The sequence below is a fragment of the Marinobacter sp. es.048 genome (genome assembly GCF_900188435.1).
GTDB lineage: Bacteria > Pseudomonadota > Gammaproteobacteria > Pseudomonadales > Oleiphilaceae > Marinobacter.
Genome location: NZ_FYFA01000001.1, coordinates 2,172,889 through 2,386,308, shown reverse-complemented (window position 1 = coordinate 2,386,308; position 213,420 = coordinate 2,172,889). Strand labels below are relative to the sequence as shown.

Here is a 213,420-nt window from a genome sequence, read left to right as displayed (position 1 = left end):
AAAACAATAGAAAAAATATTAACCAGGTTCTTGAAGTAATAGCGTTGCAGGCCTTCAAGAAAACTTTCACAAACAAAGCCCGGAACAGAAACACCAACTGTGCGCCTACCAGCAGCAGAAACAATGTATACTTTGTGTTACCTTCCATGCCTTCCGGGTTAAGTATGTCAGGGAAGGAAAGCGCCCAAAGCCAGAAGAACAATCCAAGAATTACACCAACCAGCGTCATAAATACGAGACTGGTACCATAAACAGTTAGTAAGGATTCCCGATCATTCTGCGCGTTATGCATGGACGCAAACCGACTCACCGTTGGGCGCATGCCCAAGTCCAGCATCCCCCATATAGCCGACCAGAGCGAGCACCATTTCCCGCAAGCCATAGTCGTGGTGCCCCATCATCTTCAGGTAAATTGGCGCCATGATGAACGTCGCCACCATGCTAACCATAAGTTGAGCAACGTTAGACCCGGTATTAATTAAAACTCGTTGTAACATCGATTAAACAATCTCGGTTAAGCGGTTTTGTCAGCAATCATCGGTATTCGACTTTCGATGGCAGATATCATCGTAAAGACAATAAAGGGAATTGACACGGCGAGTAGCATCATCACCAAGACAGTTAAGCCGGTATTGTCCGGAGCAAGACGGAACACATCACTTATCACTGGCTGCGACCGTGACGTATAGCTCTGCGAGATGTCGAGCGGGACGTTCAATGCCAAAACGCGCTACGGCGGCTGGCTGGTATGCCTGGAAGACTTCCCGTCGACGCTCGATGTCATCAATCTCTGCCACCAAGGCCTCCGCTAGTGCCGCAGCATTACCGACAGGCACCTGTCTGGCTGGGCTACCGTCTAGCACTTCACGAAGTCCGATAGAGTCACTTCCAACGATTGGCACCCCTGCCGCCAATGCCTCCATGGCAAGAAGTCCGCAAGCCTCCCAGCGAGAAGGCATGGCGATCAGGTCTACCCCTTTCAACGCACCGGGCATGTTATCGGTTTGCGCCATCTGGTGGAAATAGTCGCCTAGCCCCAATTCTTTAAGATAAGCATAATCTTCACGAATAAAGCCACCCCAGCCAAAGGTGACTATATGAGGCATAGGACTTACTTTCAGACGTCTTCGAACAATATCCATGGCCTCGACCAACACTCTGAAGCCCTTGGGGCTCATGAACCGCCCAAAGAAACCGATCAGTGGCACGTCGGTTGACAAGCCAATTTCTTTCTTGATATCCGAAGCTGTTCCGAACTGGAAAAATTTGGCGTCTACCCCGTGAAGAATCGGGTGGACTCTCTCATCGGCAACACTTGGGAAGAACTCTAAAAAATTACGCTTTGCATCCTCAGTGACGGTATGAACCGCAGCCATTCGATTAAACAATTGCGCCATCAACAGGCGTTTTACGTGGCCCCTGAAACCGAGAAACAAAGGTTTGGTGAACATATCATGCCCCGTCATCAAGTGAGGCGTAGTGTTACCAGTCAAAGCCAGCTGGGTAAGCAAGCCGGCCGAGAAGCCATGAGAGTGCACAAGGTCATACGAGTGTTGCCTCGCCATTTTCCGTACCTGCCTCATAAAACCGGCTTTACCGGGATCAGCGGAGACCAGTTCAATACGGCCTGCCGGGAGAAATGTTGACAAGAAAGCTTCTAACCCCCCCTGATCTGGCGCTAAAATGGTAAAGCTATAGCCCTCAAAGACAGGCTGACTGTACACATAGCGGAAAAAAGTGCGTATACCGCCTCCCGGCTGCAAAGCGGTCATCAAAATCTTCACTGGCTCGTAACTCCTTTCACTACTTCCCTTAACTTCAAGGTTTCAGAGGGGTCGCTATCCTAGCTAACTTTCGCCTTGCAGGTAAGCACCTAATGCACCGAAACCGGGCCAAGCGATTCAGACCTTAGCAGATGCCCTAGCGCAGAAAAGCTTTTTATTCTCGCGCCAACAGACCTGGCCATTCGAAATCTTAGCAACGAGTAACTTATCCTGCGCGTATCTCCCATTTTTTCGAATTCACTTAAAACAGGAATCGAATGATGGATATTCATTATAAGAAAGCATTCAGATATCAAGTTCTACGATTTACTCGCCTCAACCAGCAACTTCTTGAGTGCGTACCAGCGGCTTGGCCACAATAGTTTTTTAGCAGATGTTGGCTTGTAGGAGGGCGCTTCATCACCCTTTTGTGCCAGAAGCCAGCCTACTTCTAACTGGTGTCTTCCGTAGGTCCCGTACTCTGTATTTCCGCTTACAACCTGATATCCGTTCCTATTGAATAAAGTCGCAAGGCTTTCTCGCGTAAAAAAATTGATGTGTGTAACTGGGTCTCCTTCCAGTCGTATGCCCCCGAGAATGTCAATCGGAATTTCAGCATAAACCACTCCGTCATCCTCCAAATGATCCTTAAGCCTAGAAATTAGCTCCCCCGGCTCGGCAACATGCTCCAAGACATGCGACAAAATAATAATTGAATATCGATGCTCTAAGCCTTCAATATCGTTAGCAACCTTTTCCACATTGGGAAGTTGCACGTCTGAATAATCAGCTATATAGCAAGCGTAACCATGCTCAATAAAGGAATTCATAATCTTTCCGTTTCCGCCACCATAGTCGAGCACCGAATTACCCTTTGTGTGCGATTTTACCTTTTCATATACAGTAAAAGACCTATCCCGATCCATTTTGACCATAACGGGATCGGCAAGATTCTGTCCACCGACATTTGGATCGCGTGCCTTCAAAGATTCATATTTGGCAGATATATCCTCGCTCGTCGGCCTTGGGTCATAACAGACAAATCCACACTTTTCACATAAATTGAGGTCAATAAATTACCCCCACCCCAAATATCGCGGAAAATTTTCTGCCGATCGAGTTCGTATTTCGATAGGAACTTTCGCTCCAAGATTTTTTTTGCTGGCCGGGCAAACACCAGAATTCTTGCCGCAATTTTTCCGAGTTCGGCTATCCTCTGCCACCGTGAAAACTTAGGAACCGTTCGTTCCCTCATGCTATATGCCTCAAGCGACATCCATCCTTTGGATTCGCACACAGGGCAATTAAAGTTAGTCTTCATAGGCTTTTCCCTCGTTTATCTGCGCGGTCAAGCACATAGTCAGGAAGCTGAACCGCGCCAGCCAAACATGACTACATGAGGCATATGACCCTGACCCCGAATTAGGTCCACCCAGAGTTGGAAAAATCCGGCTCCTGACCCTGACCCCGAATTAGGTCCACCCAGAGTTGGAAAAATCCGGCTCCAGTTGCTTCTGTTTTCTTCGTGAAACCGCATGTTTTCTGGCGTAGTCCGAGGGCGTGCACCACTCCAATGCGGAATGGGGTCTGACTTGGTTATAGAAAGTCCTCCATGCTTCGATTTTCTCCATGGCGTCGGCCAGTGACAAGAACCAATTTTCATTCAGACATTCCTGCCGGAGTCGTCCATTGAACGATTCTACCGTTGCGTTGTCGGTAGGCTTCCCGGGCCGTGAGAAGTCGATTTCAATGTTTCGCTCATAGGCCCAGCGATCCATGACCTTGCCGGCAAACTCCGAACCGTTGTCGGTCTTTAGCACCTCCGGGTTGCCCCGGAAGCGCGCAATCGCCGTCAGGGCTTCCTGAACATCGTGGCCCTTCAGGCTCTGCCCAACCACAATGCCGAGGCACTCCCTGGTGAACAGATCAATGATCGTCAGGAGACGCAGACGTCGACCATCAAACAGCGCGTCTGAGACAAAATCCATGCCCCAGATGTGATTGGGATGGTTGGCCTGCTGTAGCGGCTGTCGGTTCTTGGCGGCCTTGTTACGCTTCGGACGCTTGAGGCGAAGTGACAACCCCTGGTCCCGATATAACCGGTAAACCCGTTTGTGATTATCACGCCAACCCTCCCGTTGCAGCTGGACGTGCACACGCCGGTAACCGTAGTGAAGCCGCGTGAGCGTGATCTCACGGATCCTCATCGACAGCGCCGACGAGTCCCTCGCCACCGATTGATAGCGATTAGACGCCCTGGAAAACTGCAAGACCGCGCACGCTTGGCGTTCGCTGACCCCATATCGCTTTTGTAGGTCAGCCACCAGTTGGCGTTTACGAGGCGGTCTCAGAGCTTTTTTGCCACCACGTCCTGAAGCATGGCCTTGTCCAGGCTTAGGTCCGCTACCAGCTTCTTAAGGCGATGATTCTCCTCCTCCAGCTGCTTGAGTCGCTTCAGCTCGGATGGCCCCAGGCCGCCATACTTCTTGCGCCAGTTGTAGAACGTGGCATCCGAGACGCCCATTTTCCGACAGACTTCCGGGACCGGCGTACCCAGCTCGGCTTGCTTCAGGGCGAAGGCAATCTGCTCTTCGGTGTAACGGGATCGCTTCATGGCATGATCTCCTGCTCAAGGCTCTATCATGCCGGATTTTCCAGTTTTAAATGGACCTAAATTCTGGGGTAGGGTCAATAGGACTTACTTTCAGTCGCCTTTGAATAGCATCCATAGCATCCATCAGGAGTTGGGTCCTCTTGGGACTCATGAAGCACCCAAAAAAACCGAGCAATGGAACATCAGCTGGCACTCCAGTTTCTTTCTTGATATCAGGAGCTGGGGGTAAAGCTATTGCCCTCAAAGACTGGCTGACCGTACACACAACGGAAAAAAGTACCTGTGCCGCCTCCCGGGCTTCAAAGCAGTCACCAAAACCTTCATTGCCCCGTAACTCCGTTCATTACTGCGCGTAACTTCAAAGCGTTATAGGGACCGATTCCTTACCTAACCTTTTCCTTACCGGTAAGCACCTTCAGTGCGCGGACCGGATCGAGCGCTCCTGATCTAAGCAAATGCCCGATCGCAGCAAAACTCCTGTTCTCACGCCAGCACACCTGCGCCATTCGATAATTAAGTAACGCGCGCCGCTTTCGAATGGTAGATGTATTGTAAGAATAGCGAGCCTGAGCACGGCGAAGAATCTCGAAACCATTCTCCCAGCGTTTCCGCAGGCCTTTATGGCTAATCGAATCACCATGGCGGCGATACTGAAAAACCTTGACCGGAATAAATGCGAACCTGGTTTTTTCAGCGATCCTGATCAACATGTCATGATCTTGAGCGGCCCGAAACCCTTCCTCGAAACCACCAACCTGCTCATAGATAGATCGGCGCACCAAAGCGTTCACCGGCAAAGAAAAATAACAATCCAGCAACACCGTATTTGGGTCATTCGGCTCAATATGATTCGGCGAATGAATGTTATAGAGCCACCGCCCCTTTTCATCTACCGCTTCACCCATACCATAAACAAGCCCAACCTCTGGGTGAGCCTGAAGATAATCCACCTGAGCGCGGAGCTTGCCTGGCAAGAAAATGTCATCGCTATCAAGTATGGCTATAAGTTCACCGGACGCATTCTCAAGCGCCCGATTCAATGCGACTGATTGCCCTCGATTAGCGCGGTTTGGATGGGTTAAAAGCTTCAGATCTCCCTTCTCCGCATATTCAAGAAGAATCTCGTACGTTCCATCTGTAGAACCGTCATCAACGACGATAAGCTCCACCCGCGGATAGTCCTGCGAAAGCACCGATTCCACCGTTTCTCTAATATACTCAACTCGGTTGAATGCCGGCACAACCACGGAAACTAATGTCTTCCCTGAACCGTCCATTTTTCGACCTGCTATCGGTTGGTTAGTCTAAAATTTCGATAAATAATTTAACATCTAAAAGCCATTTTTTCTTGGCTACACACGAGATTTTGAAGCGGGTTCTGGCTCGTTAAAACCCACAATGTATCACAAGACAGCAAGACCTTATCTTCGTAAACGGTCGGCTAAGGTATAACTGGAACTGGACTTTTTCGATTGGTCGTTTTGTGACTTTGTATCACTGGTTGAAGGCAATTCCTGTCCAACGAGACGCCCAAACGCAATCACCAAGCCCCCCAAAAGATACCAGTAGTACTGAGACAACCCCCAATAGTGACCCTGACCCCGAATTAGGTCCACCCAGAGTTGGAAAAATCCGGCTCCAGTTGCTTCTGTTTTCTTCGTGAAACCGCATGTTTTCTGGCGTAGTCCGAGGGCGTGCACCACTCCAATGCGGAATGGGGTCTGACTTGGTTATAGAAAGTCCTCCATGCTTCGATTTTCTCCATGGCGTCGGCCAGTGACAAGAACCAATTTTCATTCAGACATTCCTGCCGGAGTCGTCCATTGAACGATTCTACCGTTGCGTTGTCGGTAGGCTTCCCGGGCCGTGAGAAGTCGATTTCAATGTTTCGCTCATAGGCCCAGCGATCCATGACCTTGCCGGCAAACTCCGAACCGTTGTCGGTCTTTAGCACCTCCGGGTTGCCCCGGAAGCGCGCAATCGCCGTCAGGGCTTCCTGAACATCGTGGCCCTTCAGGCTCTGCCCAACCACAATGCCGAGGCACTCCCTGGTGAACAGATCAATGATCGTCAGGAGACGCAGACGTCGACCATCAAACAGCGCGTCTGAGACAAAATCCATGCCCCAGATGTGATTGGGATGGTTGGCCTGCTGTAGCGGCTGTCGGTTCTTGGCGGCCTTGTTACGCTTCGGACGCTTGAGGCGAAGTGACAACCCCTGGTCCCGATATAACCGGTAAACCCGTTTGTGATTATCACGCCAACCCTCCCGTTGCAGCTGGACGTGCACACGCCGGTAACCGTAGTGAAGCCGCGTGAGCGTGATCTCACGGATCCTCATCGACAGCGCCGACGAGTCCCTCGCCACCGATTGATAGCGATTAGACGCCCTGGAAAACTGCAAGACCGCGCACGCTTGGCGTTCGCTGACCCCATATCGCTTTTGTAGGTCAGCCACCAGTTGGCGTTTACGAGGCGGTCTCAGAGCTTTTTTGCCACCACGTCCTGAAGCATGGCCTTGTCCAGGCTTAGGTCCGCTACCAGCTTCTTAAGGCGATGATTCTCCTCCTCCAGCTGCTTGAGTCGCTTCAGCTCGGATGGCCCCAGGCCGCCATACTTCTTGCGCCAGTTGTAGAACGTGGCATCCGAGACGCCCATTTTCCGACAGACTTCCGGGACCGGCGTACCCAGCTCGGCTTGCTTCAGGGCGAAGGCAATCTGCTCTTCGGTGTAACGGGATCGCTTCATGGCATGATCTCCTGCTCAAGGCTCTATCATGCCGGATTTTCCAGTTTTAAATGGACCTAAATTCTGGGGTAGGGTCAATAGTTCAGACTGTAAACCGCATACATCCAAAACACCGCAATAAGGCACTTATTCAACCGCGAGTAATAAGATTGGTCCCTTCTGTTCAAGGCCGCAAATTGCGACCGAACGACGGAAAGCTTACGGGTAATCCGGTAAAGAAAATTTAGAAAAATCGCAAAGCCGATCAGTCCCAACTCAATAATCAACTCAGCATAAAGGTTATGGCTGGCTCTCTGTCTTCCCAATTTGTTAGCTTTGGCTTCAGGTGTCGTTCCAAGACCATGACCCACAACAGGCCGCGTAAGGCCCAGCTTGAACTCCCCCACCATTCCTTTAAGACGCCCTTCCGCAGTCGCAGCCCCTGCGGTATCGCTATCAACCAGGGACAAATACCGATCTTTCTGAATAGGTGTCATTACGCTCAAAGCACCTACAACAATAACCACAGCCAAAAAAATCAGCTTCATTTTATGCCTTGATTCTTTAAACACCAGAAACGCAACAACCAATAGCGCAATAAACGCTCCCCTGGACATGGTGAGAATCAGTGCGTACAACATCGCTGGCATAATGGCCAGGTACAACAGTTTAGATTTCCGGCCTGAAGGCCACAGCAGATAGTGAAGGAACGGAATGGCAGTAACGATCACAAAACCCAACTCGTTTGGGTTGATCACATCCGCCGGAGCCCCGGCGAGTCGAGCCGCAAATTCTCCCCCACCCAGATGAGTGGAGCTCCCCCAGTAACCTTGTGTAATATGGAGATACAGCGGTTCCAACACACGAAACACCTGGCAGAAAACAAACACTCCGATAAACCATTTCAGTCTCTTATCCGTGTCAATAATCAAGGCAGTGAAGAAAAGAAAAGCAACGGCTTTGACGAAGGGATCAATGTTTGTGCGAACGACACTCCCGGGCCATTCCACCAATGGCAGGCTGATAACGAGATAACCGAATAGCACAAAAATTGCTTTGAAAATCGGATCCTGGAAGCGGCCTTTTAGCTTGTCACGCTGCAAAAACAGTAGAAGACTGATGGCGACGACGGCCGCTAATGTTGGTCGGATCACAGCGTAGCCAGGAATCCGAACAGAGAAGCGAAGAAAGAAATCGAGGATAAAATACAGATACAGAACAAAGCTGAACTGGTTTACGACCGTTGCATCCAGTTTTGTAAGGGCGCTCCGCTTTTCATCCTGAACAGAAACCATCATTTCCTGTTTCATGTCGGTGAAAATTCCAGCTCAAACTTTCGATCACCTTTTACACGATGCCCCAAGAGCTCAAAGCCCGAAACAGCCTTATGGAACTGAAACATATTATCTCCACTGGCGTGCCGACGCATCAGATACCTGTCGCTGATACCTTGGGCATCCGGGAAAGCCGTTACTGCTCCCAGGAAGCCAGCCTCTCGAACGAGATCCGGCAGGAAAGGCTGAAAATCCGACGGTTGGCCGTTGGGGTAGCAGAAGGTGCGGTCCTGCTGCCCGAGATGTTGATTCAATGCATCACGGCAACCGAATATTTCATCCCTTGCCTGAGCCTCAGTGACCCGCCCCAAAGATGGGTGGGTTACCGTATGCCCACCAATCTCAATGTGCGCTTCTTGCATTCTCTTCAGCTCATTCCAGCATAATGGTGCAAAAGACTCCGGTATTTCATCGGGAAAGACAAGCCCCAGCGCGCAGGCCAGGCCGGATATGAATTCATGTTTCACTTCGTCTGGCAGCGAGAGGGCGTGGGCAATCAACCGTTTCCAGAGCTCGCTTCGAGATTCACCATTTAAGGCACCTTCGCTCACTTTGAAGGAACCAATAGTGAATTCCCGGCTGACATGGGAGAGCTGGTCCAGAATCCAGGTAATCTTGTCCGGCCATAGCCATAGCCGTCTGTCGATGAAGCCCGTTGTTGCAAACAAGGTTGCGGGAACGCCATGGCGTTGAAGAATGGGAAAGGCGTGCTCATAGAAGTCTCGGTAGCCATCATCCACCGTAATCACGACCGCATGCGGAGGCATACGGCCATGTTCACGATGATATTTCATCAGCCCGACCAGGGAATAGGGGTTGTAGCGTTCCCGAATATGCCTGACCTGCTGCTCGAAACACTCAGAGCTTGCCCAGCCTTTTACCGGTGAGTCTGAGAAACGATGGTACATCAGGATACGGGGCTGATTTCGACAGATCTGCCGAGCAAATTGGTACCCACCCATCGGGCCAATCTTACGGATTGATCTCGACAACAGCTCCATTAGCCGCTCCTCTCGGGTCCGATAAGCCCGTCATATATTTCCTGATGCTTTGCCACCATAGTCTCCATACTGAAACGCTCCCTGGCACACCTAAAAGCATTGTCGCCTATTCGCTGACGTAATTCACCACTGTCACTCAACCTCCGCAGATGGCTCGCCAGTGCTGCAACATCACCGCAGGGATACAGATACCCGGTTTCGCCATGCTCGACCGCCTCCGGGTTTCCGCCCACATTACTGCAAACCACCGGTAATCCCGCCTGCATATACTCAACAATGGCATTCGAAAACCCTTCAGACTCTGAGCATAACAGGCCAATATCCAGAGCCTTGAGGCAGGCTTTTACGTCCGCTCTTGGACCGAGAAAATGAACCCTTTCAGCTACGCCCTGCTCCGAGGCCAGTAACCGGAGGTTTGCCTGGCTCCCGTCTCCGATCAATATGAGGTGCACATCGTGGCCGCTTTGATGAAGCTGACCAATCGCCTTAACGGCATCTTCCATCCGCTTGACTGGGCGTATGTTAGCGACCAACCCTACGAAGACGGCGTTCAGATGCTTAGTGCGCAGCTCCGTAAGGTCAGCCGGCACCTCACAAAATGTCTCGCCCGCACCATAGCCATTATAAATCACATGAACCTGTGATAGATCGAACGGTTCCGCCCTTATCGTCACCTGCTTCACCGCATCACTGTTTGTGATAACAGTGGAAACAAACCGCCCAGATATAGCGAGCATTACGCGATAGGCCAGAGTGTACCAATACCCCATGTCGCGCCTGGAAATGATGGTTTTTATACCATTCAGCCGGAATATAGGAGGGCAAATGACGGAGGGATCATTAAAAAACACATGGGCGAGGCGAATCTCGGAAGCTCTGAACTTCCAGGCGAGCTTCCACAATGCAGCCCAGGTTACAGGAGCGAATAAACGTGTGTGCCCCAGAACATGATAGTCACAGGGGAAACCATATTTCCGGAGATACTCAGAATCACGAAACACCAAAAGAATGGGCTCAAACCTAGCTCTGTCTAACCCTTTAATAAGATTAAGCATCTGGCCTTCCGTACCGGCATTGGGATTACGGAAATGGTCTATAACAAAAAGGATCGGCTGGGGAACTTCCTGGTGTGACATCAACTATGCATCCTGCTGTTAATGCGTAGCGCTAAAACCCACTCTCAACCCAAAATAACAGATCGCCCATGGGCAGTGTCCAGCAAACCCGAGGCTGCCAAATATCGCTGGCCTCTAGATTACCACCTTCCAGCCAGTAGCACTCTCGCCTAGTCGAAAATGGAAAGCAGGTCCTCGTTTGCAAATTGTGCATTGCAACCAACTCACCGCGAGTTTCAGAACGGCTAGATTAAGAGATGCGGACTGACCATCATTTCTTCGCCCAGAATATGAGTAAATTTGTGTAGCCCCCTTTCGCTGGCCCTTACAACACATCATAGCTTTGACTATTTAAGCCATCTTCAACAAAAACTATTCCAATAGGCGTAGGCTGTTACTACTCCACTATGAGAGGTGTTGAGGATGGGGGAGCCTTACAATCTTCACAAATTTCATACCCCTTCTGATTGACATTACCCTGATCATCAAACACATATACATAGAGACCACCCAGCGTTCCCCGATCCTCAAACTCCCCAAGGAACAGTGCCAATTCAATCTCACCGTCTTCCCAAGAAATCGGCCTTTGAACCTCATACTGTGTCAGCTTGCTGTACTCTGGTGAGTCGCCGATGATTACTCGTTGCAGCGACCTGTCTATGTATATATCGTCAATCTCACCTTCTTGAAGCTTTCCAACCTTTCCATTTAAGCCCAACGCCGCAACTGTCGGGCTCCATTTACCCTCAGCGTCCCGGGCGGGATCAAAGTCGAAGCCGCCAAAAAAGTTCCCGTTAATGGCCAGGGCAACTCTACCTGTAACCGTGTCGAGCTCTACTTCAAGATGATTCCACTGGTTTCCTTTGAGTGGTTGGGAGTCCCAATTAACAACGCCCATACCGGTTTGGTGCATCTGTGTCCAAGAGAAACGAATACCGTCTTTACCGTATGGGTCCTCCCAGATCCTAAGGAACTTCTGAGAGCCCGGAGTCTCAAAGCCGCTGCCGCTGCCGCCCCGGAACTCTGTGGGAAAAGTTACCGTTGCGCCAGATTTTTCACCTTCAATTCGAGCACCTACAAGACTCTGTTTTGACACTCCCGAAAATCCAGCGTTAATTAAACCATCGCTGTCGATACCGAGAAAAACACCCTCATAACCGCCCTCTACAAGCAACGTCTCGGACTCCTGAAAAGTTCCGATGAGAGTTTCAGTCGTAAAAGCCCAGTAGGAGCCTGGGTCGACCTTTGGCTTGTACCACCAGGAAACATACAGCTGCCGATTGTCGGCCGGAGTATCAAGGCCCCCGTAGGCGTTAGGCCAGCCTAGGAAGTTGTTCTCTCCTTCAAAAAAATAATGTGACCGCGAAGCAGGATGCCGCTTAACGCGGGTACTATCCACATGAACGTTCAAGCTTGATTTTTCCCATAGGCTCTCATTCGAATCTGTAGATCTAATCACGGCTTCTGAACCGTCTACGTCAGAATAAACACTATTCTTTAGTCCATTTTCGTAGGCAATGTCTACACGATCAACGAGTATGGGGGCGGCTTGCTTCTTGCTGCCAAAGTCTTTCCCGAATACTGAAATGCGATTCATTGTGTCTTGCAGAACAACCGCTGACACCACAGGGTCCGCTTGAACATGAAAAGGAAGAGCAAAAAGACCGCTCACGAGAAATATAGCCACCTTATGCTTGCTTGATTCATACATAGTCATGAAATGCTCCAAAGTTTGCCGCCTGCCGAACAATAGCAATCCTTAGACTCAGTACTTTATCCAAGTTCCCACTACGACAAACATCCCACAAAACTTAACACAATATAAACCGATTACTCAGGACAGTTACCGTTAAGAATTGATCATCTGGCAAGCCTGGCCCTGACTCCACATTAGGTTCAGCCAGAGCCGGAAAATCCGACTCCAGTTGTTGCTGTTCGCGCCGAGAAGCCGCATTTTCTAGATTGCCCAACGGCATGGACCACTCCAATGCGGGATGGGGCGGACTTGGTTGTAGAACATCCTCCACGCTTCGATCTTCTTCCTTGGCGTATGCCAACAACAAGAAACTGTTGTCGTTCAGGGGTTCCTGTAGAAGTCACCCATTGAAGGATTCCACACTTGCATTCTTGATGGGCTTACCCAGTCGTAAGAAGTCGGTTTTTATTTTACTCTCATACGCCAATCAGTCCATGACTTTGCCGGCGAACTCGGAACAGTTGTCGGCCTCGAAGACCTCCGAGCCACCCGGAAAATATGCCATGATGCCAAGGCATTTGCGGGTAAACAGCTCAAGGATCGTCAGCAGACGCAGAAACCGGCCTTAGAACGGCGCAAATGAACGAAATCACACCCCAAAGGTGGTTGGGAAGATTGGCCTGCTGAAGCGGCTGAAAGTGCTTGGCTGTCTTATTGCGTTTGGGGCGAAGCGAAAATCCTTGTGTAGTGGTCAACTAATCCCGGACAGTATTTTAAGGTTTTCCTCAGCCGCAACGGGCGAAATGCCGTCGTTGAATGTGTGGGGTCGTTGCCGGTTGTAGTAGTCCATCAGATAGCCACCCACATCTTTTTTGGCCTCAGGCAGATTCCGATATCCCAGGGCCGGTATCCATTCGGATTTCAGACTCCGGAACAGTCTCTCCATCGGTGCGTTGTCCCAGCAGTTACCGCGTCGGCTCATGCTTTGTGTCATTCGATAGCGCCAGAGCCGCTGACGGAACTTTCGACTGGCATACTGGCTTCCCTGATCCGAGTGGAACATGACTTTTTCTGGTTGACCACGCTGTTCCCAGGCGTGGTCTAGAGCTTTGACCACCAAATCCGCATCGGGGCTGGATGACATCGCCCAACCAACGACGCGTCGGGCATACAAATCTAGAACGACAGCCAGATAGCTCCACCGCTGGCCGCTCCATACGTAGGTGATGTCACCACACCACGCCTGATTCGGCCGGTCTACCGTAAACTCACGAGCCAGATGGTTCGGGATATCCGGTCGCTCAACGGTCGCCTGTTTGTAGGCGTGAGGACCCGGCTGCTTACAGATCAGCCCCAGTTCACTCATCAATCGTCGAACCTTGAAACGCCCGATGACAACGCCGTCGTCATTGAGCATGCCCTTGATCGTTCTACTGCCGGCAGAGCTTCGGCTCTAGGTAAAGAGACGGTTTACCTGAGCCTTCAGGGCCTGACGCTCAACATCCACGTGCTTCCGCCGTTGGCGGTACTCGTAATAGCTGGAACGGCTGATATCAAACGCATTGCAGACCATTTCAACAGGCATTTGCTCACTCAACTGGTCTATCAGGGCGTACGATTCATGTCGTCCGACATCAAGAGAGCGGTAGCCTTTTTTAGTATGTCTTTCTCCTGTTCAAGGCGCTTGCAGAGGGCTTCCAGCTCCTCAATACGGCGCTGCTCCGGGGTTAACGCCTTGCCCTTCGGGGTGACACCGTCACGCTCCTCGGTCAGTTGGTTAACCCAGCGCCGGATAGCGCTTTCACCAATTCCCAGGGACACGCTCGCCTGGGGAATCGTGTAACCTTGATCCAGCACCAGGCTGGCTGCTTCCTGTTTGAACTCAGGAGAAAAAGAACGTCACTTTCTGGTCATCAGACACCTCGTTTATGGTGGCGATATTACCACCTACATTGGTGTCCGGAATCATTGAACCACTACAGGTCGCCTAATGGCATAACCTCTGAACCACGACTCTATCGTGCCAGAATTCCCAGTTTAAATGGGGAGGACTTAACAGGTCTGAGCAACACCTCTACCTAGTTGTCCATAATTGAATGAATGGTCTTGACCTGCGGCCAAGCAAAATTCAAGCAGAGAGACGGTGATGCCAGGAACAGAGGTTTAAAGCCTATCATTGCGGCGCATGGCTCCCATGACCAAACAGGGAACCGCGTGCTGGCAGCTAACTGTTACTGGTACACTATTTGCCCATTTGCATATCGAGCACTGTTACAGGGAGTTAGCTGGGTTTGGAGATATTTATCGTATACAAAGAGGACTACCCTTGGGACGTCCGCGTAGAAAAGCTTGCAAAGTCACTCAACGAAGCCGGCAACGCCGTCACGATAATCGCCAGAAACTTGGACCAGAAACCCACCAATGAATCTACCCCAGGTTTTCAGATTCGTCGCATTCCGCGGACCCAACGATTACCGAGAGTGATTCAAAAGCTGATAAATATGCCCCTTTGGTTTAATCCAATCTGGCTCTACACGATATCAAAGGCTATCAAGGGCGCGCCCAAGCCAGTAATTATAGTGCGGGACCTTCCCCTGGTTAGCGCTGCCACCTTAATTGCCCGCTTCGGACCGGCGAAGGTAGTGTTCGATATGGCGGAAGTCTACCCGGAAATGTACAGGTCTTCTGCAAAACATTCCGACCGATCCTGGCTGGACAGTATTGTCAAAAACCCCAATCTTGCGGCACGTTATGAAAAGGCGGTGTTGCCCAAAGTAGATCACACTATCGTGATGATCGCAGAATCCCGGGATCGGCTCCTCGCCATGGGTGTGCCAACAGAGAGAGTGTCAATAGTGAGTAACACCCCACCTATTGAAAAGTACAATAACTACCGGCACAAACACAATGGCGAAACTCTGAGAATCGTTTACGTTGGTTTCCTAACTGAACTCAGGGGTCTGGATTTACTCATCGAGGCTGTTGGCCATTACATCGAGAAAGGCAATGCTAAAAGTACAATTCAGGTGGACATTGTCGGGAAAGGTGCATGCAAGGAAAAATTGATCAACCTGGCCAGAAAGTTGGATATCGAGGAATCTGTGCGGGTGCATGGATGGCTCTCGCAAGAAGATGTGGACCAGCTTATGGCCAATGCTAACGTCGGTGCTCTGACCTATCGGGTATGTGGCCATTGGAACCACACTATCCCCAATAAAATCTTCGATTACATGCTAGCAGGGCTTCCAGTACTGACAACTGAAGTGTTGCCAATCCAACGCATCATAGAAGAAGCGAACTGTGGTGTTGTCTGTCGCGACCTGGATCCAGCGGACATTGCTGAGAAGCTCGACTATCTAAAAACCCCAGCCGTTCGTCAAGAGCTGGGCGAAAACGGCTACCGAGCTATTCGCGATAAATACAACTGGGAGAACGATAAAGCCCGCCTCAATGAAATCATCAATGCCCTTAATTAAGTAGCTTTTGCTTTCTCAAGTGCCGGTTAAACGTCTCAGGCCCGTTCGGGCCAGTGACTGAATAAAGAACCACGGTGGGTATCTAAACGCGTTTTTGAGAAAATATTGGTAGCTAGAATATCGGAACTTTTTTCTTTCATTTCTGTAGCGCAAATAGTAGTCCTGTTCATCAACAGGCTTGTCCGGCAAGGCCATATACCTCTCCCACGACAACAAGTTGCCAATTTCTTCTGCTGCCGATGGTGAAGCGATAGCCAATGTGAAATCGTCTCTAATCTCCACGGGCACGCACTCATAATCCGGCATCACGCCTTTTACGAGTTTGACCTTTGCAATCGTTGTTAGTTTCGTGGCTCGGGGCCACAAGTCGAACGCAAAATTACCTAGCGAATAGAAAATCAGGCCATCTTTATAGCGTTCAACTGGCTGCAGAACGTGAGGATGGTGTCCGAGTATAACGTCCACACCAGCGTCAATAAGCAGGTGTGCCAGTTCCACTTGATCAGGCCCCGGATAGTCCAAAAACTCCAGGCCCCAGTGCATTGAGCATATCAGAAAGCCAGAACACTGTTGTCGAAGCTCTTTAGCCTCCTCAACCAACTTTTCTGTGTGTGTTCGGAGACTGTATGGTACATCATCTGGATTATCATCCCACTCTTCAGGGCGAGTCGAGATTGAGTAAACGATACTCTCTTCGCCATTCTCATGCGCAATTGTTTCCAAGCGTGCTCTACCTCCCTCATCCAAGCCAATGACTGAAAATCCAGCGTCCAAGCTTTGCTTTACCATGTCATTGAAAGCTTCCCTGCCGTGTTGCATAGCATGGTTGTTTGCAACACCAAGAATATCGATACCTGCAGCTCTGATGTATTTTAGTGCCGAGGGACTACCTCGCATCTCGTACGATGGCAGCCAGTAGGGATTAAGACCAATATCTGACGTAACCGTTTCAAGATTACCAATGCACACATCCGAGTCATTCAGAGCATGTGCCACGCCACTCAGCACCTTTTCTTTTCGCTCTGTAAACGCTTTCCGCATACCGATTCCAGCACATACGGGATGATCTCCAAGCGATATATCACCAACTGCGGAGATTGTTAGTCTGCCTGCACTTAACTTACTCATTCAGGGGCCTTCATGTTTTGCACAAAATAATTCCGCTTCTCACTCCTGTCACGATTTGCAACTACAGATACCTCTACACCAATGCGAACACCTGCGAAACCGCTTATTTCTCGCTCCAGAAACTCCTTGAGATCGGTCGTGCCATTCTTAGGGGCGCTATCGATAAACACTTTAAGTTCGCTATAGGCATCCTGACGCAGGGAAAACAGAAAAAGGTCTTTAGTTTCTGTAAGATATTGGTCAAAAAGCTTTGAGAAAGCTGATGCATGGATTTTGTTACCCTCACTAAGATAAAAAAACCTATCGAGTGTTCTACCTTGCAACTGTTCAATAGATTCGACAGCTCCCAGAGCGCCACAACCTAAACCCTTTATCGCGAATAAGTCACCCAGCTGATACCTAATTAGACTCTGGCTCGTACGAGAAACATCGGATATCAAGCCGTTGTCTTCACCCTCCTCAACGATGAGCCAAGGATTCACCAAATGACGATGCCCTGTGGTGCACTCGAAAGCAATAACATCAAACTCGGTTGAACCATATTCTTCAGCTACCGGAGCCTTAAATGCTCTCGATATATAAGCCTTTTGAGCCGGGAGAATAGACTCTGCCGTGCACACCACACATCTCGGTGGATCGAATTCGATCTCCATACCATCAAGAATTTGCGCCGCTTCGAGTAACAAAGACGCATAACCGTACAGGTAATCCGGTTTCCAGCTTAGCAGGTCTGCCACTTCATCCTTAGCTTGAGCGCCTACCGGATGAAAAACCCGCCTGTTCATTACAAAGTTCTTGAGCCGGGATTTAATGCCGGCTTCTGGCCTGCCCCACAACCTTGCCTCTCGCTGACCAAGCTTTAGGCCGTAGTGCCGGAAGCAGTAATCACGAACAGCCAGCATTCGGGCCAGCTCCTTCCGGTCAAGCGTGATTTGAGTGGGCTCCCCGGTTGTACCTGCTGTATGACGGCCAAACCCGCGCTTCCCACGCTTTTCTTGCCCATGGGTGGTTTGACTGCGGAGTTGCCTCTTGGACAATGATGGAGACGACCTCAAATCTTCCAGTCCGCTGACTACTGAACCAGTCGAATTCAAAGGGCGGTTGTGAGCCAACAATCGGCCCAGGCTATCAGCCCTGGCTTCTTCGCTCAGGCTCCATAGGTGCTCTACGTCCTTCCGGTATCGACCGATTGGCAAACCCATTGCCAGGAAAAATAGTCGTGTCAGGAGAAACCGGGCGGAACGGATAATCATGGTGTACCAAGAACTCTTTCGTAGAATTTGAGGTAACTGCTCGCCATGGTCGCTGAAGAGTAATCTTTAACCATTGTTTCATACGCCCAATCCACTTGGCGCCGGGATCGCTCTTGGTCATTGATTGACAGTTCAACAGCTCTGGCAATAGTGGCCGGCTCTATGTCGCCGAGGAGCTCACCGCCCTTTCCGTCGCCAAGAACCTTCGGTATTTCGCCGACAGCGGAGGCAACTACAGGAACTTTTAAAGATATCGCCTCAAGAAGAGTAATTGGCAACCCCTCTGTCAGAGAAGGCATAACCAGCACCTGTGACTGTCTCAACAGCGTAGGTACGGTGCCGCAGTATCCAGGCATGAGCACATCGTCCTGAATACCCAGCTTTGCAACCAACGCCTCTAATCGATGGCGGAGTTTACCCTCACCAACAATAACCAGTCCTGATTTAGGATATTCTTTTCTGAATTCGGAAAAGGCTGAGACCAACCTGTCGAATCCTTTTTCTCTGGAAAGCCTTCCGACCCCGAGCATCACAGGTTCATGGTCGCCGAAAAACGATTTGAACGGCTCATCCAGTGAATCCAGGGATGATTTCTGGAGTTCTGAAATATCCAGACCATTCCGAATAGTAACGGCCTGGCCGCTTGAGAGCTTTCCTGGGAACTCCTTATTCATTGCCTCGCCCACAAGAACCACGCCTCTCATGCGGCGGATGGCGAAGCGGTCGAGAGATTCATAAAGCCACATTTTTGAAAACCGCTGGGCATGGACGTATCCATGTAGAGTGGCAATCATCGGAATGCGCCTGAGCTTTTCAGGGTACAGCCCCAGAAGTACATTAAACTTAAACCCATGTGAGTGAAGAAGATTAAAGTGATTTCCCTGCGCCCATTTCAGAATTTTCCAAGACTCTTTCAAGTTAAGGCCAGACTTCATTCGCCAAGGAAAGATAGGTAGTCCCTTCCTTCTTGCCTCTACCTCGATAGCTTTATTAACGATATCCGGCTCACCTGCACTCAGAATAATCGGCTTAAGGCCCTGCTCCATCTGTTCTTGAACCAGGCTCAACAGCATCTTCTCAGCACCATAGAGGCCACCACTATCAATCAGGTGAAGTACCTTCATCCCCATATGATGGATCATCCTTAAATGAAATCCTAAAGGAAAAACGCCCTAGTTAGCCATTCCAACAGCTCCACGTATTTAAACCCGAAAAATTCTCAGGTCTCAAATAATCTCAACTTCTCATTCGGCACTAAAAACTTATTATGTGAACCCTTAACTCCCCATACGGCATAATTTTCCAAACTACACACCAAAGCTTCGGCTGTTTTTTGACCGATCTCGGACATGACAATCGGCCTAAAAATATTCAACACGTCTATTGCAGAAGCAATAATGCTCTCGTCACAACCTTCAGCATCAATCTTAATGAACGTCAGGTTCCAGTTCTTGGGTATAAAAGAGCTCAAGGCAAATGCCATAATAGGAAGGTCGCCAGTTTCATCCATATACGACTGATAAAGGTTTTCTTTTGGTATCGTGAATTTAGCCTCCTTTACATTATCGGACACTGCACCATTTATCAGTGTTACATTCTTTAATCCTGAATAACTTACATTACTGGTAAGCATGTCGAAAGTCTCGGATATTGGTTCAAATGCCAATACTCTTCCTTCTCTGCCAACCAATCCGGATAGCTTTAGTGTATAGTGCCCAACATTCGCACCTATATCTATCACTCTATCGCCCTCTCTCACAACTCGTTCAATTATATTGAACTCGGCTTCCTGAGACCTGAAATCACCGCAAAGTATTTTTCCCTTATAATAAACTTTTTTTAAAGTTATTAAATATTTATTCGGCAACCGCTTAAGTAACCTTCTTAGATAGCTCATAGCATTCCATCCTTGAACTTAAGATATTACCCGCGCCATTATTCAGGGCGGGCGCCGTTAATAAAATGGAAATTCCTCAGTTTTTCTTATGCTTCTCAAACACACCTGTTCCCAACTTCTCCGGTCTCGCTGCAGCAAGCGTTGAATTCGAACTCTTCCCGGCTTTCTCATATTTTTGCTTAAGAGAAAGAAAGGGTTTTTCCAGAAAGTGATAAGAAATCGCCGCCAGCGCACAACTAATGAATACACCTGCTAAAATCTGTATGGATTCGGGCAGAAAATTGAGCTTGTTTCCCGCCTGAATACCCCACACGTGCCATAGATAAATGGGATAACTAATAAGCCCCAAATAGATAGCCGCGGGGTGATTAAGCCACCCCCAGAACCGCCCCTGGCTTAAGCGCATAAGTTGGAGCAGTAGTACTGCAAGCAGTAGCGCATCCACCGTAAATGCCGGACCATAGGTGTAGTCGCTTCCTACAGCTTGGCGGGACAGCGTCAGAAACACCAAAGTTATGATGGGCATCCAAGGTCGGCTACTTACCTTGTCAGCAAACTTCAGAAAATGTTTTTTCTCTAGCAGAAAAGCCATCGCGCAACCAATAGCGAGATTGTCAAAGCGAGTGTCAAAGGCGTTATAAGCGTAGGAAGTTCCGAAGTCCAGTATTGAGAAGCTGTAAGTTCTCCAGGCCATAACCATGACACTTACAATAACCAAAAAACCGATGGCAAAGTTTCGGCCCCGTTTTATCAAAAACATAAAAACCATGGGCCACAAAAGGTAGAACTGCTCCTCAATGGCCAGTGACCACAGGTGGGCCAGTGACGAACTGGAATGCCCTTCCAGCGCATTGTGGTAGTTCATCAGATAGAATAGGCCGGGCAATATGACATCCTTGATATCGTCATTGCCGCGAAACAGATCCCAGCTGATGGATGCAAAGAGAAAGGCGTAGTAAGCCGGGAAAATTCTGAGCGAGCGACGCATGTAAAAATCACGTAGCGATATGCGACCGGCTTTCTCGTACTCTTTGAGCAACAACCAGGTGATCAGAAAGCCGCTTAGCACAAAAAATCCGGCAACGCCGTGGCGGGCTGAAAAGAACGACCCAACACCGGAATGGGCCAGCACAACCGCCATAACCGCAATCATCCGGAAGCCATCGAGGCCCGGAAGCTTTCGCAACGCAAGAACGCTGTCCAGCTTAGGCAAGTCCACGAACTAACCCTTCCTTGGATTCCAGATGACCTTCTTCTCCCCCCTCAGGAAGGCAACACACGCCTTATAGGAGGCCACATTCAGCAGCATGAAGTAATATGGAATCGAATAGATTACAGACAATGACTGGCCGCCCGCCTCACGTTTATGACCGGTCCAGGCCAGAGCGAAGAAGACGACCAGGCCCAGAAACGCCACGGTGTATATGCCTTTGGCGGGGGCCAGCAGCAGTGTTGCCAGTGCCAGCGTAGCCAATGGTGTAAAGGCGGCATAACGAAGCAATTTATGGGAGATTAACTGCCATGCGAACACCGGGTCACGGAAGGGGTTCATCAAATGACGCATGTCTTTTAGCCCCCATAAGGCGCGCAGGCTTACCCTTACCCGCATACCGAATTCACTCTCGCTGTCGTTCAATGCTTCTTCTTTCAGCAAAGCCTGAGGCTCGTAGACCACGCGGTAGCCCTGCTCAACCACTTTCAGTGGCTGCACAAAATCCGGTAACTGGTCGGCGTGCAGGGGTTGGTATAGCTCTTTGCGCATGCCGTCGATACCGCCGTCTACACCGACCACTGAACCAATGAGGGTTTCCTGTTCGCGCAGCCAGTTCTCGTATTTCATGTAGGCACTGCAGCCATCCCCTATCAGGCTGCCGTCGTCGTTCACATAGACCATCTTGCCGGTAACATAGCCCACTTTCGGGTCTGCGAAGTTACTGCAGAGCTGGCTGACGGCCTGGGCATCCCATTGGGAGTTGGCATCGGAGAACAGAATGATTTCGCCTTTGGTTTCCGGCATCAGGGTGCTCAGGCCGGCGGTTTTGCCCTGCCTGGGTACCTGGCGGAACAGGCGTATGGGAAAGCGGGAGGAGCTTGCCACACGTTCTATGATGTCATCGGTGCCGTCATCGGATTCGTCCGAGACTACCAGGATTTCCAGCTTGTCGGATGGGTAGTCCAATTCCAGTTTGTTCAGCAGTGTGGCTTCGATATCCTTCGCTTCGTTGTAGGCGGCTATGAGTATTGAGACTTTGGGCTGGTGTTCGGTGTTTGTGTTCACGGGATTCGGGCGCAGCGTGGCTACAGCCCTTGCCATCAGTGGGTAACCGAAATAAATGTAAAAAAGCAGAATCAGGGACAGCCAGAAAAGTGCGACTAGCATGGTGATGAAAATTCCATTTTCTCTTTGCCTGCGGTTGCCGGCTGTTCCGTTTCCAGCAACTGCTCGTTTCTTAAGACATCGCCCATGGCGGTAAACCGGAAGTGGCCCAGCAACTGGTCCAGCCGCTGTTCGCAAACCTCCAGGTTGTTGTAGTGCCGGAAGCGAGAGAACCATTTCACGTCCAGCCTTGGCTGGCCCGGGTCCACTTCCCAAGGGTGGAGGTAGAACACGAATGGCTGGCCCTGGCGGTTGATGCTCCCCAGCCCCCAACGGCTGAACCAGTAAGGGAAAAGGCGGAAGTAGCCGCCGCCGGCGATTGGAAGTGTGTATCCGGGAAACTTCAGTGTGCTCAAGGGGAACTCGGCCAGCTCATAGCCCTTATCGGTAGTCAGACGGTGGGGCCAGCGCGGGCTGCCGGGCATGCCGTAACGGTCGTGGTGCACCGGGAATATCGATGAGTCCCACACAAACCCTTCCTCGGCCAGTACATCCAGAGCCCAGCGTGACTGGCTGGTGATGGAATAGCTCGCTGCGCGGTAACCGGTAATGGGCTCGCCGGTTATATCTTCGAGGATCTGTTTTGAGCGCCGGGTTTCTTCACGAAAGACCTCAGGGGTCTGGTTGTAAATCAATTGATGACTGTAACCGTGGCTGGCGACTTCGTGTCCCGCTTTCTGGATGTCGCGAACCAGTTGGGGCGATTTTTCTGCCACCCAGCCCAATGTAAAGAACGTTGCACGGGTGCTGTGCCTTTCCAACAACTCCAATAAGCGGTGGGTGTTGGCCTCAACCCGGTACTCCATGGAATGCCAATCCTCACGATTGACTGCTTCGGCAAGTGCTGCCACCTGAAAGTAGTCTTCCACATCAATCGTGAGAGCATTAACTTGCCCGGTGTTATCCGGATCGCTCGTCATTACTACGTCCCCTACTCAGAAAAATCGATAGTTAAGGGAAACCACTATCCAGCTCTCGTCATATTCCCTGGATGCAATGTCACTCGTCTTTTGCCGGTGTCCGATGGCGGATCGAATGTCCATCCTCGTACTCAACCGGTAATCAAGCCCGACGGATAGTGAGTAGAGGTCATCTTCTGACCCATCATCTTCAAAACGTTGGTGCTGGTAGGCCGCATCGGTAAACCAGGAAAGCAACTCGGTTACCGGCCGCGAATACCGCAAGTCAACCCCGCTTTGGTCCTCACGTTCGTCGGTCTGAATATAATCGCTGCGACTGGCGGAGAGGCCCGCGGTGAATGTGGAGCCATTGCTGAACCGGGTGTTGTAGCCCGCCCTTAAAGCTGTGACTTCCACGGCGGAGGTTTGGGTCAGATTAAAATTGAAGTCTTCGAACTGGAGGCCCAGAGTAGACGTCTGATCCGTTAGTCGGCGATTGGCATAGAAAGTGAGTTCGCTGCTGGGATTAATTTCCCGTACCAGATTGAAGGTTCCGGTAATACCGTCACTGGAGACCTCCTGGTTACCAAGACGGGTTTCCAGACGGTTTACACCGAGAGAACCACTTACCTGGGTTGTCACCCAGACCTTATCGAAGGTCACAACGGCAGATTCGCGATCCAGTTCCTCGTCGGTATCCAGCTCCGTGCGTTCGGCGCTCAAAGAAAGGCCGCCTTGTAATGTCTCGCTGAAGCTATGGTTATATGCGGCCGTTGCGGTAACCCGTTCGCTGTCAGGCTCTTCCGGCTCTTCAAATTCAGTGTTCTCGTAAGCGGCGGAGAACTGCAACTGGTCCACTTGGGTTAATTGCAAGGTGTAAACCGGGCCGGTACGAAACACGTTTTTGCGGGTCAGGTTGTCCTGGGTGTCGGCCTGGCGGTTATCCTGTGTTACCTGGCTAATAGTGTCGGAGGCTTGCCATGCCAGCCCTCGCGCCAGCTCGCATTGCCCCTGCAGTCTGCCGTTGGTATAGATCTCGGAGTCGAATGTGTCGTCGTGCCAGTAGCCATAACCCAGCCCCATATCTACTGCTGATGTGCATTGGCCCGGGTCACTCAGGTGCTGAAAGTTCAGATTTACCCGGGTTTCAAGATCACTTTGCTCATTCGTCGGTGCACGTCGGGCATTGTCGGAAAAACGATTATCAATACCACCAGACAGGCTGTTGGTGGCTGCAAAAGAAGGTCCGGCGGCAATCAAAAAGCCAGTGCCGATGGATACTATCCACCGGATCTTCCCTGATCCGAAAACTTCATCCATTGATAACAGCTCCTACAAATTTCTCAGGATCAAACGCCTGGGCGGCGTTTTCCGCGGCGGTGGCGGTTATTTTGCCGTGTGGCACTACCAGCATTGAGTAGTCACACAGTTCGCCAAGAATGCGGGCATCCGGTGACTCACTGATAGGTGCTGTGTCCAGCACGATGAAACGGTCCGGATAACGACGGCGGATGGCCTGCAGAAACTGCTTCATGCGGAAGGAGGTAAAGAATTCTGACGGTGTTTCCCGTTGGCTTCCTGCAGGGATCAGTCTCAAACGGGGGATCCCTGTTGGATAGATAATCCGCCCGATATCGTAATCCGGATCCTCGAGGAAATCCGTCAGCCCCGTTTCCGCCGCCAGCTCGAGCTGATAGTGCAGTGAGGGATCCCGCAGATTACAGTCAATGATCAGAGCGGTTTTGGACTGATCGAAGGCAAAGGCTGCGGCCAGATTCAGGGCCATGAAGGAAGTACCTGCACCCTCACAGGCACCGCTGACCACCATGGTGAAATTATTGCCGCCAGAGAGCTCCAGCAATTTGGTACGCAGATGACGGAACCGGTTCACCAGGTCACGATTTCTGGATTCCGGATAGATGATTCGGCGCTCATCCATGTCGTCTCGGGTGAGACGACGCGGCTCCTGCATCTTGACGATCTGTTTACTGATAACGTACTTATCGACAGCTCCGGCGCCAAGTTCCAGGGAACTGGGCACCAGCATGCGGGAGTCGTCCCACTGCTGGAAGTCACCAGCCTGCCCGCTCTCTACCTGCTCGTTGCCAAACCCATTATTCTGATTCTGCAAATCACGGTTTCGCTCCTGTCCGCTAATGTCCGCAGCGCCGGATGATTTATGGTGAGAGCGGCCGCCAGCTTTCTTGGCTTCCCTTTCCTGTTTTTGCTCTGTCATTAAATAACTCCCATCAGAGCAGCACCGACTACGCCACCATAGCCGGCGACAACCAGAACTGCGCATACTGCAACCGAAACTGTTAACCAGCGGTCTTTGCGTTTCTCGTAGGGCGTTCGCACCTTCGGGATCTCTGCCAGTACGGGCAGGCCAATACCCTCCTCAAGCTGTTTGCGGGCCCTTATGCGTGGGTCAACCTGCAATACACCGGCCGCCAGACCAAATGGAGCGAGGGCGCCGAGAATCAGGCCTGCTGAGGCAAACAACTGGAATTGTGGCCCGGTCGGGTCCAGAGGATACTGAGCGGTTTCATTGATTCGAAAATTCAGCCCCTGACCTTCAATGTCCAGGTGCATGGATACCCGGGCTTTTTCGCGGCGTTTCAGAAGGTCGTTATAGATCTGTTCGTTTACTTCCATGTCACGTGTCAGCTCTGAATACTGTGCCTTGTTTTCCTGGATGCGCTCCATGCGCTTTTCCTGCTGAGCGATAAGGCTTTCGAGTGAATCAATACGCGATTCCTGGGTGCGAACACTCGCACGGGTTTTTGCCACTTCTGCACTGATATCCTGGTACAGGGGGTTGACCAGCTGATCGCCTTCACTGACCGACTGGTTCAGCTCACCGGTCTGGGATGCCCTGTTCCGTTGGTTCCGCAGTTCGGCGATCTGTTCTTTCAGTGCGACAATGTCCGGATAGGTGTCGTGGTATCTTAGGCGCAAGTCGTCAAGCTGGGCTTCCTTCTCGCGGATTCTTTGCGTAAAAGAATCCGCACTGCGGCCCTGGCTGAGCATCGGTTGCACATTCTGCAACTCAGATTCGAGCGATTCGGCCCTTGCAATCAGCTCAGTGCGCTCCATCTCCGCCAGTTCCAGTTGACGGCGCAGATTGGCCATACGGGAGTTCGCTTCACCTTCAGTGCCGTCCACATTCTCTGAGAGAAAGTCTTTAAGCTTTTGCTCGACCTCCGCCAGGATGGATTCGTAGTTCTTTACCTGCTTGTCGATGAAGTTGTAGGCGCTGCGGCTTTCCTTGCGCTTTTTGGCCGAATTTTCTGCGATAAACAGCTGTCCCAGCCGCTGCGCAATTCGAAAGGCCTGCATGGGGGACTCGGAGGTGTAACCAATGCTGAAATAGCTATCTCCCCTCGGGCGAACATTCATTCCAGAGCGGAGCATGCCGATTCTCCGCTCCAGGGCTTCGCCATCAAGCTGGCCTGCATTCTCGCCGAATATCTCCCTGTCTTGGGCAATCTGCATCATCAGGTCCCTAGACCACAGCATTTCCTTGGCAGCCGATGTGCGCTCACTGATCTCAGTGGTGACGGCACTGCCTTCCATCAGCGGCCGGATAATATTCTGGTCATCCACGAATATCACAACCTGAGATTGGTATTTATACGGGAATACAAACCCTGCCCCCAGTACGGCGAAACTGACGACCGCAAACAGGAAGAAGGCCAGCCACTTACGCGACCGGACCTCTCTGATCATTTCTGAAGGGAGCTGACTTAATGGAAGTGCCATCTTTCTTACCTATTGACCGGTTCCGCGGTTCGCTTCAAACAACGGTTACGCCTTATCTCAGAAATTCCGTTCCGGTACTGCCAGGATATCCCCGGGCCGCATGCGGTAATTGGTGGAAACATCACCCGAGTTCAGGATATCGTCCAGCCGCACAGGAATCGCCACCATCCTGTCGTCCAGGGCGCGGTAGAGCATTGCACTGTTCAGGTTTGCAAAAGGATTGGCGCCACCGGCGCTAAGCATCATGTCCAGGACGGTCATACCCGGCCTGTGTGGCACCGAAATAGGTTGATTAACCGCGCCGGTTACCCGTACCCGGTCGCTGAATTCATGGCTACCCATCGATGTAACCACAACGGTAACCTGAGGCTCGCGAATATAGCTTGCCAGGCCCTGCTCGATCTCGTTGGCGAGCTGTTCCGGTGTTTTACCGGTAGCCATCACATCACCAATGAGTGGCATGGAAACCCGGCCATCGGGCCTGACGGGAACCCCGATACTCAGATCCTGATTGCGCCAGACGGAAATCTGGATTGAATCTGTCGGGCCGAGCACATATTCGTCAACACTCGTTGAAGTCTGCAAACTGAGTGCTTCGTTAATGGCTTCCTGCGACGATGACTGGGGCGCCGCACAACCCGCGACAAACGCTATCGCGACCAGGGACATCAGCAAACCCTGCAGTGAATACTTCGATGACATTGTTATTCCTCTCTGGTTCCGTGTCTGTTTCCATGTCTCGGGGAGAGCTGGTCCCGAAACTACCTTGATCCTTTTTTGAACAATACCACTTCTACTGTCTGAATTATAATCAATAAATCCAGCAACAGGCTTTGATTCTTGATGTAGTAGAGGTCGTAACGAAGCTTCTCCCGTGTATCTTCCTCGTTATCTGCATAAGCAAAGCAAAGCTGTGCCCAACCAGTCAAACCAGGCTTCACGCGATGGCGTTCACTATAAAACGGAATGGCCTCTGACAACTGCTCTACGAAAACCGGTCGTTCAGGGCGCGGACCCACAAAGGCCATGGTGCCGTTCAATACGTTAAAAATTTGTGGCAATTCGTCTATCCGCACCTTGCGGATAAACTCCCCCACTTTCGTAACCCTGGTATCATTCTGGCTGGCCCATACGGCACCGTCCTTTTCCGCATCGGTTCTCATTGAGCGAAACTTGTGAACTCTAAAAACACTTCCGTTGAGCCCTACCCTCTCCTGGCTATAAAAAACCGGGGCTTTGAGGCCGTCTTCAATTTTGATAGCAATAGCCGTGAAAATCATCAGAGGTAGCCCGACCAATAACAGGGCGCTGGCCGCCAGAACGTCCAGGGAGCGCTTGCCAACCCCGAACACGGAAGAAACGGTGAATCCGTCGGAAAATACCAGCCAGCCACGAGTAACCATTTCCAGAGCGACTTTTCTGGACTCCCGCTCGTAAAAGGTGGCGCCATCGACAATTTTCACGCCTTCCATTTTGCATTCCAGCAGATCTTCCATCGGCAGGCCTTTTCGGCGGTCGTCTACCGCAACTACGATTTCGTGCACCGGATGCTTGATTATGTACTGCTGCAGCGTGGTTGGAATGTTCAACAAATAGTCTTCACCGATCTCGACCGGTTCTTCTCGCAGCGGGACAAACCCCGTAAGGATAAACCCCTTGCGGTTGAAGGGGGTTTCAAGATCTTCATGTATCTGCCTGGCGCGAAAACCTGCGCCAAGCACCAGTACTTTCCGTTTGAACGCCTCCTTCCCCACACTAGCGAAAAAGAGCGAACGAGCGATGCCCAACAGGAAAAACCCAAAAACAGACGCGGTTGTAAGCACGCTGCTAGTGCCCATGTACCACAGCCAGTCTGACGCAAGCAGGTAGGCAAAACCGCAAAACGGAATGTTCACAATCAACGCCATAATGGTGCGAAGCATCATTCCAGACATGCCTTCCTGCAGCCGTGACTGATGTACACCGAGTGCAACCATCACCAAGAGGTTAAGGGCGGAAAATACGATGGCTGAGGGCAGGACGTAGTACAGGCTTTCGAGGAAAAACGAAAGATCCCCGAAGTAGCGAAAAAACACGGCCAACGCGAAGGCGGACGCCAGCACCAGAAAATCGATCAAGCCAAGGATGATATAGGGCAGATGGATGTAATGTCTAAACAATCTGACGTGGGCCACGCCAACTCCTTGTGTTACTGAGACGATGCCTGCTCGCGCGTCCGATGCGACAGGAACTGCAATCAAAAATGATTGTACGTCAAATGGGACGGAGTTCAATCAATCCGAAAAGCTCAGGCGGATTAAACAATGTAAATTCTGCAGCACTTTAAGCATCGAACGCTTCAGATGTATTCACGATTCAAGCATATCGAAATGGTTGTTACTTGTACGCAACATCAGCCGGATCTAATCGTCGATATTTTTTACACCGTTACTTGACCTGCGATCAAAAAAGACTCCTTTTACACTGTTTTTCTGACTATTTTTCGTTTTTGGCGTGATACTGGCTTAATCCCAACTCACGCTTGAATCTACCGATTCAATTGGGAATTTTAAAAGGACGGAATATTATGAAGTTATTCTCGAAGACATTGATTGGTCTGGCATTGTCGGGAATGGTTGGCACAGCAAGCGCCGGTGTTATCAAGTTTGAAGCTGCTTATGGTGCAGATGATGCCAATGCGGCAGCCGCAGCCTTTAGCGATTCTACTTACAACGGCATCACTGAAACTTTTGATGACCCGATTAACAGTTACACGATTACCAACGAAACCTACGAGGCTTCCGGTGCAACCGGTGATCAAGCCACATGGGTCGTCGGTGGATCAGCATTCGAGACCAGTGTTGGTACCTTCACCATGACAGCGCCGAATACAGCCAGCAACGGTAACATTCGCAATGATCTGCTCATGATCGAAGACGATACTACTGGCGAATTCGGCCGCAACATGGCCTATGATTCCCAGTGGCTTGATAGCAACGACGCTGACCAGGTGACCTGGGACATAATTGACAGTAACTACAATGCGCTTGGGTTCTTTCTCTCCGATGCGAACGATCAAGGAGCCACGCTGGAGTTTCTGTTTAGCAATGGAGACTCTTCGACGCTAACATTTAAAGGTCCTGCCACCGGCGACGGCAGACAGCCGAACGGCAACATCGCCTACATTACTTTGTTTTCTGATGTAGCCTTTACTGGTGTCAACTTGCTGTTCGATAACGGCGAAGGCAATGCCGATGGCTGGGGAATCGATAATGTAAGCCTCGCCAGGGTCCCGGAACCAGGCACACTTGCCTTACTAGGCCTGGGTTTACTGGGCTTGGCTATTGGGCGTAGCAGGAAAGCCTGAGTCTAATTATTTAGCAGACTCTAGTTTTTTAAGGAAACCCCGGGGAATGATGCTCCCTGGGGTTTTTTTATAATATTGCGTATCGGGTCTATATGACAAACAAGCTCATAAATTCCTGTACTGGCGTAGCTTCAAGCAATTTCTGATCCTTACAGATCTCGAATATCTGATCGCAACGCTGACCCGGAAACCGGGTGTCCAGATTATTGCGGAACTTATCCTCAAGGAGCGGAATGCCCTCCTCCCTGCGGCGACGATGCCCGATCGGATATTCAACCGCCACGTTGTCTGTGCTGCTGCCATCGTTAAAGAACACCTGAATAGCGTTGGCGATGGATCGCTTGTCTTCTTCGAGATATTCCCGGCTGTACCTTTCATCTTCCACCACTTCCATTTTTTCGCGGATTCGGTCGATGATCGGGTTAGCTTGGTGAAAGCTGTCTTCATAGTGCTCGGCCGTCAAAGTGCCGAAGATCAGTGGCACTGCCGCCATGTATTGCAGGCAGTGATCCCTGTCTGCTGCGTTGGCAAGTCTGCCTTGCTTTGAGATGATACGGATAGCCGATTCGTGGGTAGTAATGACAATCCGATCGATCTCGTCCAGTCGGTCTTTGACGTGCGGGTGCAGGGTGACCGCCGCTTCTGCTGCTGTCTGGGCATGAAACTCCGCCGGGAACGAGATCTTGAAGAGGACGTTCTCCATTACGTAGGAGCCAAACTCCTGGGGCATAGAGAACTGGCGTTTATCCTCAGGCTTCAGCTTCTGGTCTTTGTTGGTTTTGCTGAACAGAACGTCATAGAACCCCCACTGTGGAGCAGTCAGCGCGCTTGGAATGCCCATTTCTCCGCGCATAGCGATGTCTGCCAGCCGAACTGCACGGGATGTCGCATCGCCTGCTGCCCAGGATTTGCGCGACCCTGCATTGGGTGCATGGCGATAGGTACGCAAGGATTGGCCGTCTACCCAGGCGTGTGAAAGCGCCGATAGCAACTGTTCCCTGTTCGCGCCCATCATTTTTGCGGTGACGGCTGTGGATGCCACCTTGACCAATACAACGTGGTCCAGGCCCACCCGGTTGAAGGAATTTTCCAGGGCCAGCACACCTTGAATTTCGTGGGCCATTATCATGGCTTCCAACACATCCATCATGGTGAGCGGGGCTTTGCCCTCTGCAACCCGCTTCTGGGAGAGGTGATCGGCTACCGCCAGAATGCCACCCAGATTGTCCGACGGATGCCCCCACTCCGCTGCCAGCCAGGTATCGTTGTAGTCCAGCCAGCGAATGGTGCAGCCGATATCCCAGGCGGCTTTTACCGGGTCCAGCCTGAAAGACGTTCCCGGAACCCGGGCACCGTAGGGCACCATCGTGCCCTCTACAATCGGGCCCAGATGTTTGGTGCATTCCGGGAATCGCAACGCCAGCAAGCCACAGCCCAGCGTGTCCATCAGGCAGTTTCGGGCGGTGTTCCAGGCTTCCTGACTTTTTATTCGGTAGTTCAGGGTGTAGTCGGCAATGGTCTGTATCAGGTCATCGTAGTCCGGGCGTTCATTGAGATCGAATGTTGCTGACATGGTAAGAGCTCCAGAGTATCTCAGTTCGTGATGCGACCAACCTGGCTTATGGTTTCCTGAAGGCCGCCCTTATTCCACGTTGCCAGAAAAGATCAACTCATTATTTTATTAATGACTTATATATTCAATATCGATCTTAAAAACAAAAAGTTAAACATTGTTCGTAACGCATCCAGAAAATCAGGTTAATTTGATTTAATAAATACTCTTACGACGATTTCCTCCAATTTCAATACAACTATCTGTTTACCATTAGGTTAGTAGACTCAAACCACTGTCAAACCCGTAATGCTACAATATATTTATTCGAGCCTAGTCTCGCCTATAATCTCGTGCCAACAAAGAACAACCGGAATTACACTTTAAAGACAGATTTACGAAATCTTCGATAAACCTTGGAAACGCCAGTGACTAGTTCCTCTATCGAGTCTGCAATTACCGAATGGGCCGCTATCCTGGGAAAATCCGGAGTCACCTCGGCGAGCGCCGAGAATCTTGGTGCCTCTACAATTGGAACCAGGCGCTCAATTCCGGCTGTTCTGCGCCCGGAAACACAGGAGCAGGTCGCAGACATTCTACAAATTGCGCAACGCTGGAAGGTCTCGGTCTACCCGGTGAGCACGGGTAACAACTGGGGTTACGGCAGTGCCAACCCGGTGGAAGACGATTGCGTAATCCTTGACCTCAGCCGCCTTGATCGAATTTCCGATTTTGACCCGGAAATGGGCGTTGTTACTGTTGAGCCCGGGGTAACTCAGGGCGCCCTGCGAGAATTCCTCGATCGCAATGATGGCGATTACCTTGTTCCTGTGACAGGCGCGGGACCCACTTGCAGCATTCTTGGTAATGCACTTGAGCGTGGTTACGGCATCACGCCGATTACCGACCATTTCGCGGCAGTAACCAAAATAGAAGCGGTGCTGCCCGACGGCACGCTTTACAGGACCCCATTGAGCGAACTTGGCGGTGCGGAAATAGACGGACTTTTCAAATGGGGGCTTGGCCCTTATCTCGATGGGCTTTTCAGCCAGGGGAATTTCGGCGTGGTTGTGAAAATGACCATCGCCCTTGCACCGGCTCCCGAAACTGTCACTGCGTTTTTCTTTTCCACAAAAGACGACGCCAAACTGGAACTGCTCGTACCGACAGTCAGGGCAGTGCTGCGCGCACTTGGTGGCTCTGTTGTTGCGATCAACCTGCTCAACAGCCAGCGTATGCTCTCGATGATGGCACCCTTCCCCGAAGACAAGGCGATCGACGGGGTCTTGCCTGCCGACGAAATTGAAGCTCTCGCTGATCGCTATGGCGTTCCAGCCTGGAGCGGTGTTGGCGCGATTTACGCGTCCAGAGAGATGGTTGGGGCGGCCAGGCGCACCTTGAGGCGGATTCTTGGGCCCGTGACTGACCGCCTGGTCTTCATAAACCGGCGAAGGGTCAAGGCTGCACGAACTATCGCCCGCGTGCTGCCCGGCAGGCTGGCAACGCGGGTTAAGGGCATGGCGGATACGCTCTCCGGGGCGCTCGAAATCATGCATGGGACTCCCAACGAGGTTGCGCTGGCGCTGGCCTATTGGCGCTCGGGCACCCTGCCAGAGCCCGGACGGCCAAAGAATCCCGCGCGGGACGGCTGCGGTCTCATTTGGTTCGCGCCGCTGGTCCCGATAAGGGGAAACGATGTTCGGCGTTATACCGAAATGATCGAACGAATTTGCCCACAATACGGTGTCAATCCACTTATTACCTTGACGACGGTAAACGACCGCTGCTTCGACTCTACCGTGCCTCTGCTCTTTGATCGCAGGGACCCGGATGCGACAGCTCGGGCAAGGAACTGTTACCGCGCCTTGCTGAACGCAGGGCAAAAGGAAGGCTTCCTGCCCTACCGCCTGAACGTCGACGCCATGGATACCCTGAATAACGATCGCTCGGCTTTCCCTGGCCTTGCCAGTCAATTGAAGGCTGCCGTCGATCCCAATTTCATCCTGGCGCCAGGACGATACGTGCACAGGATAAAAGGTTCCGAGGTCTGATCTGCTGTTACCTCGATATACCCGTAGTACGCCCTCAGTGGATGTTGAGACGGCGGTTTTACTCCATGGATTATCGCCATAACAGCCTCCCTGAACGGGACAATATGAGGACCTAATTATGCAAAACGGCTCCGCTTTTCAACACGGGAGAGGAAATACCAAAAACCGGAACGCTCACGAAGACGACATCGGTAACATTTTTCACTCAGTCTTCGATGTAGAGCTGGCAACCTCGCCAGAAGCGATCAATGAGGTCTTCGAAGTTCGCTATCAGGTTTACTGCATCGACCGGCCTTTCGAGGACCCGAATTGCTTTGTCGATAACCGGGAGCACGATTCGTACGATCCGAGGTCCGCTCACGCTTTGATTCGGCACCGGGCGACGGGACACAGCGTGGCCACCGTTCGTCTTGTCATGGCGGGCGACCACCCCGAAGAAGGCGATTTCCCGATGGAGGCCCCCTGCACGCACCGAATGAGCCGACGAGCACAAGAAGCGATTGCACTCGCCCGCCGTGATCAGATCGCAGAAATATCACGGATGGCAGTCAGCCGGGAGTTTCGGAAGCGCCTCAATGAGGACAAATCTGTCACGGGTGTCAGCGAGCAGGCCAGTTACAGCGATTCAGAAAATGGCAAACGGGCAGTTCCCTATATCAGCCTGGGGCTTTTCGCTGCCATTCTCGAAATGTCAGTTAAACATGGCATAACCCACTGGATGGCGGTTATGGAGCCAGCCCAGTTGCGCCTGTTAAAACGATTTGGAGTGGAATTTGACCATGTGGGACCGGTGCTTGAGTATCACGGGCTACGCCGCCCTGCCTTCACCGAAGCAGCGTCACTGATTGACCGTATCAAGAAGCGTCGTCCCGATGTCTGGTCGTTGATTACGGATGAGGGACGATTCTTGCCGGCTAAACCGGATAACAACTAAAAGAAGCCCCCGCTGCGAGGCGGGGGCTTCTTTTTTCAGCAGTGGCATCTGAACATTATAACCGTTCAGACATTATGCACTTGCTGCTTTTCTCCTGCGTGACAGACCCAAGCCGGCAAGGCCAAGGCCCAGCAATGCAAGCGTGCCAGGCTCAGGTACCTTTGACGCGGTGATCCGGAAACTGGTGTCGAAGTTGTTTTCGGTATCCTCAAGAGTCAGAAGACCGACACATCCAGAGCTGGCTCCTGCTGCTGTACAGGCGTCATCATCCAGGACCGCAAGGCCGGCCAACTCCAGAAACACCGTATACTTGTAATCGGCGATGACGAACGACTGAGCGAACTCGAAGCCTCCTTCACCATTATCCACGGCACCTAGCTCGTCAAAATTATCAATGGTGAAGATGTCATCACACGCTGAGGTTGATGGGAAACTACAGTCTCCGGGCTCATCCCTGTTGAATGTTTCACTGAAGAAACTCATGAACGTCAGCGATGTTGGCTCCAACGCTGGCCCGGCGGGATCAACGGGAGTCAATATCAGCGTGGACGTCAGATCAAATCCTGTCAGCGACTGAAAATCGGCATTGATAATATTGTTGTCGTGGGTAAAGGTTCCACCATCTACGGTGTTCACATTGGTGAAAAGACCGCCTGCCGAAGATACATCCTCGATTGAAACCGAAGACCGATCCTCCGAAGCAGGATCAAGACTGCCGCCCCATGACAATTCATTATCAGATTCAACAATGGTGCCGTCGTTATCACCATCTGCTGCAGTGTAGCTCGTGTTAGAGAAGTTACTGTCGACGTCATAGCCCCACTCTTCAATCATCACCGCACTGGCAGATGCCGCGCCGAGAGTCAAAGGCAGGACAACCGTTGATAGAAGGGTTCTTTTAAGTGCTGTGTTCATAATTATCTCTCCTTGATTGTGAACGCTGGCAGCCGGAATTCAAGCCAGCGAGTCAGCGGTACTCCTGAATAAGCATGACCCATACCAGATAATAAAAATATTTATTTTTCAGGTAGTTAAAAATATTATTTTATTGATCCCGAGATCAAAGTGTAAGGATATTCGACGTTGAACCGGCGAAAATGAATCGCAATAGGCGTCATGTCTATTCAGCGACGCTTGAGTTCAATTTCATTAGAAGGAAAGTGTTTAAATGAAGCTTTTTATAGTCAGTTAAGAATTAAACAATTACTTCAACAAGGAACTGGCCGAATCGGGCGTAAACTTTACTGACATCACCAAACTGTCGATTCGGATCACACTGAATTCAGCCTCGTCCGCATCTGCAAAACGAAAGGAGCTGAACCCGGAGGTCTGGCGACCCTCAGGTACGGGCTTCGCAAGCTCCCAAAACTCAGCGCGCCCTCTTATCAGCTTTAACCAGAGGACTTTTGGAAGGGCCTGTTTACCGGCGCGCTATCAGACCTGCTTAAAAAGGCAGGAGGCATTCGGTCGAAGTCTGCTTAACGTTGATTATTTTACGATTCTTATGATCCTGACTCAGAAAGCTTATAGTGTGTCGAATTCTTTTACATGACGAACTAATAAACGTTCCTCCAAACACCTATCACTCTGAAGTAAAAGCGTTTAACACCTCTGGCACATTTAATGCTTTATACTCTACGGGCCATGAAGGTCATTGAGTATTAACGATTCAGGAGTACGTGTTTAATGAAGACTTCATTTCTGGCAATGGGGCTCGCTGTAGCGCTCGGAGCTTCCCAATCTGCGAATGCGGGACTGATCGATTTCACAGACGGCGGGTGGACAGCTAACAACCCAAGACTATTCGGAAGCCTTTCGGTCACTCTCGAGGCCTTTGATGGAAACGGATCAACCGGCTTCACGGAAACTACATTTGACGGTGACATCACGCATTGCGGTCCGATTGGACTCACATGCTCATCAGATGGCATCGGCATCGTCGACGATGAGGTTTCCTTTGGCGATGGCGAGAAAACAGATGTTCAACGCCTGAAAATTACGTTTTCTCGCGCAGTCGACATCGCTTCAATTTTTTTCCTCGACCTTTTTGGAAATGGAGCAAATAACTCAGACCCGGTGGCGGAAATTGCTCAGTTCCAAGTGAACGGTAACGGAGCTGGTGGTGGTTTTACCGGAACCGCACTGGACGGAACCGGGCTGTTTGAGGGAACAATTGCAAATGCCTCTCCCCTCTCGTCTTTGGATGCGTTCACTGGAGTAACCTCCATTGAATTTTTCGCCGACACGGCGAAGCTGCGCAGCCCGGACAACACAGACTTTGCACTGGCTGGCATCCGCACTGTGGACGTTCCTGAGCCCGGGACCCTTGCACTCTTTGGGCTGGGCCTGTTGGGGCTCGGAATTGCCCGAAGCCGCAAAGCTTCGTAATACCGCAACTAATCAAATTATTGCTAGCTGAATTGTAAAGGTCGGGGAACTCCTTTCTCCGACCTTCTTCACATCTGCAAATATGAACCGGAAGCCTAGCTTGATTCCGGCACCCTAACCCAACCTTCCATCAATACCCGCGCACTGCGGCTCATAATGGCTTTGGTTGCGGTCCACTGACCATTCACTTCCTTCGCTTCGGCGCCCACACGCAAAGTTCCGGAGGGGTGACCGAAGGTCACATGGGTACGGTCGCCACCGCCAGCAGCAAGGTTCACCAGGGTTCCGGGAACGGCGGATGCGGTAGCGATGGCCACCGCAGCCGTGCCCATCATGGCGTGGTGGAGCTTGCCCATGGACAGAGCGCGAACAAGGACATCCACATCCCCTGCCCCGATGTTCTTGCCACTTGAGGATACGTAATCAGACGGCTTCGCAACGAAGGCCACTTTCGGAGTGTGCTGGCGATTGGCGGCTTCTTCGATGTTCTGGATCAGCCCCATTTTAACCGCTCCGTGCGCACGGATGGTTTCAAACCTGGCCAGAGCTTTAGGGTCAGAGTTGATGTCGTCCTGCAGCTCCGTGCCTTTGTACCCGATGTCTTCGGCGTTCACGAAGATGGTTGGGATGCCGGCATTGATCATGGTGGCTTTGAGGGTGCCTACGCCCGGCACTTCAAGGTCGTCCACCAGGTTGCCGGTGGGGAACATGGAGCCTTCGCCATCGGCGGGGTCCATGAATTCCACTTGCACTTCGGCGGCTGGGAAGGTCACGCCATCGAGCTCGAAATCACCAGTTTCCTGCACTTCACCGTTGGTGATGGGCACGTGGGCGACGATGGTCTTTCTGATGTTGGCTTGCCAGATGCGCACGGTGCAGGTGCCGTTCTCCGGAATCCTGTCCTTGGCAACGAAACCGCTGTTGATGGCGAAGGCGCCTACAGCAGCGGTGAGGTTGCCGCAGTTGCCGCTCCAGTCAACAAAGGGCTTGTCGATGGAGACCTGGCCGAACAGGTAATCGACATCGTGATCCGGCTGGGTGGGCTCCGCCAGGATCACGGTTTTGCTGGTGCTGGAGGTAGCGCCGCCCATACCGTCGATTTGCTTCTGGTAGGGGTCGGGGCTGCCGATTACACGGAGCAGGAGTTTGTCTCGGGCTTCGCCCGGGGTCTGGCAGGGTTCGGGTAGGTCCTGAAGGCGGAAAAAGACGCCTTTGGATGTGCCGCCACGCATGTACGTGGCGGGGATTTTGATTTGGGGTTTGTTAGGCATGGGGTACCCTTTAGCTCTTTGTCGGATTACTCTTCGCTAATCCGACCTACGTTGTTTGGCGATAGCTATGGCGTAGGTCGGATTAGGCCAAAGGGCCGTAATCCGACATTTTTTCAGGCTACGCCGCCCCTTCGGACTGCAGGAAATCTTCCGCAAACCGCTGCAACACACCACCAGCGCTGTAGATGGACACTTCTTCAGCGGTATCCAGGCGGCAGACGACCGGAATGCGCTCGGTGCTGCCGTTCTTCCGGTGGATAACCAGCGTGAGCTCGGCGCGAGGTGCGGGGGTGCCTTCCACGTCGTAGGTTTCGGTGCCGTCGATGCCCAGGGTCTTGCGGGTGGTGCCTTCCTCGAACTGCAGGGGCATAACACCCATGCCGATCAGGTTGGTGCGGTGAATCCGCTCGAAGCCTTCGGCCACGATGGCTTCTACACCCGCCAGTGCTACGCCCTTGGCGGCCCAGTCACGGGAGGAGCCCTGCCCGTAGTCGGCACCGGCGATGATGATCAGCGGCTGCTTGCGATCCATGTAGGTTTCGATGGCTTCCCACATGCGGACAACCTTGCCTTCCGGCTCGATGCGGGCCAGGGAGCCCTGCCTCACGTTGTCGTTTTCATCCCGGACCATTTCGTTGAACAGCTTCGGGTTGGCAAACGTAGCACGCTGGGCGGTCAGGTGGTCGCCCCGGTGGGTGGCGTAGGAATTGAAGTCTTCCTCCGGCACACCCATTTTGTGCAGGTATTCACCGGCGGCACTGTTCATCATGATCGCGTTTGAGGGCGACAGATGGTCGGTGGTGATGTTGTCCGGCAACACCGCCAGCGGACGCATGCCCTTGAGGGTTTTCTCACCCACCATGCCGCCTTCCCAGTACGGCGGACGACGGATGTAGGTGCTCTGCGGGCGCCACTCGTACAGCGGGTTGGTGTTGGCCTGGGCATCCCGGGTGATGTCGAACATCGGGATGTAGGTGCTGCGGAACTGTTCCGGCTTCACGCTGGATTTCACGATGGCATCGATTTCCGCGTCGTCCGGCCAGATGTCCTTCAGGGTAACGGGATTGCCGTCCTGGTCGTAACCGAGGGCATCTTTTTCGATGTCGAAGCGGATGGTGCCAGCAATCGCATAGGCAACCACCAGCGGCGGCGACGCCAGGAACGCCTGTTTGGCGTAAGGGTGAATCCGGCCGTCGAAGTTCCGGTTACCGGAAAGTACCGCTGTTGAGAACAGGTCACGGTCCATAATTTCCTGGGCGATTTTCGGATCCAGGGCGCCGCTCATGCCGTTGCAGGTGGTGCAGGCGAAGGCCACCACGCCGAAGCCGAGCTGTTCCAGCTCGGGCAGCAGTTTGGCCTCTTCCAGGTACATTTTTACCGTTTTGGAACCCGGCGCCAAGGAGGTTTTCACCCAGGGCTTACGGGTCAGGCCCAGCTTGTTGGCGTTGCGGGCAATCAGGCCTGCAGCCACCATGTTGCGGGGGTTACTGGTGTTGGTACAGCTGGTGATGGCGGCGATGATGCACGCGCCATCCGGCATCTTGCCTTCTTCCTGCTCCCATTCACCGGCAATCCCGCGTTCTGCCAGCTCGGATGTGGGCAGGTGCGCATGGGGGTTGGACGGGCCAGCCAGGGTGCGGGCCACTTTGGACAGGTCAAACTTCAGCACACGCTCGTATTCGGCGTTTTTCATGCTGTCTGCCCAGAGGCCGGTTTCCTTTGCGAAGGTCTCAACCAGAGCAACCTGATCGTCTTCACGACCGGTCAGCTTCAGATAATCGATGGTCTGGCCGTCAATGTAGAACATCGCAGCGGTGGCGCCATACTCCGGAGTCATGTTGGAGATGGTGGCACGGTCCCCCACGCTGAGGCTGTCGGCACCTTCGCCATAGAATTCCAGGTAAGCGCCTACCACTCTTTCCTTGCGCAGGAATTCGGTGATAGCGAGGACCATATCAGTACTGGTGATGCCCGGCTGCAGCTTGCCAGTGAGCTCAACGCCCACGATGTCCGGCAGGCGCATCATGGAGGCGCGGCCCAGCATGACGCTCTCGGCTTCCAGGCCACCAACGCCGACAGAGATGACACCCAGGGCATCGACCATCGGGGTGTGGCTGTCGGTGCCAACACAGGTATCCGGGAAAGCTACGCGCTTTCCTTCCCCATCCGGCCGATTCTGAACCACCGGAGACATCTTCTCCAGGTTGATCTGATGCATGATGCCGTTGCCGGGAGGAATCACGTCCACGTTCTTGAACGCGGTCTTGGTCCAGTTGATGAAGTGGAAACGGTCGTCGTTACGGCGGTCTTCTATCTGACGGTTCTTCTCGAACGCGTCTTTCTCGAAACCGGCGTGCTCAACGGCGAGAGAGTGATCCACGATTAGCTGTGTGGGCACTACAGGGTTCACCTTGGCTGGGTCACCGCCCTTCTCGGCGATGGCGTCACGCAGGCCGGCCAGATCCACCAGGGCAGTCTGGCCGAGGATGTCGTGGCAGACCACACGGGCCGGGTACCAGGGGAAGTCCAGGTCGCGCTTGCGTTCGATCAGCTGCTTCAGGGAGTCCGTCAGCACCTCGGGATCGCAGCGGCGAACCAGTTGTTCCGCCAGGATTTTGGAGGTATACGGGAGTTTGTCATACGCGCCGGCCTGGATGTCTTCCACGGCCTGGCGGGTATCGAAGTAGTCCAGGTCGGTGCCTGGGAGGGGTTTGCGGTAGTCGGTGTTCATGGGCGATACCCTGATTCTGGTTTTGTCGGATTACGCCTGCGGCTAATCCGACCTACTTGTTTGGTGGCGTTAGCTTGTAGGTCGGATTAGCCGCAGGCGTAATCCGACACTCAGGCATCAATTCACGGCCGTTCGTCGATCGGCACCCACTTCGAATCCGCCGGGCCAGTGTAATCGGCGCTTGGGCGGATGATGCGGTTGTTCTCGCGCTGCTCTTTCACGTGGGCGGTCCAGCCGGAGACGCGGGACATCACGAAGATCGGGGTGAACAGTTCGGTCGGAATGCCCATGAAGTGATAGGCCGATGCGTGGAAGAAGTCTGCGTTGCAGAACAGCTTCTTCTCGCGCCACATGACGGCTTCACAGCGCTCGGATACCGGGTACAGCACGGTATCACCCACTTCTTCCGCCAGCTTCCTGGACCACTGCTTGATGATGGCGTTGCGCGGGTCGGATTCCTTGTAGATCGCGTGGCCGAAGCCCATGATCTTTTCCTTGCGCTCAAGCATGCCCAGAAGACCTTCTTCGGCCTCTTCCGGAGTCTGGAACTTCTGGATCAGCGCCATGGCCGCTTCGTTTGCACCACCGTGCAGGGGGCCTCGCAGGGTGCCAATGGCACCGGTAACGCAGCTGTGGATGTCAGACAAGGTGGAGGCACAGACACGGGCAGTGAAAGTGGAAGCATTAAATTCGTGCTCGGCATAGAGAATCAGGGAGACGTTCATCACCTTCTCGTGCAATTCGCTGGGCTTCTTGCCGCGCAGCAGTTCCAGGAAGTGGCCGCCGATAGAGTCCACGTCGCTCTCAGTTTCAAGCCGAACGCCTTCGTGGGCGAAGCGGTACCAGTAGGTGATGATAGACGGGAACACCGCCAGCATGCGGTCGATCTTGTCGTCCTGCTCGCTGAAGTCTTCTTCGGTTTCCAGATTGCCCAGCATGGAGCAGCCGGTGCGCATCACATCCATCGGGTGCGCGTCTTTAGGGATCTGCTCAAGCACGGTTTTCAGGGCAGCCGGCAGGCCCCGCAGGCTCTGGAGCTTTTTCTTGTAGGCGTCCAGTTCCTGGCGGTTTGGCAGTTTGCCGCGCAGAAGCAGATAGGCGATTTCCTCGAACTGGGCTTTTTCGGCCAGATCTGCGATGTCATAGCCACGGTATGTCAGGCCCGCACCGCTCTGGCCAACGGTACACAGGGCGGTTTCACCAGCTACCTGGCCACGAAGGCCTGCGCCGCTCAGTTTTTTTGCTTCAGCCATTGTTGTCTCCCACCTTTATCTTGTTTGGGGTGTCGGATTACGGCTTCGCCTGATCCGACCTACGTAATTGTTGCTGGATTTCGGGTTTGAATGTCGGATTACGCCTGAGGCTAATCCGACCTACATTCGCAATGTCGAAATCTTTGTAGGTTGGATTAGCTGGAGGCGTAATCCAACAAACTTCATTTAACCCTTGCTCTGCTGGAAAAGCTGGTCCAGCTTCTGCTCGAAATCGTGGTAGTTCAGGAAATCGTACAGCTCCATCCGGGTCTGCATCAGGTCAACCACGTCTTTCTGGTCGCCCTTCTCCAGGATGCTCTGGTAAACAGTCAGGGCGGCCTTGTTCATGGCGCGGAAGGCGCTGAGCGGGTAAAGAACCATGTCGGCGCCGGCTTCGGCCAGTTCCTTGCGGTTGTACAGCGGTGTGGCTCCGAATTCAGTGATATTGGCCAGAATGGGCACGTCCAGGGCTTCAGAGAAGGCCTTGTAGTGTTCAAGCTCAGTAACCGCTTCGGCGAAGATGCCGTCGGCGCCGGCTTCGATGCAGGCCTTGGCGCGCTCGATGGCGGCTTCGAGGCCTTCTTTCTGGAAGGCGTCGGTGCGAGCCATGATGAAGAAGTCTTCGTCTTCACGGGCATCCACGGCGGCCTTGATCCGGTCGACCATTTCTTCCTGGGACACGATTTCCTTGTTCGGGCGGTGGCCACAGCGCTTCTGGGCAACCTGATCTTCAATATGGACAGCGGCGGCTCCGGCACGTTCCATCTCGCGGATGGTGCGGCCGATGTTGAAAGCGCCGCCCCAGCCGGTGTCGATGTCCACCAGCAGCGGTACGTCGGTAGCTGCGGTAATACGCCGAACGTCCTCGACCACATCGTTCATGGAGGTCATACCCAGATCCGGCAGACCATAGGAGGCGTTTGCGACGCCGCCGCCGGACAGGTAAATGGCCTGGTGGCCGACTTTCTCGGCCATCATGGCGGCGTAGGCGTTGATGGTGCCGACAATCTGCAGGGGCTGGTTGTCTTTGAGCGCTTTGCGGAAGCGGGCGCCGGGGCTGAGTTTGTTGGACATGGTGTTGGCCTCTTCTGTTTTTGGATTCTTGTTGTCGGATTACGCCTCTGGCTAATCCGACCTACGTTAAATGGTTAGTTCGCCTTCCTGGATCTTTTTCTCGATGTTCTGTCTTGCTGCGTTGATATGGCGTTTCATCAGAAATTCGGCGAGTTCACCGTCGCGCTGGGCGATGGCCTCGACGATACGGCGGTGTTCGCCGAGAGCCCGCTGGGGGCGTCCGGTGGAGGTGCTGAGACGGTATCGGTACATCCGTACCATGTAATAAAGATCACCAAGCAGCATCTGGGCAAGTTTGGTGTTGCGGCTGCCGGTGGCGATTCTGTGGTGGAAGTCGTAATCCCCTTCGGCCTGGTAATAGGCCTGGCCCTGGGCTTCGTCGATCATGCGTTCGTGGGTGTCGAGGGTTGCCTGAAGATCGGCAATTTCCTGGTCGGTCATGCGCTCGGCGGCCTGTCGAGCGGCCAGCCCCTCCATCACTTCGCGTATGCGGTAGAGCTCCATCAGCTCGGAGGCGCTGACTGAAACCACCTTGACGCCGGCGTGGGGGCGGCGCACCAGAAGGCCACGGGATTCAAGACGGCCGAGTGCTTCACGCAGAGGGCCGCGAGTAAGATTGAACCGTGAGCACAGTTCCAGCTCGCCAATTTTTTCACCGGGCGCCAGCTCACCCTTCACGATTGCCGTTTGCAGACAATCAAAAGCCTCATCGGCGCGGGTGTAGGTGGTAGACAGTAACTCAGCCATAGGTTGTCAACAAAACCGGGTTGATTTTGAGCAAAGCTACGCCTGAGCGGTCATATTGTCAACAATATTGGTTAAATTGAGCCTTAGATTGTTTACAATAGATGAAATCAATCAATAGATCTGGCGTTCGGCAACCGTTGGCGGTGTGTATTGATATAACCAGGTCTCCGTCAGCGGCTCGGCGCCCAGCTTGAGGTACAGGCGGATATTGATAGGTTCAATGGAGTCATCCGGCACCAGGTCGAACATGGCCCGGTAGCCGTCGATTGCAGACAATGGTCTGGCGGAGGTAATCTCAACCTCTCCCCTGCTCACACTGATGACGGGCTCTACATCCGCATTCTTGCCAAGCATTTCAAGCGCGCCACCCGCGAAATCAACAGCAAAACGCCATGAAAAGTAGGTTCGTTTCTGGCCCACGACACCACCCAGACCCGTCCGGGTTGCCCGCACTGTGGCCAACTCATAGGGCTGTAACGGAGCTTGCTCGCCCCAGTGCAGGCGGTAGCTGAAGAGGTACTCCCGGCCTGGCAACAGAGGTTTTTCCGGGTGCCAGAAGGCGACGATGTTATCGAAGGTTTCATCCACGGTGGGGATTTCCACCAGATCAACACTGCCCCGCCCCCAGTCTCCGCGGGGCTCCACCCAGAGGCTGGGCCGGCGATCGTAAAACACGCCGTCATCCTGGTAGTGGTCGAAATTCCTGTCGCGCTGCAACAGGCCGAAGCCGACGGGGTTGATATCCTGGAAACTGTTGAACCGGAGATTCGCAGGATTCACCAACGGCCGCCACAACCACTCGCCGTTGCCGTTGCGTATGGCCAGGCCGTCGGAATCGTGTATTTCCGGCCGCCAGTCATAGCCCATGCGATCGTCATTTTCACCCACCTGGTACATGCTGGTCAGCGGCGCAATCCCTGCACGGGTGATTTCCGTTCTCGGGTAAAGCGCTACATCCACGTCCATGACCATATGGCGCCCGGGGTCGAGCACGAACGCGTAGGCGCCGGTGGTGCTGGGAGAATCCAGCAGCGCCCATACCCGAAGCAGTTGGCTGCCTGGTGCCGGCTTTTCCAGCCAGAATTCGGAAAACCGGGGAAACTCTTCTTCGCGATCCATGCCGGTATCAATCGCCAGCCCCCTGGCCGACAGACCATACTGCATCTCTGAGCCAACCGCCCGGAAATAGCTGGCGCCCAGGAAGGCGGCCAGATCCAGGGCAAAGTTGTTGTGGTAGTGAATCCGAAAACCGGCGTAGCCCAGGTCCTCTGGCAAATCGCCCAGAGGCTGATCGCCGTTGTACCGGAACAGATCCTGTCTATAGGCCAATTCGGTAGCTTCACCATCAACCACTTCATGAATTTTGACGGGCTGCTGGAAATAAAGTCCAAGGTGGAAGAGCTGAACCTGGAAAGCGGTATCGTCGTCACGCCACAGCGCCTGGTCGGCCAGAAAAGCAATAGCCTGGTAGTCATCCCAGGGGAGAGTTTTCAGGGATTGGGGTAACTCACCTTCATGGGATAGATACGTCTCGGCTGCCAGTGCCCGGGCGCGGCCCTTTAACCAGGCATAGCTGAATGCATGGGGCCGGCTGCCAGGTACCGGTTGAATGCCGGCACCGTGCACGAAGGGCACCAAAGGTAACGAGCCGGCACTCATCAGTGCCGCCAGCCCTTTGATCAGCGTTCGTCTGTCCATTGTTCTCGCCCCTCCCTTGCCGGGCTATAGAGTGCCATAGAGAAGATCACGTGGACTATGTACGAACGAAAAAAGACAGAGAGCCCAATCTGGAAAGCGCGGGCGTCAGATCGCCAAGGACATCGAGAATGAAACATCCGGCAGGGACGGTTTGTCCATTTCGGTGCCGGATACATCAAGAATCCGACCGACACTCATGCGTGCTTCAAAGCCCGGCCTATGGAGCTGTAGCGCGACCTCTCCGGTGCTCGCGTTGAAGCTCTCGTCGCGGGCTCCTGAGGAGGGAGCCCAGCCCTTCAGAACCGAGACAATGACATTGGAATGGGTCGTGTCCATAAACGGAATCGAGTAACCCGGACTGCGAGCGTCGAAACGAACCCAGCCTCCTTCTGCCACATAGAGTGACTGGCCATTAAACCCGTGCATCATCGAAGGACCGGCAATCTGCAGTTCTTCAGCCGACACAAGATCCTCGGGTGCAAACTGGTATCGGCCCTCCAATCCCATATCCCAGTGATAGACCGTCCGGTTAAGCGAGGCCGATAAAGCCAGCTTGTGGTATCGGTTGCTTTCATAACTACGGGTCGTTGTTGTAACCGATTCACGATGCTCCGTCCCGCTGAGTGCCGTAAGGTGCGTTCCCGCCAGGAACCCCCCCGGCAATTGCCGCTTTCCAGCGCATCGCAGTGCAAAACTGGACAGTTGGTAAGAAGTGTCCGACGCCCAGGCTGAACCTTTATAGGCGCGTTTGGTGACCGTAGAGTGACTGAACACACTGTCGACGTTGATCCCTTCCCATGACAACAAGGGTCGACTACCGGAGAGTTTCATTCCCTGATACTCGGTCTGGGAATCGGTTCGCAGACCGGCGTTATCCTCAACACCGACCTGCTCGGAGTTCTCGACCGAGAACTTCAGGCTGCTGCCCGCGACTGGAAGCGAATACCTCAGACGAAGTGTCTTTGACTCTGCCTCATCACGGCGGGCGACGGAATCCCGAAAATCCAAGGCAAGGTCATGGCTGGACCAGATAATGTTGCTACCGGCCAGATTCAGACGCCCCCTTGCCCGCTCGTTGTCGTGATTGGAGCTCCCCGAAAACTTCAGCCGTGGTTCCAGATAGCTGGCGACAGACTTGAGCAGCCTATCCGGACGCTGGTCGAGGGCTGCCAGAGGACTGGCCAACAAATCTGGCAAGGAACCTGCGCTGGCGGAAGCGCACCAAATAAGTGCAAAAAAGCAGAGAGGTCGCACAAGAGACGCCTGATCAGATGAATCTTCAGTAATGATGAACTTTAAGAGACTGTCGGTCCTCAGACCATAGCTCTTTGCTAAAACTTACAATTTTCCACACTCCCCTGCATTTGTCGTTACAACTTGGGTAAACTCGGCACACTTTGTGATAGAACAATTATTGATTGGCTTACGCAGATGCGTTGAGCAGCCCACAGGCCGTGAAACCGACCATCAAAGGACGAACGATATGATCAAAAAATGCCTGTTTCCCGTCGCCGGCTACGGCACCCGTTTTCTTCCGGCCACCAAGGCGATGCCCAAGGAAATCCTGCCGGTGGTGAACAAACCTCTGGTTCAATATGGCGTTGAGGAAGCCGCGGAAGCCGGTATTCATGAATTTGGCTTCGTAACTGGTCGGGGCAAGCGGGCTATTGAAGATCATTTCGACATCAGCTACGAGCTCGAACAACAGATCGCCGGCTCTGGCAAGGAAGAGCTGCTCACCTCCATCCGAGACCTCATTGATCACAACAGTTTTGCCTTTACCCGGCAGAATGAGATGAAGGGCCTGGGCCACGCCATTCTGACCGGTCGGAATCTGGTGGGTGACAACCCGTTCGCGGTAGTGCTGGCGGATGACTTCTGCATTGGCCCCGAAGGTGAAGACGGCGTAATGGCGCAGATGGTTAAACTTTATAATCAGTTCCGCTGCTCAATTGTTGCGATTGAAGAAGTACCGGCTGACGAAACTCACAAGTATGGAGTGATTGCCGGTGAATCCATGAAAGATGGCCTCTATCGAATCACCGACATGGTGGAAAAACCAGCCCCGGAAGATGCCCCGAGCAACCTCGCTATCATTGGGCGATACATTCTTACGCCGGACATTTTCGAGATTATTGAGAAGACCCCGGCGGGCAAGAATGGTGAAGTCCAGATTACCGATGCCCTTCTCGAACAGGCGAAAAACGGTTGCGTGCTGGCCTATCAGTTTAAAGGGCGCAGGTTCGATTGCGGCAGCATTGATGGCTTTGTGGAAGCGACCAACTACGTCTACGAAAATATTTACAAGAAAGGCAAATAAGAAACCCGGGGCAAGATCAGCTGCCCAGGATTTGCAGAATCATTCGCCGGTTTTCCATACTTGTCCTGCGGAACCGGCGAAGAAGCTCCGCTTCTTCCGTAGTAAGCTGGACCTTCTCGAGGACTTGTTCCAGCTCATCCAGCGACTCCAGAAGTTCGTCGCTCTTATCCAGGGCAATACCGGGCAGCTCAAGTTGCCCATGGTCCTCAGGCTTTTCTGGCTCCCAGTGCTGAATGGGTTGCGCATGTTGCATGGCCATTTACCTCGTCATCCAAATCGGGATGCTTGTCCCGATAATGCCCTGCGAAGTGAATCGATCCGGAAATGTAACGTACATATAGCTTTGCACACAATCTGCCTATACTGAAGATGGCAACAACCCAACAGGCTATTTATGGTGGCAAGAACACTGGATATCGACTCGGCATGGGAGTTGGTACTTAGCGCAGTTAACCGCAGCAATGTGACACTGCCATTGCCGGGAACTGACAAAGAAGCAGTAAAACTCAATGGCCACGGTGCCTGGCACCTGATGCAACCGGCCACTGGCGAGGCGAAGGATCTGCTCTCGGTGTTTCTTCCCCTGTGTCGACCCGTGCCAGATGATGGTCGCCCCAAAGTCATCGGCCAACTGGGCCAGAGCCTCGACGGGCGGATTGCGACGGTGACCGGCCGCTCCCGTTTCATCAACGGCGACGACGGGATTACCCATCTACACCGGATCCGCGCGGTGTCCGATGCGGTCATCGTGGGTGCCGGCACTGCCTCCACCGATAATCCCCGCCTGACCGTACGCCGCACCAGCGGTCGCAACCCGGTACGTGTGGTTATTGACCGTCACCATCGCGTACCGGACAGCCATCACCTGTTTACCGACGGTGAAGCCCCCACCCTACGTTTGGTGGCTGGCCAGTACGAGAAAAGCGAGAACCCGTCTATCGGTCCGGGTGTTACCGAGATTCCCTGTCTTGGGGACGCGGACGCTGAGCAACCCGTTGATCCAAAATTGATCGTTCAGGTTCTGGCGGATTTCGGTTTGAAAAAGTTATTCGTGGAAGGGGGCGGCGTCACCGTCTCCTCGTTTCTCAACGCAGGCTTGCTGGACCGGCTACATGTGATGGTCGCGCCCATGATCATCGGCAGCGGCAGACCAGCCTTCTCGCTTCCCGAGATCGACTTTCTGGATGATGCCTTGCGGCCGCGGGCGCAGCTTATAAACCTCGGCAGCGATATGCTCTTCGACCTCGATTTTTCCCGTGACACGTAGGTCGGATTAGCCAAAGGCGTAATCCGACAAACAATCCGAACTTACCCGTTCTCCGGCCGGCCAGTGAACAAAAAAACCATTCCGGGCAAACTGGAAATCAACACCAACGCCCCATACCCCACACTCAGCGCCACCCCCTGCTCCGCAGGCAATCCGGCCATAGGCCAGAGCACCGCGGCGGCGCCCTCCCGGATACCCCAGCCGGCAACCGTTAGCGGTATGACCATGCTCAGAAGGAGAATACTGCCAAGGCCGGCAATGATGGCCACCGATGCCGCTGTATCGAGATAATCCGCCCCCCAGGCGAGGCAGAGGAATACCCCAAGATAGGTCGCCAACACCACTAACGAAGAGCCAATCTGAACCGGCAACACCATGCGGTTCAACAACGACAGATACAGATCGCGCCGCAGGCGCTGCAGGTAATCTGCAATCCCCACTTTCAGTGCGAGCCAAAAAGCGACGACAACAAAGAGAATACCGACACCGAGCCACAACCCACCATTCCAATGACCAGTAGTCAGCTGCCCGGAAGCGAGAAGCCAAGCGACAGAAATGGCAACCACCACCAGCACCAACTGGCCCGAGAAACGCTCGATGGCCACCCCATGGACGGCTGAGAGACGTTCGCCGGCTCCCGTTCCATGGCGCCATGCCCGGTTTACATCACCAAGGACGCCACCTGGCAGAACCTGGTTGAGAAACGTGGCCAGATAGTATTCCCGGACGGCAACGCCATAGTCGAGAGGTAATCCAAGCCTCTCTACGGTGTAACGCCAACGCCAGGCAGAGAGTGCCACCTGAACGACCGTGAGCACCAGGGCAGGTACCAGAACATACGGAGAAAAACCGGCGAGCTCCTGCCAGAGCGCGCTCGCATCCACGGAGCGGATAACGAATCCGATGATCAATACAGTGAACAACCACCTGACCGCCAGCCGTACCCGCTTTTGACGCAGTTCCGTCAAGGCAGCTCCCCGGGTGGCAATGCCAGCAGATCCAGATGCCGGACCACAACCTTCAGTTTGCCCTCAGACAACTGACGGTTCCGGGTTTCCAGCCAGAGGGTCAGTCGGTCTCTGTCTGCCGGAGACTGCTCGATGGCCGCCTCGGTCCAGCCCTGCATGAGCATCCTGGCCAACGCCTGATCCTCGCTGCTTAAAGACCAGGGGGATTCCGCCAATTTAACCCGGTAACCTTCCGCTTGAAGCAGGTCCTTAAGAACGATCGGGGCGTCCGGCCCAAGCGCCGCACCGGTACCCTTGTCGGCGTGCTGGTGTTGATTCACCAGAGTCTGAAGCAGCTCATCGTCGGGATGACCAGGGGACAATTCAAAATGCCCTGCATAGCTCAGCACGATCAGCATCGCTGCGTTCCTGCGCGACGCCGCCTGGCTGAGGGCTTTCAGCCACGGTTCTGAAACAAGATCAATCAGTGCTGATGCCGTAACAAGGGCAAGCTGGGCAGGCAGATGTTGCTCCATATTCTCTGGCGACAACTGCACGGTTCGGGTTTCAAATGGCACATCCAGTAATTCCACCCGCTGTCGGGCCTCGCGCAGTAGCGCAGCATCCTGATCCAGAGCCAGCCAGCTTTGAGGCACCTGCAACGGAGGGACCAGGAACAGGGCGTTGGAGCCACGGCCGGTGCCAATGTCGACAATCTGCATCGGGCAATGGCTTTCAGGCGGCAGGCTTTCGTAGTGACTGAGAAGCCACTGGTTTAGCTCATCGGTCAATTCCCTTGAGCGCGCACGATGGTCTGCTGCCTCCCGGGCCGCCAGCCAGTCGCTCTCGAATTCAGAATGCTGGTGCAGGTGGGGAGGAAGCCCCCGGAAGTATCGCAACGCCTCGCTAACGTCCCTGGCGGTATCAGCCCATGAGCGAATCCGCCTGGATTCTCTGGCGGCAAGTTTGCGGCAATGCTCGAACTGATCCGGATGTTCCAGCCAGTTCCTGATACGGGCCTGGAGGGCCCTGACATCGCCGACGCAATACTGAACCACCCCCGGTCTCGCTGAGGTTGCGGCAAGGGCACCGCCATCAGAGGAAATGACGGGCAGCCCCTCGGCCAACGCCTCATCAATCACCATGCCATAGCCCTCGTAGAGCGACGGCAGTACAAAGAAATCAGCCTGCTGGTAGAGATCGGCAAGGCTGGTCTCGTCCACTTCACCGACCAGTTGAATCCTGTCTCCCAGGCCGGCTTCTGCAATCGCCCGACGCACCTGTTGGCTGTATTGTGGATCACGACTGTCAGATCCTGCCAGCGTACACTGCCAAGGGAAGCTGATGAGACTTTCCAGCGCTTTCACCAGTTGGTGCTGGGCTTTTCTTGGTGACAGGTGGGCGACACAGAGAATGTGGGGCCCATTGTTTTCAGGAGTTTCGTTTCGGACTTTCGGGTTCTTGGCTCTGGAAACACCCGGCTCAGCAATCCGAATAGCCTCGGCCGGCACATCGTAATCCGCCAGACGGTCGGCAGTGTGTCGGCTGGTGGTGATAACACCCTTCACAAACCCGAGCGCCCGCTTTTCAGAATCAAAAAACCACTGCCTGTCGGCTTCACCGATGCCTGTTTCGTCAGCAAGGGGGTGATGTACAAGAGCAAGCAGATTCAGGCGCTGGGAATGCTTTTCGACGATTCCCGGCAGGCCACCCATGGCAAGGCCATCGAGTAAAACAGAGGTGCCATCGGGCAGGCTCGCAAGTTTTTGATCCATCGCGTTGCGGGCAACCTTGTCCGGGCGCGGAAACTGCCCCGGTAAACCACTTACCCGGGCCACAACACCGACCTCGCAAAGCGCCTCAACCAGCTTGCGGACATACCGGTAGCCGCCGGTATTCTGCTCCGGATCGCCCGGAACCAGAAACTCGACGGAACCCGGTGCATCAGATTCCGGCATGGTAGCTGGCCCAGGCAATGTGGGATTCAGAGAGGGTGACTTTCAGGCTGACAATCCCTTTCCCTGTCTCACCCAGCCGGCCACCATGAATGGCTGCCGCCATACGATCGAACACCAGTTTAGCCATGAACTCAGTGGTGGTATTCCGGCCACGCAGTTCCGGCAGCTCGTCCAGGTTCTGCATATTGAATTCGGAGAGGATGTTGTTAAGAAGCTCGGAAGCCAGGCCGATGTCGACCACCAGGTCGTCTTTATCCAGTTGGTGACGCTCAAAAGTCACGTCCACCACATAGGTGGCACCATGCACCTTCTGCGCAGGACCAAAGATCTCTCCATTGAAGCTGTGGGCAATCATCATGTGGTCCCGGACCGTCAAACCGAACATAGTCTCTCCTTAGCAGGTAATTTGGATAATCAATAAACAACGCGATGGCAGAGAGTCTCCCGGCCATCAATCAGAATTCGTGCCATGGACTTTGGCAAATCATCAAACTTGCACTCGCCGGTAATCAGCGCATCCAGTGCATCGTCCTGGAGCAATTCCAACGCGAGCGCCAGGCGTTTGCGATAGCCCCATCGTGGGACTCGGGAGGGCACAATCTGGCCCACCTGACTGGATTTCAGGGTCAGGCGCCGCGGGTGGAATGCGGCCCCCAAAGGTGCAGATACCAGCTGATCACCGTACCAGCTCATTTCCACAATGGTCGCCTCCTGCCCCGCCAGCTCAAGGGCGGTCTCCAGGCCCGACGGGTGGCCACTGGCATGGATCACCAGGTCGTGATCATCGGCGCCGGATTCGCTGCTGAAGGTCAGCCCCAGTTGTTCGGCAACGGCCTGTCTTTCTGGATTCGTGTCGATTGCGGTAACACGGGTTCCCGGGATACGGCTGGCCAGCCAGGCGACGAGCAGACCAACCACACCGAGACCAACCACGGCAATCCGATCACCGACCGCTGGCGCTCCATCCCAGAGGCCGTTGACCGCGGTTTCCATATTGGCCGCAAGGATTGCTCGCGCGGCGGGCAAGTCTCTCGGCAAAGGCGTTACCGCCGACGCCGGCACTCGGTAGCAATTCTGGTGCGGATACAGGCAGAACACCGTTTGCCCCATTAACTCGGCAGGCCCTTCCACAACCTTGCCAACGTTGGCGTAGCCGTACTTCACCGGCCAGGGGAAATCCCCCGCCTGAAAAGGTGCACGCATTGCCGAGTATTCACTCCTGGGGACCCGGCCATGAAAAACCAGTGATTCGGTACCCCGGCTGATGCCGGAATAGAGGGCCTGAACAGTGACCAGCTCTTCTTCCTTTTCACCACCCGGCTGCTCAAGCGGTGTTTCCTGAATCTCGCCCTTGCCAGCGCCGGTTACCCACCAGGCCCGGGCCATTGTCTTCGTATCCGGAACATCAGAATCGCGTTGCAATGGGAACTCCTTTCTCTTCACAGTATCTGTTCGAGGTCCTTCCCGGGCTGAACCTTCAGGTCTGAACGCGGTCAATGCTCGTACGCACAATCAGACATATCAACTATAGTCAGTGTACAGCGCATCCGGGGTGTTTGATGTCTGCAAACCTATACGCTGGAGTTCAGTGATGGATTCTAACGGCCATTCAGCTTCCCACAGGATTCCCCTGCCACTGGACCTCACCTGGGGTTTTGGTCTTGTCGCTCTGCTCTGTTTGGCCACAGGCTGGCTGACCACCCCGCCAGGGCTTTTCTATTTGCTGACAACAGCACTGTACCTGAGCGTTTCTGTCCTTGTTATCCGCGCCTGGCCCGAAGCCCGGGATTTCGGCTGGGCAAACCGGGCAACTCTCCTGAGGGGTTGCCTGATAATAGTACTGGTAGCTCTGGCCCCATTCGCCGACCAACTGACTGACAGCCTCTGGCTTTATGGCTGGATGGCTTTGTTGGCGCTGGTTCTCGATGGCGTAGACGGCAAAGTAGCGCGAGCCACCGGCTCCCAGAGCGAATTTGGCGCCCGCTTCGACATGGAACTGGATGCCCTGTTTATTCTCGGCCTCAGTGTTGCTGCCCTGGCGCTGGGCAAGGCCGGTCCCTGGGTTCTGGCCCTGGGCCTTATTCGCTATGCCTTCGTTGCTGCGAGTCACTTCCTCGATTGGCTGAACGCCCCGCTGCCTGAGAGTTTCAGACGCAAGACGGTTTGCGTTTGGCAGATCGTTACCCTGCTGGTGGCCGTGTTGCCGCCGGTCAATGCGCTGTTCGCCAGTATCACGCTTGCAACTGCTCTCGCACTGCTTGTGTGGTCGTTTTTCCTGGATATTCACTGGCTTTATCAGAGGAGACATCCCAATGATGTTCATTAATCGGAAAACCCTCACCCGCTCTGCCATTGCCCTGCCTGCGGCACTCGCATTGAGCCCGGCAGCCATGGCCGAGCCGCAGAACTTTGTCGTCGATGACGAACACTTTTCGATGTTCTTCGAGATCATGCATATCGGTTACGCCCCGGTGATGGGCATGTTCCGTGAAGTCGAGGGCCAGTTCGTTTATGACGAGGAAGCCAGGGAGCTCGAATCCGGACAGCTGGTGTTCCAGAGCGACAGTGTGTACACCAACCACAAGAAGCGTGACGAACACGTTCGCAACGAGGATTTCCTCGACGCCGACGAGTATCCGGAGATTACCTTTACTATTACCGACTTCGAAACTACCGGCGAGAACACTGGCAAAGTAACGGGCGATCTGGAGTTACTTGGCCAGACACGGCCCGTGGTGCTGGATGTGACCCTCAACAAGGCTGACGTCTACCCTTTTGGTCATGAGGAATACACGCTGGGCATCAGTGCCTCCACCACGCTGAAACGCAGTGAATGGGGGATGACCTACGGCCTTGATGGCGCGATGGTCGGTGATGAAGTCAAACTGCACTTTGGTTTTGAGGCCATTCGGGAATCCGGCTTTTTCTGATGTCTGGGTAATTGGAATGTGACCCGCCGCACAACACGGACACATTCTGTTACACAAAGAGCCCGGATTTTTGGGGTGCGGCGTAAATCCCGTTATCTTTAAAGCTACAACAATAATCAAGGGACCTGCCGCATGTCGGGTAAGGTTGTTATTCTTCTGACACTCGTAACCGCTGGTGTGGTTGCCACGGGGTATTTTCTTTCCGCTGACAACCACTCCGATTTCAGTTGGTTTACGAACGTGGCGAACTCAGGCGAGACAGCGACCGCCCGAAACGCAGTGTCGGCAAAGCAGCTGTCAGCCGATCCCGCAGGTGAGCCGGAGCCACCGTCGGACAGCGCCCTGGGTTTCATGCTGGCCAGTGTTGCCGATCAATACGCCGAATCCATCAAATACCCGCCGTGGTCTGTGCCTCTCAGCTCGGAACAGGCCAACGCTTACCGTGGCAATTACTACGAGCCGGTCAGCCTGCCACTGGAAGGCGATGGGCAGTTTACCGTCACCCTAGAGAAATACCGGTTTACAGCCGGTGAACGAATTCTTGTTGCGGCAGCTATCCAGGGTTCTCAGATCGTTGGTCGCACGCTTTCTGCCACTCTGGAGAGGCCGGATAGCCGGGATGCCCTCGCCAGCACCACTCTGGAGGAAGCCGGCTCGCCCGGTTACTTCGAGGGTACATTGTCCGCCGACCATGCAGCAGGTGAATACCGCCTTATCGTCGAAGCCCGGCTTGATGGCAAGCCGGTTCGCCATGTCTCAACAATGGCTATTGAGCCTTATCTGGGAGAATTCGAGGGGCTCGGCGATGCCCGTATCCAAGGCAACAACCTGATTATTCCCGTTCGGTTCTCCCCTGAAGACTCCGGCTATTACGCCCTTTCGGCACAGCTGTTCGTCGGCCAGCGTCCGGTTGCCCAGCTGCAGATTGAGAAGAGGCTGGACAACACCTCGAACACGATCAATCTGAAGGCGCACGGCACGGTGTTGGCCAACCAAACGGTGGACGGTCAGCTGCAGCTGAAAAACCTGCAGATTCGCCAACTTCCAGCCAGGCCAGGTGACCGGACCAATTACGCTTTCGGCCCCGACGAGGGCTACGCGTTCACACCTCCGGATCTCGACAGTCTTACCGATACCCCGGCGGTGGATCCCGAATCGGAACAACGGGCGGCTCTGCTCCGGCAGCTTGCCGACAAGTTCTGATGGCAGGGCGCAGGCTCTGCGCCGGCTAACGCCGGTCTGTACCGCCCCAAATGGCGGATAAACGTCTTTTGACAACAATAAATCAGCAAAGACGGAGCAACTATGAAAACAACAAAGATCAGAAGTGCCTGTAAGGCCGCCCTGGCGGTCGCTATAACAGGCAGCCTGTTTGCCGGCACCGCCCAGGCCCAGCTGGCCGGACACAATGTGATCCTGGTGCACGGCTTCCAGCAGGACGACCTGGCCAATCCTCCCGCTAACCTCCAGGACGTGAAAAACGCCGGCGAGGACTACTGGCGCACCTTCTGGCTTTCCCGGGCCGAGGCCCGTATCGACTGGGGCAGTGATAGGCGAGTTGAAGGTGGCATTGCCCAACAAGCCTATGAACAGATGCGGCAGATCAGTCAGCAAGGCTTGTGCGACAACTACTGTATTGTCGTTTCCCACTCCACCGGCGATCTGGTTACCCGTTATCTACTGGAAAACCAGGCCCGCTGGCTTCAGTCCGAGGGCCTTCAGCCCCTGAAGATCCTGGCAGCCCTGGATTACTCAGGCGCAGGCGGTGGTACTGAACTGGCCAACCTGGCATTGAGCCTTGCCTACAATGACAGCTGGTACAACTGGCCCCTCCGGGCGGCTGTTGAAGCCTTCACAGGCATTGAACCAGAGCCGGGCAAACTGGGTGTGGTAAACGACCTGCAGACCAACGCAGCGCGCAACCTGGCGGTGAGCCCTAATTCAATCCCCAGGCTGCGCTTCGTGGCCGGTGGCTCGTCCTATGGCGGTATCACCAAGCCGTTCATCGCAGGGACCGACGATGGCGTAGTACCCACCCACTCGGCCTGTGGTGCTACCTCCGCTGCCGGCATTGATTCCTGTTCCTCCAGCATCAGCCTGGCGGGTAAGGTAACGAGCCAGAATGGCCCGGCCGCTCTGTACTTCAACCACTATCCGGTACTGATGAACGAAGGCGTCACCCACAGCGGCGTCCTCGGCTCCGAGACCGGCAATATCTCGGTGCCGGTGGTCAACAACACCACCCTAAACGGGTTGCAGGTGGATTTCGCCAGCCGCACCTACAACAAGCGCGCCTGGTGGCAATGGTGGGGCTCCGGTGACCGGTACATTGAGGTACCCGGCTCGGACCAGACGGATATGTCCAATCTGGTATACACCACGCTGAACAACTGAACCTGACGAATGGGGTCAGATGAAAATTTCATCTGACCCCGAAAACGAAAAGCTCAGGACAAGCCGTTCCCCACCTTGGTAGTTCTACCCATCTTTTCTTTTTAGTTCGCAAACTATACATTGGTTCGCTTTCCCGTTTGACTCACCCACTGCCGGCAAGCGATATCCGATGTCTGACACCCACAAATCCGACCTGCTACTGGTTGTTGTCACCCTCTTTGCAGCTATCAGCTGGATGTTCTCCAAAGAAGCCGTGCTGCTGATGCCGCCTCTGATGTTCATGGCCGCCAGGTTTTTGATTGCCGGCACAGTGCTCGCATTGTTCGCCCGCTGCTCGCTGATGAAACTGAGCGTGGATCAACTTCGTCGAAGTGTGGGAGTCGGCCTGGTGTTCGGCACGGCAATGACCTGCTGGGTGATGGGGCTGGTTCATATAACCAGCCTGGGCGAAGGAGCCTTCCTGACTAGCCTGGGCGTCGTGATTGTTCCCATTATTGCCCGCCTGGTGTTCAAGGAAGCCCAGCCTGCGAGTACGTGGCTGGCCATTCCCATTGCCGTTGCCGGACTTGCGCTGCTGTCCCTTGAGAACGGCTTCCGACCTGAAGCTGGCCAGATTTTCTTTGTTATGGCAGCGACGATCTTCGCCCTGTATTTCAATCTCAATACCAGGGCGGCCAACCAGAGAACGGTGATTAACCGGGCGGGCAAGACCGTGGAAAAGCATCGGGTCCCCGCCCTGCCGCTCACGGCCATTGCGCTGCTGACGGTCGGCGTGCTCACCCTCATTGAATCCATGATCATGGAACCCTGGCAGCCTACCCTGAACAACCTTTCGCCAATATTGGTCTGGTGGGTGGTGGCCAGTGCCGTCATTGGCACGGCTGGTCGGTTCCTGCTTCAGACTTTCGCCCAGAGCCTGTCCGCAAACAGCCATGGCGTGGTAATTCTGGTGCTGGAACCGGTGTGGGTCGCCCTGTTCGCTGCAGGCTGGTTTGGTGAGTCCATGACCAGTATCCAACTGGCCGGCTGCGGCCTCATCTTCGCAGCATTAATCGTTAACCGCTGGGCGGTGCTGAGCAAAGCGATCAAGGAAAAACTCCGCAAGCGGAAAACCGCATAAAAGAGGTTGACCAGCCTCGGCCGAATCAGTATATTTCGTCCCCGTTGCAGGACACAGGACCATAGCTCAGTTGGTTAGAGCGCTACCTTGACATGGTAGAGGTCCCCAGTTCGAATCTGGGTGGTCCTACCACTTTTCAATAAGTTACGTGGATTCTGCACAGCCCTTCTCAAAGTTTTCGCAAAATCCTTCTCTTATACAGTGTTTCATTTCATCTCAAATCGCGTCTTCAAAAGACCAATCAGCCTGTATGCAAGTAGCAATCTCTGGCGCTAAAACACGCCTCTTTGCACCCTAATCGGGAAGACGCCCCAGCACGCACTGAAGCATTACTGTAGTGATCCGACCCTAGGCGCAAATGTTTCAGAGGGTGGTATCGAGAATGTGACCTGCCCCAGTCTTTAATCCAACTGCTCCTAGTAATGTCCGGTACTTGACCCTGACCCCGAATTAGGTCCACCCAGAGTTGGAAAAATCCGGGGTAGGGTCACTCACATATATCTCAATGTGCCCAAGAGCTGGTTTGTCGAAATAGCTTACACCTACAAGGTTAATCCTGCCGTCATACTTTACTAAAACACCAGAGAACAGAGAGTTTTACATTCGCGGCATGTATTTTGCTGATCTATTTTTTTCGTTTATTAGACGGAGAAAATAATGAAAAAGCTATTCTTTGCAGCCTTACTTTTTGCATCTAGCTCGGCGATTTCGGCACCAATACCGCTTTCTGAAATTGTCAACAACACACAACCATTCTATAACGGCTTTTATGCTGTGAACGATGGCCTCAGAGATGCCTATGACGGATTTCAGAGATTAGAAAATTATGGTTCATTATCTGTTTCTCGCGAAGTTTTCACACTAGAAGATATTTTTTCTTATGGCGTATATGATTCATTCACAAATAACACAGGCAGTGTGATTAATCAGACTATTCGATATTTTACTAATCTGGGGTCTGATGATCAGCCTTATGTTAGTAGCACCACAGATTACACTTACACGACGAATGAAACCCAATTAGGCAGAGACCCAGCAGTGGCTTTTACCTTTGGGAAAAACCAATGGACTCTTGATAACTCGGAATTTTTACCATTCGGCAGTGCCTTTACATACCTGTATTATGATCTAACTGTTGATGCGGGAGAGACAGTTTCACTCCTTACATTTAGCTCGTTATACCTTGATAGTGTTGCTAACTCAATAAATGATCTTAAAAACGCAGAGCTCACAGCATTAGCGCTTAGCTTAGATCCAATATCTCAAGGTGTTTCAAGTCGCATGGTGAATAATGCCATTAACTATTCAGACGTAAAATCTGTACCAGAGCCAGGATCTCTTGCCCTTCTGTTTCTTGGTTTGACTGGAATTTTGTTTTCCAGAAAGAAGAAACTTGCCTAGCGCTCAAGCAAACCTACGATAAAAACCCCGTACTTATGCGAGGTTATTTTGAGCCTGAACGGCGGGATGCTAGCCGAACACGCGCTGGCAGGCTCAGTTCCCGTATTTCTGCTTGATAGCCTCTAGCCTCTTCTCATATTGCCACTTGTAGGCCGGGTCGCATTCACCGATACGGTCCATCCCGTTCTTGATCAGCTACGTTTCATAAAATCCGCCGCCGGCATCAATGGACCTCAGGGAATATTCTGATCGCCACTCCCAGAGGTTTTTGTCAGGCATGTACGTGAAATCGGTGCCTTTGCCCCATTTGTGCAGGTCGGTTCCGCCATTGAGATGATTTTGCTGTCCTTCGGTCTTGCGGCCCGATTTAACGAACTCAAGCGCCAAAAAGAGGAGGTTCAGCGTCAGTTGTTACTGTCCCTAAAGCGACAATACCGAATGGCGATTCGCGAATCACTTTTCACCCGCCTCCGTAAGCTTGGAAGCTTTCGAAATATACAGTGCGTAAGCTATTGATGTCGCGTAACAGTGCGCCGTTCGCTAGATTCGTCGCACTTTCGCATTTTTTCGCGAATTTTTAGGCATTTGCGAACTCCATATCGCAATTTTGACATGGTAGAGGTCCCCAGTTCGAATCTGGGTGGTCCTACCACTCCTGCGAAGAAAGTCAGTTACTTACATCCGCTGTGAGAACTGGCTTTTTTTGTGCCTGCGACGCTAGCCCCACCATATTGCTCATGAGTATTTTGAGAGTTCAACTGCGTCTCTTCTCAGACAGCGAAAGGCCACGTTCGAAACGTCAGCTTCTCCCCCTGATCCATTAATTTGTACTTCTTTAGCATCAACAAAAGTTTGCCGTTTAACGATGAACGTTATATTTTGAAAGGCATGATCAAAAGCTTCAGATGTAAGGACACCCAACGTTTATTTGAATCGGGTAAAACCCGTCGTTTTTCTGCGATCAAAGCAGCAGCAGAGCGCAAACTTATAATGCTTGAAGCTGCCGAGGTTTTGGAGGATCTGAAATCACCACCAGGTAACCGGCTAGAACCTTTGACCGGAGATCGCGAAGGCCTCCACAGCATCCGGATTAATAAACAGTGGAGGGTGTGCTTCAGATGGACCGATGATGGTCCGGAAGGCGTTGAAATTATTGATTACCATTAAGGAGAACGCGCTATGACTCATAGTGGCATGCGCCCAATACACCCTGGAGAGATTCTTCGGGAAGAATATCTGGAACCGCTGGAAATGAGTGTGAACTCGCTTTCTAAGGCACTTCATGTTCCGGCAACCCGGATGAATGAAATTGTCAGAGAAAACCGCGGCATCACGGCCGATACAGCGATGCGGTTAGCCCGCTACTTTGGAACCAGTGAGCGGTTTTGGCTGAATCTGCAAACAGAATATGAGCTCCGTCAGGCTCAGATCAGCAAGGCAGATCAAGTGGCCCGAGAGGTTGACCCCCACGCGGCCTGATTGGGTTATTTTCTCATACCCGTTCAGAGACAACGATCAGGGAAGCCTTTGTAAAAGGCGACCATAAACGTCGCTGTAGTGGTTCAATGATTCCGGCCGCACTCTGTGAGATTTCGGTGGCTGCGATGGTCATTACTGTGAAAGCCGACGCAACCTGCCCTTTGGCACTATCTTGCTCGTCGAACAACCCAAATAAGTTGTGCGCATTGTGCACGCTTCTTCAGGCCTCTGCGCGATCCAGAAATTAGTAACCATGTGTTTTGCAAAGTCCTACCAGCTCAGTGACAATCATCACCAAGTGCAGGGAGGAACGCACATGAACAACAGAATATTTTCACCAACGGATAAGTCTAAGGCAATGAAACTATTCAATAATGTTGCAGACGGTTGGCAATTGTCCCAGTCGGAACGCTGCCAAATGCTTGGCCTTGAGGATGAGCAGGCAACTGACCGTTGGCTCAACTCTGAGATGCCCGCGAGAGAAGATCCTGTGCTGCTTCGAATTTCCTATGTACTCGGCATCTACAAGGCCCTAAGAACGCTCTACCCGGATGAAGCTAGAGCTAATGCCTGGGTCAGAAAAAACAATCGGAACTTTGACGGACGAGCCGCTATAAAGGTTATGCTGGAGGGGAATCTGAAAGCAGTCAGGCAGTATCTCGATGCCCAGCTAGTCTGATCGGTTCTCTTCACGTTTGCCGCCTGACAGAAAAGCGCAGGCGGATATGAGTGAGCGCAAGAAAACGTAGTAAGTACCAGCATTTCGCACGCACACCCTTCTTTAAACATCCCCGTTTTATTTGAAGCGCTGATTACGGTTTCCCGCCCGTGGCTGTTTGGTCTTCTTAATAGACCACCAGCTGACCTTGGATTTCAGAAACGTAGGTCCCAAGTAGCTACAAAAACGACACCAAACTGCGTCGTTTTTTCTGACGCGATATCCCGAGAACGCCAAGTGGCGTTGAAGGCATTGAATCAAACTCAACCTGAGGTCTGAAGAACGCCAAACGGCGTCGTCTAGGCAAGCCGGCACAACCAAAGGCAACCAGAAACACCAAAGGGCGTCGAGCCCCACTCTCACCAGGTTGCACGATATTGATCGTGGAGAAGAAGATAGTTTCGACAATCCCTACCTGAAAATACTCAACGAGAGACTTACCGACTGTTGAAGACAACTGGACTCTTTTCAAAGGCTCAAAACAACCAGTTCACTTACACGTGTGAAAAGCCTATTCGAGAGGTTGAGCCAGCGAGCCGACAATAGCCCAACATACACGTCATGAACAAAGGGATAATGAACAAAACGTGTAAGAGACGAAAAACACCCCTTCAACGTCCAACATACAGTCCTCTTACAAAGTACTTGTTCAAGATGTGTAATGAACAGGTAAAGCCGCCCCATTCGTCAAAAAAAACACCGCCTCTTCAGAGTTCTGTGTTCGAGAGCTGTCATAAACTGCTCCGCATCAGCGAGCTGCGTTGTGAACAATACACAGCAAAAGCAAAGAGATATCTATGTGGAAAAGAGGTGTACGGAAATGGGCTTTAATCCGAATTGGTTTGAGCAAATGGAGCAAATCCTCGAAGAACAGGAGGCACTGATTACACTGGAAGCACAAACAATGGTGGACAACTTCTGGGCGCAAATTACGGAGCGAAAGCTGGCGGGAGAGAGCCAGGGTCGCCTTGGGGTGCGGATCATAGACCGAGAAGGCTACAAGATCCAGATCGTCTGGTATCGGAAGCAGTGGTTTGGACCGAAGGACGATAAGAAGCTATTCGGTAAAGCGATCCCGAAGGGCCGGAATCGTAACAAGTACCCAATGCAGCGCTTCTCCGGCTTCACGGACTGGGAGCAGGAGTTGGTTGAAATGTTCGAAGACGACTTTGCGCTGCTGCGGGAAGCGAGCGGTGCCGTTGCGGATCAACGCAAGGCGATGGATCGGGCAAAGAAAGCCTATGGGGCGTTGGGTTATACCGAGACCGCGCTCGTTGATATGGGCGAACCAGAACTCGAAGAGGCCTGGGGTATCTGAGCCTTTCCCAAAAGCATGACAACGTGGAACAGTCAGACAGACATGCAAAGAAAGTCATAGAGATGAACGGTGCACAAGGTCGGAAATGATATACCGGGCGCGATCACCGGTATTGTCAAAGGTCGGCATCTGTACTCACAAAGCGAAGCGGGATTGGCGGTAGTTGGTATCAGCTTTCTCGACGGTTGGTACGGGGCCTGTTCCCCGACGACGCTGAGCGTATCGGTGTTGTTTACTGGGTTAAGCATCGAACGTTCATTCATTGGGTACGGCTGCGGGTTGTTGCATTGCTCTGGTTGTTGAGATGCATGGATCTCCCGTTCTGAAAGACTTGTGAAAAACTGATCGTCAGGCTTTATGCTCACTGCTGCATTCATTGATGCTGGCTGCCAGAGCTGATTACGCAGCTTTGGCAGAGCCGCCATCTGCTGCAGCGTAACTTCCGGCTGAACGAGCCGTATTATAATGCTCAAGATTGTTGCTGGCGTTGAAGTCACGGCATTCATGCTGGCCGCAGGATGGGCAGCGTTAGACACGATCTGCCAGCATCAGATTCGATTTGTGGCTCCCACATTCAGAACACCGCTCGCACGATGGGCACCAGCGGTCCGCCACAGTCAGCATTCCACCGCGCTAGTTCATCCAGTAGACCATCTGGCGTCAGAACTCGAAGGCTCCGATATCGGCAAAGTGCCGGGCCAGCTTATGGTTGGCCATCATGCCTTTGACGTTCAAATCCTCAATGACCACTTCCGCGACGTGACTGGACAGGTAGTTGGTAAGCTGGTGCAGCGTGTTGGCCCGCATATCCGCGATGCGCTTGTGAAGCCTAGCGATTCGGCTGTTTAGGCGGCGATAGCCGCTGCTTCCTTTGATTTTCTTCGCCAGTCGCCGTTGGTACCGAGCCAGCTTCCGTAGCGCCTGTTGAAGTAGTTTTGGTGTATCCCATTCTCGGATCCTTTTGCCTTGGGCTGGGCCGGGTCGATGTTTTCCGCTTTGATCACACGAAGCATCTCCCACTCCCACCAAAAACCATCAGCATGCCGGAGCCTGGCGGCTACTTCCGCTTTGCCCTGACACAACAAACAAGAAACATCCCCGTCACCAACAGGTAGGAGATCCCGGCATCGGGCCGGTGACTTGACGGCCAGCTGAAGAGCGGCCAGATCGGGGCCCTGTCCTATGCACACAGGGCACGGGATCTTGCAGGTAATGTCGTAGGGGAACATTTCACCCTCGCATGCAGGCGCCTTCTGGAGGAGACCTGCCTGGCCGAGATCCGCCAGCGCCGGTCCGAACTGCTCGAACAGATCCAGTTAATTGTCATAATCCGGATGGCTCGGCCCAAAGGGAATGCGCTTGCCCGTGGTTATGAGTGGTTGAGAATGTAACTCCATTCTACCAACAGCGTTGAGAGCTGGCGGATAGAGGAAGGTGTTTTAAACAACTACCTTGATCCGAGCGCTGGGCACACCCAGTACCTGTAGCTTTCAGATCGCCAGCCAAGAATCTAAGCCCGCCTCCGGAAAAGGACGGGATGACCAAAGATTAGACGAATAACCTGCTAATACAGATTTCAGGGGCAACCGGGGTAGTCTGCGGAAACTGTGTAATGCAACCGCCAATTGCGCTCATCTTCGACAGAAATGGTGCTGTCTGGCAAAAATGGGTTGATATTGGCTCCAGTCCGGAGGAACGGGAGAACTAAGCCAGACTTATAACCGTCCTGGCGGTCTGCATCCGTGCGACAAAAGTGCTCTTTATCGGGAAAAGCACCGTTCACAAACGTGATCAGAGCAACGGAGCCGTCGGAGATAGTAACCGCATGGACTTTGTCGTGTTTCAACTTAGCACCCACGATCAACTCTCTTACACGATTGCGCGTAAGATCGTCCGCGAGGAGTCTAAAGCTAGGTTTGTGAAGGTGATCGATCATGGAACAAAGCCGGGTGAATTCACCGATCTGTTTCCCCCGCTGAGGAGCCCCACGCAATTGAAAGAGCGAGTTTCCCAGCACATTTTTATGGCATCCCAGAACGACCTGGTTAACGGCATCTCACAGACGACGAAAAGCACATATCGCCTCTGTAGGCGCATTACGGATTTGAATTTGGCGGCTCCTCCGTCGATCATGCATCTAATTAGAAATACTTGCGCCTTGGGACAGTTGTGTTTTGGAAAATGCCTGGAACGGTTTAACCGAATCCACAGAAACCCGATGAGAATACCCATTACAACACCCAGCGCAGCCAAATAAGACGAACCCCACCTGCCGGATTTAAAGCCTATATGTGTTAGAACAAGCCGCTTTCGAAATCATGCATTACTGGTTTGGCAGGGTGGTCGCCTCTCTCGATTCCGGCGACTCGGACAACCCCCTTCAGGCGCACGCGGCCGACAACCACTTCCCGGAAAACTGCATCGAAGGCCTCGGCTGGCGAGAACTTCTGGATATGGCTGACGATGCTCAGGCCTCGGTGACCAACCCCACGTTCATTCGGCTGCCTGATTGTAGTTGCCCCCGCTAAACCAGACACCACCTCATTCATTTGATGCCAGTTCCGCCCGGTATTCCCAGGGCGATTTCATTTTCAGTCCCTTGTGTGGGTGACTGCGGTTATAGTCCTCGATCCATTCCGGCAACTTCGCCATCACAGAGGCGGCGTCGGGAAGATCGTTCAGGTAAATATAGTCCCTTTTGAACGTCTTCACGAAGGCCTCAGCCATGCCGTTGCTCTGCGGGCTTCTCACAGGCGTAGTGCACACCACAAAGCCCAGAGAAGATGCGAACGCTCGCGTTTCTTTGGCAATGTAGCAGCTGCCATTGTCCGTCAGCCATTCCAGCGGGTGTGGAACATGCTCTGACTGGCCGAAGCGGTATTCCAGGCTTTCCAGCAACAGGTCCTGGACCATCTCAGCGGTGACTCCCCCGGTCGTCGCCACATAGCGCATCAGTTCCCGATCACAGCAGTCCAGGCTGAAGGCCACGCGAACCACCTCCTTATTCCAACAGCGGATCTCGAAGCCGTCTGAGCACCAACGGAGGTCCGGCTTCAACGTAATGACCTGGCCGTTGTGACAACGCTCCTGAGGCCGGCCCGTGTAACGGGGCAACAACAGCCCATCCTGCTTCATCAGCCGGTACACACGCTTGTGGTTCACTCGCTCATCGTTGGCTGCAAGCAACCGATTCAAGCGTGCCGTAATCCTTCGATAGCCATTGGCCGCACGGACTTCACACAGCTCTCTGATAACCGGCAAATGCCGGTCATCGTCCTGTTTTTTGTATCTGGGACATCTACCTTTCTGGCGGCCGTGAAGGCGATCCAGAAGGTTGGAGCGCGATACCTTCAGTACCTCCGCTACCCGCTTCAGAGGGTATCGTCCGGTGGCAGCAACGGCATGCGCGAGATCAACTTTTTTGACTGAGCCACCTCCAGAGCTTCCCGGAGTATTTCAGCTTCCATCGTCTTGCGGCCCAACATCCGCTCCAGGTCCCGAACCTTTTTGTTCAGGGCCTTCACCTCGGATGCACTGACAACCTCATCACCGGATTCAATCGCGGACATGCCACCGTCTTTCATCAGCTTCTTCCAACGGAACAACAGACTTGCTGATATACCATGACGTCGCGCTACAAGCGACACTGACATGCCTGGCCGCTCACACTCAGCAACCATGAATGCCTTCTCCTGTGCGGAATACCGGCGACGACGTTGCACTCCGGTTATGACTTCGATTCTCTCCACCTTGGACACTCCTTTGCACTAGGTCTATGCCTAGGCCTTTGCTTCTACCAAGGTGTCCGGTTTAAATGGGGGCTACTACACTGATGATCACTACATGTGAGCCGAGTTGACTCCAACAGAAATCGCCTAAACCCGGCGAATCAAGGGCGTAGCCCAACCAGAACGCCAATACGCGATTAGCGCGTATAGTCGATGTTGTGGTCAATGACGACAAAGAAATCACTCAGGTCTACAGGAAAGAGTGCCTGCTCGACCTCGACATCCCGAAACACGCAATGTTGCCGGGTGGCGGCTACGTCAAGCACATCATGATGCGGATGCCCCATCTGGATGTGGTTGGCCAACCGTCCTCTTTCAAGACGCTCAATGAAGGGGTTCTACCCCGTTCCAACTGACGATCAACGCGTCAGCCGCAGATGCTACTTAATCGAGCTGAGAAACTACGTTTTTAATCTGTCATGCTACATTTTTGATTATTTCGGCCACCTGATGGTGGAATCATGAGCGGATGGGAGGGGAATTAGCTACCCAAGCACCCAATGCCGAGACATAGCGTGGTCTCTTGCTATGTTTATGGTGCCCACAACTCGGAAAACCATCAGAAATGTAGCATGAAGCCAGATCACATAGGTCTTCACCACTGAACACCACATCAAACCTGCCACAAAACATTGAAAATGTAGCATTTAGGCGAGGTACGGCAAGCTTCGAACAAAGAGGAGGCCATGTAAAATGCTACTCTTTTGATTATTCTAGGCGAAATCAATTTCAAACGTAGCATCAGGAAGCTGGTGGCCAGCTCGACAAGCCCACGCTAAGAGTCCACACACAGTGAAATGCTATGTTTTGATGAGTGGCTTCATTGGCAATTGAAAATGTAGCACCAGACCAACTCTGAGACCGATCGATGGGCTTGGTCAGAAACGAAAAACCTCCCAGCTCAAGGCATCTGACCGTTTCCTGCTACATTCTGAATTATTTATCCGCTCCAAAGCATTCAAAATGTAGCACTTGCTAACGACCGACGGGCCACGAGCCCCCTCAATCCGCATTCAACAACTTGCTTATCGCTACCTTTGAAATTAAGCCACCCCAAACCATTGGAAAAGTAGCACTTAGAGGCGCAGCCAGCACCGACCGGGTGGTGGCTGTGTGAGCCAATGATCCCCTACAAGGGATCCGAGGCTTTGCTAATTCCGGAGGAGATCGTCGCTCAGCTTGAGAAGGACGACATCATTGAGACCAAGCTGCTGACAACCTCTGCCATTGGGTAGCTCAAGCAGCCGTAGCTGCCCTCAAAGGAGCAACGTTAAGAAAAAGGCACAGGAGATTTTCACCATGAAAAGCGCATCAGAGCGAAAGCACCGCCGTTGCGGGAAGAGAAACTGGCCTGAGAGCAGCGTGGGCTGGATGAACGCTGGAAACTCGTGACGCTGTTCAAGTAGGCATTGAAGATCACATTGATGCATTGGAGAACGACGGTGATCGCGGCGTGGTCAAATACCCGGATGGTGAACCCGTTTCATCCAGTTTTTACTGGACGTATCAGGGCAACAAAGCGGAACTGTTCTCGCTGTGAGATACGAAAGACTGAGGAAGTGCTGAAAAAGCCGTTAAAAAATGGCAACTTAATGTCCTCAGAATAACCAAACGGAGGAGACAAAACGCGGAGTTCCATTAGGCTCTGAATCGAAAGGGCCAAGTTACACAAACAACATAAGGAAGTTTCATGCTGGATGTTAAACGCAGTAGCCTTTCCGCCCTGCTGATGGGCTTTACCGCAACCATGGTCGGTTGTAGCGATTACCCCGGTGACGGGGTGCTTGATACCAAAATGGTTCGAGAATTCGCAGAGATCATCGAAGTGGAAGGCAATGTTTACGGCATTAAGAAAGGGGCGTTGGATGCCTACAGGCGATACAGCCACGATCGCTCTGCCCTGAAAAGTGCAGAGAGCATTGCCTGGGACGCCTATCAAGAAGGTGAAGGCGTCCCAAAGATTGAACTCCAATACGAGGGCGACCGCAACGGCTTTGATCTGGATGCCTTTCAGTCCGCACTGGATACAGCGGTAACTGAGGCTGCTGAGAAGGCTGAAGCGGAAATCGCCGAGGATATCGCCGAGGCGCAGGCACGTCGTGCGGAGCTGATAGTCAAGATTGAGGAGATCTCCAAGGGCGGAGAAAAGTTTGATGCCTATGTCGCGGATGCGAAGTCTGAATATGAGGCAGCGCAAAAGGCCCTGGACAATGCGATTGATGCCTACAATGCTGAGATCGAGCGTCCTCTTACAACCATGAATGAAATCGCAGAAGCCAATGGCTTGGAAAAGGCTAGCTCGCGCCTGAACCCGATTCGTTCTTACAGAAAAATCGACTTCTCAAACCGCGCAATGCCTTCATCTTGCCCAAGCCAGCGAGGGTATACTTCGGTAAACCTACTTCGGGAGCAAAAAACCTGTGGCTACATCCGACTTGCCTCCCGCTTCGAACCTTATGCTGGTGAGATTGTGAAGGCGACGAAAGCCGCTTTGATCAACATCCCCAATGCAAAGACCAAGATGGGTGAAAAAGGCGGCTGGGGAAGTGACGGTACCGGTGCCTACGCCGCTGTAGAAGTCTCTGAGGATGCTTACAAAGAACGCTTATCGGAAGCCCGCAGCAAGTTTGGCAACGACAGCCAGCGCAAACGGCAGGTGAGCTATCTGGAAGACAATCTGGAGCGCTTGGACAATCAGATTGCTGACTATAAGGGCGAGAATCATCGCGGTTATGTCATGAGACAAACTTACCCCGAGCTCCCGGCCAACATTGATAAGTCAGCTGACAAATACATCGACGGTATGTACCAGAACCTGGTTGGCTACATCGAGAAAGGACCAGAAATTACCATGGCAGGCAAAAATGCCGAATTCAGTGGTTTCAGTGGTGATTATGAAGGTGGGGTTACCGTCGCCGACTTCATCGTGAATGAGAATGGTCGACGCAAGGATTATGAGACCATCAACTATCTCGATCTGACCATTGAGGCGGTGAAGACAGCTGACGTGCTCACCTTTGAGCTGGATCGCGATGGCTTTTCCGACGGTCGCCGGATCGATATCCGTGAGCCCGACACGATTGAAGAGGCCATTATCAAGCAGCTGCGCGAACAGGAGCGTGAGAGGAGAAGGGGTGGAAACGCCTGATTTCCTTCGAATCATCAATGCCCCGTGCTAGTCAGCACGGGGCCCTACACAGGAGAACAAAGGAGCAACAGCATTAGTCATCAAGAGCAGACCTCTTCTAATAGGTACCTCTACGCTCCCTTTCCTGGGACCAGCAATCACCACCGGGGTCATGAACTTGACCCTGACCCCGAATTAGGTCCACCCAGAGTTGGAAAAATCCGGCTCCAGTTGCTTCTGTTTTCTTCGTGAAACCGCATGTTTTCTGGCGTAGTCCGAGGGCGTGCACCACTCCAATGCGGAATGGGGTCTGACTTGGTTATAGAAAGTCCTCCATGCTTCGATTTTCTCCATGGCGTCGGCCAGTGACAAGAACCAATTTTCATTCAGACATTCCTGCCGGAGTCGTCCATTGAACGATTCTACCGTTGCGTTGTCGGTAGGCTTCCCGGGCCGTGAGAAGTCGATTTCAATGTTTCGCTCATAGGCCCAGCGATCCATGACCTTGCCGGCAAACTCCGAACCGTTGTCGGTCTTTAGCACCTCCGGGTTGCCCCGGAAGCGCGCAATCGCCGTCAGGGCTTCCTGAACATCGTGGCCCTTCAGGCTCTGCCCAACCACAATGCCGAGGCACTCCCTGGTGAACAGATCAATGATCGTCAGGAGACGCAGACGTCGACCATCAAACAGCGCGTCTGAGACAAAATCCATGCCCCAGATGTGATTGGGATGGTTGGCCTGCTGTAGCGGCTGTCGGTTCTTGGCGGCCTTGTTACGCTTCGGACGCTTGAGGCGAAGTGACAACCCCTGGTCCCGATATAACCGGTAAACCCGTTTGTGATTATCACGCCAACCCTCCCGTTGCAGCTGGACGTGCACACGCCGGTAACCGTAGTGAAGCCGCGTGAGCGTGATCTCACGGATCCTCATCGACAGCGCCGACGAGTCCCTCGCCACCGATTGATAGCGATTAGACGCCCTGGAAAACTGCAAGACCGCGCACGCTTGGCGTTCGCTGACCCCATATCGCTTTTGTAGGTCAGCCACCAGTTGGCGTTTACGAGGCGGTCTCAGAGCTTTTTTGCCACCACGTCCTGAAGCATGGCCTTGTCCAGGCTTAGGTCCGCTACCAGCTTCTTAAGGCGATGATTCTCCTCCTCCAGCTGCTTGAGTCGCTTCAGCTCGGATGGCCCCAGGCCGCCATACTTCTTGCGCCAGTTGTAGAACGTGGCATCCGAGACGCCCATTTTCCGACAGACTTCCGGGACCGGCGTACCCAGCTCGGCTTGCTTCAGGGCGAAGGCAATCTGCTCTTCGGTGTAACGGGATCGCTTCATGGCATGATCTCCTGCTCAAGGCTCTATCATGCCGGATTTTCCAGTTTTAAATGGACCTAAATTCTGGGGTAGGGTCAAACTTCGACATTTCTGAAGAACAAAATCCTGTACTCAATCAGCCTGCTGGGCTTCGTCCTGGGGATCTATGCGTCCACCGGGCCGGACGGCTTTATCGATGAGCACGGTTTGGTCAAGTGGGGGCCGGACTCTATCAAACGCCATATAAAAGCCCTTGGCCTAGAGCTTGAACAGGGTAAGCGGTTCGATGAAACACCGCTCACTGAAGAACACGTTACCGATCTGCGTCGCGAAATGCGAGAGTCCTTCGGCTTACTGTACCGAGCACAAAAAGCCGATCTCCTCCGTGAGGCCGAGCTGGAAAACCTCAAAAATAAATTCGCTCATCTCTGCTCCTGACCCCTCAGCTTGGCTGGCAGAGTCTGTCAGCCTTCTACAAATATCTTCATAACTTCCACCAGTGGCGTTTAAGTGCTTGGTCCACAGTTGAAAAAAGAGTGTGCAGTTGTGTGTAGATGTGGATTTATGTGCAGCAAAGTGAATGCAAAACGGATTATATGGATTCATATATGAATAAATTGACCTAAAGCAGCATTTAACGCATTATAGTGAAACATATTTAATATTATCTCACTATAGCTCAATACATTGTAAGGCACTTTGTACCATGAATACGAAAGCAAGCCTGGTCGCTGCGGTAAACGAAGAGATCGAGCGCCTTCAAACACTAGCCAATACCATCGAGGCATCGACTGAGCCGGACCTGCGGCCACTGGCCGATCTAGCGGATGTGCTGAAGGCTCGAAGAGAAGATCTGGATCTGACCCCGAATGATGTCAGTGAGCTGGGCGGGTTGTCGCCGAACACTTATAGAGCGATGGAAGGCGGGACAGGCAACCCAACCATTCAGACGCTCAAAACAGTTGGTCAGGTTCTTAATTTCAAAGTTTGGATTGAGCTGAAATGAAAGCATTAGTTCGAATGCATGGCCGCCTGGCCGGACTCCTGGAACGAGAGGGTACAACCGTCCGATTCCAGTACGACAATGACTACCTCAGATTTCGTCAGCCTCCTCTGAGCAAAAGCTTGCCGCTGCGATCTGAAACATTTGAATATGAGGGGTTGCCCCCCTACTTCAGTGGTCTTGTAAGCGAGGGATGGCTGAAACAAGTACAAGCCCGAGAACAACATATCGATCCAGATGACGAATTTGCCCTGTTGGTACATAACGGGGACGATTTACCAGGAGCTGTGACCATTGAACTGCTTGATATGTCTTAAAGCACTGGCGAGGAACGGCGAGCCGGGTTACCACCCGAAATGCCTTGAACGCCTTTTCGGGGACAAAAAGATCGATTTGAATGTCCCTGAAAGCCGATCTGAGCTGGTAAAAGCCATGCCCAAACAGACGCAAGGCTTTTCAATCAGTGGTGTGCAGATGAAGTGTCAGATGGCCATAGAGGAAGGGAAACTGAAGCTGGTCGACAGCGGTGGACAGTACATCATGAAGCCATCGCCGGAGGTATATCCCAATGTTGCTGAAAATGAACATACAACGCTCACACTAATGAAACGAGTGGGCTTTGAGGTCCCGCCCTGCGGGCTTTTAAGGCTCCAGGACGAGCACTTGGTGTTCATCATTCAGCGATATGATCGAATCTTCGGGGATGGGTCAAAGGTCCATCAAGAGGACGTAATGCAAGCCCTGGGGATTTCGAACCGCGATTATGGGCATAAGTATACTGCGGCGAGTTACCAGGAGGTGTTGGAACTGGTCGTCAAGCATGCAGGTCTGGCAGTCGCTATGGAACTTCTGATGCGGCTTGTGTTCAGTTACGCCGTAGGTAATGACGATCACCACCTCAAGAACATCAGCTTCCTCTACCATCCAGCGTTCAAACTGACCCCTTGTTACGACGTTCTGGCATCGACCCTTTACAGCGGTAAGTCGGAGAATCCGATGGCGCTGCGTTTTTTGTCTTCTGGGCAACCCTCATACTACGAAACCATGGGAAACGGTTTTTACGCAGGGTGTGACTTCATTGAGCTCGGAATTAAGGCTGGGCTTCTTGGGACGGCTTGCACAAAACGAATCGAGAAGCTTGTCAAAAACATTGAGATCGAGGCTCTCCATATCATCACGAACTCCTTTATGGACCCTGAGAGGCAAGAAGACTATCTGGATCTGCTGAACACCCGACTGCAATTTTTGAAACATCTGGAATAACCCGATGCTCAATGACGAATGAACGAATGGATATAACCGGCTGCACTCCCAGGGCGCCCATACGACAGAAATCAATCGACATGGAGACGTACCCATGGACATCCTGGAGCAACCTGATATCGACGAAATCATGGATTCGTTCATGGCTGGACCATGATACCCTCTCGTTCGCACCACTGCCGGACATCCCGCCAAACTCGCTGCCTCGCTGCAATATCATGACCAGGCAAACCCGCATAAAATGGCTGACCTGGATGGTTTTCCCTCCGGTTTCTGAGGCGGGAAGTAAAGGGGCGGACACTATACTTCCCAAAGGAGTTATACCGGACCCGAGGCCATAGGCCAATCTGGGGCTTCCATGCTCATAATGTGTTTATGGATCTCATTACTGACGACGAATGTCGGGGTGATTTGAACAAGGCTTTAGCTGAAGCGTGGGCGTACCTGATTTCCGAGGTCCGCCAGCTGAAACAGAGAACCTGCCGAGAATCCATTACTGAAGACCTGGATGAGAGCAGTAAACCTTATGGGCTATGGCAGAGCGTCGAAAGTCACCGGCATTCCTCGCTGGAGCTTCGATCTCGGATTTCAGTAAAATGAGGGCTCTGGGTACCAACGACGCATTGTCGTCGTAACGTGGCCGCTAGCAACAGTGACAGATTAACAAATCTTGGAGGGCCTGCGTCACTCGGCGGCCATGTCTGCCTATCACTACCATTTACAGGAGACCGGCGCTTCACCTGAAGAAGCGCCCCTGACAAGCAATTCCAAGATACCGGAAAGTTTTGGCCTGACGAACCGTCTTGCCCGATTAGCGTTGATGACCTTAGGTACTTTGCAGAACAGCGAGAGGCCGCGCGAAACAGCTGAACTTGAACCACTCAGCAATTCCGTTTTCTTTGGTCGGACACTTCAAACGCCAATCTAACCATACCGAGGCCCCTCACGCCTCTGAGAGCTCCGGCTCAGCCATCTCAGACACTGCGGTCTCGATATAGTCCATCGCCCCATAAACCTTCTTTCCCCACTTCATCGCTTTACGTTGATCCGCTATCGCACCGCTCGCTTCTCGCAACCGCGCGAAGTCATCTTCGAACATTTCGGCAAGCTCCTGCTCCCATTTCGCGAAGCCCCAAAACCGTTGCATAGGGTACTTGTTACGGTTCCGACCTTTGGGATTGCTTTACTAAACGGCTCCTTTTCATCCTTCGGTCCAAACCACCGCTTCCAATACCAGACGATCTGGATCTTGTAGCCTTCTCGGTCTATGATCCTTACCCCAAGGCGACACTCGCACTCTCCCGCCCGCTTTCGCTCCTTAGTTTGCGCCCAGAAGTTGTCCACCATTGTCTGTGCTTCCAGTTTAATTAGTGCCTCCTGTTCTTCGAGGATTTGCTCCATTTGCTCAAACCAATTCGGATTAAAGCCCATTTCCTTACACCCCTTTCCCACATAGATATCTCTTTGCTTTTGCTGTGTATTGTTCACAACGCAGCTCTCTGGTGCGGAGCAGTTTATGACAGTTCTCGAACAGAGAACTTTGAAGAAGCGGTGTTTTTTGGACGAATGTGGCGGTTTTACCTGTTCCTTACACACATTGAACATACTCTTTGCACGAGGAATGTATGTTGGACGTTGAAGGGGCGTTTTTCGTCTCGTACAAGTTTTGTAAACCGTTCCTTTATTCATGACGTGTATGTTGGGCTGTTGCCGGCTCCCTTTGGTTGTAACGGCTTGCCTAGACGACGCCGTTTAGCGTTCTTCACATCTCTGGTTGAGGTTGATTTAGCACCTTCAACGCCACTTGGCGTTCTCCTGATATCGCTTCAGGAAAAAATGACGCAGTTTGGTGTCGTTTTTCGCAGCCCTCTAGGACTTGCATTTCTGAAACCCAAGGTCAGCTGGTGGTGTAGTGCGAGGACCAAACAACAACGGGCGGGAAACTCTAATCAGCGAAGCAACTAAAACAGGGATCTTTACAGATAGTCAGGCTTTTTTTGCCTGAGTAGCATCCCCTAACTTTGCTCACCCGCAGCTTGAAAAAATCACGGTATTCCGGCCTGATAGCTTTTACCTACAAAGGAAGATTCGAACACGACTGTGCGTATTCTCCTGGTTGAGGACCACCCGCCTCTCGCCGAAGCCGTCAAGGATGCCCTTTGCCGGGCGGGCTTTTCGGTCGATCATGCCAACTCCGCAGGGCAGGTAACTGCATTGGGGAAGCAGGCGCCCTACGCCCTGGTCCTTCTGGATCTGGGATTGCCGGACAACGATGGCCTGGCCGTCTTGCCTGCGTTATGGAACGATGGCAGGACGCCGGTCATTATCCTGACTGCCAGGGATCAGCTCGAAGACCGTCTCGCCGGCCTTGATGGCGGCGCCGATGACTACATTGTGAAGCCCGTTGAAATGCCCGAGCTTCTGGCCCGGTGCCGTGCGGTACTGCGCAGACCGGGGGAGCGGTCTGATGCCCTGCTCTCGTTCGGACCCATCAGTATGGACACTGTCTCCCGCTCCGTGACGATTGATGATACGCCGGTGATACTCGGGCGCCGTGAGCTGGGTGTACTTGAGCAACTGTTGCGCTCCGGTGGTCGAGTGTCACCACGTCGGGTGCTCGAGGATGCCATTTACGCAATCGACGACGAAGTTACCCCCAATGCCCTGGAGGCGGCCGTCTCCCGGTTAAGGCGAGCACTCGCATCTGCCGGGAGTCGGGCCTGCATTGTAACCGTGCGAGGTGTTGGCTGGATGCTGGTCAAAGAGGCTCACGAATGAGCGATAATCCGATGCCGTTGGCCAGTATGCTGACCGGGCGGCTCGTCTGGATTGCCGTTGTGGTACTGGTTGTAAATGCCGTGGCCGTCGGTATCTATTATGGGTCGGACAGGCAGGCGCTGGAAGGCGAAGTCATCGAACATGTCATGGAACAGCTTGAGACTGACCTTGGCAGCGGGGCTGAACGCATCGATTCTCAAACAAGAGCACTCTTTGAAGATAACCCGCAGGACTATGCTTTCGCCGTTATCCAACCCGATAATACGGTTCTGGACTCCGAAAACGGAGAGCTCATTCCCACGGAGGCCCTTGATACTGGCACCTTCGCCCAAGACTGGCTTACCAGACAGGAAACTGCTCAAGGCAGTTTGCTGGTTGTCTCCCATAACGCCCGTGCGGGCGACGAAAATCTTCGGCTTGTTTTTGTGATGGCCGGCGATCCCGCTGGCCTTTTAAGGCAGGCATTGGTTGCCGAGTTCGTCACACACATCTGGCTGCCGATTCTACCGACGGCACTCATCCTGATAGCGGTGAACGCCCTGATGATCCGCCGCGGCATCAGACCCTTGGTCGACGCCGCCCGTTGGGCGCGCAGCATAAAGCCCGGCACCCCTTCTCCGCCGTTGCAGGGCCAGGCGTTCCCCCGGGAAATCGTTGATCTTGTGACCGCAACCCACCGCTCCCTGGAGCGCCTGAACGAGGCCCCTGGCTTCAGAAAAGCGGCGGACTGCGGAAGCTGCACATGCCCTGAGAACGCCCGTTTCGGTCCTGTTTGCCCGGCTGGATGCAGTTCCTGCCGGGTCAGGACCGGACCAGTTACGGTCCGATCTGACCCACCTGTCACGAACCGTCAACCAGCTATTGGCCTGTGCCAGAGCCGATGAGCTCACCGTGCCGGATACCTGCCGGGCCAATCTAGAAAACATCGCCAGCAAGGTAACCGCAGCCCTGGCGCCTTTTGCCTATGAGCACGGCGTTACCCTGTCACTGTCCACTGCCCCCGTGGTTGCCCGGGCCGACCCTGACGCCGTTGAACTGGCCCTCACCAACCTGATCGAAAACGCCATTCTCCATGGCGGGCATGGCGAGGTAGACATAGCCGTCAGCCCGGACAGCACCATCACTGTGTGTGATCAAGGGCCGGGACTGTCGTCGACCGCGATGGCCAGAATGTTTGAACTCTTCTGGCGCGGAGAGGGAGCGCCCCCGGGGCGCGGGCCTTGGTCTGGCGATCGTTGCCGGGCTCCAGCGAGCACAAGGCGGGGCAGTTACAGCGGCAAACCGCGAGTCCGGCGATGCCCGGTTTTCCCTTTCCTACCTCTCTGCCTGAATATTCGCTCCCCGTCAGGCTACCGTCAGGTTCGGGCGGTAATCTTGCTTTGAGACACAAACAGGGTCTCTATCAGCAAAAGGAGCATTCTATGAAAGACGTCAGAAAACTGAATCTCAAACAGACCGGCGACTGGTTAGCCGAGGAAATCGAAATCTGTGTCACCAGAAAATGGCTGGTCATCAGTGGTGTGGTTTTCTTGTTCTGTTGATCTTGGCGTTCGACTGATCCGCTTACCTGCACAATCAAGCGAGAGTCTTTATTGGGTTTGAGTGAAAAAGGTGATCCTATGAAAATGTTTGCATTGGCAGTGATGGTGGCTTTTGTTTCTGTTTCTTCCGTCAAAGCTGAACCCATGACACCGCTGGCCGACCTGCAGCGGGGTACTATGGTTTCGGTTGAGGGTATTGTCGAGAGAATTCTTGACGAGGATGAATTCAGGCTTGCTGATGATACCGGGTCAGTGGGGGTGTATGTGGGGCCCAACTGGGTACCTGTGAACGCCGGAGAGCGCGTGCGCGTGCAAGGCTTTGTCGACGATGGCATTGGTTCCCGTGAGATCTATGCCCGAATGCTGACGCGGGAGGACGGCACCGATGTGGAGTTCTCACACAGGTACGACTGAGCAATGGTTAGCGACTGTTTAGGAACAACCTGCCCTTGAATCACGATGCCCGCACAAGCGGGCATTCAATTCTCTGGGCTGCTTTTCTCCTGCTCCACAAGAATCAACTCTTCCAGATCAAAGCCCTCTGCCCTGGCCCGATCCTTGAACACTTCGATTGCCTCCTCGCTGACCTCCGGGCTGCGCGAGAGAAACCACAGATAATCACGGTTGTATCCGGTTACATAAGCGTAGGAGTATTCTTCCTTGTCGAGCTCGAAGACTACGTAAGACGCATAAAAGGGCCCGAAGAAAGACACCTTCAGGTGGCCCGTGTTTTCATCCTCCACAAACACCGCTCGGCCGTCAGCCTCCTCCCATTTTCCTTTTTCGACGTTATAACCGCGGTTGATCACCTCGATACTGCCGTCGTCGTTTCGGTTGTATTCGGCGCGCACATTGCTCAGGCCTCGCTCAAAGGAATGGTCCAGACGGGCGATTTCATACCAGGTACCCAGGTAGCGGTCACTCTCAAAACCGGTGACTGGCTCAATGTCGTCCGGAAGGCCGGTGCAGCCCGCCAGGCCAATAAACCCGGCAATCAGGAACCATTTTTTTAACACTACCATCATTGCTAACGCTCCATTTTTGAGTGCCAGATACGAGAAGGGCCAGCAGTTGCTGGCCCTTGTTTATACGTTGTAGAAGTCTCGATACCAGTCCACGAATCTGGCAATGCCTTCTTCTACGGGGGTAGCCGGCTTGTAGCCTACATCGTCAATCAGAGCATCGACATTGGCATAGGTGGCCGGAACGTCGCCCGGCTGCAACGGAAGCAGGTTTTTTTCGGCCTTCTTGCCCACCCGCTCCTCGATAATTTCGATAAAGCGGGACAGTTCTACCGGGTTGTTGCTGCCAATGTTGTACAGCCGGTAAGGCGCCTTGCTGGTGCCCGGGTCTGGCGTTTCACCACTCCACGCATCGTTAGGCTCAGCGACATGGTCGAGAGTCCGGATCACGCCTTCCACGATATCATCAATGTAGGTGAAATCCCGGCGATGGTGGCCATGGTTGAAGACGTCGATCGGCTCGCCGGCGAGGATCTTTTTGGTAAAGATAAACAGCGCCATATCCGGCCGGCCCCACGGCCCATAGACGGTAAAGAACCGCAGCCCTGTGGTCGGCAGGTTGTACAGATGGCTGTACGTGTGGGCCATGAGCTCGTTGGCCTTCTTGGAGGCTGCATAGAGACTCAGAGGATGATCCACGTTGTCGTGCACCGAGAACGGCATGGTCTCGTTAGCACCGTACACTGAGCTGCTGGAGGCATAAACGAGGTGCTTTACCTTGTTGTGCCGGCAGCCTTCAAGGATGTTCATGAAACCAACGAGGTTGGCGTCCACGTAGGCGTGAGGATTCTCGATGGAATACCGGACACCGGCCTGAGCCGCCAGATGCACTACCCGCTCCGGTTTGTGGTCGGCGAAAAGCGCTTCCATGGCGGCCCGGTCAGCCACATCCTCACGGACCTCCGTGAAGCCTGCCTTGTCGGTCAGACGTTTCAGCCGGGCTTCCTTCAGGCTCACATCGTAATAATCGTTGACGTTATCAACGCCAATAACTTCATCGCCCCGATCAAGCAGGCGATGAGCCAAATGTGAGCCAATAAAACCGGCTGTACCGGTAACAAGAATCTTCACGTTTCTCTCCCTGGAAAGAATGCCGGCCTCAGAAGGACACGCCAGCACTCACAAACGGTCCGCCAATCTCGACATCAAGGCGATCGTTGTCGTCTTCATAATCAATGGACATCTGACGGTAGCCCGCACGAAACTGGATGAGCGAGATTTCATACTGGCCGTAGGCGTTGAAATCGTGCAGCGAGTCGCCATCGAAGCTGATGAAGTTGCCTTCTGCGCCGACTGATACACCGGTTAACGGCAGATCAAAACGGGCCGCCAGGTAGCCCATGGGGATAACGCCATCAATGCTCGTTTCGCTAGTGGCCAACCCATTCGCTTGCCGCACGATCAGGTCGCCCGCCAAATCCCGGGCGGTCAGGCCAAGGTCAAGATTTACCCAGTTATCAAGCACTTCGTAATACAGGGTCAGGTCCAACTGTTCCAGATCCAGATCGGACTGGACATCACCGGTAACGCCATCGAAGCCAGCAAGACCTACATCACCTCGACCACTTTGTTCAACCAAGGTGTAGTTCAACCGAATATTGGGCAACACTGGCACCGGATGCTCCAGATACAGCGAGGCATTGGCATTGGAATCGCTATCCAGATTCAGCTCGTTTTCCACATCAACAACGTCGTTATTGGTGGTAGCCTTGCCGGAAAGATCAGAGTCCCAGTAACTTACGCTGGCACCCAGACCAACCACCTCTGCCTGTGACAGAGGCGCCACCAGGATCAGTGAACCACCTACAGCAAGCACCAGTTTACGCATGACACACCTTTCGAATTTGTTATAAGTTTCAATCAGTCGAACTGGATTCCCAAACGGCGCCCGACTTCTTCGTAAGTTTCGATAACGTCGCCAAGCCCCTGGCGGAAGCGATCCTTATCCATCTTCTTGCGGGTTTCCTTGTCCCAGATACGGCAACCGTCCGGACTAAATTCGTCACCCAACACAATCTTGCCGTCACTGCGGCCGAACTCCAGCTTGTAGTCCACCAACAGCATCCCGGCTTCCTCAAACAGGGCCTTGAGCACGTCGTTTACACGGTAGGTGAGCTCTTTCATCTGATCCAGCTCATCGGCTGCGGCCCAGCCAAAGCTGACGGCCAGCGATTCATTGACCATGGGATCATGGAGTGCGTCGTTTTTCAGAAACAGTTCGTACGTGGGCGGGTTGAGCTCCTGCCCTTCTTCGACTCCTAGGCGGCGGCAGAGGCTGCCGGCGGAAACGTTGCGAACCACGCATTCAACCGGAATCATGTCCAACTTCTTCACGAGCGATTCGGTGGAAGACAGCAGTCCCTCGAAATGGGTCGGTACACCCGCCGCTTCGAGCTTTTCCATAATAAAAGCATTGAACTTGTTGTTCACCATGCCCTTACGGTTGAGCTGTTCCTTCTTCTCGCCGTCAAAGGCCGATGTATCGTCACGGAACTCCAACACAAACCGGTCGGGATTGTCAGTCCGGTAGACGGATTTTGCCTTGCCGGCATAAAGTTCTTCGCGTTTTTCCATTAGGGGTCTCCGAAAAGCGGCCGCCCTGGGCGGCCGCTCTCTGAATCAGTATAGGTAATCGAACAGTTGCGCGAGCAGATCCGGCATCGTGCGGCTGCCTGTGTAACCCGGAACCTCCTCGGCAGAGATGACAATGGCGTCGCTCTGCTGGCTGAGGCTGACTGTGTGGGTATGCTGGGGTGCTTCCTTGTCGCTGAACCAGCTGAACCAGCCTGGATCCCGCTCGTCTTCGGTGCGGAAATCAACATGGAACCAGCCTTCACTGCGGTTTAGATCGACAACTGGAATGCCGGAATCAGTGAGCGCCCGGCTTACTTCCGCCCAGGAGCGACCGTAATCAAGCTCCATGCGGATCGCGACCGCCTTATCATTTTCCGAGATCAGGCGAACGAGCGGATCGCTGACCATACCGGATGCAGCGCGGGAAAAAGACTTCGTTTCCTCCCGGGCCCTGAGAAAATCGCCCAGGTCGGACAGCAGGCGCCTCTGCAGTTCCAGCGCCTGCTCCGAGGGATCGGATACACCGGCCCACGGGATCAACTCCTCCGGCTGATCCGGCACTTCCAGTTTGCGCACCTGCACTTCGGTGGTCTTTCGGCGAACGCCGGGGGCCATACGCACCTGCAGCACCACTTTCTGTTCGCCTGCAGACGGATTATCGGAAAGCTCCACCAGATCCCGGGCTCGCTTGCTGAAGTTGGCAAGTTCCGTCTGCAGGATGCCCAGTTGAGGACTATCAAAGCCAACACCGAGACCACGCTCGGACAGGTAGCTGTTCACCGCCGGCCAGATTCTTCCGGGCACATCGTTGACCAACAGCCAGAGCCGGCCATCAAGCTCTTCAATAACGTAGTTTTCATCCAGGATGTCCGAGGTCATGTCCGGCGGCTGCGGTATATCGGACGGATACATTTTGCTGGCATCGGCCGGCTGGACATCACGGATGGGCATGGTCTGGCTGAAGCGGGAATCGTCGGCAGTTGCCGGCAGTTCAAGCGGCTGCCCTTCTGTGGCATTCACATAACGCTCGGAGCGGTCTTCTACCAGACTGCATCCCGAAGCTGCTGCCAAAAGCAGCAGCCCGGAACCAACAACAATGGGTTTTAACATCAAGCTACTACCGGTTCCTTTTAGAACCTGCATCAGGTTACTCCGGGGATGGGATGATTTAAGCAAACTCAGAGTACACCTGAGGCCTTGAGGGCATCTTCCACTTCGCCGTGGAACTTTTCGCTGAGCAGTGTCAGCGGCAGGCGAATGCCTTCTCCAATCATCCCCATGTGATGAAGCGCCCACTTCACCGGAATCGGATTCGCCTCGAGGAACAACTTCCGGTTGAGAGGCATGAGCAGTTCGTTCAGGCGTTCGGTTTCTTCACGATTTCCTGCTACAGCCGCTTCGCAGAGCTGGGACATTGCCTTCGGAGCGACGTTGGCAGTCACCGACACATTGCCCTTGGCACCGGCCAGCATCAACTCCGCCGCTGTGGCGTCATCGCCAGAATAAACCGCCAGACGGCCATTCAACGCTTCAATCAGCTCGGCACCCCGGGGGATATTGCCGGTGGCATCCTTGATACCCACGATGTTAGGAATATCGGCAAGCCGCAGTACGGTTTCGTTCAGCATGTCGCAGGCAGTTCGACCCGGAACGTTGTACAGCATCTGGTTCATGCCGGGGACGGCTTCGGCAATGGCTTTGAAATGCTGGTACAGGCCTTCCTGAGTCGGCTTGTTGTAGTAGGGAACAACGAGCAGGCAGGCATCTGCGCCAAGCTTATGGGCTTCCGCAGTCAGTTCAATGGCCTCACGGGTACTGTTGCCCCCCGTTCCCGCAATAACCGGGATGCGACCATCAACGCGTTTAATGATGTGGCCAATAGTCTGGCAATGCTCTTCCGGGTCGAGCGTTGCGGATTCGCCGGTGGTGCCCACAGCAACAATGCCGTGCGTACCGTTTTGAATATGAAAGTCCACCAGCTTATCCAGATCCTCCCAGTGAATGTCACCGTTTGGATGCATGGGCGTGACCAGTGCGACAAGGCTACCCGTAATCATAAAAGCTCCGTCCGAGTAAAACCGATATGGTAATGTTGGGCACGAACTGACACAAGGGAATTAAAGGAGATGTCATGCCATCCGTTGAGTTAAACAAACCCGTTCCGGATTTTGAAGCTCCCGCTACCGGTGACCAGACCATTCGCCTCGACGATCTGAAAGGTCAAAATGTAGTGATTTACTTCTATCCGAAAGACAACACCCCTGGCTGTACCACTGAGGGACAGGACTTCCGGGACCGGATGAAGCAGTTTGAGGAGCTTGATACCCTGATTCTGGGTGTATCAAGGGATGGCCTGAAAGCCCATGAGAATTTCCGGGCCAAGCACGAGTTTCCTTTCCACCTGATCTCAGACAAAGACGAGGCTCTGTGCTCCCTCTTTGACGTGATCAAGCTGAAAAAGCTTTACGGCAAGGAATACATGGGCGTCGACCGGAGCACCTTTCTGATCGACAAAGATGGCGTACTGAGGGCGGAATGGCGCGGCGTGAAAGTCAAAGGCCACGCCGACCAAGTCCTTGAGGCCGTAAAGGCGCTTTAAGCAGCTTTCAGGCGTCGCTGGTTTCGGCCAGCGGCGGCGACTCCTTTACCGGCCACGCAGCGAACACAGCCTTGAGCATGGTTGCCAGCGGAATGGCAAAGAAAACACCCCACAAACCCCAGATGCCACCGAAGAACAATACCGCGACGATAATCGCCACCGGGTGCAGATTGTTAACCTCCGAGAAGAGAATCGGAACCAGCACGTTACCATCCAGCGCCTGGATAACGCCGTACACCACCATGACCCAGATGAACTGACTGCCCCAGCCAAAGGCGAACAGCGCAATCACCGCGACGGGGATGGTAACAACAGCGGCACCGATGTAGGGAATGACCACGCTCAGGCCGACCAGCAGCGAGAGCAGCGCGGCATAGGGCATACCGAGCAGTTTGAAGCCAATGTAGGTGGCGCCGCCCACGATCAGAATCTCCACCGCCTTACCGCGGACATAGTTGGCGCACTGAAGATTCACCTCGTGCCAGATCTGCAGCATCATAGGGCGCTGGGGCGGCAGCAGTTTTGCAATGGAGTTGAGCAGAACTTCACGGTCTTTCAGAAAGAAAAACACCAGGATGGGCACCAGAACCATGTAGATCAGTAATGCCACCAGATCGGGAATACTGGACAGTGAAAAGGACACCAGCCATTGCGTCATGTGCCCCACCTCTGTGCTTACCTGACTGTAAACAGTGCTGACAGCCTCTCCGGAGATCAGGTGCGGATACTGCTCCGGCAGCAGTTCAAGATATGATTGCAGCTCGCGGATGATTCGCGGCGCTTCACCGGCCAGGTTGCTCAATTGGGTCCAGATCAGCGGTAAAAGGCCGAAAAGAAAGCCCACGAGCACGCCGAGGAACACCAGGAATACGCCAATGATCGATACCGTCTCCGGCACACCCAGTTTATTGAGCTTGGTTACCAGGCCCTGCAGAATAAAGGCTATGATCAAAGATGCGATGGCCGGCGCAAGCATGGCACCGAACCAGATGACGAAGATGGTCCCCGTTACCAGTATGAGGAACAGGATGACAGCTTCTTCATCCGAGAAATATTTGTGCGCGAGACCGCGTAGTGTCCTGATCATTTACAGCTCCGAAATCTTAACCGCCGCACTTTATCACAAACCGGTACTGCCCGGCGGTTTCAGAACTGCTCATCAACTGGTGATCAGACAGCTGCAGGAAGGCCGGGATGTCACGGGCCGAACCCGCATCCGTGGCGATCACCTCGAGTTCTTCGCCGGGCGCCATGCTGTTAAGTTCCAATTTCGTTTTCAGCAGCGGCATCGGGCAGCGCAACCCGGAAGCATCAAGCGTTCGATCAACCATACTAGCGATACACCATCACAAAATAATAAGCGGATTTAACAAGCAGGCATTATGCCGACAGTGATAATGTATTGCATCACAATCCTCTTCAAGCAGGGGATCCGAACTTTTTCTCGCCAAACGCTGTCAAACGGCGAATCAGACCACAGGCACCCGGCACTACATGATTGTTAACCAACCCCGACCCCGCACAATCCCGGCACTGGCCCTCACGGCCCTGCTGGCACTGTTGCTCGCTTCCTTTCCGGCGCATCCCCAGGAAAGCAGGCTACCGAGCATTGGCGGTACTGGTGGAGGCCTGATTGCGGGTCAGCAGGAATCGGATATAGGCCAGCAAGTCATGGTGTCGATCCGACGTTCAGCACCGAGGATCAGTGACCCGCTGGTCTATGATTACCTCAGCGCCATTACCTATCGCCTGGTGCCCTCGGCTCCACTTCAGGATCGAAACTTGACCCTGGCACTGATCGACAGCCCCGCCATTAACGCGTTTGCCGTGCCCGGAGGCATTGTTGGCGTCAACGGTGGTTTGTTCCTCAATGCGGCCACCGAGCAACAGTTTGCTTCTGTTCTCGCCCACGAGCTGGCCCATCTCAGCCAACGGCATTTCGCCCGGCGCATGGAGCAGCAGGAAACGAGTGCGCCACTCACACTCGCAGGTATGATTGCCGGCATTGTACTGTCGGCAGTCACCCAGTCGGATATTGGTTTTGCCGCCATTGCAGGAACACAGGCCCTGGCGGCCCAGAACATGCTTGCCTACAGCCGCTCCCATGAACAGGAAGCCGACCGGGTCGGTCTGGACATTCTGGCGAGCGCCGGGATGGACCCTCGTGGCATGCCGGAAATGTTTGAAATCATGATGCGCCAGAACCGCATGCAGGGAAATCGACTGCCCGAATACCTTTCCACACACCCGTTAACCCAGAGCCGTGTGGCCGACACCCGAAGCCGTGCCGAGCAGTATCCGGATGAAAACATCCGGGACGGTCAGGAATATCACCTGATGCGCAGCCGCCTACAGGTACACTACGCGCCTTCTCCCGACGTTGCCGTAGAGACCTTCGAGGCCTACCTTGATCGACCGGACGCCCAGAAAAACGACGCTATCCGGTATGGCTTATCAGTGGCCTATCTCGAAGACAGGCAATACGACAAGGCCGTGGGCATACTGAACGATCTGCTGGCCAGAAACCCCGGGCGAATTACTTTTCAGGTGACCCTGGCGGAAGTCAGGCTGGCACAAAATCGCATCGACGAGGCACGCGTTATCCTGAAAAACGCGCTGGACAGGAACCCGGGGAACTACCCTATCACCCACACCCTGGCCCGCACGGAAATCGCAGACGGCAATGGCGCGGCAGCGGCTGAATACCTGAGACAGCTGACCCGTCAGCTTCCTGGGCAGGAACACTTGTGGCTCAAACTGGCCGAGGCCGAGGGCATGGCAAGAAACATAGTTGGCGTGCATCGCGCCCGCGCAGAATACGATGTCCTGATGGGGGATCTGGAGTCGGCCCAGCGTCAGCTCAGGCAAGCGCAGGAGAAGTTGCCGGCAGGGGCGCCACAACGGCAGGTAGTGACCGAGCGACTGGCGGAAATCACCAGTCGCTTGCACGCCCTGGCGAATAGCTGATCAGGCGTTGCCCGCAGCCTTGAGGTTCATTTTGGCAGTGAAATCCAGCATGCGCTGCAGTGGTTGCAGAGCTTTCTCTCTGAGCTCCGGATCCACAAGCACTTCCTGGTCTCCCTGCTCCAGCACCTGAAGAAGATTCTCGAGACCGTTCATCGCCATCCAGGGACAGTGGGCGCAACTACGACAGGTGGCGCCATTGCCTGCGGTGGGCGCTTCGATCAGCGTTTTGTTCGGAGCCAGCTGCTGCATCTTGTAGAAGATGCCATTGTCGGTGGCAACGATGAACTTTTCATTGGGCAAGGTCTGGACAGCGTGAATCAGCTGCGAGGTTGAACCTACAACGTCTGCCATCTCAACCACGGCATCGGGCGATTCCGGGTGAACCAACACAGCCGCGTCCGGATACAGGGCCTTCAGATCCTCCAGACCGCGGTATTTGAACTCCTCGTGGACAATGCACGAACCGTCCCAGAGCAGCATATCTGCACCAGTGGTTTTCTGGACGTAGTGTCCAAGGTGCTTGTCCGGCGCCCAGAGAATTTTCTCGCCGCTAGCATCCAGATCTTCAACAATCGCCTGGGCACAGCTTGAGGTTACCACCCAGTCCGCCCTCGCCTTCACCGCCGCCGACGTATTGGCATAAACCACGACCGTACGATCCGGGTGCTGGTCGCAAAACTCGGCGAACTCATCGGCAGGACAGCCGACATCCAGAGAACAGGTGGCCTCAAGCGTCGGCATCAGAACACGCTTTTCCGGATTCAGAATCTTGGCGGTTTCACCCATGAATCTTACGCCGGCGACCACGACGGTTGAGGCGGAATGCTGGTTACCAAAACGAGCCATCTCGAGGGAATCCGCAACACAGCCACCGGTTTCTTCGGCAAGGCGCTGAATGTCAGGATCAGTGTAGTAATGGGCCACAAGCACCGCATCCTGATCCTTCAGAACCGACTTGATACGAGCCTCCAGCTCGGACTTTTCGTCCTCGCTTAGCGGCTTCGGCTCGGCGGCATGGGCCAGGTGTTCTTGCACAAGAATACGGTCTTCAGCGTATGTCATTACTGCGTCTCTGTGTTGCATTGACGGAGGGATTATAGCATTCATCCCCAGCCTTAATATTTCTGAAACAGTGCTAACACAACTTTGTGATAGCTTTTTCTGTTACCTGTTTACCTAGGTAAGAACGTATACGCAAAAAAAAAGAGCCCGGAGGCTCTTTTTTCACAAAAACCCGCAGGTTCCTGTTATTTGGTGGGTCGTGAAGGATTCGAACCTTCGACCAATTGGTTAAAAGCCAACTGCTCTACCAACTGAGCTAACGACCCTGAACTGCAACTGAAGCCGTGACTTCAATCCATACCGAACGACTCAGCCCACCCGGTATTTCGTGTTTGGTGGGTCGTGAAGGATTCGAACCTTCGACCAATTGGTTAAAAGCCAACTGCTCTACCAACTGAGCTAACGACCCAAACGAGGCGCATATAGTAATGATTTTTGGCCGTTGATCAACCCCTTTTCTCAGGTTTCTCAACATTTTTGCCGCGCCCGGCTATCAGCTGTTCTGGGACTCGAGAAACTTCCGGGCCAGGTCCGCAGCGCTGCTGGACGGGTAATCCTCAATCACTGTTTGCATGCTGCGCCGAGCCTGTTCCTTTTCACCCAGGCGATCATGGGTCACGCCCAGCTTGTAGACGGCATCCGGGGCCTTACGGTGATCGGCAAAGCGGGTAGCAACGATGGTAAACGCCTGCTTTGCCTGCTCAAGCTGCGGCTTGACCAGGTACACCTCACCCAGCCAGTAATAGGCGTTCACAGTCAGATCACCCTCCGGATATTCATCAATGAACTCGTATATCCGACTGATGGCTTCATCGTATTTTTTCTGGTTACGGATCAGATCCTGGATCTGTTCGTAGGCCTTTCGCTCTTTCGCACCCGGCTGGCGATATTCCCTTGCCGCTGGCGCTGATCCGGAAACCGTAGAGCTATTACCGGTGCCGCTGGCCTCGGGAGCGGGTTGCGCAGACACTTTCTCCGAGAGATCCAGAATACGCTGGTCCAGATCGATATAGCGGTCACGCCCCTGTTGCTGCAGACGGTTAATCAGGTGTCTCTGCTCTTCGACTTCGCCCTGGAGACGCCTGACCTCACCCTGAAGCTGCTGGATCATGTAGAACAGCTCAGCGGTCGCCTGGCTATTATTGCCATTACGCTGAGTGTCCTGTGCTGATTGCGCCAGGGCAACGCCCGCATGCCCGAGAGCAAGCGGGAGCAACACTGTCGCCATGAGGTTTTTTCTCATGGTTCTTCCTGTGTGATTACTCAAATACGAGTTCCACGCGACGGTTCTGGGCCCACGCACTCTCGCTGGAACCCATCACTGCCGGCTTCTCTTCACCATAGCTTACGGTTTCGAGCTGGCCACGTGAAGCGCCATTGACAATCAGGAAGCGTTGTACAGCGTTGGCACGACGCTCACCGAGAGCCAGGTTGTATTCCTTGGTGCCGCGCTCGTCGGCGTGACCCTCGATACGCACATTCTGACCCGGGTTGTTGGCGAGGAAACGCGCATGAGCTACCAGCACGTCACGGGCTTCCTGCTTGATTTCGGCGGTGTCGAAATCAAAGTAAAACACGGTAACTTCGCGCAGAGCCTGCTGCTCGGCCTGCTCGCGCGCGGCCATGCGCTCTTCTTCGGTCATGGCTGAAGAAGAAACACCGCCCTGGTCATCACCGCCATAAACGGTGGAGCCGCCTTCCTGATCAACAGCAGTCACATCGGAACCATACTCACCGCCGTCCTCTGAGGTACCACCGGTGGAGCTACAGCCAGCTACAAGACCTACGGACAAGAGCAGTGCAAAGGCTTTTGATTGAGTTGAAAAATTCATATTTCCTTCCTTCCAGTTGAGTTACGTGATTATTTGAACGATTGCCGACGCCGACAGGCACGGGCAATCAGCGAACCAAAGGTCCCCAGGCGGGCTCACGCACATCGCCTTCGGATGCGGGCAAGCTGTAGGCTGCCCCGCCATCCGCAGAAATCACCGTGAGCACGTTGCTTCCGTTCTGCCGGGTGGCATAGATCAGCATCTGGCCGTTAGGCGCAACGCTGGGAGACTCATCAGATTCCGTTCGAGTAAGGATGGTCTCCTCCCCTGTTTCCAGTTCGGTACGGGCAATGTGAAATGCCCGATCCCGCTGGTGAACGTAATAAACAAAGTTGCCGTCATTGTCGGGCCTGGGTCGGGCGTTGTAACGGCTGCCGAAGGTGATACGGCGGGGCTCCGCACCCGGTGTTTCCATGTGGTAAATCTGTGGCCCGCCGGAACGATCCGAGGTGAAGAAAATCCCCTTACCACTGGCGTCCCAGCTCGGTTCCGTATCAATAGCCCAGTGGTTGGTAAGCTTGGTCAGCTGCCGACTATCCAGATTCATCCGGTAAATCTCAGCATTGCCATCTTTCGAGAGTGTCATCAGCAACGACCGGCCATCGTCGGACCAGGCCGGCGCCGAATTGAGCCCTGGAAAGTCCGCCACTTTGGTACGCTTACCGGTCGAAAGTTCATGGACAAAAATGACCGGCTTTCCGGTTTCGAACGAGACATAGGCCAGCTTCTCACCATCCGGTGACCAGGCCGGTGACAGGATGGGCTCCTGGCTTTCAAGCCGGATTCTGGCACGCTTGCCGTCCACGTCACTGACCTGCAGACGATAACGGGGTTTGCCATTGGCGGTGTCAAGCGTGATGTAGGCAAGTTTCGTTGAGAAAGCGCCAGGCACCCCGGTGATAGCCTCATACACCTTGTCGCTGATGTGGTGAGCGAGTGAGCGCATATTGGAAGCGGGTGCCGCCGCCGTTTCACCGAGAATCCGCTCCTCGCGGTTTACATCGAACAGCTCATACCGGGCCTGGACACGGTCGCCGCTTCGGCTGAGCGCGCCCACCAGGACGTATCGCTGGCCGAGCAAACGCCAATCCCGAAAATATACTTCTTCCCGCCTGGATGGCAGGCTCAGCATCTTCTCTGGAGGCAGGGTCCGGAATTCGCCCGTCATGGTCAGATCGGCCTGAACAATGCTGCTGACCTTGTCTCCGGCCGGCATCTGTCCGGACTCAGCGAAGGGCACTACCGCAACAGGAATGGCAGAATCCGCGCCTTCTGTAATTCGGATCAACAGTTCCGCACGGGCTGCCGAAACCGCGAAAAAGGCCAGGGCCATGGCGGCGAGAAGCGTTCTGGACGGTTTGGACCAAATCCGATGTGTCATGGTGTTATCCGCATCCTTATCTCAACCGGCGTGGGTTGAATTCAATCGTAAACTGTCGGAAATACCGTTCAAAGGTATCCCGATCATTGGGTATCGGGTAACGGCTCAGGGAACGCACCGCTCCCAGAGCGGAGTTATCGAACGCGGTGTTGCCGCTACTACTGACCAAACGCACTCCGGCAAGTTCACCCGTCGGTAACAGGGTAATCTGGAGCCGCGCGGTCATCTCTTCCGTGGCCGAAGATGGCGGATACCATGCCTGGCTCAAGCGCTCCCGGATCAGTGCCTGGTATTTCTCGCTCTCAGACAGCATCTGAGCTTCCCGGGCTTTCGCGGCAGCCGCCTCCTGCTGGCGACGCGCTTCCTCTTCCCGAGCCCGTTGAGCCGCCTCCGCCTGCGCCTCAAGCTGCTGCTCCCTGAGCTTCCGCTCTGCCTCGAGACGTTTGCGCTCAGCTTCCTGGCGAGCCAGTTCTTCCTGACGCTTGCGTTCGGCCTCTTCCCGCTTCCGCTGCTCTTCCTGCCGCCGTTTTTCTTCTTCGGCTTTTCGTTTTGCCTCTTCTTGACGCCGTTTTTCTTCCTCAGCTTTTTGCCGGGCCCGTTCCTTGGCTTCCGCTTCCGCCTTCTGACGAGCAGCTTCTGCTTCACGGGCTTTCCGGGCTTCGCGTTCTTTCGCCTCGGCTTCCTGACGCTCACGCTCTTTCTGCTGCTGAAGTCGTTTCTGTTCTTCCTGGCGTTTCTGCTCTGCGATGCGGCGGGCCTCTTCTTCCTGCCGTTGCCGCTCTGCTTCTTCCTCTTGACGTTGCTCTTCGGCACGACGCTCTTCGTCGCGCTTTTGCTGATCGACCGGCTCTACCACCGGGCTTGGTTCAGGCTCCTGCTGGGTAATCAGCCGTGCCGATATGCTTCTGGGTGGCGGCTCATGATCGGTACTGGTCCAGGACCAACCTGCAAGCGCGATACCCAGAATCAACAGGTGCAGCGTTACCGAAAGGGCCACCGGTGATTTCCAGGGTGGCACGCCGGTTGTGGTTACTTCCCGCTGGTGATCTTTCACAACACTCCTGCCCGCACCACTGTCAATTGTCGTCCTGGGGTGATTCAGTGATCAGGCCGATGCTGCTCGCCCCGGCACTCTGTAATTCCGCCATCAGCCTGACAACGGTGCCGTAAGGAACGTTCTCATCGCCGCGCACCAGAATCTCGCTTGAAGTGCGCTGCGAAAGAATTTTGGAAACCTGCGCCCGCAAGTCAGACAACGTCATAGGATCACTGCCCTCGTCACCGATTTCGACGTAGTACGCACCATTCGCATCGACCGAAACAATAATGGACTCAACATCCTTATCAGCCTGAATAGGATCAGAGGTGGTCTGAGGCAGATCGACCTTTACTCCCTGCGTCAGCATCGGGGCGGTAACCATGAAGATGATCAGCAGCACCAACATTACATCAATGTACGGAACCACATTGATCTCCGACATTGGCTTGCGCCGGTTTTCCGGCATCATTCCCATGCCTTTCATAAAGCAGCGCTCCTAAGCTGATCCCTGCCCATGAATTTCCGTGCCCTCATGCGACACCCTTTTCGCTCTGGTGCACGCGACGATGGAGAATGCTGGAAAACTCATCGGCAAAGGTTTCATAGTTCTTCAGCAGTGCATCGGACATGGCCGAGAAACGGTTGTAGGCGATAACCGCCGGTATTGCTGCGAACAAGCCCATAGCGGTTGCGATGAGAGCCTCTGAGATGCCGGGCGCCACTGTGGCCAGGGTTGCCTGCTGAACCTGAGCCAGCCCTCGGAACGAATTCATGATGCCCCAGACGGTACCAAACAGACCGATGTACGGACTGGTTGAGCCGACCGTCGCGAGAAACGGCAGACTCGCCTCCAGCCGCTCATGCTCCCGGGAGAAGGCCACGCGCATCGCCCGTTGAGTACCCTCCATAACTGCATCAGCATCCCGGCTTTGCTGACGCAACCGGGAAAATTCCTTGAAACCGGCCCGGAACAGGGATTCCATGCCGGAAAAGGGGGTTGGATCGGCATTCACCTCACGGTAGAGCTGCCCCAGATCCATGCCTGACCAGAAACGCTCTTCAAACGCCAACTGAGCCCGCTTGGCTTTGCGGAATACCTGCAGGCGCTGGAAAATCAACGCCCAGGACATGATCGATGCCAGGGCCAGCAAAAGCATGACCAGCTGTACCAAGACACCGGCATTGGCAATGAGGTACCAGACTGAAAGTTCTGAATCCACTTCTTACTCCTGGCTCGTTCTGTTTATCGTTTCAGTGGGCTGGACATTCCTGGCCAGCAGTTCCTGCATATTTGTCGGTAACCGGCGGGGACGACCGGAATCAAGCGCTACGCAGGCTACCCGCACATCACTGTCACTCAGCAACTTTCGGTCTTCGGCCCGCATCACACGCTGACGAAAATCCATCCAGACCCTGCCAAAAGCGACCGGTTCAGCAGTGACCAGCAGTTCGTCGTCAAGCTTTGCCGGTACCGCATAGTGAATAGTCAGCCGCTGCACAACATAACTGATATTGTCTGCCAGACCCGCCCTCAGCCCAACTCCGCAACTGCGCACCCATTCGGTTCGGGCCCGCTCCATGTAATGGAGATATTTGGCATGAAATACGATACCGCCGGCGTCGGTATCCTCAATATAGACCCGGATTGGCAGCTCGAAACGTGCTTCTGGCCCCTGCTCAACCAAAAAGATCGTCCTCCCTGCCGGACTTCGGCGGAATGACGCCAAAGTGCTGATAGGCGTTGGAGGTCACCATCCGTCCCCGCGGGGTCCGGACCATGTAACCCTGCTGTATCAGGAAGGGCTCAAGCACATCCTCGATCGTGCCGCGCTCCTCACTGATTGCCGCCGCAAGGCTCTCGACACCGACAGGCCCACCGTCGAACTTTTCGATCATGGCCAACAGCAGTCGACGGTCCATATGGTCGAAACCCTGGTTATCCACTTTCAACATGTTCAGGGCCTGATCCGCTATGTCGGAAGTAATCTGACCGTCGGCGCGGACCTCCGCAAAATCCCGCACACGGCGCAACAAACGGTTGGCGATCCGTGGCGTGCCCCTTGACCGGCGGGCGATTTCAAATGCGCCTGCCTCATCAACGGCAACCGAAGAAAGTCGCGCTGAACGCAAAATGATGCTGGTGAGATCTTCGGTGTTGTAGAACTCCAGACGCTGGACAATCCCGAAGCGATCCCGCAAGGGCGATGTCAGCAATCCCGCGCGGGTTGTAGCCCCAACAAGGGTGAACGGCGGCAGGTCCAACTTGATGGAACGGGCAGCCGGACCCTCACCAATCATGATATCGAGCTGGTAATCTTCCATCGCGGGATAGAGGACTTCTTCTACGGCGGCGCTGAGACGGTGAATCTCGTCGATGAAGAGAACGTCACCTTCTTCGAGATTGGTAAGCATTGCTGCCAGGTCCCCGGCTTTTTCAAGCACCGGACCGGAGGTTGTCTTGATGGATACACCCATCTCATTGGCAATGATATTGGCCAGGGTTGTCTTGCCCAGACCGGGCGGGCCAAAGATCAGAACATGATCCAGGGCTTCCTGGCGGCCCCTTGCGGCAGATATAAATATATCCATCTGCTCACGGACCGTAGGCTGGCCAACATATTCAGCCAGCAGGGTCGGGCGAATGGCCCTGTCCTGTACTTCCTCGTATTCACCGGCCCGGGCCGAGATCAACCGGTCGGATTCGATCATGGCATCACCCATAGTTTGGGAATCAACATCGTGCCTCACGTTTGCCCGCTATTCCAGCGCAGCACCAATTGTACAAAGGGGTTTGCAGGTGTCACGTTACGCTCTCTACAGGTTCGCGACAGGTTTTTTCGATCAGGCCGGTATCATGTTTCGCAGGGCCAGACGGATGAGGGTTTCGCTGTTCATGCCCTCCTCGGCCACTTTGCTGATGGCCTTGGCGGCCTCCTGGGGCTTGTAGCCCAGCGCAATCAGTGCGGCTTCCGCTTCCTCGGTCGCTGCCGGCCCGAGAGATGGACCCTGACCGCCCATTTGATCCAGCCCTGTCGTCTCAAGCGACGTTGGCACAAATTGCCCTTCAAGTTGCCCTATCCGGTCCGTCATTTCAATAAGAAGCCGTTCTGCGGTTTTCTTGCCAACACCAGGAAGTTTGACCAGTGAGGCGGAGTCGCGGTTCTCGACGCAGCGAATAAACTGCTGGGCGTCCAGACCGGAAAGAATGCCGACCGCCAGTTTCGGGCCAACACCGTTGACCTTGATTAGCAAGCGGAACAGGTCCCGGTCCAGGCTGGAGGCAAAACCGTACAGGCTCTGGGCATCTTCGCGGACGGCAAAATGGGTGTGCAGGGTCACTTCATCGCCGGTTTCCGGCAGATGAAAGAAAGTGGTGTAGGGAATATCGACTTCGTACCCCAGACCGGCGCATTCAACCAGCGCCTGGCCCGGAGCCTTTTCAACCAGAATACCTCGGATACGACCAATCAAGCTGAATCTCCTGTCGCTCCTGTGAGCGGTTTATTGTTGTCGCACGCGACCACTTCTGACCTTGCCGGCCCCACTGGCCACCCGCAGAATACTCTGGCTCATGTGGGCATGGCACATGGCAATTGCCAGCGCATCGGCCGCATCGGCCTGGGGCTTGCGTGAGAGTGAGAGCAACACCTGAACCATGTGCTGCACCTGGGACTTGTCTGCGCCACCTTTGCCAACCACCGCCTGCTTTACCTGCCTTGCGGAGTACTCATGAACCGCCAGCCCACTGTTGGCGGCACTGACGATGGCCGCACCACGGGCCTGGCCAAGTTTCAGGGCGGAGTCAGGATTGCGGGCCATGAACACTTGCTCAATGGCGAATTCTTCCGGTCGGTACTCTCCGATCAGGGTGGCAAGGCTCTGAAAGATCGTCTGAAGGCGCTCCGCCATGGGCTTCTCCCCCACCCGGATACAGCCACTGTCGATGTACTCGATGTGTCGACCATCCGCCCGAATGACGCCGTAACCGGTAATTCGTGATCCCGGATCAACGCCAAGAATTATCGCCACATCAATGCCCCTGACTGGTCACAGCGATTCCATGATCTCGCTGGAGATATCCGCGTTGTGATAGACATTCTGAACATCGTCCAGATCTTCGAGCATATCAATGAGCTTGAGGATGGTTTCTGCGCCGTCCCGATCCAGCTCCACCCGCGTGGATGGAACCATGGTTACTTCGGCATTGTCAGGTACCAGCCCTGCATTGACCAGCGATTCCTTTACGTCCAGAAACTGCTCGGGCGTGGTGACAATTTCCCAGGATCCGTCGTCCTGGGCCGCAAGATCTTCGGCACCGGCGTTGAGTACGGCTTCCACGAGCCTGTCCTCGTCCCACTCCGGGCCGTAGCTTATGATGCCCTGCTTGCTGAACAGGTAGGCCACCGATCCGTCGGTACCAAGATTGCCACCCATTTTGTTGAACGCGTGGCGGATTTCGGCAACAGAACGGTTTTTGTTATCGGTCATGACTTCCACGAATATCGCCACTCCGCCCGGGCCGTAGCCTTCGTAGGTCAGCTCTTCGTAGTTGTCGTCATCGCCACCACCGGCGCCGCGCTCTACCGCGCGCTCGATGGTGTCTTTTTTCATATTCGCGGTGAGCGCCTTGTCGATGACCGCGCGCAGACGGGGATTATCATCGGGATTCCCCCCGCCCTGGCGCGCGGCTACGGTCAGCTCACGAATGATTTTGGTGAAGATCTTGCCCCGCCTGGCATCCTGTGCTGCCTTGCGGTGCTTGATGTTGGCCCACTTACTGTGACCCGCCATACAGCTCCTCCCTTAAATCAAAGCACTGACTTACTCGTTGCCCTCGCCGGCTTCCGCCTTGTTGCCTTCAACCGGCTTCGAAGGCTTGCGCAGGCGGATGTGCAGCTCTCGCAGCTGCTTCTCATCCACTTCGCCGGGCGCCTGGGTCATCAGACAGGTGGCGCTCTGGGTTTTCGGGAATGCGATGACGTCACGGATGGACGAAGCGCCGGTCATCAGCATGACCAGACGGTCCAGCCCGAACGCCAGACCACCGTGGGGCGGGCAACCGAACTTCAGGGCGTCCAGCAGGAAGCCGAACTTGGCCCGGGCTTCTTCTTCACCGATACCCAGGATACGGAATACCGCTTCCTGCATTTTCTCATCGTGGATACGGATGGAACCGCCGCCCAGCTCGGTGCCGTTCAACACCATATCGTAGGCGCGGGAGAGTGCGTTGGCCGGGTCTGAGGCCAGATCTTCCGGGCTGCAGGAAGGCGCGGTGAACGGGTGGTGAATCGCTGTCAGGCCGCCGTCCGGAGTCTCCTCAAACATCGGGAAATCAACCACCCACAGCGGCGCCCATTCACTGGTCAGCATATCCAGGTCGTGACCAACCTTGATTCGCAGCGCACCCAGTGCCTCATTAACCACCGTGGTCTTGTCAGCGCCGAAGAAAACGATGTCGCCATCTTCTGCGCCAACCCGTTCCATGATTCCCTGCACGACCTCTTCGCCCAGGAACTTGATGATCGGAGACTGCAGGCCTTCGACGCCCTTGGACAGGTCATTTACCTTGATATAGGCGAGACCTTTGGCACCGTATATGCCGACAAATTTGGTGTAGTCGTCAATCTGTTTGCGGCTCAGATCGCCACCTTTCGGCACCCTGAGGGCGGCGACTCGGCCTTTGCGATCCTTGGCCGGGCCGGCAAAAACCTTGAAGTCGACGCTTTCGACCAGATCCGCCACATCAACCAGTTCCAGAGGGATGCGAAGGTCCGGTTTGTCACTGCCGTAACGCTGCATGGCCTCGAAGTGCGGCATACGCGGGAACGACGGCAGCTCAACATCCAGCACATCCTTGAACAGCGCCCGGATCATGTCTTCGTTCAGCTTCATCAGAGTCTCTTCATCAATAAAAGAGGCCTCGATGTCTACCTGGGTAAACTCCGGCTGACGGTCTGCGCGCAGGTCTTCATCCCGGAAACACTTGGCGATCTGGTAGTAACGGTCGACACCAGACACCATCAGGAGCTGCTTGAACAACTGCGGCGACTGCGGCAGTGCAAAGAAGGATCCCTCGTGGGTACGGCTCGGCACCAGGTAATCCCGCGCACCTTCCGGCGTGGCACGGGTCAGGATGGGGGTTTCCACATCCATGAAGCCGTTGCTGTCCAGGTAGTTACGGATGTAGCTGGTTACCCGGGAACGGAAACGCAGGCGGTTGATCATTTCAGGGCGACGCAGGTCCACAAACCGATAGCGCAGACGCACGTCCTCGCCTACGTCCACATGCTCGTCCAGCGGGAACGGCGGCGTTGCCGCGGCGTTCAGGATGCTCAGTTCCTTGCCCAGAAGCTCAACCTGCCCGGTCGGCATGTTGTTGTTCTCGGTGCCGGCAGGACGACGACGCACCCGACCAGTGACCTTGATCACGAACTCGCTACGAACTTTCTCCGCGAGCGCAAAGCTCTCAGGGGTATCAGGATCAACAACCACCTGCGACATACCATCCCGATCCCGCAGATCCAGGAAGATAACCCCACCGTGGTCACGGCGGCGGTGGACCCATCCGCAAAGTGTGACTTCCTGATCGATGTAGGATTCGTTAATCCCACCGCAATAATGACTGCGCATACCGGTTCCCGTTACGTTTAATGTGTTCGAATTTGGTGCTTGTATGTGCCCGCTCAAAAAATGAAGCGACCATAGCGGAAAAGCCGCCCATTATAAACACAATGACGCTGAAAATCAGGCGTACTGGCAAGCAAATCAGGTAGCCGGATGACTGCAGGTTTTCAGCCCGCTAGAATGCTTCCTTTTCCAAAGGCGGATGGAGTCTGACGTTGGCCACCAGAGCGGAGCAGAAACTGAAAACCCGGCGGGCACTGATGGATGCAGCGCTCTCGCAACTGAGCGCTGATCGGGGCTTTGGCAGCCTGAGTTTGCGGGAAGTTGCCCGGGAAGCGGGCATCGCCCCTACGTCTTTCTACCGGCACTTTGCGGAGCTTGATGAACTGGGCCTGGCTCTGGTGGACGAAGGTGGCGTTGCGTTGAGGCAACTGATGCGTCAGGCCCGAAAGCGGATTGCCCGTGACGGTGGCAGCGCCATTTCGACGTCCGTGGAAACATTCATGGAGTACCTGGGCAACAACGCGAATCTGTTCCGGCTCATGCTTCGGGAAAGAACCGGAGTGTCCAAGCCTTTTCGGACAGCGGTTAAGGCCGAGATTGATCATTTTGTCACCGAACTGGCGGACGACCTTCGGCGGATTGCAGAAGAACAGAACAAGCCACTCTCAGAGGCCAGGCTGGTGGCCGAATCCATGGTCACGCTGGTCTTCAATCAGGGAGCTGAAGCCTTGGATGCAACGCCGGCGGAGCGTGAAGAGCTGAAGGCCAAGCTGAAAACCGAGCTCAGAATGATATTGGTCGGATCCCAGACACTGGCGAAACGTCAGTAACCTGCCCTGCGACTAAACGCCGGCCTGGAGCTCGGCAAGCAACGGAGCCAGCCGCTGCCGGACCTGCTCCAACTCCTTTTCGGAATAAGGCACCGGCGCCTGCTTGCCCCATATCGGGCCCGGCCAGGCCGGATCGCCCTCAAATCGCACGATGTGATGAAGATGAAGCTGGGTCACCATGTTGCCGAGGGCAGCGACGTTCATCTTGTCGCCACCAAAAGCATCCATCATGGTTTCACTGAGGGCCGAGGACTCGCGGACCAGCTGGTGCTGCTGATCCGCCGACAACTGGTATATCTCCCGGATCCCGGCAACCGCCGGCACCAAGAGCACCCACGGCCAGGTACTGTCGTTCATCAGCCGGATTTCACACAGCGAGGTGCTTCCAAGGCCAATTGTGTCGGCCTCCAGTCGCTCATGTAATCGGAAAACCACCGGCTCACTCATGATCCCCTCCCGTTATCGGTATATCAGTCCGAGTGGAACTGTGTGCGGCCACGGCCAATGGCGTAGTAAATGAGGCCGTAGCGATCAAGCATTTCCGGTTCATACAGGTTACGGCCGTCAAAGACCACCGGCTCACGGATGGTCGCGGCAATGGATTCGAAGTCCGGCGAACGGAATTCTTTCCACTCGGTGCAGATAGCGAGGACATCCGCCCCCTTAATAGCCTGTTCTTTAGTGCCGCACAGGGTCAGGCCATCCTGGTCACCATAAAGTCGCTGGGTCTCCTCCATGGCCTCCGGGTCAAAAGCCTGGACCCTGGCGCCGGCTTTCCAGAGATCTTCCATCAGGGTGCGGGAGGAAGCTTCGCGCATGTCATCGGTGTTGGGTTTGAACGCCAGCCCCCAGATGGCAACAACCTTGCCATTCAGATCGCCCCCAAAATAATGGCTGATCTTGTCGAACAGCACGTGCTTCTGGGCGTAGTTAACACCTTCCACGGCATTGAGCAGCCGCGCGTCGTAGCCACAGTCACTGGCGGTTCGGGCCAGGGCCTGAACATCCTTCGGGAAACAGGAACCGCCGTAACCGCAACCCGGGTAGATGAAGTGATAACCAATGCGTGGGTCGGAACCAATGCCCCGGCGCACCGCTTCAATATCGGCTCCCAGCCGCTCTGCCAGGTTGGCGATTTCGTTCATAAAGCTGATCTTGGTGGCCAGCATGGAGTTGGCCGCATACTTGGTGAGCTCCGCGGACCGCAGGTCCATAAAGATCATACGGTCGTGATTGCGGTTGAACGGGTAGTAGACTTCGCGCAGCAACTCCGCCGCCCGCTCGCTGTCGGTGCCGACAATAATACGATCCGGCTTCATGAAATCGTTGATAGCCGCCCCTTCCTTGAGGAACTCCGGGTTGGACACCACATCAAACTCCAGCTCCAGACCTCGACGGTCCAGCTGGGCGCGAACCGCCGCTTTTACTTTGTCGCCGGTACCGACCGGTACGGTGGACTTGTCGACCACCACCTTGTAGTCCTCCATGTGCTCGCCAATGGAACGGGCCACAGCGGTAACATATTGTAGGTCGGCAGAGCCGTCTTCGTCGGGAGGCGTGCCCACGGCAATAAACTGCAAGGTTCCGTGGCGAACCGCTTCTTCTGTATCGGTTGTGAAGGAAAGGCGACCCGCTTCAACCGTGTGCTTTACGATACTTTCCAGGCCAGGTTCGTAAATGGGGATGTGACCGTTTTTCAGCTTCTCAATCTTGCCCTGGTCAACATCCATACACAGAACGTTATGGCCAACATCTGCCAGACATGCGCCGGTTACCAGGCCCACATAACCTGTTCCAAAAATCGTTATTTTCATCCTTTAAATCCCGAGACAAATACAGAAAAGTTATTGGGTGTCGTCTGTTTTTTTCTTCTGCCAGATCGCTTCCCACGCCAAAGCCGTGCCGACAATGGTATCCAGGTCGTCGTAATCAGGCTGCCAGGCCAGGGTCTGGCGAATGAGCGTGTTGTCGGCCATCAGCGCCGCCGGGTCGCCAGCACGGCGACCGGTTTCGGTGACCGGAAAATCAACGCCGGATTGCGCCTTGACCACATCAATCACTTCCCGAACCGTAAAGCCGCGACCATAGCCGCAGTTCATGACCTTCGAATCACCACCGTCTGCCATGAAGTCCAACGCCATCACATGGGCTTTGGCCAGATCTTCCACATGGATGTAGTCGCGAATGCAGGTACCGTCCCGGGTATCGTAATCGGTACCGAAGACACTCATACCATCACGCTGTCCGGTCACGCACTCGCAGGCCACCTTGATAAGATGCGTGGCTTCAGGCGTGGCCTGACCAAGCAGCCCTTCCGGATTGGCGCCCGCCACATTGAAATAACGGAGAATCACGTAGTTGAGGCTGGAGGCTGCGGCGAGATCCATGATCATCCGCTCGCTCATCATCTTGGAAGCGCCATACGGGTTGATCGGAGCCAGCGGCAGATCCTCGGTGAGCACTGTTTGCTCGGGCATGCCATAGACGGCCGCCGTGGAGGAAAACACCATGAAGGGCACTTCGTGTTTTTCGATCGCCTTCAGCAGGTTCAGGGTATTGCGGGTGTTGTTGCTGTAGTACTTCAGGGGGTTGGCGACGGATTCCGGCACCACAATGTTGGCTGCAAAATGCAGAACCGCCTCAAACCGGTGTCGGGAGAACAAGTCCTCGACGGCCGCCTCATCGGCCAGATCACCGACCACCAGTTCGCCGGCGGTTACCGCCCAGCGGTAGCCCGTGGAGAGGTTATCAAACACCACGATATCGTGACCGGCATGGCCGAGCTGACGGACCACATGACTGCCAATATATCCGGCTCCGCCGGTAACGAGGACTTTCATAGGCGAGAACTACTCCTTCCCTGAATTCTGTTTGCGCAAACGCCGGATCTCTGCCCGGCGCCGACTGAAAAACTCACTGATGACCTGGCTGCACTCATCCGAGAGAACACCACCAACGGCGGTCACGTCCCAGTTCAGATGGGGCTCTTCAAGCGTTCGGCGTGCAGATTCTATCGCGCCTGCCTTGGGCTCACTGGCACCGTACACAAGCCGACTGATTCGGCCATGAACGATGGCACCGACGCACATGGTACAGGGCTCCAGAGTAACGTAAAGCGTGGCTTCGGGCAGCCGATAATTGCCCACCCTGGCAGCGGCATCGCGCAGGGCCCGGATTTCTGCATGGGCCGTGGGATCGCAACCGGAAATCGGCGCGTTAAAACCAGCGCCGATCTCCTTGCCGTCCAGAACCACCACAGCGCCAACAGGCACCTCGCCTTTTTCTGAGGCTTCGCCGGCCAGCTGAAGCGCCCTAGTCATCCAGTATTTGTCTTCCGCTGTCACCTCAGACATCGGACCCGGTCACCTGCCGATTATTCCCACTCAATCGTTGCCGGCGGCTTGGACGAAACATCATAGGTCACCCGGGAAACGCCAGTGATCTCGTTGATAATCCGGTTTGAGACGGTCTCCAACAAATCATACGGCAGATGCGCCCAGCGGGCGGTCATGAAATCGATGGTTTCAACAGCACGCAGGGCCACTACGTATTCGTAGCGGCGGGCATCTCCTACCACGCCCACCGACTTGACCGGCAGGAATACCGCAAAGGCCTGGCTGGTCTTGTGGTAGAAATCGGCGCGATGAAGCTCTTCCAGGAAGATGGCATCTGCCTTGCGCAGGATATCGGCGTATTCCTTTTTCACTTCGCCAAGAATACGCACGCCCAGGCCCGGCCCCGGGAACGGGTGACGGTACACCATGTCGTATGGCAAGCCGAGTTCAAGGCCAATTCGGCGGACTTCATCTTTGAAAAGCTCCCGCAGCGGCTCAACCAGCTTCATTTTCATGGTTTCCGGCAGGCCACCCACGTTGTGGTGGGACTTGATGACATGGGCCTTCCCGGTCTTGGATGCGGCAGACTCGATCACATCCGGATAGATCGTGCCCTGGGCCAGCCAGTTCACGTCCTTGATATTGGCAGCCTCATCGTCGAATACGTCGATAAAGGTGTTGCCGATAATCTTGCGTTTCTGTTCGGGATCAGCGACACCCTTGAGCTTGGACAGGAACAGGTCTTCCGAGTCGACCCGAATCACCTTTACACCCATATTGCTGGCGAACATGTCCATCACCTGATCGCCTTCGTGCAGACGCAGCAGACCATTGTCCACAAAGACACAGGTCAGCTGATCACCGATTGCGCGGTGCAGCAGTGCTGCCGTCACCGAGGAATCGACACCACCGGACAAACCAAGCAATACCTTGTCGCTGCCCACCTGCTCGCGAATTTTCTGAACCGCATCATCAACGATCTTGGCCGGTGTCCAGAGCGCTTCGCAGTTACAGATAGTCAGGATGAAGTGCTCGAGAATCCGCTTGCCCTGAAGGGTGTGGGTTACTTCGGGGTGGAACTGAACACCGTAAAGGTTCCGGCTGAGATCCTGCATTGCAGAAATCGGCGCACTCTCGGTAGAGGCCAGAAGCTCAAAGCCCTCGGGCATCGCCACCACCTTGTCTCCGTGGCTCATCCATACATCCAGCAACGACTCACCTGCCGGCGTCAGATGGTCAGTGATATCGGCCAGGAGCGGGCCCTTGGCGCGCACCTTGACCTGGGCATAGCCAAACTCACGCTTCTCTGAACTGGCAACGCGGCCTCCAAGCTGCTCTGCCATGGTCTGCATGCCGTAACAGATGCCGAGAATCGGAATACCGCGGTCAAACAATCCTTCCGGCGCCCGGGGTCCGCCCAGCTGAGTTACCGACTCCGGACCACCGGCAAGAATAATCCCTTTGGGATTGAATTCATTTAGCTCTTCATCGGTGATATCGAACGCCTTGATTTCACAGTAAACGCCGATCTCGCGAACACGGCGGGCAATCAGCTGGGTGTACTGGGAACCGAAATCGAGAATCAGGATGCGGTGGTCGTGAATGTTCTGGGCCATGGAGTCCTCGGAGCTGAATAAACAACGCGGCCCTCTGGGGGCCGCGTCTGGTGGGGCAATGATTAACCGATACGGTAGTTGGGCGCTTCTTTGGTAATGGTCACGTCGTGAACATGGCTCTCTCGCATGCCGGCGTTGGTAATGCGCACAAATTCCGGTTTGGTACGCATTTCTTCCATGGTGGCACTACCGGTGTAGCCCATGGATGCTCGCAGACCACCAATGAGCTGATGCACGATGTTGCGCATCGGGCCTTTGCAGGCCACGCGGCCCTCGATGCCTTCCGGCACGAGCTTCTCGATGCCTTTGCTGGCGTCCTGGAAGTAACGGTCGCTGGAACCCTGCCCCATGGCGCCGATAGAACCCATGCCCCGGTACGCTTTGTAACTGCGGCCCTGGAACAGTTCGACTTCACCCGGAGCTTCATCGGTGCCAGCCAGCAGGCTGCCGATCATGACGCTGTGGGCGCCCGCGGCAATGGCCTTGGCAATGTCGCCAGAGAACCGGATACCACCATCGGCAATCAGCGGTACGCCACGGTCTTTAAGGGCGGCCGCAACGTTGGACACCGCAGAAATCTGGGGCACACCGATACCGGCCACAATACGGGTGGTACAGATGGATCCGGGACCGATGCCTACCTTGACGGCATCCGCTCCGGCGTCTGCCAGGGCGATTGCTGCGTGGGAAGTAGCAATGTTACCGCCAATCACCTGAACATCCGGGAAATTCTGTTTGATCCAGCGGACACGCTCCATAACACCACGGGAATGGCCGTGGGCGGTGTCGACCACGATTACGTCAACGCCGGCCTCAGCCAGTGCGGTAATCCGCGCCTCAGTGTCGCCACCGGTGCTGACGGCCGCGCCAACTCTCAAACGGCCCTGGTCGTCTTTACATGCCAGCGGATAATCCTTGGCTTTCTGGATATCCTTCACGGTAATCAGGCCGCGCAGCTCAAAGTTGTCGTTGACGACCAGAACCTTTTCGATCCGATGGCGATGCAGCAGCTCTTTCACTTCCTCAAGGCAGGCCCCTTCCTTGACCGTTACCAGCTTCTCCTTCGGCGTCATGATTTCCCGAACCAGCGTATCCATACGACTTTCAAACCGGATGTCACGGCCAGTCACGATACCGATCAGGTCGTGACCATCGACAACCGGCAGGCCTGAGATGCTGTTTGCCATGGTGATATCCACGAGTTCCCGAACGGTGGTCTCAGGCGAAACGGTAATCGGATCCTTCACCACACCACTTTCGAACTTCTTGACCTTGCGAACAGCCGCAGCCTGTTGCTCAACGGTCATGTTCTTGTGCATGATGCCGATACCGCCTTCCTGGGCCATGGCGATGGCCAACTCTGCGTCAGTAACGGTATCCATGGCGGATGACAGAAGAGGAATATTGAGGGTGATATCCTTGGTCAGTTGAGTCTGAAGACTGACCTCGTGGGGCAGAACTTCTGAATATCCGGGAACCAGCAGAACGTCATCAAATGTGAGGGCTTCTTCGGCAATTCGCAGCATTGGGATCCGCCTTTTGATCGTGCTAAGTTGGGAATTTCCGTGCCGTACCCGCCGCGGTACGACAAAGCAAAATCCTTAATCGATCTATTATAATGGGGCTCTCGGAGACAGTAAACCGGCCCGTTTTTAAGGTTCGATTGCATCTTTTTGAAATTTCGCTATTTTTACCCTCCCTATTTTCGGCTATTGCGTATGTATAACGACGGATCAGGACCGGCAACGCCGCATTTTCAGGACACCCGGCCCCGGGCACTCAGTGTCAGTGAACTGAACCATCAGGCCAGGCACCTGCTGGAGTCCAGCTTTATGCAGGTATGGGTCGAAGGTGAACTCTCAGGGTTTTCACGCCCCTCTTCCGGACACTGGTACTTTTCCCTGAAAGACCGCAAATGCCAGGTTCGCTGCGCCATGTTCCGGGGCATGAACCAGCGCATTCGCACACCACCGAAAGAGGGAGATCAGGTGCGGATCCGTGGCAAAGTGACGCTTTATGAAAACCGCGGTGATTTCCAGATTATCGTTGAACACATTGAGCCTGCGGGCCTCGGCGCTTTGCAACAGGCGTTCGAGGAGCTCAAGCGTAAGCTGTTGGCCGAGGGGCTGTTTGAACAGGCCCGCAAGAAGTCGCTGCCGTCACTGCCCAGACACATTGGCGTAGTCACCTCACCCACCGGCGCCGCGATCCACGACATACTCACCGTTCTCGCCCGGCGATGCCCCGCTATACCGGTAACGCTCTATCCCACTGCCGTGCAGGGCAAAGCGGCTACCGCAGACATCGTGCGAGCCATCGAATCCGCCCAGAACCACGGCGCTGCCGATGTGCTGATTATCGGCCGTGGCGGTGGTTCCCTGGAGGATCTCTGGTGTTTCAATGAAGAAGCGGTAGCCCGTGCCATTGCTGACTGCCGGATTCCCACCGTCAGCGCAGTTGGTCACGAAGTGGATGTCACCATTGCAGATTTCGTGGCCGATCTTCGGGCGCCGACACCCTCGGCGGCGGCCGAGAAGATTTCACCGGATCAGTCTGACTGGCTCAGACAACTCCGTGAGCGGGAATTCCGTCTATCTAACGCGATGGGGCTTGCCCTGAAGCGTCTGGGCACCCAGCTCGGACATCTGAGCGCACGGTTACGGGACCCCAGGAGGGAGCTTCTCGAGAAAGCACAGCGCATGGATGACCTGGAAATGCGCCTCCAGAAGGCCATCCGACAACGCCTCATAACCGTTGGCGTGCGCAACGATCACCTGCGCCAGAGACTGGTCATGCAGTCACCCCGCCGCCAGGTCTCGGATAGCCAGGAAGGCCTCCGACGCGTGAGCGAGCGACTGACTGCTGTCATCCATCAGACACTGAGACAGCGCCGGGACAACCTTGAGCACGCTGCGCAGACCCTGAACGTGGTCAGCCCTCTGGCGACGCTGGGCCGAGGCTATGCCATTGTCCGCGACAGTCAGGGGAACATCATCCGTGACGCATCTGACGTCGGCCAGGGCGACACCATTTCGGCCCGTGTTGCCAAGGGTGAAATGACGGCAAAGGTGACTTCGGTCAAATCTGCGGACCTAAACCCGCCAGACTAAGCCTATGGTCTACTAGTCCATGATTTCAAACGGCCTAAAGTTGTCAGGAAACGTATTAAAACAACAACAGGCACGATGAGGTGGAATGTATGGACTACCACTCAGAGTTCCGGCGGTCGATAGACAAACCGGACGAATTCTGGCGTGAACAGGCGGAAAAAATTGACTGGATCGAACCGCCGAAAACCATCTGGCAGCCAACCGACAATGGGCACGGGCAGTGGTTCCCTGATGGCACCCTGAACACCTGCGATGTCGCCCTGGATGCGAACCTCCGTGCAGGCCGAGGCGACCAGCAAGCCCTGATCTACGATTCTCCGGTTACCGATACCCAGCGTTCCTACACCTATAACGAACTGACCGACGAAGTGGCCCGGTTCGCCGGTGCCCTGAAGGACCGCGGTATCACCAAGGGTGACCGGGTCATCATCTACATGCCGATGATCCCGGAAGCCGTCATTGCAATGCTGGGCTGCGCGCGGATTGGCGCTATTCATTCTGTGGTCTTTGGCGGTTTTGCTGCCCATGAACTTGCGGTTCGCATTGATGACGCGAAACCGAAGGCAGTGATTACCGCTTCCTGCGGTATCGAAGTCACCAAACTGATTGAGTACAAGCCTCTGGTCAACAAGGCCATCGACCAGGCCAGCCACAAACCCGAAACCTGCATTGTGTACCAGCGCCCACAGGTGAAGGCCGACCTTCAGGCGGGCCGGGACCACGACTGGAACGAGTTGATGAAAACGGCTGAGCCGACCGATCCGGTGCCCGTGAAGTCAACAGACCCGCTCTATATCCTGTACACCTCCGGCACTACCGGTAAGCCCAAGGGTGTAGTGCGTGATAACGGTGGTCACGCGGTTGCGCTGAACTACAGCATGAAGCTGGTCTACGACGCCAAACCCGGTGATGTTTACTGGGCGGCCTCCGACGTTGGCTGGGTGGTTGGCCACAGCTATATTGTTTACGCCCCGCTGTTTGCAGGCTGCACCACCATCATGTACGAGGGCAAACCGGTGAAAACTCCGGATGCCGGCGCATTCTGGCGCGTGGTTCAAGACCATAAGGTTAATATGCTGTTTACCGCCCCGACCGCATTCCGCGCCGTTCGCAAGGAAGATCCGGAAGCGGATCAGCTGTCACGCTACGATATCAGTTCATTGAAACGCCTGTTCCTTGCCGGCGAACGCCTGGATCCAGCCACCTATGAATGGCTGAAGGAACATACTGGCCTCCCGGTTCTCGACCACTGGTGGCAGACCGAAACCGGCTGGGCCATTTGCTGTAATCCGGTAGGTATCGAAATGATGGCCACCAAACCGGGTTCGGCGACCGTGCCCTCCCCCGGTTACAACGTTCAGGTGGTCGACATGAACGGCAGCCAGATGCCTGCAGGCGAGCAGGGCCAGATTGCGGTGAAACTGCCCCTGCCACCAGGCTGCATGGTTACAGTCTGGGGCGACGACGAGCGATTCCGCAAAACCTACCTGGACCCGATATCGGGATTCTACAGCTCCGGCGACGGCGGCTTCATTGACGATGACGGGTACGTGTTCGTTATGGGTCGTACCGATGACGTTATCAATGTGGCCGGCCACCGGCTTTCCACCGGCGAGATGGAGGAAGTGGTAGCCTCCCATCCGGCCGTGGCCGAGTGCTGCGTAGTGGGTGCGCACGATGATATGAAGGGGCAGATCCCCATCGGACTGGTTCTGATCAAGGACGGCGCAACCATCGACCATGACGAACTGGAAGATGAGCTGGTGGAGATGGTTCGCGACAAGATTGGTGCCATTGCCTGTTTCCGGCGCGCCCTGGTGGTAGATCGCCTGCCCAAGACACGTTCCGGCAAGATCCTCAGGCGGGTTATCCGTCAGATCGCTGATGGCGAGGAGTACTCGGTTCCCAGCACCATTGATGATCCGGCCATTCTGGAAGAAATCAGCGAGCAATTCCGCCACTAACGGAAGCGTCCTGAACCCCGCCCGCCCCCGGCAAACGGGAGGCGGGCATTTTTTGTTCAACTGAGGCCCAACCCGTTGTTTTTGCCCAGATTAAAACCCGCATAAAAGGTGCAAAATTTCGTTGACGCCCCTCAAAGTCGGTCTATACTGAAATTGCTGTGAAAATACAGCGGTATTTGGTGAATGCGTTTCAACGTCCTGCCGAAGTGCTCTTCGTTGCCCCTTCCTCAGTACTCTCTGGATTTCTCAGCAACGATTCCATGTGGAATTTTGAAGGTCCCGTGAGGGCAAATTACAGAAATACAGGAAAGATCAATGTCCGATACTAAAACCGGCCACGTTAAGTGGTTTAACGAGTCCAAAGGCTTTGGCTTCATCGCTCAGGACGGTGGCAGCGACGTGTTTGTTCACTACAGCGCAATCAATGCAAGCGGTTTCCGTACCCTGACCGAAGGTCAACAGGTACAGTTTACCGTAACACAGGGACCGAAAGGCCCACAGGCGGAAAACGTTACCCCGGTTTGAGGGTCTACGCTCCGTCCTTTGCCCCTCACGGGCATCGGAAAACTAACAAGCCGGCATTCGTGCCGGCTTGTGTCGTCAGGATGGCAGGTTTTCAGGCACCCGCCGTTTCAGCCTCCGCTTCTGCCTCAGGCATTTCGACACCCACCGCCTGGGCTACCGCCGAAAACAAGGCCTGCAAGGTGGCAGACGTCGTGTCTTCTGCCAGTGCCGCTGCACTGCAATGCATATCGTTTGCGGTCAACCGAATACAGGCCAGGGCGTTGGCCTTGGTGCCCTCACCCAAGGCAAACTCGTCGTAAGCTTCAACTGCAATGGAGATACCAAAACGCTTCTCCAGCGCTTCCGATACCGCCTCCACAGCGCCCAGCCCATGACCATCCAGGCGAACCGGCGACGCATCACGACCCACCGACACCTCGGCGTGAACGCCTTCTTCGTCCCGATGCAGGTCGTAGGAGCGCAGAGCCCAATCGACGTGGACTTTCAGATAGCGATCCTCGAACAGGCGATGAATGGTCAGTGAGTCGATCTCACCGCCGTTGGTTTCCGCCTCTCTCTGGACCACCTTGCTGAACTCGATCTGCAACCAGCGTGGCAGGCTGATGTTGTAATCCCGCTCCAGCACATAGGCGACACCGCCCTTGCCAGACTGACTGTTGATGCGAACCACTTCCTCGTAGCGCCGGCCGACGTCAAACGGATCAATAGGCAGGTAGGCGACATGCCAGGTCTCGCCATCCTTGCGACGTGCCAGACACTTGCGAATGGCATCCTGATGGCTGCCGGAGAAGGCAGTGAAGACCAGCTCGCCGGCGTAGGGATGGCGCGGATGGGTGGAAATCTCGGTACAGGCCTCAACCACCTCGGTGATCTCCGCCATGCCAGACAAATCCAGAGTTGGATCAATGCCCTGGGAATAAAGGTTCATGGCCATGGTTACCAGGTCCATGTTGCCGGTGCGCTCACCGTTGCCCATCAGGGTGCCCTCAACCCGGTCGGCCCCGGCCATCACCGCCAGTTCGGCGGCGGCCACGGCGCAGCCACGGTCGTTATGGGTGTGCACACTGATGCTGATGTGCTCCCGGCGCTGGATGTTGTCGCAGATCCATTCAATCTGGTCCGCGAACACATTGGGTGTCGCCATCTCAACGGTGGCAGGCAGATTTACGATCATCGCCTGGCCCTCTTCAGGACGCCAGACCTCGCTCACCGCATCAATCACTTCTGCGGCGAAATCCAGCTCGGTACCGGTAAAGCTTTCCGGTGAATACTGGAAGGTCCACTCGGTCTCCGGGTGGCGCGCGGCGATGTCGCGGACCAGTTGCGCGCCATTGACGGCAATATCCCTGATGCCATCGCGATCCAGACCAAATACCTGCTCCCGCTGCACCGTAGAGGTAGAGTTATACACGTGGACGATCGCCTTGCGGGTTCCGGCCAGGGCTTCGTAGGTGCGTTCGATCAGTTCAGGACGGGCCTGGGTCAGCACCTGAATCTTCACATCCTCAGGGATGCGGTTCTCCTCAATGAGCTTTCGGCAAAAGTCGAAATCCGGCTGGCTGGCTGCCGGAAAGCCGATCTCGATTTCCTTGAAACCCAATTTCACCAGCAATTCGAACATCCGCGTTTTCTGGGCAACAGACATGGGCTTCACCAGCGCCTGGTTACCATCCCGAAGGTCCACGGCACACCACGTGGGCGCCTTCTCGATGACCTTGTTCGGCCAGCGACGGTCGGTTTTGGCAACAGGTTTGAACGCAACGTATTTGCGATGATCGAAAGCCATGCGTGTAATTCCTTGCGGTTTCGGAAATGAAATTTTCAATGTAGATAGGTTAACGCGATAAAGCTGGTATTTGATTGCGAACTTTGGTTGGAAAGCGTACTTTATAATCCAAAAGTTGCCCAATAACTAGATTTCATAGAATTTTATGGCTGAAAACCAGAAAACCCTCGTCAAAATTGACAAGATGGACCGTCGAATCCTCGAACAGCTCCAGCAGGATGGCTCCCTGACCAACCAGGAACTGGCAGAGAAAGTCGGGCTGTCACCGTCACCCTGCCTGCGCCGTGTCCGGGCCCTTGAGGATGCCGGCGTTATTGTCAGAACCGTCACTATTCTGGACCACAAGAAGCTTGGCCTGTCGCTGACGGCGATAATACTGATTGGCATGGACCGGCACACGCCTGAGCGTTTCGCGGCGTTTGAAGAGCAGGTTGCGGAGTACCCTGAGGTGCAGGAGTGCTATCTGATCACAGGCCAAGACGCCGATTATATGTTGAAGGTGGTGGTACCGGACATGGACCACTACCATCATTTTCTGTTGAACCGCATTACCCGCATTCAGGGCGTCAGCGGCGTGCACTCCAGCTTCGTACTTCGGCGAGTGATCGACAGCACTGCCCTGCCACTGGGGTATCTTTCCTGATTCAGGCGATAAGCTCGCGAACGTAGGCCCTTGCCATGCATTTGAGCTCTTCCACCAGTTGCCGACCCTGGGCTTCAGGCAGGGTTACCGCCAGCCGCAGTACAGTGCCGGCGGACCGTGGCAGCAAAAGGCTTGCGGTCCAGCGCCGGTCAGCGGAGACCCGGGGGCATTCCTCTTTGAGTTTTTCGTCCAGGTCGCGGGCGTTGGTATACAACTCTCTCAAATCCAGTTCCCTGAGCTCCGGCATGGCCTCCACGCCACTCCAGATCGCGGAATAGGCAGGCTCGTTACGGTAGAACTCGTAGAACTGATCAATGAGAACGTCTACAGCATCACTTAGGTTCAGTTCCTGTAACCGTTCCCGCAGAGCCTGCTCCATCTTCTCTACATGCTGTTCGGCAATGGCATGGACGATCGCCGCCTTGTTGGGAAAGTAACGGTAGAGGGAGGCCAGCGACATGCCCGACTGTCGGGCAATGGATGACATGCTCGCGGCATCGACACCGGTCTCATGAAAAATCGTGGCGGCATGGCGAAGGATGGTGTTAACGCGCTCCCGGCTACGTGCCTGAACCGGCCGGCGCCGCGGGGCTACATCAATAGATTCGTCGGTCATCATCTGTACCTTGTGCAACAGGCTCCGTACAATAATGACCACTTTACGACAAATAAAGGCTTCGGCGGGCCAACCGCCGCCTGTCCATTAGTCTAACACTTCAGATTTATTACAAACGGAAGACACGATGCGAGCGAGCCGCTACCTGATTGCCACCCAGAAAGAGACCCCCGCCGACGCCGAAATCATCAGCCATCAGTTGATGTTGCGTGCCGGCATGATCCGCAAACTGGCCGCCGGGTTATACACCTGGTTACCGATGGGCCTGCGTACCCTGCGTAAGGTTGAGCGGATCGTTCGCGAAGAAATGGACAAGAGTGGTGCTCAGGAAGTGTTGATGCCGGCGGTCCAGCCAGCCGAGCTCTGGGAGGAATCCGGCCGCTGGACCCAGTACGGCGGCGAACTGCTGCGAATGAAAGACCGTCATGGCCGTGATTTCTGTTTCGGACCGACTCACGAAGAGGTCATTACCGACCTGATCCGGAATGAGATCAGCAGCTACAAGGAGTTGCCAGCCAACTTCTACCAGGTCCAGACCAAATTCCGGGACGAGCGTCGCCCCCGGTTTGGCGTGATGCGGGCTAGGGAATTCCTCATGAAGGATGCCTACTCCTTTCATCTGAACGCAGAATCCCTGAACGAAACCTATGAACTGATGCACAGCACCTACTGCGCCATCTTCGACCGGTTTGGCCTCGATTATCGCGCGGTGCAGGCAGACTCCGGCGCCATTGGCGGCAGCGCATCCCACGAATTCCATGTACTCGCGTCCTCCGGCGAAGACGACATCGTGTTCAGCACAGAAAGCGATTACGCGGCCAATATCGAGAAAGCAGAGGCGGTAGCCCCGCGCGGTAATCGCCCTGCTCCGGCCGAGGAGATGAAGGAAGTCGCTACGCCGGATCAAAAAACCATTGAGGCCGTGTCAGCGCTTCTGGGCATTGATGCTACCCGCACGGTCAAGACCCTTTTGGTCAAGGCGGAAGCGGACGAAAATGGCAAGTCCGGCCTGGTTGCACTGGTTCTTCGTGGCGACCACACCCTCAACGAAATCAAGGCCGAAAACCTGCCCGGCGTGGCCGAGCCCCTGACCATGGCCACCGACGAGGAAATCGAACAGGCCGTCGGCTGCAAGGCCGGCTCTATCGGACCGGTAAAACTCAATGTACCGGTTATTGTTGACCGCAGTGCAGCTCACCTGGCGGACTTTGTCTGCGGCGCCAACCGGGAAGCTTTCCACCTGACCGGCGTGAACTGGGAGAGAGACGCAGCGCTTGAACGGGTGGAAGACCTGCGCAACGTGGTTGAGGGCGATCCCAGCCCCGATGGCAAGGGCACGCTGGAGATCCGGCGCGGCATTGAAGTGGGCCACATCTTCAAACTTGGCAACAAGTACAGCACTGCCATGAACGCCACGGTTCTCGATGAGAACGGCAAAACCGTGATTATGGACATGGGCTGTTACGGCCTGGGTGTTTCCCGGGTTGTTGCCGCGGCCATTGAACAGAACCACGATGACAACGGCATCATCTGGCCCGATGCCATTGCGCCTTTCCAGGTGGCCATCGTCACTCTTAACGCCCACAAGTCACCCACGGTTGCCGAGGCCGGCGAAAAGCTTTACGAGCAGCTCCGCCAGGCCGGCTACGACGTGCTTCTGGATGACCGCAAAGAGCGTCCGGGCGTGAAGTTTGCTGATATGGAACTGATCGGCATACCGCACCGGTTCGTGGTGTCAGAGCGAGGTCTGGCTGCAGGAACCCTGGAATACAAGGGTCGAAGAGATGCGGAAAAACAGGATGTTCCGGTGGCTAAAGCGCTGCCTTTCCTGGTAAACGCCTCGCCCCGCAAAGGGCTCTGAATCCGTGCCCGCCTCGGGCGGGCTTACCTCTGGCTACCCACGATACCCGGTTCCATTTCCAGAGTTACCCCGAATCGCTCTGCCACCGATTGGCCAATCGTCTCTGCAAGCTTGAGTATGTCGGCGCCGGTTCCGCCCGAGTGGTTGATCAGAACCAGTGCCTGCCGGTTATGAACGCCCACCCGGGCATTCCGGAACCCTTTCCAGCCACTTTGATCGATCAGCCAGGCCGCGGCCAGTTTGACGCCCTGTTCCTGAGGATAGGCCACGATATCGGGGTGTCGCTTTTCGAGTGCCTCAAAAGTCTCACCGTCAACGAACGGGTTCTTGAAGAAACTCCCGGCGTTCGGAATGATATCCGGGTCCGGCAACTTCCGTCGGCGAATGGCCATCACGGCCTCCGCTACCTGCAGCGGGTCAAGAGCGGTTTCCGCAATATCACTGAGGTAATCCTGGAGATCCCGGTATCCGAGCACCAGCGGACGTGAACGGGACAGGCCCAAACGGATTTCGGTTATCACATAGCGGCCCGGCGTCTGCTTGAACAGGCTGTCGCGGTAGGCAAACCGGCACTCGGCGTTGGTGAGAACAACCAGCTCGCCCGTATTCCGATCCAGTGCCGTGACCGATTCCAGGCAATCGCCGAGTTCGACACCGTAGGCACCAATATTCTGCACCGGCGCCGCACCGGCTGTTCCCGGAATCAGCGCCAGATTCTCGATACCGCGATAACCGGCCCGGGCCGCATACAGAACCGCCTCATGCCAGTTTTCACCCGCACCAAGCACCAGGGTCGCCCTGTGATCATCGATGTGCTCCCAACGGCGCCCACGAATAACCAGACGGACCACCAGCCCCTCAAAGTCACCGGCGAACACCAGATTACTCCCGCCACCAAGAATCAGTACCTCCTGACCCTCCGACGACGCCCATTCCAGAGACCGAACCAACTCATCCGGGCTGTGAACTTCGACAAAAAAACGGGCCCTGGCCGGCACGTGCAGAGTGTTCAGCGCTTCCAGCTCGATGTTTTCCCGAATTTCCGGCTCCTGACTCAAGCCAGACGCCCCCGAATGTCCGCCAGCAGGCCCTCGCCGGCTTCTTGAATCAGGTCAAGCACGTTTTCGAAACCGTCGTCACCACCGTAATAGGGATCTGGCACCTCCTGACGGGCCGACTGACCGAACTCCAGAAACAAGGCCGGCCGGGTGCCCCCATTCTGATGCCATACATCCTTGATGTCCGCCAGGTTCTGGCGATCCATCACCAGCACATAGTCAAAGATGTCCAGATCCTCCGGGCTGAACTGTCGAGCCCGCAATCCACTGATATCGATGCCCCGGCGACGGGCAGCCTCCTGGGAGCGGCCGTCGGGAGTCTTGCCAATGTGCCAGTCTCCGGTGCCACAGGAATCGATGTGGACCTGCTCTGCCAGGCCCTCCTGCTCTACCAGAGAGCGAAACACACCTTCAGCACTGGGCGATCGACAGATGTTACCCAGACACACGAAAAGAACTTTTACCGGTTCAGCCATTGTCGCTATTCCTCTTCTCCAGCCAGCCTCGGACCCGTTGCAAATCCGCGTCGGTATCAACGCCGCCCGGCGGGTTGATGGCTGCCACATCCACGTGGATACGAGCACCATTATAGAGCGCCCGCAACTGTTCCAGAGATTCGGCAACCTCGGTGGGAGCAGGCGCCCAGTTGACAAACTGTCCAAGCACTGAGGTGCGGTAACCGTAGATGCCGATATGCCGGAAGTACCCAATATTGTGTGGCAAGGAGATGTCGAAGCCCGTGAGCGGCGTATCCTCCTGCCACTGGTCCCTGGCCCATGGAATCGGTGCCCGACTGAAATAATGCGCCATCCCCTGGTGATCAAAAACCACCTTGACCACGTTGGGGTTGAAGACCTGCTCCGGGTCATGAATACGTTCGCACAGGGTGGCAATGGCAGCTTCCCGATACAGATCCAGATTGTCGGCCACCTGATTGATCAGTTCCGGCGGGATCAGGGGCTCGTCACCCTGCACGTTGACCACCCGGTGGTCAGCCTCGAAACCCAGCACCCGTGCCACCTCCTCGAGGCGGTCCGTTCCACTTGCGTGATTCGGTGATGTCATGACCACCTCGGCACCAAAGCCCTCGCAAGCGGTCCGGATCCGATCGTCGTCCGTGGCGACAACTACCCTGTCTGCCCGACTTTCCGAGGCACGATCACAGACGTGCTGGATCATGGGCTTTCCTGCAATGTCTGCCAAAGGCTTGCCTGGAAGGCGACTGGACGCATAGCGTGCCGGAATAACAACGGTAAAAGACATGACGTAAATACCCTGATGGACTTGGGTTCAGCGCTTGTGCAGACGCTCGTCGGTAGAGAGAGTCCGGGCCTCGGTGGCCAACATAACCGGTATTCCCTCGCGGATCGGGAATGCCATGGCATCCTGATAACACACCAACTCCGTTCTGTCCTCGTTTAGCTTCAGGTCACCCTTGCAGACCGGACAGGCCAGCATCGCCAACAGTTTCTTATCCATGTTGCTTACTCACTTGGTATCACGAAGTTATAGGCTCGGAACACTGGTGAACGCGCGCCAGAAACGCATGCCGAAACTGCTCCGGCAACCTGGCCTCAACCACCAGGCTCCATGCATTCTCGGGCGCGAACCCCCGGCATTTCACCGCATCCTTTGCCGTCATGACAATCCACTCATCAGTGTCGGTTGTCAGATCCTCCGGACGGAACCGATGATGATCCGGAAAGGCGGTCTCGGTGACCGAAGCGCCAAGGGCCCTGAGCGTATCGAAAAACCGGGCCGGATTGCCGATTCCCGCTATGGCCTTTACCGTTTTTCCTTTCAGTTCTCCGACAGCCCTGGAAGCCCCCGATTTCAGGTGGATCAGAGTCGCGGGCTCAAGAACCATGGAATAGATGGCCGGGTGGTCGACGCCGGCAAAACTTTCCAGAGCCTGCTGCGAAAGTTCCTTGTCATTCACGATAACAAAATCAACGGAAGCGAGCCGCGAAACCGGCTCTCGCAGGGGACCGACCGGAATCAGGGCGCCGTTGCCGATGCCCCGCTGCCCATCAAATACCGATAGCTCAAGATCCCTGGGTAGTTTGTAATGCTGGAGACCATCGTCGCAGATCAATACATCACCGAGATTCTTATCGAGAGCATAATCGGCGGCGCGGCGGCGCCGTGGATCAACTACAACGGGGCAACCAGTGCTGAGCGCAAGCATGACCGGTTCGTCACCGGCTGTGGCGGGGCTAGTGTCCGCCGCGACTTCCAGCGGGTATTGGCCGGCATTACCGCCATAGCCCCTGCTCAGGATGACCGGCCGCCAGCCAGCAGATGCCAGTTCAGAGACCAGCCAAGCGGTGAGCGGTGACTTTCCGGTTCCACCGGCAGTGATATTGCCAACGACAATGACCGGAACAGGAAGCGAGGCATCCCGTGCGTCCCAGGCAGCACGGCGGCGGGCTTCTGAAATGCTTCGATACAACCACGACAGCGGTGCCAGAAAGCCCAGGGGCCGTTTACTGCCATACCAAAGCCGTTCAACGAGCGAACTCATGGCGGATTGCACCGCGCTCATGGCTGCTCGCTGAACTGCATCTGGTGCAGCTGAGCGTAAGCGCCGCCAGCAGCAAGAAGTTCGTCATGGCGCCCGGACTCTGCAATTCGTCCATTATCCATCACCAGAATCCTGTCGGCTTTCTCGATGGTGGAAAGCCGATGCGCGATGACCAGTGTGGTGCGCCCCTGCATGACCGTTTCCAGCGCTTCCTGAATGTGGCGTTCAGATTCGGTATCAAGCGCCGACGTGGCCTCATCAAGGATCAGAATCGGGGCATTCTTGAGCAGTGCCCGGGCGATCGCAAGCCTCTGTCGCTGCCCACCCGAGAGCATTACGCCGTTATCGCCGATCATGGTGTCCAGGCCCTCGGGCATCCGGTCAATAAATTCGAGCGCGTGAGCCTTGGCGGCGGCCTCACGAATTTCTTCGCGAGTACAGTTCCGGAGAGCCCCGTAAGCGATGTTGGCGGCGATGCTGTCGTTGAAAAGCACCACATTCTGGTTCACCAGTGCAATCTGGGACCGAAGCCCTTTGAGGGAGAACTCCTTCAGAGAATGCCCATCGATACGGATATCACCACCGGTGTATTCATAGAATCTTGGAATGAGACTCACCAGGGTGGACTTTCCGCTCCCTGAACGACCGACAAGTGCCACACTCTGACCGGCAGGAATACGGAAGGAGATACCTTCCAGGACATTGTCAAGCTGGTCCCGGTACCGGAAAGCCACCTCATCAAACTCGATGTCGCCTGCAACCCGATCCGGAGAGTAGGTACCCGGATCCTGCTCCGGGGATTCATCAATGGTTTCGAAAACATCGTAGGCCGCTGCGACGCCCTTCTGGATCTTGGCATGGACCGAAGTTACCTGACGGATCGGCTTGGCCATGGTGGTCGCGGCCGTAATAAAGGCAACGAGCTGCCCGGTGGTCATTTCGCCACGAATTTCCGGCGCGAGCATCATCCAGACCAATCCGGCAATAGCGATGGCCACCAGCACCTGAATCACCGGAACACTGATGGCCTGAGTGGATGCCATCTTCAGACTTTGCTTGAGGTTTTTATTATTAACCTCTTGAAAACGATCGCGTTCATAATCCTCACCACCAAAGGTGCGAACAACGCGGTAGCCGGTAATCGATTCCGATGCCACATGGGTTATATCGCCCATGGAGCCCTGGATCCGCTGACTGATCTTACGGAAGCGTTTGCTGGCATAGCTCACGACCGCTGCAATCAGCGGCCCCACCGCCAGGAAAATCAGCGTGAGTTTCCAGTTGGTATAGAACATGTAACCCAGGAGGCCGACAATGGTCAGGCCTTCACGGAGCGTAATAGTCACGGCATTGGTCGTCGCCTCCGCCACCTGCTCAACGTTGAAGGTGAGCTTCGAGACCAGGCGTCCCGCCGCATTGTCATCGAAATAACGGGAGGGCAATGTCATCAGTCGGTCAAATACATCATTGCGTAACGCATTGATGACCTGGCGACCGACATAACTGATGAAATACTGGCTCAGGAACGTGCCGAGCCCACGGAATGCAAACACCCCAACGATGACCAGGGTAAGCATCAGGCGGTTCTGCTCCGTGGGATTCTCGATGGCGGCGATGACATATTCCATGGCCGCCGCCATACCCGTCGATGCGGCGGCATAGATAATGTTGCCAAGAACAGCCAAGGAAAAGGCCAACAGAAAGGGCTTTACATACGCGAGCAGGCGCTTGTAAGTTTCCCAACTGCCCGCGGGTAGCCCGGTCGGAGTATCAGCTAAAGGCTCGGTTACCTTCACTGGTTCTCAGCCTCCCGCTCAGTGGTAATGCTGAGCTTGGCGAATCCCAGACGTCCGGCAACGTCCATGGCACGAACCACAAATTCGTGGGGGGTGCGGGCGTCAGCGGTGATGATAAACGGGAGTGAGTTATTGCCTTCAGCAAGCTCGCGTACACCCCGTTCAAGCGTCTCGCGCCGGTTATTGACCAATGTCCGGTCATTCAGGGTGTACTGCCCCTCGGCATTGATCACCACGTCAATTTGCTGTACTTCCGATGCTGGCGCGGGCTCACCACTGGCCTCGGGAAGCTCGACTTGCAGATGGCTTTCCCGGGTAAAGGTTGTGGAAACCATAAAGAAAATCAGCAGCAGGAACACCACGTCGATCAGTGGTGTCAGGTCAACCCCGACTTCCTGGCTTCTCTGGCGCTTGAACTTCACGGCGTTCAGGCTCCTTCCACGTCGATTTCGCGGTCTCCGTGTACTACCTCAACCAGCTTGATGGCTTCCTGCTCCATGCCCACGACCAGCTCGTCCACCCTGCGGATAAAGTAGCGGTGGCAAATCAACGCCGGGATAGCCACGCTCAAACCAGCGGCGGTAGTGATCAGGGCTTCGGAGATGCCGCCAGCCAGATTGCCCGCGTTGCCAACCCCTGCCAACTGAATCTCCGCAAACACCTTGATCATGCCAATAACGGTGCCCAGCAGCCCCAACAGAGGGGTAATGGTCGCAACGGTACCCAGCGGGTTCAGGAATCGCTCCAGGTCGTGGATAACCTGGCTCGCCTCGTGCTCGATGCTCTCTTTCATGATTTCGCGGCCATGCTTGGCGTTAAGCAGGCCACCAGCCAGAATCCGGCCCAGGGGTGATGACCCCTGCAGGGCTTTCAGCTTCCGGCCATTGAGTTCTTTCTTCTTGATCCAGCGCCATAACTCGTTAATGGTCTGGGGAGGCGCTACCCTGGAGGCACGAAGGGTCCAGATACGCTCCAGAATGATGGCCAGCGCCAGAATGGAACAGGCAACAATTGGCACCATGAGAATGCCACCGGCTTTCAACAGCTCGAACACGCTTGGTCTCCCTGATTGTTTGCAAGCCGCGCTACTTTAGCATAGCTACCGGTGGAGGCCACACCTGCAACGTCACGGTATTTTACATTGGTCACGAGCAAGCCCCGGGCCGCCAATCCAGAATGATGCCCCATGACGCATTTCCTTTAACGCCAACTGGTTATCTTCAATGGTCATCACTATGCTGCCGGAACAGGCTGTATTCAGCGGAACTGCACCGACCCCGGCGTATCGGGCGGTTACCGTCGGGTGAGGATGGCCATACCGGTGGCGATAGCCGGCGGTATAAATGACCTGATCCGGCCTCAACGCCCTGACCCAGGCTTCGGAGGATGACGTTTTGCTGCCATGGTGGGGTGCGACAAGCACTCGGGTAACCGGCTCCTGAAAATCCTCACGAGCAGCAAGATAAGCCAGATACTGGGCTTCAATGGGTTGGGTAATATCTCCCGGCAGGAGCCATTCGGTCCCTGATTCAGGGTGATAAATCCGTACCAGACAGGACGCATCGTTACCATCTGTCACACCCTCCCCCTGCCAGAATTCCAGAATCAGGCTGCCGAGCCTTTGGGACGATCGCTTGCAGCCCGAAACTGACAGATCAGCAACCTGATGTCTGAGGGGGATCGGCTCGCCGGCGATGACTCGCCCGACTTCAATCTGTCGGATCAGCTCGGCTACACCTCCGGCATGATCACTGTCTGCGTGGCTGACTACCAGGGTATCAATCCGCCTGATGCCCTCGGCTTCCAGATTGGGCAGGAGTGTCGATTCGACAGCCGAGAATACACCCGGAACGGCAGGGCCGGTGTCGTAAACCAATACCTCACGCCCTTGACGGACCAGAACCGATAGGCCCTGACCAACATCCCAGAACCGTATTTCCGGCGCGCGCAGATCAGGATTTTCTACCGAAGTTGGCCCCGGGTACATCAGCCACGACACTGCCAACAGGGCAGCAACAAAACGAAACCTTGCAAACGGAATGAATACCAGCGTAATAGTCAGCAACGCCCAGGCAACAATCTCAGGAACACTGGCGGCCATGTCTGGCGCCTGCCATTCCGAGAACCATGTCAGCACGTACCAGAGCACTCCCAGCGCCAGATCGAATAGAGGCACAAATAGCTGGGCGGCGCCGGGAACAACAGCCGTGATCAACCCGCCCGTGACCAGTATTGGCATCACCACAAGGGATACCCAGGGAATCGCTGCCAGATTGGCCAGCAGACCAACCAGGGGCTGACCCTGCCCGAATATTGCCAGAATTGGCCATAAACCGCCGAAGACCGCGAGCTGGGCCACTACGAGTCCCGTTACTGAACCCGTTCCTGCAAGCCGTGCCGAGAACACGGCGATCAAAATGGCGACCGCAGTGAACGAAAGCCAGAACCCCTGATCCAGGGGCGCAAAAGGATCCAGTACAAGAACAGCCGCCAATGCAGCCAGGAAGGCCTGCCAAACCGGGGCCTGTCGACTCATCAGCACCAGCCACCCACCTGCAACCACCATAACCAGGGCGCGACGTGTCGGAACGGTAAAGCCGGCAGCCAGGGCATAAATCAGGCAGCAACTCAGAACCGCAGTAAAGACGATCCGACGCCTGGCCCCATCACTGACACTCCTGGCCGGCAGCGCCAGCAACAGTCGCCTGCACAAAAAGCCGGCACCCAACGCGACCAGCCCCAGATGCAGCCCCGAAATCGCCACCAGGTGAATGGTGCCGGTCGCCTTGAGTACATCCCAGTGATTCTGTTCCATTTGGCCGCGATGGCCAATTAACAGCGAGGAAACCAGAGGAAAGTGCCTCGCATCGCCAAACTGCTTCGTGGTCCAGTTTTTAAGCGAAAGATGCAGGCTACGGTACTGGCAATGCAGTAAACACCTCACCGCAGGGTCGCTCTGAACACTGCGGACGCTTCCTGTGGCCCGGTAACCCGTCCGAAAGAGCCAGTCCTCATAGCGGAAACCGGCAGGGTTAAGGCTGCCATGGGGGCGCTTGAGAACAACCTCCAGCCGCAGACGGGCGCCAGGAAGTTGTTCGTTACCGTGACCATACCAGGACAATTTCAGGAGGTCCGGCATCCTTGCTTCCTGCCCGGTTTCGATGGGAAGGTTGTGCCATTGGGTGATACAGAGACTGAAACGTAAACTGTTGAAGCTTCCCGGCGAAGGAATGTCGCACAGGTATCCCGAGACCGAGAGGCGCTCCCGTTCAAGGCTGGCCGGAAGGACCGTCGAAAGCCGTTCACCAGCATGCCAAGAGGCCCAGAACAGCCCGGCAAAAAGGCCAAGGGCGAACACTGTTAACCGGGAGGCAACGGGTGATAAAGAACAGGAAAGAGTAAGAGTGAGCAGCAATATCGCGGCGATCAACCACTCGGGAGGTGGCAGTATCGACAACCAATACAGTAAGATAACGCCACAAGAGAAGGCGATAATGCCCACTACTGCCGAACCGGACTTGCCATAAGAGCATGCCGGGCGCTTGATACTTCCGGACAATCCTTGTCCTCCTGTTTGTCACAAAGACCGGCGACATCCGATGAGCCGGTATACTAACTCCGTTTAAAGGCAGAACTTCCAATGCCAAAGAAGTTCATGAAACGCTATCTGCCCTCACCAGAGAGAGTGAAAGCGATGCAGTCGCTGAGCTTTCTGGGCGATATTCTTCATGAACCGAACCTCTGGCACATTAACCGTCACAGTGTCGCCAGAGCATTTCTGGTCGGTATCTGGTTCTGCTTTATTCCCATGCCCTTCCAGATGCTTGCGGCAGCCTTCTTCGCCATCTGGTTCAATGCCAATTTGCCGCTTTCAGTGGTTCTGGTCTGGGTCAGCAATCCTGTGACCATGCCGCCGATGTTCTATTTCAACTATAAGATCGGGGCCTGGGCCTTGGACCGTCCGGTACTCAGCTTTGAATTTGAACTGTCCTGGTCCTGGATCAGCGAGCGGCTCCTGGATATCGGCATTCCCCTCTACCTCGGGTCCCTGGTGGTCGCAACCGTTTCGGCCTGCCTTGCCTATCTGATTATCCAGTATCTCTGGCGCCGGAAAATTCGCTCAGACTGGCAGGTGCGGCGCACCGCACGACTGAGACGACGTCGGGCGGCTGATCAGACTTCCTGAATCAACCGACCCTGCTCAAGCCGCATAACCCGTCCGAGACTTCGAGCCATCTTCATATCATGGGTGACCATGACAAAGGCAATGCCCAACTGATCCCTCAGCGACTCAATCAACGCCTGAACCCCCTCGCCGGTATGTTCATCCAGATTGCCCGTCGGCTCATCCATTAGTACGCAGTCCGGCTCATTTACCAGTGCCCGGGCAATGGCCACCCGCTGGCGCTCGCCGCCAGAGAGCTCACCGGGCTTGTGATCCAGCCGTTCTGCGAGGCCAACCCGTTCCAGCAAATTGCTTGCCTTGTCTCGCGATTTCGATACCGCCATGCCACCCAATGCGCACGGCATCATGACGTTCTCAAGCGCCGTAAATTCCGGCAACAAATGATGAAACTGATAGACGAATCCCAGATGTGCATTGCGGAACCTGGCGCGCCGTGCTTCGGAGAGCCGGTGAATGTCGTTACCACAGATGGAGATATGGCCGGACGAGGGTTTATCGAGCCCGCCCAGAAGATTCAGCAACGTTGTTTTGCCCGCGCCGCTGCTGCCAACGATGGCAACCGTCTCGCCCTGGGCAACTTCCAGCGAAATGTCTGAAAAAATGGTCAGCTTTCCAGGGCCCTCGTTGTAGGTCCGGGTCACCTGACGACAGTCTATTACCAGGGCAGAGTGTGCCATTGCGGATTGTTCCTTACTCATAGCGAAGCGCCTCCGCCGGATCCACTCTTGAGGCCCGCCAGGCCGGATAAATGGTTGCCAACAAACTCATGGCAAGGCCGGCGCCACTGATTATGAAAACGTCCTGCCATTGCAGCTGGGAGGGCAGATAGCTGATGAAGTACACGTCCGCGCTCAGGAACTGGTGGCCAAGCGCCCCCTCCAGCCAGGAAATGAAGGCGCTGATGTTGAGGGCCCCGAAAACACCCAGCGCCGTGCCAACGATGGTTCCGAAAATGCCGATCACCGCCCCCTGGACAATGAATATGCGCATGATCCGGCCAGGCGTTGCTCCCATGGTTCTCAGAATAGCAATGTCGCCGGTTTTATCGGTGACCACCATGACCAGGGTGGAGACGATATTGAAGGCAGCGACAGCTACGATGAACATGAGAAGCAGGCCGATCATGGTCTTTTCCATGCGGATGGCCTGGAACAGGTTGCCGTGGGTCCGGGTCCAGTCGGATACGTAATACCGGCCGCCCAGGGACTCGGCAGCCTGCTGCGACACCTTAGGCGCAGCAAACAGGTCATCCACCAGCAGGCGAATACCTTCGGCCTTTCCCCCGGTCCGCATGAGCTTGGCTGCATCATCCATGTGAATCAGGGTGTAGTTGCCATCCAGCTCTGCCCCGACACTAAAAATGCCCTTGACCGTAAAGCGTTTGAGCCTGGGCAGGACCCCCGCCGGCGTCACAGAGGCTTCCGGCAGCACCACGGTCACCTTGTCACCCACCTGAAGGCGCAGGCTGGCCGCCATCAGACGACCAATGACGATGCCAAACTCGCCGGAGACCAGATCATCCAGCCCGCCTTCAATCATATGATTTTCAATGATCGACACCGTGCGCTCTTCTTCCGGAAGAATGCCGTTGAGCATAACCCCACGGACATTTCCGCCACCGGTGACCATGCCCTGGCCCTGGATGAACGGGGCCGCAGCCAGCACCCGGGGATGTTGTTGCACACTGGCATCTACCGATTGCCAGTCGTCGAGGGGACCGGCACCCTGAATGGTGGCATGGGGCACCATTCCGAGAATTCGCTGCTTGAGCTCCCGATCGAAGCCATTCATGACGGACAGCACGATGATCAACACCGCCACCCCCAGCATCAGCCCGATCATTGAGGTCAGGGAAATAAAGGATATGAAGTGATTGCGGCGCTTGGCGGCCGTGTATCGCAAGCCAATGTACAATGATAAGGGTCTGAACATGGAGAGGTGCCTGTTGCTACCTTCAGGTCTGTCGTGGTCTGGTTTTCCCGAGTACCTTCCAGCACGGAGGGAAACTGCTAAACTGTTCTGTACCAATAAAAATTCAGCTTTCCGGAGCCGCGATGCAGTCGTCCGACATTCCAAACGAACCGGCGGATTATTCACCTGAACGCCGGGACTTTTACCGCATTGAAGACCGGATCGGCCTGGAGATCCGCAAGCTGGCCCCCGGCGCCCCACTGGACGAGGATGCCTTCGATGGCGACCACCTTGAAAGCCTGAAAGCTGAATTCAGGCGGCTGGATCAGGACGTAAAATCCCAGCTTGCCAGCCTTGCCGAAAGAGACCGACTGCTTACCGGGTTGATCAAATCCCTGAACGGCAAGCTGGATACGCTTGCGCGCATTATGGCCTTTGAGCAAAATCCCTTGCAACCTGAGGACTGGCAGGAGGTAACCCTGAGCGAGGGTGGCCTGTCGTTCTTCAGCAGCACCCCTGCCTGGCAGCCGGGAGACCGGCTCGCTGTTCGAATGACCCTCCCACCCGAACTTTTCCAGCCCCAAGCGATTGCACAGGTGCTTGAGGTACACCCCGATTCGTCAGGCGGAGCAAGGGTCCACACCGAATTTTCCCGGATGAATGATGGTGATCGCCAACAAATCGCACGGCATGTGATGCGGTGGCAGATTCGACAGCGTCAAAAAGAGTAGACTGGGGAAAAACGAGTGACTTTTGCTAGTCTTTTTCGGATATTACGCTTTATCCATGTCCTTCTGAGGACGCCAGTTTTCATGGAGACCCATCAATGAGAAAACAAACTACCCTGTTTGGCGCACTGGCAGTGACTGCCACACTGGCCTTTTTCCCGATGACGTCCGCGGTAGCTGAAGAAGTCCGCGTGCCGGTTGGCGCACAGGCTGATCGTGATCAGGCCAGCTTTCCGGGCTCCGGCATGAGCCAGTCCTCAGTCCGTGCTTCCTGGGGCGCGCCTCTGGAAATCCAGGGCCCGGTAGGCCAGCCACCGATCACCCAATGGCATTATCAGAACTTTGTCGTTTATTTCGAAGGCGACCGGGTTATCCATACCGTTCTCAAGAATAGCCGCTGAAGGCCCGAGGGGCCTTTCCAGGGCGGAAATCCCCTTCTAATGTCCTGACGTTCAACCAATCGTTGGTTAGAATGGCGTCTTTTATGATTCAAGGTGACGTAGTGACAACCAAACGAGTGTTGCCCGCGGAATGGGCGCCGCAGAGTGCCGTGATGCTGACTTGGCCCCATCCGGGAACCGACTGGGCAGACCTGATCGATGAGGTGGAGCCGGTCTTCGAGAACATTGCGAAAGCCGTTCTCCGGTATGAACATCTGGTTATCAGTTGCGAACACGTTACGCGCCTGCAGGAGCTTGAACGGCAGTTGAATCGCTACGCCGAGGAAAGCAGGTTCCCGGGCCGCGCAAGGATCGTTCCTGCGCCAGCAAACGATACCTGGGCAAGGGACCATGGGCCGATTACCATCCTGACTGATGACGAGCCTGTATTGCTGAATTTCCGGTTCAACGCCTGGGGCGGAAAATTTCCCTCGGAAAAAGACGACGCTTTGAACAATCATCTGTTCAATGCGGGTGTATTCGGCACAACCACAATGCAGCAAGTGGATTTCGTACTGGAAGGCGGCTCCTTTGAATCCGATGGTCAGGGCACCCTGTTGGCCACATCCGAGTGCTTGCTTACGCCGACGCGAAATCCCGCCATGGATCGTACGGCGATTGAGCAGCTGCTCTCGGAGGTATTGGGCATCCAGCGGATTCTCTGGCTCAACCACGGCTACCTTGCCGGAGACGACACCGACAGCCACATAGATACCCTGGCCCGATTCTGCGCCCCGGATCACATCTGTTATGTAGTTTGCCCAGACGTGGCCGATGAACACTACAGTGCGCTGGCGGCCATGGAAGAAGAGCTCCAGGAATTCCGTCAGGCCGACGGCTCACCCTATAAACTGACGCCTCTGCCCTGGCCCGATGCGATTCATGACAAGGATGGTGAACGCCTGCCTGCCACCTACGCAAACTTTCTGATCATCAACGAAGCGGTGTTGCTGCCGGTGTACGGCGTGCCGCAGGATGAAGACGCCATCGCTGTCATGAAAGAGATTTTCCCGTCCAGGGAGATAGTGCCCATTGATTGCCGGCCCCTGATTCGCCAGCATGGCAGCCTTCACTGTGTGACCATGCAAATCCCCGCCGGAGTAGCCAGTTGATGAGCAGCGAATCGCGCAAAAACCAGATCAATATTGCCGCCATCCAGCAGGCCTGCAGCAGTGATAAGGCCGCCAGCCTCGCCGTTACCGAGAAATTGGTCCGCGAAGCTGCCGCTAATCGCGCTGACCTGGTTATTCTTCAGGAACTCCACGCCACCCTGTATTTCTGCCAGACTGAAGACACTGCGGTCTTCGAACTGGCCGAACCGATTCCCGGCCCCACCAGCCAGCGTCTGTCTGATCTGGCCCGCGAACTTCGCATCGTTCTGGTTGGATCCATTTTCGAACGTCGTATGAACGGTGTTTACCACAATACGGCGGTTGTGTTTGAGAAAGACGGCTCCATGGCAGGGCTGTACCGGAAAATGCACATTCCGGACGACCCGGGTTTCTACGAAAAATTCTACTTCACTCCCGGCGACGCCCAGTTTAACGATGGTCGCAGCGGCTTCACGCCCATTGATACGTCTATTGGCAGGCTCGGTATTCTGGTGTGCTGGGACCAGTGGTATCCCGAGGCCGCCCGGCTGATGGCCCTGGCCGGCGCGGAGATCCTCGTATACCCCACCGCCATCGGCTGGGACGTAACGGATGATCCGGATGAACAGGCACGTCAGCTGGACGCCTGGGTCACCGTGCAGCGGGGCCATGCAGTGGCCAACAATCTTCCGGTTGTGGCACCGAATCGAGTAGGTACAGAACCGGACCCCTCCGGACACAGCGATGGTATTCGCTTCTGGGGTAACAGTTTTATTTGTGGCCCGCAGGGCGAGTTCATGGCCCGGGGCGATGACAGCTCCGAGTGTATTCTGACCGTGACCCTTGATCGCACCCGCAGTGAATCGGTTCGCCGTATCTGGCCGTATCTGAGAGACCGCCGTATCGACGCCTACGGTGACATCCTCAAACGCGTAAGGGACTGAGCCCGGAATGAAAAAACTGGTCGATACCGTAGTCAGTGAATTGAACCAGATACTCCTGGGCAAAGACCAACAGGTCCGCCTTGCCCTCTGCGGGCTACTGGCCCGCGGGCACCTTCTGATCGAAGACATCCCCGGCATGGGCAAGACCACCCTCTCCCACGCCCTGGCCAAGGTCATGGGGCTGACTTACCAGCGCATCCAGTTCACCAACGACCTGCTGCCGGCGGATGTGCTCGGTTACTCCATGTACGACAAGCAGGCCGGCAGCCTGGTATTCCACCCCGGGCCGATTTTCGCCCAGGTGGTTTTGGCCGACGAAATAAACCGCGCATCACCTCGCACCCAGAGTGCCCTGCTCGAAGCCATGGAAGAGCGACAGGTGTCCATTGAGGGTGAGACCCGGCCACTGCCCCACCCGTTCTTTGTGATTGCCACCCAGAACCCCATCGAACAGGGCGGCACATACCCCCTGCCCGAATCCCAACTGGACCGGTTCCTTATGCGATTGCGCCTGGGCTATCCGGACCCACGGGCCGAACGCGAACTGCTCGAGGGTGAAGATCGTCGTACCTTGACTGAGAAACTCCCGACCCTGCTCTCCCAGGCCGACCTGAAAACGCTGCAGGAAGGTGTCACCCGGATAACCGCCAGCCCGGCGTTGCTGGATTATGTACAACGACTGCTGGAACAGAGTCGGAGAATGCCCGGCCTTCTCTACGGTCTTTCCCCCCGGGCCGGATTAGGACTGGTACGGGCAGCCAAGGCCTGGGCTCTGATGGAGGGACGTCACCACGTGCTGCCTGACGATATCCAGGCCGTGTTTCCCGCAGTTGCCGCCCACCGGCTCGAGCAGGGCGAGTCCGGCAAAAGCGCGGAGCGAGTGCGTCAGCTGCTGGCAACTGTTTCCGTGCTTGAGTAAATAGCAAGGTTTTATAAGCGGAATTGGCCAAAACGAATGGCAGACCGCGCCTTTCATGTTAGCCTTTCCACCTTTCCCCGAATCGTCTGGCCCTAAAACCGGGCCCGGCAACGTACGGCTTTTTCAGTGAGAGAATTCCCAATGAGCGACACCAAACATTCCCGACTGATCATCCTCGGTTCCGGCCCCGCAGGTTACACCGCTGCTGTCTACGCAGCCCGCGCCAACCTGAACCCGACCCTGATTACCGGTATTGAAGTCGGCGGCCAGCTCACCACCACCACCGACGTCGACAATTGGCCCGGCGACAACGACGGCGTGCAGGGGCCAGAGCTCATGCAGCGCATGCTCAAACACGCCGAACGCTTCGAAACCAGCATCGTCTACGACACTATCAACGAAGCTGACCTGCGTAACCGCCCATTTCGGCTCAAGGGCGACGGCGGCGAGTACACCTGCGATGCCCTGATCATCGCCACCGGTGCCTCCGCCATGTACCTGGGCCTGGAATCCGAAGAGAAATTCAAAGGCCAGGGCGTCTCCGCCTGCGCCACATGCGACGGGTTCTTCTACAAAAAACAGAAAGTCGCCGTTATCGGTGGCGGCAACACCGCGGTTGAAGAGGCCCTGTACCTCTCCAACATCGCCGACGAAGTCACCCTGGTACACCGCCGCGACAGCCTGCGTGCCGAGAAGATTCTCCAGGACAAACTGTTTGAAAAAGCCGAAAACGGTAACGTCAACATCGTCTGGGACCACACCCTCGACGAAGTCCTCGGCGACGGCACTGGCGTTACCGGCATGCGCATCAAGAGCACCAATGACGGTTCCACGCAGGAAATGGCCCTGGCCGGCGTATTCATCGCCATCGGGCACAAGCCCAATACCGACCTGTTCCAGGGGCAGCTGGACATGGAGAACGGCTACATCCGCATCCGCTCCGGCCTTGAAGGCATGGCCACCCAGAGCAGCATTCCCGGCGTATTCGCCGCCGGCGACGTAGCCGACCACGTCTACAGGCAAGCCGTCACGTCCGCCGGCTTTGGTTGCATGGCCGCACTGGATGCGGAAAAGTTTCTGGATCAGCAAGACTGATTGTGCTTGAGTAAGGAAAAGGAATGCGAACTCAAGAGTTTGCATAGGGCGGCGGGAACCCGCTTCTGAAACTGTGCGGAGCCATGAATGGCGGCGCCAAGCCTACATGGATGTATTCACGGCGTGTTTCAGAAGCGGGTTCCCGCCGGCCGAAACTCCAAAAGGCCCGAAACACTGCAGTAATTGCCGGAGAAGGATGACCTCACTACCCTGGCTAGACCCGGACCAACTCTGGTTCCCCCCCGCCAACGAAGCCCTGGACGACCCGGACGGCCTTCTTGCCCTCGGCGGCGACCTTTCCACCGAGCGACTCATACTGGCGTACCGGAACGGCATCTTCCCCTGGTACAGTGACGACCAGCCCATTTTGTGGTGGTCACCGAATCCGCGGTGTGTCCTTTTTCCGAACGAAATCCACGTCTCACGGAGCCTGCGCCGCACCCTGAACCAACAACGCTTCCAGGTAACCGCCGACCGACACTTCGGACGGATCATCCGCCTGTGCGCCTCAACCCGTGCCGAAGGCACCTGGATCACCGAAGAGATGATTGCCAGCTATTCAGAGCTGCATCGCATGGGAGTCGCCCACTCCATCGAAGTCTGGAACCGGCACGGCGAGCTGGCCGGCGGCATGTACGGACTCGCCATTGGCCGGTGTTTCTTCGGGGAATCCATGTTTTCACTGGAGACCAACGCTTCCAAGGTTCTCATGGTTCACCTGGCGCACCAGTTGCAGCTGTGGGGTTATCGGATCATGGATTGCCAGGTGGAGAGCAGGCACCTTTTAACAATGGGTGCACGAACTATTCCCCGGGAAGAGTTTTTATCTATACTCAGAATGAGCATTGACCAGAAACCGGATCAGACCGACTGGACCTTCCGATGGCGGTGGCCCGGGCCGGAGGCGTAAATGAGCAATCTCAGAACACTGGTGTTCTTTGCAACGCCGCCACACGATTGCAGCTACCTGCCAGACCGCGAGGCGACCACCATGTTTGTGGATCCGCGGGCTCATATCGACAAAAAACTCTACAGCCAACTCACCGCCCTCGGTTTTCGCCGTAGCGGATCCCACTACTACCGCCCTCATTGTGAGCAGTGCAATGCCTGTATTCCGGTTCGATTGAAAGTCGATGATTTCAGCCCGGACAGAAGTCAGCGACGAGTCCTCAAGAAAAACACGGATCTGCAGTGCACCATGGTGCCGGCCACCTTTTCGGAAAGGTACTACCAGCTCTACGCCAATTACATCGAACAACGGCACAAGGACGGCGACATGTACCCGCCTACCCGGGAACAGTTCACGTCGTTCCTGGTGGAAGGTGCCACCGACTCCTGGTTCCTGGAAATCCACCAGGACGATCGGCTGGCAGGATTGGCAGCCGTGGACCTGCTGGACGACGGACTCTCGGCCATCTACACCGTTTTCGACCCAGATCTGGAAGACAGGAGCCTGGGCACCTTCGCGATCCTTTGGCAAATTGAGGAAGCCCGCCGCAGGGGTCTGCCCCATCTGTATCTCGGTTACTGGATCAAGCAGTGCCGGAAAATGAACTACAAAACCCGTTTCCGCCCGATCGAGGCGCTTCGAGACGGACACTGGCGTGAACTGGGCCCAGGCTAACTTTGCCAAACGACGATAAATCAGGCAGAATTGCGCAATTTAAAATTACGAGAAGCATATCCAAACGAGGTTTCTACTGAATGCCGAAATCAGATGCCATTGAAATGGAAGGCGTTATTATCGATACCCTTCCAAACACCATGTTCCGCGTTGAGCTCAGCAACGGTCATGTTGTGACAGCTCACATCTCCGGCAAGATGCGCAAGAATTACATCCGCATCCTGACAGGTGACAAGGTCAAGGTTGAGCTGACTCCCTACGACCTGAGCAAGGGCCGCATCGTATACCGCGCTCGTTGATGCTCCCGTGACATCTGAAAGCCCCTTCGGGGGCTTTTTTCGTTAGGGCATAAAAAAACCGCTGCCGGTTATCCGGACAGCGGTTTTTCCTTTTTCAAGTATGTCAGACGGCCTCTGCAGGTTCGTCCTCATACTCGAATACCAGCTCGTCATCACGGAGGTGGATAAAGACATCCCCGCCCTTCTCTGACAAACGCCCGAACAGGATCTGCTCGGCCAGTGGCCGCTTGATCTTGTCTTGGATCAGGCGGGACATCGGACGGGCACCCATCGTGACGTCGTAGCCCTTCTCAGCCAACCAGGCCTTCGCTTCGTCGTCCACATGCAGAACCACATGCTTCTCATCCAGCTGCGCCTGCAGTTCGGTGAGGAACTTGTCCACCACATGAGTAATGGTGTCCATCTGCAGGTCACCGAACTGGATGATACCGTCTAGACGGTTTCGGAACTCCGGCGTGAATGTCTTGCTGATGATTTCCATGCCGTCTGTACTGTGGTCCTGCTCGCTGAAGCCAATGGACCGACGGGCCATACTTTCGGCGCCGGCGTTGGTGGTCATCACCAGGATCACGTGGCGGAAATCTGCCTTGCGACCGTTGTTGTCGGTCAGCGTGCCGTGATCCATGACTTGCAGCAGCAGGTTGAACACTTCCGGATGGGCCTTCTCGATTTCATCAAGCAGAAGCACGCAGTGCGGATGCTTGTTGACCGACTCGGTCAGCAGGCCGCCCTGATCATAGCCAACATAGCCCGGAGGCGCACCGATCAGCCGCGAGACGGTGTGGCGCTCCATGTACTCCGACATGTCAAACCGGACAAGTTCGATACCCAGAACCTTGGCCAACTGCTTGGTGACCTCGGTTTTACCGACACCGGTCGGCCCTGCAAACAGGAACGCACCCTCAGGCTTTTCAGGCGCCTTCAGCCCGGCACGGGCCAGCTTGATGGCGGTGGACAGCGATTCGATCGCCGGATCCTGACCAAAGACGGTCATCTTGAGATCCCGCTCCAGGTTCCGCAGCAAATCCTTGTCGCTGGTGGACACGTTTTTCGGCGGGATGCGGGCAATATTCGCAACCACATCCTCTATCTCGGTGACATCGACGGTTTTCTTGCGCTTGCCCTCAGGCTGCAGCCTCTGGCGCGCACCCGCTTCATCAATGACGTCAATGGCCTTGTCCGGCAGGTGACGGTCGGTGATATAGCGGTCAGACAGTTCTGCGGCCACCCGCAGAGCCTTGTCGGTGTATTTGAGATCATGGTGCTTCTCGAAGCTGGGCTTGAGGCCCTTCAGGATCTGATAGGTATCCTCTACGCTTGGCTCGTTCACGTCGATTTTCTGAAAACGGCGAGCCAATGCGCTGTCCTTCTCGAATATACCCCGGAACTCCTGGAACGTGGTTGAACCAATGCACCGGATTTCTCCGGAACTGAGCATGGGTTTGAGCAGATTCGAGGCGTCCATCACGCCTCCGGAGGCGGAGCCCGCTCCGATGATGGTGTGAATCTCGTCGATGAACAGAATCGCGTGGTTTTCTTTCTTGAGCTCGGCAAGCAGCCCTTTCAGACGCTTCTCGAAGTCGCCGCGATACTTGGTCCCGGCAAGCAGAGCCCCCAGGTCCAAAGAGTAGACCACCGCATCGGAAATGATGTCTGGTACCTGACCATCAACAATTCGCTTGGCAAGCCCCTCCGCAATGGCAGTTTTGCCGACACCAGCTTCCCCCACCAGCAGCGGGTTGTTCTTACGGCGGCGCACAAGGATTTGCACGACCCGTTCGACTTCGTGCTCTCGCCCGATCAGCGGGTCAATCCGGCCCTGACGAGCCTGCTCATTCAGATTGGTTGCGTAGCTTTCCAGCGGCTTGGACTGACCGCCTTCCTCGCCAGCCTCTTCATGGGACGCCTGATCATGGCTCTCCTGGTCTTCAGCGCCCTGTACCCGGGAAATACCATGGGAAACAAAGTTGACCACATCTATGCGGGCAATACTCTGCTTCTTGAGCACATACACGGCCTGGCTTTCCTGCTCGCTAAAGATAGCGACCAGCACGTTGGCCCCGGTTACCTCTTTCTTGCCCGAGGACTGCACATGGAAAACCGCCCGTTGCAGTACGCGCTGAAAACCCAGCGTGGGTTGCGTTTCGCGCTCACTGTCGCTGCTGGGAATCAATGGTGTGGTTGAATCCACGAATTCGACGAGCTCTTCCTGAAGTCGCTTGAGGTCTGCACCACAGGCTTTCAGAACGCCCACTGCCGAATCATTATCCAGTAGGGCCAGCAACAAATGCTCCACAGTCATGAACTCATGACGCTTGTCCCGGGCATTCTTGAAGGCCGTATTCAGCGTAATTTCTAGATCTTTGCTCAGCATGGGCCACCCCAACGTCTATCAGTCCGCACGTTCAATCTCGCAAAGGAGCGGATGTTCGCATTCCGAGGAATACTGGTTCACCTGTGCTGCCTTTGTTTCCGCGATGTCCCGGGTATATACCCCGCATACAGCTTTTCCCTGTGTATGGACGAGCAGCATCACCTGGGTCGCCTTTTCCTCGTTCATTCCGAAGAACGTCATCAAAACTTCCACAACAAAATCCATGGGCGTGTAATCATCGTTCAGAAGCACCACTCTGAATCGCGCCGGACGCTTGAGAGCAGGCTTCTCGGGAGCAACGCTGAGGTCATCCTGTCGCCCCGGTTGTTCGTCCTCCCCCTGATTGAATACTAGTAGAGAATTTTCGATAGTCCGCATCATTCCTTACCGGTTTATCGGTGCTCCTGTTAAATGTGGATGTCCGCCCCGGGGTTTTCAAGCGGGGCATGAGATATTTATCAATACGAACATGATACCGCTTCCAGACTGCGTTCAACCACACATTCCCGGCATAGAAACTATTGACTCACCGCGATGATTGGTCGAAAGTTAAGTTGCATTGTAAAATAATGTAAATCCATGCAAGGATTGTGTAACAGGATTCGGACCGGCAGTGCGACGGCGCCGATAGGCAAACAAAGAATCAACAAGAATAGAGACAGCAAAAGAACAGGGGAGTTCATCATGCCAAGAGGCAAGGTCAAGTGGTTCAACAATGCCAAAGGGTACGGATTCATCATCGAGGATGGCTGCAGTGACGACCTGTTTGCGCACTTCTCTTCGGTGCAGATGGACGGCTACAAGACCTTAAAAGCCGGCCAGGCCGTAACCTTCGACAAAAAACCCAGCGACAAGGGCATTCACGCGGTCAACATTGTTCCTGACGAGCAGCCTGCCAGCAAGGTGCAGTCTGGCGCCGGTAGCGAATCTGCGGCGAAGTCAGGGCAACAGGAGTCAGGGCGGGACGGCTATCCGCCTCGTGCAGTAAACGCCTGACCGACCCTGCCAACAGAATAACCAGACCCACCAGTGGCTTGCTGGTGGGTCCCTTTCGTTTTTGCCCCGAAAAACTGACCCCCTCAAGAACTGACATCGCCACTTTGCCAGCAGTCCCCTTTGCAGTAACCTGCTTCCACCAAAGAAATCGGAATTCCGGGAACGCAGGGGCCCATGGCTGAACTCGTACTTTTTAACAAACCTTTTCAGGTTCTGAGCCAGTTTACCGACGATGGCGCCTCTGGCGGCGATTCACCGAGGGCCACCCTGGCGGACTATCTGCGGATTCCGGGCATATATGCGGCCGGTCGCCTGGACTACGATTCCGAGGGCCTGCTCCTTCTCACCGCTGAAGGTTCCCTGCAACACCGCATAGCGTCGCCATCGCTGAAGATGCCAAAGACCTACTGGGTGCAGGTAGAGGGAAGCATTTCTGAAGAAGCACTGAGACACCTGGCTGCCGGTGTGCAGCTCAAGGATGGTCTGACCCGGCCGGCAAAAGCCGACAGAACGGCTGCCCCGGCGGTCTGGCCCAGAGTGCCACCGGTACGACATCGAGATACCATTCCGACCAGCTGGATTGAACTGACTATAACCGAGGGCAAGAACCGGCAGGTACGTCGAATGACTGCTGCCGTAGGGTTTCCGACACTTCGCCTGATCCGGTACCGGATTGGTGACTGGACCCTTGACGGTCTGGAACCCGGGGCCCATCGAAGGGTCACCGTCAATCTACCCTCTCCACCAAAACCAACCCGCCGCCGCAACGCCGCCGGCGCCCGAACCAGGAGAAACCGGAAATCATGACCTGGAAACCCCATGCTACCGTGGCCGTGATAGTCGAGGATGAAGCCGGCCGTTACCTGATAGTTGAAGAAGTCAGCGGCGGCAAGGTTGTTTTCAACCAGCCTGCTGGCCATATCGAGGAAGATGAAGCCATTCTGGACGCCGTTCGAAGGGAAACCCTTGAAGAGACGGGCTGGAAAATAGAGCCCTTACACTTCCTTGGCATTTACACCTACAAGGCTCCGGCCAACAGCGTTACCTACTATCGTTTCTGCTATGCCGCGCGGGCTCGCGACCGGGTCACCGAACAGCTGGACGATGGCATCATTGCCGCCCACTGGCTAACCCTGGATGAAATCCGCGCGCTCGGAGACAAACTGCGCAGTCCGCTGGTCATCCAGTGCATAGAAGATTACCGAAACGGCCGGCAATACCCGCTGGACGTGGTGGTGGACGCGCAGACGGCGCCCTCGGAAAGATGATAAACTCGCGGTTTTTTAGCCGGTAACGAAGCTGTCATGACCAACGCACCCGAAGCCTCCTCTCCAAACAGCAACGCCAACACGCGCGTTATCGTCGGCATGTCCGGCGGCGTGGATTCTTCAGTGGCCGCCTGGCTTCTGAAAGACCAGGACTACCAGGTTGAAGGCCTGTTCATGAAGAATTGGGACGAGGATGACGGCACCGAGTACTGCACGGCCATGACAGATCTGGCCGACGCCCAGGCCGTAGCCGATGCCATCGGCATCAAACTGCATACCGCCAGTTTTGCGGCCGAGTACTGGGACCGGGTTTTTGAGCACTTCCTCTCCGAATATCAGGCCGGACGAACACCCAATCCGGATATTCTTTGTAACAAGGAAGTGAAATTCCGGGCTTTTCTGGACTATGCTATCACCCTTGGTGCCGACTATATCGCAACGGGCCACTACGCCAGGCAACGACCGATTGCTGGTTCCGCCGGCAAGGCCCAGCTCCTGAAGGGACTGGATCCGAACAAAGACCAGAGCTATTTCCTGCATGCCGTCTCCGGCGACCGCATTGCGCGGACCCTTTTCCCGGTCGGCGAGCTGGAAAAACCGGAAGTCCGCCGTATTGCCGAGCAGCAGGGTTTCGTTACCCATGATAAAAAAGACTCCACCGGTATCTGCTTTATCGGCGAACGCAAGTTCAAAGACTTCCTGAAGCAATACCTTCCGGCACAGCCCGGCAATATCGAAACACCGGACGGCCAGATAATTGGCCGGCACCAGGGCCTGATGTATCACACCATCGGCCAGAGACAGGGCCTGGGCATTGGCGGTCTCAGTAAATTCGGGGACGAGCCCTGGTATGTGGCGGAGAAGGACCTCAGCCGTAATGTGCTTGTTGCGGTTCAGGGCAAACACCATCCCCTACTCTTTTCCCGTGGCCTGGTATCAGGACCGATTGACTGGGTCGCTGGCGAACCACCTGCAGGGACGTTCCGGTGCAAGGCCAAAACCCGTTACCGGCAGCCGGACCAGGATTGCGAGGTTGTCGTGATCGAGGGCGGCGTCCGGGTAGACTTTGACGACGCCCAGCGCGCGGTCACCCCTGGACAATCTGTCGTTTTCTACGATGGCGAGGTGTGCCTCGGCGGCGGCGTCATTGAAGAAACCTGGCGAGACGGCGAACTCTTGCCAACCCGCCTGACCGGAACCCGGCCCCAGGAAGAAACCGCATGAGCCGCTCCCTCAAGGATCAGACCCTGGCCCTTGCCGGGGTTTTCCAGGCCGCAAACCTGGTCCAGCAAATTGCCCATAACGGCCAGTGCAACGAAGCCAGCCTGGAAACCTCCATCCGCTCCCTGTTTGCCACCAACCCGGAGAACACTCTGGACGTCTATGGCGGCGAACTGCGCGACATCCGTGAAGGCCTTGTCACCCTTTCCTCGGTGCTCAGCCAGCAGTCCCGGCAGCAGGACATCGAAGTGCTGCGCTATGCCCTCAACCTGATCCAGCTCGAATCCAAACTGAATCGCCGCTCTGACATGCTGGATGTGATCGGCAGCCGTATTGATCAGGCCAGGCATACCGCAAGCCATTTCGGGTACACCCACCCAAATCTGATCAGCAATCTGGCCTCGGTCTATGCCGACACCATCAGCACCTTTCGACTGCGTATCCAGGTCAGCGGCAACCCCACGGTACTGCAGCAGGAGGAGAATGCTGCAAAAGTGCGCGCCCTGCTGCTCGCGGGCATTCGCTCAGCCGTGCTCTGGCGCCAGACCGGCGGCCGCCGCTGGCAGCTGATCTTTGCCCGGAAAAAAGTTATCGGGCTTGCCAGTGAGCTGGCCGAGGAAGCCAATCGCTCCCTGTACCACTGACAGCGCTGATTCAGTGCCTCCGGTGGTGTATGATGAGCATCCCTTATTTTCTTTTGATCCGAATCTTTGATGACTTGAGAGGTTTTCGATGGAACTCACCGCCCTGACCGCCATTTCCCCGGTCGATGGACGCTATGGCAGCAAGGTCAGCGTCTTCCGTGAAATTTTCAGTGAATATGGCCTGATCAGGAACCGGGTAACCGTCGAGATCCGCTGGCTGCAGAAGCTGGCCGCTCATCCCGGAGTAACCGAGGTCCCCGCGTTTTCCGCCGAAGCCAATCGGGCTCTGGACAACCTGGTCAGTGAATTCGGCCTGGAAGACGCCGAGCGCATCAAGGACATCGAGCGCACCACCAACCACGATGTGAAAGCGGTCGAGTACTTCATTAAGGAGAAAATTGCCGGCGTTCCGGAACTCCACGCCGTCACGGAATTTGTTCACTTTGCCTGCACGTCCGAAGACATCAACAACCTGTCCCACGCCCTGATGCTCCGGGAAGGTCTGGACCATGGCCTGCTGCCGGCCATGGACCGTGTTGTCAACAAACTGGCCCAGCTGGCTCACGACCATGCCGAACAGCCGATGCTGTCTCGCACCCACGGCCAGACCGCCTCCCCGACCACCGTCGGCAAAGAGCTCGCGAACGTGGTTCACCGTCTTCGCCGCCAGGTGAAGCAAATCCGGGAAACCGAGCTGTTGGGCAAGATCAATGGCGCCGTGGGTAACTACAATGCCCACCTGTCCGCCTACCCGGAAATCGACTGGGCCCTGAATGCCCGTGAGTTCATCGAGAGCCTCGGCCTAGACTGGAACCCGTACACCACCCAGATCGAACCACACGATTACATCGCCGAGCTCTATGACGCCGTCGCCCGCTTCAACACGATCCTGATCGATCTGGACCGTGACATCTGGGGCTATATCTCTCTCGGCTACTTCAAGCAGAAAACGGTGGAAGGCGAAGTGGGTTCCTCAACCATGCCCCACAAGGTCAACCCCATTGATTTCGAGAATTCCGAAGGCAACCTCGGCATCGCCAATGCTCTGTTCAGCCACCTCTCCGCCAAACTGCCCATTTCGCGCTGGCAGCGGGATCTGACCGACTCCACCGTACTGCGCAACCTGGGCGTGGGCTTTGCCCATAGCCTGATTGCCTACGAAGCCTCCCTCAAAGGCCTGGGCAAACTGGAAATCAATCCGGCTCGGCTGGATGAAGACCTGGACCATGCTTGGGAAGTGCTTGCCGAGCCGATCCAGACCGTGATGCGTCGTTACAACATTGAAAAGCCCTATGAAAAGCTCAAGGCTTTGACCCGCGGCAAGGCAATGACTCCGGAAGTGATCAAGAATTTCGCGGAGAGCCTCGACATTCCGGAGCAGGCCAAGGCCGAACTGATGGCGCTGACTCCGGGCCTTTACATCGGTAACGCCGTCGATCAGGCACAAAACATCTGAAACCGGGAGTACACCCATGGACATGCTTGGCGGACTGACACCCTCTGAATTTCTGCGGGATTACTGGCAGAAAAAGCCGCTGGTTATCCGCCAGGCGTTCCCGGACTTCCAATGCCCGGTCAGCGCCGATGAACTGGCGGGACTGGCCTGCGAGGAAGGCGTGGAGTCCCGGATTGTCATTGAAAACGACGATGGCAAGCCCTGGCAGCTGCACAATGGCCCGTTTTCCCCGGACCGGTTCAGCAGCCTGCCCGAACAGGACTGGACGCTGCTGGTTCAGGGGCTGGACCACTGGGTGCCGGATATTGCCGACCTTTTGGAGCACTTCCGGTTCATTCCCAATTGGCGTCTGGATGACATCATGGCCAGCTTTGCACCGAAAGGCGGCAGTGTCGGGCCCCATTACGACCAGTATGATGTTTTCCTGCTCCAGGCCCAGGGTCACCGCCGGTGGACGTTTGGTGGGCATTGCGACCATACCTCGCCTCGAGTGGAAGGCACCCCTCTGCGGATTCTGAGCAGCTGGGATGGCGAAGAAACCGTTACCCTGGCACCCGGTGACATGCTGTACCTGCCGCCGGGTATCGGCCATCACGGCGTGGCCGAAGACGACTGCATCACCCTGTCGGTGGGTTTCCGGGCGCCGACTATGGACGATATCCTTACCGGCTTCACCGACTTCCTGTGCAGTCAGTCCGACGCGGCGGACCACCTGAACGATCCGGACCTCCAGGTCCAGGACAACCCCGGCACGATTCAACCCGATGTGGTCGACCGCCTGGAGAGTGTCATCCGGGAAAAGCTCGGGGACCGCCGGCAACTTGCCCTCTGGTTTGGCCAGTTTTCAACAGCGCCCAAGAGCATGGACATTGTTGTTCCCGCCGAGGAGCCGGCGTCTCCGGAGGATGTTGCCGAAGCGATTCATGCGGGCGAGCAGTTACGCTGGAACGAAGGTTCCCGTTTCGCTTACTACGACTTTCCCAGTGAAACCGCCCTGTTTGTCGATGGCGAGCAGTTCCTGCTCAAAGGCGACGCCCGGCCAGTCGCTCCGTTACTGTGTTCCGCTGCCCGTGTGGACATGGCTGCCCTGGCCGGGTTTGCTGGCGATGAGGCGTTGCTTGGGCTTCTGACCACGCTCTACAATCAGGGTTCCGTTTACTTCGAATAGGCATTATGAGCATTCGGTTTCGCAAATATAGCTGGCAACTGGCCCCGGGATCCATCCGTGATATTCGCCAGCAAGTGTTTATTGATGAGCAGAAAGTCCCGCCGGAGCTGGAGTGGGATGAAACCGACGAAATTGCCGATCACTACCTCGCAGTAATGCCGGACAACACCCCGGCCGGAGTGGCCCGGCTGTTTTCGACCCTCGAAGAAACCGGCCATATTGGTCGCATGGCGATATTGCCCCAGTACCGGGGACAGGGGGTCGGGGAGGCACTGCTGAGACACCTTATTGCAGAATCCGCCGAACGATTTTCCGAGCTCAGGCTTTCTGCCCAGGAGCACGCCATTCCCTTCTACCAACGTTCGGGCTTCCATGTCTGTTCGGACGTTTATGACGACGCCGGCATTCCCCACTTTGACATGCGCTGCCTGGCACCGGCTCTCGCCGCTGAGGGTCTCAGCAGCAAGGATCAGCCAATGATTCTGGGCAGCGATACGGATTCCTGGCTGTTTGATACAGAGGCCAGACTCCTGGGTCTGATGGATTCGGTGGTTGGCCAGGCAGGCCAGCGTATCTGGCTTTACGACCGCCTGCTTGAACATGACCTGTACGATCGCCATCTTTTCCGGGAGCTGATATCCGCCCTTGCCCGTCGGCACAGGCTGAGTGAGGTCAGGCTGTTGATCCATGACGACAAGCCCCTGGTGAAGCGTCGCCACATGCTGGTCGAGCTTATGCGTCGGCTGCCAAGTCGCATGGAGCTGCGCCTGGTCAATGAGGACTATCCGGTCGAGGACCAGCCCTTTATTCTGGCGGATCGGGAAGGCGTGGTGTACCGGCATGACTTCTACAGGCCGGAGGGGTTCGCAAAGTTCTCCGATAGTGGGCGCGTAAAACTGCTCGCGGAAAACTTCCAGCGAATGTGGGATGCCGCGCGCCCTTCCCTTGAACTTCGGGAACTACCGCTCTGAGTGATGGGCCTGGGGCGTGTCCGGCGCTTCGAACCTGGCCCCGAACGGAGCAAACTCGGTATCCACTTCAGTGGCCACCTCGGCAATCAGTTTTCGCAACCACTGGTGATCCGCATTGTGCTGTAACAGTGGACTCCAGGCCATTTTAAGTTCAAATGGCGGGATCTCGAACGGCGGCACCTTGACCACTAGATTCGGGTTGTCTTTCTGCAGCCAGGCCGCCCGGGATGGCAAGGTGGCAATCAGATCATGCTGCTCCGCCAGAAGCATGGCCACCTGGTAGTGACGGGTAAATACGGATATCTGGCGTTTGCGGCCCATTCTTGAGAGCGCCTCGTCCACCCAACCCAGACGTTGGACGTCCTTGGGGTTAACACCCACGCCAACGCCAAACCCGGTCTTGCTGACCCAGATGTGGCTGGCGTCCAGATAGGTATCCAGGGTAAACGGCTCTCTCAGCACTGGATTACGGGCGTTCATCAGGCAGGCAAAATACTCGGTCCACAGAGTCTTCTGGTGGAAAGATTGGGGGATCTTGTCAAACCGGTTGATGGCCATATCGAGCCGGCCCTGCTCCACATCCAGAAAGCTGACATCACTGGGGGTGAGCACGTCCAGGGTGACGTGGGGCGCTTCCTGACGGATCCGTCTCAGAACCCGGGGCATCAGGCAGGATTCGGCATAATCACTTGCCATTATCCGGAACACTCTCTGGCTTTCCAAAGCCGAAAACGGTGTCTTCTCCTGCACTGCCTGCTCAATATCCGACAGGATTCCCCGTACCAGCGGTTGCAGTTCCCGCGCACGCTCCGTGGCCGTCATACCCTCACTGGTTCGAACCAGCAGCGGATCACTGAACAAGTCGCGCAACCGCCTCAGACCATTGCTCATCGCAGGCTGGGTAATACCCAAGTGGTTGGCGGCCTTGGTAACATTCCGCTCACGCAACAACACATCCAGGTAGACGAGCAGATTCAGATCAACACGGGAAATATCCACAAAAACTCCGGAACACCAGTAAAATGGGATAAGCCAGGCTCATTCACAAAAGCAATATACATGATGCGGAGGATTCACGTAATCAATCTGCGACACGAACTTTCACATTTGAAAACGGATCTGAGGCGGTATTTCTGCTAGTCTTTCGGACACTTGCTGAATAATATCGGTGTTTTGAGGCCGGTTGATACACCCGCCATCATTTGATCCTGAAGCCGGAGTCGTTACTGACAAAATGGATACCACTACGATCGTCCTTCTGCTGGCGGCAATTGTTACCGTCTCGATTGTCATTATTGTGCTCAGCCAGATGCGCGAGCGCGCCCGCATTGAACGGGCACGCAAGATTACAGCTCAGGAAGACGCCTACAAAAGGGCCAATCGGCTGCTGACTGAAATTCCCGGCCAGTATCTGACCGCCGACCTGAAACTGCTCCTGATTAAACGCATGGAAGAAGCCTGTACGGAGTTGGCCGGACTGAAGTCGAACCTGCCGGTCAAGGAGTGGCAGGCCTCCGCCACCGAGCTGAAAACACAGATCATCGAAAAGCGCGACACCACCACTCCGGTCAAGATTGATTCCGCCGAAAAATCCAATTACGTCAAGGAACTGCTTCAGAATCTGTTCAAGATGATCGAAGCCATGCACAAAAGCGGCCGGGTTGATGCGGCCTCTGCCAAGAAAAACCTCAAGTACGTGCTCTTCCTGGTCCACAAGACCCACGCGGACCTGCATGTGTTTCAGGCCCGGGACTACGTGCGCCAGAACCAGATCCGAAAGGCCATCCACGCCTATCACCTTGCTAGTACCGAGATGGGCAAATCCCGCGACAATCCCCTGGCCATGAAAGCAGTCAAAAGCTTCCGGACGCGCATCAAGGAACTGGAAGCGATGAGTGCCGAGGGCAAAGAAAGCCCGCAGGGAGAGTCCAAACTGGATCGAGAGTGGGATACCTTCCTCCACGACGACGAGTGGAAGAAAAAGGCCGATTACGACGACTGAAGGCACAGAACGGGTCGCCAATGCAGGCCCGCCAACAGGGACAGTGCAAACCCGTGAGCAAGGGCTTCAAACAACGACTTTCCTATCGACTGACTCGGGACACGGTACTGGTTGCAATGGCTCTCGGGCTGGTGCTGAACGTTGTTCAGATAACCCTGGACTACTTCAGCGCAAAGGAGTCCATGGAGAAGGAAGTCCACGCGCTGATCGATATCAGCAACAGCCCGGCCTCCCAGATTGCCTACAATATTGATGTCCGGCTGGCGGAAGAATTACTCGATGGCCTGCTGCGCCACCCCGCCACCATCGATGCACGGATTACCGACAACGATGACGAGACCATGGCTGCAGCCAGCAAAAGCAGTCCGGTGTCGCCCTACCGATGGGTGAGCGATCTGCTGTTCGGCTCCGACCGGGTCTTCCGGCAGGAACTGCAGGTTCCGCAGCTTGAGGATCTGCCACTAGGGCATCTGACTGTCACTATCGATACCTATCACTATGGCGCGCTGTTTCTCCAGAGGGCCGGCTACACGCTGATCAGTGGGCTGTTGAAAAGTCTGATCCTGTCTGCGGCGTTGCTGGCTATCTTCTATTTCGTTCTCACCCGCCCCATGCTCAACGTGATCAGCGCGCTGAGCCAGGTGCGAGCCAGCTCTCCCGAAAAAGTCAGGCTCCCGATACCGGCAAACCATCGGGAAGACGAAATCGGCACCATGGTTGGCATTATCAACCAGCATCTCGAAACCATTGACTCGAGTCTTGTCCAGCTGCGACACGCCGAGATTACCATGAAGAACTACTCCACCCAGCTTGAGCAGGAAGTGGAGGATCGTACCCGGGAAATCTCCGAGAAGAACGAGGCCCTGCAACGCGGTAACCGCGCACTGGTGAAAGCCAAGGAAGATGCTGTTCGCCGGGCACGGGCAAGGGCCAACTTCCTGGCCAGTATGAGCCACGAGATCCGCACCCCTCTCAACGGCGTACTGGGCATGCTTGGCCTGGCACTTGAGGGCGAACTGGACCCGGCACAACGCAATCGGATGGAAATCGCCCTGAACGCCGGCGAGAGCCTGCTCGGGCTGCTCAACGACATACTGGACATCTCAAAAGTAGAAGCCGGCAAACTCAGCCTGGAAAACATCCCGTTCAGCGTCCGGCATCTTATAGAGGAATGCGCAACACTCCACGCCCAGCAGGCGCGCCGGAAACACATTCAGCTGGTTACCGAAATCGACCCGGACCTGCCCGAAAACTTCCTGGGCGATCCGACACGGGTGCGCCAGGTGCTCAATAACCTGCTGAGCAACGCTATCAAGTTTACCGATGAGGGCAGCGCAAAGATTCGGGCAGGCCATTCCGGGGGAAGCCTGAGAATTGACGTGGTCGACACCGGGATCGGAATGTCCAACGAAGGCCTGCATCGGATTTTCTCACCTTTTTCTCAGGCCGACGTCGATACCACACGACGATTTGGCGGTACCGGCCTGGGACTGACACTCTGCCGTCAACTGGTGGAACGCATGCACGGCCAGATCCTGGTGGACTCCCGGGAAGGCAGCGGAACCCACTTCACCGTGACCCTGCCGTTGCCGGTTCATGAGGCAGACAGCGATGTAGCCGGGGTAGACAGCCGACTCAAGGAGATCGGAGTTGCCATGGCCATCCCACCGGACAGCCCACACCGCTCTCCGATCGAGGCTCAGCTCCGGAAGTGGGGCATTCCAATCCGCGGTGCAAGCAGGCACCCGGACGGAATTCTACTGGCGCTGGCCAGCGCCGAGGATGAGGAAACCCTGGAATTTGCCGCCGATTGGCAAGGCGCCGGCGTCATTCTTGCCGACTTTACCGGGACCCTGCCCCCGGGCAAGGGGCAACATCAGCTACTGCCACTTCCATTGCGACGGGACGAACTGCTCCGCTGCCTTGGCCTGGCCGCGGGGCTGCCCCCCGCCGACGACCAGCTTGCCCCCTCCATTGAACCCATTGAACATAACGGCACGGAATCTTCTCTGTCGATCCTTCTGGTTGAGGACAACCAGGTGAACCAGCTGGTGGCAACCAGCCTACTGAAAAAACTCGGTCACCGGGCGGACCCCGCCGAGAACGGCCTAAAAGCCATACAGGCACTTGAACAGAACCACTACGACCTGGTGCTGATGGATTGTCAGATGCCGGTGATGGATGGGTATGAGGCGACACAGAGGATTCGCCAGAACCCGGAATGGAAACATCTGCCGATCATTGCAGTTACGGCGAATGTGATGCAGGGCGATCGGGAAGACTGCCTTGCCTCGGGCATGAACGACTACATAACCAAGCCATACAAGCGTGATGAGCTCCGGGCTGTGATTGAGCGCTGGCGTCCCCCTGTCTCACCGGAAGGGTCAGGCCGGTAGCAGCTTCTCGATGTCGGCCCGGATATCTTCGGGTTTTGTCGTGGGCGGATAGCGACGAACAACCTTGCCATCTGGCCCGACCAGAAACTTGGTAAAGTTCCACTTCACTTTTTCAGACCCTATAAGCCCCTTGGCTTCGCGCTTGAGAAAGCGGAACAACGGATGAGCGCCATCGCCATTGACGTCAACCTTGGAGAACATGGGGAAATCGACACCGTAATTCAGACTGCAGAACTGGCTGATCGCATCCTCATCGCCCGGATCCTGATTCAGGAACTGGTTACAGGGAAAGCCCAGAACCTCAAAGCCTTTGTCGCCCAATTCGGTATGTAGGGACTGTAAGCCCTCGAATTGGGGAGTGAATCCGCATTTGCTGGCGGTATTAACGATCAGAAGCACTTTACCCTGGTACTCTGCCATGCTTTTCTCGTTGCCCTTGATATCCCGTACCGTGAAATCGTAGACCGTCTCGCCTGCCATAAGCTTCTCCATTTGATGTTTTGCGTTCTTCCTGGACCATTGTTCACAACACAGACCAAAAAACCATGGCAATGCAGGCTGTACGGGGATCATTTTTAAAACCGCTTCAGGTTTGTGAGCTAAATCTGCCTTACCACGACACAATTCATCATAATTCCCCTGTTGCCGCCGGCCCTCGCTCCGCTAGAATAAAGGCCTGTCGCATTGGCAGGTGCCATTTTTCGATCTCAAAAGAAGGACGTCCGGGTCTTATGCAGAACTACTACAAATCCGCCAAGCTGGATAACGTGTGTTATGAAATCCGTGGCGTAGTTCTGCGGGAAGCGCGTCGACTCGAAGAAGAAGGTCATCGCGTGCTGAAGCTCAACATCGGCAACCCTGCTGCATTTGAGCTGGATGTCCCTGAGGAAATCCAGCAGGACGTCATCTACAACATGCACCAGGCCCAAGGCTATGTGGAATCAAAGGGGCTGTTCTCTGCCCGCAAGGCAGTCATGCACTACTGCCAGCAACGGGGCATCGACAAAGTCGATATTGACGATATTTTCCTCGGTAACGGCGTCAGTGAGCTGATCGTCATGACCATGCAGGCCATGTTGAACACCGGTGATGAAGTACTCATCCCGGCCCCGGACTACCCCCTGTGGACCGCTGCAGTCACACTTTCCAGCGGCAAACCGGTGCACTATCGCTGCGACGAACAGCAGGACTGGTTTCCGGATATTGACGATATCCGCAAGAAAATTACCCGGCGGACCCGCGCCATTGTTCTGATCAACCCCAACAACCCGACCGGGGCTGTTTATTCAAAGGAACTTCTGGAACAAGTCATCGAACTGGCCCGAAAGCACAACCTGATCATCCTCTCGGACGAGATCTACGACAAGATTCTCTATGACGGTACCCAGCACATTTCCACCGCGTCACTGGCTGACGATGTGCTCTTCTTTACCTATAACGGCCTGTCCAAGAATTACCGTGCAGCGGGTTACCGCTCGGGCTGGATGATCGTCAGCGGAGCCAAACATCGGGCAAAGGATCTGATTGAGGGCATCGACATGCTCTCCAACATGCGCCTGTGCGCCAATGTGCCGGCCCAACTGGCCATTCAGACAGCGTTGGGAGGCTACCAGTCCATCAACGATCTGGTGGCGCCAGGCGGACGTCTGTATGAGCAGCGGGAAACCGCTTGGCGGATGCTCAACGACATTCCGGGGGTAAGCTGTGTCAAACCTCAGGGCGCGTTGTACCTGTTCCCGAAACTGGATCCGAAGCACTTCCCCATCGTGAACGACGAGAAACTGGTTCTGGACCTGCTGTTGCAGGAAAAAATCCTGCTGGTACAGGGTTCCGCCTTTAATATCGATGACAAGCAGCACCTGAGAGTGGTCTTTCTGCCACGGGAAGACACCCTGGAGGACGCCATGGGTCGACTCGGGAATTTCCTTGGCCAATACCAGCAATAACGGGGACAACCATGGCGGACATACACGTCGAGGAATTCTACAAGGATGCGGCGATTGCTCTGGTGCAGCTATATGGCGCATTCCCGCGTCGGATAAACCTGTTTGTCGAGGACATTGCCGGTCCGGATGAGCCGGACGAGTTCGGTCTCCATAGCAAGCGACATATGGCCTGTTTTGGCGCACTGCTCTGGCTCGCAGAGGAAGGTCTGCTTCGGTACGTCGACACCATCCGCCAGGAAGCACTGGACCAGGCGGTACTGACCAGAGACGCCTTTATCCGCCTGAGCGCCCCGGCGCCCAAGACGCTGACCAACGAATTCGGAATCCCCGAGGAAACTGCCGCCGATAGCCTGCCCCCCTCGGTCCAGGAGGATCTTTCCACCCATATCCACCTGATCCGCAAGACGCTGCGCGGTGGTAACTCCGCCCGAATCAGCCAGATCATGCAGGCAACTTTTTTTGCCGACCGCGGCAATTATTAAATCAACGTAAGCTCGTTGATTGATTGAACCGCGGCCGCATATAACGGTCTGAATGACGGCTTTATTTTCTGTGACGAACTGATCAGGGAACCAACATGCGTATTCTGCTGTTTCTGGCAACCAACCTTGCTGTAATACTAGTTGCCAGCTTTACACTGCGACTTCTGGGCGTGGACAGCTACCTCGCTCAGAATGGTATTCAGTATGGCTCTTTGCTGGCTTTCGCTGCAGTCTTCGGATTCGCCGGCGCTATCGTATCACTGCTGATATCCAAGCGAATGGCCAAATGGAGCACCAAGGCCCGGGTCATTGACTCCCCGAGAACACCCGCCGAACGCTGGCTGGTGGATACTGTAGCGGAGTTGGCGAAAAACGCCGGTATCGGCATGCCGGAGGTCGCTATCTTCCCGGCGTCCCAGTCCAATGCCTTCGCAACAGGCTGGAACAAGAACGATGCGCTGGTCGCTGTCAGCGAAGGCCTTTTACATCGTTTTAACAAGGATGAGATCAGGGCAGTCCTGGGCCACGAAATCGGCCACGTTGCCAACGGTGACATGGTGACACTGGCTTTGATTCAGGGTGTGGTGAATACCTTCGTCATTTTCGCGTCCAGGGTCATCGGCTCCTTCGTCGACCGGGTGATTTTCAAGAATGAAAGCGGGCATGGGCTCGGCTTCTTCGCCGTCAGCATCGTTGCCGAAATCGTTCTGGGCATACTCGCCAGCACTATCGTGTTCTGGTTCTCCCGCCGCCGGGAATTCCGGGCGGATATCGCCGGTGCTCAACTGGCAGGTCGCTCAGCCATGATCAGCGCGTTGGCAAGGCTAAAACAGGAAAGTGAAGTGCCAGATCAGATGCCGGACTCCCTCCAGGCGTTCGGTATTAATCGCGGAGCCCGGGGCGGCCTGAGTGCCCTTTTCATGACGCATCCGCCACTGGAAGACCGGATAGAGGCGCTGCAGAGCGCCAAGCTATAAAAAAACGGGGCCATGCCCCGTTTTTTGTTGTGCCGGCGTTGCTCAATCAGATCTTCAACTTGAATCCGATAGCCCGGAAACTGTCCTGCAGCGATTTACTGGTTCCCTTGAGCTGGATCTTGAGACTGGAGCACTCCCGACGAACCGGGTAGTCCCGACGCAGTCTGTCAAACGCCGCACCCCGCTCTTCAGATGAGCCTATCATGGCATTGCGAAGCCTGGCATCGTCCCGGCGAGGGTCGTAACAGGCCCTCAGCGCAATGCGAATCGCATCCTCTTCGTCCGCCGAGCTGGTAAAGGAAATCTTGCTGAGGGCTGGCTCCGGTAGAAACTGGCCCGCTTTTTTGCGAACCGGCAGCCCCAGGAACTGGCTCAGGGCCTGATAGATCATTTCCGTTCCCTGAACCTTGCCCTCCAGGCTGTACCCGGCAATGTGCGGTGTCGCCAGCCAGACCCGGTCAACCAGCTCGGGATGAATCCTGGGCTCCTGCTCCCAAACATCCAGGGCGACGGCGGGCGCATGGCCCTGTTCAAGCCGGACCAGCAACGCTGAAGAATCGATGACTTCTCCACGCCCGGCATTGATAAGGAGTTGGTTTGCACCCAGCGCCTCAAGCTCTGGATAACCGATCATGTGCAGAGTGGGATGGTCACCTTCACTTGTCAGAGGCGTATGCAGGGACACCACATCACACCGCATGGCTTCTTCCAACACCACAAACTCCTGGTCGTCCTCTTCCCGGTCCGCCCTGGGCGGATCGCAAAGACACACATCGAATCCAAGGCGTTCCAGCTTGTGGGCCAGCTCCCCACCAACATTACCGACACCGACGATTCCGACGCTTAGCTGGGACCAATCCGACAAGCCACGTCGTTCAGCATGCAGTGACAGCACGGACAACACGTACTCGGCCACACTGTTGGCGTTGCAGCCCGGCGCCGCAGAAAAGCGAATGCCAGCCTGCTCAAGCCAGTCGAGATCGACATGATCAGTACCGATGGTGGTTGTACCCACAAATCGGACCCGACTGCCCTCCAGAAGCTCGCGATTTACTCTGGTGACGGAACGAACCAGCAGTATATCGGCGTCCCGGACATCGTCGCTCGACATGGAGCGACCGGACACCCGCCGAATCTCACCTATGTCGCCAAAGAATGAGTCCAGTAGAGGAATGTTTTCGTCTGCTACGATCAACATGATGATGTCCGGCCCTGTCAGTTCCTGCGCTGACGCTGATTACGGCCACCCTGACCACGACCGCCTGAACCCTGCGGCCGCCGGCCGCGTTTTCGGGTAATCGGCGGGTTTTCCATCGGCGCCATGAGCGCCTCATCGGGCACCGCAGTCTTCAGTTTCTGGCTGATGTAGGTTTCGATGGCCGGGAGTGCGAAAGAATCGTCTTCACCGGCGAAACTGATGGAAACCCCATGCTTGCCAGCTCTGCCCGTGCGCCCGATACGATGCACGTAATCCTCGGCATTATCCGGCAGATTATAGTTGAATACATGGGTAACGCCGTTTACGTGAATGCCACGGCCGGCCACATCGGTGGCGACCAGCACCTGGATACTTCCCTTCTTGAACTGATCCAGGGTTTTGAGGCGTTTGTTCTGGGCGATCTCTCCAGACATCAGCGCCACCTTGACCCCCTGGTTTCTCAGGTCTTCTTCCAGGTCGCGACACTGATCCCGCCGGTTGGCGAACACCAATGCCTTTTCCACTTCGGGCCGTTTCAGGAAATTCACGAGCACCGGAAGCTTCTCATCGTCGCCGACCAGGTACACTGTTTGCTCAACTCGTTCAGCCGTCTTCTGTTCGGGCTCAATCTCAACAAACTCTGCGTTGCTCGTCCACATGGAGGCGAGGTTGAGCACATCCTGGTTGAACGTGGCACTGAACAGCAGTGTCTGGCGCTCATCTTTGGGCGTGCACTTGCGAATAATCCGTTTAACATCCGGAATGAACCCCATGTCCAGCATGCGATCAGCCTCATCCAGAATCAGGATGTCGAGCTGATCCAGGAATACGTCCTGGGAGCCGAGGAAATCGATCAGGCGCCCCGGAGTCGCAACGAGAATGTCGACGATCTCATTCTGGAGTTGGTCGCGCTGTTTGTCATAGTTCATGCCGCCCACAACGGTAACCACGTTGTGCCCGGTATGCTGGCACAATTGCTCGGCGTCTTTCGCGATCTGCATCGCCAGTTCCCGGGTTGGCGCCAGGGCCAGAACACGCGGCTCAGAGGCAAAACGGTCTTTTTCTGGAATCGGAGTCTCAAGCAGACTCTGGATTGCCGTAATCAGAAACGCAGCGGTTTTACCAGTGCCGGTCTGCGCCTGACCAATCAGATCTTCGCAGGCCAGGGTCCAGGGCAGTGTTTCTGCCTGAATGGGTGTGCAGTATTCAAAACCAATGGCCGTAATGGCATCCAGCAAACGCTTGTCGAGGTTCAGATCGCTGAATCTCAGATCGCCGGTGTGTTTTGGGTCAGATGTCATAAAGTCTCAGTTTCCTGGGAATGTCCTGATTCAGAATATAACGGAGCGATACGCCGGGCATCTTCATGCCAGCGCTCTTCAATGGCTTCTCCGGTTCCATAAAATGTTGCCAGCGAATCAAAAAATGTCTGGGCCCGGGGCGGCAGACCCCTTAACAGATACTCGCCCGCCTGGTTCCGTACGTTGCGTCGGAAACGCTCTTCATTGGCGGCGCCAACTCCGGAAAGGTTGTCCACGCTGATGTTAAATCGGGAACCCGCAGCCACCGAAAACAACCATTCAATGGCCTGTGGCTTTACCTCGACCTGCTCGAAAGCCTCTTGCTGCTGCAGTGTACGGCCATCCGGACAGTACCAGTAACCATAGTCGTGAAGTGTGCGCCGGTACTCACCAGCAATACACCAGTGGCTTATTTCATGCAAAGCGCTGGCATAATAGCCGTGAGCAAAAACAACCTGAGCCAAGCCTTCGGGCCCGCTGGCAGGCAAGTATTCAGGTTCATCGCTGCCTTTGACCAGAACTGTCCGGTATGCTTCCCGGAAAAGGTCATTAAACAGCATGATAAGATCATTTGGACTGTGATTCATTGGGTGGCTATTGTGCGACTTTACCGCCCCCAATACCAGAGGGAACTTTGACAACCCCCTCATGTCCATTGCTGGCGTGAGCCGGCTGCGACTGCGCTGTAACAGTCCGACTTTGAAACAGTCTGATCAAAGAGACACTAACCGGGAAATCCTACAATCAATGATGGCTTTCGCTGCAGTAACAAAGATGAAACGCCAACGGGTGCATCCACTAAACCTGATTCTTGCACTCAGCCTGATGCTTTTGGCCTCCTCTTCTGCCTGGGCCCTTGGCAGTAATGGGGGCTCCCTGTTTGGCGGCCAGAGTAATGATTTCCTTCCGGTCGACGAAGCTCTGCCCTTCAGTTTCACCACCGACGCTGACGCCGTGGTTCTCACCTGGGACATCACACCCGGGCACTATCTTTATCGCAAACGGGTAAGCATCACTGCTACCAATCCCGATGTCGAACTTGGCGAACCGGAATTTTCGGCATCAGGAACGGTGACTGAAGACGAATTCTTCGGAAGAACCACGGTATTCTTTGACCCCATTGAAGCCCGTGTTCCGGTCTCTCTTCCAGCCGGCGTCCGGGAGGCACAGCTGCAGGTAACCTATCAGGGCTGCGCCAAAGCCGGGCTGTGTTACCCGCCCCAGACCCGGGATGCACTCTTCTATCAGGGCAGTGGCGGCTCCGGCTCGCCATCATCGTCGGCAGCCGGTTTTTCGGGAGGCGGCAGCGTACCTGTCAACACGGAAACCGCCACCGGACTCGCGGGTTTTCTGGCTCAGCAATCTACCCTTGTGATCGCAGGTGTGTTTCTTTTGCTGGGGCTGGGTTTGACCTTCACCCCCTGCGTTCTGCCCATGGTACCCATTATTTCGTCCCTGGTTTCCGGCAGGAACACACGAACCGCTGGGCATGCCCTGCTCTTGTCGGGCAGTTACGTTCTGGGCATGGCACTGACCTACGCTGCAGCCGGCGTGCTGACCGGCCTGCTCGGCGCCAGCTTCAACCTTCAGGCACAACTGCAATCACCCTGGGTTTTGAGCGTCTTTGCCCTGCTGTTCGTGGTATTTGCACTGTCCATGTTCGACGTGTTTGAAATCCAGCTACCGCGCTTCATTCGTGAACCACTCAATGACGCCAGCCACCGGCTCACCGGAAGCCGGGTGTTCAGTATTTTCGGTATTGGCGCTCTGTCTGCCCTGATTGTATCGCCCTGCGTATCAGCTCCGCTGGCCGGCAGCCTTTTGTATATCTCCACCACCCAAGATGCCGTCATCGGGGGTGTCGCCCTTTTTGCACTTGGCCTTGGCATGGGCATTCCACTGATTCTGGTGGCAGTGGGTGGTCGAAAACTGCTGCCCACAACCGGCCACTGGATGACTGCGGTGAAACACTTCTATGGTGTCATGTTGCTGGCGGTGGCCATCTGGCTGGTTGAGCGCCTGGTCCCGGGGTGGCTGGCACTGACCCTGTGGGGCCTCCTTGTTGCCATCACCGGCGTCCAGTTGGGCGCCTTTGATGCCGCCAAGGCAGGCTGGGAGCGAACTCGCAAAGGCCTTGGCCTGGTTCTTTTCGCCTACGGCCTCGCTTTGCTCGCAGGCGCTGTGGGCGGGGCCAACGATCCGTTGAAACCTCTGGCACCCTTTACCATGGCTTCCGCGTCATCCGGTGCCGTTGGCGCCGGAGGTCTCCAGCACGCTGATTTTGTCCGCGTCGAACAGCCCGCTGAAATACGGGCGATGTTGCAACAGGCCCGGGAACAGGGCCGGCCCGTGATGCTTGATTTCTATGCCGACTGGTGCATTTCCTGCAAGGTCATGGAGCGCAATGTGTTCAGCAAGCCGGATGTGATCCAGGCGCTTGCGCCCTATACTTTGCTGCAGATCGACATGACCGACAACACACCGGAACAACAGGCCATGCTGGACGACCTTGGTCTCTTTGGGCCGCCCGCCATCCTGTTCTACGGCAGCAATGGAGAAGAGCTCTCCCGGCGGAGGGTGCTAGGCGAAATGGATCGTGCGGAATTCCTTGGCCACCTCCGGACGCTGCGCCCGGAGGTTTAACACGATGGGCAGCTATTGCCCTCGTCGTATCAGGTAGATGAACAGGTCACTGTCTTCGGACTGATCTATCAGCTCGTGACCAAGAAACTGGCAGAACCTCGGTATGTCCCGGGTGGTGGAAGGATCAGTGGCAACAACTCGCAACACACCGCCGGGTTGAACATCATTGATCCGGTTATGAAGCATCATCACCGGTTCCGGGCAGAAAAGGCCACGGGCATCCAGCTCCAGGTCGTATTCGGTTGCGCTCACACTAGGTCTCCTGTCAATGAACCTGATTTTTCGTGAAAACCTGCTAAATTATTGTTTATAACAGTTAAAACACTTGGAGGTTTGCCATGATCCGGGTTCTGATCGAACGCCATATTGCTGAAACCCTGGAAACAGCCTACGAAGAACGTTCGCGCAAGGTTCTCCAGCAGGCTGTCAGTGCCCCCGGCTTTATATCCGGCGAAACCCTGGTTGACAGCCACGACCCCAATCACCGGATAACACTGGCGAACTGGCGGTCTGAAGCAGACTGGGACCGCTGGTTTCACTCCGACGCACGCCGAGCACTCATGCTGGAGTTAATCCCCATGATGGATGAGGAAGAACACATCACGGTTCTGGAACAAAGCGCCTTTTAACCCGTCCGCTCGATAAAACAGGTAATTTCTTCACGGTCATGATACAGGTGGCGGGCTTTCAGGCGAAAACCGATGCCCGCCTCTTTCAGGCCATCGACAAGAATATCACGGCAGATCAGCCACTCGTCATAGCGCTTTTTCATCGGTAACTTGAGATTGAATACCGTGTAACGACAAAGACCCTCACCGAGCCAGGTGACGGCCAGCTTCGCAGTTTTCCGGGGCTGATCCACAATATCGCAGACCATCCAGTCGATACCCCGTTTGGGACGCCACCCGTAGCCATCCGCCTCCACATGCTCCACCTGCCCCGAAGCCATCAATTCGGGGTTCATGGGGCCGTTATCCACCGCGGTTACCATCATTCCCTGGCGCACAAGCTGCCAGGTCCAGCCACCTGGAGCGGCCCCCAGATCGGCGGCCTTCTTGCCACCACCGAGGTAGTCGAGCTCCTGTTCCGGCGGCAAAAACACCTTCCAGGCCTCTTCCAGTTTCAGGGCAGATCGACTGGGCGCCGATGCCGGCAGCCGCAATCGCGGGATGCCACCGACATACCGGGCCCGATTATCCGCAAGGCTGAACCCCACAACAACCGAACCGAAGTCCTGCAGGAAAACCTCCAGTCGGGCCGGGGCCGAAGCATTCTGGTCGGCCTTAAGGAGACCAGCTCCACGCAAGCCACGGGAGAGAGGCGATACCCACTTCCGCGCAAAGTTTCCAAGATCACCGTCCGCATTATTTTCCGGCAACCTGACCTCAAGCCGCGCACATCCGGGATAGCCTCGCCCTAGCCCCTGGAGCCCTTCTATAACCGCGCCAACCCTGTCGACCTCGGGCAAGCTGAATTGCCCCAGGACCACGATCCAGTCACGAACAAACACCAGTTCATCAAGCTTGAGGCGGGCCATCACATCATCCGCGGTTTCTGGAGCGGTCGGGTAGAAACGCACCAGACCCTGATCTTTAACAGGTTCGAAATAGCCAAAAATACCGCTTTCTGCGGCTGAGTCAGTCACTTCACGCCCGGCTTCCGTTTCAAAGCCGGGCCGGCAAAACACAAGAATCTGTTCCATGTATTTCCTGAATCGGGGTTGGAGACCAACCGGTAAAAGTTGAATCTGTTTAACAGCGCAGATTGTCCTCTCTGGCTACACTTCCCGCTCTGATAACCGCGGGAAGCCATGAATGACGTCCGTTTTGCGCTTGATTGCCATTCTCAGCCTTTTGCTGACCCCTGCCTTGGCGTTGCCAGACAAGGGATCCGCCCCGTTGGGCTGTCCCACTCTCGAGGCAACCGATCCTGCTGCCCGCGCTTCCCTGATGCAATACATTTGCTATTACAGCGCCCCGCCGGGCGCGCCCGGCCATACGGCAACGAATCCTGACCAGCTTTCGGAGGGGCTGGAGTGGACGCCAGCGAACGGGCGGGACCTGGTTTTCAGCCATACCAAATCCGTTTACTGGGTCCACCTACAGGTCAGGAACTCCGGGACTGAACGTGCCGCCTGGTACCTGAAAGTCAACTATCCTCTGCTGGACGAAGTTACATTCTGGCAAACCGGGAATAATACTACAGAGACAGTTGTTACCGGTGATCAGCGCCCTTTCGCATCTCGAGCGGTAGCCTACCGATATTTCCTGCTCCCCGTCACCCTGAATGGCGGTGAGACCCGGTCTCTGACGATCCGGATCCACAGCAATGGCGCACTGAACGTGCCGCTCAGTTTTGAAACTGCGGCAGAAGTGATTGCCCGCAGCAATCACCTGACACTGACTCATGGGCTTTTCTACGGAGCCCTCCTGGTCTTCGCGGTCTTCAACCTGCTGCTTTTTTTCAGCTCCGGAACAGGCTATTACTTCTATAACGCATTCTACCTAGCGGCGCTGGGGCTCTTTCTGTTTGCTATGGGCGGATTCGCCAACCAGTACTTCTGGCCAGACAATGCCAGCTTTGCCAATACGTCCATTCCGCTGTCGTTGTCACTTTGCGCTCTCGCCATGATACTTTTTGGCCGCTCGTTCCTGGAAGTTGACAGGGGAACTATCTCAGATACCCTGCTCAAGGGTCAGGCCTGGTTCTGCGTCGGGTTCCTGGCGCTGACTCTGGTGCTGCCCTACAACAAGACCATTCTCCTCAATACCGTTCTGGCTCTGACTGTTATCTCAAGCCTGTTCATCATCGCAGCCGTTCGGTGGAAGCAGGGCTATCAGCCTGCCATGTGGTACTTGCTGGCGTGGCTTATCATGCTGGTTGGTGGCCTGATATACGCCCTGGCGGCCTTTGGCTACCTCCATGACTTCCTTGCAAGAGAAGCATTGATGCAATCCGCGGTGGGGGGACAGGTGATTCTGCTGAACTATGCCATGGTGCAGCGATGGCGCCTCCTCAACCAGAAGCTTCTGGATGTCGAGCACAGCGCCAGGACAGAGCTGGAATTCAAGGTCCACGAACGCACTTCACAGTTGCGAAATACTATGCGTGAACTGGAAAAGGCCAATCGCAAGCTGTCAACGATGAGCCTGAACGACGCCCTCACCGGCCTCTATAACCGAAGGCATCTGAATAACATTTTCCCCGAGCTTTGCGCTGAAGCACGTCGAACCTCCCAGCCCCTGACGCTGGCCCTGGTAGACGCCGACCATTTCAAGAACATTAACGATACATGGGGCCATGGCTTCGGGGACACCTGCCTTCAGTTCATCGCCGAATTGCTTAGCCGGCATGTAAAACGCCCGAGAGATGTAGCCATCCGTTTCGGCGGTGAAGAGTTCGCTCTGCTGCTACCCGGAACCGATGCGGCAGGGGCCCTGAACGTCTGTGCGCTACTGCTGAAAGATATCGCCAACACGCCGCTTCTGTCGCCGGACGGCACCGAGGTGAGAATGACTCTGAGCGCTGGCATCGCGTCGCTCACCCCGGGCGAGACGCAGAACCAGCTATTCGAGCGCGCAGATGAAGCCCTGTACCGCGCAAAAAGCGAGGGCCGCAACCATGCTCAACTATCTGAAACTATTGGAGTGGAGTGAAGATCAGGCTAAAAGCTGCTCATCCACAAAAATCCGGGCTTCCCGTGCAGCTGAAGCAATCAGATCGCCCTGTGTCCAGGCCTGGCTTTTCAGTGGCTGGAAATCGTGATTGCCACCTTCCAGCCAGCGCAAACGGATCGCTTCCAGTTCCTGTTCGTGATCGTCCATCTCGGCGGGCTTGCCGAACGGATCCCTTGTCCCCTGAAGCACCAGCATGGGGCAGTTCAGATCCCGGAAATGTGCTGTGCGCCAACGGTCCAGCTTTCCCGGCGGATGGAACGGGTAACCAAAACAGACAACACCATCGATGCCATCCCGACGGCTGGCCAGGATGCTCGCCATGCGGCCGCCCATGGACTTGCCTCCAACCAGGATCATGCTTCCGCTCCCGAGCTCTGTGCGAAGCTGGTCAACGACCGTGGAAAAATACTCCAGTAATGCCGGCTCCCGGTCGGGCGGACGCTTCTTTCCATCTAGGCGTCGTTTCTGCATGTAGGGGAATTCAAAGCGAACCGTCCCGATACCTTCCCGCTCAAGCGCCACGGCAAGCTCCTCCATGAACGAAGAGTCAGCCGGCGCGCCCGCGCCATGAGCCAGAATCAGTACGACTTCCGAGTGACTCACATAGCCTTTGGTCTTAATCAACTCCACAGGATTCACCTCATCCAATTAAGCGACTATCATTGCTAGCAGGCAACACATATTCCCTACGCTGAAACAACTCCAATAACGGCACTGAAAAGGAAGCCATGTTGCTGATTTCGGCGCATTTGACGGATGTCAGGAGTTGACCTGAGTCATTGCAAACAGCTAATCGTTTCTCCATACTTGCGCCCGCATATTTCCCCACTTTAAACCCATTGGTAAGGCTATGAGCACAGTAAATGCAAACCTGACATACAACTACAAGGTGGTAAGGCAGTTCACCATCATGACAGTGGTATGGGGTATTGTAGGTATGTCCCTGGGTGTGCTGATCGCAGCACAGCTGGTCTGGCCATCCCTCAACCTCGACCTGCCCTTCACCCACTTCGGCCGCCTGCGGCCGCTGCATACCAACGCCGTCATATTCGGCTTTGGTGGAAGTGCCCTCTTCGCTACCTCCTATTATGTTGTGCAACGCACCTGTCAGGCCCGTCTGATTTCGGATGGTCTCGCGTCGTTCACTTTCTGGGGCTGGCAAGCGATCATTGTCTCGGCAGCTATCACTCTGCCGCTTGGCCTTACCTCAACCAAAGAGTACGCAGAGCTTGAATGGCCGATCGATATCGCCATTGCCATTGTCTGGGTAACGTACGCTCTGGTGTTCTTCGGAACCATTACCAAGCGCAGTACGCCGCACATTTATGTGGCCAACTGGTTTTATGGTGCATTCATCATCACCGTTGCGGCTCTGCACATCGGCAACAATCTGGCCCTGCCAGTCAGCGCCTTCAAATCCTACTCAGCCTACGCTGGCGTTACTGATGCCATGATGCAATGGTGGTATGGCCATAACGCAGTTGGCTTCTTCCTGACTGCTGGCTTCCTGGGCATGATGTACTACTTCGTTCCCAAACAAGCCAACCGTCCGGTTTACTCCTATCGCCTGTCTATCGTCCACTTCTGGGCCCTGATCGCGACCTATGTCTGGGCCGGTGGTCACCACCTGCACTACTCTGCGCTGCCAGACTGGGCACAGACTGCGGGCATGGTTATGTCCCTGATTCTGCTCGCACCTTCCTGGGGCGGCATGATCAACGGCATGATGACCCTGTCAGGCGCCTGGCACAAACTTCGTACCGACCCCATTCTGCGCTTCCTGGTGGTTTCCCTGTCGTTCTACGGCATGTCCACTTTTGAAGGTCCGATGATGGCCATCAAGACTGTGAACGCACTTTCCCACAACACTGACTGGACCATCGGCCACGTTCACTCGGGTGCTCTTGGCTGGGTTGCCATGATCAGTATCGGTGCGGTTTATCATCTCGTACCCAAGCTTTGGGGTGTTCAGGCGATGTATAGCACTGCTCTGATTAACGTTCACTTCTGGCTTTCCACTGTCGGTGTTGTTCTTTACATCGTCGCAATGTGGGTAAACGGCATCATGCAAGGCCTGATGTGGCGCGCAGTTAACGAAGACGGCACATTGACCTACAGCTTCGTTGAGGCTCTGGAAGCTTCTTATCCGGGCTACTTCGTTCGCTTCATCGGTGGGGCTATTTTCGTGAGCGGTATGCTCTTGATGGCTTACAACGTTTATATGACCGTTCGCCAGAAAGATGCGGTTGCGCAGGACAACGCGGCAGCACAGCCGGCGTAACGGGAGAGAATCAGAATGAAACATGAAATAGTCGAAAAAAACCTTGGCCTGATGATCGTACTGATCGTCCTGACCATCAGTGGCGGCTTTCTGGCTGAGATAGTGCCTCTGTTCTTCCAAAAGAGCGTTAATGAGCCTATCGAGGGTCTCAAGCCACTCAGCGCCGTTGAGTTGGAAGGCCGGGACATCTACATCCGTGAAGGCTGCCACGTGTGCCATACCCAGCAGATTCGTCCATTTCGGGCAGAAACTGAACGTTATGGCCACTACTCCGTTGCGGGCGAGTTTGTTTATGACCGCCCGTTCCTGTGGGGTTCCAAGCGCACCGGTCCGGATCTGGCCCGCGTAGGCGGTCGTTACTCGGATGCCTGGCAGCGCCAGCATCTTTACGATCCGCGCAGCGTGGTACCCGAGTCCAACATGCCGGCATTCCCCTGGCTGTTCGAAAACAAGGTAGACCACACCAAGACCGCTGCAAAACTGGAAACGCTTCAGACACTTGGCGTGCCCTACACTGACGAGCAGATTGCAGAAGCGTCTGCTCAGGTGGAAGGCAAATTCGAAATCGAGGCTCTGGTCGCTTATCTGCAGCAGCTGGGCACAGTGATTTCAGAAAGACGGTGAATTAATGGATATCAATGAGTTACGCGGGATTCACACGATTCTTGTAATGGCGGTGTTCTTTGGCATTGTCTGGTGGGCATACAGCGCCCACAGAAAGAAGGCCAACGATGAGGCAGCTCACCTGCCCTTTGATGATGACGACGTTGAACAGCGTACGCTCGAACAGGAAAAAGCGGAGAAAAAACAATGAGTACCTTCTGGAGCATCTGGATCAGCGTGATCACGCTGGGTACTGTGTTTGGCTGCTGGTGGCTGCTTTGGGCGACCCGCAAGAGCCAGACTAGCGATACCGAAACCGACCGCACCATGGGCCATTCCTTTGATGGCATTGAGGAATATGACAATCCACTCCCCAAGTGGTGGTTCTACCTGTTCCTCGCTACCTGCATATTTGCGTTGGGATACCTTGCGCTCTATCCCGGTCTCGGCAACTTCAAGGGCTTGCTGGGTTGGACCTCGACCAACCAATGGGAAGCCGAGGTTGCCGAGGCTGAAGAAAAGTATGGCCCGATTTACGCACAGTTCGGACAGACTCCGGTACCCGAGCTGGCTGAAAACGGCGATGCTATGAAAATCGGGCAGCGCCTTTTTGCCAACAACTGTGCGGTCTGCCATGGCTCTGCCGCTCGCGGCCAGGTGGGCTTCCCCAACCTGACGGACGACGACTGGCTCTGGGGTGGAACACCGGAAGCAATCCTGGAAACCCTGCACAATGGCCGTATGGGTAATATGCCGGCCAAAGGCACCATGCCCAGCATGACCAACGAGCAGGTTGACCAGGTTGTGAACTATGTTCTGAGCTTCAGTGGTCGGGAAAAGGACGCCGAAGCGGCCAAAGCAGGTGAACAGGTCTTCGCACAGGCTTGTGTGGCCTGTCACGGCCCTCAGGGTAAGGGTATGCAGGCTTTGGGCGCACCCAACCTGACAGACAACACCTGGCTCTATGGCTCGACCTATGAATGGATCAAGGAGACCGTGATGAACGGTCGCCAGAACCAGATGCCCGCTCAGGATCGTCTTTTATCAGACGATCAGATTCAGATTCTCGCGGCTTACGTCTATAGCCTCTCGAACTGAGTCAGCCGGCCGGGGTATAGCCCCGGCCCGGTCTTTTCAACCCTGTGTCTGTGATGCGGGCACAGGCTTGAAAAGATCAGCAGCCTAAAGGCCTGTTGCCCCGTATTACCATTTTCCTGGAGGTAACGATGAGCAGTGAGATCCCGGTCAAACAGGTTGACCCATCCTCTGACCCCTCCGACAACAACAATAAACCCGGAACCGTCGAGTTATACGCCAGCCGTAAGAAGATTTACGTCAAGGAAGTGAAAGGCTTCTTTCAGCGCATTCGGAACGTCAGCCTGACGTTGCTCATGGGTATGTACTTTGCTTTTGTCTGGTTCACCCTGGACGGGCAACCGTTGATTCATTTCGACCTTCCTGCCCGTGAATTCCATCTTTACGGAGCGACTTTCTACCCGAAAGATTTTATCTTGCTCTCGGGAATGCTGATTATCAGCGCTTTTGGTCTGTTTTTTATTACGACGCTATTTGGCCGGGTCTGGTGCGGATATACCTGCCCCCAGACTGTCTGGACCTTCATTTTCATGTGGGTTGAAGAACGCATTGAAGGCAGCCGAAACAAGCGGATGAAGCTGGACAAAGCGCCTAGCTCGGCAAACAAAATTGCGAAGAAATCCGCCAAGCATACCGTCTGGTTGCTCATAGCACTGGCTACCGGCCTCACATTTGTTGGCTACTTCTATCCGATCCGCGAACTGATCACAGATCTATTCACCTTGCAGGCCAATGGCTGGGCCTATTTCTGGGTTGCATTCTTCACTGTCGCCACCTACCTCAATGCAGGCTGGATGCGAGAGCAGGTTTGTCTTTACATGTGCCCCTATGCCCGCTTCCAGTCGGTCATGTTTGATCCCAATACCCGTGTGGTCTCCTATGATCCCAACCGCGGCGAGCCCCGGGGCGGCCGCAAAAAAGGTGTAGATCCGGCGGAGGCAGGGCTGGGCGACTGCATCGACTGTGGCCAGTGTGTTCAGGTGTGTCCAACGGGAATTGATATCAGGGACGGGCTTCAGTACGAATGCATCGGCTGTGCGCTGTGCATTGATGCCTGCGACGAGATCATGGACAAGATGGATTACCCGAGGGGTTTGATTCGTTACACGACGGAGAATGAGCTTGAAGGTAAGACCTCGAAACTCTTGCGGCCACGCACTTTCGGTTATGGGGCAGTCCTGTTTCTCATGATTGCGGCAATTATCTTCACAATTGCCACACGGGTTCCCGCCCAGATGGATGCCCTTCGTGATCGCGGTGCCCTGTACAACTTCAATGGCGAGGGTCGGGTTGAGAATTCCTACACGCTGAAGATCGCCAATATGACGGAAGTGCCCCAGACCTTCACTCTCGCAGTGACTGGCCTTGAGGGAATCCGGATCCTGACTGACACTTCGGTAACCGTTGAAAGTGGTGAAAACCGCTCATTGCCGACCGTCGTCGACGTGCCGCCAGAATCCATTACCGAATCCAATAACGATATCTTATTCAGGGCGCAATCCGAGACAGATTCTTCGCTGAGCCTTGAAACTGAAAGCCGATTTGTCGGTCCAACGCGCTGATTTCCGATCAAGCGGCTCTGACCGTTCATACGAGATACTGATTTATGACAGCTGAAACACCCGTAGCACCCTGGTACCGCCAACCCTGGTTCTGGTTCCTGCTGATTTTCCCGGGCGCATCCATCATTTATTGCGCCATTGCCATCACCATCGCGGTAAGTACAGAGAATGCGATGGTCACTGACGACTGGTCCAAAGAAGGCCGTGGGATCAACATGTCCATCGCTAGGGACCAGAAAGCAGCTGACCTTGGCATGGAAGCTCAGATTGACTTTCAGAACCGCAATGTCACGGTCGACTTGAACACCGTTGAAGGCCCGGCGGATTTCCCATACCTGATTCTCAACCTGTTCCATCCGACACTCTCGGACAAAGACCGCACTGTCCAGTTCCAGCAGGTTGCCCCAGGGCGATTTGCCGGGAAACTCCACAGCGATATCGACGGCCGTTGGTACTACGACCTCCGGGGTCCGGCCAACGAATGGCGCCTGAAAGGTGAAGCCTGGTTACCTTCTGAAAACGGCATTACCATCAAGGCCGGGGAGTCTGCCCAAGGTTGACGCGCCTGGATTGCTTCCACTGCGGTGAACCGGCAGACGGTGAGCCGCCCATTACACTTGAGCTCGATGGCGCAACACGCCACTTCTGCTGCCAGGGCTGCAAAGCGGTTTGCCAGACTATCCACAACGAGGGTCTGACGGGTTTTTATGATTTCCGGACAAAACCCGCCGTTACACCAAAGCAACTGACCAATGCAGAGCTAAACCGCCTCAGGGAACTTGACCACCCACTGGTTCAGGAATCCTTTGTTGCACCGGTTAAAGGCGCGCAGGAAGCTCAGTTGCTGATTGGTGGTATCACCTGCGCTGCCTGTATCTGGCTGCTTGAAAATCACATGAAGCAGCAACCTGGTGTCGTGTCTTTTTCGGTGAATCACACCACACAACGGGCGCGGCTGGTCTGGTCCCAGGACCAGGCGCCGCTGAGCGACCTTCTGATTGCCATCCATGAGCTTGGTTATACGGCCCGCCCCTATCAGGCAGACGAGGCAGAACAGGCCCTAAAGGCAGAGCACCGGTCCATGCTGATCAGGGTCGCCATCGCGGGCATAGGCTCTTTTCAGAGCATGATGCTGGCATTTCCGTTGTACTTCGAACTGGTCAACGACCTGTCACCAGAATTTGTCAGCTTTTTCCGCTGGTTCAGTCTGCTGGTTGCCACTCCTGTAGTTCTCTATAGCGCCGCCCCCTTTTTCCGCAACGCCCGCCGGGATATCCAGAGCCGGCACCTGACCATGGATGTGCCGGTTGCCATTGCAATCGGGCTCGCCTACCTCGCCAGTGCCTGGGTAACCCTATTTGGCGGCGAGGAAGTCTATTTCGAGTCTGTGTGCATGTTTACGTTCTTCCTGCTGCTGGGCCGTTATATCGAAGTTCAGGCCCGCTACCGTGCCGGGCTGACCGGTAATGCCCTTGCGGGGTTCCAGCCGACCGTTGCCACATTGGTGAACGGTGATGATACGGACATTGTCCCGGCCCACCAGATTCGGCCCGGCGATGTCGTTCGGGTTCGGCCCGGTGAGACTCTGCCAGTGGATGGAGAGATCGTGCGGGGAGAGTCCACCCTGAACGAGGCGGCGTTGACGGGAGAATATCTGCCAGAAACCCGTTATCCCGGGGACACGGTTCATGCCGGCAGTGTGAACGGCGAGAATCCGCTCGATGTCCGCGTGGTAAAGGCGGGCGCGCAAACGCGGCTTTCAGGCATTCTCCGGGTGTTGGACCGGGTGCAATCCGAAAAGCCCCAGGTCGCGATGATGGCCGACCGGATGGCAGGGAAATTTGTCGGACGGGTACTGATACTGTCGCCCGTAGTCTGGATCGGCTGGTGGCTGGCAGGCGCCGACAACGCCTTCGACATCACCCTGTCGGTACTGGTGGTAACCTGCCCCTGTGCTTTGTCGTTGGCAACCCCAACCGCCATCACCTCTGCCACCGTCCGACTGCGGCGCCTCGGGTTTCTCCCCACTCGGGGCCATACCCTCGAATCAATGAACACCATCGATACCGTGGTATTCGATAAAACCGGAACACTAACCCGCGGCGAGCTCAGCCTCACGGGCATCGATATTGTCGGCAGTATGGATGAGGAGGCCTGCCTGAGGCTCGCCGCCGGGCTCGAGAATTATTCCGAGCATCCGATTGCCCGGGTATTCCACCGGCGAAACACTGCCTCGGTCGAGCACGTGGAAAACCACGTCGGCGGGGGACTGTCTGGCCAACTGGGTGATATGCCAGTTTTCATCGGCCATCGAGGTTTTGTCGAACAGCATATCATTGCACCAGCCCCCAACACTGAACTCCATCAGGGCATGGAGATCTGGCTGGCATCAGGCCGCGAGTGGCTGGCTTGTTTCCGGCTGGACGACCAACCCCGAGCCGACGCCGGTGCGGCGATCAGATCTCTTCAGGAGGCTGGAATTCGCACATTGCTCCTGAGTGGCGACCGCTCCGGGCATGTTGAGCAGGTCGCGGGCATGCTGGGCATTGATGAAGCGATCGGACAGGCCTCTCCAGAAGACAAACTGGCAGTCCTGCAGAAACTGGAATCTGAAGGCCGACACATCATGATGGTAGGCGACGGACTGAACGATCTCCCGTCCATGGCCGGCGCCGGAATCTCAGTTGCCATGGGCACAGCTGCAGACTTGACCCAACTCAAGGCCGATGCGGTTCTGTTGAATGGCCAGTTGCTGCAGTTGGTTGAGGCCCTGAAAATCAGCCGTCAGACCCGGCGCATCATCCGCCAGAATCTCTGGTGGGCGCTCGCCTACAATGTCTGCGCGTTACCCCTCGCGGCTGCAGGCATGGTACCTCCCTGGCTGGCAGCGATCGGCATGTCACTAAGCTCCCTGGTGGTTGTGTTGAATGCGCTGAGACTCGGTAGGGAACCAAAGCAACCGGGTCAGCACAATCCGGCGGTTGGCGCCCAGGCTCTGTCCTGATAACGTGTCTTTATAATCTTTTCTGTGAGGTCTTGCCGTGCAAATCGTAATGTTTCTGGTACCGGTAATGCTCATGCTGGTGGCGGTTGGCGTCGCGCTATTCACATGGTCGGTAAAGAACGGTCAGTACGATGATCTCGAGGGTCCGGCCCATCGGATACTCTACGATGATGACAAGGACATGATTCCGGACGACGCTCGCACCGACAAACCGGCCGCAGAGGAACAAACCTCGGAGCAAGTAGCCGAAGTCAGCGACGCCGCCAATCCGGATGAGGATAAGTCCCAAAAAGGATGAATCCGGAACTCTACCTCAGCTATCCGAGCGCATTTCTGATCGGACTGCTCGGCAGCACACACTGCCTTGGCATGTGCGGCGGTATCAGCGCTTCCCTTTCCATGGCACTGCCGGTGGGCCGGGGATTCCGGTTCCGGCAAACGGTAATGCTGCTGGCCTTTAACTTCGGTCGCATTGGCAGCTATGTGCTGATCGCCACGCTGGTTGCGCTACTCAGTACCTCGGCCGCCAGCCAATGGACCGAAGCAGGCCTTGTGCTTCGGACCCTGGCGGGGATTCTGCTGATCTTTATGGGTTTGTCCATGGGGCAATGGTGGCAGGGGATTCGCTACGTTGAACGGATCGGAGCTCCGATCTGGGCACGTCTTTCCCCATTAACCCGCCGCCTCCTGCCAGTGAATCACGGCGGGCAGGCACTTGCCCTCGGGGCGCTCTGGGGCTGGCTGCCCTGCGGATTGGTTTACAGCACGCTGGGGTGGGCGGCATTACAGCCGACGGTCGGCTCGGCGGCGCTCACCATGCTGTTTTTCGGGCTTGGTACCCTGCCCTCCATGCTGGCCACGGGTTTCGCGGCCAACTGGATTCGAGGCTTACAGAGCCACAAGCTGTTCCGAAAGGTGACGGGCGGCCTTCTTATTCTGTTCGGTCTCTGGACGTTGCCTTTCCTGCGTCTGGCCGGACACTAGCTGGCTAGATATTCAGAACATCAAGGCGACCGAAGTCCTGCTCTGCCTCGGGTTCCGCCGTCTGTGCAGCCTGGCGTTTGCCACCCAGGCGTTTGCCTTCCCTGAAATCGTAGAGATGGGTATCCGCCAGGTGCGAGGGTTCCACGTTACACATGGCGCGGAACATCGTCTCCAGCCGACCGGGGTGCTGCTTGTCCCAGGTCTGAAACATGTCCTTGATCACCTGGCGCTGAAGATTCTCCTGGGAGCCACACAGATTGCACGGGATGATGGGGAATTCCCGAAGACCCGCATAGCGGGCTATATCTTTTTCCCGGCTGTAGGCCAGCGGCCGGATAACCGTATTGCGGCCATCGTCACTGTGCAGAACCGGAGGCATGGACTTCAGCTTGCCGCCGTAGAACATGTTCAGGAACAGGGTTTCCAGCAGGTCGTCCCGGTGGTGGCCCAGGGCTATCTTGGTAACCCCGTGCTCCTCTGCGAAATTATAGAGAATTCCGCGTCGTAGCCGGCTACACAGACCGCAGGTAGTCTTCCCTTCCGGCACTTTTTCCTTAACAATACTGTAAGTGTCCTTCTCGATGATGTGATACTCGATACCCATGGAGGACAGATATTCGGGCAACACCTCTTCCGGAAATCCGGGTTGCTTCTGGTCAAGGTTGACGGCAATCAGCTCGAACGAAACCGGAGCGCTCTTCTGCAGGTTGAGCAGAATATCGAGCATGGCGTAGGAGTCTTTGCCGCCGCTGAGGCAGCACATGACCTTATCGCCGGCTTCAATCATCGAGAAATCGGCAATCGCCTGCCCGACATCGCGGCGCAGACGTTTCTGCAGCTTGTTCAACTCCAGTTTCTGGCGGCGCTCCCGCTCTGGGTTGAGGGATTGTTCGGAACTGGCGATCATTGCTTCGGACATACCAACTACGTTCATAAGGCAAGTGGACGTGGGATTATACGCGTCACATGGATTCAGGGACAGGATACCGACATGGATATGTTGCAATCGAGTGAAGAGGTCGCGGGTAAACGGGAACAGAACCGGATCCGGAACCGCCGGGCGATCCTGCATGCCGCCCGGGAGTGCTTTCGAGAACGGGGTTACGAGAATTCGACTATCCGCGATATCGTACGCCGCACGGGCCTGGCCGCCGGAACTTTCTACAATTATTTCTCCAGCAAGCAGGATATCTTCGCCGCCCTGCTAACCGACTTTTTTACCAACCTGAACAACAACCTCACCCACCGTCGTCGCAGGGCAGACACCACCGAGGATTTCATCCATTCCGCCTATATGGCCCTGTTTACCGCTACCGCCAGGGACCCACTGGTTTATGAGCTGGCTCACCGCAATGATCGCGCGCTTCGCGAGCTGTTTGGTTCGGATATCCTCGGTCTCACCATGCTATCTCTGGAAGAGGATGTTCGCGAAGCGATAGAGCGGGGGCTACTTCCCCGCATTGACCACGAATACCTGTGCGCCGCTTTTTTCGGCGTCGCCTATGAAACCAGTCTGACTCTTGCAAAACGGGCCCACAGGAACCCGGATTCAGCGGATGCTGAAGCTTTGACCGCAACGCAGTTTTCAACGGCTCTGTTCATGGGTGGCCTTCCCCGGCTGGCCGCACTTCCCTGATGGCCGGGAGTACCCTAACATGGGCTCTATGACAAACAGCCATTCCCCGACACATGCCTCTCGCCCCAAAGCAGCGAGTGAAGATGCCTGCCTCGATCAACAGATTCAGCACTTGCTGGTGGCCGTTGAGCACGAAATCAGGTCCGCACCGGCCGGAATGAATGAATTATCACTGATCAAAGCGCTCCAGAAACCGCCATGGGAACTGCTTGGAGATGTGGTTTTCAGCGAACCCGAAAAGCTCTACCCGGTTCATTTTCTCCTGTTCCATGTACTCTACCGTCTCCGGGACCAGTTGTCCGAGGCCAGCGAGAGCCTAAAGATTTCGCCTCTTAACATACGCATCGAAGCGGAGACTGTAGTCAGTGGCGAGGGGGTTCCCAACAGCGTCGACACACTGCGCCATTTCTATCTGGACCTCTCCCAGTATCGTCTGCCGGAGGAAGCGATTCGGCAGATGATGAATCATTTCTGGGCAGGAACTCCCGGCCAGGCACCGGCCCAGTCAGAAACGAGGGAAGCAGCCGAAGCACTGGGCTTCAAGACTATTCCCACCGACTTTCCAACCGTCAAGAAGCGTTTTCGCCGGGCAGTAATGCACGCCCATCCGGACCGCGGCGGCAGGACCGAAACCATTCAGCAACTCAATCAGGCCTTTGCCGTACTCAAAGCCCACTTCCGTCACAGCCTCTGACCGGTCTGTTCGGGCTGACCGAGGCACAGAAACACAGGAGACGATATGCCGCTCAAAGCATTCCTGAAACTTTCCCTTCTCGTCGCTATGACGGCAACAGCCATCTCAGCCCGCGCTGACCTGGTTGTCCTCCAGTATCATCATGTCAGCGATGCAACGCCGCCGGCCACCAGCACGTCCGTGTCCCTGTTCGAAGGCCAGCTGGAAATGATCTCTGATCTGAAGCTGAAGGTCGTGGATCTGCTGAAAGGCACCGAAACAACCCTGGCCGGAGCCGACGGGCGAGACAACCGCATTGCCATTACTTTTGATGACGCCTACGACTCCGTCTACCATGCGGCCGCGCCGCTGCTGGCTGATAAAGCCTACCCCTACACGATTTTTGTCAACACCGAAGCCGTTGGCCGCAATGGCTATATGACCTGGGACCAGATCAGAGAACTTGCCGAACGACCTGGCGTAACCATTGCCAACCACAGTGCAGACCATGGTCATCTGGCCCGGAAGCCAAGTGAAAGCGAAAGTGACTGGCAAGCCCGGGTTACCAACAGTCTTGATTCGGCCCAGGCGACCCTTAACCGGGAGCTTGACGCGCCAGCGCACATGTTCGCGTACCCTTACGGAGAGTTTGACGAGGCACTGGAACGCAAAGTTGCCGAGCGTGGCTGGTACGGCTTCGGCCAGCAATCCGGCGCCATTGGCCCAAAAACCGAGAAAACCCGATTGCCTCGCTTTCCGATGGCGAACGCCTATGGTCAGTTGGGTAGTCTTGAAAACAAACTTCGCAGCAAAGCCTTCCCTATTGATACCGGCAAGCTGCCAGATGGCGTGGTCTCGGAGAATCCGCCCACCCTGGTTTTCCCTCTGGTTGAACCCGTCGATGCTAACCGGTTGACGTGCTTTGCCTCTGGTCAGGGACGTATCGACTTTGACGTGATTGACGGCAATGTGGACGTGCAGGCACCAGAGGCTTTCAATAGCCGGCGATTCCGTTACAACTGCACCCACCCTGCCGGCGATGGCAGCTACTACTGGTTGTCCCAGCAGTGGCTGGATCTGAGCAAACCTGAGGACTGAGGCCTCATTCCTCTACCTGCATCAGGCCAATTTCACCGTGCCTGATGTGGGGGATTTTCTGCGGGCCAACACGGGTTTCTATAACGGTCTGGCCCTCCAGATCCTGCTCCCGGGTAAACAGGACCAACCAACGCTCCCCCTGGCCTGGAAAAGCGGGAACCCATGCTTCCAGGTAGCCGCGCCGGTGCCAGTTCTCCGGGGTGAAATCCATAACCAGGTCTGTTACCAGCCTTAACGGTGCCATCTTCTGATCCAGAAACACCAGGGAGGGCACGAACACCCCGTCTTTTGCATAGGAGTGCAGGCGGATGACCAGACTGGCATGCTTATCCGCGTCCGGGAGCGCAATCAGTTGATAGGGGCTGGTTCCCGTAAGAAAGGGATGGGTTTCTGAACCGTCCGAGAGAGTAACGCCGAACTCTCGTTCCGATTGCCACCCTTGCCGACTGAAAGCATCCAGTGTCTCGCAACAGGTGGCTGAAAACCGGGTAAAGAAGTCATCGGTCGGAGCCTCAATGCCCAGGATCGCAAAAGCGTCCGGGTCATAGCCCTCTACCGAGGTCTGGTCCGGTCCATCGGGATCCGCGTGGTAAATGCTGGCTTCGGTGATCTGAACAGGTGGCTCAACCAGCCCTTTCTCAAGATCAGAGCGGGTGTCCGGCCGGTAATAGCTGACCCGGACATTGCCTTCGGCGTCACGCCAGGTGAAATAGGGTTGCCGCTCCCCCGGTCGAACGTAGCCGTCTTCTTCAAGCTCTCCAGCATCCGGATAGTTTTCAAGTGTGTACTCGTTTTCTTCCTTCAGCCCCGACTCAGGGCTCGCCCCATCATCTGGCTGCGCTGGTTCCTCCGCGGACCCCGGATCGGGCAGCGCTTCAGCGTCCTTGTCAGCCTTACTATTCTCGGCTCCTGCGATGGGGGAATACCGCACTCTGCCCTGCTCGTCTACCCAGGTAAAATAGCCCTCTCGCTCGGATACCGTGGACCCGCCACCCTGGCAGCCTCCGAGAACCGCTACCAGAAAAAGACACAAGGCTGATTTCAGTAAAGAGCCGTTAATCACTGCGAATGACTACCCTCTGGTTAATGGCACCACTCAGAACTTGGTCCGGAAACTGAGGCCCGCCATCACAACCCGTAGCGAGGTTTTGACATCAAGGCCCGCATAAGGGTTGTAGATAATGTTGGTGATGTTATCGCAGTTCAGGTTACAACTGGTGTCTGCGGGAATCGACTCCACCGAATGGAGATAGCTGAGATTCATGTCAATCTCGGTGTCCTTGTCCCACTGGTACCCCATACCAATGCTGTAGAGGTTTGCCCCGCCGAACGGTGCCATAACCTGTCGCTGATCATCCGGGATGACGGAATCCCGAATTTCCACGCCAGCACGCAGATCCAGCCGGGAAGACGCATGGAACTCCATGCCAAACGCCCAGTTCCACTGGCTTTTGAAGCCCAGCGGGAGCCTCAGGGTGTTCGGCGTGGCATTGTCCGGTGACAGGATCCGCGCCGCATTGAGAAACTCCAGGTTGCGGTCAAACCGGAAAACAAAGGCATCCCATTGTTTGTAATCGGTCCAGCCAATGTCGGCGTTAAGGGTCAGTTTTGGGTGCACGTCGACACTGATACCGGTCTGGAAGTGCTGGGGGTACACCAGGTCCATACTGACGTTGCCGGATTCCTTGGGCGCACCTGACGGAAGACTCAGGATCGCCGAGGTAATCGCACCCAGCACGGATCCGTTAACGCTCTGCCAGAAGCCGGACCAGTCGTCGGTGTACTGGATTTCGAAGGTGCCCTTCATGTTCATTTCAGCTTCAGAGGTATAGCTCGCCCCCCAGCTGAACCAGTCGGTTGGCTCCCACATCACCCCTAGCGCATAGGTGGGGGACAGGGTTTCCTGTACATTGATGTTCAGGGCACCAATGTCATCCCAGGGACCGACATTACCGCCACAAAGCGCCAGCCAGGGCTGCAGGGGCTCGTCACCACTCTCGCAGTTGAAGGCGTCCTGTAGAACTTCAGCTACCCCCAGCAGCAGGTTGGGCGCCCGCATGTACTGGTCTGCCGCGATACCCATATGGGACAGGTGGATACCGGCACCCACGGACCAGTCGTCATTGATTTCGTAACCGACCGTGGGTGAGAGATAAGTCGTGCGCTGCAGCGCCGTGGCCTGGGGCTGGTAACGGCCAGGGTCGTCCTTGTCGCGATAAAAGCCGGCCGCCAGCGGCAGGTAGAACGCATTACCAAAGGTCAGTTTCGAGCCCGGCGGGTTGATACTGATCCCCGCCGAAGGGGCCAAGGCCGGCCCTGGCGGCGCGCGAAGAATACCGTATCCGGGCAAATACAGGGCCACGTTGTTGGTGTGGCTGTGAGTATTGGCAACAAGGTCCCGTTGCTTTCCGGTCAGCGGATCTGTTTCGAGGCCGTCGATACCGAAAATTTCATACCCTTCCGGCGCTGTGAAGTCCGCATCAATGTCGAGATAGACGCTCATCAGGTTTACTTCCAACTGGCGCCCGTCCAGTTTGGTCAGGCCCGCTGGATTGTAGTGAATTGCCATGATCCCCGGCGGATCGGCAGTCACGGCATTGCCGAGCCCGAGGGCCTTGGGGTGAATGGTCAGGTTCTGCGCCAGCTGGGCCTGGGCACCACACGATAGGGTCGTGGCAATCAGCGCCGCGAGAATCTGACGGTTGTGGATTTTCTGTCCCATGAAGTCCTTCCCTTCCCGTAGATCGTCAACGACACCAATCACTCTTTGAGACCGGAGAAGTTAATGGGCAGGGAGAGCCCAAGAGAAAAGTCCGGGGCGTCCTCGGTAAGACCAATCCCGAGACTGGTATTCACGATGGTGGTATCGCTGATGCGCGTTCCCAAGGACATGCTAAGGAAACCGGTCATCTGGTCCTGGGCAAAAGCCGGGTCGCCAACCGAGAAGTTCAGAATAGTTTCATCGCTATAGCTGAGCTGGGCGGAGATGCTTAATGAAATATCGTAGGACAGAGAGTAGGCGAAGCCGGCGGAACCGGACAACCCGAAACCGGGGTCCACTTTTGTCAGCAACCGCGCCCCACGAACCTGCTGCAAATTTTCCGCCGGCAGGTTATAGGTGGCACTGACCGAACCAAACAACACCACAGGGTCGAGGACTTTGGAAAAACTTGCGCCACCACCGATCGAATAGTAGCCACTTCCGGTGGACAGCTGCTCACCGATGTCGATCTCGTAGGGGCTGACGCCGGTCTTGGTGGACAGGGTTCCAAACAGCGTGGTCGACATCTTGCCGGGCACATAGGCAAACGGTTGCCAGCGCGCCGTGAACGAAATGTCGCCGAAATCGTAAATATTCAGCTCGTCCTGCGTGTCGTATTTAACCACCAGCGGAATACGGGTTCCCACCGTCAGGTTATCGAGCAGGCCATAATCGTAGGAAAAGGAATTCGTAAAACTGTGGGTTGCTGACGGCACCACGTCCAGGTTTCGCACCGATCCACCGGTGATTTCTAGGTCCAACCGCTGGTCTGCAGTGTAGGAATAGTCGAACGAGTAATTCAGGGAATGAGAGCCCTTTTTCTGCAACGAATAGTTCTTCTCGGCAGCCTGGAACACCTCCTCCAGTTGTTGCGAAGCATCTTCGTCACCCTCTTGTTTGGCCAGGGCTTCCCTCGCCTGGTCCACACTCCCTTCCTGCGCCAGGGCCATGCCCGGAAGCAGACCTGCCACGGAAACAAGGATAAAACCTCGCACAAACCAACGATTCATCCTGACTCCCTTATTTTATTTGTAGTGTTCCTGACCCGGGACTACCCGGTAAATTAGTTCCGCCGGTAGTGCAACTGCTTGCGGGTGTTATCCACACTGCCGTCGGGATTGTTTTTCTGGCTTTCAAGCAGATTCTGGATCCGCCGCTGGGTGGACTCGTGAAACGCCGGTATCCTTTCCAGCGCCAGAAGGGTCATTGTCTGGTCATCCACAAAGCGAAGGTCTTCCTCTTTCAGCTCGAGGTTGTCCAGGGGCTTGTCACTGCCCGGAAAGACGATGAAAAGCACGTTGTCGTCCCACTTTTCCTCGAACTGGGCCAGAGTAAAGGAGATATTGCCGACTGAAGGATCGGCCAGGTAGGCGCGCCCGTCGCGAATCGTCCGTAACACCACGAAATGCGTGAAGCCCGCGTGATGGATTGGCACGATTGCCGGGTGATCGAGGTCCTTGAGGTCATCAATGGTGGCCCGAAAGCCACCTGAAGGGTAACCGAGTGCCGTAACCAGCCGCTTCATATCGAGCATGGAAAACGCGCGGCGCTCAACAATGCGTTCACTTTCGCCGTAATGGAGCAGTCCTTCCATGACCTGTCGTTCTGAAAGGGTCCGCCCAAGGTAGAAGTTCAGTACGGTAGTCAGCGCGGCGCTTCCACAACTGTAGTCATAGGCCTGACGCACGATATTCCGGAATTTCTGTTCAACAAGGGGCTCAACCCTGACGTCGGACCGCAGCTCAATGGGGCTCGAATCCACATCCTGCTCGATAACGATCTGACCCTTCTCAAAAGGCTCCACCACGGTCGCTTCCTGCACCATGGTGAATGTAAGAATGGATCCAGCGAGCACCAGCAGCATGACAGACGAAGTCCCTGTTTTTATTGGCCACGTTATCAATCGGGTTACATGTTGTTACGGTAAGATACCGAAAAGCCTGTGCCCTTAAAGATAACTGTGCCTCAAATCTGTCGCTGCAGGAGGGGCCTTAAGGAGGGGATTTGAGAACTGCTTCAAGACATCGGCAGGAATAAGGAGGCAGGCCCGCTTGCCGGGCCTGGAGGTCAGAGGGTAAAGACCACCCCGAGTAACAGGTAGCTCAAGACAGTGACTACAACGATACCGAGCAGGTTCAGAGCAAATCCGGCTCTGATCATGTCGCCGATCTGCATGTGACCACTTGAGAACACGATGGCATTGGGTGGCGTGGCCACCGGCATCATGAAGGCACAACTGGCTGCGATGGCCGCAGGCACAGTGAGCAGTAACGGTGACACGCCCTGGCTCAGGGCCAGCGCCCCCAGCAACGGCAGGAACGCCGCCGCAGTTGCGGTATTGCTGGTAACTTCGGTCAGAAAGATGATGATGCCCGCCACCAGCCCAATCATGACAAGCGTTGGCAGAGTGCCGGCCACACCCAGGCTTTGAGCAATCCATTCTGCCAGTCCCGAGCTACTGATCACGCCGGCCATGGCGAGACCTCCTCCGAACAGTAGTAGCACACCCCAGGGAATGCCTTTCGCAGTCTCCCAGTCGAGCACAAATTCGCCGGTACGGGTATTGACGGGCATGAGGAACATGGCGATAGCCGCTGCGATGGCAATGCCGGTGTCGCTCAACCAGGGCATGAGGTTCTCGGATAACAGAGGCCTGAAGATCCAGGCAGCGGCAGTGATCAGAAACACCAGGGCCACCAGCTTTTCGCCCTTGCGCAGCGGCCCCAACGCGTCAAGCTCCTCCCGTATGGCCTTGCCGCCGTCGCCGGAGCTGCCCAGCCCGAAGTCCCTCCGGGTCAGCCACCACCAGGCCAGCGCCAACATGACGACCGTCACCGGAACTCCCAGCAGCATCCATTGAGCAAAGCCAACAGAAATACCCTGATTTTCGCTCAGATAGGCCGCCAGCAAGGCATTTGGCGGTGTACCGATCAGGGTGGCAATACCACCGATACTGGCGGAATAGGCGATAGCAAGCAGGAGTGCGGTCGCATAACGCCGCACACCCTCGGGATTATCATTGCTATCCATCATAGCCACCACAGATAGACCAATCGGCAGCATCATGATGGCCGTTGCCGTATTGCTGACCCACATGCTCAAAAAAGCGGTAGCCAACATGAATCCGGCGATCTGCCGCCGGGGTTTGCTGCCCACAGCCTTCAGCGTCATCAGGGCAATTCGACGGTGTAAGTTCCATCGCTGCATCGCAAGCCCGAGGGTGAAGCCACCGAGGAACAGGAAAATGATTGGATTGGCATAGGGTTTAGTGGCCTCACCAACCGTGCCAAGTCCGAGCGCCGGAACCAGCACAATTGGCAACAGGGCAGTGGCGGGGATCGGAATGGCTTCGGTGGACCACCAGGTCGCCATGAGCAGCATCAACCCCAGGGCAGACCAGGCTTGCGCCGTCATGGTCTCCGGGGGCGGCAGGATAATGGTTGCCAACAGAAACGTTGCCCCAAGGATCAGTCCGATCACCTGGCTGCGGGGCAGTCCCTCGGTTTGTTTGTCAGCGTTGAGTTCTTCAGACATACAGTTCTATTCCGTTATTCAAACTTCAACATCAGCATCGAGCAAAGCGTCAAAGCGCCTCAAGCTGGCGATCATGAAAACGCCCGAGCAGGATAAGGGCCAGGATGGCCCCGGACAACGCCCAGGCCATATCCGACTGAGTGTCCCAGACGTAACCCTGGGTGCCCAGAAATGCCTCGGCGGCTTCGTCGCTGAGCAAGGCCACCCACCATTCGATCAACTCGTAAAAGGCGCTCACCGCAAGGCAGAAGCAGACAATAAAAAACGCAGCCCAGCGGCGACTGGAGAACACCTCGAAACGAATGACCACTTCCCTGGCGACCATTGCGGGGATAAAACCCTGCGCCAGATGGCCAAGCTTGTCGTAGTTGTTACGCTCCCAGTCAAACCATTCCCGAAACCAGTCGAACAAAGGTACTTCCGCGTAGGTATAGTGCCCGCCAACCATCAAAATGATGGCATGCACCAGAACCAAAACGTAAACCAGCGGCGTGAGTGGATAACGGAAGAAACACCAGACAACCGCAGCGCAACCAATGGCGGCAGGCAGCACCTCCAGAACCCACGTGGCCCGATCCCTGGGCCCGATGGCAGACCAGACAAATACAGCAAGAAAGACCACCACCCAGATTGCGGGTGCAAATCGCTGACTCATAAGTTTCCTTTTGTCCGTGATTATCCAGACGCCCCGGCGCGCAGGAAGTGTCCGTATCCAGATTCCCTGCCCAACGCAGGTTGCACCTCACCATTCTTTACCGCGGGCCGGCCATTGATCAGCACCTCTCTGACACAACCAGGGACACGGTTAACCATTCTTTCCAGCCCGAAGTTTTCCATCTCGCCCCATTCAACCTGCTCCAGATCCTGATCAAGGCCACGAGGATCAAGTACCGTTATATCGGCCCGGTCCCCTATCCTGATATGACCTGCATCAACGCCAAGCCAATCTGCCTGTTCGCCGGTCAATCGGTGCACGGCACGTTCGAGGGACATGATCGGCTCGCCCTCCTCGTGGCTTTCATTAACCAGCTTCAGAAACCGAAGCGGCAAGTTGTAGAAGGCCATATTCCGGATGTGGGCGCCGGCATCGGAGAAGGTGATCAGCGCGCCCGGATTGGTCACCATTTTTCGGAGCCTATCCTTTCTGTGATTCCCGACCGTGGTAAACCAGCGCAGCGAACGTCCATGGGCCACCACCATGTCGAGGAAGAAATCGACAACATGGATGCCGCGGTCTGCCGCCAGTTCAGCGAAGTTTCGCCCGACGACACTCTTGTCCGGGCAATCGAGAATGACAGCATCACCGAAATCCCGCTGCCAAACGCGCGGAGAGAGCTTCTCCTTATAGAATTTCCGGAATTTCCGGCGGTACTGTTCGTCCTTGAGGAGATCGTTGCGCTCAAGCTGATCCCGAATATCCAGGGCCATTTCACCGGCACCGAATTCTTCGAACAGCACGATATCCATGCCATCGGCATAGACCGTGAACGGTGTCGGCAGCAGCTGCCAGCGAAAATTACCACCAAAGCTGTTGGCCAGCCATCCGACAAGACTCGCCATCGGTTTGACCGTGGGGTTGCCCTTGAGGTCGATCATCGCAATCAGGGTTGTTTTCAGGGGCTTTCTCAACCAGCCCAGGGTCTCTTTCAGATATTGTGTTACCTGAAGAGGATTGGCCGCATTGGGTGCGCCCTGGTGCACCCGTCCGTAACGACGCAAAAGCGCATTAAGACGGCTGATCTCACGCCAGCGGGCGTAGGTGCTCGGGAGGCTCTTGGACCATTCCCGATCACCATCCACCTTGTCCCATTTAAGGCACATGGTGGAAAGGCCGAGAAAACCTTCCTGCAGAGCCTCCTCAAGCAGGGCTTCCATTTGCCGCTGCTCTTCTGCAGTCGGAGTCACGCTACGGTCGGTGGCGCGCTGAAGCCCCATGACCGCCGTTCTCAGATCACTGTGGCCGAGAAAGCTGATGACATTGGGCCCCAGTGGATGCTGGTCCATGAACGCCGCCCACTCTTTTGGTGTCTGCCAGGACTTGTGTTGTTTCAGAATGGGAAGCACTTTTTCCCGGGGAACGGTTTCAACCCGGGTAAAGATGTCTGAGGCGTCCTCCGGATCAGAGCACACCATGCTTAGGGAACAGCTTCCGATCAGCACAGTGGTGACACCGTGACGCACAGATTCAGACAGGGACGGCGTTACCAGCAGCTCGGCATCGTAATGGGTATGGGTATCGAGAAACCCCGGTGTCACCCAGCAACCGCTGGCATCAATTGTGCGCGTCGCGAGACCGGTGTCCGGCTGTTCATCAAATACCCCGGCAACCCGTCCATCTTTGACCCCAACATGGGCTATGCGGGAGGGTCCTCCGGTACCGTCAAAATAGTGACCACCGATAATGAGAGTATCAAACTGATTCACCGTGCCAAGCTCCTTTTTGTTGTTTTATGCCGTCAGTCTAGCCAGCGAAACGTGATATGTCCTCTCATTTTAACGCTCGGACCTGGCAATGCAGGCCATTACCGAAGCCTGATCCGGCTGCCGTCTTCCAGCTGACGATCCGGGTGCCGGACGACGCGGTCTGCCTCGGTCAATCCATCCTGGACTACTGTATGAAACCCGTTTGTACGGCCGACCGACACGTCTGTAAGAACCGCCCTGTCATCGACAACGCGGAATACCTGATGCTGGCCGCCCCTGACAAAAACGGCAGATTCCGGCACCTGCAGAACATTGTCTGACCGCCAGAGCAGAAACTCGGCGTCCACCCGGTACCCGTCTCCGAGGCTCTGCCAGGCATCCGCGGGGCTGGTAATGTCCGCAACCACCTGTACCCGTCTTTCCTCCACGCCAAGGGCCGACACGTCCTCGAAGCCCACCGGCTCAACCCGCCGGACAACGGCATCCAGGGTGCCGCCGCCCCAGCCAGTGAGGCGCGCCTCGATACCGGGCCGGAGGTTCACGGCATCAAAGCTCAACACATCGACAACCACCTCGAGTGCCCCGGGATCACCCAGTTCCAGAATGGCCTCACCGGCCTGAATCACGCCCTCACTTTTCCGGACTATACCGAGGACTGAGCCATTCACCGGAGACCTGACCGGCACACGTTCAACCACGCCATCGCCATTAGCCCGCGCCGCAGACACTTCAAGGCGGGTTCTGGCTGCTGCCAGTTCATGGGCCATCACTTCCTCATCAAAGCGGGCGGAACGCAGAATAGCCTGTGTTCTGTCTGCAGCGGCCCTCGCCTGTTGTAAACGCTCGTCGGAAACAAAATGATCATCACTGAGAGCCTGCAAACGGGCGAGTTCCCGAACCGCAAGGTCTGCTTCGGCCTCAGCGGCTGCGACTTTTTGACGGGTAGAATTGAGCGCTGAGCGGGCCGATTGTACCTTGGCCTCGGCTTCGGCGCGGCTTCGGGCATCGAGGGTACTGGCCGGCATGGGGTCCACCTCTGTCAGCAGCTCTCCCGGAATGACCGGATCCCCCACCTCCAGCAATACCCTGTGTAAGTATCCGGCAACCGGGGAAGACACCACATAACGGTCCCGCACCCTGGTTTTTCCCTCTTCCTTGATAGTGATTTCCATTGGTCCACGGGTTACCGGCGCCAGGTCCACCCAGACCGGATCGGGCCGGATCGTGACCACGACTGCAGCACCGGCGAGCAACACAAACACGCTCCAAAACAACCACTTTCCGGCAAACCCTTTTTTCGCCATAACCTCAGTTCACTCCCCGATTGCTTCCGCACCTATTCCCGTGTTTTCAACACCGCTACCAGATCCAGCGCTTTCAGGCGCCACCAGGCAATCACCCCGGAAGCGATCGCCGATATCACTACCACCGATGCGGACATTCCAAGGGTCTGACTGGTTATGGTCAGGGGCACCCTGTACAGCTCCGTTTGCATGGCGGTAACAATCATGAGTGCCAGCCCCTGGCCAATCAGCCAACCGAGCGGAATGCCAAATACCAGCAGGAGTGCAACCTCTCCCAACAATATATGCGCAACTTCATTATGGGTGTACCCCAGCACCCTCAGGCTCGCCAACTCCCGACCTTTTTCAGCCAGGGAAATCCGAATGGTGTTGTAGACCACGCCGAAGGCGATGATCCCGCCCATCAGGCTATTGAAAAAGGTGAACGTCAGAAAGGTCCGCGCCAGAGTGTCATAGAAACTGTCCAGCATGGCCTGACGGATACTCAAGCCAAGCACCCCCGGTGTTTCGCGAAGACTGTTGTAGACGTCAGAAGCCATGTCAGGGTCCAGGTTTATCATGGCCTGATTGATCAGGGGCCCGTCACCCAGTGCCCGGTTCAGGGCATCGAGGCCCATATAGGCACCTACCCCGAGAAACTCGCTGGTGATACCGGCGACCGGAACCATAACCGTTCGCCGGTCACCTTCGAGCAGCTCCAGCTGCAAAACATCTCCTGGCCCGACACCCAATTCATCGGCCAGATAATCGGTCAACAGCAGCCCCTCCCTGGGCAACGGAACCGGTTGCAGATTGCTGTCGATAACAAATTGCAGCCGCGCATCCGACGGTATTCCGGTGACCGCACTTCGCCACTCACGATGCCCGGAAACCAGACGGGCGGGTACCGAGCGGCGACCCTCGACGTATCGGACCCCGGGCTGCCTCTGCAAGCCAAACAGCGCCGCGCTATTTACCGGATCAATAAAGGTCGCGGCCAGATCCTGTTGCTGCACACGCGCAAACTGCGTGTGCACCATCAGGGATACTGAATCGAACTGGAAGTTACCCACCATTACGATGGCCGTAGCCATGGCAACCCCACTCATGGATAGCAGTGTCCGGACCGGTCGACGGGAGAGCTGGCGCACGATCATTCGGGAGGGTTGGGAGAAACGGATTCCCGAGAGCAGCTTTTCTACGACGGTCACCCGGTATCTGGCGGGACCTTCAGGCCTCATAGCTTCGGCTGGCGGCAGGGAGGCCGCCTGCCTGATGGCTCTCCAGGCACCAAGCCAGGCGACCGCTATGGTCATCATCCCCAATAGCATTACCCAGAGGGGATCGATACGGAACAACAACCCGGGAAATCTGTAGTAATCCATGTAGAGTTCCCCCAGCGACCGCCCAAGCCAAAGCCCCAGGACAATCCCCACCAGCAAACCGATAACCGCAATCACAATGACCAGTTTGCTGTAATGCCAGGCGATTTGGCGGTTGCTGTAGCCAAAGGCCTTGAGTACAGCGACGATATCCCGTTGAGTGCTGATCAGACGGCCGATCACCACATTCAGCAGAAACATGGCTACACTCATGAAAATGAGGGGGAAAACCGTCGCCATGGTTTTCAACTGGTTCAGCTCGTCACTCAGAAAGCGATGAGAAAACTGATCATCCCGGCCAAAAGCTCCCGTCGCCCCATAACGGGCCAGCAGCCGATCCAGGGTATCGACCACGGAGGCTACGGAATGACCCGGTCTCAGCGTTACTACCAGGCTGTTGAATGCGCCCCTCATGTCCATGGCGGATTCCAGAGCCTCCCTGTTCATCCACAGCACACCATAACGCCGATAGTCAGGTAGCATGCCGCCAGGGGGGATAACGTATATGAACTCCGGTGACTCAACAATGCCGGTTACGGTCAGCTCCTGTCGACGGCCGTTGATAATTGCCTGGAACTGATCACCCGGTGCCAACTCATGTGCTTCGGCAAAGCTTCCGATGACCGCGACTTCCTGACTGCGACCGGTTCCCGGAAGTCGTCCCTGACGGATAAACAAGCGATTGACCTCGGGCTGACCCTCCGGAGGAATAGACACCAATCGGGCCGACACGGGATCCGGGAACCCCGGCATCTCAAGTTTTGCAGCTCCCTCGACTCTCCCCTCGTACCTTGCGATGGCAGGAAGGGAACCTATTTCCTTGAGAGTATGACGTGGGGTCCGTTTAACCGGAGCAAACACTTCGGCAAACTGGTGTTGGTCGTAATACTGTGCTCTGGTTGCCAACAGCGATGAATAGTTCACAAGGGACATCACACACACGCCCACGCCTCCGGCAATAACCAGTGCGATGGCCAGTACCTGACCGCGCATCTGCCAGAGTTCCCGCCGCAACTTTACGTTCAGAACCGTGTTCAATCCCTTCGGGAACATTGCTGTTACTCTTTATTGCCGTCACCAGGACAATGTGCGGGGATCCTGGCGCCGCTCATTAAGGCGCTCACCGCTGATGTTGCCGTCCGAGAGCGTGATCACGCGATCCGCCATGCCCGCGATGGAAGCATTGTGGGTAATGATGACGGTGGTAGTGCCTGTCTCCCGGTTGGCCTTGTCCAGGGCCTGGAGCACCAGTATACCAGTGGCCGAGTCGAGGGCGCCGGTTGGCTCGTCGCAAAGGAGCACATCCGGACGCTTGGCAATCGCCCGCGCAATGGCAACGCGCTGCTGTTCACCACCGGAAAGCTGGGCCGGAAAATGGTCAATGCGGCTCGTCAGTCCAACCAATTCCAGCGCCTCTTCGGGTGCCATCGGATTTATCGCTATCTCGGTGACGGCCGCGACATTTTCCCGAGCGGTGAGACTGGGGATGAGATTGTAGAACTGGAACACGAAACCAACATGCTCACGACGGTAGCGCGTCAGTTCGCGGTCTCCGGCTGCACTCAGATCAATATCGCGATACCGGACCTCACCGGACGATGGCACATCCAGCCCACCAAGGATGTTCAGAAGGGTGGATTTGCCAGAGCCGGAAGCGCCCAGCATGACGACCAGTTCACCGCCATACAGGTCCAGATCGACCCCACGCAATGCATGAACCTGAACCTCACCCTGGTCATAGGTTTTGGTGAGGCCCCGGGTCTGGAATACTGCTGAGCCGGTCCTGGCTTGCTTTCCTGGCTCCATGGTTTCAGTCAGTCTTGGGCACAATCCACGCAAACCGTGGTGTAAGGCAGCACCTGCAAGCGGCGGGGATCGATGGCCTCACCACAGGATTCGCATTGCTCACCGATACCGTTGTCAATACGTGCGAGGGCGTGTTCGATCTGAGCAAGTTCGGAGCGGGTTTCCGTTTCAAGCGAGTCGACCACCTCGTCATTCTGGGTCTGGGTAGCCTGCTCTTCGAAATCCTTGTCCAGCGCACCACCCTCACGGTGTTGGTGAGCTTCATATCGGGAAAGCCTGGCCGTCAGGTCTGCCCTCAGTGTTTCAAGTTCGGATTTCCGGTCAGTCATGTGGCGCCTCCTGCCTTGCCGGGAAAACATGTTCCTACAGTAAAGCATAAGCTGAACCCCGGATTGATGCTTGTCAAAATTGCGTCATGCTGGATGGGGCAAAATGGAACCATATCAAACCTGTATGCAAAGGAGTTGTGTCTATGAACACCGAGTTTTTCGAAAAAGCGACCCGCCTGAACGAAACCCTGTTCGAGCAGTTTGGCAAGGCTGTGGAATTACAGATAAACGCCTTCCGCCGTTATGCCGATGTCACCATGGAGCAGGCTAAAAAAGTGTCTGAAGTCCGCGATCTGGAGGGGCTGAAAAGCCTGACCGGAGACCAGGCGGAAACCCTGAAATCACTGAGCGAGCAGCTCACCGCAGACTGGAAAGCCTGGCAGGACTACCTCAACGAAAGCCGGGAGCAGATTCAGAAGGTGTTCGAGAAGGCATCCGAAGTGTCAGCCAAGCCCGGCCCGAAAGCCGCCAAATAAGGGATAGTCATGTTCGGTCTGGATACGCTCGGGAAAGCAGTTGGTCAGCTCGTCAACGGTTTCGAAACCAACGTCCGCCAGGGACAGCACCAACTGGAGAAAGTGCTGGGAGATAATGGGGTCCTGGATGCGGCAACCCTCTCCACGATAACGGAAATGTCTGATGCCTATCGGACAATGGCAGAAGACCTGCTGCTGCACCCGCTCCGGTTTGCAGGCGCAGAGCTGGACCTGGCCCGCAAGCATGCCGCTCTGGGGTATTACACCCTCGCCCGGCTCGTGGGCAAGGATAAGATGCCCGTTGCCGAACCAGAGCCCGACGACCGGCGTTTCCAGGCCGAGGACTGGCACAAGCATCTGACTTTTGATGTTCTCCACCAGGCCTATCTGATCAACTCACGGGCCTTTCTGAACTGGGCAGCCGGCATGGAAGGAATTCCCCCGGCAGGACGGGACCAGATGCTGTTCTACGCCCGGCACCTGACCAGCGCACTGTCACCCTCGAATTTTCCGGCCACGAACCCGGAAGTGCTCCGGATCACCTGGGAACGGAAGGGAATGAACCTGGTGGACGGTGGTCGACAGTTGATCGAAGACCTGCGCCAGAATCCGTCCCTGTTCAATGTTGGCATGACCGATCGCTCCGCCTTCGAGGTGGGACGTAACCTGGCGACCACTCCGGGCAAGGTGGTGTACCAGAACGAACTGATGCAGTTGATACAGTACTCTCCAACCACAGAAACCGTCAGCAAACGCCCCTTGCTGATTGTTCCGCCCTGGATCAACAAGTATTACATTCTGGATCTGACCGCCAAGAACTCCTTTATCCAATGGCTGGTGAACCAGGGACAGACCGTTTTCATTATTTCCTGGCGCAATCCAGGTCCCTCCCTCCGGGACAAGGGCTGGGAAGACTACATGGAGCTCGGGCCACTGGCTGCCATGGACGCTGTTACCGAGGCCACCGGCGAAGAACAGATGAACGTGATCGGTTACTGCATCGGCGGCACTCTGCTGGGCTCAACACTGGCCTGGCTCAAGAAAAAAGGCCGCAATCCGGTGACCAGCGCAACGTATCTGACTACTCTGCTGGATTTCTCGGACCCTGGCGGAATCGGGGTATTCATCAACGATCACTCGATCCGGGGGATTGAGAGAATGCTGGAGCGCAAAGGCTACCTGGACGGTCGCGCCATGGCGTTCACGTTCAACCTGCTGCGGGAAAACGAACTGTTCTGGTCGTTCTGGACCAATAACTACCTGAAAGGCCAGAAACCGGCAGCATTTGACCTGCTGTACTGGAACACCGATGGCACCAATCTGCCGGCACGGATGCACAGTTACTATCTGCGTCAAATGTACCTGAATAACCGCCTGGTAAAGCCAGACTCCCTGAGCCTGCTGGGTGAGTCCATCAATCTGTCCGAAATCGACGTACCCTCTTTTTTCCTGTCCGCCCGACAGGACCACATCGCCAAATGGAAAACCACCTACAAAGGAGCCTTGGCCCACGGTGGTGATGTCCACTTTGTGCTTTCCGGCTCAGGCCACATTGCAGGCGTAATCAACCCGCCCTACAAGGAAAAGTACGGTTACTGGACCAATGACACCCTGGTGCCGGATGCAGACACCTGGTTCGAGCAATCCGAACACCATCCAGGATCCTGGTGGCCCCACTGGCTTGAGTGGATTGCGCGCTTCTCGGACGGTGAAGTACCGGCTCGTATCCCGGGCGAAGGGAAATTGCCTGCGATCGAGAACGCACCGGGTAGCTACGTCAAAGTCAAAGCTGCAGAAGCAGTTAAACAGTAGACCTTTGGGTGGCCCGCAATCCTGTGGGCCACCGCTTCTCGCCCCGCATCCGCCGTTGTGGCACTATGGCCCGCTTGATGACTGGCGGAGAAGCTCCCGATGTTTTACACCACCCTCGCGGCGATTGCGGTCGCCATGATCCTGTTTGCCTGGCTCGGACTAAGAGCCCGTCTCGCGGACGGCGGTCTGGATGACTATGTAACGGCAAGGAACAGTCAGGGCGCCAGGGCATTGGGGCTTTCTTTCCTCGCCTCCGGAATGGGCGGCTGGATTCTGTTTGCGCCGCCAGAGGTGGGCGCGCTGGTCGGTCCTCTGGCACTTGCAGGCTACGCCCTGGGTGCCGCGCTGCCGTTTATCGTGTTCGCCTTCTGTGGCCCGGCTATCCGCCGCTTTTTACCCGAGGGGCGCAGCATCGGCGAGTTTGCCAACGCCTGTTATGGCAATGGCGTTCGACGCTACGTCTCGATGATCTCAGTGCTCTACATGCTTTGCTTTCTCACCGCGGAGCTCACCGCTATCGGTGCCATCACCTCGCTGCTTTCCGGTATTGACGGCGGCATTGTGGTCATTGGCGTTGCGGTTACCACACTCGTATACACGGCTGTCGGTGGCCTCCGGGCCAGCATCGTTACTGATCAGTGGCAGGCACTGTTGCTAATCGGCCTGCTGGCGATTGTCAGTTTCGTCGCGCTTGGCAAACTTCCGGAGGCCGCTCCCGCAGCCTTGCCCGACATACCAACCTCTGCGGCCCTGAGCGTGGCGCTGACTCTGGTGATCGCCGTAACCGCCGCCAACCTGTTCCATCAGGGATACTGGCAACGGTTGTGGTCGGCTCGTGATACCGACGCCCTGAGCCGGGGAGCACTGCTGGGCGGCGTGGTCACCATCGCCGTTGTCGCCGTGGTTGGCGGGCTTGGAATGCTGGCGGCCATGAGTGGCGCCGACCTTGGCAGCCCGCCGATCCCGTTCTTTGCACTGCTTGCTGATGCCCCAGCCTGGCTGGCCTTGCCGGCCCTGATTCTGGCAATCACCCTGGTGGCCTCCTCCGTGGATACCCTTCAGAATGCCCTGGCCTCCCTGGCAGTCACTGAGAAACAGGGGTTGTCCATTGTCAGTGCCCGATGGTTTACCGTGCTGCTGATGATTCCTGTGGTTCTGGTGGCTCTGCAGGGAATTTCGGTATTGCGGCTTTTCCTGATCGCCGACCTTCTTTGTGCCACGGCAGTGCTGCCTGTACTGATGGGGCTCTGGGGCAAAATGACCACGCGGGCGGCGATTCTGGGCTGTCTGGCAGGGCTTTTCGGGGCGATTCTGCCCGGGTGGATTTCCGGTGGCAGCTTGATGGCCGGATTGGAAGCTGCCAGCTTCCCCGGCAGCATTCCCACCCTGATGCCTTTCGTTGGTGCCCTGGTAGGCTCCGGACTGGTCAGTGTCGTGATCGCGACCACAACCCGGAAACGCTAAGCGGCATCCTTGCTGTCCAGCGCCCTAGCTGGACAGCAATTCGATCGGATAACGGATCTTGGTTTGATCAACGCCCGGTCGGGCCCCGAAATCCACCAACCTCAGACGATTGCAGATCTTGCTCTCCAGTGCTGGCTCATTGAGTGTAGATTCCACCACCGAACAACTCGATACTGCACCGTTCGGCTCAATAACCAACTCCGGGGTAATACTTCCCTGCAGCGACGGTTTGCGCCGAAGCTCCCGGTTGTAAATGCTATAGATCGCGGATTTGTTGGCATCCATGGTCCGGCGCAACTCTTCCTTGCTCCGGGTTCTGGCCGCAGTTTCCTGCTGTTCCTTGCGTGCCGCCTCTTTGACCGCAGCAACTCTCTCTGCTTCGGCGACTTCCGCGCGCTGGCGCTCGGCCAGGGCGACCTGACCGGCCTCCCGATTGAGCGCTTCCTCGTTCACCCCACTGCTCTTCGCGCTAGCGGTCGCGCGGGAGGCCAGAGTATCACCGGTTTTGCGGGCAATAGGTTCCGCTGTATTGGCAACCGGGCCATCCAGCTTGACCGACTCCGCAAGCGAACTGAGTTTCTTCAGTTCGTTCCCCATTGCCAGAATACCGGTATTCTTTGCCTTCTCCCGCGCCTTGGCGACCTCTTCAGGCTTGGGTTCTGGCTTGGGCTCAGGTTTTTCGGCCACCTGAGGCTCCGGCTCGGGTTCCGGCATCACCGGTTCAGGAACCGGCTCCGGCTTGGGCTCAGGTTTGGCCTGTTCCACCGGCTTTTCCTCAGGCTTCGGCGGTTCGGGCTCCGGCTCGGGCAACACCGGTTTTGGGGGCTCCTTTTTCTCGATGATCAGCTTGGCCAGCTGAGGCGGCAGAGCTTCCTGTTCCTGCCTGTCACGTTCTGGCAGCTCTACCCAGCTGACATAACCTGCAAATGCGAGGAATAATGGCATCACAAAGACAGCGGCGACCAACAACCGCTTACGTTCACCACGCTCCTGATTCCAGGGCAATCCGTACCTATAATCCATCGTGGTCAGGCTCCCTGTTCCGCACGCTGATTAACCGCCAGGGAAATACTGGCGTAACCGGCGTCCACACAGGTGGACATGATTTTTTTCAGCAGCTCGTAGGGCAGTTCGCGGTCTGCAAGAATGGTAATGGGTCGCCCCGAATCCGGCGCAGGTGACGACGAGCGACTGGCCTGATAGTCCAGTTCCTGCTTCAGGGAAGGCTCCACCTGTCCGTCAAACGTCTGGAACGCGTCGCGTTTCACCACCAGCCGACCGTTTACCAGGATATCCCGGTCCGTAACGGTCAGGGCCAAGACATCACCAGGAGGTTGCTGAGCGGTGGAATCCGGCAGTTTGATGGTGCTGTTCTGGTTCAATACCTGTACGTCGGAGGAGGAGTTCACCATCAGGAAGAACACAAGGATCGTGAAGATATCCATCAACGAGACCAGGTTCATCTTTCCCTGGCTTTTATTGCGCCGGTAATGGCGTTTCTGGCGGCGGGCCTTGGCAGATTCTTTCATGAACTCACCTCCGCGGATCCCGAAGGCTGGGCGGGCGCATCGCCGAGAGAGATCTCGGGGAACAGCTCCGCTTCCACCAAACTACCAGCCACCACCGCCTCGTATGAGCGCACCGTGTCCATTACCGAGACCAGAGACTGATAGGACGTCTGCTGGGACGGCATAATAATCACATCCTTCTTGTCTGGCACACGGCTCTTGATTTCCTTCATGACATCCTTAAGCAGAACGAAATCATACTCGCCCTCGCGCTGGGGGATGTTCTTGATAACGCCGCCCTGGTTATCCGCAACGACCAGGCGATCCTCATAGATCACCACCTGGATCTGCAGCTCTTCCGCCTGCTCGGCCGACAGGCTCTCACCGGTCGGGAAGTTGAGTTCCAGAACGCTGGTGTGGGCGAACACCATATTCAGCAGCAGTACCGGCACCAGCACAATCATGAGGTTCATGAAGGGCGTGATGTCGAGATCGGCCTCACTTTGTAGGCGACGATGCTTCCGTCTCATGGCCTGACATCCTTCTGACTGGTTATCAGGCCGGGCTACCGGCCGGAGTCGCTACCTGTGCCGGCGCAGCGGCATTCTGACCCTGTGGTTGAGCGGCGGTCTTACTGCCGGAACCATCGCTGAGCAGGTTCAGCACCTTGATGCCCGCCATCTCGAAGCTGTCGACGATCTCATTGGTCTTGGTCTGCAGCAGTGAGTGGATCAGCAGCATTGGAATAGCAGACATAAGGCCGAAGGCGGTGGTGTTCATGGCAACCGAGATACTCTGGGACAGGAGGCTCGCCTTCTGGGCCGGATCCGCTGCAGCTACCGCCGTAAACGCTGCAATCAACCCGATAATGGTACCCAGCAGACCAAGCAGCGTGGCAATGTTGGCCAGCGTTGCCAGATACTGGGTGCGCTTTTCCAACCGCGGCATCACATCCAGCAACCCCTCTTCCATCGCGTATTCGATCTCTTCACGACCCTGGCGGCGGGCCAGGCGCTGGAGGCCGAAGCCGATCATGGTCGACATGGCACTGCCGGATTCCTGGGTGTAGTTCAGGGCGCCTTTCAGGTCACGCTTGGCGATCATCTGATGCAGGCGGTTGAAGTCCCGACGGTTGGTCAGTTTCTGGGCGGAAAGGTAAACGTAACGTTCAATGGCAACAATGAGTCCGACGATCAGCACAACAGCAATCGGAAACATAAAAAAGCCACCTTCCTGGAAGAAGCGAACGGCGGTATCGATCATTTTCTGGGCACTCCATGGTCCGGTTTTCAGATCAGTCTATGCGCGCCCCTCCCCTTGGAGGGTAAGTTCGCGAAAGTCTGTGTGAGGGTTTGTTTAATCTTGCGCAGGGACACACTCAGAATGTGACGCGCACCACACTCTATTCCCCAGTTGATGCCTGGGTCTGCCTGATGAACGCCTCGTGGTACTTGATAAATCGCTGGAACTCGTAGCGCTCCAGGGGCGTGAGGCCCTGATCAACCATCAGGCGCTCGTCCGGGGCACGCAACTCGTCTACTTCCGGTGGCTGCCAAGGCACCAGATACATCACTGTGGGCACTTCCTGATCACCACGGATTCGTGTGCCTTCAATAGTCACAACGCCGGGCGAGTCCTGGGCGTAAAGCGTGGGCGCCGTGGGCATCAGGGCGGAGACTGCAAGAGCGATCAGTGCAGGACGTTTCATATCAAATATTCCACATCAGATTCTGTTTTTCGCATCGAAGATCCAGTCTTCCAGTCTGGGGTGCGGCTCGCTGGCCGCCGATTGATAACGCTCATAAAGGGCAACCGCCTCGGCAGGTTTACCCAGGTAGATATCAAGCAGGAAGGCCAGATTAAGAATCGTAGGCGCGTAATTCGGATCAGCAGATAGGGCGGCGCGATAATATCGTTCTGCTTCATCGAATTCTCCAGCGCTCCGGGCAATCACTCCCAGATGATTCAACGCCTGGACATGTTCAGGACTCACCGCCAGCGCGCGTTCAAACCAACTTTTCGCGGTCTCGGTATCCCCTTCCTTGAAAGCAATAATGCCACGGTTGGCCATGGGGCCGGCTTTTGCGGGATAGTCGCTCGCCAGTTGCTCGAATCGGGTTTTTGCTTCGGCAAGATTTCCCTCCTCCATCGCACTCACTGCCTTGGCGAATGACGCTTCCAGTGCAGCCTGTTCAACTTCTACCGCAGACTCCGGGGGCGTCGGAGCCGTCACACACCCCGAAAGCGAAAACATCACGAAAAGAAAGAGTCCGCAGGCCTTAATCGAGCTCATAGACAACCCCTTGGGTAACTTCTTCTTTCCGATAACGTCCGGGCAACAGGGCTTTCAAGGACTCGTAGCTGCGCTTGACCCATTCATCGAAAATGCCCTCCCGGGCCCGCCGGATATTCTGCTCGTGGATATCGATGGCGTTGTCCTCAAACGGGTAGGCCTGCTCTTCCAGGAGAAGCTCGTACTGCGCCAGTTCAAGCTCGCTCAATCCGGTGGGCCGCTCCGAGTCCATGAGATCGGCACCGAGGCGTGCATAGATGTGGGCGATCTGGTAACCGGCCTCGGTTGCAAATGATGAAAGGCCATAGCTGGCCGTCTTCTTGTAAGCGTTGACCGCTCTTTCAAGTGCATCAGTCTTCGCTGTCATGCTTTGATTGAGTGGCAGAGTCAGCCTGATGCTGTCATACCGGGCAAGGGCATCGCGGGCGAGGATTGCAGAGGCTGACGCCGCAAGGTAACGCATGCGATCGTCCGCGGCGTCCAGGTCCCGGTCCACCGTTTCCATCTGCTTTCGCAACCAGTAATCCCTGCTTTCGGCATCCCCGTCTTCCTGATAGAGCTCAGCCAGCCGATTGGCTGCTTCCATGTAGACGTCCGTCGGCTCCGGGTGGCTGTTGGCGTAATTTCGCCAGGTATCAATCGCCTTTTCCCGGTTACCGGCCTGATCGTACAGCTCTGCTGCAATCAACAGGTTCTCCCTTCGCTCTTCCGGCGTTTTAGCGAGGGATACCATTTGCTGGAGTTCGTCGGCGGCTCGCTCCCACTGCTCCGTTTCACGGTAGGCCAACGCCAGTTTTGCAGGGACTGTGTCGATCAGCTCGTGGTCCGGGAAAGACCGCCTGAAACTGGTCAGCACACCGATAGCCTGGTCCCAAAGATTGGCAGTGATAAGGAGTGAGGCAGCATCGTATTCGGCGTTTGCCCGCAGAGCGGATTCTGGAACAGCCGTCCCGACTCGCAGGAATTCGCTGACCGCAGCCTCCACATTTCCGGCATCAGCCAACTGCTCCGCCTGTCGATAGACCGCGGCGGCCAGATTTTCACGAACGCCGCTTCTGCGTTCATCGTCTTCGGCCATTGTTGCCAAGGCGTCACGGTAAGCCTGTTCCGCCTCGGCGTATCGGGCCAGTTCGGAGAGGCTGTGCCCGGATAACAGCAAAGCTTCCGTCGTCAATTCAGCCGGAGGCGTGGGCTGCCAGGTAACAAGTCGGGCCGCCATATTGACAGTCTCTTCCCAGTTGTTCAGGTCAAATTCACGCTGCAGCGCAATGTAATACACCGCAGGTGCCCGGGCGTCGCCGGGGAATGCATTTGCAAACCGCAGCCGGTTCAGTTGTTGCAGCTCCTGATAGACCATCCGCTCCGATACTGGCTCACTCTCCCAGGTTTGCGAGTACTCCCGGAATGCCAGCACCGAGGCATACCCGGCTTCAGCTGCCCGATCGGCTACCGTGTCTTCCGGATAGTCATAGGCCACGCGTTCGAAGGCTGCGATTGCTGCCGGCCAGTCTTCCAGCTCCAGATACGTCTCACCCAGAAGGAACAGACGCTCCGGTGTGCGGGGATGGTCCGGGAAGGTAGTCGCAAATTCGGCGTAATAACTGGCGGCTTTGCGGTAATGATCGTCCGCCTGCTGATCATCCGTCGCCTCCCCTGCCAGCAAATACTGGCGGTCCGCCAGTTCCGGCAACAGTTGTTCCAGTTGTTGCTCGATAAAACCAATCGCATCGGAACCCGCTGACTGCCAGTAATCGCTGTAAATTCCGTAAAGGCTGACAAAGCCGGCCTTTCGTTCAGGGATCGTACGGGTGAAACCGGCCAGCTCAAGGGTATCGATGATCCGGATGTGGTAACGCGGCGCCCAGGGACTCGCCGGATGGTCTTCTATGTAGGCCTCGAAGACATCGATGGCATCACTATATTGCTCTCTCTCGAGCAAGAGCTCGCTATAGCGGTCGTAGACCAGGATTTCGTATGGGCGACCACCCGTTTGGCGGAAAAGCGCCTGGAGGGTTTCCGCTCCGTCAAGGTACGACAGGGACAGCCCTACTACCCTGAACAGATCTTCGATCAGCGTCTGGCTCCGCTGATCGACGTCTGCCACCGGCTTGCCCTCAGGCATCACCAGATCAAGCACTTCTACGTAACTGAAGAGCGCCTCCTGGTATTGCGCCTGCTTGAACAGACTCCAGCCTTTCATGTAATGCGCGTTCACCAGGAACGAGGCATCGGCCATGTGCTCCTGACTGGCGAGGGTAACCTCGTCGAAGGCCTGCTTCGCTTCCCGGTATCGGCCATCGATAAACAACAGATCGCCGCGGCGGAATTGGGCCTCAACCCAGTATTCTGAATCCGGGTAGCGGCGGACCAGAGTATTCAGGGCATCAAGCTGCTGCGGCGTCGCGCCTCGGAGCTCCCAGGCTCTGGCAAGCTGATAATAGATCTGGTCATTGCCCTCGCGCTCTGGATATTCCGACAGAAGACGCTGGTAGGCATCAATGGCTCCGGAGAGTTCATCGACAGCGGAATCCGCCATTTTCCGCTCCGCACGCTGGAATTCCAGATCGGCCAACCGATGCCTGATGGTAACCTGCTTCCGGGGATCCTCTACGAGTGGCAAAAGCGCCTTGTAACTGTCCATCACCGTTTCAATGGAAACATCTTCTGGGGGGCCGCTGCCGGCCCCTGCATCTGCACTTTCCTGCCGCGTTTCGATCGCCGGAAGCGCAGCCAGAGTGCCTTCACGGACTCGCGGCATTTCTTCGCCACCAGCAGGCATCATCGACTGCAACATCTGGCAGCCACTCGCCATGACAAGGGCCGTAACCATGAGAAGGCCTTTAACAGTCCTGCCGGCCATCCGATTATTCATCACCGGCACCTGCATTTTGCGATGCGCGGAACAACTGGTCCGCCAGCCTCGCCTGGGCGTGGCGCGAGGCCAGCAGGTATCCATTAAGCTCCTGTTGCTGGGCTGCCAGCATACGGTCGACCTGAGTCAGGAGGGTTTGCCGGGCACGGCCTAATGCCTCGGACACCTCTGTTCCAAGGGTCGCGAGCTCCCGTTCGCTGGCAGCGATTCGCCGAGCCAGTTCGGCATGGCGGGCATCGTCGGCCATCCGGGTTTCAACCCGTTGCCGCTGGGTCTGAAAGCGCTCCATCTCGCGATCCAGTTGCCTTAGCTGTTTTTGCGCAGCCCAGCGATTGGTCCCATAGTCATCCGCAATCCACCAGTCGAAGTAGGCACGCATCCGCCGATAAGTCGCACGCTGCCTGGCGGTCGTCGCGTCGTTGGGCAAATTCGCCAGAGTTTTCTCAACCTCATCAAGCTTGTCGCTGAGCGCCTTTTGTTGCGAGGTCATGAAGAATCCCGCATCTTCGTCTGCCAGTGCCGAGGAAATTCTGTCCGTGAAGTCCTCGTGCAACTGCTCCCACTGGTCTGCCTGTTGGGTTTCGAGTGCCCGACGGGTCTGGGCAATACGAATCTGCCGTTGCTGCTCACGGGTCTCCAGCATGATCCGGAACGATTGGAACCTGGACTGCCGCTCGGCGATGAAGGACTGCATTCGGTAGAGTTCGTTCAATTCGGCAAGAGCCTGCTGGAACGTTTCCGAAGCCAGCACTTCCGCCATACCAGATTCGAGGGGCTGCACGCGCAGCCGGCCATAGGAATCTGTAAGAATCCCGTCGCTATCGCGGCTGAACTCGAGCTGGGCCATCAGATTTTCTTCATCGAGCCGATCCCGGATATTTCCGAGCTCCCTGATACGGGCCTCGTAATGGTCGGCTGCCTGTTTAAACGCGGGCAATGCTCGCTGCGGAGCGTTCATCTGCTCAAGAACATAGGCCCGGGCAAAGGGAACCTGCTGGCGCCAGGGCAAAAACAGTTCACGGTTCGCGAGAGTATCAAGGGCGTCGAGAGCCCTCTCCGGCCTGCCCTGGCCCGCCGCGGCAACGGCGTAGTCAAAGAGAGCCTGATCGGCGAAAACGCCAGTCAGGGGCATGGCTCCCAGGACCTCCAGAGCTGCCTCAAACTGGTTGTCACGCAGATACAGGCCCGCAAGCGAGAGGCGAGCGCGGCCGCGCAGGCCCTCCCGTTCGGCATCTGGCTCGACGGAGTCAATGGACTCGTCGAGGATGGCGATGAGCTTTTTCAGTTCCTCTTCGGCGGCGGCTCCGGCTCCCGCATCGAGAGCGGAGACCGCGGAATTGTACCGGAGGTAAAGGGACCAGATGTCCGTGTCATCCAGTTGCTCCCGAAGCGAGGCCAGATCGGGTTCATCATCAGGGCGGGCAGACATCATGGCCAGCCGGGAGCGTAGATAAATCCATTCGCGGAACAGATCGTGGTCGGCCTCGGCCAGTATCTCGCCATCGACACGATCGAGGTTCTCGCTTGCGAGCGCCTGATTCCCCTCAAGGTAGAACACCTTGCCGAGATAGAACCAGGCCTGGTTACGCACATCGGGCGACAGATTGCTGCCGGCGCCATCAGCCCCGAGTAGCTGCCTGAACAACCTGCTCGCCTCTCGGGTCATCCCCCAGGACAGCATGAGCCCGCCCTCGACGAGAGCCGGGTGATCTCCGTGTCCTTCGATGCCGCCCCGTTCGCGCGCCACGGCCAGCTGGGTCAGAGCCTCGAAGGCGTTACCCTGATGGTATTCGTACAGCGCCCAACCATAACGAAGGTCCTTCGCCCGCTCGGGTTGCGCCTCGTCGGCATGGACCGGGGCCATCATCAGCCACAGTAGGGCACCCGCGTAAACGAACGGGCGTCGACCTGACGGCTGGCTTGCTTTCAATCCCACGACGCGGCTTACTCCCACTCCATAATGGATACGGAGGGTTGGTAGTTGGAGGAGCGATCTTCAACACGGATTTCCAGAGCGGCTGTTCCAGTGCCCTTCTCAAACTCCAGGGAGGCCGCCTGCTTGTAAGGCCGCTGATCCGGCCCGATTCCCTCAACGAATGCCGTGACCTGGTGTACTCCGGATTTGAGGTTGCCCACGAACAGCCGCTGCATGCCGCCGCGTTCAAGTGCGCTCACCTGACGCGCCGTATAGAGATGAGAGGCAACGATCTCATCGTCGACCTTCAGCTTCACTGCATCCAGCTTCAGAAACTTTCCGGTATCAACGCTGAGAAACACGGCAACCTGGGTATTGGCCGGAAAAAGCAGATCCTCCTCGAGGATGAACAGGTCACGGTTCAGGCGTATCACTTTCTTCTTGAGCGCCTCCACCTGCTCGGCGACGGCTGGGTCGTCCTTCTCCGTCCCAGGATTGGTCTGCGCAAATGCGGGGCCTGTCAGGGCGAGGGTCAATACTGCTAAAAGCGCCGGGATTCGATGGTTCAAGCAAGTGGCCATGGTCGTTCTTCCTGCATGCTCAGTATTCAAGAATCAACGACGCCCGGGTTACGTAGGCATCGAAGGAATAAAGGGGTTCTTCGCCGGGGAGAAAGTCCCCGGCTGCGGTGACATCCCGGAAGTTGTCATAGTCAAAATTCAGCCAGTCCACCAGTAAGCTGAACTGCAGGCGATCAATGCCGGGGAGAGACGTCTGCTTCCATTCGTATACCGCGCCCACCGCCAAGGTTGTTCCCGAAAGAGAGCTGAGCTCCTTGTCCCGGGCAAGGTGTGTCTGGGAATTCTCGAACGGGAAAAGATCACTGTAAAAGTCCGCCTCGCTCTGGCTGTAGTAGCGAACGGAACCCTCAAGGGTCCAGTGCTGGTTCAATCCGTGCACGTATCCCAGTTCGACCGTATGGGCGTTGATACCCCAGGTATCGGAAAAATAGCGGTATTCACCGCGAATTGAGGCGCGATACGGCAGATAGTAGAGCGCTCGCAAGGCCACGGAGGTACTGGTCCGGGTTTCCGGATAACGCTCTGGTTGATACAGGAACGCTGTGGAATCGTTCGGGTCGATGTAGCGGTTTTGTCTGTAAGGGTTCTGCAGGAAGCCCTCATCCGTAACCACCTCAAGATCCAGGCCTACCAGACTGTTGCGGGTGACGACCTGGCTCAGTCCGAGCTGATAGTTCCGACGATCGGCTTCCTCGCTGAAGGAATCGTTGCCAACCCGGCCCACTTCGTCCCAGCCACTGGCATAGCCCATGGTGACCGTTGACATGCCACCGAAAAACTCCTGACTGAGCGAGAAGTAAACGGTATTGGCTTCGTAATCGTTTTCCGTACTGTTGGTGAACCCCAGGCTCATAATGGATTTGTCGTGCAGATAATCCACGCCAAAGGTGTACTCGTTGCGCTCTTCCTCATAGGGGCTGGCCGTGGCCAGGACGTCGACAGAGGCGGCCGAAACGGAATCGACATAGTACTGTCCAGAAAACGAAACCTGGGAGCCGATACCCTTGCGCACCAATACTGACGGACCGTCGATGATCATGCCACCGCCGTCATAGCGGTGATAGAGAACATCGACGTTATCGACCGGAAGGGTTGCCGCAATCGCCTGATGCCCGAACAGCACCAGCGCGAGCAAAAGGAATGCGGACCGTACCAACCGTCGCCTGTCAGTTGCAGCCACAACCACCTCCCGAACCGCCTTCCGCTCCCCGCGCAGACTCCCGGGACTGATAGACGTGATGCATGTAGGAATCCGCTTTGCCGTGACGACTGAGACTCATGACCGGATCCGCCAGATTATCCCGTTCGTAGGGTTTCACCCACGGCTTTACTGAACTGCATCCGGAAACCGTGAACGTGGCGACCAGAAGAGCGGACACAGTGAAGATCGACAAATTACGCATAAACGTTCCGTCCGAAAATTACTCGCGCACCAGTTCACGAATCTGCTGTTCGTATTCGTCTTCGTAACCCGGCTGGTACCCGTAATGGAGATAACGGGCATTACCATCGCGATCAATCATCACGGTGGTTGGCATGGCCTGCACCTCATAAAGCTCGCTCACCGAACTCTCCGGATCGTAAAGGATCGGGTAATTCACGGGCACCTTGTCCAGGAAACGATGAGCTTCTTCCCGATTCTCATCCACGTTGACCGCCAGAATCGTGAAGCCGAGATCCTTGTATTGGCTGTAAAGCTCATCCATCAGCGGCATTTCCTGGCGGCAGGGGCCACACCATGACGCCCAGAAGTTCAGCATCACCACTTCGCCACGATGGTCCTCCAGCCTCAGATTTTCGCCGGAACGGCTCTCCAGGGTGAAATCCGGAGCTGGCACATTGATGGCCTCGGCGCCGGCCATGGGGCTAAGACAGGCCAGGACGCCCGCCACCGCCAATGATTTTATGGATGCTTTCATAACCATTGCTCCTGTAATCAGAAAAAGACCGACAGGCCAGTGCTGACCTCTGTGTTCATGGAGGTTTTCTCGGCCCCAAGAACATCTATTCGGTAGTAGTGCTGCCTTACGCCAATCTGAACTGCAACGCTGTCCGTCAACAGAACCTGATAGCCCGCACCGGCATTCAGGGTAAACCGGGTATCACCCGCAAAATCGGTAGCGCCGGCACCTGCGATCAGGTAGAAATTGGTGTTGAATGCGTAGTTCTCGGTGAGGAAGGCCTCGCCAGGAAGCACGTTGTAACCCAGGTTGATGTTGTAATAGCTGTAATCCCGCTCGCTGTCGGTAAGCACCTCGACGTTACCGGCCAGCTTCTCGAAACTGGTTTCGCCGCCCTCCGCGAATCCGACTCCTGCTTCGAAGAAGAAAGACTCGCTGAGGTGATAGGTGAGCTTGCCGCCAAAAAGCAGCGACGACTCGAAGTCCTCGATATTGAGCACGCCCACAAAAGCCCCAACCTCAAAGTTCTCGGTGTCGATCAGCGCCTCGGTGACCGGCACCGGGGTAACATCAGGCTCGATCAGCGGCCGATCATCCTGGGCATGGGCGCCCACGGCTACGCATAGCCCTGCGCCGAGGCACAGCGGTTTCAGAAAAAGATGCTTAGTCCGATTTTCCATTCTGTCGCTTCTTCGTTGGTGGACCGGGTAGTGAACACTTTGTAGTCCTTCACTTCGGCACGGATGAAATATCGATCGGTAATGTAGGCGCGGATACCAAGCCCCGCATGGCCAATACTGTTATCCCTCTCTTCGGGCTGGGCCAGTGTGGCCTTGGGGTCAACCCAGATATGCCCGACCCCCAGGGTAAAAAAGGGTGATACCCGCCAATCAGGAAATGGCTGATGCACCAGATTCGCATTGACCATTCGAATTTCCGAGGCGCTGCCAAGAATCTGAGAAGCCCAAAGCTCGGCGGACAGGTTTCTGGTCATCCAGAAGCCGCCGTAGCCTGCCGTGACAGCGGCACCATCAAATTCCCCCATCATAAATCCGGCTTCCAGCCGCCGGCTTCCAAAGGCCTCAAAATCGGGCACCTGAAGATCCACACGATTACCCGTGGCATCCACCATCTGTGCAATATCCGCAACCGCTATCCAACCCTCCCGGCCACGGGTATCCGTCACTTTGATCCAACTTGTCTTGCGCTGAAGAATGGTCAGCCATTCCCCTTTTTCGCTGGTATGAAAAACCGGATAGCCCGTTGCCGGTCCGGTTCGCCAGGACACATAGGGCTCCGTTACCTGCACTTGCAATGCATCATCTTCAGCCTGCCCCCACAGCCAGCCAGCCCAGCTCTGGGCCGGCAACAACAAAAGAAACATAAGAATGGCGATGGGCATGGTGCGAGTTTCAGTCCTTGGATCAGTCTTCCGGGGCGTCGAACGGATTGTTGAAATACTGGCCGCCAATATCCAGCCATTCTGCGATCAGTCTGAGTTCGGCGGGTGTGAGGCGATCTTCGTGAGTTCCGCCTTCCGCAAATGCGTCGAAGAAACTACTGGCACGAGCGCCGCCTACTGACATCGAAGGCTGAACCGGGACTGTAACAGGTGGCGTAGGTTGCTCGTTGCCATCTTCATCGAGAATAGGATTACCCTCCCCATCTCTCAATATCTCCCCGGAATCCACGAGTCGGTCTATGAGAGCACCATCTATCAACTCCTGCTCATTATCCGGATAAAGCAGTTCTCTATATGCTTTGAAATGCAGCGGCTCGTCCGGTGATGGACCGTCACTCAAGTCCAATTGAGCCACCGGTACTACAGCCGCGCCCTCAGCATCTCTGTTGCTATGACAATTCGTACATGTAGTTCCCGGGTTTTCAATTTCCCTGTCTACCCCCCAGATGGGGTGGATGTGCTGCTCATAGTTGATCACAATCCGACAGTTGGGTGCCCATTCTGTCGCGCACACGCCGGATATGGGGGGCGAAGTCTGCAGATCGGCGTAGGCGTAGGCAAAGCTATCAGGCTTTGGGTTTACAGCATCACCGGACCACTCATCGGCAAAGATTACATCCGGCGTCGGCCGCCGAATCTCGTTGATGCGGGCAAAGACCTCGGCCATGGTTTCTCCCATATCGGTAAACAGACCTGAGTCGGTGTTGGGAAACGAAATGCCGGTGGTTTCTGCCCCGCTCCACGCAGGTTCCGGACCAGCGTCAGGCCTGCCATGGGGTGCCGGGTTACCGGGGTCATGGCAGCCTGAGCACTCAAGGGTCTCACCGGGGCGTACCGTTAGCCAGTTCTGATGCCTGTTGCCCAAAACCCCGTCCATGCGCCGCCCCTGCTCATCCAGGATACTAATCGCAAACGCGACATTGGCAGGCACCGCCACCTTTACCGATCCATCCGGCTCTATTGGTACGTAACCCAGTATTTCCCGCATCAACTGGGCGCGGCTTCTGCCAAAAGCGCTGTTATCAAAATCCCGTACGTTCTCATCGGGAATGGCTACCGGCTTTTCCAGGCGAAGGAATCTGGCCGGACGATCTTCAGGCGGGGTCTCCACCGGGTCGGCCATCACATCAATACCCGCTGGTGTAGTGTCCACGCCGTCAATGTCATACACACTGCGAATATGCAGGACGCCATAGCCTGCATCCCCAAGTGCACCCTCATCACCCGTAAACTGGGATTCCGGAATGAAGCCTTCCAGAGTCCGCTCCTTCATCAGGACTGCCTCATCAAACTGAACGCCCTCCACCGGCGGGACCACCGGCCGCTGGGTCTCGCTGTTGATATCTAGAAGCCACAAACCGTAGACGGGCTCAGCGGGCTCATAATCTTCGGATTGCAGGCGGTCTTCTGTGCAGTTAACGATCCGGTCGGTTGCTGTTTCACGCAACCGGCAAGGTGTCCAACTGACCAGGTAGCGGTTGGTACCATCCAGCAGTGGTGAAACCGATGCATAACTGCCTTTCAGCGACAGCTGCCCATCCAGGCCCACACCGGGCACAAGTGAGCGCTGACCTGAACCTTCGGTGCCATCGATACGCAGATTGGCCTCAACAAATTGGTCAACATCGACTTCCGCCAACACAGACGCGTAATCATCCGTTTCAAACGGCCTTAGCTGCACCAGCAGATTGCCGCTGTCTGATTTGCGTGGCTGCAGATACTGTATATCGCTCGCCTCTGGAACCGAATCGTGGGAGTGACGACCGAAGAGATAGCTCAGGCCGGTGCCGTCAGGGTTGACGCGGTAGAGGTTTACACCGTTGTTCCGGGTTTGGCCGGCATTGTCCCAGCGGCTGAACACAATGGTGCCATCATCCGCCACCATGGGGTCGAGGTCGTGGCTCTGATTGAATGTGATCTGTTCAATGTTCTGACCATCGTCGTCCATCACATGCAGAACAAACCCGGGGCTGTCACCCTCCTCGTCCAGACCGGAATACTGGGGTTTGCCTTCATCAAGCAGCACCGCCTTGGAAATCCGCTGACGGGTTGACGAGAAAACGATTCTGCCATCAGGCAGATAGGCTGGCGCAACGTCCTGCCCGGCCCGGGCGGTAACGTCTGAATCGATGATCCGACGCAGGATGTCGGCACTAACGTTGTATTCCCAGATATTCCAGGTTGGCTGATCCTCGTCGTCTGCGTCCTCGATTTCCGGCGCACGCATGGCAAACAGCAGTCTGGAGCCGCCGTGGGAAACGTGGAGATCTTTCACGTCATAGCGCAATTGACCATTGTCATCGAGGAATTGCGGCCCGGCGAAGGCCCTGGAGGCAATATCCCGCGTCTCGGCGTCCGCAGTAGCACTGGCCTTCAGAAACAGTCTCGCTCCGGGGCGGAAGGCGCTCGGGTCGGCCAGGTTGTCCTCGACCAGGGCCCCGGTGTTTTCGTCAAAAAGCAGAGCCCGTTCGACATAAGCCACAGGGTTCTCGACGACAACCGGATCTGCCTGCTGGCTGTCGCTGCTCGAAAAACAGCCAGACAGAGCAGCAAGCGAGCCGAGTGCGATAGCCAGGCGAGCACTGCGAGAGATGTTTAGAGCGGGCGACTTAATTTCCAACGTGACAAACCCTGTTTCGGATGACATTCCATGACATAAATTAAGTCGGTTCCGCTGGCAGGCTCCAAGGGTTTTACGTAACGCAATGTAATAACGTGGCCTACGGCTCAAAACGAAGGATATAGCAAGCCGTAAACTTTTAACAATTGTCAAAAAGCATTAATGTGCACATGCTATCGATCACCGAGGGAAAGGACATGACCGCCCGGAACAGGATCAGAAGCCTGCTTTGCAAGGCTTGCAGTACCGCAGTTCTCATCGCATTGGTGTCTGGACAGGTCAGCCTTGTTCAGGCCGGGCCCAGGGAGCAGGCCAAAAGAATTCACGACCGGATTGCCGGCGTACCACCCTCTGAGAGCGTTTTGGATTCCATGACCAGCATGATTCCTTCTAATCCAGAAGGTGCAGCGTTCATTGCCATGAACGATCCCGCTTTTTACAACGTGACTCTCAAGAACTTCGCGGCTCCCTGGACCAACGAGGCGATGTCAAAATTCGTGCCCCTGAACGATTACATTGCAACAGTAATCGGTGTCGTTAGAGATGAAGCAGACTTCCGAACCATTCTCTATGAAGATGTTCTATACGTTGGTGCCCCTGATCTGAATGCTCCGAATTACTCCACAAACGACAACGAACATTATGAGTGGCTTGAGACACAAGCTATCGACCTCAGCAACAAAGATCACTTAATCCGGCAACCCCAATCGAATTATAACGGTTTGCCCTCTTCTGCCACCGCCGGCGTCATCACGTCAAGAGCTTCAGCCCGCGCATTCTTCAGTGCCGGCACCAACCGTGCAATGTTCCGCTTCACGCTGATCAACCACATGTGCAACGACCTGGAGCAGGTTGCGGACGTTACACTCCCGACAGATCGCATTCGCCAGGATGTTTCCCGCAGCCCCGGTGGCGACAGTCGAGTCTTCCTGAACAACTGTGTGGGCTGCCATACGGGCATGGATCCCATGACCCAGGCGTTTGCCTACTACGACTACGAATACAACCAGAACACTGATCCTGAGGGTGAGAGCGGCAGACTCGTGTACAACGCTGTTGGTGAAACAGATCCTGAGACGGGAACCAGGGTAAAAGCCAAATATCACATAAACTCCGCAACTTTCGAGCAGGGCTATGTGACGCCGGATGATAGCTGGGTCAACTACTGGCGTCAGGGCGCAAACCGCCGTCTCGGTTGGGATGAGTCAATGCCGGGGTCCGGCAAAGGTGCGAAAAGCCTGGGTAAGGAGTTCGCCTATTCGGACGCCTTTGCCGAGTGTCAGGTCAAGAAAGTGTTCGAGAATGTCTGCTTACGACCTCCCTCGAGCAGCGCAGACAGCTCTAAAATAAGCAGTATGGCAGCAGGCTTCGCCAGTCAGGGTAACCTGAAGCAGGTGTTCGCAGAATCTGCCGTGTATTGCATGGGGGAGTGAGGACGCTATGAACACATTCAAAGGAATATCGGTGAACTCTCGCAGATCGGCCTTCGCACTTATCGCCATCGCCTTGCTACTTGCGGCCTGCGGCGGAGAATCCACTGAACAACTACCGAATACCAATCCGAACTCCGGCACGGTTACCTACAACGGCCCACCCCCTTCAACGGATGATGTAGCCAACTTCAAGCGCAATGTCTGGGACAATCTGGTAACCCAGGCGAAATGTGGCGCGTGCCACGGTTCAGATGGTCAGACACCGACGTTCGTCAACGAGCAAGACGTCAACCTTGCTTATGCCCAGGCAAATACCATAGTCAATCTTTCGGATCCGTCCCAGTCAGAGATGGTGACTAAAGTAGCCGGTGGTCATAATTGCTGGCTTACCAGCAATTCTGCCTGTGTCGACATTCTAACCACCTATATTTCCAACTGGGCAGGCGGCTCAGAAGGCTCTGCCAAAACCGTGGAACTTCGCGCCCCAGCGCTCAAAGAACCGGGCGCCACGGTTTCCCTACCGAGCGACACTGGCCTGTTTTCCACCACGGTATACCCGCTGTTGGAAGAATATTGCAGCGAGTGTCATGCCGACGGCGGACAGACCCCCTACATCGCCAGTGCGAATATAGAGACAGCCTATGATCAGGCAAAGAGTCGCATCGACCCTATGAACCCGAAATCATCACGACTCGTTGAACGACTTGAGTTCGACTATCACAATTGCTGGAACGACAACTGTCTGGCATCTGCCGCCTTGATGGAAACCAAAATACTGGAACTTGTTCAAGACCTGCAGTTTCAGGACGTTGATGAGTCGCTTGTTACCAGCAAAGCTCTGACACTAAGCGCGGACGGGCTAGAAGCCAACTCCGGCGGCCGTTATGAAGACAACATTATTGCTCTTTACGAATTTAAGACCGGTGAAGGCCAGACGGCCTTCGATACCAGCGGTGTATCCCCTGAAATTGACCTCACCATCAGCGGAAACTTTGAATGGGTTAACGCCTGGGGAATCAACTTCGGGCCAGAAGGAGAAAATGAGCAAGGGTTCATGATTCCTGCCGGCAAGGCCCAGGGCAGTACCACAGCGAGCCAGAAACTTCATACTATCTTGACCGCCTCTGGCGAATACAGCATCGAGGCATGGGTAGCACCAGCGAATATAAGCCAGGAAGATGCCCGCATCATCACCTACTCTGGCTCATCCACCACTCGCAATGTCACTCTCAGCCAGTCGCTCCAGCGATACGAAGTACTGCATCGCAGCACCACCAGCGATGAAAATACGCCGTTCTCTACCCAGGACGCCGACATGCTTCTGCAGGCAACCCTTCAGCACATTGTAGTGAACTACACTCCGGCGACCGGACGCCAGATATTTGTTAATGGCGTTCCGACCGATGATGTCGACCCAGACAACGGTGGACTGTTAACCGAATGGGATGACAGCTTCGCGCTCGTACTTGGCAATGAGACAGATGGTCAGTCTCCATGGCAAGGGACAATAAGAATGGCTGCCATCCATAATCGTGCTCTGACATCGGAACAGATTCAGGCTAACTTTGAGGTGGGTGTCGGGCAGAAATTTTACTTACTTTTCAGTGTGTCAGACCTGATAGGTTTGCCGCAAAGCTTTATCGTCTTCGAAGTCAGTGAATTCGACAACCATGCCTATCGATTTGCCAGCCCGTTCTTTATCAGCCTGGATGGCTCTGTTGAACCTTCAGATATAACGCTGCAGGGCATGAGGTTGGGCATCAATGGAAATGAGGCAACGGTGGGACAGGCCTGGGCAAATCTCAACATCGTTCTTGATAGCGAGGCTTATGACCCCGGCACTGGCCAGCCACTGTCCCGCCTCGCCACGATTATTGCCCAGGAAAATGGGGCAGAAAATGATGAGTTCTTCCTCACGTTCGACAAGCTTGGTAACAATACTTTTGCCCGGACAGAACCTGAAGAGCTGCCCCAGCCCACACCAGATTATCCTGACGAAACACCGTCAGCGATTGGCCTTAAAACGTTTGACGAGATTAACGAATCCATGTCCCGGATGACAGGCGTACCCACAACCAACTCGGCAGTCTCCGCAACTTACAACACTGTAAAACAGCAACTACCTACTGTTGAAAACATCCAGGGCTTCCTGTCGTCTCAACAAATGGCTATTACTCAGATGGCAATCCAATATTGTGATGCACTAGTGTCAAACACACAGCTCCGAATGGATATGTTCCCAGGGTTTGATTTTTCAGTCCCATCCAACACCGCATTTGATCACGGAGGCAAGAGCCTTATTATCGCCCCGCTCTTGTCTCACTTCGTCGGCAGCGGCCTGAATTCTCAACCCAGCGACAGCAAGATCGAGACCGTCGTGGGAGAGCTCATTGATACCCTGAAACTCTGCGGCGGTAACGAATGTGCAATCGACCGCACCGAAACCATTGTCAAGGCAAGTTGCGCCGCTGTGCTTGGCAGCGCCACCACCCTGGTTCAGTAGAGGAAGCCGATCATGTTCATACGCAAAACACGTAAAAAGCCCTTGGCGAACGGCAGTCCGCTCCTCCACGATGATCACGGCAAACCGAAGACGCGTCGCGAATTCATAGCGCAAGGTTTGATGGCCGGCTCCGCCACTGTTTTCGGGGCGTCAGTTTTCAGTCTTTTCGGTAATCCGAGAATGGCGGCGGCTGAACTCTCACCGGAACTGCAAACCCTCAAGGAGAACTGTGGCATTGCCGTTAAGGGCGCAGGAAAGATTCCATTTATTTGTTTTGACCTGGCAGGTGGTGCCAACATCGCCGGCTCCAACGTGCTGATGGGACAAGACGGCGGGCAGATGAACTTCCTGAGCACCGCCGGGTATAACAAGCTCGGCCTGCCGGGTGACATGCTGCCAAACGATCCCGCCTTCCTGAATACAGATCTCGGTCTGGCATTTCATTCAGACAGTGGTTTTCTTCGAGGCATAGTTCAAAGCGCCAGTGCTGGCACTCTTGCAGCGACCAATGGCGCCATCATTGCTGCGCGCTCAGAGAACGATACCGGCAACAATCCCCACAACCCAATGTACGGAATTCATCGTGCAGGCGCTGATGGCCTTCTACTCTCCCTTGTAGGGTCACAGAGTTCGGAATCCGGAGGCAACTCGCTAGCTCCAATGAACCTAATTGACCCCAAAGCCCGTCCCACCAAAATTGATCGGCCGTCTGATGTCACTGGTTTGGTTGATGTGGGTGATCTTATCGGCATTCTCGATCAACAGGATGCAGTCGCTGTAATGGAGTCCATCCAACGTATCAGCGATGCCAAAATGAACCAGATCACTACATCAGATGTCGTGAAGGACCTCGTTCAATGCGGGTATGTAAAGAGCGCAGACCTGGCTGACCAGTTCGGAAATCCTGCCTCCCTGGACCCAATCGCTGACCCCGATATCGTCGGCCCGGCGGGCATTTTTTCCAGTTCCGAGTTCGACGGTAATCGGGAATATCAAAAAACAGCTTCGGTAATGAAGCTTGTGCTGGAGGGGTACGCTGGCGCTGGCACTATAACAATGGGCGGATATGACTACCACACCGGCGAACGCGGCACAGGCGAACGCCGAGACGAACAAGCGGGACGTTGCATGGGCGCTTGCCTTGAGTACGCAGCTAGAAAACAAATCCCGCTGATGCTCTACGTGTTCAGTGATGGATCCGTTTCCAGCAACGGTCGCATAGACGATTCTATAGACGGCCGCGGCAAAGGCGAATGGACCGGTGACAATCAGCAGACCGCTGCCTCCTTTTTTCTGGTGTACAACCCAGCTGGCCGACCAACAGCAATTCGCAACCAGATAGGCCACATGCGCGCAGACGCGTCCGTGGAAACTGCCTCAAGCCCTGCCGCCAATAACGTCAATCAACTGGTCCAGACTGTGCTGCTCAACTACATGGCGCTGCACGGGGAACAAGGCGATTTCAGTTCCCGCTTCATGGGCCACGGGCTGGGCAATTCCGCTTCGCAGGATAGGCTGATCGCATTCGAAAATTTGGTTAACGGCACTATCGGTAGTTGATCTGGCTGGTTCCATCCTATTAAGGCTGGGGTGGAACCAATCCCTCAGAAACGTGCATCATGCGCTGGTCATCGATAACCACAACATCGATACCCGGAAGACCCTCAATCACCTCCAGTCCTTTCTCAGGCCCAAGCACAAACACGGCCGTGGAGAGGCCGTCAGTTGTTAACGCGTCCTCGCCGATAATGGTCACGCTCTGAACACCCTGAACGGATTTACCGGTTTCAGGAGACAGAATGTGATGGACCCGGTCGCCCGCTTCGTCCACGAAGAACCGCTCGTAATCCCCGGAGGTAGACACCGCCACGTCTTCCAGCGGCAGAACCACCGCGTTGCGGCCTTCCGAACGGGGATCCCGGATGCCAACATACCAGGGGCGTCCCCGCTTGTCCCCCAGCAGCCGCATGTCGCCTCCTGCACTGAGCCGGGCATGGCGGATGCCAGAGCTGACCAGGCGCTCAATTCCCAGATCCACTGCGTAGCCCTTGGCGATACCGCCCAGGTCCACCAGAATTCCCGCCTGGCGGTATTCGACCGTACGGTCATCCTGATCAAGAATCACATCCCGGAAATTCACCCGCGGCAAACCAGATCGAAGCTCTTCGTCCGTCGGCTTTTTTCCGGCCCTGAAGTCGTACAGGTAACCGACTGAGCCAAAGGTGATGTCGAAGGCGCCATTACTGAGCAGCGAAACCTCCCGTGCTTTCTCAAGCACCTCGAACAACCCGTCACTGACTGCTACTGGCCCGCCGGGGGCATCTCGGTTGAGCAGGGAAACTTCCGAATCTTCCCGGTAGCGACTCATCTGTTCATCTACCTGATGAAAAACCGCCAGAACCTCAGCCCCGACCTTCTCCGCCAGATCTTTATCCTCTGCCCAGAACTCCAGTTCGATAGGCGTCGTCATTGCAGTATCCGAGAACCGGTACCAGTCGGCACTGGCCGACATTGAAAAGATGGCAAGCCCCATTGCCGCCATGAGAGACGGGAGAGTCGATCCGAGTTCGAATTTCCAACGCTTAATAGTTACCAAGACCTCAAAGACTCCATTGGCTTAGGCGATACCCAATTTGAGCGATTCCG

At 55.5% G+C, this 213,420-nt stretch carries 200 protein-coding genes, 3 tRNA genes and 2 pseudogenes; 80 read left to right on the top strand and 125 right to left on the bottom strand.

What is annotated here, in order from left to right; genetic code table 11:
• From CFT65_RS19115 to CFT65_RS11015, 13 genes and pseudogenes are all read right to left on the bottom strand, one after another.
• On the bottom strand, positions 1-292 hold a 292-nt coding region (locus CFT65_RS19115; protein WP_416376643.1), incomplete at its 3' end, for a hypothetical protein.
• Complete coding sequence (locus CFT65_RS19040) at positions 285-422, bottom strand: hypothetical protein (RefSeq protein WP_172408462.1); 138 nt, start codon at positions 420-422, stop codon at positions 285-287. The genes CFT65_RS19115 and CFT65_RS19040, both read right to left, overlap by 8 nt.
• 234 nt (positions 423-656) lie before the next feature.
• Complete coding sequence (locus CFT65_RS11065) at positions 657-1,784, bottom strand: glycosyltransferase family 4 protein (RefSeq protein WP_088828102.1); 1,128 nt, start codon at positions 1,782-1,784, stop codon at positions 657-659.
• 299 nt (positions 1,785-2,083) lie between these two features.
• Positions 2,084-2,749, bottom strand: a complete 666-nt coding sequence (locus tag CFT65_RS11060; protein ID WP_141103815.1) for a class I SAM-dependent methyltransferase — start codon at positions 2,747-2,749, stop codon at positions 2,084-2,086.
• Positions 2,746-3,084, bottom strand: coding sequence for a hypothetical protein (locus CFT65_RS11055; RefSeq protein WP_088828100.1), 339 nt, complete (start codon positions 3,082-3,084; stop codon positions 2,746-2,748). The genes CFT65_RS11060 and CFT65_RS11055 overlap by 4 nt, the downstream gene beginning before the upstream one ends.
• A gap of 151 nt (positions 3,085-3,235) precedes the next feature.
• Positions 3,236-4,377, bottom strand: a protein-coding gene (locus tag CFT65_RS11050; protein WP_088828050.1) for an IS3 family transposase whose coding sequence is annotated in 2 segments (ribosomal slippage) — positions 3,236-4,125 and positions 4,125-4,377 — 1,143 coding nt in all. Because the reading frame shifts where the segments join, the coding sequence is not laid out codon by codon here.
• Positions 4,378-4,760: 383 nt separating this feature from the next.
• The gene (locus CFT65_RS11045; protein WP_088828099.1) at positions 4,761-5,654 is read right to left on the bottom strand and encodes a glycosyltransferase; all 894 of its coding nucleotides are present in this window, start codon (positions 5,652-5,654) and stop codon (positions 4,761-4,763) included.
• 329 nt (positions 5,655-5,983) lie between these two features.
• A protein-coding gene (locus CFT65_RS11040; protein WP_088828050.1) for an IS3 family transposase occupies positions 5,984-7,125 on the bottom strand; the annotation gives its coding sequence in 2 pieces (ribosomal slippage) (positions 5,984-6,873 and positions 6,873-7,125; 1,143 coding nt in all).
• Positions 7,126-7,199: 74 nt separating this feature from the next.
• Complete coding sequence (locus CFT65_RS11035; RefSeq protein WP_228705821.1) at positions 7,200-8,414, bottom strand: O-antigen ligase family protein; 1,215 nt, start codon at positions 8,412-8,414, stop codon at positions 7,200-7,202.
• Complete coding sequence (locus CFT65_RS11030; protein WP_088828098.1) at positions 8,411-9,439, bottom strand: polysaccharide deacetylase family protein; 1,029 nt, start codon at positions 9,437-9,439, stop codon at positions 8,411-8,413. Before CFT65_RS11030 ends, CFT65_RS11035 begins: the two co-directional genes overlap by 4 nt.
• Positions 9,439-10,575: a glycosyltransferase gene (locus tag CFT65_RS11025; protein WP_088828097.1), complete on the bottom strand. Its 1,137-nt coding sequence runs from the start codon at positions 10,573-10,575 to the stop codon at positions 9,439-9,441. The genes CFT65_RS11030 and CFT65_RS11025 overlap by 1 nt, the downstream gene beginning before the upstream one ends.
• A 376-nt stretch (positions 10,576-10,951) precedes the next feature.
• Positions 10,952-12,271, bottom strand: coding sequence for a hypothetical protein (locus CFT65_RS11020; protein WP_141103814.1), 1,320 nt, complete (start codon positions 12,269-12,271; stop codon positions 10,952-10,954).
• A 730-nt stretch (positions 12,272-13,001) separates the two neighbouring features.
• Positions 13,002-14,110 (bottom strand): annotated as a pseudogene (locus CFT65_RS11015) (IS3 family transposase).
• A gap of 431 nt (positions 14,111-14,541) precedes the next feature.
• On the opposite strand from CFT65_RS11015, the gene CFT65_RS11010 reads away from it, so the two are divergent.
• The gene (locus tag CFT65_RS11010; RefSeq protein ID WP_088828095.1) at positions 14,542-15,726 is read left to right on the top strand and encodes a glycosyltransferase family 4 protein; all 1,185 of its coding nucleotides are present in this window, start codon (positions 14,542-14,544) and stop codon (positions 15,724-15,726) included.
• A 15-nt stretch (positions 15,727-15,741) separates the two neighbouring features.
• Here the strand turns inward: CFT65_RS11010 and CFT65_RS11005 are convergent, their stop codons facing one another.
• From CFT65_RS11005 to CFT65_RS10950, 12 genes are all read right to left on the bottom strand, one after another.
• Positions 15,742-16,854 carry a CapA family protein gene (locus CFT65_RS11005; RefSeq protein ID WP_088828094.1) on the bottom strand — a complete coding sequence of 371 codons (1,113 nt, stop codon included), beginning with the start codon at positions 16,852-16,854 and terminating at the stop codon, positions 15,742-15,744.
• Positions 16,851-17,756 (bottom strand): CoF synthetase, encoded by a 906-nt coding sequence (locus CFT65_RS11000; RefSeq protein ID WP_141103813.1) that lies wholly within the window; start codon positions 17,754-17,756, stop codon positions 16,851-16,853. The genes CFT65_RS11005 and CFT65_RS11000 overlap by 4 nt, the downstream gene beginning before the upstream one ends.
• A gap of 347 nt (positions 17,757-18,103) precedes the next feature.
• Entirely contained in the window at positions 18,104-19,249 is a 1,146-nt protein-coding gene (locus CFT65_RS10995) for a glycosyltransferase (RefSeq protein ID WP_228705820.1), read from the bottom strand.
• Positions 19,250-19,326: 77 nt separating this feature from the next.
• Positions 19,327-20,004, bottom strand: a complete 678-nt coding sequence (locus tag CFT65_RS10990; protein ID WP_088828092.1) for an FkbM family methyltransferase — start codon at positions 20,002-20,004, stop codon at positions 19,327-19,329.
• A gap of 76 nt (positions 20,005-20,080) precedes the next feature.
• Positions 20,081-21,223 carry an acyltransferase family protein gene (locus tag CFT65_RS10985; RefSeq protein ID WP_088828091.1) on the bottom strand — a complete coding sequence of 381 codons (1,143 nt, stop codon included), beginning with the start codon at positions 21,221-21,223 and terminating at the stop codon, positions 20,081-20,083.
• 3 nt (positions 21,224-21,226) lie between these two features.
• Entirely contained in the window at positions 21,227-22,384 is a 1,158-nt protein-coding gene (locus CFT65_RS10980; RefSeq protein WP_088828090.1) for a glycosyltransferase family 2 protein, read from the bottom strand.
• Positions 22,378-23,301, bottom strand: a complete 924-nt coding sequence (locus CFT65_RS10975; RefSeq protein WP_088828089.1) for an XrtA system polysaccharide deacetylase — start codon at positions 23,299-23,301, stop codon at positions 22,378-22,380. The genes CFT65_RS10980 and CFT65_RS10975 overlap by 7 nt, the downstream gene beginning before the upstream one ends.
• A 15-nt stretch (positions 23,302-23,316) precedes the next feature.
• Entirely contained in the window at positions 23,317-24,600 is a 1,284-nt protein-coding gene (locus tag CFT65_RS10970; protein ID WP_088828088.1) for an outer membrane beta-barrel protein, read from the bottom strand.
• Entirely contained in the window at positions 24,593-25,516 is a 924-nt protein-coding gene (locus tag CFT65_RS10965) for a polysaccharide biosynthesis protein (RefSeq protein WP_228705819.1), read from the bottom strand. Before CFT65_RS10965 ends, CFT65_RS10970 begins: the two co-directional genes overlap by 8 nt.
• Complete coding sequence (locus CFT65_RS10960) at positions 25,516-27,042, bottom strand: XrtA system polysaccharide chain length determinant (RefSeq protein ID WP_088828087.1); 1,527 nt, start codon at positions 27,040-27,042, stop codon at positions 25,516-25,518. Before CFT65_RS10960 ends, CFT65_RS10965 begins: the two co-directional genes overlap by 1 nt.
• 57 nt (positions 27,043-27,099) lie before the next feature.
• Positions 27,100-27,744 carry an XrtA/PEP-CTERM system exopolysaccharide export protein gene (locus CFT65_RS10955; protein WP_088828086.1) on the bottom strand — a complete coding sequence of 215 codons (645 nt, stop codon included), beginning with the start codon at positions 27,742-27,744 and terminating at the stop codon, positions 27,100-27,102.
• A gap of 59 nt (positions 27,745-27,803) precedes the next feature.
• Positions 27,804-29,216, bottom strand: a complete 1,413-nt coding sequence (locus CFT65_RS10950; protein ID WP_088828085.1) for a TIGR03013 family XrtA/PEP-CTERM system glycosyltransferase — start codon at positions 29,214-29,216, stop codon at positions 27,804-27,806.
• Between the two features lie 392 nt (positions 29,217-29,608).
• On the opposite strand from CFT65_RS10950, the gene CFT65_RS19260 reads away from it, so the two are divergent.
• Positions 29,609-30,388, top strand: a complete 780-nt coding sequence (locus CFT65_RS19260) for a PEP-CTERM sorting domain-containing protein (protein ID WP_088828084.1) — start codon at positions 29,609-29,611, stop codon at positions 30,386-30,388.
• A gap of 88 nt (positions 30,389-30,476) precedes the next feature.
• On the opposite strand, the gene prpD is transcribed toward CFT65_RS19260, so the two are convergent.
• Positions 30,477-31,961 (bottom strand): 2-methylcitrate dehydratase, encoded by a 1,485-nt coding sequence (gene prpD / locus CFT65_RS10940; protein WP_088828083.1) that lies wholly within the window; start codon positions 31,959-31,961, stop codon positions 30,477-30,479.
• A 407-nt stretch (positions 31,962-32,368) separates the two neighbouring features.
• On the opposite strand from prpD, the gene CFT65_RS10935 reads away from it, so the two are divergent.
• A complete protein-coding gene (locus CFT65_RS10935) occupies positions 32,369-33,991 on the top strand; it encodes an FAD-binding oxidoreductase (RefSeq protein WP_088828082.1) in 1,623 nt (540 codons plus the stop codon).
• Positions 33,992-34,109: 118 nt separating this feature from the next.
• Entirely contained in the window at positions 34,110-34,925 is an 816-nt protein-coding gene (locus CFT65_RS10930) for a PEP-CTERM/exosortase system-associated acyltransferase (protein ID WP_088828081.1), read from the top strand.
• Between the two features lie 72 nt (positions 34,926-34,997).
• On the opposite strand, the gene CFT65_RS10925 is transcribed toward CFT65_RS10930, so the two are convergent.
• Positions 34,998-35,840 carry a THxN family PEP-CTERM protein gene (locus tag CFT65_RS10925; RefSeq protein WP_088828080.1) on the bottom strand — a complete coding sequence of 281 codons (843 nt, stop codon included), beginning with the start codon at positions 35,838-35,840 and terminating at the stop codon, positions 34,998-35,000.
• A 771-nt stretch (positions 35,841-36,611) separates the two neighbouring features.
• On the opposite strand from CFT65_RS10925, the gene CFT65_RS19255 reads away from it, so the two are divergent.
• The gene (locus CFT65_RS19255; RefSeq protein WP_088828079.1) at positions 36,612-37,313 is read left to right on the top strand and encodes a PEP-CTERM sorting domain-containing protein; all 702 of its coding nucleotides are present in this window, start codon (positions 36,612-36,614) and stop codon (positions 37,311-37,313) included.
• 95 nt (positions 37,314-37,408) lie between these two features.
• Here the strand turns inward: CFT65_RS19255 and prpF are convergent, their stop codons facing one another.
• The 7 genes from prpF to CFT65_RS10885 all read right to left on the bottom strand — a co-directional run bounded on the left by prpF (position 37,409) and on the right by CFT65_RS10885 (position 47,284).
• Positions 37,409-38,584, bottom strand: a complete 1,176-nt coding sequence (gene prpF / locus CFT65_RS10915) for a 2-methylaconitate cis-trans isomerase PrpF (protein WP_088828078.1) — start codon at positions 38,582-38,584, stop codon at positions 37,409-37,411.
• 118 nt (positions 38,585-38,702) lie between these two features.
• A complete protein-coding gene (acnD, locus tag CFT65_RS10910; protein ID WP_088828077.1) occupies positions 38,703-41,315 on the bottom strand; it encodes a Fe/S-dependent 2-methylisocitrate dehydratase AcnD in 2,613 nt (870 codons plus the stop codon).
• 122 nt (positions 41,316-41,437) lie between these two features.
• Positions 41,438-42,568: a bifunctional 2-methylcitrate synthase/citrate synthase gene (prpC, locus tag CFT65_RS10905; RefSeq protein ID WP_088828076.1), complete on the bottom strand. Its 1,131-nt coding sequence runs from the start codon at positions 42,566-42,568 to the stop codon at positions 41,438-41,440.
• Between the two features lie 186 nt (positions 42,569-42,754).
• The gene (prpB, locus tag CFT65_RS10900; RefSeq protein WP_088828075.1) at positions 42,755-43,642 is read right to left on the bottom strand and encodes a methylisocitrate lyase; all 888 of its coding nucleotides are present in this window, start codon (positions 43,640-43,642) and stop codon (positions 42,755-42,757) included.
• 66 nt (positions 43,643-43,708) lie between these two features.
• Positions 43,709-44,389 carry a GntR family transcriptional regulator gene (locus tag CFT65_RS10895; RefSeq protein ID WP_088828074.1) on the bottom strand — a complete coding sequence of 227 codons (681 nt, stop codon included), beginning with the start codon at positions 44,387-44,389 and terminating at the stop codon, positions 43,709-43,711.
• A 111-nt stretch (positions 44,390-44,500) separates the two neighbouring features.
• Entirely contained in the window at positions 44,501-46,087 is a 1,587-nt protein-coding gene (locus tag CFT65_RS10890) for a glucan biosynthesis protein (RefSeq protein WP_172408461.1), read from the bottom strand.
• A 105-nt stretch (positions 46,088-46,192) separates the two neighbouring features.
• A complete protein-coding gene (locus CFT65_RS10885) occupies positions 46,193-47,284 on the bottom strand; it encodes a ShlB/FhaC/HecB family hemolysin secretion/activation protein (RefSeq protein WP_141103812.1) in 1,092 nt (363 codons plus the stop codon).
• Positions 47,285-47,570: 286 nt separating this feature from the next.
• On the opposite strand from CFT65_RS10885, the gene galU reads away from it, so the two are divergent.
• Positions 47,571-48,407 (top strand): UTP--glucose-1-phosphate uridylyltransferase GalU, encoded by an 837-nt coding sequence (gene galU, locus CFT65_RS10880; protein ID WP_088828072.1) that lies wholly within the window; start codon positions 47,571-47,573, stop codon positions 48,405-48,407.
• 16 nt (positions 48,408-48,423) lie between these two features.
• On the opposite strand, the gene CFT65_RS10875 is transcribed toward galU, so the two are convergent.
• Complete coding sequence (locus tag CFT65_RS10875) at positions 48,424-48,666, bottom strand: hypothetical protein (protein WP_088828071.1); 243 nt, start codon at positions 48,664-48,666, stop codon at positions 48,424-48,426.
• A gap of 135 nt (positions 48,667-48,801) precedes the next feature.
• On the opposite strand from CFT65_RS10875, the gene CFT65_RS10870 reads away from it, so the two are divergent.
• Positions 48,802-49,674 (top strand): RibD family protein, encoded by an 873-nt coding sequence (locus CFT65_RS10870; protein ID WP_088828070.1) that lies wholly within the window; start codon positions 48,802-48,804, stop codon positions 49,672-49,674.
• Positions 49,675-49,715: 41 nt separating this feature from the next.
• On the opposite strand, the gene CFT65_RS10865 is transcribed toward CFT65_RS10870, so the two are convergent.
• Genes CFT65_RS10865 through CFT65_RS10850 form a run of 4 tightly spaced genes read right to left on the bottom strand, consistent with a single transcriptional unit; the run spans position 49,716 to position 54,001 of the window.
• Positions 49,716-50,642, bottom strand: a complete 927-nt coding sequence (locus tag CFT65_RS10865) for a lysylphosphatidylglycerol synthase transmembrane domain-containing protein (RefSeq protein WP_088828069.1) — start codon at positions 50,640-50,642, stop codon at positions 49,716-49,718.
• Positions 50,639-52,579, bottom strand: a complete 1,941-nt coding sequence (locus CFT65_RS10860) for a glycosyltransferase (RefSeq protein ID WP_088828068.1) — start codon at positions 52,577-52,579, stop codon at positions 50,639-50,641. The genes CFT65_RS10865 and CFT65_RS10860 overlap by 4 nt, the downstream gene beginning before the upstream one ends.
• Complete coding sequence (locus CFT65_RS10855; RefSeq protein WP_088828067.1) at positions 52,566-52,964, bottom strand: 6-pyruvoyl trahydropterin synthase family protein; 399 nt, start codon at positions 52,962-52,964, stop codon at positions 52,566-52,568. Before CFT65_RS10855 ends, CFT65_RS10860 begins: the two co-directional genes overlap by 14 nt.
• Before the next feature lie 29 nt (positions 52,965-52,993).
• Positions 52,994-54,001: a zinc-dependent alcohol dehydrogenase gene (locus CFT65_RS10850; RefSeq protein ID WP_088828066.1), complete on the bottom strand. Its 1,008-nt coding sequence runs from the start codon at positions 53,999-54,001 to the stop codon at positions 52,994-52,996.
• 169 nt (positions 54,002-54,170) lie between these two features.
• On the opposite strand from CFT65_RS10850, the gene CFT65_RS10845 reads away from it, so the two are divergent.
• The 11 genes from CFT65_RS10845 (at position 54,171) to mobI (CFT65_RS10790) (ending at position 63,939) form a co-directional block, all read left to right on the top strand.
• Positions 54,171-54,905: a CDP-alcohol phosphatidyltransferase family protein gene (locus CFT65_RS10845; RefSeq protein ID WP_088828065.1), complete on the top strand. Its 735-nt coding sequence runs from the start codon at positions 54,171-54,173 to the stop codon at positions 54,903-54,905.
• On the top strand, positions 54,892-55,509 hold the full coding sequence (locus tag CFT65_RS10840; RefSeq protein WP_088828064.1) for a YceI family protein: 618 nt from the start codon (positions 54,892-54,894) through the stop codon (positions 55,507-55,509). The genes CFT65_RS10845 and CFT65_RS10840 overlap by 14 nt, the downstream gene beginning before the upstream one ends.
• Before the next feature lie 132 nt (positions 55,510-55,641).
• Positions 55,642-56,712: a hypothetical protein gene (locus CFT65_RS10835; RefSeq protein ID WP_088828063.1), complete on the top strand. Its 1,071-nt coding sequence runs from the start codon at positions 55,642-55,644 to the stop codon at positions 56,710-56,712.
• A 102-nt stretch (positions 56,713-56,814) separates the two neighbouring features.
• On the top strand, positions 56,815-57,903 hold the full coding sequence (locus CFT65_RS10830; RefSeq protein WP_088828062.1) for a hypothetical protein: 1,089 nt from the start codon (positions 56,815-56,817) through the stop codon (positions 57,901-57,903).
• Positions 57,904-58,072: 169 nt separating this feature from the next.
• Entirely contained in the window at positions 58,073-59,023 is a 951-nt protein-coding gene (locus CFT65_RS10825) for a DMT family transporter (RefSeq protein ID WP_088828061.1), read from the top strand.
• A 55-nt stretch (positions 59,024-59,078) separates the two neighbouring features.
• Positions 59,079-59,155: transfer RNA gene (locus CFT65_RS10820), tRNA-Val, on the top strand.
• Positions 59,156-59,680: 525 nt separating this feature from the next.
• Positions 59,681-60,424, top strand: a complete 744-nt coding sequence (locus CFT65_RS10815; protein ID WP_088828060.1) for a PEP-CTERM sorting domain-containing protein — start codon at positions 59,681-59,683, stop codon at positions 60,422-60,424.
• 888 nt (positions 60,425-61,312) lie between these two features.
• Complete coding sequence (locus tag CFT65_RS10805; RefSeq protein WP_088828222.1) at positions 61,313-61,591, top strand: type II toxin-antitoxin system RelE/ParE family toxin; 279 nt, start codon at positions 61,313-61,315, stop codon at positions 61,589-61,591.
• A gap of 12 nt (positions 61,592-61,603) precedes the next feature.
• A complete protein-coding gene (locus CFT65_RS10800) occupies positions 61,604-61,903 on the top strand; it encodes a HigA family addiction module antitoxin (RefSeq protein WP_172408460.1) in 300 nt (99 codons plus the stop codon).
• Between the two features lie 316 nt (positions 61,904-62,219).
• Positions 62,220-62,582 carry an MbcA/ParS/Xre antitoxin family protein gene (locus CFT65_RS10795; RefSeq protein WP_172408459.1) on the top strand — a complete coding sequence of 121 codons (363 nt, stop codon included), beginning with the start codon at positions 62,220-62,222 and terminating at the stop codon, positions 62,580-62,582.
• Positions 62,583-63,384: 802 nt separating this feature from the next.
• Positions 63,385-63,939: a conjugative transfer protein MobI(A/C) gene (gene mobI / locus CFT65_RS10790; protein WP_141103811.1), complete on the top strand. Its 555-nt coding sequence runs from the start codon at positions 63,385-63,387 to the stop codon at positions 63,937-63,939.
• A 660-nt stretch (positions 63,940-64,599) separates the two neighbouring features.
• Here mobI (CFT65_RS10790) and CFT65_RS10785 read toward each other — a convergent pair.
• From CFT65_RS10785 to CFT65_RS18945, 3 genes are all read right to left on the bottom strand, one after another.
• Entirely contained in the window at positions 64,600-64,827 is a 228-nt protein-coding gene (locus CFT65_RS10785; protein WP_267283780.1) for a transposase, read from the bottom strand.
• Positions 64,785-64,943: a hypothetical protein gene (locus CFT65_RS19250; protein ID WP_228705840.1), complete on the bottom strand. Its 159-nt coding sequence runs from the start codon at positions 64,941-64,943 to the stop codon at positions 64,785-64,787. Before CFT65_RS19250 ends, CFT65_RS10785 begins: the two co-directional genes overlap by 43 nt.
• 572 nt (positions 64,944-65,515) lie before the next feature.
• Positions 65,516-65,875, bottom strand: coding sequence for a hypothetical protein (locus tag CFT65_RS18945; RefSeq protein ID WP_141103810.1), 360 nt, complete (start codon positions 65,873-65,875; stop codon positions 65,516-65,518).
• 355 nt (positions 65,876-66,230) lie between these two features.
• Here CFT65_RS18945 and CFT65_RS10775 point away from each other — a divergent pair, with 355 nt between their 5' ends.
• Complete coding sequence (locus CFT65_RS10775) at positions 66,231-66,467, top strand: hypothetical protein (protein ID WP_088828053.1); 237 nt, start codon at positions 66,231-66,233, stop codon at positions 66,465-66,467.
• 13 nt (positions 66,468-66,480) lie between these two features.
• Here CFT65_RS10775 and CFT65_RS10770 read toward each other — a convergent pair.
• Positions 66,481-67,688, bottom strand: a protein-coding gene (locus CFT65_RS10770) for an IS3 family transposase (RefSeq protein ID WP_088826071.1) whose coding sequence is annotated in 2 segments (ribosomal slippage) — positions 66,481-67,361 and positions 67,361-67,688 — 1,209 coding nt in all. Because the reading frame shifts where the segments join, the coding sequence is not laid out codon by codon here.
• Positions 67,689-67,885: 197 nt separating this feature from the next.
• Between CFT65_RS10770 and CFT65_RS10765 the strand changes: the two genes are divergently transcribed.
• Both CFT65_RS10765 and CFT65_RS10760 read left to right on the top strand, forming a co-directional pair.
• Positions 67,886-68,083 (top strand): hypothetical protein, encoded by a 198-nt coding sequence (locus tag CFT65_RS10765; protein WP_088828052.1) that lies wholly within the window; start codon positions 67,886-67,888, stop codon positions 68,081-68,083.
• Between the two features lie 1,334 nt (positions 68,084-69,417).
• Complete coding sequence (locus CFT65_RS10760) at positions 69,418-70,875, top strand: hypothetical protein (protein WP_088828051.1); 1,458 nt, start codon at positions 69,418-69,420, stop codon at positions 70,873-70,875.
• Positions 70,876-71,049: 174 nt separating this feature from the next.
• On the opposite strand, the gene CFT65_RS10755 is transcribed toward CFT65_RS10760, so the two are convergent.
• A protein-coding gene (locus CFT65_RS10755; protein ID WP_088828050.1) for an IS3 family transposase occupies positions 71,050-72,191 on the bottom strand; the annotation gives its coding sequence in 2 pieces (ribosomal slippage) (positions 71,050-71,939 and positions 71,939-72,191; 1,143 coding nt in all).
• Between the two features lie 685 nt (positions 72,192-72,876).
• Here CFT65_RS10755 and CFT65_RS10745 point away from each other — a divergent pair.
• From CFT65_RS10745 to CFT65_RS10735, 3 genes are read left to right on the top strand one after another with little or no spacing between them, the layout of a single operon-like run.
• Complete coding sequence (locus tag CFT65_RS10745; protein WP_088828048.1) at positions 72,877-73,176, top strand: helix-turn-helix domain-containing protein; 300 nt, start codon at positions 72,877-72,879, stop codon at positions 73,174-73,176.
• Complete coding sequence (locus tag CFT65_RS10740; RefSeq protein WP_088828047.1) at positions 73,173-73,490, top strand: HipA N-terminal domain-containing protein; 318 nt, start codon at positions 73,173-73,175, stop codon at positions 73,488-73,490. Before CFT65_RS10745 ends, CFT65_RS10740 begins: the two co-directional genes overlap by 4 nt.
• On the top strand, positions 73,468-74,436 hold the full coding sequence (locus tag CFT65_RS10735) for a type II toxin-antitoxin system HipA family toxin (RefSeq protein ID WP_141103809.1): 969 nt from the start codon (positions 73,468-73,470) through the stop codon (positions 74,434-74,436). The genes CFT65_RS10740 and CFT65_RS10735 overlap by 23 nt, the downstream gene beginning before the upstream one ends.
• Before the next feature lie 943 nt (positions 74,437-75,379).
• Here CFT65_RS10735 and mobI (CFT65_RS19245) read toward each other — a convergent pair.
• Positions 75,380-75,783 (bottom strand): annotated as a pseudogene (mobI, locus tag CFT65_RS19245) (conjugative transfer protein MobI(A/C)).
• 753 nt (positions 75,784-76,536) lie between these two features.
• Here mobI (CFT65_RS19245) and CFT65_RS10725 point away from each other — a divergent pair.
• The 4 genes from CFT65_RS10725 (at position 76,537) to CFT65_RS10710 (ending at position 79,169) form a co-directional block, all read left to right on the top strand.
• A complete protein-coding gene (locus CFT65_RS10725; RefSeq protein WP_088828044.1) occupies positions 76,537-77,214 on the top strand; it encodes a response regulator transcription factor in 678 nt (225 codons plus the stop codon).
• Complete coding sequence (locus CFT65_RS19030; protein ID WP_088828043.1) at positions 77,211-78,098, top strand: hypothetical protein; 888 nt, start codon at positions 77,211-77,213, stop codon at positions 78,096-78,098. Before CFT65_RS10725 ends, CFT65_RS19030 begins: the two co-directional genes overlap by 4 nt.
• Positions 78,099-78,105: 7 nt before the next feature.
• Positions 78,106-78,597, top strand: coding sequence for a sensor histidine kinase (locus CFT65_RS10715; protein ID WP_172408456.1), 492 nt, complete (start codon positions 78,106-78,108; stop codon positions 78,595-78,597).
• Between the two features lie 236 nt (positions 78,598-78,833).
• Positions 78,834-79,169, top strand: a complete 336-nt coding sequence (locus CFT65_RS10710) for a hypothetical protein (RefSeq protein ID WP_088828041.1) — start codon at positions 78,834-78,836, stop codon at positions 79,167-79,169.
• 65 nt (positions 79,170-79,234) lie between these two features.
• Here the strand turns inward: CFT65_RS10710 and CFT65_RS10705 are convergent, their stop codons facing one another.
• From CFT65_RS10705 to dapA, 6 genes are read right to left on the bottom strand one after another with little or no spacing between them, the layout of a single operon-like run.
• Positions 79,235-79,780, bottom strand: a complete 546-nt coding sequence (locus CFT65_RS10705; protein WP_088828040.1) for a lipocalin family protein — start codon at positions 79,778-79,780, stop codon at positions 79,235-79,237.
• A 60-nt stretch (positions 79,781-79,840) separates the two neighbouring features.
• Positions 79,841-80,848 (bottom strand): NAD-dependent epimerase, encoded by a 1,008-nt coding sequence (locus CFT65_RS10700; RefSeq protein WP_088828039.1) that lies wholly within the window; start codon positions 80,846-80,848, stop codon positions 79,841-79,843.
• 28 nt (positions 80,849-80,876) lie between these two features.
• The gene (locus tag CFT65_RS10695) at positions 80,877-81,605 is read right to left on the bottom strand and encodes a TIGR04219 family outer membrane beta-barrel protein (protein WP_088828038.1); all 729 of its coding nucleotides are present in this window, start codon (positions 81,603-81,605) and stop codon (positions 80,877-80,879) included.
• A 32-nt stretch (positions 81,606-81,637) separates the two neighbouring features.
• Positions 81,638-82,351 (bottom strand): phosphoribosylaminoimidazolesuccinocarboxamide synthase, encoded by a 714-nt coding sequence (gene purC, locus CFT65_RS10690; RefSeq protein WP_088828037.1) that lies wholly within the window; start codon positions 82,349-82,351, stop codon positions 81,638-81,640.
• Positions 82,352-82,396: 45 nt separating this feature from the next.
• Positions 82,397-83,494 carry an outer membrane protein assembly factor BamC gene (gene bamC, locus CFT65_RS10685; RefSeq protein WP_088828036.1) on the bottom strand — a complete coding sequence of 366 codons (1,098 nt, stop codon included), beginning with the start codon at positions 83,492-83,494 and terminating at the stop codon, positions 82,397-82,399.
• 35 nt (positions 83,495-83,529) lie between these two features.
• Positions 83,530-84,408 carry a 4-hydroxy-tetrahydrodipicolinate synthase gene (gene dapA / locus CFT65_RS10680; protein WP_088828035.1) on the bottom strand — a complete coding sequence of 293 codons (879 nt, stop codon included), beginning with the start codon at positions 84,406-84,408 and terminating at the stop codon, positions 83,530-83,532.
• Between the two features lie 74 nt (positions 84,409-84,482).
• Between dapA and CFT65_RS10675 the strand changes: the two genes are divergently transcribed.
• Positions 84,483-84,950: a peroxiredoxin gene (locus tag CFT65_RS10675; protein ID WP_088828034.1), complete on the top strand. Its 468-nt coding sequence runs from the start codon at positions 84,483-84,485 to the stop codon at positions 84,948-84,950.
• A 7-nt stretch (positions 84,951-84,957) separates the two neighbouring features.
• Here CFT65_RS10675 and CFT65_RS10670 read toward each other — a convergent pair whose 3' ends face one another.
• Both CFT65_RS10670 and CFT65_RS10665 read right to left on the bottom strand, forming a co-directional pair.
• Positions 84,958-86,037: an AI-2E family transporter gene (locus CFT65_RS10670; protein ID WP_088828033.1), complete on the bottom strand. Its 1,080-nt coding sequence runs from the start codon at positions 86,035-86,037 to the stop codon at positions 84,958-84,960.
• A gap of 16 nt (positions 86,038-86,053) precedes the next feature.
• The gene (locus tag CFT65_RS10665) at positions 86,054-86,281 is read right to left on the bottom strand and encodes a sulfurtransferase TusA family protein (protein WP_088828032.1); all 228 of its coding nucleotides are present in this window, start codon (positions 86,279-86,281) and stop codon (positions 86,054-86,056) included.
• Between the two features lie 163 nt (positions 86,282-86,444).
• Between CFT65_RS10665 and CFT65_RS10660 the strand changes: the two genes are divergently transcribed.
• Complete coding sequence (locus CFT65_RS10660; RefSeq protein WP_172408455.1) at positions 86,445-87,917, top strand: M48 family metalloprotease; 1,473 nt, start codon at positions 86,445-86,447, stop codon at positions 87,915-87,917.
• Here the strand turns inward: CFT65_RS10660 and nadA are convergent, their stop codons facing one another.
• The 15 genes from nadA to aspS form a co-directional block, all read right to left on the bottom strand.
• Entirely contained in the window at positions 87,918-88,979 is a 1,062-nt protein-coding gene (gene nadA, locus CFT65_RS10655) for a quinolinate synthase NadA (RefSeq protein WP_088828031.1), read from the bottom strand. It abuts the gene before it with no gap.
• 190 nt (positions 88,980-89,169) lie between these two features.
• Positions 89,170-89,245, bottom strand: a tRNA-Lys gene (locus CFT65_RS10650).
• Positions 89,246-89,312: 67 nt separating this feature from the next.
• Positions 89,313-89,388 (bottom strand) — tRNA-Lys (locus CFT65_RS10645).
• Positions 89,389-89,472: 84 nt separating this feature from the next.
• Positions 89,473-90,222, bottom strand: a complete 750-nt coding sequence (gene ybgF / locus CFT65_RS10640; RefSeq protein WP_088828030.1) for a tol-pal system protein YbgF — start codon at positions 90,220-90,222, stop codon at positions 89,473-89,475.
• Positions 90,223-90,238: 16 nt separating this feature from the next.
• Complete coding sequence (gene pal / locus CFT65_RS10635) at positions 90,239-90,811, bottom strand: peptidoglycan-associated lipoprotein Pal (RefSeq protein WP_088828029.1); 573 nt, start codon at positions 90,809-90,811, stop codon at positions 90,239-90,241.
• Positions 90,812-90,878: 67 nt separating this feature from the next.
• Positions 90,879-92,144 (bottom strand): Tol-Pal system beta propeller repeat protein TolB, encoded by a 1,266-nt coding sequence (tolB, locus tag CFT65_RS10630; protein ID WP_228705838.1) that lies wholly within the window; start codon positions 92,142-92,144, stop codon positions 90,879-90,881.
• Positions 92,145-92,208: 64 nt separating this feature from the next.
• Entirely contained in the window at positions 92,209-93,189 is a 981-nt protein-coding gene (gene tolA / locus CFT65_RS10625) for a cell envelope integrity protein TolA (RefSeq protein ID WP_088828220.1), read from the bottom strand.
• Positions 93,190-93,268: 79 nt separating this feature from the next.
• Positions 93,269-93,715, bottom strand: coding sequence for a protein TolR (tolR, locus tag CFT65_RS10620; RefSeq protein WP_088828027.1), 447 nt, complete (start codon positions 93,713-93,715; stop codon positions 93,269-93,271).
• 46 nt (positions 93,716-93,761) lie between these two features.
• Positions 93,762-94,451 carry a protein TolQ gene (gene tolQ, locus CFT65_RS10615; protein ID WP_088828026.1) on the bottom strand — a complete coding sequence of 230 codons (690 nt, stop codon included), beginning with the start codon at positions 94,449-94,451 and terminating at the stop codon, positions 93,762-93,764.
• A 3-nt stretch (positions 94,452-94,454) separates the two neighbouring features.
• A complete protein-coding gene (locus tag CFT65_RS10610; RefSeq protein ID WP_088828025.1) occupies positions 94,455-94,916 on the bottom strand; it encodes a YbgC/FadM family acyl-CoA thioesterase in 462 nt (153 codons plus the stop codon).
• On the bottom strand, positions 94,909-95,940 hold the full coding sequence (gene ruvB / locus CFT65_RS10605; protein WP_088828219.1) for a Holliday junction branch migration DNA helicase RuvB: 1,032 nt from the start codon (positions 95,938-95,940) through the stop codon (positions 94,909-94,911). Before ruvB ends, CFT65_RS10610 begins: the two co-directional genes overlap by 8 nt.
• Positions 95,941-96,072: 132 nt before the next feature.
• Positions 96,073-96,702: a Holliday junction branch migration protein RuvA gene (ruvA, locus tag CFT65_RS10600; protein ID WP_088828024.1), complete on the bottom strand. Its 630-nt coding sequence runs from the start codon at positions 96,700-96,702 to the stop codon at positions 96,073-96,075.
• A gap of 30 nt (positions 96,703-96,732) precedes the next feature.
• Entirely contained in the window at positions 96,733-97,260 is a 528-nt protein-coding gene (gene ruvC / locus CFT65_RS10595) for a crossover junction endodeoxyribonuclease RuvC (protein ID WP_014577393.1), read from the bottom strand.
• Between the two features lie 18 nt (positions 97,261-97,278).
• Entirely contained in the window at positions 97,279-98,022 is a 744-nt protein-coding gene (locus CFT65_RS10590) for a YebC/PmpR family DNA-binding transcriptional regulator (protein ID WP_088828023.1), read from the bottom strand.
• A gap of 30 nt (positions 98,023-98,052) precedes the next feature.
• Entirely contained in the window at positions 98,053-99,861 is a 1,809-nt protein-coding gene (gene aspS, locus CFT65_RS10585) for an aspartate--tRNA ligase (protein WP_088828022.1), read from the bottom strand.
• Between the two features lie 209 nt (positions 99,862-100,070).
• Here aspS and fabR point away from each other — a divergent pair, with 209 nt between their 5' ends.
• Entirely contained in the window at positions 100,071-100,688 is a 618-nt protein-coding gene (gene fabR, locus CFT65_RS10580) for an HTH-type transcriptional repressor FabR (protein ID WP_088828021.1), read from the top strand.
• Positions 100,689-100,700: 12 nt separating this feature from the next.
• On the opposite strand, the gene CFT65_RS10575 is transcribed toward fabR, so the two are convergent.
• From CFT65_RS10575 to guaB, 6 genes are all read right to left on the bottom strand, one after another.
• Positions 100,701-101,135 carry an HIT domain-containing protein gene (locus tag CFT65_RS10575; protein WP_088828020.1) on the bottom strand — a complete coding sequence of 145 codons (435 nt, stop codon included), beginning with the start codon at positions 101,133-101,135 and terminating at the stop codon, positions 100,701-100,703.
• A gap of 23 nt (positions 101,136-101,158) precedes the next feature.
• Positions 101,159-102,502 carry a UDP-glucose dehydrogenase family protein gene (locus CFT65_RS10570; protein WP_088828019.1) on the bottom strand — a complete coding sequence of 448 codons (1,344 nt, stop codon included), beginning with the start codon at positions 102,500-102,502 and terminating at the stop codon, positions 101,159-101,161.
• Positions 102,503-102,532: 30 nt separating this feature from the next.
• Positions 102,533-103,528, bottom strand: a complete 996-nt coding sequence (galE, locus tag CFT65_RS10565; protein WP_088828018.1) for a UDP-glucose 4-epimerase GalE — start codon at positions 103,526-103,528, stop codon at positions 102,533-102,535.
• Positions 103,529-103,537: 9 nt separating this feature from the next.
• Positions 103,538-104,041 carry a tRNA adenosine(34) deaminase TadA gene (gene tadA, locus CFT65_RS10560; protein WP_088828017.1) on the bottom strand — a complete coding sequence of 168 codons (504 nt, stop codon included), beginning with the start codon at positions 104,039-104,041 and terminating at the stop codon, positions 103,538-103,540.
• A gap of 20 nt (positions 104,042-104,061) precedes the next feature.
• Positions 104,062-105,639, bottom strand: a complete 1,578-nt coding sequence (gene guaA / locus CFT65_RS10555; protein WP_088828016.1) for a glutamine-hydrolyzing GMP synthase — start codon at positions 105,637-105,639, stop codon at positions 104,062-104,064.
• Positions 105,640-105,701: 62 nt separating this feature from the next.
• Positions 105,702-107,165, bottom strand: coding sequence for an IMP dehydrogenase (gene guaB / locus CFT65_RS10550; protein WP_088828014.1), 1,464 nt, complete (start codon positions 107,163-107,165; stop codon positions 105,702-105,704).
• Between the two features lie 192 nt (positions 107,166-107,357).
• Here guaB and xseA point away from each other — a divergent pair, with 192 nt between their 5' ends.
• From xseA to CFT65_RS10535, 3 genes are all read left to right on the top strand, one after another.
• A complete protein-coding gene (xseA, locus tag CFT65_RS10545) occupies positions 107,358-108,749 on the top strand; it encodes an exodeoxyribonuclease VII large subunit (protein ID WP_088828013.1) in 1,392 nt (463 codons plus the stop codon).
• 89 nt (positions 108,750-108,838) lie between these two features.
• The gene (locus tag CFT65_RS10540; protein ID WP_088828011.1) at positions 108,839-110,713 is read left to right on the top strand and encodes a propionyl-CoA synthetase; all 1,875 of its coding nucleotides are present in this window, start codon (positions 108,839-108,841) and stop codon (positions 110,711-110,713) included.
• 315 nt (positions 110,714-111,028) lie between these two features.
• Positions 111,029-111,238 carry a cold-shock protein gene (locus CFT65_RS10535; RefSeq protein WP_008169155.1) on the top strand — a complete coding sequence of 70 codons (210 nt, stop codon included), beginning with the start codon at positions 111,029-111,031 and terminating at the stop codon, positions 111,236-111,238.
• 91 nt (positions 111,239-111,329) lie between these two features.
• Here CFT65_RS10535 and leuA read toward each other — a convergent pair whose 3' ends face one another.
• Positions 111,330-113,024 (bottom strand): 2-isopropylmalate synthase, encoded by a 1,695-nt coding sequence (leuA, locus tag CFT65_RS10530; RefSeq protein WP_088828009.1) that lies wholly within the window; start codon positions 113,022-113,024, stop codon positions 111,330-111,332.
• A 145-nt stretch (positions 113,025-113,169) separates the two neighbouring features.
• Between leuA and CFT65_RS10525 the strand changes: the two genes are divergently transcribed.
• Positions 113,170-113,667: an Lrp/AsnC family transcriptional regulator gene (locus tag CFT65_RS10525; RefSeq protein WP_088828008.1), complete on the top strand. Its 498-nt coding sequence runs from the start codon at positions 113,170-113,172 to the stop codon at positions 113,665-113,667.
• Position 113,668: 1 nt separating this feature from the next.
• On the opposite strand, the gene CFT65_RS10520 is transcribed toward CFT65_RS10525, so the two are convergent.
• Entirely contained in the window at positions 113,669-114,283 is a 615-nt protein-coding gene (locus tag CFT65_RS10520; RefSeq protein ID WP_088828218.1) for a TetR/AcrR family transcriptional regulator, read from the bottom strand.
• Between the two features lie 127 nt (positions 114,284-114,410).
• Here CFT65_RS10520 and CFT65_RS10515 point away from each other — a divergent pair, with 127 nt between their 5' ends.
• Positions 114,411-116,144: a proline--tRNA ligase gene (locus CFT65_RS10515; protein WP_088828006.1), complete on the top strand. Its 1,734-nt coding sequence runs from the start codon at positions 114,411-114,413 to the stop codon at positions 116,142-116,144.
• Between the two features lie 23 nt (positions 116,145-116,167).
• Here CFT65_RS10515 and murB read toward each other — a convergent pair whose 3' ends face one another.
• The 9 genes from murB to CFT65_RS10470 all read right to left on the bottom strand — a co-directional run bounded on the left by murB (position 116,168) and on the right by CFT65_RS10470 (position 125,081).
• A complete protein-coding gene (gene murB / locus CFT65_RS10510) occupies positions 116,168-117,202 on the bottom strand; it encodes a UDP-N-acetylmuramate dehydrogenase (RefSeq protein WP_088828004.1) in 1,035 nt (344 codons plus the stop codon).
• Positions 117,199-117,678, bottom strand: a complete 480-nt coding sequence (locus CFT65_RS10505; protein ID WP_088828003.1) for a low molecular weight protein-tyrosine-phosphatase — start codon at positions 117,676-117,678, stop codon at positions 117,199-117,201. The genes murB and CFT65_RS10505 overlap by 4 nt, the downstream gene beginning before the upstream one ends.
• Positions 117,671-118,465: a 3-deoxy-manno-octulosonate cytidylyltransferase gene (gene kdsB, locus CFT65_RS10500; RefSeq protein WP_088828001.1), complete on the bottom strand. Its 795-nt coding sequence runs from the start codon at positions 118,463-118,465 to the stop codon at positions 117,671-117,673. The genes CFT65_RS10505 and kdsB overlap by 8 nt, the downstream gene beginning before the upstream one ends.
• A 27-nt stretch (positions 118,466-118,492) precedes the next feature.
• Complete coding sequence (locus CFT65_RS10495; protein ID WP_064230163.1) at positions 118,493-118,681, bottom strand: Trm112 family protein; 189 nt, start codon at positions 118,679-118,681, stop codon at positions 118,493-118,495.
• Positions 118,682-118,700: 19 nt separating this feature from the next.
• Positions 118,701-119,747: a tetraacyldisaccharide 4'-kinase gene (lpxK, locus tag CFT65_RS10490; RefSeq protein ID WP_088827999.1), complete on the bottom strand. Its 1,047-nt coding sequence runs from the start codon at positions 119,745-119,747 to the stop codon at positions 118,701-118,703.
• Positions 119,744-121,522 carry a lipid A export permease/ATP-binding protein MsbA gene (msbA, locus tag CFT65_RS10485; protein WP_088827997.1) on the bottom strand — a complete coding sequence of 593 codons (1,779 nt, stop codon included), beginning with the start codon at positions 121,520-121,522 and terminating at the stop codon, positions 119,744-119,746. The genes lpxK and msbA overlap by 4 nt, the downstream gene beginning before the upstream one ends.
• A complete protein-coding gene (locus CFT65_RS10480) occupies positions 121,519-121,944 on the bottom strand; it encodes an ExbD/TolR family protein (RefSeq protein WP_088827996.1) in 426 nt (141 codons plus the stop codon). Before CFT65_RS10480 ends, msbA begins: the two co-directional genes overlap by 4 nt.
• Positions 121,945-121,949: 5 nt before the next feature.
• On the bottom strand, positions 121,950-122,576 hold the full coding sequence (locus CFT65_RS10475; protein ID WP_069183399.1) for a MotA/TolQ/ExbB proton channel family protein: 627 nt from the start codon (positions 122,574-122,576) through the stop codon (positions 121,950-121,952).
• A gap of 72 nt (positions 122,577-122,648) precedes the next feature.
• Entirely contained in the window at positions 122,649-125,081 is a 2,433-nt protein-coding gene (locus CFT65_RS10470) for a DNA internalization-related competence protein ComEC/Rec2 (protein ID WP_228705818.1), read from the bottom strand.
• A gap of 81 nt (positions 125,082-125,162) precedes the next feature.
• Here CFT65_RS10470 and CFT65_RS10465 point away from each other — a divergent pair, with 81 nt between their 5' ends.
• Positions 125,163-125,708 (top strand): DUF2062 domain-containing protein, encoded by a 546-nt coding sequence (locus CFT65_RS10465; protein WP_088827994.1) that lies wholly within the window; start codon positions 125,163-125,165, stop codon positions 125,706-125,708.
• Here CFT65_RS10465 and lolD read toward each other — a convergent pair.
• Both lolD and CFT65_RS10455 read right to left on the bottom strand, forming a co-directional pair.
• Positions 125,696-126,385: a lipoprotein-releasing ABC transporter ATP-binding protein LolD gene (lolD, locus tag CFT65_RS10460; RefSeq protein ID WP_088827993.1), complete on the bottom strand. Its 690-nt coding sequence runs from the start codon at positions 126,383-126,385 to the stop codon at positions 125,696-125,698. The two genes, CFT65_RS10465 and lolD, sit on opposite strands and share 13 nt — an antisense overlap.
• 13 nt (positions 126,386-126,398) lie before the next feature.
• On the bottom strand, positions 126,399-127,640 hold the full coding sequence (locus tag CFT65_RS10455; RefSeq protein WP_088827991.1) for a lipoprotein-releasing ABC transporter permease subunit: 1,242 nt from the start codon (positions 127,638-127,640) through the stop codon (positions 126,399-126,401).
• Positions 127,641-127,762: 122 nt separating this feature from the next.
• Between CFT65_RS10455 and CFT65_RS10450 the strand changes: the two genes are divergently transcribed.
• From CFT65_RS10450 to infA, 9 genes are all read left to right on the top strand, one after another.
• Positions 127,763-128,350 (top strand): PilZ domain-containing protein, encoded by a 588-nt coding sequence (locus CFT65_RS10450; protein WP_088827990.1) that lies wholly within the window; start codon positions 127,763-127,765, stop codon positions 128,348-128,350.
• A 95-nt stretch (positions 128,351-128,445) separates the two neighbouring features.
• Entirely contained in the window at positions 128,446-128,748 is a 303-nt protein-coding gene (locus tag CFT65_RS10445; protein WP_088827988.1) for a hypothetical protein, read from the top strand.
• Between the two features lie 101 nt (positions 128,749-128,849).
• Positions 128,850-129,899 (top strand): agmatine deiminase family protein, encoded by a 1,050-nt coding sequence (locus CFT65_RS10440; protein WP_228705817.1) that lies wholly within the window; start codon positions 128,850-128,852, stop codon positions 129,897-129,899.
• A complete protein-coding gene (locus CFT65_RS10435; protein ID WP_088827984.1) occupies positions 129,899-130,822 on the top strand; it encodes a carbon-nitrogen hydrolase in 924 nt (307 codons plus the stop codon). The genes CFT65_RS10440 and CFT65_RS10435 overlap by 1 nt, the downstream gene beginning before the upstream one ends.
• A 7-nt stretch (positions 130,823-130,829) precedes the next feature.
• Positions 130,830-131,741, top strand: coding sequence for an AAA family ATPase (locus CFT65_RS10430; RefSeq protein ID WP_088827983.1), 912 nt, complete (start codon positions 130,830-130,832; stop codon positions 131,739-131,741).
• Between the two features lie 141 nt (positions 131,742-131,882).
• Positions 131,883-132,836, top strand: coding sequence for a thioredoxin-disulfide reductase (trxB, locus tag CFT65_RS10425; RefSeq protein ID WP_088827981.1), 954 nt, complete (start codon positions 131,883-131,885; stop codon positions 132,834-132,836).
• 196 nt (positions 132,837-133,032) lie between these two features.
• On the top strand, positions 133,033-133,746 hold the full coding sequence (aat, locus tag CFT65_RS10420; protein ID WP_088827979.1) for a leucyl/phenylalanyl-tRNA--protein transferase: 714 nt from the start codon (positions 133,033-133,035) through the stop codon (positions 133,744-133,746).
• Positions 133,747-134,460: an arginyltransferase gene (locus CFT65_RS10415; RefSeq protein ID WP_088827977.1), complete on the top strand. Its 714-nt coding sequence runs from the start codon at positions 133,747-133,749 to the stop codon at positions 134,458-134,460.
• A gap of 80 nt (positions 134,461-134,540) precedes the next feature.
• Positions 134,541-134,759, top strand: coding sequence for a translation initiation factor IF-1 (infA, locus tag CFT65_RS10410; RefSeq protein WP_008169200.1), 219 nt, complete (start codon positions 134,541-134,543; stop codon positions 134,757-134,759).
• A gap of 103 nt (positions 134,760-134,862) precedes the next feature.
• Here infA and clpA read toward each other — a convergent pair whose 3' ends face one another.
• Positions 134,863-137,133: an ATP-dependent Clp protease ATP-binding subunit ClpA gene (gene clpA, locus CFT65_RS10405; RefSeq protein ID WP_088827976.1), complete on the bottom strand. Its 2,271-nt coding sequence runs from the start codon at positions 137,131-137,133 to the stop codon at positions 134,863-134,865.
• 18 nt (positions 137,134-137,151) lie between these two features.
• Positions 137,152-137,511 (bottom strand): ATP-dependent Clp protease adapter ClpS, encoded by a 360-nt coding sequence (gene clpS, locus CFT65_RS10400; protein WP_088828216.1) that lies wholly within the window; start codon positions 137,509-137,511, stop codon positions 137,152-137,154.
• 306 nt (positions 137,512-137,817) lie between these two features.
• On the opposite strand from clpS, the gene CFT65_RS19450 reads away from it, so the two are divergent.
• From CFT65_RS19450 to CFT65_RS10360, 8 genes are all read left to right on the top strand, one after another.
• Positions 137,818-138,129 carry a cold shock domain-containing protein gene (locus tag CFT65_RS19450; protein WP_088827974.1) on the top strand — a complete coding sequence of 104 codons (312 nt, stop codon included), beginning with the start codon at positions 137,818-137,820 and terminating at the stop codon, positions 138,127-138,129.
• Positions 138,130-138,303: 174 nt separating this feature from the next.
• Positions 138,304-138,936 (top strand): pseudouridine synthase, encoded by a 633-nt coding sequence (locus CFT65_RS10390; protein WP_088827972.1) that lies wholly within the window; start codon positions 138,304-138,306, stop codon positions 138,934-138,936.
• On the top strand, positions 138,933-139,397 hold the full coding sequence (locus tag CFT65_RS10385; RefSeq protein ID WP_088827970.1) for an NUDIX hydrolase: 465 nt from the start codon (positions 138,933-138,935) through the stop codon (positions 139,395-139,397). The genes CFT65_RS10390 and CFT65_RS10385 overlap by 4 nt, the downstream gene beginning before the upstream one ends.
• 36 nt (positions 139,398-139,433) lie before the next feature.
• Positions 139,434-140,621 (top strand): tRNA 2-thiouridine(34) synthase MnmA, encoded by a 1,188-nt coding sequence (gene mnmA, locus CFT65_RS10380; protein WP_088827968.1) that lies wholly within the window; start codon positions 139,434-139,436, stop codon positions 140,619-140,621.
• Positions 140,618-141,262 (top strand): high frequency lysogenization protein HflD, encoded by a 645-nt coding sequence (hflD, locus tag CFT65_RS10375; RefSeq protein ID WP_088827966.1) that lies wholly within the window; start codon positions 140,618-140,620, stop codon positions 141,260-141,262. Before mnmA ends, hflD begins: the two co-directional genes overlap by 4 nt.
• A gap of 88 nt (positions 141,263-141,350) precedes the next feature.
• Complete coding sequence (gene purB, locus CFT65_RS10370) at positions 141,351-142,718, top strand: adenylosuccinate lyase (protein ID WP_088827964.1); 1,368 nt, start codon at positions 141,351-141,353, stop codon at positions 142,716-142,718.
• A 16-nt stretch (positions 142,719-142,734) separates the two neighbouring features.
• Positions 142,735-143,886, top strand: a complete 1,152-nt coding sequence (locus tag CFT65_RS10365; protein ID WP_088827962.1) for a cupin domain-containing protein — start codon at positions 142,735-142,737, stop codon at positions 143,884-143,886.
• Between the two features lie 5 nt (positions 143,887-143,891).
• Positions 143,892-144,857: a GNAT family N-acetyltransferase gene (locus CFT65_RS10360; protein ID WP_088827960.1), complete on the top strand. Its 966-nt coding sequence runs from the start codon at positions 143,892-143,894 to the stop codon at positions 144,855-144,857.
• On the opposite strand, the gene CFT65_RS10355 is transcribed toward CFT65_RS10360, so the two are convergent.
• On the bottom strand, positions 144,846-145,856 hold the full coding sequence (locus CFT65_RS10355; RefSeq protein WP_088827959.1) for a LysR family transcriptional regulator: 1,011 nt from the start codon (positions 145,854-145,856) through the stop codon (positions 144,846-144,848). The genes CFT65_RS10360 and CFT65_RS10355 overlap by 12 nt on opposite strands.
• 235 nt (positions 145,857-146,091) lie before the next feature.
• Between CFT65_RS10355 and CFT65_RS10350 the strand changes: the two genes are divergently transcribed.
• Both CFT65_RS10350 and CFT65_RS10345 read left to right on the top strand, forming a co-directional pair.
• The gene (locus tag CFT65_RS10350; RefSeq protein ID WP_088827957.1) at positions 146,092-146,859 is read left to right on the top strand and encodes a hypothetical protein; all 768 of its coding nucleotides are present in this window, start codon (positions 146,092-146,094) and stop codon (positions 146,857-146,859) included.
• Between the two features lie 53 nt (positions 146,860-146,912).
• Entirely contained in the window at positions 146,913-149,255 is a 2,343-nt protein-coding gene (locus CFT65_RS10345) for a hybrid sensor histidine kinase/response regulator (protein WP_172408454.1), read from the top strand.
• On the opposite strand, the gene CFT65_RS10340 is transcribed toward CFT65_RS10345, so the two are convergent.
• On the bottom strand, positions 149,244-149,735 hold the full coding sequence (locus tag CFT65_RS10340; protein ID WP_088828215.1) for a glutathione peroxidase: 492 nt from the start codon (positions 149,733-149,735) through the stop codon (positions 149,244-149,246). The two genes, CFT65_RS10345 and CFT65_RS10340, sit on opposite strands and share 12 nt — an antisense overlap.
• A gap of 251 nt (positions 149,736-149,986) precedes the next feature.
• Between CFT65_RS10340 and CFT65_RS10335 the strand changes: the two genes are divergently transcribed.
• The 3 genes from CFT65_RS10335 (at position 149,987) to htpX (ending at position 152,660) form a co-directional block, all read left to right on the top strand.
• Entirely contained in the window at positions 149,987-151,201 is a 1,215-nt protein-coding gene (locus CFT65_RS10335) for a pyridoxal phosphate-dependent aminotransferase (protein WP_088827954.1), read from the top strand.
• Between the two features lie 11 nt (positions 151,202-151,212).
• Positions 151,213-151,683 (top strand): hypothetical protein, encoded by a 471-nt coding sequence (locus tag CFT65_RS10330; RefSeq protein ID WP_088827953.1) that lies wholly within the window; start codon positions 151,213-151,215, stop codon positions 151,681-151,683.
• A gap of 95 nt (positions 151,684-151,778) precedes the next feature.
• On the top strand, positions 151,779-152,660 hold the full coding sequence (htpX, locus tag CFT65_RS10325) for a protease HtpX (protein WP_088827951.1): 882 nt from the start codon (positions 151,779-151,781) through the stop codon (positions 152,658-152,660).
• Positions 152,661-152,706: 46 nt separating this feature from the next.
• Here htpX and pdxB read toward each other — a convergent pair whose 3' ends face one another.
• Genes pdxB through CFT65_RS10310 form a run of 3 tightly spaced genes read right to left on the bottom strand, consistent with a single transcriptional unit; the run spans position 152,707 to position 155,746 of the window.
• Positions 152,707-153,858 carry a 4-phosphoerythronate dehydrogenase PdxB gene (gene pdxB, locus CFT65_RS10320; protein WP_088827949.1) on the bottom strand — a complete coding sequence of 384 codons (1,152 nt, stop codon included), beginning with the start codon at positions 153,856-153,858 and terminating at the stop codon, positions 152,707-152,709.
• A gap of 17 nt (positions 153,859-153,875) precedes the next feature.
• Positions 153,876-155,159 carry a DEAD/DEAH box helicase gene (locus tag CFT65_RS10315; RefSeq protein ID WP_088827948.1) on the bottom strand — a complete coding sequence of 428 codons (1,284 nt, stop codon included), beginning with the start codon at positions 155,157-155,159 and terminating at the stop codon, positions 153,876-153,878.
• Complete coding sequence (locus CFT65_RS10310; protein WP_088827946.1) at positions 155,156-155,746, bottom strand: elongation factor P hydroxylase; 591 nt, start codon at positions 155,744-155,746, stop codon at positions 155,156-155,158. Before CFT65_RS10310 ends, CFT65_RS10315 begins: the two co-directional genes overlap by 4 nt.
• Positions 155,747-155,933: 187 nt before the next feature.
• Between CFT65_RS10310 and dsbD the strand changes: the two genes are divergently transcribed.
• A complete protein-coding gene (gene dsbD, locus CFT65_RS10305; RefSeq protein ID WP_228705815.1) occupies positions 155,934-157,802 on the top strand; it encodes a protein-disulfide reductase DsbD in 1,869 nt (622 codons plus the stop codon).
• 12 nt (positions 157,803-157,814) lie between these two features.
• Here dsbD and tusA read toward each other — a convergent pair whose 3' ends face one another.
• Positions 157,815-158,054: a sulfurtransferase TusA gene (tusA, locus tag CFT65_RS10300; RefSeq protein ID WP_088827943.1), complete on the bottom strand. Its 240-nt coding sequence runs from the start codon at positions 158,052-158,054 to the stop codon at positions 157,815-157,817.
• An 86-nt stretch (positions 158,055-158,140) separates the two neighbouring features.
• On the opposite strand from tusA, the gene CFT65_RS10295 reads away from it, so the two are divergent.
• Entirely contained in the window at positions 158,141-158,431 is a 291-nt protein-coding gene (locus CFT65_RS10295) for an antibiotic biosynthesis monooxygenase family protein (protein ID WP_088827941.1), read from the top strand.
• Here CFT65_RS10295 and rlmM read toward each other — a convergent pair.
• Entirely contained in the window at positions 158,428-159,504 is a 1,077-nt protein-coding gene (gene rlmM, locus CFT65_RS10290; RefSeq protein ID WP_088827939.1) for a 23S rRNA (cytidine(2498)-2'-O)-methyltransferase RlmM, read from the bottom strand. The two genes, CFT65_RS10295 and rlmM, sit on opposite strands and share 4 nt — an antisense overlap.
• Before the next feature lie 112 nt (positions 159,505-159,616).
• Here rlmM and CFT65_RS10285 point away from each other — a divergent pair, with 112 nt between their 5' ends.
• On the top strand, positions 159,617-161,458 hold the full coding sequence (locus CFT65_RS10285; protein WP_088827938.1) for a sensor domain-containing diguanylate cyclase: 1,842 nt from the start codon (positions 159,617-159,619) through the stop codon (positions 161,456-161,458).
• Positions 161,459-161,461: 3 nt separating this feature from the next.
• Here the strand turns inward: CFT65_RS10285 and CFT65_RS10280 are convergent, their stop codons facing one another.
• On the bottom strand, positions 161,462-162,109 hold the full coding sequence (locus CFT65_RS10280) for an alpha/beta family hydrolase (RefSeq protein WP_172408453.1): 648 nt from the start codon (positions 162,107-162,109) through the stop codon (positions 161,462-161,464).
• 220 nt (positions 162,110-162,329) lie between these two features.
• Between CFT65_RS10280 and ccoN the strand changes: the two genes are divergently transcribed.
• The 9 genes from ccoN to CFT65_RS10235 all read left to right on the top strand — a co-directional run bounded on the left by ccoN (position 162,330) and on the right by CFT65_RS10235 (position 171,008).
• The gene (gene ccoN / locus CFT65_RS10275) at positions 162,330-163,760 is read left to right on the top strand and encodes a cytochrome-c oxidase, cbb3-type subunit I (protein ID WP_088827936.1); all 1,431 of its coding nucleotides are present in this window, start codon (positions 162,330-162,332) and stop codon (positions 163,758-163,760) included.
• Between the two features lie 15 nt (positions 163,761-163,775).
• The gene (gene ccoO / locus CFT65_RS10270) at positions 163,776-164,384 is read left to right on the top strand and encodes a cytochrome-c oxidase, cbb3-type subunit II (protein ID WP_088827934.1); all 609 of its coding nucleotides are present in this window, start codon (positions 163,776-163,778) and stop codon (positions 164,382-164,384) included.
• A gap of 4 nt (positions 164,385-164,388) precedes the next feature.
• Positions 164,389-164,574, top strand: coding sequence for a cbb3-type cytochrome oxidase subunit 3 (locus CFT65_RS10265; protein ID WP_088827933.1), 186 nt, complete (start codon positions 164,389-164,391; stop codon positions 164,572-164,574).
• Positions 164,571-165,461, top strand: coding sequence for a cytochrome-c oxidase, cbb3-type subunit III (ccoP, locus tag CFT65_RS10260; protein ID WP_088827931.1), 891 nt, complete (start codon positions 164,571-164,573; stop codon positions 165,459-165,461). The genes CFT65_RS10265 and ccoP overlap by 4 nt, the downstream gene beginning before the upstream one ends.
• Before the next feature lie 128 nt (positions 165,462-165,589).
• The gene (ccoG, locus tag CFT65_RS10255; RefSeq protein WP_088827929.1) at positions 165,590-167,020 is read left to right on the top strand and encodes a cytochrome c oxidase accessory protein CcoG; all 1,431 of its coding nucleotides are present in this window, start codon (positions 165,590-165,592) and stop codon (positions 167,018-167,020) included.
• Positions 167,021-167,064: 44 nt separating this feature from the next.
• A complete protein-coding gene (locus CFT65_RS10250) occupies positions 167,065-167,580 on the top strand; it encodes a FixH family protein (protein ID WP_088827927.1) in 516 nt (171 codons plus the stop codon).
• The gene (locus CFT65_RS10245) at positions 167,577-170,024 is read left to right on the top strand and encodes a heavy metal translocating P-type ATPase (protein WP_088827925.1); all 2,448 of its coding nucleotides are present in this window, start codon (positions 167,577-167,579) and stop codon (positions 170,022-170,024) included. The genes CFT65_RS10250 and CFT65_RS10245 overlap by 4 nt, the downstream gene beginning before the upstream one ends.
• Before the next feature lie 37 nt (positions 170,025-170,061).
• On the top strand, positions 170,062-170,322 hold the full coding sequence (gene ccoS / locus CFT65_RS10240; RefSeq protein WP_088827923.1) for a cbb3-type cytochrome oxidase assembly protein CcoS: 261 nt from the start codon (positions 170,062-170,064) through the stop codon (positions 170,320-170,322).
• Positions 170,319-171,008: a sulfite exporter TauE/SafE family protein gene (locus CFT65_RS10235; RefSeq protein ID WP_088827921.1), complete on the top strand. Its 690-nt coding sequence runs from the start codon at positions 170,319-170,321 to the stop codon at positions 171,006-171,008. Before ccoS ends, CFT65_RS10235 begins: the two co-directional genes overlap by 4 nt.
• A gap of 4 nt (positions 171,009-171,012) precedes the next feature.
• On the opposite strand, the gene ttcA is transcribed toward CFT65_RS10235, so the two are convergent.
• The gene (gene ttcA / locus CFT65_RS10230) at positions 171,013-171,927 is read right to left on the bottom strand and encodes a tRNA 2-thiocytidine(32) synthetase TtcA (RefSeq protein ID WP_088827919.1); all 915 of its coding nucleotides are present in this window, start codon (positions 171,925-171,927) and stop codon (positions 171,013-171,015) included.
• Between the two features lie 72 nt (positions 171,928-171,999).
• Here ttcA and CFT65_RS10225 point away from each other — a divergent pair, with 72 nt between their 5' ends.
• Genes CFT65_RS10225 through CFT65_RS10215 form a run of 3 tightly spaced genes read left to right on the top strand, consistent with a single transcriptional unit; the run spans position 172,000 to position 174,415 of the window.
• Positions 172,000-172,644: a TetR/AcrR family transcriptional regulator gene (locus tag CFT65_RS10225; protein WP_088827917.1), complete on the top strand. Its 645-nt coding sequence runs from the start codon at positions 172,000-172,002 to the stop codon at positions 172,642-172,644.
• A 28-nt stretch (positions 172,645-172,672) separates the two neighbouring features.
• Positions 172,673-173,338, top strand: a complete 666-nt coding sequence (locus CFT65_RS10220; RefSeq protein ID WP_088828213.1) for a DNA-J related domain-containing protein — start codon at positions 172,673-172,675, stop codon at positions 173,336-173,338.
• Positions 173,339-173,383: 45 nt separating this feature from the next.
• A complete protein-coding gene (locus CFT65_RS10215; RefSeq protein WP_088827915.1) occupies positions 173,384-174,415 on the top strand; it encodes a polysaccharide deacetylase family protein in 1,032 nt (343 codons plus the stop codon).
• A 4-nt stretch (positions 174,416-174,419) separates the two neighbouring features.
• Here the strand turns inward: CFT65_RS10215 and CFT65_RS10210 are convergent, their stop codons facing one another.
• The 11 genes from CFT65_RS10210 to CFT65_RS10160 all read right to left on the bottom strand — a co-directional run bounded on the left by CFT65_RS10210 (position 174,420) and on the right by CFT65_RS10160 (position 187,934).
• On the bottom strand, positions 174,420-175,448 hold the full coding sequence (locus CFT65_RS10210) for a MalM family protein (RefSeq protein WP_088828212.1): 1,029 nt from the start codon (positions 175,446-175,448) through the stop codon (positions 174,420-174,422).
• A 63-nt stretch (positions 175,449-175,511) separates the two neighbouring features.
• Positions 175,512-177,137, bottom strand: a complete 1,626-nt coding sequence (locus CFT65_RS10205) for an OmpP1/FadL family transporter (RefSeq protein WP_088827913.1) — start codon at positions 177,135-177,137, stop codon at positions 175,512-175,514.
• 38 nt (positions 177,138-177,175) lie between these two features.
• Positions 177,176-178,186: a flagellar protein FilC gene (locus tag CFT65_RS10200; protein WP_088827911.1), complete on the bottom strand. Its 1,011-nt coding sequence runs from the start codon at positions 178,184-178,186 to the stop codon at positions 177,176-177,178.
• 53 nt (positions 178,187-178,239) lie between these two features.
• Positions 178,240-179,040, bottom strand: a complete 801-nt coding sequence (locus CFT65_RS10195; protein WP_088827910.1) for a C39 family peptidase — start codon at positions 179,038-179,040, stop codon at positions 178,240-178,242.
• 203 nt (positions 179,041-179,243) lie between these two features.
• Positions 179,244-180,710, bottom strand: coding sequence for an SLC13 family permease (locus tag CFT65_RS10190; RefSeq protein WP_088827908.1), 1,467 nt, complete (start codon positions 180,708-180,710; stop codon positions 179,244-179,246).
• Between the two features lie 49 nt (positions 180,711-180,759).
• Positions 180,760-181,365: a DUF2238 domain-containing protein gene (locus CFT65_RS10185; protein WP_088827906.1), complete on the bottom strand. Its 606-nt coding sequence runs from the start codon at positions 181,363-181,365 to the stop codon at positions 180,760-180,762.
• 20 nt (positions 181,366-181,385) lie between these two features.
• Positions 181,386-183,134 (bottom strand): N-acyl-D-amino-acid deacylase family protein, encoded by a 1,749-nt coding sequence (locus tag CFT65_RS10180; RefSeq protein WP_088827904.1) that lies wholly within the window; start codon positions 183,132-183,134, stop codon positions 181,386-181,388.
• Positions 183,135-183,232: 98 nt separating this feature from the next.
• Complete coding sequence (locus CFT65_RS10175; protein WP_088827903.1) at positions 183,233-184,438, bottom strand: efflux RND transporter periplasmic adaptor subunit; 1,206 nt, start codon at positions 184,436-184,438, stop codon at positions 183,233-183,235.
• A gap of 32 nt (positions 184,439-184,470) precedes the next feature.
• Positions 184,471-186,852, bottom strand: coding sequence for an ABC transporter permease (locus CFT65_RS10170; RefSeq protein ID WP_088827901.1), 2,382 nt, complete (start codon positions 186,850-186,852; stop codon positions 184,471-184,473).
• Positions 186,853-186,873: 21 nt separating this feature from the next.
• A complete protein-coding gene (locus CFT65_RS10165; RefSeq protein WP_088827900.1) occupies positions 186,874-187,605 on the bottom strand; it encodes an ABC transporter ATP-binding protein in 732 nt (243 codons plus the stop codon).
• An 8-nt stretch (positions 187,606-187,613) separates the two neighbouring features.
• The gene (locus CFT65_RS10160) at positions 187,614-187,934 is read right to left on the bottom strand and encodes a TraR/DksA family transcriptional regulator (protein ID WP_088827899.1); all 321 of its coding nucleotides are present in this window, start codon (positions 187,932-187,934) and stop codon (positions 187,614-187,616) included.
• A gap of 143 nt (positions 187,935-188,077) precedes the next feature.
• On the opposite strand from CFT65_RS10160, the gene CFT65_RS10155 reads away from it, so the two are divergent.
• The 3 genes from CFT65_RS10155 (at position 188,078) to CFT65_RS10145 (ending at position 191,686) form a co-directional block, all read left to right on the top strand.
• Positions 188,078-188,410, top strand: coding sequence for a phasin family protein (locus CFT65_RS10155; RefSeq protein WP_088827898.1), 333 nt, complete (start codon positions 188,078-188,080; stop codon positions 188,408-188,410).
• 9 nt (positions 188,411-188,419) lie between these two features.
• Positions 188,420-190,222: a PHA/PHB synthase family protein gene (locus tag CFT65_RS10150; RefSeq protein WP_088827897.1), complete on the top strand. Its 1,803-nt coding sequence runs from the start codon at positions 188,420-188,422 to the stop codon at positions 190,220-190,222.
• 99 nt (positions 190,223-190,321) lie between these two features.
• Positions 190,322-191,686, top strand: a complete 1,365-nt coding sequence (locus tag CFT65_RS10145; RefSeq protein WP_088827896.1) for a sodium:solute symporter family transporter — start codon at positions 190,322-190,324, stop codon at positions 191,684-191,686.
• A gap of 24 nt (positions 191,687-191,710) precedes the next feature.
• On the opposite strand, the gene CFT65_RS10140 is transcribed toward CFT65_RS10145, so the two are convergent.
• The 15 genes from CFT65_RS10140 to CFT65_RS10070 all read right to left on the bottom strand — a co-directional run bounded on the left by CFT65_RS10140 (position 191,711) and on the right by CFT65_RS10070 (position 206,865).
• The gene (locus CFT65_RS10140) at positions 191,711-192,709 is read right to left on the bottom strand and encodes an AgmX/PglI C-terminal domain-containing protein (protein ID WP_088827895.1); all 999 of its coding nucleotides are present in this window, start codon (positions 192,707-192,709) and stop codon (positions 191,711-191,713) included.
• A 5-nt stretch (positions 192,710-192,714) separates the two neighbouring features.
• Positions 192,715-193,215, bottom strand: coding sequence for an ExbD/TolR family protein (locus CFT65_RS10135; protein ID WP_088827894.1), 501 nt, complete (start codon positions 193,213-193,215; stop codon positions 192,715-192,717).
• Positions 193,212-193,724, bottom strand: coding sequence for an ExbD/TolR family protein (locus tag CFT65_RS10130; RefSeq protein WP_088827893.1), 513 nt, complete (start codon positions 193,722-193,724; stop codon positions 193,212-193,214). The genes CFT65_RS10135 and CFT65_RS10130 overlap by 4 nt, the downstream gene beginning before the upstream one ends.
• Before the next feature lie 25 nt (positions 193,725-193,749).
• On the bottom strand, positions 193,750-194,457 hold the full coding sequence (locus tag CFT65_RS10125) for a MotA/TolQ/ExbB proton channel family protein (protein WP_014577476.1): 708 nt from the start codon (positions 194,455-194,457) through the stop codon (positions 193,750-193,752).
• A 139-nt stretch (positions 194,458-194,596) separates the two neighbouring features.
• The gene (locus tag CFT65_RS10120; RefSeq protein WP_088827892.1) at positions 194,597-194,902 is read right to left on the bottom strand and encodes a hypothetical protein; all 306 of its coding nucleotides are present in this window, start codon (positions 194,900-194,902) and stop codon (positions 194,597-194,599) included.
• A 15-nt stretch (positions 194,903-194,917) separates the two neighbouring features.
• A complete protein-coding gene (locus tag CFT65_RS10115; protein ID WP_088827891.1) occupies positions 194,918-195,487 on the bottom strand; it encodes a tetratricopeptide repeat protein in 570 nt (189 codons plus the stop codon).
• Positions 195,474-198,359: a tetratricopeptide repeat protein gene (locus tag CFT65_RS10110; protein WP_088828210.1), complete on the bottom strand. Its 2,886-nt coding sequence runs from the start codon at positions 198,357-198,359 to the stop codon at positions 195,474-195,476. The genes CFT65_RS10115 and CFT65_RS10110 overlap by 14 nt, the downstream gene beginning before the upstream one ends.
• Positions 198,352-200,295 carry a hypothetical protein gene (locus tag CFT65_RS10105; protein WP_228705814.1) on the bottom strand — a complete coding sequence of 648 codons (1,944 nt, stop codon included), beginning with the start codon at positions 200,293-200,295 and terminating at the stop codon, positions 198,352-198,354. Before CFT65_RS10105 ends, CFT65_RS10110 begins: the two co-directional genes overlap by 8 nt.
• Before the next feature lie 8 nt (positions 200,296-200,303).
• Positions 200,304-200,855, bottom strand: a complete 552-nt coding sequence (locus CFT65_RS10100; RefSeq protein ID WP_088827890.1) for an AraC family transcriptional regulator — start codon at positions 200,853-200,855, stop codon at positions 200,304-200,306.
• Positions 200,856-200,874: 19 nt separating this feature from the next.
• On the bottom strand, positions 200,875-202,035 hold the full coding sequence (locus tag CFT65_RS10095) for a DUF3570 domain-containing protein (protein ID WP_416376642.1): 1,161 nt from the start codon (positions 202,033-202,035) through the stop codon (positions 200,875-200,877).
• The gene (locus CFT65_RS10090) at positions 202,022-202,258 is read right to left on the bottom strand and encodes a DUF4266 domain-containing protein (protein WP_088827888.1); all 237 of its coding nucleotides are present in this window, start codon (positions 202,256-202,258) and stop codon (positions 202,022-202,024) included. Before CFT65_RS10090 ends, CFT65_RS10095 begins: the two co-directional genes overlap by 14 nt.
• An 18-nt stretch (positions 202,259-202,276) precedes the next feature.
• Positions 202,277-202,780 carry a TlpA family protein disulfide reductase gene (locus CFT65_RS10085; protein WP_014577483.1) on the bottom strand — a complete coding sequence of 168 codons (504 nt, stop codon included), beginning with the start codon at positions 202,778-202,780 and terminating at the stop codon, positions 202,277-202,279.
• A gap of 11 nt (positions 202,781-202,791) precedes the next feature.
• Complete coding sequence (locus tag CFT65_RS10080) at positions 202,792-203,436, bottom strand: outer membrane beta-barrel domain-containing protein (protein ID WP_088827887.1); 645 nt, start codon at positions 203,434-203,436, stop codon at positions 202,792-202,794.
• Positions 203,406-204,158 carry an SH3 domain-containing protein gene (locus tag CFT65_RS10075; RefSeq protein ID WP_088827886.1) on the bottom strand — a complete coding sequence of 251 codons (753 nt, stop codon included), beginning with the start codon at positions 204,156-204,158 and terminating at the stop codon, positions 203,406-203,408. Before CFT65_RS10075 ends, CFT65_RS10080 begins: the two co-directional genes overlap by 31 nt.
• Positions 204,159-204,180: 22 nt before the next feature.
• Positions 204,181-206,865 (bottom strand): PD40 domain-containing protein, encoded by a 2,685-nt coding sequence (locus tag CFT65_RS10070; protein ID WP_088827885.1) that lies wholly within the window; start codon positions 206,863-206,865, stop codon positions 204,181-204,183.
• Between the two features lie 170 nt (positions 206,866-207,035).
• Between CFT65_RS10070 and CFT65_RS10065 the strand changes: the two genes are divergently transcribed.
• The 3 genes from CFT65_RS10065 to CFT65_RS10055 are packed head-to-tail and all read left to right on the top strand — an operon-like array spanning position 207,036 to position 212,334.
• A complete protein-coding gene (locus tag CFT65_RS10065; RefSeq protein ID WP_088827884.1) occupies positions 207,036-208,271 on the top strand; it encodes a hypothetical protein in 1,236 nt (411 codons plus the stop codon).
• 7 nt (positions 208,272-208,278) lie between these two features.
• On the top strand, positions 208,279-210,774 hold the full coding sequence (locus CFT65_RS10060) for a LamG domain-containing protein (RefSeq protein ID WP_088827883.1): 2,496 nt from the start codon (positions 208,279-208,281) through the stop codon (positions 210,772-210,774).
• 12 nt (positions 210,775-210,786) lie between these two features.
• Positions 210,787-212,334 carry a general secretion pathway protein GspF gene (locus tag CFT65_RS10055; protein WP_088827882.1) on the top strand — a complete coding sequence of 516 codons (1,548 nt, stop codon included), beginning with the start codon at positions 210,787-210,789 and terminating at the stop codon, positions 212,332-212,334.
• 19 nt (positions 212,335-212,353) lie between these two features.
• Here the strand turns inward: CFT65_RS10055 and CFT65_RS10050 are convergent, their stop codons facing one another.
• Positions 212,354-213,316, bottom strand: coding sequence for an FAD:protein FMN transferase (locus CFT65_RS10050; RefSeq protein WP_088827881.1), 963 nt, complete (start codon positions 213,314-213,316; stop codon positions 212,354-212,356).
• Between the last annotated feature and the right edge of the window lie 104 nt (positions 213,317-213,420).

Excerpts from the sequence above, each read along its gene's own strand:
- CFT65_RS10170 (WP_088827901.1), bottom strand. The coding sequence starts at position 186,852 with ATGTTCCCGAAGGGATTGAACACGGTTCTGAACGTAAAGTTGCGGCGG.
- prpB (WP_088828075.1), bottom strand. The coding sequence starts at position 43,642 with ATGTCCAACAAACTCAGCCCCGGCGCCCGCTTCCGCAAAGCGCTCAAA.
- CFT65_RS10125 (WP_014577476.1), bottom strand. The coding sequence starts at position 194,457 with ATGATCGATACCGCCGTTCGCTTCTTCCAGGAAGGTGGCTTTTTTATG.
- CFT65_RS10495 (WP_064230163.1), bottom strand. The coding sequence starts at position 118,681 with ATGGATAAGAAACTGTTGGCGATGCTGGCCTGTCCGGTCTGCAAGGGT.
- CFT65_RS10110 (WP_088828210.1), bottom strand. The coding sequence starts at position 198,359 with ATGAATAATCGGATGGCCGGCAGGACTGTTAAAGGCCTTCTCATGGTT.
- CFT65_RS10845 (WP_088828065.1), top strand. The coding sequence starts at position 54,171 with ATGGATTCTAACGGCCATTCAGCTTCCCACAGGATTCCCCTGCCACTG.
- mnmA (WP_088827968.1), top strand. The coding sequence starts at position 139,434 with ATGACCAACGCACCCGAAGCCTCCTCTCCAAACAGCAACGCCAACACG.
- CFT65_RS11055 (WP_088828100.1), bottom strand. The coding sequence starts at position 3,084 with ATGAAGACTAACTTTAATTGCCCTGTGTGCGAATCCAAAGGATGGATG.
- CFT65_RS10975 (WP_088828089.1), bottom strand. The coding sequence starts at position 23,301 with ATGACGAGCGATCCGGATAACACCGGGCAAGTTAATGCTCTCACGATT.
- rlmM (WP_088827939.1), bottom strand. The coding sequence starts at position 159,504 with ATGGAACAGATTCTTGTGTTTTGCCGGCCCGGCTTTGAAACGGAAGCC.
- CFT65_RS10450 (WP_088827990.1), top strand. The coding sequence starts at position 127,763 with ATGCAGTCGTCCGACATTCCAAACGAACCGGCGGATTATTCACCTGAA.
- CFT65_RS11005 (WP_088828094.1), bottom strand. The coding sequence starts at position 16,854 with ATGAGTAAGTTAAGTGCAGGCAGACTAACAATCTCCGCAGTTGGTGAT.
- CFT65_RS10200 (WP_088827911.1), bottom strand. The coding sequence starts at position 178,186 with ATGAATCGTTGGTTTGTGCGAGGTTTTATCCTTGTTTCCGTGGCAGGT.
- CFT65_RS10235 (WP_088827921.1), top strand. The coding sequence starts at position 170,319 with ATGAATCCGGAACTCTACCTCAGCTATCCGAGCGCATTTCTGATCGGA.
- CFT65_RS10870 (WP_088828070.1), top strand. The coding sequence starts at position 48,802 with ATGGTGGCAAGAACACTGGATATCGACTCGGCATGGGAGTTGGTACTT.
- CFT65_RS10190 (WP_088827908.1), bottom strand. The coding sequence starts at position 180,710 with ATGTCTGAAGAACTCAACGCTGACAAACAAACCGAGGGACTGCCCCGC.
- prpC (WP_088828076.1), bottom strand. The coding sequence starts at position 42,568 with ATGGCTGAAGCAAAAAAACTGAGCGGCGCAGGCCTTCGTGGCCAGGTA.
- CFT65_RS10670 (WP_088828033.1), bottom strand. The coding sequence starts at position 86,037 with ATGATCAGGACACTACGCGGTCTCGCGCACAAATATTTCTCGGATGAA.
- prpD (WP_088828083.1), bottom strand. The coding sequence starts at position 31,961 with ATGTCAGCAACATTCGATCTCAATGAACGCCCGGACTACGATGACCTG.
- CFT65_RS10055 (WP_088827882.1), top strand. The coding sequence starts at position 210,787 with ATGTTCATACGCAAAACACGTAAAAAGCCCTTGGCGAACGGCAGTCCG.
- CFT65_RS10835 (WP_088828063.1), top strand. The coding sequence starts at position 55,642 with ATGTCGGGTAAGGTTGTTATTCTTCTGACACTCGTAACCGCTGGTGTG.
- CFT65_RS10930 (WP_088828081.1), top strand. The coding sequence starts at position 34,110 with ATGCAAAACGGCTCCGCTTTTCAACACGGGAGAGGAAATACCAAAAAC.
- nadA (WP_088828031.1), bottom strand. The coding sequence starts at position 88,979 with ATGACATACGCTGAAGACCGTATTCTTGTGCAAGAACACCTGGCCCAT.
- xseA (WP_088828013.1), top strand. The coding sequence starts at position 107,358 with ATGTATAACGACGGATCAGGACCGGCAACGCCGCATTTTCAGGACACC.
- CFT65_RS10130 (WP_088827893.1), bottom strand. The coding sequence starts at position 193,724 with ATGAGACGGAAGCATCGTCGCCTACAAAGTGAGGCCGATCTCGACATC.
- CFT65_RS10760 (WP_088828051.1), top strand. The coding sequence starts at position 69,418 with ATGCTGGATGTTAAACGCAGTAGCCTTTCCGCCCTGCTGATGGGCTTT.
- CFT65_RS10540 (WP_088828011.1), top strand. The coding sequence starts at position 108,839 with ATGGACTACCACTCAGAGTTCCGGCGGTCGATAGACAAACCGGACGAA.
- CFT65_RS10115 (WP_088827891.1), bottom strand. The coding sequence starts at position 195,487 with ATGAGCTCGATTAAGGCCTGCGGACTCTTTCTTTTCGTGATGTTTTCG.
- hflD (WP_088827966.1), top strand. The coding sequence starts at position 140,618 with ATGAGCCGCTCCCTCAAGGATCAGACCCTGGCCCTTGCCGGGGTTTTC.
- CFT65_RS10160 (WP_088827899.1), bottom strand. The coding sequence starts at position 187,934 with ATGACTGACCGGAAATCCGAACTTGAAACACTGAGGGCAGACCTGACG.
- CFT65_RS10995 (WP_228705820.1), bottom strand. The coding sequence starts at position 19,249 with ATGATCCATCATATGGGGATGAAGGTACTTCACCTGATTGATAGTGGT.
- CFT65_RS10520 (WP_088828218.1), bottom strand. The coding sequence starts at position 114,283 with ATGACCGACGAATCTATTGATGTAGCCCCGCGGCGCCGGCCGGTTCAG.
- CFT65_RS10100 (WP_088827890.1), bottom strand. The coding sequence starts at position 200,855 with ATGGCCACTTGCTTGAACCATCGAATCCCGGCGCTTTTAGCAGTATTG.
- CFT65_RS10295 (WP_088827941.1), top strand. The coding sequence starts at position 158,141 with ATGATCCGGGTTCTGATCGAACGCCATATTGCTGAAACCCTGGAAACA.
- CFT65_RS10185 (WP_088827906.1), bottom strand. The coding sequence starts at position 181,365 with ATGAGTCAGCGATTTGCACCCGCAATCTGGGTGGTGGTCTTTCTTGCT.
- CFT65_RS10815 (WP_088828060.1), top strand. The coding sequence starts at position 59,681 with ATGAAAAAGCTATTCTTTGCAGCCTTACTTTTTGCATCTAGCTCGGCG.
- CFT65_RS10065 (WP_088827884.1), top strand. The coding sequence starts at position 207,036 with ATGACCGCCCGGAACAGGATCAGAAGCCTGCTTTGCAAGGCTTGCAGT.
- ccoP (WP_088827931.1), top strand. The coding sequence starts at position 164,571 with ATGAGTACCTTCTGGAGCATCTGGATCAGCGTGATCACGCTGGGTACT.
- CFT65_RS10385 (WP_088827970.1), top strand. The coding sequence starts at position 138,933 with ATGACCTGGAAACCCCATGCTACCGTGGCCGTGATAGTCGAGGATGAA.
- CFT65_RS18945 (WP_141103810.1), bottom strand. The coding sequence starts at position 65,875 with ATGATCGATCACCTTCACAAACCTAGCTTTAGACTCCTCGCGGACGAT.
- bamC (WP_088828036.1), bottom strand. The coding sequence starts at position 83,494 with ATGCAGGTTCTAAAAGGAACCGGTAGTAGCTTGATGTTAAAACCCATT.
- CFT65_RS19255 (WP_088828079.1), top strand. The coding sequence starts at position 36,612 with ATGAAGACTTCATTTCTGGCAATGGGGCTCGCTGTAGCGCTCGGAGCT.
- CFT65_RS10350 (WP_088827957.1), top strand. The coding sequence starts at position 146,092 with ATGGATACCACTACGATCGTCCTTCTGCTGGCGGCAATTGTTACCGTC.
- aspS (WP_088828022.1), bottom strand. The coding sequence starts at position 99,861 with ATGCGCAGTCATTATTGCGGTGGGATTAACGAATCCTACATCGATCAG.
- galE (WP_088828018.1), bottom strand. The coding sequence starts at position 103,528 with ATGAAAGTCCTCGTTACCGGCGGAGCCGGATATATTGGCAGTCATGTG.
- CFT65_RS10465 (WP_088827994.1), top strand. The coding sequence starts at position 125,163 with ATGCCAAAGAAGTTCATGAAACGCTATCTGCCCTCACCAGAGAGAGTG.
- purB (WP_088827964.1), top strand. The coding sequence starts at position 141,351 with ATGGAACTCACCGCCCTGACCGCCATTTCCCCGGTCGATGGACGCTAT.
- dsbD (WP_228705815.1), top strand. The coding sequence starts at position 155,934 with ATGAAACGCCAACGGGTGCATCCACTAAACCTGATTCTTGCACTCAGC.
- CFT65_RS10365 (WP_088827962.1), top strand. The coding sequence starts at position 142,735 with ATGGACATGCTTGGCGGACTGACACCCTCTGAATTTCTGCGGGATTAC.
- CFT65_RS10990 (WP_088828092.1), bottom strand. The coding sequence starts at position 20,004 with ATGAGCTATCTAAGAAGGTTACTTAAGCGGTTGCCGAATAAATATTTA.
- CFT65_RS10150 (WP_088827897.1), top strand. The coding sequence starts at position 188,420 with ATGTTCGGTCTGGATACGCTCGGGAAAGCAGTTGGTCAGCTCGTCAAC.
- tolR (WP_088828027.1), bottom strand. The coding sequence starts at position 93,715 with ATGAAAGGCATGGGAATGATGCCGGAAAACCGGCGCAAGCCAATGTCG.
- CFT65_RS10285 (WP_088827938.1), top strand. The coding sequence starts at position 159,617 with ATGACGTCCGTTTTGCGCTTGATTGCCATTCTCAGCCTTTTGCTGACC.
- CFT65_RS10830 (WP_088828062.1), top strand. The coding sequence starts at position 56,815 with ATGAAAACAACAAAGATCAGAAGTGCCTGTAAGGCCGCCCTGGCGGTC.
- CFT65_RS10840 (WP_088828064.1), top strand. The coding sequence starts at position 54,892 with ATGATGTTCATTAATCGGAAAACCCTCACCCGCTCTGCCATTGCCCTG.
- CFT65_RS10965 (WP_228705819.1), bottom strand. The coding sequence starts at position 25,516 with ATGACAGAGCAAAAACAGGAAAGGGAAGCCAAGAAAGCTGGCGGCCGC.
- CFT65_RS10590 (WP_088828023.1), bottom strand. The coding sequence starts at position 98,022 with ATGGCGGGTCACAGTAAGTGGGCCAACATCAAGCACCGCAAGGCAGCA.
- CFT65_RS10330 (WP_088827953.1), top strand. The coding sequence starts at position 151,213 with ATGGCGGACATACACGTCGAGGAATTCTACAAGGATGCGGCGATTGCT.
- CFT65_RS10525 (WP_088828008.1), top strand. The coding sequence starts at position 113,170 with ATGGCTGAAAACCAGAAAACCCTCGTCAAAATTGACAAGATGGACCGT.
- ruvB (WP_088828219.1), bottom strand. The coding sequence starts at position 95,940 with ATGATCGAATCCGACCGGTTGATCTCGGCCCGGGCCGGTGAATACGAG.
- CFT65_RS10310 (WP_088827946.1), bottom strand. The coding sequence starts at position 155,746 with ATGAATCACAGTCCAAATGATCTTATCATGCTGTTTAATGACCTTTTC.
- CFT65_RS10060 (WP_088827883.1), top strand. The coding sequence starts at position 208,279 with ATGAACACATTCAAAGGAATATCGGTGAACTCTCGCAGATCGGCCTTC.
- CFT65_RS10875 (WP_088828071.1), bottom strand. The coding sequence starts at position 48,666 with ATGGCCATGCAACATGCGCAACCCATTCAGCACTGGGAGCCAGAAAAG.
- CFT65_RS10050 (WP_088827881.1), bottom strand. The coding sequence starts at position 213,316 with ATGGCGGCAATGGGGCTTGCCATCTTTTCAATGTCGGCCAGTGCCGAC.
- CFT65_RS10860 (WP_088828068.1), bottom strand. The coding sequence starts at position 52,579 with ATGCCGGAATCTGATGCACCGGGTTCCGTCGAGTTTCTGGTTCCGGGC.
- CFT65_RS10505 (WP_088828003.1), bottom strand. The coding sequence starts at position 117,678 with ATGGCTGAACCGGTAAAAGTTCTTTTCGTGTGTCTGGGTAACATCTGT.
- CFT65_RS10145 (WP_088827896.1), top strand. The coding sequence starts at position 190,322 with ATGTTTTACACCACCCTCGCGGCGATTGCGGTCGCCATGATCCTGTTT.
- CFT65_RS10220 (WP_088828213.1), top strand. The coding sequence starts at position 172,673 with ATGACAAACAGCCATTCCCCGACACATGCCTCTCGCCCCAAAGCAGCG.
- CFT65_RS10250 (WP_088827927.1), top strand. The coding sequence starts at position 167,065 with ATGACAGCTGAAACACCCGTAGCACCCTGGTACCGCCAACCCTGGTTC.
- CFT65_RS10570 (WP_088828019.1), bottom strand. The coding sequence starts at position 102,502 with ATGAAAATAACGATTTTTGGAACAGGTTATGTGGGCCTGGTAACCGGC.
- CFT65_RS10955 (WP_088828086.1), bottom strand. The coding sequence starts at position 27,744 with ATGTCATCGAAGTATTCACTGCAGGGTTTGCTGATGTCCCTGGTCGCG.
- ttcA (WP_088827919.1), bottom strand. The coding sequence starts at position 171,927 with ATGTCCGAAGCAATGATCGCCAGTTCCGAACAATCCCTCAACCCAGAG.
- CFT65_RS10960 (WP_088828087.1), bottom strand. The coding sequence starts at position 27,042 with ATGGCACTTCCATTAAGTCAGCTCCCTTCAGAAATGATCAGAGAGGTC.
- CFT65_RS10855 (WP_088828067.1), bottom strand. The coding sequence starts at position 52,964 with ATGTTCGGTTTGACGGTCCGGGACCACATGATGATTGCCCACAGCTTC.
- prpF (WP_088828078.1), bottom strand. The coding sequence starts at position 38,584 with ATGCCTAACAAACCCCAAATCAAAATCCCCGCCACGTACATGCGTGGC.
- tolB (WP_228705838.1), bottom strand. The coding sequence starts at position 92,144 with ATGGCCCTGGCCTTTTTCGCGGTTTCGGCAGCCCGTGCGGAACTGTTG.
- dapA (WP_088828035.1), bottom strand. The coding sequence starts at position 84,408 with ATGATTACGGGTAGCCTTGTCGCACTGGTCACGCCCATGCATCCAAAC.
- CFT65_RS10155 (WP_088827898.1), top strand. The coding sequence starts at position 188,078 with ATGAACACCGAGTTTTTCGAAAAAGCGACCCGCCTGAACGAAACCCTG.
- CFT65_RS11025 (WP_088828097.1), bottom strand. The coding sequence starts at position 10,575 with ATGTCACACCAGGAAGTTCCCCAGCCGATCCTTTTTGTTATAGACCAT.
- CFT65_RS19260 (WP_088828084.1), top strand. The coding sequence starts at position 29,609 with ATGAAGTTATTCTCGAAGACATTGATTGGTCTGGCATTGTCGGGAATG.
- ccoO (WP_088827934.1), top strand. The coding sequence starts at position 163,776 with ATGAAACATGAAATAGTCGAAAAAAACCTTGGCCTGATGATCGTACTG.
- CFT65_RS10575 (WP_088828020.1), bottom strand. The coding sequence starts at position 101,135 with ATGAGTGAGCCGGTGGTTTTCCGATTACATGAGCGACTGGAGGCCGAC.
- lpxK (WP_088827999.1), bottom strand. The coding sequence starts at position 119,747 with ATGAGCGCGGTGCAATCCGCCATGAGTTCGCTCGTTGAACGGCTTTGG.
- CFT65_RS19450 (WP_088827974.1), top strand. The coding sequence starts at position 137,818 with ATGCCAAGAGGCAAGGTCAAGTGGTTCAACAATGCCAAAGGGTACGGA.
- CFT65_RS11030 (WP_088828098.1), bottom strand. The coding sequence starts at position 9,439 with ATGGAGCTGTTGTCGAGATCAATCCGTAAGATTGGCCCGATGGGTGGG.
- CFT65_RS10430 (WP_088827983.1), top strand. The coding sequence starts at position 130,830 with ATGAAAAAACTGGTCGATACCGTAGTCAGTGAATTGAACCAGATACTC.
- CFT65_RS10215 (WP_088827915.1), top strand. The coding sequence starts at position 173,384 with ATGCCGCTCAAAGCATTCCTGAAACTTTCCCTTCTCGTCGCTATGACG.
- CFT65_RS10080 (WP_088827887.1), bottom strand. The coding sequence starts at position 203,436 with ATGGAAAATCGGACTAAGCATCTTTTTCTGAAACCGCTGTGCCTCGGC.
- CFT65_RS10435 (WP_088827984.1), top strand. The coding sequence starts at position 129,899 with ATGAGCAGCGAATCGCGCAAAAACCAGATCAATATTGCCGCCATCCAG.
- CFT65_RS10825 (WP_088828061.1), top strand. The coding sequence starts at position 58,073 with ATGTCTGACACCCACAAATCCGACCTGCTACTGGTTGTTGTCACCCTC.
- CFT65_RS19030 (WP_088828043.1), top strand. The coding sequence starts at position 77,211 with ATGAGCGATAATCCGATGCCGTTGGCCAGTATGCTGACCGGGCGGCTC.
- guaB (WP_088828014.1), bottom strand. The coding sequence starts at position 107,165 with ATGCTGCGAATTGCCGAAGAAGCCCTCACATTTGATGACGTTCTGCTG.
- trxB (WP_088827981.1), top strand. The coding sequence starts at position 131,883 with ATGAGCGACACCAAACATTCCCGACTGATCATCCTCGGTTCCGGCCCC.
- CFT65_RS10390 (WP_088827972.1), top strand. The coding sequence starts at position 138,304 with ATGGCTGAACTCGTACTTTTTAACAAACCTTTTCAGGTTCTGAGCCAG.
- ybgF (WP_088828030.1), bottom strand. The coding sequence starts at position 90,222 with ATGAGAAAAAACCTCATGGCGACAGTGTTGCTCCCGCTTGCTCTCGGG.
- CFT65_RS10745 (WP_088828048.1), top strand. The coding sequence starts at position 72,877 with ATGAATACGAAAGCAAGCCTGGTCGCTGCGGTAAACGAAGAGATCGAG.
- CFT65_RS10455 (WP_088827991.1), bottom strand. The coding sequence starts at position 127,640 with ATGTTCAGACCCTTATCATTGTACATTGGCTTGCGATACACGGCCGCC.
- CFT65_RS10225 (WP_088827917.1), top strand. The coding sequence starts at position 172,000 with ATGGATATGTTGCAATCGAGTGAAGAGGTCGCGGGTAAACGGGAACAG.
- CFT65_RS10070 (WP_088827885.1), bottom strand. The coding sequence starts at position 206,865 with ATGTCATCCGAAACAGGGTTTGTCACGTTGGAAATTAAGTCGCCCGCT.
- CFT65_RS10205 (WP_088827913.1), bottom strand. The coding sequence starts at position 177,137 with ATGGGACAGAAAATCCACAACCGTCAGATTCTCGCGGCGCTGATTGCC.
- infA (WP_008169200.1), top strand. The coding sequence starts at position 134,541 with ATGCCGAAATCAGATGCCATTGAAATGGAAGGCGTTATTATCGATACC.
- guaA (WP_088828016.1), bottom strand. The coding sequence starts at position 105,639 with ATGGCCCAGAACATTCACGACCACCGCATCCTGATTCTCGATTTCGGT.
- CFT65_RS10195 (WP_088827910.1), bottom strand. The coding sequence starts at position 179,040 with ATGCTGCTGGTGCTCGCTGGATCCATTCTTACATTCACCATGGTGCAG.
- CFT65_RS10795 (WP_172408459.1), top strand. The coding sequence starts at position 62,220 with ATGAACAACAGAATATTTTCACCAACGGATAAGTCTAAGGCAATGAAA.
- CFT65_RS10665 (WP_088828032.1), bottom strand. The coding sequence starts at position 86,281 with ATGGTTGATCGAACGCTTGATGCTTCCGGGTTGCGCTGCCCGATGCCG.
- CFT65_RS10740 (WP_088828047.1), top strand. The coding sequence starts at position 73,173 with ATGAAAGCATTAGTTCGAATGCATGGCCGCCTGGCCGGACTCCTGGAA.
- ccoN (WP_088827936.1), top strand. The coding sequence starts at position 162,330 with ATGAGCACAGTAAATGCAAACCTGACATACAACTACAAGGTGGTAAGG.
- CFT65_RS10535 (WP_008169155.1), top strand. The coding sequence starts at position 111,029 with ATGTCCGATACTAAAACCGGCCACGTTAAGTGGTTTAACGAGTCCAAA.
- CFT65_RS10120 (WP_088827892.1), bottom strand. The coding sequence starts at position 194,902 with ATGAAACGTCCTGCACTGATCGCTCTTGCAGTCTCCGCCCTGATGCCC.
- CFT65_RS10980 (WP_088828090.1), bottom strand. The coding sequence starts at position 22,384 with ATGCTAGTCGCACTTTTCTGGCTGTCCCTGATTCTGCTTTTTTACATT.
- CFT65_RS19040 (WP_172408462.1), bottom strand. The coding sequence starts at position 422 with ATGGCGCCAATTTACCTGAAGATGATGGGGCACCACGACTATGGCTTG.
- CFT65_RS10075 (WP_088827886.1), bottom strand. The coding sequence starts at position 204,158 with ATGCCCATCGCCATTCTTATGTTTCTTTTGTTGTTGCCGGCCCAGAGC.
- CFT65_RS11020 (WP_141103814.1), bottom strand. The coding sequence starts at position 12,271 with ATGACTATGTATGAATCAAGCAAGCATAAGGTGGCTATATTTCTCGTG.
- pal (WP_088828029.1), bottom strand. The coding sequence starts at position 90,811 with ATGAATTTTTCAACTCAATCAAAAGCCTTTGCACTGCTCTTGTCCGTA.
- CFT65_RS10710 (WP_088828041.1), top strand. The coding sequence starts at position 78,834 with ATGAAAATGTTTGCATTGGCAGTGATGGTGGCTTTTGTTTCTGTTTCT.
- CFT65_RS11045 (WP_088828099.1), bottom strand. The coding sequence starts at position 5,654 with ATGGACGGTTCAGGGAAGACATTAGTTTCCGTGGTTGTGCCGGCATTC.
- CFT65_RS10805 (WP_088828222.1), top strand. The coding sequence starts at position 61,313 with ATGATCAAAAGCTTCAGATGTAAGGACACCCAACGTTTATTTGAATCG.
- CFT65_RS10265 (WP_088827933.1), top strand. The coding sequence starts at position 164,389 with ATGGATATCAATGAGTTACGCGGGATTCACACGATTCTTGTAATGGCG.
- CFT65_RS10360 (WP_088827960.1), top strand. The coding sequence starts at position 143,892 with ATGAGCATTCGGTTTCGCAAATATAGCTGGCAACTGGCCCCGGGATCC.
- CFT65_RS10085 (WP_014577483.1), bottom strand. The coding sequence starts at position 202,780 with ATGGTTATGAAAGCATCCATAAAATCATTGGCGGTGGCGGGCGTCCTG.
- CFT65_RS10165 (WP_088827900.1), bottom strand. The coding sequence starts at position 187,605 with ATGGAGCCAGGAAAGCAAGCCAGGACCGGCTCAGCAGTATTCCAGACC.
- purC (WP_088828037.1), bottom strand. The coding sequence starts at position 82,351 with ATGGAAAAACGCGAAGAACTTTATGCCGGCAAGGCAAAATCCGTCTAC.
- galU (WP_088828072.1), top strand. The coding sequence starts at position 47,571 with ATGATCAAAAAATGCCTGTTTCCCGTCGCCGGCTACGGCACCCGTTTT.
- CFT65_RS10340 (WP_088828215.1), bottom strand. The coding sequence starts at position 149,735 with ATGGCAGGCGAGACGGTCTACGATTTCACGGTACGGGATATCAAGGGC.
- htpX (WP_088827951.1), top strand. The coding sequence starts at position 151,779 with ATGCGTATTCTGCTGTTTCTGGCAACCAACCTTGCTGTAATACTAGTT.
- CFT65_RS10135 (WP_088827894.1), bottom strand. The coding sequence starts at position 193,215 with ATGAAAGAATCTGCCAAGGCCCGCCGCCAGAAACGCCATTACCGGCGC.
- CFT65_RS10695 (WP_088828038.1), bottom strand. The coding sequence starts at position 81,605 with ATGCGTAAACTGGTGCTTGCTGTAGGTGGTTCACTGATCCTGGTGGCG.
- tadA (WP_088828017.1), bottom strand. The coding sequence starts at position 104,041 with ATGTCTGAGGTGACAGCGGAAGACAAATACTGGATGACTAGGGCGCTT.
- clpS (WP_088828216.1), bottom strand. The coding sequence starts at position 137,511 with ATGCGGACTATCGAAAATTCTCTACTAGTATTCAATCAGGGGGAGGAC.
- CFT65_RS10705 (WP_088828040.1), bottom strand. The coding sequence starts at position 79,780 with ATGATGGTAGTGTTAAAAAAATGGTTCCTGATTGCCGGGTTTATTGGC.
- lolD (WP_088827993.1), bottom strand. The coding sequence starts at position 126,385 with ATGGCACACTCTGCCCTGGTAATAGACTGTCGTCAGGTGACCCGGACC.
- CFT65_RS10315 (WP_088827948.1), bottom strand. The coding sequence starts at position 155,159 with ATGACATCTGACCCAAAACACACCGGCGATCTGAGATTCAGCGATCTG.
- leuA (WP_088828009.1), bottom strand. The coding sequence starts at position 113,024 with ATGGCTTTCGATCATCGCAAATACGTTGCGTTCAAACCTGTTGCCAAA.
- clpA (WP_088827976.1), bottom strand. The coding sequence starts at position 137,133 with ATGCTGAGCAAAGATCTAGAAATTACGCTGAATACGGCCTTCAAGAAT.
- CFT65_RS11000 (WP_141103813.1), bottom strand. The coding sequence starts at position 17,756 with ATGCTGGCTGTTCGTGATTACTGCTTCCGGCACTACGGCCTAAAGCTT.
- CFT65_RS10675 (WP_088828034.1), top strand. The coding sequence starts at position 84,483 with ATGCCATCCGTTGAGTTAAACAAACCCGTTCCGGATTTTGAAGCTCCC.
- CFT65_RS10515 (WP_088828006.1), top strand. The coding sequence starts at position 114,411 with ATGCGAGCGAGCCGCTACCTGATTGCCACCCAGAAAGAGACCCCCGCC.
- CFT65_RS10800 (WP_172408460.1), top strand. The coding sequence starts at position 61,604 with ATGACTCATAGTGGCATGCGCCCAATACACCCTGGAGAGATTCTTCGG.
- aat (WP_088827979.1), top strand. The coding sequence starts at position 133,033 with ATGACCTCACTACCCTGGCTAGACCCGGACCAACTCTGGTTCCCCCCC.
- CFT65_RS10890 (WP_172408461.1), bottom strand. The coding sequence starts at position 46,087 with ATGGACAGACGAACGCTGATCAAAGGGCTGGCGGCACTGATGAGTGCC.
- CFT65_RS10335 (WP_088827954.1), top strand. The coding sequence starts at position 149,987 with ATGCAGAACTACTACAAATCCGCCAAGCTGGATAACGTGTGTTATGAA.
- CFT65_RS10175 (WP_088827903.1), bottom strand. The coding sequence starts at position 184,438 with ATGGCGAAAAAAGGGTTTGCCGGAAAGTGGTTGTTTTGGAGCGTGTTT.
- ccoG (WP_088827929.1), top strand. The coding sequence starts at position 165,590 with ATGAGCAGTGAGATCCCGGTCAAACAGGTTGACCCATCCTCTGACCCC.
- kdsB (WP_088828001.1), bottom strand. The coding sequence starts at position 118,465 with ATGTCTTTTACCGTTGTTATTCCGGCACGCTATGCGTCCAGTCGCCTT.
- CFT65_RS10090 (WP_088827888.1), bottom strand. The coding sequence starts at position 202,258 with ATGCGTAATTTGTCGATCTTCACTGTGTCCGCTCTTCTGGTCGCCACG.
- CFT65_RS10140 (WP_088827895.1), bottom strand. The coding sequence starts at position 192,709 with ATGGATTATAGGTACGGATTGCCCTGGAATCAGGAGCGTGGTGAACGT.
- CFT65_RS10445 (WP_088827988.1), top strand. The coding sequence starts at position 128,446 with ATGAGAAAACAAACTACCCTGTTTGGCGCACTGGCAGTGACTGCCACA.
- CFT65_RS10895 (WP_088828074.1), bottom strand. The coding sequence starts at position 44,389 with ATGGCTGAGTTACTGTCTACCACCTACACCCGCGCCGATGAGGCTTTT.
- acnD (WP_088828077.1), bottom strand. The coding sequence starts at position 41,315 with ATGAACACCGACTACCGCAAACCCCTCCCAGGCACCGACCTGGACTAC.
- CFT65_RS10660 (WP_172408455.1), top strand. The coding sequence starts at position 86,445 with ATGATTGTTAACCAACCCCGACCCCGCACAATCCCGGCACTGGCCCTC.
- CFT65_RS10970 (WP_088828088.1), bottom strand. The coding sequence starts at position 24,600 with ATGGATGAAGTTTTCGGATCAGGGAAGATCCGGTGGATAGTATCCATC.
- CFT65_RS10925 (WP_088828080.1), bottom strand. The coding sequence starts at position 35,840 with ATGAACACAGCACTTAAAAGAACCCTTCTATCAACGGTTGTCCTGCCT.
- CFT65_RS10415 (WP_088827977.1), top strand. The coding sequence starts at position 133,747 with ATGAGCAATCTCAGAACACTGGTGTTCTTTGCAACGCCGCCACACGAT.
- pdxB (WP_088827949.1), bottom strand. The coding sequence starts at position 153,858 with ATGTTGATCGTAGCAGACGAAAACATTCCTCTACTGGACTCATTCTTT.
- CFT65_RS11035 (WP_228705821.1), bottom strand. The coding sequence starts at position 8,414 with ATGAAACAGGAAATGATGGTTTCTGTTCAGGATGAAAAGCGGAGCGCC.